Annotated in this window: 165 protein-coding genes, 2 pseudogenes and 1 CRISPR repeat array (1 of these 168 only partly in view); of the genes and pseudogenes, 101 read left to right on the top strand and 66 right to left on the bottom strand. The window is 67.8% G+C overall.

What is annotated here, in order from left to right:
• Window positions 1-958: 958 nt before the first annotated feature.
• The 19 genes from mraZ to ACG02S_RS20750 all read left to right on the top strand — a co-directional run bounded on the left by mraZ (window position 959) and on the right by ACG02S_RS20750 (window position 22,012).
• Window positions 959-1,390, top strand: a complete 432-nt coding sequence (gene mraZ / locus ACG02S_RS20840) for a division/cell wall cluster transcriptional repressor MraZ (protein WP_394472416.1) — start codon at window positions 959-961, stop codon at window positions 1,388-1,390.
• Window positions 1,390-2,343, top strand: a complete 954-nt coding sequence (gene rsmH, locus ACG02S_RS20835) for a 16S rRNA (cytosine(1402)-N(4))-methyltransferase RsmH (RefSeq protein ID WP_394472406.1) — start codon at window positions 1,390-1,392, stop codon at window positions 2,341-2,343. The genes mraZ and rsmH overlap by 1 nt, the downstream gene beginning before the upstream one ends.
• A 4-nt stretch (window positions 2,344-2,347) precedes the next feature.
• The gene (gene ftsL / locus ACG02S_RS20830) at window positions 2,348-2,611 is read left to right on the top strand and encodes a cell division protein FtsL (protein ID WP_394472405.1); all 264 of its coding nucleotides are present in this window, start codon (window positions 2,348-2,350) and stop codon (window positions 2,609-2,611) included.
• 73 nt (window positions 2,612-2,684) lie between these two features.
• Window positions 2,685-4,472, top strand: coding sequence for a peptidoglycan D,D-transpeptidase FtsI family protein (locus tag ACG02S_RS20825; RefSeq protein ID WP_394472404.1), 1,788 nt, complete (start codon window positions 2,685-2,687; stop codon window positions 4,470-4,472).
• Between the two features lie 2 nt (window positions 4,473-4,474).
• Window positions 4,475-5,941 carry a UDP-N-acetylmuramoyl-L-alanyl-D-glutamate--2,6-diaminopimelate ligase gene (locus tag ACG02S_RS20820; RefSeq protein ID WP_394472403.1) on the top strand — a complete coding sequence of 489 codons (1,467 nt, stop codon included), beginning with the start codon at window positions 4,475-4,477 and terminating at the stop codon, window positions 5,939-5,941.
• Window positions 5,938-7,323, top strand: coding sequence for a UDP-N-acetylmuramoyl-tripeptide--D-alanyl-D-alanine ligase (locus tag ACG02S_RS20815; RefSeq protein ID WP_394472402.1), 1,386 nt, complete (start codon window positions 5,938-5,940; stop codon window positions 7,321-7,323). The genes ACG02S_RS20820 and ACG02S_RS20815 overlap by 4 nt, the downstream gene beginning before the upstream one ends.
• Window positions 7,313-8,491, top strand: a complete 1,179-nt coding sequence (mraY, locus tag ACG02S_RS20810) for a phospho-N-acetylmuramoyl-pentapeptide-transferase (protein WP_394472401.1) — start codon at window positions 7,313-7,315, stop codon at window positions 8,489-8,491. The genes ACG02S_RS20815 and mraY overlap by 11 nt, the downstream gene beginning before the upstream one ends.
• Before the next feature lie 4 nt (window positions 8,492-8,495).
• Window positions 8,496-10,181: a UDP-N-acetylmuramoyl-L-alanine--D-glutamate ligase gene (gene murD / locus ACG02S_RS20805; RefSeq protein ID WP_394472399.1), complete on the top strand. Its 1,686-nt coding sequence runs from the start codon at window positions 8,496-8,498 to the stop codon at window positions 10,179-10,181.
• 17 nt (window positions 10,182-10,198) lie between these two features.
• The gene (gene ftsW, locus ACG02S_RS20800) at window positions 10,199-11,434 is read left to right on the top strand and encodes a putative lipid II flippase FtsW (RefSeq protein WP_394472415.1); all 1,236 of its coding nucleotides are present in this window, start codon (window positions 10,199-10,201) and stop codon (window positions 11,432-11,434) included.
• Window positions 11,431-12,516, top strand: a complete 1,086-nt coding sequence (gene murG / locus ACG02S_RS20795) for an undecaprenyldiphospho-muramoylpentapeptide beta-N-acetylglucosaminyltransferase (RefSeq protein WP_394472398.1) — start codon at window positions 11,431-11,433, stop codon at window positions 12,514-12,516. The genes ftsW and murG overlap by 4 nt, the downstream gene beginning before the upstream one ends.
• Complete coding sequence (murC, locus tag ACG02S_RS20790) at window positions 12,513-13,901, top strand: UDP-N-acetylmuramate--L-alanine ligase (RefSeq protein WP_394472397.1); 1,389 nt, start codon at window positions 12,513-12,515, stop codon at window positions 13,899-13,901. The genes murG and murC overlap by 4 nt, the downstream gene beginning before the upstream one ends.
• Window positions 13,898-14,869 (top strand): D-alanine--D-alanine ligase, encoded by a 972-nt coding sequence (locus ACG02S_RS20785; protein WP_394472396.1) that lies wholly within the window; start codon window positions 13,898-13,900, stop codon window positions 14,867-14,869. The genes murC and ACG02S_RS20785 overlap by 4 nt, the downstream gene beginning before the upstream one ends.
• A 7-nt stretch (window positions 14,870-14,876) precedes the next feature.
• Window positions 14,877-15,707 (top strand): cell division protein FtsQ/DivIB, encoded by an 831-nt coding sequence (locus ACG02S_RS20780; protein ID WP_394472395.1) that lies wholly within the window; start codon window positions 14,877-14,879, stop codon window positions 15,705-15,707.
• An 8-nt stretch (window positions 15,708-15,715) separates the two neighbouring features.
• Window positions 15,716-16,945, top strand: a complete 1,230-nt coding sequence (gene ftsA, locus ACG02S_RS20775) for a cell division protein FtsA (RefSeq protein WP_394472394.1) — start codon at window positions 15,716-15,718, stop codon at window positions 16,943-16,945.
• A gap of 84 nt (window positions 16,946-17,029) precedes the next feature.
• A complete protein-coding gene (gene ftsZ, locus ACG02S_RS20770; RefSeq protein WP_394472393.1) occupies window positions 17,030-18,274 on the top strand; it encodes a cell division protein FtsZ in 1,245 nt (414 codons plus the stop codon).
• 192 nt (window positions 18,275-18,466) lie between these two features.
• Window positions 18,467-20,425 (top strand): sensor histidine kinase, encoded by a 1,959-nt coding sequence (locus ACG02S_RS20765; protein ID WP_394472392.1) that lies wholly within the window; start codon window positions 18,467-18,469, stop codon window positions 20,423-20,425.
• A 19-nt stretch (window positions 20,426-20,444) separates the two neighbouring features.
• Window positions 20,445-21,380: a UDP-3-O-acyl-N-acetylglucosamine deacetylase gene (gene lpxC, locus ACG02S_RS20760; protein ID WP_394472391.1), complete on the top strand. Its 936-nt coding sequence runs from the start codon at window positions 20,445-20,447 to the stop codon at window positions 21,378-21,380.
• Window positions 21,381-21,590: 210 nt separating this feature from the next.
• Window positions 21,591-21,827 carry a hypothetical protein gene (locus ACG02S_RS20755; RefSeq protein ID WP_394472390.1) on the top strand — a complete coding sequence of 79 codons (237 nt, stop codon included), beginning with the start codon at window positions 21,591-21,593 and terminating at the stop codon, window positions 21,825-21,827.
• Entirely contained in the window at window positions 21,827-22,012 is a 186-nt protein-coding gene (locus tag ACG02S_RS20750) for a hypothetical protein (protein ID WP_394472389.1), read from the top strand. The genes ACG02S_RS20755 and ACG02S_RS20750 overlap by 1 nt, the downstream gene beginning before the upstream one ends.
• A 233-nt stretch (window positions 22,013-22,245) precedes the next feature.
• Here ACG02S_RS20750 and ACG02S_RS20745 read toward each other — a convergent pair whose 3' ends face one another.
• Together ACG02S_RS20745 and ACG02S_RS20740 are read right to left on the bottom strand one after the other, a co-directional pair.
• Entirely contained in the window at window positions 22,246-23,730 is a 1,485-nt protein-coding gene (locus ACG02S_RS20745; protein WP_394472388.1) for a carboxypeptidase M32, read from the bottom strand.
• On the bottom strand, window positions 23,727-24,224 hold the full coding sequence (locus tag ACG02S_RS20740; protein WP_394472387.1) for a YqaA family protein: 498 nt from the start codon (window positions 24,222-24,224) through the stop codon (window positions 23,727-23,729). Before ACG02S_RS20740 ends, ACG02S_RS20745 begins: the two co-directional genes overlap by 4 nt.
• 60 nt (window positions 24,225-24,284) lie before the next feature.
• Between ACG02S_RS20740 and dusB the strand changes: the two genes are divergently transcribed.
• The 11 genes from dusB (at window position 24,285) to ruvC (ending at window position 33,892) form a co-directional block, all read left to right on the top strand.
• Window positions 24,285-25,346 carry a tRNA dihydrouridine synthase DusB gene (gene dusB / locus ACG02S_RS20735; protein ID WP_394472386.1) on the top strand — a complete coding sequence of 354 codons (1,062 nt, stop codon included), beginning with the start codon at window positions 24,285-24,287 and terminating at the stop codon, window positions 25,344-25,346.
• 2 nt (window positions 25,347-25,348) lie between these two features.
• Complete coding sequence (locus tag ACG02S_RS20730) at window positions 25,349-25,600, top strand: helix-turn-helix domain-containing protein (RefSeq protein ID WP_394472385.1); 252 nt, start codon at window positions 25,349-25,351, stop codon at window positions 25,598-25,600.
• Between the two features lie 7 nt (window positions 25,601-25,607).
• Window positions 25,608-27,185: a bifunctional phosphoribosylaminoimidazolecarboxamide formyltransferase/IMP cyclohydrolase gene (gene purH, locus ACG02S_RS20725; RefSeq protein WP_394472384.1), complete on the top strand. Its 1,578-nt coding sequence runs from the start codon at window positions 25,608-25,610 to the stop codon at window positions 27,183-27,185.
• A gap of 113 nt (window positions 27,186-27,298) precedes the next feature.
• Entirely contained in the window at window positions 27,299-28,708 is a 1,410-nt protein-coding gene (locus ACG02S_RS20720) for a coniferyl aldehyde dehydrogenase (RefSeq protein WP_394472383.1), read from the top strand.
• Between the two features lie 2 nt (window positions 28,709-28,710).
• Window positions 28,711-30,387 carry a GMC family oxidoreductase gene (locus ACG02S_RS20715; protein ID WP_394472382.1) on the top strand — a complete coding sequence of 559 codons (1,677 nt, stop codon included), beginning with the start codon at window positions 28,711-28,713 and terminating at the stop codon, window positions 30,385-30,387.
• Window positions 30,388-30,389: 2 nt separating this feature from the next.
• A complete protein-coding gene (locus ACG02S_RS20710; protein WP_394472381.1) occupies window positions 30,390-30,704 on the top strand; it encodes an antibiotic biosynthesis monooxygenase family protein in 315 nt (104 codons plus the stop codon).
• 40 nt (window positions 30,705-30,744) lie between these two features.
• On the top strand, window positions 30,745-31,272 hold the full coding sequence (locus tag ACG02S_RS20705; RefSeq protein WP_394472380.1) for a GNAT family N-acetyltransferase: 528 nt from the start codon (window positions 30,745-30,747) through the stop codon (window positions 31,270-31,272).
• Window positions 31,269-31,658, top strand: a complete 390-nt coding sequence (locus ACG02S_RS20700; protein ID WP_394472379.1) for a GFA family protein — start codon at window positions 31,269-31,271, stop codon at window positions 31,656-31,658. Before ACG02S_RS20705 ends, ACG02S_RS20700 begins: the two co-directional genes overlap by 4 nt.
• A gap of 40 nt (window positions 31,659-31,698) precedes the next feature.
• A complete protein-coding gene (locus tag ACG02S_RS20695; protein WP_394472378.1) occupies window positions 31,699-32,349 on the top strand; it encodes a lysophospholipid acyltransferase family protein in 651 nt (216 codons plus the stop codon).
• Entirely contained in the window at window positions 32,349-33,347 is a 999-nt protein-coding gene (locus ACG02S_RS20690) for a phosphatidate cytidylyltransferase (RefSeq protein ID WP_394472377.1), read from the top strand. The genes ACG02S_RS20695 and ACG02S_RS20690 overlap by 1 nt, the downstream gene beginning before the upstream one ends.
• Window positions 33,344-33,892 (top strand): crossover junction endodeoxyribonuclease RuvC, encoded by a 549-nt coding sequence (gene ruvC / locus ACG02S_RS20685; RefSeq protein WP_394472376.1) that lies wholly within the window; start codon window positions 33,344-33,346, stop codon window positions 33,890-33,892. Before ACG02S_RS20690 ends, ruvC begins: the two co-directional genes overlap by 4 nt.
• A 488-nt stretch (window positions 33,893-34,380) precedes the next feature.
• Here ruvC and ACG02S_RS20680 read toward each other — a convergent pair whose 3' ends face one another.
• From ACG02S_RS20680 to ACG02S_RS20670, 3 genes are all read right to left on the bottom strand, one after another.
• Complete coding sequence (locus tag ACG02S_RS20680) at window positions 34,381-35,403, bottom strand: IS30 family transposase (RefSeq protein ID WP_394472375.1); 1,023 nt, start codon at window positions 35,401-35,403, stop codon at window positions 34,381-34,383.
• A 108-nt stretch (window positions 35,404-35,511) separates the two neighbouring features.
• Window positions 35,512-36,027: a PEP-CTERM sorting domain-containing protein gene (locus ACG02S_RS20675; protein WP_394472374.1), complete on the bottom strand. Its 516-nt coding sequence runs from the start codon at window positions 36,025-36,027 to the stop codon at window positions 35,512-35,514.
• A 29-nt stretch (window positions 36,028-36,056) separates the two neighbouring features.
• Window positions 36,057-39,119: an ExeM/NucH family extracellular endonuclease gene (locus ACG02S_RS20670; protein ID WP_394472373.1), complete on the bottom strand. Its 3,063-nt coding sequence runs from the start codon at window positions 39,117-39,119 to the stop codon at window positions 36,057-36,059.
• A 105-nt stretch (window positions 39,120-39,224) separates the two neighbouring features.
• On the opposite strand from ACG02S_RS20670, the gene ACG02S_RS20665 reads away from it, so the two are divergent.
• The 5 genes from ACG02S_RS20665 (at window position 39,225) to ACG02S_RS20645 (ending at window position 45,270) form a co-directional block, all read left to right on the top strand.
• Window positions 39,225-40,637: a sodium:solute symporter gene (locus tag ACG02S_RS20665; RefSeq protein ID WP_394472372.1), complete on the top strand. Its 1,413-nt coding sequence runs from the start codon at window positions 39,225-39,227 to the stop codon at window positions 40,635-40,637.
• A gap of 230 nt (window positions 40,638-40,867) precedes the next feature.
• The gene (locus ACG02S_RS20660) at window positions 40,868-41,008 is read left to right on the top strand and encodes a hypothetical protein (protein ID WP_394472371.1); all 141 of its coding nucleotides are present in this window, start codon (window positions 40,868-40,870) and stop codon (window positions 41,006-41,008) included.
• 150 nt (window positions 41,009-41,158) lie between these two features.
• Window positions 41,159-41,626 (top strand): hypothetical protein, encoded by a 468-nt coding sequence (locus ACG02S_RS20655; RefSeq protein ID WP_394472370.1) that lies wholly within the window; start codon window positions 41,159-41,161, stop codon window positions 41,624-41,626.
• A gap of 145 nt (window positions 41,627-41,771) precedes the next feature.
• On the top strand, window positions 41,772-43,508 hold the full coding sequence (locus ACG02S_RS20650; protein ID WP_394472369.1) for an ABC transporter ATP-binding protein: 1,737 nt from the start codon (window positions 41,772-41,774) through the stop codon (window positions 43,506-43,508).
• 34 nt (window positions 43,509-43,542) lie between these two features.
• Window positions 43,543-45,270 (top strand): ABC transporter ATP-binding protein, encoded by a 1,728-nt coding sequence (locus ACG02S_RS20645; RefSeq protein ID WP_394472414.1) that lies wholly within the window; start codon window positions 43,543-43,545, stop codon window positions 45,268-45,270.
• Here the strand turns inward: ACG02S_RS20645 and ACG02S_RS20640 are convergent, their stop codons facing one another.
• Genes ACG02S_RS20640 through ACG02S_RS20615 form a run of 6 tightly spaced genes read right to left on the bottom strand, consistent with a single transcriptional unit; the run spans window position 45,271 to window position 49,595 of the window.
• Window positions 45,271-46,005, bottom strand: a complete 735-nt coding sequence (locus tag ACG02S_RS20640; protein WP_394472368.1) for an SDR family NAD(P)-dependent oxidoreductase — start codon at window positions 46,003-46,005, stop codon at window positions 45,271-45,273.
• Window positions 46,002-46,736 (bottom strand): bifunctional 2-polyprenyl-6-hydroxyphenol methylase/3-demethylubiquinol 3-O-methyltransferase UbiG, encoded by a 735-nt coding sequence (gene ubiG / locus ACG02S_RS20635; RefSeq protein WP_394472367.1) that lies wholly within the window; start codon window positions 46,734-46,736, stop codon window positions 46,002-46,004. The genes ACG02S_RS20640 and ubiG overlap by 4 nt, the downstream gene beginning before the upstream one ends.
• Entirely contained in the window at window positions 46,729-47,271 is a 543-nt protein-coding gene (locus ACG02S_RS20630) for a demethoxyubiquinone hydroxylase family protein (RefSeq protein WP_394472366.1), read from the bottom strand. The genes ubiG and ACG02S_RS20630 overlap by 8 nt, the downstream gene beginning before the upstream one ends.
• The gene (locus ACG02S_RS20625; RefSeq protein WP_394472365.1) at window positions 47,268-47,642 is read right to left on the bottom strand and encodes a DCC1-like thiol-disulfide oxidoreductase family protein; all 375 of its coding nucleotides are present in this window, start codon (window positions 47,640-47,642) and stop codon (window positions 47,268-47,270) included. The genes ACG02S_RS20630 and ACG02S_RS20625 overlap by 4 nt, the downstream gene beginning before the upstream one ends.
• Before the next feature lie 23 nt (window positions 47,643-47,665).
• Window positions 47,666-48,952: a patatin-like phospholipase family protein gene (locus ACG02S_RS20620; protein WP_394472364.1), complete on the bottom strand. Its 1,287-nt coding sequence runs from the start codon at window positions 48,950-48,952 to the stop codon at window positions 47,666-47,668.
• A 22-nt stretch (window positions 48,953-48,974) separates the two neighbouring features.
• Window positions 48,975-49,595, bottom strand: coding sequence for a phasin family protein (locus ACG02S_RS20615; RefSeq protein WP_394472363.1), 621 nt, complete (start codon window positions 49,593-49,595; stop codon window positions 48,975-48,977).
• 171 nt (window positions 49,596-49,766) lie between these two features.
• Here ACG02S_RS20615 and ACG02S_RS20610 point away from each other — a divergent pair, with 171 nt between their 5' ends.
• The 3 genes from ACG02S_RS20610 (at window position 49,767) to ACG02S_RS20600 (ending at window position 53,726) form a co-directional block, all read left to right on the top strand.
• A complete protein-coding gene (locus ACG02S_RS20610) occupies window positions 49,767-51,755 on the top strand; it encodes an SDR family oxidoreductase (protein WP_394472362.1) in 1,989 nt (662 codons plus the stop codon).
• 196 nt (window positions 51,756-51,951) lie between these two features.
• Window positions 51,952-52,494 carry a GNAT family N-acetyltransferase gene (locus tag ACG02S_RS20605; protein WP_394472361.1) on the top strand — a complete coding sequence of 181 codons (543 nt, stop codon included), beginning with the start codon at window positions 51,952-51,954 and terminating at the stop codon, window positions 52,492-52,494.
• Window positions 52,494-53,726, top strand: coding sequence for a saccharopine dehydrogenase family protein (locus ACG02S_RS20600; protein ID WP_394472360.1), 1,233 nt, complete (start codon window positions 52,494-52,496; stop codon window positions 53,724-53,726). Before ACG02S_RS20605 ends, ACG02S_RS20600 begins: the two co-directional genes overlap by 1 nt.
• Before the next feature lie 10 nt (window positions 53,727-53,736).
• Here the strand turns inward: ACG02S_RS20600 and ACG02S_RS20595 are convergent, their stop codons facing one another.
• From ACG02S_RS20595 to ACG02S_RS20580, 4 genes are all read right to left on the bottom strand, one after another.
• Window positions 53,737-54,201: a DUF1203 domain-containing protein gene (locus tag ACG02S_RS20595; RefSeq protein WP_394472359.1), complete on the bottom strand. Its 465-nt coding sequence runs from the start codon at window positions 54,199-54,201 to the stop codon at window positions 53,737-53,739.
• 76 nt (window positions 54,202-54,277) lie between these two features.
• Entirely contained in the window at window positions 54,278-54,775 is a 498-nt protein-coding gene (locus tag ACG02S_RS20590; protein ID WP_394472358.1) for a hypothetical protein, read from the bottom strand.
• 69 nt (window positions 54,776-54,844) lie between these two features.
• Window positions 54,845-55,324 (bottom strand): outer membrane lipoprotein, encoded by a 480-nt coding sequence (locus ACG02S_RS20585; RefSeq protein WP_394472357.1) that lies wholly within the window; start codon window positions 55,322-55,324, stop codon window positions 54,845-54,847.
• 130 nt (window positions 55,325-55,454) lie between these two features.
• Window positions 55,455-56,012 (bottom strand): HNH endonuclease, encoded by a 558-nt coding sequence (locus tag ACG02S_RS20580; RefSeq protein ID WP_394472356.1) that lies wholly within the window; start codon window positions 56,010-56,012, stop codon window positions 55,455-55,457.
• Window positions 56,013-56,221: 209 nt separating this feature from the next.
• Between ACG02S_RS20580 and ACG02S_RS20575 the strand changes: the two genes are divergently transcribed.
• The 9 genes from ACG02S_RS20575 (at window position 56,222) to ACG02S_RS20535 (ending at window position 65,868) form a co-directional block, all read left to right on the top strand.
• Window positions 56,222-56,935, top strand: a complete 714-nt coding sequence (locus tag ACG02S_RS20575) for a TetR/AcrR family transcriptional regulator (RefSeq protein ID WP_394472413.1) — start codon at window positions 56,222-56,224, stop codon at window positions 56,933-56,935.
• A gap of 34 nt (window positions 56,936-56,969) precedes the next feature.
• Complete coding sequence (locus ACG02S_RS20570; RefSeq protein WP_394472355.1) at window positions 56,970-58,760, top strand: acyl-CoA dehydrogenase C-terminal domain-containing protein; 1,791 nt, start codon at window positions 56,970-56,972, stop codon at window positions 58,758-58,760.
• Window positions 58,761-58,790: 30 nt separating this feature from the next.
• Window positions 58,791-59,222, top strand: coding sequence for a DUF2147 domain-containing protein (locus ACG02S_RS20565; RefSeq protein WP_394472354.1), 432 nt, complete (start codon window positions 58,791-58,793; stop codon window positions 59,220-59,222).
• 25 nt (window positions 59,223-59,247) lie between these two features.
• Entirely contained in the window at window positions 59,248-61,644 is a 2,397-nt protein-coding gene (locus ACG02S_RS20560) for a 3-hydroxyacyl-CoA dehydrogenase/enoyl-CoA hydratase family protein (protein WP_394472353.1), read from the top strand.
• A gap of 8 nt (window positions 61,645-61,652) precedes the next feature.
• On the top strand, window positions 61,653-62,156 hold the full coding sequence (locus tag ACG02S_RS20555) for a DUF4442 domain-containing protein (RefSeq protein ID WP_394472352.1): 504 nt from the start codon (window positions 61,653-61,655) through the stop codon (window positions 62,154-62,156).
• Window positions 62,157-62,167: 11 nt separating this feature from the next.
• Complete coding sequence (locus tag ACG02S_RS20550; protein WP_394472351.1) at window positions 62,168-63,382, top strand: acetyl-CoA C-acyltransferase; 1,215 nt, start codon at window positions 62,168-62,170, stop codon at window positions 63,380-63,382.
• Window positions 63,383-63,385: 3 nt separating this feature from the next.
• Window positions 63,386-63,919, top strand: a complete 534-nt coding sequence (locus ACG02S_RS20545) for a DUF1569 domain-containing protein (protein WP_394472350.1) — start codon at window positions 63,386-63,388, stop codon at window positions 63,917-63,919.
• A 66-nt stretch (window positions 63,920-63,985) separates the two neighbouring features.
• Window positions 63,986-65,107, top strand: a complete 1,122-nt coding sequence (locus ACG02S_RS20540) for a glycoside hydrolase family 5 protein (RefSeq protein ID WP_394472349.1) — start codon at window positions 63,986-63,988, stop codon at window positions 65,105-65,107.
• Window positions 65,104-65,868 (top strand): enoyl-CoA hydratase, encoded by a 765-nt coding sequence (locus tag ACG02S_RS20535; RefSeq protein ID WP_394472348.1) that lies wholly within the window; start codon window positions 65,104-65,106, stop codon window positions 65,866-65,868. The genes ACG02S_RS20540 and ACG02S_RS20535 overlap by 4 nt, the downstream gene beginning before the upstream one ends.
• Window positions 65,869-65,880: 12 nt before the next feature.
• On the opposite strand, the gene ACG02S_RS20530 is transcribed toward ACG02S_RS20535, so the two are convergent.
• Complete coding sequence (locus ACG02S_RS20530; RefSeq protein WP_293800107.1) at window positions 65,881-66,042, bottom strand: DUF1328 domain-containing protein; 162 nt, start codon at window positions 66,040-66,042, stop codon at window positions 65,881-65,883.
• Between the two features lie 160 nt (window positions 66,043-66,202).
• The gene (locus tag ACG02S_RS20525) at window positions 66,203-66,607 is read right to left on the bottom strand and encodes an acyl-CoA thioesterase (protein ID WP_394472347.1); all 405 of its coding nucleotides are present in this window, start codon (window positions 66,605-66,607) and stop codon (window positions 66,203-66,205) included.
• A gap of 70 nt (window positions 66,608-66,677) precedes the next feature.
• Between ACG02S_RS20525 and ACG02S_RS20520 the strand changes: the two genes are divergently transcribed.
• Window positions 66,678-68,456, top strand: coding sequence for an ABCB family ABC transporter ATP-binding protein/permease (locus ACG02S_RS20520; protein WP_394472346.1), 1,779 nt, complete (start codon window positions 66,678-66,680; stop codon window positions 68,454-68,456).
• A gap of 24 nt (window positions 68,457-68,480) precedes the next feature.
• On the opposite strand, the gene ACG02S_RS20515 is transcribed toward ACG02S_RS20520, so the two are convergent.
• From ACG02S_RS20515 to ACG02S_RS20505, 3 genes are read right to left on the bottom strand one after another with little or no spacing between them, the layout of a single operon-like run.
• Complete coding sequence (locus tag ACG02S_RS20515) at window positions 68,481-68,792, bottom strand: hypothetical protein (protein ID WP_394472345.1); 312 nt, start codon at window positions 68,790-68,792, stop codon at window positions 68,481-68,483.
• Between the two features lie 51 nt (window positions 68,793-68,843).
• Window positions 68,844-69,455, bottom strand: a complete 612-nt coding sequence (locus ACG02S_RS20510) for a UPF0149 family protein (protein WP_394472344.1) — start codon at window positions 69,453-69,455, stop codon at window positions 68,844-68,846.
• A gap of 25 nt (window positions 69,456-69,480) precedes the next feature.
• Window positions 69,481-69,720, bottom strand: a complete 240-nt coding sequence (locus tag ACG02S_RS20505; RefSeq protein ID WP_394472343.1) for a hypothetical protein — start codon at window positions 69,718-69,720, stop codon at window positions 69,481-69,483.
• 67 nt (window positions 69,721-69,787) lie between these two features.
• Between ACG02S_RS20505 and ACG02S_RS20500 the strand changes: the two genes are divergently transcribed.
• The 5 genes from ACG02S_RS20500 (at window position 69,788) to ACG02S_RS20480 (ending at window position 76,410) form a co-directional block, all read left to right on the top strand.
• Window positions 69,788-70,633, top strand: a complete 846-nt coding sequence (locus ACG02S_RS20500; RefSeq protein WP_394472342.1) for a transposase — start codon at window positions 69,788-69,790, stop codon at window positions 70,631-70,633.
• A 382-nt stretch (window positions 70,634-71,015) separates the two neighbouring features.
• Window positions 71,016-73,268 (top strand): penicillin-binding protein 1A, encoded by a 2,253-nt coding sequence (locus tag ACG02S_RS20495; RefSeq protein WP_394472341.1) that lies wholly within the window; start codon window positions 71,016-71,018, stop codon window positions 73,266-73,268.
• Between the two features lie 99 nt (window positions 73,269-73,367).
• Window positions 73,368-74,075 carry a hypothetical protein gene (locus tag ACG02S_RS20490; RefSeq protein ID WP_394472340.1) on the top strand — a complete coding sequence of 236 codons (708 nt, stop codon included), beginning with the start codon at window positions 73,368-73,370 and terminating at the stop codon, window positions 74,073-74,075.
• A 138-nt stretch (window positions 74,076-74,213) separates the two neighbouring features.
• On the top strand, window positions 74,214-75,059 hold the full coding sequence (locus ACG02S_RS20485) for a phytanoyl-CoA dioxygenase family protein (protein WP_394472339.1): 846 nt from the start codon (window positions 74,214-74,216) through the stop codon (window positions 75,057-75,059).
• A gap of 145 nt (window positions 75,060-75,204) precedes the next feature.
• Window positions 75,205-76,410 carry a BON domain-containing protein gene (locus tag ACG02S_RS20480; RefSeq protein ID WP_394472338.1) on the top strand — a complete coding sequence of 402 codons (1,206 nt, stop codon included), beginning with the start codon at window positions 75,205-75,207 and terminating at the stop codon, window positions 76,408-76,410.
• Between the two features lie 59 nt (window positions 76,411-76,469).
• On the opposite strand, the gene ACG02S_RS20475 is transcribed toward ACG02S_RS20480, so the two are convergent.
• The 10 genes and pseudogenes from ACG02S_RS20475 to cas2 form a co-directional block, all read right to left on the bottom strand.
• Window positions 76,470-76,898, bottom strand: coding sequence for a hypothetical protein (locus tag ACG02S_RS20475; protein ID WP_394472337.1), 429 nt, complete (start codon window positions 76,896-76,898; stop codon window positions 76,470-76,472).
• A gap of 117 nt (window positions 76,899-77,015) precedes the next feature.
• Window positions 77,016-78,398 (bottom strand): bifunctional UDP-N-acetylglucosamine diphosphorylase/glucosamine-1-phosphate N-acetyltransferase GlmU, encoded by a 1,383-nt coding sequence (gene glmU, locus ACG02S_RS20470; RefSeq protein WP_394472336.1) that lies wholly within the window; start codon window positions 78,396-78,398, stop codon window positions 77,016-77,018.
• Between the two features lie 64 nt (window positions 78,399-78,462).
• Complete coding sequence (locus ACG02S_RS20465) at window positions 78,463-79,092, bottom strand: DUF4136 domain-containing protein (RefSeq protein ID WP_394472335.1); 630 nt, start codon at window positions 79,090-79,092, stop codon at window positions 78,463-78,465.
• 78 nt (window positions 79,093-79,170) lie between these two features.
• Window positions 79,171-80,172, bottom strand: a complete 1,002-nt coding sequence (locus ACG02S_RS20460; protein WP_394472334.1) for a glycosyl hydrolase family 18 protein — start codon at window positions 80,170-80,172, stop codon at window positions 79,171-79,173.
• 114 nt (window positions 80,173-80,286) lie between these two features.
• Window positions 80,287-81,225, bottom strand: coding sequence for a tRNA 2-thiocytidine(32) synthetase TtcA (gene ttcA, locus ACG02S_RS20455; protein ID WP_394472333.1), 939 nt, complete (start codon window positions 81,223-81,225; stop codon window positions 80,287-80,289).
• Between the two features lie 25 nt (window positions 81,226-81,250).
• Window positions 81,251-81,649 (bottom strand): dihydroneopterin aldolase, encoded by a 399-nt coding sequence (locus ACG02S_RS20450; protein ID WP_394472412.1) that lies wholly within the window; start codon window positions 81,647-81,649, stop codon window positions 81,251-81,253.
• Between the two features lie 324 nt (window positions 81,650-81,973).
• A pseudogene (locus ACG02S_RS20445) lies at window positions 81,974-82,513 on the bottom strand (FAD-dependent oxidoreductase); the annotation flags it as partial.
• Window positions 82,514-82,557: 44 nt separating this feature from the next.
• Window positions 82,558-83,169 carry a protein-methionine-sulfoxide reductase heme-binding subunit MsrQ gene (locus ACG02S_RS20440; protein ID WP_394472332.1) on the bottom strand — a complete coding sequence of 204 codons (612 nt, stop codon included), beginning with the start codon at window positions 83,167-83,169 and terminating at the stop codon, window positions 82,558-82,560.
• 4 nt (window positions 83,170-83,173) lie between these two features.
• The gene (msrP, locus tag ACG02S_RS20435) at window positions 83,174-84,142 is read right to left on the bottom strand and encodes a protein-methionine-sulfoxide reductase catalytic subunit MsrP (RefSeq protein WP_394472331.1); all 969 of its coding nucleotides are present in this window, start codon (window positions 84,140-84,142) and stop codon (window positions 83,174-83,176) included.
• Window positions 84,143-84,257: 115 nt separating this feature from the next.
• Window positions 84,258-89,223: direct repeats of the CRISPR family, unit length 37 nt; unit sequence GTTTCAATCCGCGCCCGCCGGTGAAGGCGGGCGGTGC.
• Between the two features lie 209 nt (window positions 89,224-89,432).
• On the bottom strand, window positions 89,433-89,723 hold the full coding sequence (cas2, locus tag ACG02S_RS20430) for a CRISPR-associated endonuclease Cas2 (RefSeq protein WP_394472330.1): 291 nt from the start codon (window positions 89,721-89,723) through the stop codon (window positions 89,433-89,435).
• 202 nt (window positions 89,724-89,925) lie between these two features.
• Here cas2 and ACG02S_RS20425 point away from each other — a divergent pair, with 202 nt between their 5' ends.
• Entirely contained in the window at window positions 89,926-90,873 is a 948-nt protein-coding gene (locus ACG02S_RS20425) for an IS481 family transposase (RefSeq protein ID WP_394472411.1), read from the top strand.
• Window positions 90,874-90,900: 27 nt separating this feature from the next.
• On the opposite strand, the pseudogene cas1c reads toward ACG02S_RS20425, so the two are convergent.
• Both cas1c and cas4 read right to left on the bottom strand, forming a co-directional pair.
• Window positions 90,901-91,815: pseudogene (gene cas1c, locus ACG02S_RS20420) on the bottom strand (type I-C CRISPR-associated endonuclease Cas1c); the annotation flags it as partial.
• An 8-nt stretch (window positions 91,816-91,823) separates the two neighbouring features.
• Window positions 91,824-92,480 (bottom strand): CRISPR-associated protein Cas4, encoded by a 657-nt coding sequence (gene cas4, locus ACG02S_RS20415; RefSeq protein ID WP_394472329.1) that lies wholly within the window; start codon window positions 92,478-92,480, stop codon window positions 91,824-91,826.
• A 63-nt stretch (window positions 92,481-92,543) separates the two neighbouring features.
• Between cas4 and ACG02S_RS20410 the strand changes: the two genes are divergently transcribed.
• The gene (locus ACG02S_RS20410) at window positions 92,544-92,795 is read left to right on the top strand and encodes an addiction module protein (RefSeq protein WP_394472328.1); all 252 of its coding nucleotides are present in this window, start codon (window positions 92,544-92,546) and stop codon (window positions 92,793-92,795) included.
• A 20-nt stretch (window positions 92,796-92,815) separates the two neighbouring features.
• Window positions 92,816-93,118: a type II toxin-antitoxin system RelE/ParE family toxin gene (locus ACG02S_RS20405; RefSeq protein WP_394472327.1), complete on the top strand. Its 303-nt coding sequence runs from the start codon at window positions 92,816-92,818 to the stop codon at window positions 93,116-93,118.
• Between the two features lie 36 nt (window positions 93,119-93,154).
• Here the strand turns inward: ACG02S_RS20405 and cas7c are convergent, their stop codons facing one another.
• The 6 genes from cas7c to ACG02S_RS20375 all read right to left on the bottom strand — a co-directional run bounded on the left by cas7c (window position 93,155) and on the right by ACG02S_RS20375 (window position 101,035).
• Entirely contained in the window at window positions 93,155-94,075 is a 921-nt protein-coding gene (gene cas7c, locus ACG02S_RS20400) for a type I-C CRISPR-associated protein Cas7/Csd2 (RefSeq protein WP_394472326.1), read from the bottom strand.
• Window positions 94,076-94,079: 4 nt separating this feature from the next.
• Entirely contained in the window at window positions 94,080-95,849 is a 1,770-nt protein-coding gene (cas8c, locus tag ACG02S_RS20395; RefSeq protein WP_394472325.1) for a type I-C CRISPR-associated protein Cas8c/Csd1, read from the bottom strand.
• Window positions 95,846-96,496 (bottom strand): type I-C CRISPR-associated protein Cas5c, encoded by a 651-nt coding sequence (gene cas5c, locus ACG02S_RS20390; protein ID WP_394472324.1) that lies wholly within the window; start codon window positions 96,494-96,496, stop codon window positions 95,846-95,848. The genes cas8c and cas5c overlap by 4 nt, the downstream gene beginning before the upstream one ends.
• Before the next feature lie 44 nt (window positions 96,497-96,540).
• The gene (locus ACG02S_RS20385; protein ID WP_394472323.1) at window positions 96,541-98,865 is read right to left on the bottom strand and encodes a CRISPR-associated endonuclease Cas3''; all 2,325 of its coding nucleotides are present in this window, start codon (window positions 98,863-98,865) and stop codon (window positions 96,541-96,543) included.
• 513 nt (window positions 98,866-99,378) lie between these two features.
• Window positions 99,379-100,266 (bottom strand): DUF2726 domain-containing protein, encoded by an 888-nt coding sequence (locus ACG02S_RS20380; RefSeq protein ID WP_394472322.1) that lies wholly within the window; start codon window positions 100,264-100,266, stop codon window positions 99,379-99,381.
• 142 nt (window positions 100,267-100,408) lie between these two features.
• Window positions 100,409-101,035, bottom strand: coding sequence for a GNAT family N-acetyltransferase (locus ACG02S_RS20375; RefSeq protein ID WP_394472321.1), 627 nt, complete (start codon window positions 101,033-101,035; stop codon window positions 100,409-100,411).
• Window positions 101,036-101,449: 414 nt separating this feature from the next.
• Here ACG02S_RS20375 and rplM point away from each other — a divergent pair, with 414 nt between their 5' ends.
• The 3 genes from rplM to erpA all read left to right on the top strand — a co-directional run bounded on the left by rplM (window position 101,450) and on the right by erpA (window position 102,744).
• The gene (rplM, locus tag ACG02S_RS20370) at window positions 101,450-101,878 is read left to right on the top strand and encodes a 50S ribosomal protein L13 (protein WP_056203159.1); all 429 of its coding nucleotides are present in this window, start codon (window positions 101,450-101,452) and stop codon (window positions 101,876-101,878) included.
• Window positions 101,879-101,887: 9 nt separating this feature from the next.
• A complete protein-coding gene (gene rpsI / locus ACG02S_RS20365) occupies window positions 101,888-102,280 on the top strand; it encodes a 30S ribosomal protein S9 (protein ID WP_394472320.1) in 393 nt (130 codons plus the stop codon).
• Window positions 102,281-102,378: 98 nt separating this feature from the next.
• Window positions 102,379-102,744 carry an iron-sulfur cluster insertion protein ErpA gene (erpA, locus tag ACG02S_RS20360; RefSeq protein ID WP_394472319.1) on the top strand — a complete coding sequence of 122 codons (366 nt, stop codon included), beginning with the start codon at window positions 102,379-102,381 and terminating at the stop codon, window positions 102,742-102,744.
• Window positions 102,745-102,748: 4 nt separating this feature from the next.
• Here the strand turns inward: erpA and ACG02S_RS20355 are convergent, their stop codons facing one another.
• Together ACG02S_RS20355 and ACG02S_RS20350 are read right to left on the bottom strand one after the other, a co-directional pair.
• Window positions 102,749-103,861 carry an anhydro-N-acetylmuramic acid kinase gene (locus ACG02S_RS20355; RefSeq protein WP_394472318.1) on the bottom strand — a complete coding sequence of 371 codons (1,113 nt, stop codon included), beginning with the start codon at window positions 103,859-103,861 and terminating at the stop codon, window positions 102,749-102,751.
• Entirely contained in the window at window positions 103,839-105,239 is a 1,401-nt protein-coding gene (locus tag ACG02S_RS20350; protein WP_394472317.1) for a M23 family metallopeptidase, read from the bottom strand. The genes ACG02S_RS20355 and ACG02S_RS20350 overlap by 23 nt, the downstream gene beginning before the upstream one ends.
• 223 nt (window positions 105,240-105,462) lie before the next feature.
• On the opposite strand from ACG02S_RS20350, the gene tyrS reads away from it, so the two are divergent.
• Complete coding sequence (gene tyrS, locus ACG02S_RS20345) at window positions 105,463-106,689, top strand: tyrosine--tRNA ligase (protein WP_394472316.1); 1,227 nt, start codon at window positions 105,463-105,465, stop codon at window positions 106,687-106,689.
• 74 nt (window positions 106,690-106,763) lie between these two features.
• Here the strand turns inward: tyrS and ACG02S_RS20340 are convergent, their stop codons facing one another.
• The 3 genes from ACG02S_RS20340 to ACG02S_RS20330 form a co-directional block, all read right to left on the bottom strand.
• On the bottom strand, window positions 106,764-108,371 hold the full coding sequence (locus tag ACG02S_RS20340; RefSeq protein ID WP_394472315.1) for a diguanylate cyclase: 1,608 nt from the start codon (window positions 108,369-108,371) through the stop codon (window positions 106,764-106,766).
• A gap of 163 nt (window positions 108,372-108,534) precedes the next feature.
• The gene (locus ACG02S_RS20335; protein WP_394472314.1) at window positions 108,535-111,909 is read right to left on the bottom strand and encodes a S41 family peptidase; all 3,375 of its coding nucleotides are present in this window, start codon (window positions 111,907-111,909) and stop codon (window positions 108,535-108,537) included.
• A gap of 82 nt (window positions 111,910-111,991) precedes the next feature.
• Window positions 111,992-112,882, bottom strand: a complete 891-nt coding sequence (locus tag ACG02S_RS20330) for a 5'-nucleotidase (protein WP_394472313.1) — start codon at window positions 112,880-112,882, stop codon at window positions 111,992-111,994.
• Between the two features lie 191 nt (window positions 112,883-113,073).
• On the opposite strand from ACG02S_RS20330, the gene ACG02S_RS20325 reads away from it, so the two are divergent.
• A complete protein-coding gene (locus tag ACG02S_RS20325) occupies window positions 113,074-114,633 on the top strand; it encodes a methyl-accepting chemotaxis protein (protein WP_394472312.1) in 1,560 nt (519 codons plus the stop codon).
• Between the two features lie 72 nt (window positions 114,634-114,705).
• The gene (locus tag ACG02S_RS20320) at window positions 114,706-115,482 is read left to right on the top strand and encodes a substrate-binding periplasmic protein (RefSeq protein WP_394472311.1); all 777 of its coding nucleotides are present in this window, start codon (window positions 114,706-114,708) and stop codon (window positions 115,480-115,482) included.
• Between the two features lie 18 nt (window positions 115,483-115,500).
• On the opposite strand, the gene gspF is transcribed toward ACG02S_RS20320, so the two are convergent.
• Window positions 115,501-116,712: a type II secretion system inner membrane protein GspF gene (gspF, locus tag ACG02S_RS20315; RefSeq protein WP_394472310.1), complete on the bottom strand. Its 1,212-nt coding sequence runs from the start codon at window positions 116,710-116,712 to the stop codon at window positions 115,501-115,503.
• Window positions 116,713-116,848: 136 nt separating this feature from the next.
• On the opposite strand from gspF, the gene ACG02S_RS20310 reads away from it, so the two are divergent.
• Window positions 116,849-117,499: a PEP-CTERM sorting domain-containing protein gene (locus tag ACG02S_RS20310; protein ID WP_394472309.1), complete on the top strand. Its 651-nt coding sequence runs from the start codon at window positions 116,849-116,851 to the stop codon at window positions 117,497-117,499.
• Between the two features lie 6 nt (window positions 117,500-117,505).
• Here the strand turns inward: ACG02S_RS20310 and gspE are convergent, their stop codons facing one another.
• The 10 genes from gspE to gspG form a co-directional block, all read right to left on the bottom strand.
• Window positions 117,506-118,930, bottom strand: a complete 1,425-nt coding sequence (gspE, locus tag ACG02S_RS20305; protein ID WP_394472308.1) for a type II secretion system ATPase GspE — start codon at window positions 118,928-118,930, stop codon at window positions 117,506-117,508.
• Window positions 118,931-118,939: 9 nt separating this feature from the next.
• Window positions 118,940-121,162 carry a type II secretion system secretin GspD gene (gene gspD, locus ACG02S_RS20300; RefSeq protein WP_394472307.1) on the bottom strand — a complete coding sequence of 741 codons (2,223 nt, stop codon included), beginning with the start codon at window positions 121,160-121,162 and terminating at the stop codon, window positions 118,940-118,942.
• A gap of 2 nt (window positions 121,163-121,164) precedes the next feature.
• Window positions 121,165-122,058 carry a type II secretion system protein N gene (gene gspN / locus ACG02S_RS20295; RefSeq protein WP_394472306.1) on the bottom strand — a complete coding sequence of 298 codons (894 nt, stop codon included), beginning with the start codon at window positions 122,056-122,058 and terminating at the stop codon, window positions 121,165-121,167.
• Window positions 122,058-122,579 carry a type II secretion system protein GspM gene (gene gspM, locus ACG02S_RS20290; protein WP_394472305.1) on the bottom strand — a complete coding sequence of 174 codons (522 nt, stop codon included), beginning with the start codon at window positions 122,577-122,579 and terminating at the stop codon, window positions 122,058-122,060. The genes gspN and gspM overlap by 1 nt, the downstream gene beginning before the upstream one ends.
• Window positions 122,579-123,829, bottom strand: a complete 1,251-nt coding sequence (gene gspL / locus ACG02S_RS20285; protein ID WP_394472304.1) for a type II secretion system protein GspL — start codon at window positions 123,827-123,829, stop codon at window positions 122,579-122,581. The genes gspM and gspL overlap by 1 nt, the downstream gene beginning before the upstream one ends.
• Before the next feature lie 82 nt (window positions 123,830-123,911).
• On the bottom strand, window positions 123,912-124,892 hold the full coding sequence (gene gspK, locus ACG02S_RS20280; RefSeq protein WP_394472303.1) for a type II secretion system minor pseudopilin GspK: 981 nt from the start codon (window positions 124,890-124,892) through the stop codon (window positions 123,912-123,914).
• The gene (locus tag ACG02S_RS20275; protein ID WP_394472302.1) at window positions 124,889-125,551 is read right to left on the bottom strand and encodes a PulJ/GspJ family protein; all 663 of its coding nucleotides are present in this window, start codon (window positions 125,549-125,551) and stop codon (window positions 124,889-124,891) included. The genes gspK and ACG02S_RS20275 overlap by 4 nt, the downstream gene beginning before the upstream one ends.
• Window positions 125,551-125,910, bottom strand: coding sequence for a type II secretion system minor pseudopilin GspI (gspI, locus tag ACG02S_RS20270; RefSeq protein WP_394472301.1), 360 nt, complete (start codon window positions 125,908-125,910; stop codon window positions 125,551-125,553). The genes ACG02S_RS20275 and gspI overlap by 1 nt, the downstream gene beginning before the upstream one ends.
• Complete coding sequence (locus ACG02S_RS20265; protein ID WP_394472300.1) at window positions 125,907-126,575, bottom strand: Tfp pilus assembly protein FimT/FimU; 669 nt, start codon at window positions 126,573-126,575, stop codon at window positions 125,907-125,909. The genes gspI and ACG02S_RS20265 overlap by 4 nt, the downstream gene beginning before the upstream one ends.
• Window positions 126,523-126,945, bottom strand: coding sequence for a type II secretion system major pseudopilin GspG (gspG, locus tag ACG02S_RS20260; RefSeq protein WP_394472299.1), 423 nt, complete (start codon window positions 126,943-126,945; stop codon window positions 126,523-126,525). Before gspG ends, ACG02S_RS20265 begins: the two co-directional genes overlap by 53 nt.
• Before the next feature lie 43 nt (window positions 126,946-126,988).
• Here gspG and ACG02S_RS20255 point away from each other — a divergent pair, with 43 nt between their 5' ends.
• The gene (locus ACG02S_RS20255) at window positions 126,989-127,573 is read left to right on the top strand and encodes a hypothetical protein (RefSeq protein WP_394472298.1); all 585 of its coding nucleotides are present in this window, start codon (window positions 126,989-126,991) and stop codon (window positions 127,571-127,573) included.
• Between the two features lie 27 nt (window positions 127,574-127,600).
• Here ACG02S_RS20255 and ACG02S_RS20250 read toward each other — a convergent pair whose 3' ends face one another.
• Together ACG02S_RS20250 and ilvA are read right to left on the bottom strand one after the other, a co-directional pair.
• The gene (locus tag ACG02S_RS20250) at window positions 127,601-128,671 is read right to left on the bottom strand and encodes a nicotinate-nucleotide--dimethylbenzimidazole phosphoribosyltransferase (protein ID WP_394472297.1); all 1,071 of its coding nucleotides are present in this window, start codon (window positions 128,669-128,671) and stop codon (window positions 127,601-127,603) included.
• A 33-nt stretch (window positions 128,672-128,704) separates the two neighbouring features.
• Window positions 128,705-130,225 (bottom strand): threonine ammonia-lyase, biosynthetic, encoded by a 1,521-nt coding sequence (gene ilvA / locus ACG02S_RS20245; RefSeq protein ID WP_394472410.1) that lies wholly within the window; start codon window positions 130,223-130,225, stop codon window positions 128,705-128,707.
• Window positions 130,226-130,539: 314 nt separating this feature from the next.
• On the opposite strand from ilvA, the gene ACG02S_RS20240 reads away from it, so the two are divergent.
• The gene (locus ACG02S_RS20240) at window positions 130,540-130,971 is read left to right on the top strand and encodes an OsmC family protein (RefSeq protein ID WP_394472296.1); all 432 of its coding nucleotides are present in this window, start codon (window positions 130,540-130,542) and stop codon (window positions 130,969-130,971) included.
• Window positions 130,972-130,977: 6 nt separating this feature from the next.
• Here ACG02S_RS20240 and coq7 read toward each other — a convergent pair whose 3' ends face one another.
• A complete protein-coding gene (gene coq7 / locus ACG02S_RS20235; RefSeq protein ID WP_394472295.1) occupies window positions 130,978-131,604 on the bottom strand; it encodes a 2-polyprenyl-3-methyl-6-methoxy-1,4-benzoquinone monooxygenase in 627 nt (208 codons plus the stop codon).
• Window positions 131,605-131,840: 236 nt separating this feature from the next.
• Here coq7 and ACG02S_RS20230 point away from each other — a divergent pair, with 236 nt between their 5' ends.
• From ACG02S_RS20230 to ACG02S_RS20205, 6 genes are all read left to right on the top strand, one after another.
• A complete protein-coding gene (locus ACG02S_RS20230) occupies window positions 131,841-132,854 on the top strand; it encodes a porin (protein ID WP_394472294.1) in 1,014 nt (337 codons plus the stop codon).
• A 181-nt stretch (window positions 132,855-133,035) separates the two neighbouring features.
• Window positions 133,036-134,253 carry a porin gene (locus ACG02S_RS20225; protein WP_394472293.1) on the top strand — a complete coding sequence of 406 codons (1,218 nt, stop codon included), beginning with the start codon at window positions 133,036-133,038 and terminating at the stop codon, window positions 134,251-134,253.
• Window positions 134,254-134,426: 173 nt separating this feature from the next.
• Window positions 134,427-135,404: an ABC transporter permease gene (locus tag ACG02S_RS20220; RefSeq protein ID WP_394472292.1), complete on the top strand. Its 978-nt coding sequence runs from the start codon at window positions 134,427-134,429 to the stop codon at window positions 135,402-135,404.
• 5 nt (window positions 135,405-135,409) lie between these two features.
• A complete protein-coding gene (locus ACG02S_RS20215; protein ID WP_394472291.1) occupies window positions 135,410-136,333 on the top strand; it encodes an ABC transporter permease in 924 nt (307 codons plus the stop codon).
• On the top strand, window positions 136,330-137,310 hold the full coding sequence (locus ACG02S_RS20210) for an ABC transporter ATP-binding protein (protein WP_394472290.1): 981 nt from the start codon (window positions 136,330-136,332) through the stop codon (window positions 137,308-137,310). The genes ACG02S_RS20215 and ACG02S_RS20210 overlap by 4 nt, the downstream gene beginning before the upstream one ends.
• A 73-nt stretch (window positions 137,311-137,383) precedes the next feature.
• Window positions 137,384-138,382: an ABC transporter ATP-binding protein gene (locus ACG02S_RS20205; RefSeq protein WP_394472289.1), complete on the top strand. Its 999-nt coding sequence runs from the start codon at window positions 137,384-137,386 to the stop codon at window positions 138,380-138,382.
• Here the strand turns inward: ACG02S_RS20205 and lptM are convergent.
• Complete coding sequence (gene lptM, locus ACG02S_RS20200; RefSeq protein WP_394472288.1) at window positions 138,379-138,525, bottom strand: LPS translocon maturation chaperone LptM; 147 nt, start codon at window positions 138,523-138,525, stop codon at window positions 138,379-138,381. The two genes, ACG02S_RS20205 and lptM, sit on opposite strands and share 4 nt — an antisense overlap.
• An 11-nt stretch (window positions 138,526-138,536) precedes the next feature.
• On the opposite strand from lptM, the gene cyaY reads away from it, so the two are divergent.
• Window positions 138,537-138,869: an iron donor protein CyaY gene (gene cyaY, locus ACG02S_RS20195; RefSeq protein ID WP_394472287.1), complete on the top strand. Its 333-nt coding sequence runs from the start codon at window positions 138,537-138,539 to the stop codon at window positions 138,867-138,869.
• A gap of 9 nt (window positions 138,870-138,878) precedes the next feature.
• Here the strand turns inward: cyaY and ACG02S_RS20190 are convergent, their stop codons facing one another.
• A complete protein-coding gene (locus tag ACG02S_RS20190; RefSeq protein WP_394472286.1) occupies window positions 138,879-141,272 on the bottom strand; it encodes a penicillin-binding protein 1A in 2,394 nt (797 codons plus the stop codon).
• A gap of 284 nt (window positions 141,273-141,556) precedes the next feature.
• On the opposite strand from ACG02S_RS20190, the gene ACG02S_RS20185 reads away from it, so the two are divergent.
• From ACG02S_RS20185 to ACG02S_RS20060, 26 genes are all read left to right on the top strand, one after another.
• Window positions 141,557-142,636 carry a pilus assembly protein PilM gene (locus tag ACG02S_RS20185; RefSeq protein WP_394472285.1) on the top strand — a complete coding sequence of 360 codons (1,080 nt, stop codon included), beginning with the start codon at window positions 141,557-141,559 and terminating at the stop codon, window positions 142,634-142,636.
• The gene (locus tag ACG02S_RS20180) at window positions 142,633-143,235 is read left to right on the top strand and encodes a PilN domain-containing protein (RefSeq protein ID WP_394472284.1); all 603 of its coding nucleotides are present in this window, start codon (window positions 142,633-142,635) and stop codon (window positions 143,233-143,235) included. The genes ACG02S_RS20185 and ACG02S_RS20180 overlap by 4 nt, the downstream gene beginning before the upstream one ends.
• Window positions 143,236-143,240: 5 nt before the next feature.
• Entirely contained in the window at window positions 143,241-143,930 is a 690-nt protein-coding gene (locus ACG02S_RS20175; protein WP_394472283.1) for a type IV pilus inner membrane component PilO, read from the top strand.
• Window positions 143,927-144,451, top strand: coding sequence for a pilus assembly protein PilP (locus ACG02S_RS20170; RefSeq protein ID WP_394472282.1), 525 nt, complete (start codon window positions 143,927-143,929; stop codon window positions 144,449-144,451). Before ACG02S_RS20175 ends, ACG02S_RS20170 begins: the two co-directional genes overlap by 4 nt.
• On the top strand, window positions 144,448-146,655 hold the full coding sequence (locus ACG02S_RS20165; RefSeq protein ID WP_394472281.1) for a type IV pilus secretin PilQ: 2,208 nt from the start codon (window positions 144,448-144,450) through the stop codon (window positions 146,653-146,655). The genes ACG02S_RS20170 and ACG02S_RS20165 overlap by 4 nt, the downstream gene beginning before the upstream one ends.
• 71 nt (window positions 146,656-146,726) lie before the next feature.
• Window positions 146,727-148,832, top strand: a complete 2,106-nt coding sequence (locus ACG02S_RS20160; protein ID WP_394472280.1) for a hypothetical protein — start codon at window positions 146,727-146,729, stop codon at window positions 148,830-148,832.
• A gap of 1 nt (window position 148,833) precedes the next feature.
• Window positions 148,834-149,391 (top strand): shikimate kinase, encoded by a 558-nt coding sequence (locus ACG02S_RS20155; RefSeq protein WP_394472279.1) that lies wholly within the window; start codon window positions 148,834-148,836, stop codon window positions 149,389-149,391.
• A gap of 58 nt (window positions 149,392-149,449) precedes the next feature.
• A complete protein-coding gene (aroB, locus tag ACG02S_RS20150; protein WP_394472278.1) occupies window positions 149,450-150,544 on the top strand; it encodes a 3-dehydroquinate synthase in 1,095 nt (364 codons plus the stop codon).
• On the top strand, window positions 150,544-151,680 hold the full coding sequence (locus ACG02S_RS20145) for a deoxyguanosinetriphosphate triphosphohydrolase (protein ID WP_394472277.1): 1,137 nt from the start codon (window positions 150,544-150,546) through the stop codon (window positions 151,678-151,680). The genes aroB and ACG02S_RS20145 overlap by 1 nt, the downstream gene beginning before the upstream one ends.
• 55 nt (window positions 151,681-151,735) lie before the next feature.
• Entirely contained in the window at window positions 151,736-152,455 is a 720-nt protein-coding gene (locus tag ACG02S_RS20140; RefSeq protein WP_394472276.1) for an REP-associated tyrosine transposase, read from the top strand.
• A gap of 134 nt (window positions 152,456-152,589) precedes the next feature.
• Window positions 152,590-157,347: a glutamate synthase-related protein gene (locus ACG02S_RS20135; RefSeq protein WP_394472275.1), complete on the top strand. Its 4,758-nt coding sequence runs from the start codon at window positions 152,590-152,592 to the stop codon at window positions 157,345-157,347.
• An 11-nt stretch (window positions 157,348-157,358) separates the two neighbouring features.
• Window positions 157,359-158,834: a glutamate synthase subunit beta gene (locus tag ACG02S_RS20130; protein WP_394472274.1), complete on the top strand. Its 1,476-nt coding sequence runs from the start codon at window positions 157,359-157,361 to the stop codon at window positions 158,832-158,834.
• Between the two features lie 615 nt (window positions 158,835-159,449).
• Window positions 159,450-159,932, top strand: a complete 483-nt coding sequence (locus ACG02S_RS20125) for an RNA-dependent RNA polymerase family protein (protein ID WP_394472273.1) — start codon at window positions 159,450-159,452, stop codon at window positions 159,930-159,932.
• 383 nt (window positions 159,933-160,315) lie between these two features.
• Window positions 160,316-160,786 carry a type IV pilin protein gene (locus ACG02S_RS20120; RefSeq protein WP_394472272.1) on the top strand — a complete coding sequence of 157 codons (471 nt, stop codon included), beginning with the start codon at window positions 160,316-160,318 and terminating at the stop codon, window positions 160,784-160,786.
• Window positions 160,787-160,793: 7 nt separating this feature from the next.
• Window positions 160,794-161,396: a GspH/FimT family pseudopilin gene (locus tag ACG02S_RS20115; protein WP_394472271.1), complete on the top strand. Its 603-nt coding sequence runs from the start codon at window positions 160,794-160,796 to the stop codon at window positions 161,394-161,396.
• Between the two features lie 26 nt (window positions 161,397-161,422).
• Window positions 161,423-161,833 carry a type IV pilus modification PilV family protein gene (locus tag ACG02S_RS20110; RefSeq protein WP_394472270.1) on the top strand — a complete coding sequence of 137 codons (411 nt, stop codon included), beginning with the start codon at window positions 161,423-161,425 and terminating at the stop codon, window positions 161,831-161,833.
• 21 nt (window positions 161,834-161,854) lie between these two features.
• Complete coding sequence (locus tag ACG02S_RS20105; RefSeq protein WP_394472269.1) at window positions 161,855-162,949, top strand: PilW family protein; 1,095 nt, start codon at window positions 161,855-161,857, stop codon at window positions 162,947-162,949.
• 1 nt (window position 162,950) lies between these two features.
• Window positions 162,951-163,634 carry a pilus assembly protein PilX gene (locus ACG02S_RS20100; protein ID WP_394472268.1) on the top strand — a complete coding sequence of 228 codons (684 nt, stop codon included), beginning with the start codon at window positions 162,951-162,953 and terminating at the stop codon, window positions 163,632-163,634.
• 17 nt (window positions 163,635-163,651) lie between these two features.
• Window positions 163,652-167,173, top strand: a complete 3,522-nt coding sequence (locus ACG02S_RS20095; RefSeq protein ID WP_394472267.1) for a pilus assembly protein — start codon at window positions 163,652-163,654, stop codon at window positions 167,171-167,173.
• 62 nt (window positions 167,174-167,235) lie between these two features.
• A complete protein-coding gene (locus tag ACG02S_RS20090; RefSeq protein ID WP_394472266.1) occupies window positions 167,236-167,808 on the top strand; it encodes an energy transducer TonB in 573 nt (190 codons plus the stop codon).
• Window positions 167,809-167,892: 84 nt separating this feature from the next.
• Window positions 167,893-168,696 (top strand): ABC transporter ATP-binding protein, encoded by an 804-nt coding sequence (locus ACG02S_RS20085; protein WP_394472265.1) that lies wholly within the window; start codon window positions 167,893-167,895, stop codon window positions 168,694-168,696.
• Window positions 168,696-169,472 (top strand): lipid asymmetry maintenance ABC transporter permease subunit MlaE, encoded by a 777-nt coding sequence (gene mlaE / locus ACG02S_RS20080; protein ID WP_394472264.1) that lies wholly within the window; start codon window positions 168,696-168,698, stop codon window positions 169,470-169,472. Before ACG02S_RS20085 ends, mlaE begins: the two co-directional genes overlap by 1 nt.
• Before the next feature lie 19 nt (window positions 169,473-169,491).
• Window positions 169,492-169,983: an outer membrane lipid asymmetry maintenance protein MlaD gene (gene mlaD / locus ACG02S_RS20075; RefSeq protein WP_394472263.1), complete on the top strand. Its 492-nt coding sequence runs from the start codon at window positions 169,492-169,494 to the stop codon at window positions 169,981-169,983.
• Window positions 169,984-170,015: 32 nt separating this feature from the next.
• Window positions 170,016-170,882, top strand: a complete 867-nt coding sequence (locus tag ACG02S_RS20070; protein ID WP_394472262.1) for an MlaA family lipoprotein — start codon at window positions 170,016-170,018, stop codon at window positions 170,880-170,882.
• 56 nt (window positions 170,883-170,938) lie between these two features.
• Entirely contained in the window at window positions 170,939-171,574 is a 636-nt protein-coding gene (locus ACG02S_RS20065; protein WP_394472261.1) for an MlaC/ttg2D family ABC transporter substrate-binding protein, read from the top strand.
• Between the two features lie 2 nt (window positions 171,575-171,576).
• Complete coding sequence (locus ACG02S_RS20060; RefSeq protein WP_394472260.1) at window positions 171,577-171,882, top strand: STAS domain-containing protein; 306 nt, start codon at window positions 171,577-171,579, stop codon at window positions 171,880-171,882.
• A gap of 3 nt (window positions 171,883-171,885) precedes the next feature.
• Here the strand turns inward: ACG02S_RS20060 and ACG02S_RS20055 are convergent, their stop codons facing one another.
• Together ACG02S_RS20055 and zwf are read right to left on the bottom strand one after the other, a co-directional pair.
• Window positions 171,886-172,746, bottom strand: a complete 861-nt coding sequence (locus ACG02S_RS20055) for a MurR/RpiR family transcriptional regulator (protein ID WP_394472409.1) — start codon at window positions 172,744-172,746, stop codon at window positions 171,886-171,888.
• Window positions 172,747-172,834: 88 nt separating this feature from the next.
• Window positions 172,835-174,280 carry a glucose-6-phosphate dehydrogenase gene (gene zwf / locus ACG02S_RS20050; protein WP_394472259.1) on the bottom strand — a complete coding sequence of 482 codons (1,446 nt, stop codon included), beginning with the start codon at window positions 174,278-174,280 and terminating at the stop codon, window positions 172,835-172,837.
• A gap of 119 nt (window positions 174,281-174,399) precedes the next feature.
• Here zwf and tal point away from each other — a divergent pair, with 119 nt between their 5' ends.
• The 3 genes from tal to ACG02S_RS20035 are packed head-to-tail and all read left to right on the top strand — an operon-like array spanning window position 174,400 to window position 177,594.
• Window positions 174,400-175,341 carry a transaldolase gene (gene tal / locus ACG02S_RS20045; RefSeq protein ID WP_394472258.1) on the top strand — a complete coding sequence of 314 codons (942 nt, stop codon included), beginning with the start codon at window positions 174,400-174,402 and terminating at the stop codon, window positions 175,339-175,341.
• A 2-nt stretch (window positions 175,342-175,343) separates the two neighbouring features.
• Window positions 175,344-176,966: a glucose-6-phosphate isomerase gene (gene pgi / locus ACG02S_RS20040; RefSeq protein ID WP_394472257.1), complete on the top strand. Its 1,623-nt coding sequence runs from the start codon at window positions 175,344-175,346 to the stop codon at window positions 176,964-176,966.
• A gap of 7 nt (window positions 176,967-176,973) precedes the next feature.
• Window positions 176,974-177,594: an HAD family hydrolase gene (locus ACG02S_RS20035; protein ID WP_394472256.1), complete on the top strand. Its 621-nt coding sequence runs from the start codon at window positions 176,974-176,976 to the stop codon at window positions 177,592-177,594.
• On the opposite strand, the gene ACG02S_RS20030 is transcribed toward ACG02S_RS20035, so the two are convergent.
• The 5 genes from ACG02S_RS20030 to ACG02S_RS20010 all read right to left on the bottom strand — a co-directional run.
• A complete protein-coding gene (locus ACG02S_RS20030) occupies window positions 177,584-177,793 on the bottom strand; it encodes a DNA gyrase inhibitor YacG (protein ID WP_394472255.1) in 210 nt (69 codons plus the stop codon). The two genes, ACG02S_RS20035 and ACG02S_RS20030, sit on opposite strands and share 11 nt — an antisense overlap.
• Entirely contained in the window at window positions 177,790-178,545 is a 756-nt protein-coding gene (zapD, locus tag ACG02S_RS20025) for a cell division protein ZapD (RefSeq protein ID WP_394472254.1), read from the bottom strand. The genes ACG02S_RS20030 and zapD overlap by 4 nt, the downstream gene beginning before the upstream one ends.
• 23 nt (window positions 178,546-178,568) lie before the next feature.
• On the bottom strand, window positions 178,569-179,174 hold the full coding sequence (gene coaE / locus ACG02S_RS20020) for a dephospho-CoA kinase (RefSeq protein ID WP_394472253.1): 606 nt from the start codon (window positions 179,172-179,174) through the stop codon (window positions 178,569-178,571).
• Window positions 179,175-179,178: 4 nt separating this feature from the next.
• A complete protein-coding gene (locus tag ACG02S_RS20015; protein ID WP_394472252.1) occupies window positions 179,179-180,117 on the bottom strand; it encodes a prepilin peptidase in 939 nt (312 codons plus the stop codon).
• Window positions 180,118-180,207: 90 nt separating this feature from the next.
• Window positions 180,208-180,692 carry the 3' portion of a type II secretion system F family protein gene (locus ACG02S_RS20010; RefSeq protein WP_394472251.1) on the bottom strand. Its footprint extends 739 nt past the window's final position, so 485 of the gene's 1,224 nt are visible here — the last part of the coding sequence; the start codon falls outside the window, past its right edge; its stop codon occupies window positions 180,208-180,210.

The raw sequence follows: 180,692 nt of genomic DNA, 5'->3' as shown, positions 1-180,692 counted from the left end.
GTGCGGGCGGTGCGAGCGGTCCTGCACGTCCTCCCGGTTCCTCCACTTCCTGGCCGTTTGGCGGCTGATGTTGTAGCGCTCGGCCAGGTCTGCCAGGCTGGATTCGGACTCTCGAATCTCTGTGCGGGTCAGAGGGGTGGTGCGGGCTCGGGCGTGGACTCGGCTCATGCGACTTTGACGACCGACTGCTCGGCCTTGAGGGTTCGGATCAACTCTCGCAGCACGTCCCTGGCTTTGAACAAGGCCCAGCTGCGAACGGGAACATGATCACATGGCACCCAACAGCTACCCATTTCAGGCGGTTCAGGCTGGCAGTCGGTTTCGGAAAACTTTGAGAGTCGTGCGTCTGAACGCATTGCGGGTACTAGCCACCACTCTGCCCAGCGGTGGCATTTGAGATCCGGGCCGCGAGGGGCGTCAGCTTTGGCCGAACATCCGTCTCATGCTGCCCGGGAGCGGTCCAAGTTGGACCAGGCAGGTGTCGATGCGACTGCCCATTGACAAGCCAACCACCTGGCGCCGCACAGGTCCCCCACAACCGCCGGGCCGAGCAGCCAGGCGCTGTAGCGTTCCCTAACGCCTACGCTCGCGCCATTTCGCGAGCGAACTTCTCATTTCGCGGCAGAAGTTCTCTGCTTGTTGACCAGCGAAGCCGGCTGGGAGCTCTTTCGCGGGCGAAGTTCCCATTTCGCGGGATGGTTCCCGTCTTCGCGGGCGAAGTTCCCTTCCCCACAAGCCTTGAGGCGGATGGCCGCGATGCGTCCTGAACTTCAAGCGAAGCTTCGCAAAATGGCGGCAAGTCCTTATTTATAAACGATATTTTTGATCGTGCTGTATTTGTGAACAGTGCTCCCTAAGTGCTTGATTTCATTGAAAAAACTTGTGCCGAACCTTGACCCGGTGGGGTCCGACCCTTAAAGTGGGAGAAAGTGTCTTTTGGTGGTGATAAGTGTCGGAAATCGTCTTTCAGGGAGCCTCCAACTTGGCGCTGGACGCCAAGGGGCGCCTGAGCGTTCCCGCTCGCCATCGAGAGGTGCTGCAGCTGATCAGCGAGGGGCGGCTCACCGTTACCAAGCACCCTGACGGCTGTCTGATGCTGTTCCCGCGCCCGACCTGGGAGACCTTCCGCGACAAGGTCGCCGCGCTGCCCATGTCGGCAGCCGGCTGGAAGCGGGTGTTCCTGGGCAATGCCATGGATGTCGAGATCGACTCGGCGTCGCGCGTGCTGATCTCTCCCGAACTGCGCGAGAGCGCCGGCCTGGACAAGGACGTGGTGCTGCTGGGCATGGGCAGCCACTTCGAGCTGTGGGACAAGAAGGTGCATGCCGCCCACGAGGCCGAGGTGATGGCCGGCCCGCTGCCGGACGCGCTCAAGGATTTCAGCTTCTGATGGGCGCCGACGTGAACGAGAGCGCCACGTTCCGCCACACCACCGTGCTGCTGGACGAGGCGGTGGAAGGCGTGCTGGCGCGCCCAGACGGCATTTACGTGGACGGCACCTTCGGCCGTGGCGGGCATTCGCGGCTGCTGTTGAGCAAGCTGGCGCCGCAAGGCCGGTTGATCGGTATCGACCGCGATCCGGAGGCCATCGCCGCAGCGGCGGCCATCGCCGACCCGCGCTTCTCCATCGTGCACAGCGGTTTCGCCGACATGGCCGATGCGCTGGCAGAGCTGGGTGTGCATCAGGTGGATGGTGTGCTGCTGGACCTGGGCGTGTCCAGTCCGCAGATCGACAACCCGGAGCGCGGCTTCAGCTTCCGCTTCGACGGGCCGCTGGACATGCGCATGGACACCACGCGCGGTGCCAGCGCGGCTGACTTCCTTGCGCGGGCCGAAGAGCGCGAGATCGCACGGGTGATTCGAGACTATGGCGAAGAACGGTTTGCTGGCCAGATTGCAAAGGCGCTTGTTGCTCGCCGAGAAGCCGGTGCGCCGCTCACGCGCACCGACGAGCTGCGCGAACTCGTGGCTCGCGCGGTCAAGACCCGTGAAGCCGGGCAGGACCCCGCCACGCGGACCTTTCAAGCCCTTCGGATTCATGTCAATGGCGAATTGGCCCAGCTGGAGCAAGGGCTGAAGTCGGCGCTGCGGCTGCTGGCGCCCGGCGGTCGGCTGTCGGTGATCAGCTTCCATTCGCTGGAAGACCGCATCGTGAAGACCTTCATCGGCCAGCACAGCAAGGCCGAGGTGGACCGCCGTGCGCCGTTCGCGCCGCCGCCGCCGCTGGCGCTGATGGCGCTGGGACGCGTGAAGCCGAGCGAAACCGAGGTGCGTGCCAATCCGCGTTCCCGCTCGGCCGTGCTGCGTGTCGCCGAGCGCACCGATGCGCCGCTGAAGGACTAGCGGCGTGATCAAGATCAACTTCCTGCTCATCCTGGCGGTGCTGGCCAGTGGCCTGGTGCTGGTGCACAACGCCTACGAGTCGCGCCGCCTGTTCACAGAGCGCGAGCGTGCCAAGGCCGAAGGCCAGCGTCTGGCTGCCGACGAGGAACGGCTGAAGGCCGAGCGCCATGCGCAGGCAACCAACCTGCGGGTGGAGCAAGTCGCGCGCGAGCGCCTGGGCATGCAGCTGATCTCGCCGGCCGTGGTTGCGTCGGGAGTCAGCCCATGAGCGCCGTGCCGGGCTGCCCCAAACAAGCTCGCTCCCGCCGGGCGGGGCAGCGCGCCGCGCGAAGGGTGCACGCATGAGCGACAAGCCGCCCAAGTCCGGCGCGCGCCTGCTCGGCTCGGGGCGGGGCGTCAGCTATTCCACCAGCCCGCTGCTGGCGTCCAAGACGCCGCCGTGGCGGTCGCGCTTCGTCGTCGCGCTGGTGGGCCTCGCGTTCGCGGGGCTGCTGGGGCGGGCGGTCTACGTGCAGGTGCTGCATGCCGACTTCTTCCAGAAGCAGGGCGAGGCGCGCTATGCGCACACGCTGGAGCTGCCGGCCAGCCGCGGTCGCATCAACGACCGCAGCGGCCAGGTGCTGGCGGCCAGCGTCGCCGTGCCGTCGATCTGGGCCATCCCCAAGGAAGTCGACGCCGATCCGGACAAGCGCCGCCAACTGGCCCAGGCGCTTGGCCTGTCGAACAAGGAGCTGACGGCCAAGCTCAACCCCGAGGCCCGCTTCGTCTGGCTCAAGCGGCTGTCCGACGACGACACGGCGGCCAGGGTCAAGGCGCTGAAGCTCAAGGGTGTGTTCCAGGATCGCGAGTACCGCCGCAAGTACCCCGAGGGCGAGGCGGCGGCGCACGTCGTCGGCTTCACCAACGTGGAGGACCGCGGCCAGGAAGGCATCGAGCTGGCGTTCCAGAAGGAGCTGCAGGGCCGCGACGGCTCGCGCTCCGTCGTGCGCGACCGGCTGGGCCGCGTCGTGGAGGACATCGGCGACATCGTGCCCGCCGCCAACGGCCGCGACGTGGACCTGTCGGTCGACTCCAAAGTGCAGTTCTTCGCCTACCAGCGCATCCGTGACGCGGTCGCCGCGCACAAGGCCAAGGCCGGCTCGGTGGTGGTGCTGGACGTGCAGAGCGGCGAGGTCCTGGCGCTGTCCAACTTCCCCAGCTACGACCCTGGCAACCGCCAGAACCTGTCCGGCGAGCAGCTGCGCAACCGCGCGCTGACCGACGTGTTCGAGCCCGGCTCGACGATGAAGCCCTTCATCGCCGGCCTGGCGATGGAGACGCACCGCGTGCGCCCCGACACGCTGGTGGACACCGGCAACGGCCGCTACCCCTTCCACGGCGCCGTCATCAGCGACACCAAGGCGCACGGCGTCATCACGGTGCACGAGGTCATCCAGATGTCCAGCAACATCGGCACGACCAAGCTGGCCATGCAGATGCCGGCGCGCGAGATGCACGAGATGTTCACGGCCATCGGCCTGGGCCAGCGTCCGCAGATCAGCTTCCCCGGTGCGGTGTCCGGCAAGCTGCGCCCCTACAAGACCTGGCGGCCTATCGAGCAGGCGACGATGAGTTACGGCTACGGCCTGTCGGCGTCGCTGTTCCAGCTGGCGCGCGCGTACACGGTGTTTGCACGCGACGGCGAGATCATCCCGGTCAGCATGCTGCGCCAGCCGCACGACCATCCCGTCGCCGGCATCCGCGTGTTCAGCCCCGAGGTCGCGCGCGACGTGCGCCGCATGCTGCAGGACGCTGCCGGCCCTGCCGGCACGGCGCGCTTGGCCCAGGTGCCCGGCTACAGCGTGGGCGGCAAGAGCGGCACGGCGCACAAGCAGGAAGGTCGCGGCTACACGAACAAGTACCGGTCCTGGTTCGTCGGCGTCGCGCCCATCAACAACCCCCGCATCGTCGTGGCCGTCATGGTCGACGAGCCCAGCACGGGCGTCTATTACGGCGGCGCCGTGGCCGGCCCGGTGTTCAGCCAGGTCACCGCGCAGACGTTGCGCCTGCTGGGCGTGCAGCCCGATCTGGACGTGAAGAGCCAGATCGTCGCCAACCAGAAGGCCGCGCCCGTGGAAGAGAGCTTCTGAGCATGCTGACCCGCCTCAAGTCCCCCGACGCCGCGGCCCGCTGGCTGGCCGAGTGGTGCACCGGCACGCTGCGCACCGACAGCCGACAGGTGCAGCCCGGCGACGCCTTCATTGCCTGGCCTGGCTATGCGCGGGACGGGCGCGAGTACGTGGCCGCAGCGCTGGCGGCGGGGGCTGCCACCTGCCTGGTGGAGGACGACGGCGTCGAGCGCTTCGGCTTCACGGACGCCCGCGTCGCGTCGCTGCCGGGGCTCAAGGGCCGCACCGGCGAGATCGCCGCGACCTTCTTCGGCCAGCCCACCAACACGCTGGAAGTCATCGCTGTCACCGGCACCAACGGCAAGACGTCTTCGGCCTGGTGGATCGCGCAGGCGCTGGCCGCGCTGAACCAGCGCTGTGGCGTCGTCGGCACGCTGGGCATCGGCGAGCCGCCCAAGCTGGACTACAACGGCCTGACCACGCCTGACCCTGTGCTGCTGCAGGCCGCGTTCGCGAGCATGCGGCAGCAGCGCTTCGCGGCTTGCGCCATCGAGGCCAGCAGCATCGGTCTCAACGAGGGCAGGCTGGCCGGCACCCTGGTGCGCGTGGCCGTTTTCACCAACTTCACGCAGGACCACCTGGACTACCACGGCGGCATGGACGCCTACTGGGTGGCCAAGCGCGCGCTGTTCAACTTCCCCGGCCTGCGCGCCGCGGTTGTGAACCTGGACGACGCCAAGGGTGACGCCCTTGCGGCCGAGTTGACGGCGCTGGACGTGTGGACCACTGGTGTCGAGCGGACGGACGCGCGTCTGACCGCGCGCGGCCTGCACTACACGCGCGAGGGCCTGGCCTTCACGCTGCACGAGGGCGATGCGTCGATCGCCGTGCAGACCGGCCTCATCGGCGACTACAACGCCGCCAACCTGCTGGGCGTGGCCGGTGCGCTGCGCGCGCAAGGCCATGCGCTGCCAGACGTGGCCCGCGCGCTGGCCCGCGTGACGCCGGTGCCTGGCCGCATGCAGCGTGTGGGCAATGGCCGCGAGTTGCCGCAGGTGGTGGTCGACTACGCGCACACGCCCGACGCGCTGGACAAGGCGCTGTCGGCGCTGCAGGGGCTGGCGAGCGCCCGTGGCGGCGAGCTGGTGTGCGTTTTCGGCTGCGGCGGCGACCGCGACCGCAGCAAGCGCCCGCAGATGGGCGCCATCGCCGCGCGGCTGGCCGGCCGCGTCGTCGTGACGACCGACAACCCCCGCACCGAGACGCCGGCGCAGATCCTTGCCGACATCACGGTCGGTGCGCCGCGCGCCACCATCATCGAGGCCCGCGAGGAGGCCATCCGCGCTGCCATCGCCGAGGCCGGCCCGCGCGACATCGTGCTGGTGGCTGGCAAGGGTCACGAGGACTATCAGGAAGTGAATGGTGTGCGCCGCACGTTCTCGGACGTGGCCGAAGCGCGCGCGGCGCTGCTGGAAAGGGCGGGCCTGTGAGCTTCTTCCTGACTCTGGCCGAAGCCCAGGCGCTGCTGCCGGGTTCGATGCTGGTCGGCGATGGTGCGACGGGCTTTGCCCGCGTGCACAGCGACACGCGCACGCTGCAGCCCGGTGACCTGTTCGTCGCGCTGCGCGGTGAGCGTTTCGACGCCAACGACTTCATCGCCCAGGCGCAGCAGGCCGGCGCCGTCGCCGCGCTGGCCGAGCGCAACCTGGGCGCGATGCCCGGCCTTCTGGTGCCGGACGCGAAAGCCGCGCTGGGCAAGTTGGCCGCCGCTTGGCGCCGCCAGCAGCAGCTGCCCGTCATCGCCGTCACCGGCAGCAACGGCAAGACGACGACGACGCAGATGATCGCCAGCATCCTGCGCGCGTGGGTGGGCGACGATGCGCTGTCCACGCAGGGCAACTACAACAACGACATCGGAGTGCCGCTCACACTCTTGCGGCTGCGCCATGACGACGCGCTGAGCCACCGCGCGGCGGTCATCGAGCTGGGCATGAACCATCCTGGCGAGATCGCGCCGCTGGCCGCGATGACCGCGCCCACGGTCGCGCTGGTCAACAACGCGCAGCGCGAGCACCAGGAGTTCATGGCCACGGTCGAGGCGGTGGCGCGCGAGAACGGCGCGGTGCTCGAAGCGCTGGCGCCCAGCGGCTGCGCGGTCTTCCCGGCCGACGACGCGTGCGCGCCGGTGTGGTTCGAGATGGCCGGTGCGCGACCGCACCTGACCTTCGCGCTGCACGGCGAAGCCGACGTGACCGGCAGCGCGCAGTGGCAGGGCGGCCACTGGGCGCTGGAACTGCACTCGCCGGCCGGCACCGCGCCGGTGGCGCTGCACATGGCCGGCGAGCACAACGTGCGCAACGCGCTCGCCGCCGCCGCCTCGGCGCTGGCCGCAGGCGCGCCGCTGTCGGCCATCCAGCAGGGGCTGGAAGCGTTTCGCGCCGTCAAGGGCCGTAGCGAGCTCAAGCGCGACGCGCGCGGCCGCCCGCTGATCGACGACAGCTACAACGCCAACCCCGACAGCGTGCGTGCCGCCATCGCCATGCTGGCCTCGCTGCCCGGCAGCGGCTGGCTCATCCTGGGCGACATGGGCGAGGTGGGCGACCAAGGGCCGGCCTTCCACCGCGAGGTGGGCGCCTACGCGGCCGAGCTGGGCATCGCCCACCTGTGGACGGCCGGCGCCGCGGCGCGCGATGCCGCCGCCGCCTACGGCCCCGCCGCCCGCGCCTTCGACGACACCGCAGCGCTTGTCGCCGCGTTGAAAGAACAACCCGACGCGGCCCAGACCTTGGTCAAGGGCTCGCGCTTCATGAAGATGGAACAGGTGGTCGCAGCCCTGCAGGCGACCACCACTGGAGCACCCGATGCTGCTTAGTCTTGCCCAATGGCTGCAGGGCCTCTATCCCGACCTGGGCTTCCTGCGCATCTTCCAGTACATCACCTTCCGCGCCGTGATGGCCGCGATGACGGCGCTGCTGATCGGCCTGGCCTTCGGCCCCTGGGTCATCCGCAGCCTGACCGCCATGAAGATCGGCCAGCCGGTGCGTGCCTACGGCGTACAGGCCCACCTGGCCAAGAGCGGCACGCCCACGATGGGCGGCGTGCTGATCCTGATCGGCATCGGTGTGTCCACGCTGCTGTGGTTCGACTGGAGCAACCGCTTCGTGTGGGTCGTCATGCTGGTCACCATGGGTTTCGGTGCCGTGGGCTGGGTGGACGACTGGCGCAAGGTCGTCGACAAGAACCCCGAAGGCATGCGCAGCCGCGAGAAGTTCTTCTGGCAGTCGCTGATCGGCCTGGTGGCCGCGCTGTACCTGGCGTTCAGCGTGTCCGAGACGTCGTTCCTGGGGGTCGTCGAGTTGTTCTACCGCTGGGTTGCCAGCGGCTTCTCCACCGAACTGCCACCCAAGGCCGACCTGCTGATCCCGTTCTTCAAGACCATCAGCATGCCGCTGGGCGTGTGGGGCTTCGTCGGCCTGTCGTACTTCGTCATCGTCGGCACCAGCAACGCGGTCAACTTCACCGACGGGCTGGACGGCCTGGCCATCATGCCGGTGGTGCTGGTGGGCTCGGCGCTGGGCCTGTTTGCCTACCTGACCGGCTCGTCAGTGTTCTCCAAGTACCTGCTGCTGCCCTACATCCCGGGCGCGGGCGAGCTGCTGATCTTCTGCGCCGCCATGGCCGGTGCCGGCCTGGCCTTCCTGTGGTTCAACGCGCATCCGGCGCAGGTGTTCATGGGTGACGTCGGCGCGCTGGCGCTGGGTGGCGGCCTGGGCACGCTGGCGGTCATCACGCGTCAGGAAATCGTGCTGGGCATCATGGGCGGCATCTTCGTGGCCGAGGTGCTGAGCGTGATGATCCAGGTCAGCTGGTTCAAGTTCACGAAGAAGAAGTTCGGCACCGGGCGGCGCATCTTCAAGATGGCGCCGCTGCACCACCACTTCGAGAAGAGCGGCTGGAACGAGACGCAGGTCGTCATCCGCTTCTGGATCATCACGATGCTGCTGTGCCTGATCGGCCTGGCCAGCCTGAAGCTGCGGTGACCGCATGAAGCTGGACCTGCCGCAACTCAACGGACAGCGCGTGCTCGTGCTGGGCCTCGGGGACTCCGGTCTCGCGATGGCCCGCTGGTGCGCGGGCTTCGGTGCGCAGGTCACGGTGTGGGATTCGCGCGAACAGCCGCCGCAGCGGGGCGCGTTGGGCGACACGGCGGCGTTCATCACCGGCGTGCTGCCGGCCGACGTGGTGAGCGGGTTCAACGCCGTGCTGAAAAGCCCCGGCCTGTCGCCGCTGGACACACGCTTGAAGGCGATCTACGAACACGGCCCTGCGGTGCGCGGCGAGCTGGACCTGTTTGCCGACGCGCTGGCCGCGTTGAAGGCGCAGCACGGCTATGCGCCCGCAGTGCTGGCCATCACCGGCACCAACGGCAAGACCACGACGACCTGCATGACCGGCCTGCTGGTCGAGCGTGCGGGCAAGCGCGTGGCCATCGCCGGCAACATCGGGCCGACGCTGCTGGACACGCTGACCGCAGCGCTGGCCCAGGAGCCCGACCCGGCGCCGGCCGAGACGCTCGCCGAGGTGATCGCGGCCGAGATCGAGGACGTGTCTGTTGAAGAAGAAGCCGCCGCTGCCGAGGCATCGGTGCTGCCCGACGAGGAAACGCCGCTGCCCATAGAACCGCCGCTGCCGCGCGGCCCGGTGTTCCAGACGCTGCCCGAGGTCTGGGTGCTGGAGCTGTCCAGCTTCCAGCTCGAAGGTGCGGCCGGTTTCGAGCCCACCGCCGGTGCTGTGCTGAACCTGACGCAGGATCACCTGGACTGGCATGGCGACATGGCGGCTTATGGCCGCGCCAAGGCGCGCGTCTTCGGCCGCGAGGGCGTCATCGTCGCCAACCGCGACGACGCCGAGGTCGAGGGCCTGGTGCCGCAGCCGGTGTTCGTGAAGGGCTCGCGCGGCAAGCCTGGCCGCACGGTGTCGCGCCAAGTCGTGCGCTTCGGCCTGAACCTGCCGACCGCGCCGGGCGACTTCGGCCTGGTGGACGAGGGCGGCCTGGCCTGGCTGGTGCGCGCCCGCGAGCTGGACCCGACGATCAAGCGCAAGAAGGGCGACGAGGACGAGCCGCTGCTCATCCAGCGCCTGATGCCTGCCGATGCGCTGCGCGTGCGCGGCCGCCACAACGCAGCCAACGCGCTGGCCGCGCTGGCGTTGGCGTGCGCCGCTGGCTGCGAGCTGGCGCCGATGCTGCACGGCCTGCGCGAGTACCGCGGCGAGCCGCACCGGGTGGAGCCGGTCGGCAGCATTGACGGCGTCGAGTTCTTCGACGACAGCAAGGGCACCAACGTCGGCGCCACCGTCGCCGCGATTTCCGGCCTGGGCGCGGACCGTGCACCGGCGAAGCTGGTGCTGATCCTCGGCGGCGATGGCAAGGGCCAGGACTTCGCGCCGCTGGCCGAGGGCGTTGCGCGCCATGCCCGCGCCGTCGCACTGATCGGCCGCGACGGGCCGCAGATCGAGGCCGCACTGGTCGGCACCGGTGTGCCCCTGCTGCGTCACGACACGCTGGAAGCAGCCACGGCCTGGTGCCTGGCGCAAGCGCAATCCGGCGACAGCGTGCTGCTGTCGCCTGCCTGCGCCAGCCTGGACATGTTCAAGAACTACGCCCACCGCGCCGAGGTCTTCGTGGCCGCGGTGCAGCAGCTGGCCGACGACCGGGGAGTGGCCCTGTGAACGCGGTGCTGAGCGGCATCACGGCCAAGCTGCAATCGCTGTGGAAGCGCGATGGCGGCGAGGACGCCAACGTGCCCGTGCGCGACTGGGTGTCCACGTCGGCCGGCCGGCCCACACAGCTGCAGGGCTTCGACGTGACCATGGTCTGGGTCGTGCTGGCGCTGATGGCCTTCGGGCTGCTGATGGTCTATTCGGCCTCCATCGCGCTGCCGGACAACCCGCGCTTTGCCAAGTACCTGCCCACCCATTTCCTGACGCGGCACCTGGTGGCCATCGGCTTCGCGCTGGTCGCGGGCCTGGTCACCGTGCAGATCCCGGTGGCCGTGTGGGAGCGCTGGGCGCCGTGGGTGTTCGTCGTCGCGCTGGTGCTGCTGGTGGCGGTGCTGATCCCGGGCGTCGGCAAGGTGGTCTACGGCGCGCGGCGCTGGATCCCGCTGGGTGTCATGAACTTCCAGCCGTCGGAGCTGGCCAAGTTCGGCATCGCGCTGTATGCGGCCAACTACATGATGCGCAAGATGGACGCGCGGGAGAACTTCTTCCAGGCCGTCACGCCGATGGCGATCTCGCTGGCTTTCGTGGGCCTGCTGCTGCTGGCCGAGCCGGACATGGGCGCTTTCATGGTCATCGCGGCCATCGCGATGGGCATCCTGTTCCTGGGCGGCGTCAACGGCCGCATGTTCCTGCTGATCACGCTGGTGCTGGTGGGCGCCTTCATGCTGATGATCAGCTTCAGCGAGTTCCGCCGCGAGCGCATCTTTGCCTACCTGAATCCCTGGGACGAAAAGTACGCGCAGGGCAAGGCCTACCAGCTCACGCACAGCCTGATCGCCTTCGGCCGCGGCGAATGGGTGGGTCAGGGCCTGGGCAGCAGCGTCGAGAAACTGCACTACCTGCCTGAGGCGCACACCGACTTCCTGCTCGCCGTCATCGGCGAGGAACTGGGCTTTGCCGGAGTCGCCGTGGTCATCGTCTCGTTCTTCTGGCTGACGCGCCGCTGCTTCCTGATCGGCCGCCAGGCCATTGCGCTGGACCGCGTGTTCGCGGGCCTGTATGCACAGGGCATCGGCATCTGGATGGGCGGTCAAGCTTTCATCAACATGGGCGTGAACCTCGGTGCGCTGCCCACCAAGGGCCTGACGCTGCCGCTGCTGAGCTTCGGCGGCTCGGCGATCTTGATGAACTGCATCGCGCTGGCAGTAGTGCTGCGCATCGATCTTGAGAACAGACAGCTCATGCGCGGAGGGCGGTCATGAGCGACAGGCATCTCGTCGTCATGGCAGCGGGCACCGGCGGCCACGTCATTCCGGGCCTGGCGGTCGCCGAGGAAATGCAGCGCCGCGGCTGGACCGTGTCGTGGATCGGCACGCCCAAGGGCATGGAGAACCGCCTGGTGCCGGCGCGCGGCATCGAGCTGGACGCGCTGCCGTTCGCCGGCTTGCGTGGCAAGGGGCTCAAGCACGCGCTGCGCGGCATCGTGGGGTTCTTCAAGGCGTTTTCGCAGGCGCGCGGCGTGTACGCGAAGCGCCGCACGACCGCCGTGCTGGGCATGGGCGGCTACGTCTGCGTGCCGGCCGGCCTGGCCGCGGTGTTCAGCGGGCGACCCCTGATGCTGGTCAACGCCGACGCGGCGATGCTCAAGAGCAACCTCGCGCTGAAGCCGTTCGCCCGACGCATCGCGTTCGGCTTCGATGGCGCGGCCGCGGCGTCCACCCGCGGCGCGGTCGTCAGCGGCAATCCGGTGCGTGCCGAGATCGAAGCACTGCCGATGCCGGCCGAGCGCATGGCCGACCCGGATCGCGCGCAGGGGCCGCTGCGCCTACTGGTGCTGGGCGGCTCGCTGGGCGCGCGCGCGCTGAACCAGGCGCTCCCGCCGGCGCTGGCGCTGTGGCCTGAGGAACTGCGCCCGCAGGTGCTGCACCAGTCGGGGCAAGACCATCTCGGCGCCGTCTGGCAGGCCTACACCGACGCCGGCCTGACGGCCGAGGTGCGGCCCTTTATCGACGACATGGCCACCGCGCTGGCCTGGGCCGACGTGGTGGTGTGCCGCGCCGGGGCCATCACCGTCAGCGAGCTGTGCGCGGCCGGTTGCGCGGCGGTGCTGGTGCCGCTCGTGGTCAGCACCACCTCGCACCAGCGCGACAACGCCATCTTCATGGCGCAGCATGGCGCGGCCATCCACCTGCCGCAGACCGAGCTGACGCCCGAGAAGCTGCACGAACTGCTGGGCGGCCTGGACCGTGCGGCGCTGTTGGCCATGGGCGAGAAGGCCCATTCGCTGGCCCGCCCGCGCGCCGCGGCGCGCGTGGCCGATGAGATCGAAGGAATGTTGAAGTGAAGCACGCAGTCCAGAAACTGCATTTCGTGGGCATCGGCGGCGCTGGCATGAGCGGCATTGCGGAGATCCTGCACAACCTGGGCTTCACGGTCAGCGGGTCGGATGCGGTCGAGAGTGCGACCACCGAACGACTGCGCTCGCTGGGGCTGCGTGTGGAGATCGGCCACGCGGCGCCGCACATCGGCGACGCGCAGGCGCTGGTCACGAGCACGGCCGTATCGGCCGACAACCCCGAGGTTGTGGCCGCGCGGGCGCGCCACACGCCGGTGGTGCCGCGCGCCGTCATGCTGGCCGAGCTGATGCGGCTGCGCCGCGGTATCGCCATCGCCGGCACGCACGGCAAGACGACGACAACCTCGCTGGTGACGGCCATCCTCGTCGAGGCCGGCCTGGACCCGACCTTCGTCATCGGCGGCAAGCTGAACGCCGCCGGTGCCAACTCTCGCCTGGGGCGAGGTGAGTTCATCGTCGTCGAGGCTGACGAGAGCGATGCGTCCTTCCTGAAGCTCAGCCCCGTGCTGGCCGTCGTCACCAACATCGACGAAGACCACATGGACACCTACGGCCATTCGGTCGAGAAGCTGCACGACGCCTTCATCGAGTTCCTGCACCGCATGCCTTTCTACGGTGCGGCCGTGGTCTGCGTGGACGACCCCGGCGTGCGCGCCGTGCTGGGCCGCATCGAGCGGCCGGTCGTCGGCTATGGCCTGAGCGAAGGCGCCAGCGTGCGCGCGGTCGACGTGCAGGCGCTGGCCGGCGCGCAGATGCGCTTCACCTGCGAGCGCGAGGGCGCCGCGCCGCTGGAGGTGCTGCTGAACCTGGCCGGCGAGCACAACGTGCGCAACGCGCTGGCGGCCATCGCCATCGCGATGGAGCTGGACTGCCCCGACGCCGCCATCCAGAAGGCACTGGCGAACTTCTCGGGCGTGGGCCGGCGCTTTGAGAAGCACGGTGAATGGCCGGCCGCGGATGGCGGGCGCTTCTCGCTGGTCGACGACTATGGCCACCACCCGGTCGAGATGGCCGCTGTGCTGGCTGCCGCGCGTGGTGCCTATCCTGGCCGTCGCCTGGTGCTGGCCTTCCAGCCGCACCGCTACACGCGCACGCGGGACTGCTTCGCCGATTTCGTTCGGGTCATGAAGGGCGCAGACGTGGTGCTGCTGACCGAGGTGTACGCAGCCGGCGAGCCGCCCATCGAAGGCGCCACGGGTGCGTCGCTCGCGCAGGCGGTCGGCACCTCGAACTTCGTCGCCGGCGTGGCCGACATGCCGGCGGCGCTGGCGGTGCTGACGCGCGACGGCGATGTGGTCATCGGCATGGGCGCGGGCTCGATGAGCAGCCTGCCCGCACGGATCCAACGGCATTTCGAAGGAGGCGCGGCATGACGTCCCCCATCGCCCACAACATCGACGCGCGGGCACTCGGCAAGGTCGCCGTGCTGCTGGGCGGCTACAGCGCCGAGCGGCCGGTCTCGCTGATGAGCGGCACCGGCGTGCTGGACGCGCTGAAGTCCGTCGGCGTGGACGCGCATGCGTTCGACCCCGCCGAGCAGCCGCTGCAGGCGCTGAAGGACCAGGCCTTCGACCGCGCGTTCATCGCGTTGCACGGCCGCGGCGGCGAGGACGGCACCCTCCAGGGCGCGCTCGAATGGCTGGGCGTGCCGTACACCGGCTCGGGCGTTACGGCGTCCGGCGTCGCGATGGACAAGACCATGACCAAGCGGCTGTGGGCCAACGAGGGCCTGCCGACGCCGCAGTACCTGGCCCTGACGCGCGCCGAGCTGACGCGCGAGCGCATCCGCACCATCCCAGACGAGTTGGGCCTGCCGGTCGTCGTGAAGCCGCCGCACGAAGGCAGCAGCATCGGCATCACCAAGGCGGCCGGCTACTCGGACATGCAGGCCGCCGTGGAACTGGCGTTGGGTTTCGATGACGAGCTGCTGTTCGAGCAATGCATCGAGGGCCCCGAGCTGACCTGCGCCGTGCTGGGCGAGGGCGACGGCGCGATGGCCCTGCCGGTCATCGAGATCCGCGCCGAGGCCGGCAACTACGACTTCGCCAACAAGTACGAGACCGACACGACGCAGTACCTGTTCGGCTCGCTGCCGGCGACTCTGGAAGTCGAGATCCGCGACCTGGTGCTGAAGGCCTACCGCCTGCTGGGCTGCCGCGGCTGGGGGCGCGCCGACCTGATGCTGCGCCAGTCCGACATGAAACCCTTCCTGCTGGAGATGAACACCAGCCCCGGCATGACCTCGCACTCGCTGGTGCCGAAGGCGGCCAAAGCCATCGGCATCGACTACCCGCAGCTGTGCCTGTGGCTGCTGGCGCAGGCCCGCCTCGACCGGAAGTGATGCACGCGTGAACGCCGCCGTCGCCACCGCCGCGCTGCCCCCCGATGTCCGCCTGATGAATGCGGTGTCGGCGCTGCTCGTCGCAGCGTTGCTGGGCACGGCGGCGTGGGCTGCGGTGCGCTGGGTGGTCCGGCTGCCGGTGTTCAACCTGCGGGCCATCCAGGTGGAGGGGGATGTCAGCCGCAACAGCGTGGCGTCGCTGCGTGCGAATGCACTGCCCCACTTGCAGGGCTCGTTCCTGAGCCTGAACCTGAAGGACGGTCGCACGGCGTTCGAGGCGGTGCCCTGGGTGCGGCACGCGCAGCTGACGCGCGTCTGGCCCATGCGGCTCAAGGTCCGGCTGGAAGAACACCGCCCCGCCGCTTACTGGGAAGAGCGCGCGGACGACGCCGATGCTGGCAGCGAGGCAAGCACCGAACGCGCGCTGGTCAACAGTTTTGGCGAGGTCTTCCAGGCGAACCTGGGTGACGTGGAAGACGAGACGCTGCCGGTGCTGGCCGGGCCCGGACATGCGGCGGCCGAGATGCTTTCGATGTGGCGCGCGCTGGGGCCGGCAGCGGGGAGGCTGGGCGAAGCCATCGAGCGGCTGGACCTGTCCGGCCGCGGCTCCTGGCGAGCCAGGCTCGGCAGCGGCGCCGTCGTCGAGCTGGGCCGGGGCAGCGAGACGGAGGTGGTCGAACGCTTCGGCCGCTTCGCTGCCAGCGTGGGCCAGGTCGCGGCGACCTATCACAGCCCGCTGCAATCGGCCGACCTGCGCCACGCCGACGGCTATGCGGTGCGGCTGCGGGGCGTGACGACCCAGGCGACCACGGGTAAACCCGCAAATAGAAAACGTTGAGGACGGACATGCCCAAGGAATACAAGGATTTGGTCGTCGGCCTGGATATTGGCACCGCCAAGATCATGGCCGTCGTTGCCGAGGTTTTGCCGGGCGGCGATTTGCGCATCGCGGGCCTGGGTGTGGCGCCCTCGCACGGCCTCAAGCGCGGCGTCGTGGTCAATATCGACGCGACCGTCCAGTCCATCCAGCAGGCCTTGAAAGAGGCCGAGATGATGGCCGACTGCAAAATATCGAGGGTCTACACGGGCATCACAGGCAGTCATATCCGCGGTCAGAACTCCACCGGCATGGTCATCGTGCGCGACAAGGAGGTCACGCCGGTCGATGTGACCCGCGTTGTGGAAACCGCCAAGGCCATCAATATTCCCAACGACCAGCGCCTGCTGCTGGTCGAGCCGCAGGAATTCGTCATCGATGGCCATGAGGTCAAGGAACCCATCGGCATGAGCGGCGGTCGGCTGGAGGTCAAGGTCCATATCGTGACGGGGGCCCAAAGTGCCGCCGAAAACATCGTCAAGTGCGTGCGCCGCTGTGGTTTGGAGGTGGATCAGCTGGTTTTGAACCCGAGCGCATCCAGTCATGCCGCGCTGACTGCCGACGAACGCGATCTGGGCGTGGCCCTGGTGGATATCGGTGCCGGCACGACCGATGTTGCAATATTTACCGGCGGCTCCATCCGCCATACCGCCGTGATTCCTATCGCCGGCGACCTGATCACGTCGGATATCGCGATGGCGCTGCGCACGCCGACCAAGGATGCTGAGGAAATCAAGGTCGAATATGGCGTCGCCAAGCAGCTGCTGGCCGACCCTTCCGACCAGGTGGAAGTGCCCGGCCTGGGGGACCGCAATCCCCGCATGCTGTCCAAGCAGGCGCTGGCTGGCGTCATCGAGCCGCGGGTCGAGGAAATCTTTTCCCTCGTGCACCAAGTCATTCGCGAGAGCGGGTATGAGGAATTGCTGTCCTCCGGCATCGTGCTGACCGGCGGCTCGGCCGTCATGCCGGGGATGGTGGAACTTGCCGAGGATATTTTTCTGAAACCTGTTCGGCGTGGTCTCCCCACCTATTCAGGGGCCCTTTACGACATGGTGGCCAACCCGCGTTCGGCCACCGTGATGGGCTTGCTGGAGGAGGCGCGGTTGTCACGCAGCAGGGGTTTCAAGGCGGCGCAGCAGGCAGGCTCGGTGCAAACCCTGCTCGGTCGCGTCAAGGATTGGTTCATGGGCAGTTTCTGACCCCCCAAGAACCAACAAAAATTTGTTTTCGGTACTAGTCAACGTTTGTGTGCCCAGGGCACAATTGCAGTTAGGAGATTTGATATGCCCATCGAGATGATCGAAGAGTTTGACCAAGGCACCCAAATCAAGGTGATCGGGGTGGGTGGTGGCGGCGGCAACGCGGTCGACCACATGATCGCCCAGGGCGTCCAAGGGGTTGAGTTCATCTGCGCCAATACCGACGCGCAGGCCCTGAACCGCTCCAAGGCGGATCAATTGCTGCAACTCGGCTCCACGGGTCTCGGGGCTGGCGCCAAACCTGAAATGGGTCGCGCTGCCGCCGATGAGGCCGAATCCCGCATTCGGGAATCCATCGCCGGCGCCAATATGCTGTTCATCACGGCCGGCATGGGCGGCGGAACCGGCACGGGCGCCGCTCCGGTCATTGCACGCGTCGCGAAGGAAATGGGCATCCTGACCGTCGGCGTCGTCACCAAACCCTTCGAATTCGAAGGCGGCCGCCGCGCCAAGGCGGCTGATGCCGGGCTGGCCGAGCTGGAAGCCAACGTCGACTCGCTGATCGTCGTGCTGAACGACAAGCTGCTGGACGTGCTGGGCGACGACGTCACGCAGGATCAGGCCTTTGCGCACGCCAATGACGTGCTGAAGAACGCTGTTGGCGGCATTTCGGACATCATCCACATTCCTGGCCTGGTGAACGTCGACTTCGAAGACGTCAAGACCGTGATGAGCGAGCCAGGCAAGGCCATGATGGGCACGGCCCAAGCGACCGACCCGGACCGCGCCGCCAAGGCTGCGGAAGCTGCCGTTGCCTGCCCGCTGCTGGAAGGCATCGACCTGTCCGGCGCGCGTGGCGTGCTGGTGCTGATTGCGGCGGGGCGCGCCAACTTCAAGTTGAGCGAGTCGCGCAACGCGATGAATGCGATCAAGCGTTACGCGTCCGACGAGGCCCACGTGATCTTCGGCACCGCCTACGACGAAACGCTGGGCGATGCCTTGAGGGTGACCGTCATCGCCACCGGCCTGACGGCCGGCCGTGCGCGTCAGCAGGCGCCGCTGCAGGTTGTGCAGACGCAGCAGGTCGTGCGCAACGGCACCGATGGCGTGGCCATGCCGGTGCTGACGAACGCCGTCTCGATGGGCGCGTCGGCCGGCACGCAGCAGCCCAACGTGGGTCTGGGTCTGGGCGATTTCGCCAATGCCAACGTGCCTAGCGTGTGGCGCCATGGCCGTTCGGGCAGCGCAGCCGCCAAGGTCGAGGCACTGTCGTCCAACGGCATGGACGAGATCGAGATCCCGGCATTCCTGCGCAAGCAGGCGGACTGATCGCGTACATCTCGACGCAAGTCCCACTTGCTGAAGAAGGCAGGCCGCAAGGCCTGCCTTTTTGCATGGGGCCGCGCCGGCACGCCTGGAGCTCCCGCCGGATGGTATTTGTGACCAGCCGGGTGGTCGTGTCGGCAGCAGGCCGTGTGGCATGCTCGCCGCCCATGTCGACGCCCCGCAGAAGCCACACGCATGCCTGAGCTTCGTGCCCTTTTGCGCGCCTGGCTGCTGGCTGCGCTGCTGGCCGGCGGACTGGCTGCCGAGGCTCAGCGCCTGCCCCAGCCCAGCCCTCGGGGGGGCGACGACTCCGCCCACACCGAGCTGGCCACCAGCCAGTGGACGCGTGCGCAGCTGGGCGCGTGGTGGGGCGCGCTGCGCCGCCACGCCGTGACGGGCGGCAACCGGCTGGAGGTGCCGCCGGAGCTGCTGCCCCCGAGCGCCGATGCGGCCTGGCAGCCGCGCCAGCTGCCAGACGTGCAGGCCCGGCCCGGCGCGTCCATGGTCAGCGACGCGCGTGGCTACGAGATGCGCTGGTACCGCCTGCACGTGCCATCCGGCGGCGAGGCGATGGCGCTGTACATGCCGCGGCTGGCGACGCTGTCCGCCGCGGTGCTGGTGCGCACGCCGCAGGGCTGGCTGCCGCTGTTGGACAACCAGCATGTCCAGCGCGAGCAGTGGGCGCAGCCGCTGTGGCTGCCTTTGCCAGGCTCGGACGCGCAGGGGCTCGACCTCGTGGTCGCACTGCCGGTGCCGGCCGGCAGCTATCACGCGGTGTCGCGCATCTTTGTCGGCCCGCGCGACATGCTCGAGAAGCGCTGGGAGTGGCGCCTGCGCATGCAAACCGGCCTGCCGCTCGCAGTCAGCCTGACGCTGGCGGTGCTGGGACTGTTTGCGGTGACGCTGTGGCTGCGCCGGCCCGACGAAGCCATCTACGCGCTGTTCGCGCTGGGCGCCGCGGCGTGGCTGGTGCGCAACCTGCATTACTACGTGAGCTTGCCGGCGGGGCGGGTGGCGCAGGACTGGTTCTGGTGGGCGACGCACGCGTCGCTGGGCTGGGTCATGCTGACGGCGCTGCTGTTCGCGCTGCGCTTCGCGAAGCGGCGCGCGCGCCGGCTGGAGCGTGGGTTGACGGCCTGCGTCGCGCTGGTCAGCCTGGTGACGATGCCGCTGTGGCTGCGCCAGCTGGACATGGTGGTGCTGCAGTACGTGGTGACGGCCGGTGTGGCCGCTGTCGGCACCGCCTGGCTGGCCTGGCTGGCCTGGCGCGAACGCCATGTCGAGATGCGGCTGATGGCGATGGCGCTGCTGCTCAGCGTGCTGGTGGGCGCGCACGACCTGGTTGTGCTGGCGGGCTGGGCCTGGCCCGAGCACTTCTTCTGGATGCCGTTCGCGACGCTGGCCGTCATGCTCAGCTTCCTGCACGCGGTGCAGTGCCGCTACGTGGTGGCGGTGGAGCAGGTCAAGGCCGAGAACAGTCAGCTGCAGGAGGACCTGGACGAGCAGATCTCCGTGCTGCAGGTGCAAAACGCGCAGCTGCGCGAGGTCGAGCGCCAGCAGGCGCTGCTGCTGGAACGCCAGCGCATCATGGCCGACATGCACGACGGCCTCGGCTCGTCACTGCTGTCCGCGCTGGTGGCGGTGGAGCAAGGCAACATGTCGCAGGAGAAGGTCGTCGAGGTGCTGCGCGAATGCGTGGACGACCTGCGCTTGGTCATCGACTCCATCGAGCCGGTGGGCCATGACCTGGTCTCGCTGCTGGCAACCATGCGTTATCGCCTCGGCAAGCGGTTGCAGGTAGGCGGCCTCAAGCTGGACTGGGACGTGCAGGACCTGCCGCCGCTGCCGTGGCTGGAGCCGCCTGACGCGCTGCACGTGCTGCGGCTGATGCAGGAAGCGCTGAACAACGTGCTCAAGCACGCCTGCGCCAGCCGCGTGCGCATGGTCACGCGCCACCACGGCAGCTACGTCGAGATCCGCGTGGAGGACGACGGTGCGGGCTTCGACCTGCAGAACATCCAGCACGGCCGCGGCCTGAAGAGCCAGATCAAGCGCGCCCAGCGGCTGGGCGGCAAGCTGCGTATCGATTCGCAGCCCGGCATGGGCACGCGGCTATCGCTGCGATTGCCAGTAGAACGCAAAGGACAGGGCTGATCCTGGGACAATCCCTGGCATGGTCAAGCAACGCACCCTGAAGTCGATCACCAGCGCCGTGGGCGTGGGCATCCACAGCGGCCAGAAGGTCGAGCTGACGTTGCGCCCGGCGCCTGTGGACACCGGCATCGTGTTCCGCCGCGTCGACCTGTGCCCGCCGGTGGACATCCCGGTGGGCGTCATGTCGGTCAGCGACACGCGCATGGCCACCACCATCAGCCCCGGCGGCGACCCGGGCGGCCCCAAGGTGCAAACCATCGAGCACCTGCTGTCCGCCTGTGCCGGCCTGGGGCTGGACAACCTCTACGTCGACATCAACGCCGACGAGGTGCCCGTGCTGGACGGCTCGGCCGCCAGCTTCGTGTTCCTGCTGCAGTCCGCCGGCATTGCGCTGCAGGACGCGCCCAAGCGCTTCCTGAAGGTCAAGAAGTCTGTCGAAGTGCGTCAGGGCGAAGGCAAGAAGCTGATGTGGGCGAAGCTGGAGCCGCACCACGGCTACACGCTGAGCTTCGAGATCGAGTTCGACAACCCGGCCGTGGCCGCCACCGGCAGCCGGTTCGTGTTCGACATGGGCTCGGGCGCCTACAAGAAGGAGATCGCGCGCGCGCGCACCTTCGGCATGACGGCCGACATCGACCTGATGCGCTCGCGCGGCCTGACGCTGGGCGGCTCGATGGACAACGCCATCGTCGTGGACGACTACAAGGTGCTGAACGCCGACGGCCTGCGCTACGACGACGAGTTCGTGAAGCACAAGATCCTCGACGCGATCGGCGACATGCATGTCGCCGGCATGCCGCTGCTGGCGGCCTACACGTCGTTCAAGGGCGGCCATGCGCTGAACAACAAGCTGCTGCGTGCGCTGCTGGCCGACCCCGAGGCTTACGAGATTGTCAGCTTTGACGACGAGCGCGCAGCACCCAAGGGTTTTGCTGAGCTGGCGCCGGCGTGGTGAGCACGACGCAGGTCAACAAGCTGGGAGACCGGTTGCGTGCTGGGCCGATTTCCGAAGACGGAAGGCAGCTTCAACGCCGGAGTCTCGGCTGCCGCAAGCCACCGTCAAAATGATGCCTGACGGGCCGCAGGTGGAGTTCAATTGCGACGAACTCGCGGAGTGGTTTCAGACGCTCATTCGGGACTTGCCCGAGCCGCTTGGAGATTCGAAATGATCTTTTTGATGGACTTCGACTCGAAACGCCGTTGCCTGCACGGAATGAAGGTCTATCCCGACCATGAGCGCCCCCGAGCGCAAGACGAACGCTTGGAGCTGGGGCTCGCCCATCTCCAAGAGGGCGGAGCCCGCGAGGTGGTTCTCCTGGCGGCTGCGGATGAAGCCATTTTGCGGCGCAGCCATGCGCGCTATTTCGAAGCGCAGGTGAAGCGCGGTGGGCTGCCCGCCTGATGGTCATCGCCCGCCTGCTCATCGGCCTGCTGCTGTTCTCGGCCGTCGTCTGCTTCGCGTTCTCGATCGCCACGGGCCAGCCGCGCTGGCGGCGTATGGGGCTGGTCATCATGAAGTGGACGCTGATTGCCGCACTGGCTTTCTTCGGCGTGCTCATCCTGGAACGATTGGCGCTGCTGCTGTGACGCCGTTCACGACCGGGCCTGCGGCCCCCTGGGCTTGCGGGGATGCCAGCGGCGGCCGGCTTGCACAGAATGACATCACGGTGGCTGCACGACTGCGGCGACCGGGCCCGGGCCGCAGAAGTTCGGGCGCCACGCGTGGAGATGGCCGGGGGGCCGGGGAAGCGCCGTGGGTTGGAAGTGCGCCATCGTTCTGACCTGACTTGGGCCGCCCGCAGTGCGGCCATTCTTTTTGGTCAACCCAGGTAGCGCGCGCGCAGGTGCGCCTCGAAGTGCGCCGGGTTGAGCGCCTCGCCGCTGGCGCGCTGCACCAGCTCCGGCGTCTCGAAGCGGCTGGCGTTCTGCCAGACGTTGGCACGCAGCCAGTCAAACACCGTGCCAAGCTCTCCGCGGGCGATCTGGTCGTCGAGCGCCGGCTGCTGTCGGCGCATCGTGGCGAACCATTGCGCCGCATACATCGCGCCCAGCGTGTAGCAGGGGAAGTAGCCGAACAGGCCGGCGGGCCAGTGCACGTCCTGCATCGGGCCGTCCTTGAAGTTGCCGCGCGTGTCCAGTCCGAGCAACTCGGCCATCCTTGCGTCCCACAGCGCAGGGATGTCGTCCACCTCGGCATCGCCTTCGATCAGCGCGCGCTCGATGTCAAAGCGCAGCAGGATGTGAGCGGGGTAGGTCACCTCGTCGGCGTCCACCCGGATGAAGCCCGGCTGCACGCGCGTCAGCAGCTTGTGCAGGTTGTCGGGCGCGAACGCGGGTTGGTCGCCGAAGTGCTGGATGAGCAGCGGCGACAGCAGGCCGGCAAACGCCGGGTGGCTGCCCATCTGCATCTCGAAGGAGAGGCTCTGGCTTTCGTGGATGCCCATGGAGCGCGCGCGGGCGATGGGCTGGCCCAGCAGGTCGCGCGGCAGGCCTTGCTCGTAGCGGCCGTGGCCGGTCTCGTGGATGACGCCCATCAGCGCCGGCAGGAAGTTGTCCTCGCGGTAGCGCGTGGTCATGCGAACGTCCTCGGGCACGCCGCCGCAGAACGGATGGGTGCTCTCGTCCAGCCGGCCGGCGGCGAAGTCGAAGCCCATCAGCCGCATCGCGTCCAGGCCGAGCGCCTTCTGTGCGGCGGTGGGGAACGGGCCGACGGGCTCGATGACGGTCTCGGTGGCCTGCTTTGCCAGCACGTCGCGGATCAGGGCCGGCAGCCATTGGCGCAGCGGCGCGAACGCGCGCTCAACTTCCGAACTGCGCATGCCCGGCTCGTATTGGTCCAGCAGCGCGTCGTACTTCGACAGCCCCGCGCTTTGCGACAGCAGTTCAGCTTCCTGGCGCGCAATCTTCAGCACCTCGCGCAGGTTGGGCGCAAAGCCGGCCCAGTCGTTGGCTGGGCGTTGCGTGCGCCATGCGTGCTCGCAGCGGTTGTTGGCCAGGCTCTTGGCCTCCACCAGCGCCTGCGGCAGCGCGTTGGCGGCGCGCCAGGCGCGGGTGATCTCGCGCAGGTTGGCGCGCTGGGTGTCGTCCAGCGGTTCGGTGGCAGCCGTGCCCAGCAGGCCGGCCAGCGCCGGGTCGGTGGACAGCTGGTGCAGCAGGCCGTCCATCTCGGCCAGCGCTAGGCTGCGCGCCTCGTTGCCGTGGGCGGGCATGTTGGCGGCCTGGTCCCACTGGGCGATGGCCTGCAGGTGGGCCAGGCGGTGCAGGCGTTGCTGGCGGGCGGCGAGGTCTTGGTAGGCAGGAGTCATGACATCCAACTTTCGGGAATGAGCCAGATCAGGGCGGCGGTGTAGAAGAGAAAACGCAGGAACTTGCCCAGCGCCATCCAGCCCACGCAGGGCCAGAACGGCAGCTTGAGCCAGCCGGCCACCGCGCACAGCGGGTCGCCCACGAGGGGCAGCCAGCTCATCACGCAGGCCTTGGGGCCGAAGCGCTGCAGCCAGCGCATGGCCCGCGAGTGCGAGGGTTCGTGATGCTGCACCCGCTCGACTGCACGCTCCAGCCCGTAGCCCATCCACCACGACACGACGCCGCCCAGCGTGTTGCCGACGGTCGCCACGGCGATGACGGCCCAGAACATGCCGGGGTCGGCCTTGACGACGAGGTAGACCGCCGGCTCCGAGCCCAGCGGCAGCAGCGTGGCGGAGACGAAAGCGATGACGAACACGGCGACCAGCCCCACCTGGGGCAGCGCCAGTGCGGCGAGCAGGTCATGAATGAATTGGGCGAGCCAGGCTTCCATGGCCGGATTGTCGGTTTGCCGGCGTCGCTACAATCCCGCCTCTTTTTTAAGCAGAATCTCGTGCAACTCGGCCCCTTCCAACTCCCTGCAGTCGCGGGGGCAGCGCTCTTTGTCGCGCCAATGGCCGGGGTCACGGACCGCCCGTTCCGCCAGCTGTGCCGGCGCCTGGGCGCGGGCTACGCGGTCAGTGAGATGGTCACGTCGCGCAAGGAGTTGTGGGGCAGCCTGAAGACCTCGCGCCGCGCCGACCACACCGGCGAGCCGGGTCCGATCGCCGTGCAGATCGCCGGCACCGACGCCGCCATGATGGCGGAGGCCGCCGTCTACAACATCGACCGCGGCGCGCAGATCATCGACATCAACATGGGCTGCCCGGCCAAGAAGGTCTGCAACAAGTGGGCGGGCTCGGCGCTGATGCGCAACGAGGCGCTGGCGCTGGAGATCGTCGAGGCGGTGGTGGCCGTGTGCGCGCCGCGCGGCGTGCCGGTCACGCTGAAGATGCGCACCGGCTGGAGCCACGACGAGCGCAACGCGTTGCATCTGGCGCGGCTGTTTCAGTCCGCCGGCATCGCGATGCTGACCATCCATGGCCGCACCCGCGAACAGGGCTACAAGGGCCTGGCGGAATACGACACCATCGCGGCCGTGAAGACAGCGCTGACCATCCCCGTCGTCGCCAATGGCGATATCGACTCGCCCGAGAAGGCCCTCGACGTGCTGGCGTATACCGGTGCCGACGCGCTGATGATCGGCCGTGCCGCGCAAGGCCGGCCGTGGATCTTCCGCGAGGTGGCCCACTTCCTGACGACGGGCGAGCACCTGCCCGCACCGACCGTCACGGAAGCGCGCGACGTGCTGACCGAACATCTGCACGACCACTACGGCCTGTACGGCGAGCAGAGCGGCGTGCGCAGCGCGCGCAAGCACATCGGCTGGGCCGTGCGTGGCCTGCCCGGCGGCGAAGCATTCCGTCAGCACATGAACACCCTGGAGCACTGCGAAGAGCAGTTGCAGGCGCTCCGCGACTGGTTCGACGACCTCGGCCAGACCCACGACCGGCTGCCTCCGACCGAAGCCGCCAACGACGAAGAAGCGCAAGGCCACGAAGCCTGCGCTGCCTGAACATGAGCGCCCAGAAGAACACCCCGCCCAACCCCATCGACGCCTGCGTGCGCGACAACCTCGAAGCCTTCTTCAGCGACCTCGACGGCCAGGAGCCGCACTCGATGCACGAGATGCTGATCAAGCTGGTGGAGAAACCGCTGTTCGAGATCGTCATGCGCGAGGCCGGTGGCAACCAGAGCAAGGCGGCCCAGTGGTTGGGCATCAACCGCAACACGCTGCGCCGCAAACTCACCGATCACAACCTTGGCTGACCCGAACATGGCACTGACCGCACTTCTCTCCGTCTCCGACAAGACCGGCATCCTCGAATTCGCCAAGGAGCTGCACGCTCTGGGCACGAAGCTGCTGTCCACCGGCGGCACCGCCAAGCTGCTGGCCGACGCCGGCCTGCCCGTCACCGAAGTGGCCGAGCACACCGGCTTCCCGGAAATGATGGACGGCCGCGTGAAGACGCTGCACCCCAAGATCCACGGCGGCCTGCTGGCCCGCGGTGACACGGCCGAGCACGTCGCGGCGATGGAGAAGCATGGCATCACACGCATCGACATCCTGGCCGTCAACCTCTACCCGTTCGAGGCGACGGTGGCCAAGCCCGGCTGCACACTGGAAGACGCCATCGAGAACATCGACATCGGCGGCCCGGCCATGGTGCGCAGCGCGGCCAAGAACTGGAAGGATGTGACGGTGCTGACCGACGCGGCCCAGTACGCCGCCGTGCTCGAAGAACTCAAGGCCCACGGCAAGACCAGCGACAAGACGCGATTCGCCGCCTCCGTCGCCGCGTTCAACCGCATCGCGCAGTACGACGCGGCCATCAGCAACTATCTGTCGGCCCGCCAGGACGACGGCAGCCTGGCCGAGTACCCCGGCCAGATGAACAGCAGCTTCGTGAAGGTGCAGGACTTGCGCTACGGCGAGAACTCGCACCAGACCGCCGCGCTGTACCGAGACCTGTTCCCGGCGCCCGGCTCGCTGGTCACGGGCAAGCAGCTGCAAGGCAAGGAACTCTCGTACAACAACATCGCCGATGCCGACGCTGCGTGGGAGTGCGTGAAGAGCTTCGACACGCCGGCCTGCGTCATCGTCAAACACGCCAACCCCTGCGGCGTGGCCGTGGGCGTGAACCCGGCCGAGGCCTACAGCAAGGCCTTCAAGACCGACCCGACCAGCGCCTTCGGCGGCATCATCGCCTTCAACCGCGAACTGGACGGCGCGGCCGCGCAGCTGGTCGTCAAGCAGTTCGTCGAAGTGCTGATGGCCCCGAGCTTCAGCGCTGAGGCGCTGGAAGTCTTCAAGGGCAAGGCCAATGTGCGCCTGCTGCAGATCGCGCTGCCCGCGGGTGGCCCGCGCCCCTGGGACCAGGGCCGCAACGCGCAGGACGTCAAGCGCGTCGGCTCGGGCCTGCTGGTGCAGACTGCCGACAACCACTTCCTGAAGCGTGAAGACCTCAAGGTCGTCACCGCGCTCAAGCCCACCGAGCAACAACTCGACGACCTGATGTTCGCTTGGACCGTGGCGCAGTATGTGAAGAGCAACGCCATCGTCTTCTGCGGTGGCGGTATGACGCTGGGCGTCGGCGCCGGCCAGATGAGCCGCCTGGACTCGGCCCGCATCGCGTCCATCAAGGCCGGCCACGCAGGCCTGACGCTGGCGGGCTCGGCCGTCGCCAGCGACGCCTTCTTCCCGTTCCGTGACGGCCTGGACGTGCTGGCCGATGCCGGCGCCACCTGCGTCATCCAGCCGGGTGGTTCGATGCGCGACGACGAGGTCATTGCGGCTGCGAACGAGCGCGGCATCGCGATGGTACTCACCGGCGTGCGCCACTTCCGGCACTGAGCCGGTGTCGCCTGCGGGACTAGACGCAGACCTCTAGTCCAGGGCCGCCCCGCTTGGGTGGCCCGCCGGTTGCGGTTAGCCTCCTGGATCAGACCTAGATCCGGAGACAGCCCATGGACACCGCATTGCAGGAACGTCTGCACCTGGCGCTGACGTTGCAGCGCCGCGCCTTCGAGGCCGAGCGCATGCCCACCTATGAGGTGCGCCGCGATCGCCTGGAGCGGCTGCTGAAGATGACGCGCCAGCACGGCGACGAGCTCGCTGCGGCGATGGCGCAGGACTTTGGCCACCGGGCCCGCCAGGAGTCGCTGCTGGCCGACGTGTTCACCGTCGAGTCCGGCGTGCGTCATGCGTTGAAGCACCTGCGCCGCTGGATGAAGCCGCGGCGCGTCGCCACGCCGTTGCACTTCCTGCCCGGGCGCAACGTGTTGATGCGTCAGCCGCTCGGCGTCGTGGGTGTCGTGTCGCCCTGGAACTACCCGTACTACCTGGCGATGGAGCCCGCCGTCGCCGCGCTGGCCGCGGGCAACCGCGTGCTGATCAAGCCTTCGGAGCTGACGCCGGCCACCAGCGAACTGATGGCGCGCATCGTCACCGAGCACTTTCGGCCCGACGAGATGCATGTCATCACAGGCGATGCCGAGGTCGGCAAGGCTTTCACAACGCTGCCCTTCGACCACCTGTTCTTTACCGGCTCCACGAATGTCGGCCGCCATGTGGCGCAGGCCGCGGCGAAGAACCTCACACCGGTCACGCTGGAGCTGGGCGGCAAGTCGCCGGCCATCGTGGACCGCAGCGCGGACCTGAAGCTCACCGCTTCGCGCCTCGCCTTCGGCAAGCTGTTCAATGCCGGCCAGACCTGCGTGGCGCCCGACTACCTGTTGGTGCCGCGCGAACTGGTGGAGCCGCTGAGCCTGCAGATCCTGGCCGACATGCGCCGGATGTACCCGCGCATCGCCGGCAATGCCGACTACACCAGCATCGCCACGCCACGCCACTTCGCGCGGCTGCAAGGCCTGCTGGACGACGCGCGGGAGCGCGGTGCGCGCGTGCTGCGCAGCCACGACGAGCGCCCCGACGATCGCCGCCTGGTGCCCGCGCTGCTGCTGGAGGTGCCTGCGGAGGCCACCGTCATGCAGGAGGAAATCTTCGGTCCGCTGCTGCCGGTGGTGCCCTACGACCAGGTGGACGACGCGCTGGCCCACGTCAACCGCGGCGACCGGCCGCTGGCGCTGTACTGGTTCGGCAGCGACACCGCGGCGCGCGACCGCGTGATGCGCGAGACGCACGCCGGCGGCGTCACCATCAACGACTGCATCTGGCACCTCGGCCAGGCCGACCAGCCCTTCGGCGGCGTGGGCGCTAGCGGCATGGGCGCGTACCACGGCGAATGGGGCTTCCGCACCTTCAGCAAGGAGAAGCCGCTGTTCATCCAGTCGCGCTTTGCCGGCACGAAGCTGTTCCAGCCGCCCTACGGCACCACCTTCACGAAGCTGCTGGCCCTGCTGCGCCGCATCGCCTGACCATGAACGACACCCCACGCTTCGACGAGACGCACGACGTCATCGTCATCGGCGGCGGCTCCTCCGGCTCGGCGCTGGCCGGCCGGTTGAGCGAAGACCCGCGCACGCAGGTGCTGGTGCTGGAGGCCGGGGCCGACGTGCACAACTGGCTGGGCACCGTGCCCACCGCCGCCGTGCTGATGGTGCCCAGCAAGCTGCACAACTACGCGTTCGAGACCGTGCCGCAGCCGGGCCTGAACGGCCGCCGCGGCTATGTGCCGCGCGGCAAGATGCTGGGCGGCTCGTCCGGCATCAACGCGATGGTTTACACGCGGGGCCAGCCCGACGACTACGACCACTGGGCTGCGCTGGGCAACGTCGGCTGGGGCTGGAGCGACGTGCTGCCTTTCTTCGTCAAGAGCGAGGGCAACGACACGTTCGGCGCGCCACTGCACGGCCGCGATGGCCCGTTGAAGGTCAGCCAGCTGCGCACCGACAACCCGCTGCACGCCGCCTGGCTGGCCGCGGGGCGCGAGGCCGGTCACCCCATCACCGACGACTTCAACGGCGAGTCGCAGGAGGGCATTGGCATCTACCAGGTCACGCAGGACCGCGGCGAGCGCTGCAGCGCCGCGCGCGCCTACCTGCGCCCCCACCTGGGCCGGCCCAACCTGCGCGTGACGGTGCAAGCCCAGGTGCAGCGCGTGCTGTTCGACGGCCGCCGTGCGGTGGGCGTGGAGGTCAAGGTGGCGGGCCAGCTGCGCCGGCTGCAGGCGCGGCGCGAGGTGGTGCTGGCAGCGGGCGCCATCCAGTCGCCGCAGCTGTTGATGCTGTCCGGCGTGGGCGATGCGGTACAGCTGCAAGCGCACGGCATCGACGTGCTGCACCACTTGCCCGGCGTGGGCGCCAACCTGCAGGATCACCCGGACTTCGTATTCGGCATGCGCACGCGCAGCCCGCATGCTTTCGGCCTGTCGCTGCGCGGCGGCCTGGCCTTCTGGCAGGCGCTGCGCCGCTACCGCAGCGAGCGCCGCGGCATGCTGACCAGCAACTTCGCCGAGGGCGGCGGCTTCCTGCGCAGCAGCGCGGCGCAGCAGCGGCCCGACGTGCAGCTGCACTTCGTCGTCGCCGGCGTGGAAGATCACGCCCGCAAGCTGGACTGGGGCCATGGCCTGTCCTGCCACATGTGCCTGCTGCGCCCACAAAGCCGCGGCACGCTGAAGCTGGCCAGCAAAGACGCCGGCGCGGCGCCGCTGATCGACCCCGCGTTCTTCCAGCACCCCGACGACCTGGCGCAAATGGTGGACGGCTTCAAGCTGACCCGCACGCTGCTGCGCCAGCCCTCGCTGCGCGCGCACTGGCAGCGCGAGCTGTGGAACACGGACCTCGCGTCGGACGCCGACATCCAGGCGCTGCTGCGCCAGCGCACCGACACCATTTACCACCCGGTGGGCACCTGCAAGATGGGCAGCGATGCGATGGCCGTCGTGGACGCCGAGCTGCGCGTGCACGGCCTGCAGGGGATGCGCGTGGTGGACGCCTCCATCATGCCCACGCTGGTCAGCGGCAACACCAATGCGCCTGCGATGATGATCGGCGAAAAGGCCGCGCAGATGATGCAGGCCCAGGCGCGGTTTGCCGTGCCTGCCGAAAAGGTGGCTACGGCCGCCACGATCCCAATGATCCCGAAGGCGGCTTGACCATGATCCTGGAAACTGCCCAACCGCAAGTGCGGCCCGGGCAGTCCGACACCTTCGAGGTGGCGTTCCACGAGGCGCAGGCCATCATCGGGTCCATGCCCGGCTACCTTGGGCACGAGTTGCAGCGCTGCATCGAGCGGGCCGACCACTACATGCTGCTGGTGCGCTGGGAAAGCGTCGAGCATCACGCGCAAGGCTTCCGCCAGTCCGAGGGCTACCAGCGCTGGCGCGCGCTGCTGCATCACTTCTACGACCCCTTCCCGACGGTGCTGCACTATGCGCAGGCCGCCGGACCGGGCCTGCAGTCGACGGCCTGACCGGTGCGAACATCGGTGCCCCGTCACCGCAGCCCGGTCCATGTCCGCTGTCATCCGTCCCGCATCGCCCCAAGACTCCGCCCTGCTGGCGCAGTTCGCCGCCCAGGCGTTCACCGACACCTACCGCGGCCTGGACGACGAGCAGGAGATTGCCGACTACGTCGCCGAGCACTTCCCGCCGGAGGTGCTGGCCGCCGTCATCGCCGATCCGGCCTGCACGACGCTGCTCGCCTGGCTGGGCGATGAACTGGCCGGTTATGCCGTACTGCGCGCCAAGCCCGCGCCGGCCTGCGTGAGCGGCCCTGCACCGCTGCAGCTGTGGCGGCTCTACCTGGGCCAGCGCTTCATCGGCCGCGGACTGGGTGCGCAGCTGATGGCGACCGTGCAGGCGCAGGCGCAGCAGCGGGGTGCGCAGACGCTGTGGCTGGGCGTCTATGACCGCAACGTGCGGGCGGTGGCGTTTTACGAGCGCTTCGGCTTTGCGCAGGTCGGCACCAGCGAGTTCCTGTTCGGTGGCCGCGTCTACAGTGACCCCATCTACGCAGCTCCGGTGGAGGCCTCCAAATGATTCAAGGTTCCTGTCTGTGTGGCAGCGTGCACTGGCGTTTCGACGGTCAGCCCGACGGCGCCACGGCCTGCAACTGCACCGCCTGCCGCCGCTATGGCACGCTGTGGGCCTACGACTACGTGGACGAAGGCATCCACGTGACAGGTCCCACCAAAGCCTATGTGCGCGGCAAGGCGCTGGAGTTCCACTTCTGCCCGACCTGCGGGTGCGTCACGCACTGGCGCGGCCTGCGGCTGGAGGACGACGGCAAGCGCCGCATCGCGGTGAACCTGCGCCTGGCTGACCCCGAGGCGGTCGCCGACATCCCCATCGACCACTTCGACGGCTTCGACACGTTCGACGACCTGCCGCGCGACGGCCGCTGCGTCAGCGACTACTGGTTCTGATGCGCGGGGCCAGCCGGGGCCGACCCCGATAATCCCGCCCATGACGCTCGCCGCCTTCACCGGCCAGTTGCTCGCCTTCATCGCCCGGCTCATCACCGGTGCGCAGGGACACTGGAAGGGCTGCCCGCCACAAGCCGAGCAGCGCATCTACATCGCCAACCATCAGAGCCATTTCGATCTCGTGCTGATCTGGGCGGCCTTTCCGCACGAGCTGCGTGCGCAGACGCGCGCCATCGCGGCCAAGGACTACTGGACCAAGAGCGCCTTCCGGCGCTGGCTGACCACCGAGGTCTTCAACGCGATCTACGTCAGCCGCACGCGTGCCACGCCCGACGAAGACCCGCTGGAGCCTCTGGTCGAGGCGCTGGCCGCGGGCGATTCACTGGTCATCTTTCCCGAGGGCACGCGCTCCAACAAGGGCAACCCGCAACCGTTCAAGAGCGGCATCTTTCATCTGGCCGAGCAGTTCCCGCACGTGCAGCTGATTCCGACTTGGATCGACAACGTGCAGCGCGTCATGCCCAAGGGCGAGGTCGTGCCGGTGCCCATCCTGTGCACGGTGACCTTCGGCGCGCCCATCCAGCTGCAGCCGGGCGAGAGCAAGGCCGATTTCCTTTGCCGCGCGCGCGAGGCGGTCATGGAGCAGCGCCCCGACCCCGACTGGGTGCCCCCGACCGAGGTCGACAATTGATGCGCTGGCTGAAAGCTCTGTCCGCCAGCGAGCAGGTGGCGCTGCTGTTCTTCGTGCTGTTCGGCTTCCTGCTGCTGCTGACGCTGGGCCTGTTCCTGAACTCGCTGCGCGAACGGCCGGACGAGGACGCGCGCCGCCAGTCCGAGCTGACCTGGGCGCGCGTGCGCAGTGACCTGCGCGCCGCATGGATCGGCGGGTGCATGTTCTGGGTCGCGTGGATCTCGGGGCCGCTCGGCGCCACGTTGCTGTTCGCGCTGTTCTCGTTCCTGGCGCTGCGCGAATTCATCACGCTGGTCCACACCGAGCGCAGCGACCACCGCACGCTGATCGTCGCCTTCTTCGTGCTGCTGCCGGTGCAGTACATGATCTGCGGCACGCGCTTCTTTGACCTGTTCACCGTGTTCCTGCCGGTCTACGGCTTCCTGGTGCTGCCCATCGTGGGCGCGCTGGCCAACGACCCGCGCCGCTACCTGGAGCGCAACGCCAAGATCCAGTGGGGCGTGATGGTCTGCGTCTACGGGCTGTCGCACGCGCCGGCGCTGCTGCTGCTGGACTTCCCCGGCTACACCGGCCGCGGTGCGTTTCTGCTGTTCTTCCTGGTCATGGTGGTGGCCGCCTCGCAGATCGCGCAGGAGATCGCCACGCGCACGTTGCGCCGCCGGCCGGTGGCGCGGCGCATCAGCCGCAGCTTCTCGATGCGCGCGTGGTGGATCGGCACGCTGACCGGTGCACTGGTGGGCGGCCTGCTGTTCTGGATCACGCCGTTCAAGGCGGGCCAGGCACTGGCGATGGCGTTCGTCACCGCGGCGGCTGCCGGCTTCGGCGGCCTCGTCATGAAGGCGCTGAAGAAGGACGCGGGCGTGCTGTATTGGGGCAACCGCAGTTCCATCACCGGCGCCGTGGGGCTGCTGGACCGCATCGCCGTGCTGTGCTTCGCCGCGCCGGTGTTCTTCCATTCGGCACGCTGGTATTTCCGCCTGCCGCTGGGGTTCCAATGAGGATTCTCGGCATCGATCCGGGTTTGCAGACGACCGGTTTCGGCGTCATTGACGCGGAAGGTTCGCGCCTGGCCTACGTGGCCAGCGGCACCATCAAGACGAGTGCGGTCGCGGTGGGCGACCTGCCGGCGCGGTTGAAGATCCTCTACGACGGCATCCGCGAAGTCGTCACGCGCTACCAGCCCCAGTGCGCCGCGGTCGAGATCGTGTTCGTCAACGTGAACCCCCAGTCCACGCTGCTGCTGGGCCAGGCCCGCGGCGCGGCGCTGACGGCGCTGGTGTCCGCCGACCTGGCCGTCAGCGAGTACACGGCCGTGCAGATGAAGAAGGCTGTCGCCGGCCACGGCCAGGCGAAGAAAGAGGCCGTGCAGACCATGGTGCAGCGCCTGCTGAACCTGCCCGGCGTGCCCGGCAAGGACGCCGCTGATGCGCTCGGCCTGGCCATCATGCATGCGCATGCGCGCACCAGCTTCGAGGCGATGAGCCGCAGTACGACGTTGCAGCGGCGCCAGCACGCGCAGTTCAAGGGCGGCAGAACTTATTGACCCCTCGCCCGGTCTTGCCTCGCTGAACGCGGGCAAGCCCGGTCGGTCCCCCGAGGGGACGGCGATGCTTGCGGCATCGAGCCGCAAGCACATCGCCAGACGGGCAGGCTTGGGGCGGCCCGGCGCTCGGCCCGAGGACGGAAGCCGCGTAGTGCTTTCACCAAGGGTGATACGCCGCAAGTGAACCAAGGTTGTAACAGCGGGCGATTCGGGAGGTAGGGGCTGCCGAAAGTGGAGGGGCTGAGGTCCCGGTACCTGGCGTTCCGCGCGTCCTCTCATTGAATCAAGTTGAGCTTGAACAGGTCTGTCACTGTTAGACGACGAAATCGCCGCTGCTAGGCGACATAGACAGCGAAATCGCCGCTGCTACCCGACGAATTGGTCATTCCTTACGCGAAACGCCGCGGCTACACGACACAGGCCCCCCGAGGTTGTCGTTTCGCATTGCAGGGCGGTTTCAAATCCCAACTGCAACACTGGCGTAGCGGTCAGTGAAGTGGTGAGGAAGGGGATTCTTGCAGCGCCTGCATGATCGCCCGGAAGCGCTGGAGCGGGCTGTCCCAACCCAAGCGGTTGCGAGGTCGGTTGTTGATCTCGTCGGCGATGAAGTCGAGCTGTTCTTGGCTGTGCACCGACAAGTCCGTGCCCTTGGACAGGTACTGGCGGATCAGCCCGTTCGTGTTCTCGCAGGCGGCCCGCTGCAAAGGGCTGTGGGGGTCGCAGAAGTACACCTTCACGCCGGTCCTGCGCGTCAGCTCGGCGTGGCGCACCATCTCGCGCCCCTGGTCGTACGTCATCGAGCGGCGCACCGGCTCTGCGATGAGATTGAGCTTGTCAGTGAACGCCGCCAGCGCGCTCGCCGCCGAGGCATCCGGCATCTTGGCCAGCAGCAGCAAGCCCGTCGTGCGCTCCACCAGCACGCCCACAGCCGAGCGGTTCATCGCGCCCTTGATGAGGTCGCCCTCCCAGTGCCCAGGCAGCGTGCGCTCGTTCACCTCGGGCGGGCGCACGTGGATGCTGACCATGTCCGGGATCTGGCCTCGGCGGTCGTCGCCGGCGCTGCGAGGCCGGCGCGTGTTCTTGGCCTGGCGCAGGCACTTGACGAGTTCGCGACGCAACTCGCCCGCAGGCTGAGCGTAGATTGCCGTGTAGATCGTCTCGTGGCTGACGTGCATGTCGGGCTGGTCCGGTAACATGCGGCGCAGTGTGTCGCTGATCTGCTGGGGCGACCACTGGCGGCGCAGGCCCGCCTGGACGACGAGCCACAGCGACTTCAGGGGATGCAGCTTGGGCCAGGGGCGCTGCTCAATGCGGCGCTGCGCGGCCTGAGGCTTGGCACCGTCTGCGGCGTAGCCCTGCGGGCCGACGTTGCGCCGGAGCTCGCGGCTGAGGGTGGAGGCAGTGCGCGCGAGCACTTGCGCGATGTCGCGCAGGCTTTTGTTTTGAAGGCTGAGTGCGGCGAGCGTCACGCGCTCTTCGGGTTGCAGTTGTTGGTAGCTGGGGCGGGGCATCGGGTGACCTTACCCGCTCCGCTTATGTTGCACTTCAGACTTGAGACCGCCCCCTTCACCAATAAAAACGGCCCGCTCAGGCGGGCCGCTGAAACGGGGCGACGCCGCTCAGGCTTTGCGGCGGCGGGCGAACAGGCCGCCGCCCAGCGCGGCCAGAACTAGTGCGTAGGTGGCGGGTTCCGGCACCGTGGCAGTCGGCTGGAAGCTGACGTCGGCAAAGCCAAAGTCATCCGTCACGGTGCTGTCCGAGCTCGTGTAGAACGCATACGGGAAGCCGGAGCCGAAGTCGCTGCTGAAGGTGAAGTCGTACGACCAGGCGCTCGCCGTGCTGGTGTCCACGCCCACCAACTGGCCGTCGAAGAAGGCAGCGGTGGCGCCGCCAAGCTCCAGGCTGCTGAATGCGTAGGTCTGGCCTGCCAGCGTGAAGCTGAAGCTGCTCAGTGCCAGCCAGGCGGTCGACGTGTCCAGCCCGGTGTCGTCGTAGCTGAACTGGCCCGTCAGCGTCTGGCCGGCAAGCGAGCCGCCGACGAAGCCCGTGGTGCTGAAGTCGACGACGACAGGCGCGGCCTGCGCCTGCAGAGCCAAGCCGGCGAGGGCGGCGGCGAGGAGGGTCTTGCGAATCATGGTTGTTGTCCTTCTGGGTGACTTGATGTTCAGAACTTGTAGCTGCTGGCGGTCAGCGCACCGCAGGCAACACCGCGCAGCTGTAGCAACGAGCGCGGGCGCTGGGTGGCGCTGGCACTGCCGTCGGCGTCGATGTTGATGACTGCGCCGGCGGGCGAGGTTGTGCAGGTCACGTGGCCGCTGGCCAGCGGGTCGGCGCTGGTGATGCCCAGCGAGGCCAGCAGACGGGTCAGCACCAGCGTGTCCTTGCCGGGCACGAAGTCGGTGATGACGTCGCCCTGGTCAAGCATGCTGCCGTAGACGAACTGGTTGGCACCCGCCCCGCCGGTCAGCGTGTCGGCGCCGGCGCCGCCCTCGATGACGTCGTCGCCCGGCGTGCCGACGAGGGTGTCGCGGCCGGCCGTGCCGCCGATGGCCTTCACCAGATTCAGCCCGATCAGCATCGGGTCATGGTCCGACGCGCGGAACACCGACGGCTGGTACCAGTCGTTGCCCGTGGCGCGGCCTTCGAGGTTGTAGTCGGTGATCTCCGGCTCGTCGGCGTTGACGTGCCAGCTGGTCGCGCCCACGGCCTTGGCCGCAACGCTGGCGGTGCCCAGCGCGTGGTCCAGGCGGCCGGCCATCGCGTCGAAGACGTAGCTGTAGTCGAGCGGATCGAACTGGCCCACGATGTCCACGAGGCCGGCGCTGGTGAGCAGATGGATGGGGTCTTCCTTGGCATAGGCGTTCATGTCGCCGATGAGGATGACGTCCTCCGTCTGCGCCGTGGCCTTGACGCTGGGCAGCCAGGTCAGCAGGCGCTGCGCCTGATCCTTGCGGTCGTCGTTGAAGCAGCTCTGCAGGTCGCCCTGGTCGGCGTTCAGGCCGGAGGCGCCACCGCAGCCCTTGGACTTCAGGTGGTTGACCATCACCGCGAACTTCTCGCCGTTGGCAGTGACGAAGCCCTGCGCGAAGGTCGGGCGGTTGTTGACCGTGTTCGTGTCGGACATCGACGCGCCCACCAGGCCCAGCTTGGCGGGCTTGTAGATCATGGCCACGCGGATCGCGTCGGTGCCCGTGCCGGCGGCGGGCAGCGGCACGGCGGCGTAGGTGCCGGCGCCCAGCTGCGCGTTCAGGCCGTTGACCAGGTCCTGCACGGCGAAGTTGCCGTTGTTCTGGATCTCCATCAGGCCCACGACGTCTGCGTTCATGCCCGACAGCATGGCGAGGATCTTGGTGCGCTGGCGGTTGAACTCGGCGAGGCTGTTGGCGCCGCGGCAGTCCACCTGGCAGCTCGTGCCGCTGCCGGGCACGAAGGCGCTGCCGCCGCCGCTGGTGAAGTAGTTCAGCACGTTGGCGCTGGCGATGCGGACGTTTCCACCCACGGCCGGCGGCGCGGCCGGGCGCGGCGTCGGGCGTGCGAACACGGGTGCGGCGGTCGGGTGGATCTTGTACGACAGCGGGCCGGTGGCTGCGTCCGTCGACGGGCCGAAGTCGACCACGCCGGTCACGCCTTCCAGCGTGTCGCCGGCGCGCACGGTGCCGTCCTGCCAGAGGTAGGGCGTGGGGTTGGGCGTGCCCAGCGAGCTGCCGTCGTCCAGCACCACGCTGCGCGCCAGGTTGGCGACCTGCAGCGCCTGCGCGGCGGGGCCGGGGCGCTCGACGTTGGTGGGCGTGAACGTGCGGCCACCGGCCGACACGGTCAGTTGGCCCCAGCTGCCGACGAAGTTGGTCTGGTTGACCGTCAGCGCATCGGTGATGCGCACCAGCATGCCTTCATAGCGCTCCATGGCGGCCTGCGTGGCCAGCGCCGCAAGGCTGACCTCGACCGGCTGCGGCAGCGCGTTGCCCGAGCTGTTGACGGTGATGCCGGCGACGTTGCTCAGCTCCGTCAGCGGGTTGGCCTGGCTGGCCGCGCTGCTGGACACCGAGTACTCCACCACGCTGGCCGACACCGTGACCTGGTCGCCAACGGCCACGGTAGGTGCACTGCTGGTGAAGACGAAGATGCCGTCGGATGTCGCGGCGTCGTTGTCGCCGACCGGGTCTTGCAGGTAGAAGCCGTTGTTGATGAGCTTGGTGACCACGCCGCTGGTGGTCACGGCGGTGCCGGCCAGTGGGCTCTTGGCACCGGCGCCCTGGATGGCCGGGATGCTGACGACGCCGGACGCCGAGAGCTTGAACGAGCAGGTGGCGGTCTGCGCCTCGTCGTTGTCCCACTTCAAGCCGAGGGTGTAGTTGCCAGCGGCCAGCGTGTTGGAGACGTTGAATGACTGCGCGGCGTCGGTGTTGTCTTCGGTCGAGGCGACGAAGCTGTCCAGCGTCACGCCAGCTGGCAGGCTGCCCACCACGGTGGCGGCGGTGACGCGGCTGTCCGTGTCCTTGGCGCGCACGGTGAAACCGGACGCGGTGCCGGACACGGCCACCTGGTCGGGGCAGGCGGGGACGATGGGGGCGTTGACGGGGCCGCTGCCACCGTCGCAGGTGACGAATGCGCTGGCCTTGTTGCGCGGCGCCGGGGTGCCGGTGGCGAAGTCGGCGCCGTTGTCGTCGGTGTCGGTGCAGCCGTTGGCGGCGCGCAGCACGGCCAGCGTCGTGGAGGCCGCAGGCGTGGGCGCTGTGCCTTCGAAGAAGTTGGCGCTGCCGAAGCCCACCAGATCCTCCACCAGGGCCATCTGCGCGGGCGAGCAGGCGCTGCTGCCGCCATTGCAGCCCAGCGAGGCCGCCTGCTTGACGAGTGCGACCTTGCCGGCCGTGGCCGACATGCCAATCGTGCCGGTGGCGTCGGGCGTCGGCAGCGCGGCGCCATTGGCGCCACCCGCCATGCGGACCAGGTAGAACTGGCCCGGCTCCAGCGACCCGGACAGCGTCACCAGGTTGCCGCTGGCACCCAGGGCACCGGTGCCGGCCGCGCTGGTGTACTGCACCGACCAGCCCGCCAGACTGACCGTGCTGCTGCTGCGGTTGTGCAGCTCGACGTAGTCATGCGTCAGCACGGCGCCGTTGTTGCCGCCTGCGCCGTAGACCTGGCTGATGACGACGTTGCCCGCTGCGAATGCAGCGGGAGCGGCAAACGCCGCGGCAAGAAGGGCGACCAGAGGTTTGAGTTGCATGACGGAGTAGTAAAAATTGCCCGGGACGGCGCGCATCGTAGGGACGCTTCGTGACGATTTGATCCACCGCATTTATGGGGGTGGTTTGAGTCATCATTCGCGCCCATGTCGCCTGCACTGCTTTTGATCGGGGTTCTCACTTATTTCGCCGGGCTGCTGGTACTGGCGAGGTGCGTCTCGCACGGTTCTGGCGCTGAGGGTTTCTACGTGGGGGGCAGGGAAAGTCCCTGGCCTGTGGTCGCGTTCGGAATGATCGGGACGTCGCTTTCCGGCGTCACCTTCATCAGCGTGCCCGGCTCGGTGGCCGTCAACGGCTTCACCTACCTGCAGATCGTCATCGGCCAGCTGTTCGGCTATGCCGTCATCGCCTTCGTGCTGCTGCCCGCCTACCACCGGCTGAAGCTCGCCTCCATCTACGGCCTGCTCGGCGAACGCCTGGGGCCGGCCGCGCAGCGGCTGGGTTCGGCCTACTTCATCCTCAGCCGCACCCTCGGTGCCACGGGGCGGCTGTTCCTCGTCGTGGCCGTGCTGCACACCCTGATCCTGCAGCCGCTGGGCGTGCCGTTCTGGCTGGGCGCGGCGGTGGTGCTGGTGATGATCCTGCTGTACACGGTGGAGGGTGGCGTAAAAGCGCTGGTGTGGACCGACACGCTGCAGACCGCCGGCATGCTGATCGGCCTCATCGTCTGCACCGTGCTGCTGTGGCGGCCCGACGCGTTCGCGCAGCTGGACGCCGCGGGCCTGTCCCGCGTGTGGGTGGGCGACCCGCTGAGCCGCGACTTCTCGGTCAAGGCGCTGCTGGCCGGCATGTTCATCGCCATCGCGATGACGGGGCTGGACCAGGAAATGATGCAGAAGAGCCTGTCGGTCGCGAAGCTGCGTGACGCGCAGAAGAACCTGCTGGTGCTTGCCGTGCTGATGCTGGTGGTGGTGGCCGTCTTCCTGCTGCTGGGCGGGCTGCTGGCGCTGTACGCGCAGGAGCACGGCCTGGCGGCCAAGGGCGATGCGCTGTTCCCGACAGTCGTCATGCAGCACCTGCCGGCGTGGGTGCAGATCGTCTTCGTGCTGGCGCTGGTGTCGGCGCTGCTGCCAAGCGCCGACGGCGCGCTGACCGCGCTGACGGCCAGCACCTGCCTGGACCTGCTGCGCGTCGGCAAGGAAGACACCCGCACGCGTCAGCGCGTGCATTTGGGATTTGCGGTGCTGTTCCTCGCGCTGGTGCTGGGCTTCAAGGCGCTGGACAGCACCAGCATGATCTACCTGATCCTGAAGCTGGCCGGCTATACCTACGGCCCGCTGCTGGGCCTGTTCGCCTTTGCGATGTTCACGCCGCGGGCGGTGCCAGGTCGTGCGCTGGTTGCCGTGTGCGTGGCGGCGCCGCTGCTGTGCGCGGCGCTGGACTTCGGGCAGCCGTGGGGCGGGTATCAGATCGGGTTGGAGCTGCTGTTGCTGAATGGGCTGCTGACGTGGGCGGGGTTGTGGCTGGCCGGCACGCGGGCGCAGGCCTCGCATTCGTGATACCGCGCGCCATGCTCGACGACACCGTCACCCTGTACCGTCCCACCGGGCCTGCCGAGTTGCGCTTGGTGGAGGAGGCAGGCTTCCGCGCTTGACCGCCGCGCCTACCTGACCAACCCATCTTCTACCCGGTCACGAACCAGGCCTACGCAGAGCAGATTGCGCGCGACTGGAACGTGCCCGCCAGCGGCTATGGATGCGTCACGCGCTTCCAGGTGCGACGTGCGTTCATGGGCCAGTTCCCGGTCCAGCAGGTGGGCGGCGGACTGCACACCGAATGGTGGTTGCCTGCCGAACGCCTCGAGGAGCTGAACGTCAACATCGTCGGTCTGATCGAGGTCATCACCGAGTTCGGCACGCGCCCAGCGTAGGCGCGACTTCGCACGCGGTTCATGCAGTGACGCAATGACTCGCAACCGCGGAGATGTCCGTTGCGGCCGAGCAGCGCGCCCGTGTACCCTCCGCGCCTGCCGCGCACCACGCGGCTCCGCCTCCAACCCCGGCCCGAGCCCATGCACACCATGTCCACCACCCGTCGGCAAGCTGCGGTGCTGCTCTGTGCCGCGGTGCTTGCAACTGCAGCTCACGCCTCACCCATGTTCACTGAGTCCAGCTTCTCCCAGCTCCGGTTCCTCGAAGGGAAATGGCAGGGCGTCGGCCCCGACGGCAAGGCGTTCTTTGACGAGTACGTGCTGGCCGAACCGCGGCTCTTGCGCTCAATTCGCCATGCCGACGCGGGCTTCAACAAGGCCACGGACAGCAGCACCGTCGCGTTGCAGGACGGCGAGGTCATATCCACCTGGGGCCCGTTCACGTGGCGGGCCACGTCCATCAGCGCCAGCAAGGCCTGCTTCGAACCCATCAACGCCCCCAGCGCCTTCTGCTGGGAGCAGGTGGCACCGGACGCGGTCAGCGTGACCCAGCGGTGGACGGGCGCCGACGGCAAGGAGGCGTCCTTCGTGATCCGGCTCACTCGTCTGAAGCCCTGAAGCCCTGAAGTCAGGCGCTTCGCGCCTCACCCCTCACAGCGAGTGAGCCGGTCGCGCAGCGCCTGCGGCATGCGCCCGTCGGGCGACACTCCGCCTTCGCATGTTGTCTGCCTCTCCTGTTTTCTCGTCAACCTCTCTCACCCGCATGCTCGCCGCCTTCGTGCGCGAGCACTGGCGCGCCTACGCGTCGGCCGCGGCCATGCTCAGCTGCATTGCGGCGCTGACGGTCTGGATCCCGCGCCAGGTTGGCCACGTCGTCGATGACCTCGTCGCCGGCGGTCTGAAGGGCGACGCGCTGCTGAAGCAGCTGGGCCTGCTCGTGCTGGCCGGCCTCGTCATTTACCTGCTGCGCGTGGGCTGGCGGCTGATGCTGTTCAAGGCCGCCTACCGCCTCGGCGCCCGGCTGCGCACGCGGCTGTTCGCGCGGCTGGCGCTGCAGGGTCCGGCCTACTTCCAGGGGCAGCGCACTGGTGACCTGATGGCGCTGGCGACCAACGACATCGACGCCGTCGAGCAGGCCGCCGGCGAGGCCATGCTGGCGGGCTTCGACGGCACGCAGACGCTGGTGCTGGTGCTGGCCATGATGACCCTCGCCATCGACTGGCGGCTGGGCCTGGCGGCGCTGCTGCCGTTTCCGCTGATGGCGCTGGCGTTCTGGTGGATCAGCAAGCACCTGCACACCGCCGCGCAGGACTCGCTGACCCGCTTCGGCGCGCTGAACACGCAGGTTCAGGAGAGCCTGGCCGGCGTTCGCACGCTGCGCGCACTGGGGCTGGTGGGCCGCAGCGAGCAGCGCTTCGGCGAGCTGGCCGGCAGCGCAGCCGAGGCGGCGTTCCGATCGCAGCGCTGGGAGGCCGCCTACGAGCCCGCCGTGGGCATGACGCTGGGCGCCGCGACCGCCATCGCCCTGGCGGTGGGCGGCTGGCTGGTGGCGCAGCGCGAGATCAGCATTGGGCAGCTGACCGCGTTCACGATGTACCTGGGCCAGCTGATCTGGCCGATGTTCGCCGCCGGCTGGGTGCTGGCGCTGCTGGAGCGTGGGCGGGCCGCCTGGGCGCGGCTGGCGCCGGTGCTGGATGCGCCGCTGACGCTGGCCGACGAGGGCCGGGCGGCGCTGCCGGCCCGGCCAGAGCTGCGTGCCGAGGGACTGACCTTCAGCTTCCCCGGCGCCAAGCGGCCGGCGCTGGAGGGCGTGGATCTGCAACTCGCGCCGGGCCGCACACTGGGCATCGTGGGCGCGACGGGTGCCGGCAAGTCGGCGCTGGTGCGGCTGCTGTTGCGTCAGTCCGAGCCCGACGCCGGTCGATTGATGCTGGGCGGCGTGCAGCTGCCAGACCTTTCGCTGGCCACGCTGCGCTCCCACATCGCCTGGGTGCCGCAGGAGGCCTTCCTGTTTTCGGCCTCGGTGGCCGAGAACATCGCGCTGACAAGACCTGGCGCCACACCTGCCGACATCGAGGCCGCCGCGCGGCTCGCGGCCGTGCACGACGACATCCAGCGCCTGCCCAAGGGCTACGCGACGGAGGTGGGCGAGCGCGGCGTGACCCTGTCAGGTGGCCAACGCCAGCGCGTGGCCATCGCGCGGGCGCTGTTGTCGGCTGCTCCCTTGCTGGTGCTGGACGACGCGCTGTCGGCCGTCGACACCGGCACCGAGACGGCCATACTCGACCACCTGCGCGAGCTGCGCGCCGCACGGCCCGACCGCAGCGTCATCGTCATTGCGCACCGGCTGTCGGCGGTCATGGAAGCCGACGAGGTCATCGTGCTGAAGCAGGGCCACGTCATCGAGCGCGGCACGCACGCCGAGTTGCTCGAACACGGTGGCTGGTATGCCTCGCAGTGGCGCTATCAACAAATCGAGGCCAGCCTTGAAGCAGAGTGAAGCGCCGAAGCCCTGGCAAAGCGTTGGCCTGCTGATGGAGTCGGCAGGCCCCGAACGCCCGCAGCTCATCCGCGGCGGTCTCTGGCTGCTGCTCGCCGCTGGTCTCGAGGTGCTCGCTCCCATCCTCGGCAAGCGCTACATCGACGACTACCTGCTGCCCGGCAACTACGACCTCGGCGCGATGGCGATGCTGCTGGCCACCGTGCTGCTGACCGGCTGGGCGGCCAGCTGGATCCGCTACGCACAGCTGTCGCGCATGGCCGGCGTCGCGCGGCGCTCGGTGCTGCGGCTGCGCGAGCGCGTCTACGCGCACGTGCTGGCCTTGCCCATGGCCTTCTTCGACAAGGCCATCACCGGCCAGCTCGTCAGCCGCGTCACCAACGACACCGAGGCGGTCAACCAGTTGTACAGACAAGTGCTGTACGTGATGCTGGACTCGACCATCGTCGTCCTCGGCTCGCTGGTGGCGATGGCATTCCTGGACTGGCGGTTGATGCTCATCGTCGCCACGCTGGTGCCGGCCATGGTGGTCATCATCCTGGCCTACCAGCGCTTGTCTGCGCCCGCCGTGGGCCGCACGCGCCAACTGCGCAGCGACATCAACGCGCAGATGGCCGAGAGCATGGCCGGCATGGCGGTGCTGCAGGCGGCCGGCGCTGCGGGGCGTTTCGGCGAACGCTTCGAGGCGGTGAACGCCGAGCACCGGCTGTCGCGCATTGCCGAGTTGCGCGCCAACGCTTGGCTGCTGCGCCCGGCGCTGGACTTGCTGAACGTTCTGCTGCTCGTTACCGTCATCTATGGCTTCGGTCGGCGCGAGCTGTCGGGCATGGAAGTGGGCCTGCTCTACGCCTTCCTCAGCTACATCGCCCGCGTCGTCGAGCCGCTGATCCAGATCACCATGCAGTTCGGCCAGCTGCAGCAGTCCATGGTCGCCGCGTCGCGAGTGCGGGCGCTGCTGGAGGAGGCCGAGTTCCGTGGGCCGCCACAGGATGGCGCGCCGGTCTCGCACGGCGCATTGCGCATCGAGGAACTGACCTTCGGCTACGACCCCGCGCGGCCGGTGCTGCACGGCGTGGAGGTGGACATTCCCGCCGGCAGCTTCACCGGCATCGTCGGCCACACGGGCAGCGGCAAGAGCACGCTGCTGTCGCTGCTGCTGCGCTTCTACACGGCGCAGCAGGGCCGCATCACCGTCGACGGGCAGCCGCTAGAAGCCGTGCCCGACGCCGCTTTCCGCGACGCAGTGGGCCTGGTGCCGCAGGAGGCCTTCCTGATGGCGGCCACGGTGCGCGAGAACATCGCGATGGGCCGGCCGGGCATCACCGACGAAGCCGTCGAGGCCGCCGCCCGGGATGCCCGTGCACACGACTTCATCACCGCGCTGCCCCAGGGCTACGACACCCGTCTCGGCGAGGGTGGCGCTCGCGTTTCGAGCGGTCAGAAGCAGCTGCTGGCCATGGCCCGCGCGCTGGCCGGCGCGCCGCGCATCCTGTTCCTGGACGAGGCCACCAGCAACGTCGACAGCGAGACCGAGGCGCGCATCGGCGCGGCGCTGGCGGCGCTGCACGGGCGCGTGACGGTGATCGCCATTGCTCACCGCCTCTCCACCATCCGTGCGGCCGACCAGATCCTGGTGCTGAACCACGGCCGGCTGCAGGAGCGGGGCCGTCATGACGAGCTGATGGCGGTCGACGGCGGTCTGTACCGTCGCCTTGTCGAGCTGCAGACGCTGGAAGAGCCCGACGACGCCGAGCCTGTCTGACTACCGCACGAGTGGCCGGATGCGCGTGAAGCCGCCGTCCACCGGCAGCACCTGGCCCGTGAGCCGGTCCGCCGCGTCGGACAGCAACCAGGCAATCACGCCGGCCACCTGCTCGGCCGTCTGCACACCGCCCAGCGGATACTGCTTGCCAGCACCTTCGCGCATGGCCGGCTGCTTGAGCATGATGGCGGTCATGGGTGTGTCGGTCATGCCCGGGGCCACCGCATTGACGCGCAGTCCCTGTGGCGCGTAGGTGGCCGCGGCGCTGCGCACCAGCGCCTCGATGCCGCCTTTGGCCGCCGCGATGGCCTCGTGGTTGGCCACGCCAATGCCGGCTACCACCGAGCTGACCAGCACCGCCGCGCCGGGCCGCGCAGGCTCACGCAACGCTTCAACCCAGGCGCCCAGCGTGAACAGCGCGCTCTCCAGGTTGACGCGCAGCACGTCGCGCACCTGCTCCGCCCGGCTGCGGTGCAGCGGCGCGATCAGCGTGCTGCCGACGCAGTGGGCCAGCCGGGAGGGCACGCCCAGCGTCTCGCGGCACTGTCGCAGGGCGTCGGCGGCGCCCTCGGGCGTGGTGGTGTCGGCCTGGATGTGCAGGGCTGCCGTCACGTCGGCCAGGCCGGAGGCATGGCGGCCTACGGCGGCAACCTGCCAGCCCTGGGCGTGCAACTGAGCGCACAGCGCGCGGCCGATGCCGCCACGGGCACCGGTGACGAGAACGATGGGAGTCATGCGGAAGTCTCCGAATCAGGGCGGGCATAGCTCGCCAGGTAATTCACCGAGGTGTCTGGCGTCCAGCTGGCGCGGTGCAGCAGCGGGAGGTAGCGCATGCCCAGCCGCTGCAGCGGCCGCAGCCCGCAGTGCATAGCGGCAGCGTCCAGCTCGGCAGGCGTGACGAACTGCTGCCAGCGGTGCGTGCCCACCGGCAGCACGCGCAGCACATACTCTGCGCCGACGATGGCCAGCAGCCAACTGCGCGCAGTGCGGTTGATGGTGGAGGCAATCAGCAGACCGCCGAGCGCGACGTGGCTGGCCACGCGGGCGAGGAAGGCCGGCACGTCGTCCACATGCTCCACCACCTCCAGCGCCAGCACGACGTCGAAGTGCTCGTCGGGTCGCAGCGAGACGGCGGGCTCCCCGACGCGATAGTCCAGCTGTGCCACGTCGCGTCCATGCCTACGGGCAGCGCCGATGTTGCCGGCCGACGCATCGATGCCCACCACGCGCAGGCCGGCTCGCGCCAGCGGCTCGGCCATCAAGCCGCCGCCGCAGCCCACGTCCAGCAGGCTCAGGTCGGACCGGCCACCGTGGTGGCGCGCGATCGCGTCGCGGACCCAGGCCAGGCGCAGCGCATTGGTGACATGCAGCGGACGCATCGGGCCTGCCGGGTCCCACCAGGTGGAGCTCCAGGCGTCGAAACGGGCCACCTCGGCCGGGATGACAGTGCTGCGCTGTTCAGACATGGCGGCACACCGACACCGCCGCTGCCGAGCCCTGGCCGACCATCGCGCACCACGCACGCAGCCACGGCCCCGGCGCGTCACCGCCGTGCGCGGCGGCGGCCTCGTCGCGGTGATGCACTTCGTCCTGGCGGCAGACCTCCAGTTCCGCACGCAGCACCGCCCAGTTGGCGTTGCCCGTCAGGCGATCAATCTGCTCCTGGTAGTGGCCGTCGACAAAGGTTTCGACCGCAGCAATCGTGGCGTAGACCGCACGCGTGCCGAACAGCGCAGGCAGTGCGCCGGTCAGCCAGCCGCTGATGCGCCACAGCGGCAGCAGCCGGCTGCGCTGGGCCGGTGGCAGCCAGGCTTCGACCACGTCGAGATGATGCTGCTCGGTCGCCAGGTGGCGCCGGGCAAAGTGGCGCAAGGCCGGGTCGCGGCTGACTGCCAGCACACCGCGGTAGATGTAGACCGCGCCGGTCTCGCCGGCATGGTCGGTGCGCAGGTCGGCGACCAGCGCGTGCGGCAGCGCTGGCCGCTCAAGCACAGTGCTCATGACGCGCGACGCCATGTGCGGCGCACCACGAGAAACGCGTTGTACGCCGCGTCCAGCAGCGCCACAACCGGGCGGTGGTTGAGCCATCGTGCCAGCCTCGCCGTGCGCGGCAGCGCGGCCCAAATGGCGATAAAGGCGGCGGCGCCGCCCACCAGCGAGCCGTCGGCACGGCGCACATGCAGCCGCACCAGGGCGGCGTCACGGGTCAGGCCGGGCCCGAACGCCCCGTCATCGCAGGCCGCCGCGTTGACCCAGCACACCGACTCCGCGCCCGGCAGGCGCTGGTACACCGCAATCTCGCGACTGCAGACCGGGCAATCACCGTCGAAATAGACCGTGGGAGGCGCGCTCTGGGGTGGGCTATCGGACATGTCCGCATGTTGCCCGCCTGCCGTCAACCCTGCTGGCGCTCGGGCTTGTTGGTCTTTGCCAGCCGCTGCGCTGCGGCGACATCCCGTCGTGCTTCCAGGATGGCGAGGCTGCCGCGCAACTGGCGCAGCGCCAGCTCGGTGCGCGTTTCGCCCGGTGCAGGCAGCAGCCGCGCCTCGCGGTCGGCCAGCACGTCTTCACGCAGGCGAAGGCCGGCCCGGGCGAACTTGGGCGCAAACCCGGCAGCGCGCTCGCGCAGCAGCTCGCGGGTGGCCTGGTAAGCGTGCTCGGCGAGCCGCCGGCGCTGGCTGTAGCTGAAGGTGTTGGCCAGGAACAGCTCCGCGTCGCGCGGGTCGGGCTCGAACAGCAGGATGTCGGTCTGCGGGTGCGTGCGCTCGTAGCCCTTCATGCCCAGCGCCAGCCGCGAGTGGATCAGCGAGCGGAAGGTCTGCGACAGCACCAGCGGCAGGCCGCCGTCCACCAACCGGGGGATACGCGGCTGCAGCGCGGCCGTGCGCCCCAGCTTGCTGGCGAGCTTCTTGGCATGGCGCTCGCGGCCCTCGCGCGGAGCGCGTCGGTCGCTGGCATAAGGCACCAGCGGATTCAGGCAGATCAGCAGGTCCAGCCCGCGGTCCAGCAGCACGGAGGCGTGCAGCGTCTTCTTGAGTGCGCCATCCACGTAGTGCCGGCCGTCGATTTCGACCGGCGGGAACAGCCCGGGCAATGCGGCGCTGGCCTGCACGGCGCGAGAGATGGGCACGTGGTCCCAGCCATCCGTGCCGAAGGGGATGGCCTCCCCGGTGTCGAGGTCGGTGGCGACCAATACCAGGCGGTGGCGCAGTTGGCGGAAGTCGTTGCTGCGGCCCGGTTCGTCGAACACCCGCGTCAGCGCCGCGCCGAAGCGCTCGCTGGACAGCAGGCCGGTGGGCAGCACGCGGCCCAGGCGCTCCAGGGTGCTGAGGCGCGAACGCCCCTCCAGCAGCTCCCGCGCGGCTTCGGAGAGCAGCCCCGGCAGCAGCCGCAGCCGCTCGCCGAACTCGTGCCAGGCCGGCAGCAGCAGCTCGGCTGGGTCGAAGCGGTCCGGCGCCTCGGCGGTGTTGGAGATGAAGGCGGCGCACAGCTGGCGCGGCGTCATGCCGTTGGCCAGGCCGGCGGCGATGAAGCCGCCGGCGCTGACGCCGATGTAGGCGTCGCAGGCGGTGAAGTCCAGACCGCCGATGGCCTCCTCCAAAGCACAAAGGGCGCCAACTTCATAGATGGCGCCCAGTGGGCCTCCGCCGGCCAGGGCCAGGCCGATCTTGGGCTGGCGCATGGTCGTCAGATGCTAGGAACGATCAGGCCTTGGGGGCGGCGGCCTTCTTGGTGGCCGGGGCTTTCTTGGCCGGTGCGGCCTTCTTGGCGGTGACCTTGGCTGCCGGCTTGGCGGCAGCCTTCTTGGCCGGCTCTGCAGCAGGCTTGGCCGCTGGCGCCTTCTTCGCCGCCGTAGCGGCCTTCTTCGCAGCGGGCTTCTTGGCGGGCTCGGTGCCGGTGGCCTTGGCCAGTGCGTCGATGCGCTCGATCAGCGCGTCGATGTCGCCCTTGGTCGGCACGCCCAGGCCTTGCAGCGCCTTGGCCACGCGGGCCTCGAAGATGGATTCCAGCTTGTCCCAATGCTGGCCGGCCTTGGCGCCGACATCGCCCGCCACGTCGCTGACCTTGCTGGCCACCGCGCTGAGCTTTTCCTCGGCGGCGGACTGGGTCTTCTTCTGCAGCTTCACGCCTTCGGCCACCAGAGCCTCGAAGACCTTGCCGCCCTCGCCCTGGGCCTTGGAGAAGGACGCCAGGCCCGCCGCCCAGATCTGCTGGGCGCTGTCCTTGATGTTCTGTGCCATCGCGCTGTCGAGCAGGCCAGCGGGGAAGCCGGTGGCGGCCGCAGCCTTCTTCTTGTCAGCCATCTTCTGGAGCTTCTTGACCATGGTTGTCCTTTCGAGTGTGCGAGTTCGCGCAGGAACTGTAGCCGCCGCATGCCCCGTCGGTACGGGCGTTCCTAGTGGCAGCGCTCTATGCCGGTCCCCGGGAAAGTGCGCAGCGAGCGGGCGCGGGCCGTGATGAAGAATCAAGCGAAACCCCAAAGCAGGAGACCCCGCATGCAGTATTTCGTCACTGGCGCCACCGGCTTCATCGGCAAGCGCCTCGTCAAGAAGCTGCTGGCGCGGCGTGGCAGCACGGTCCACTTCTTGATGCGCCAGGAGAGTGCCGACAAGCTGCCCGGCCTGCTGGCCTACTGGGGCGTCTCCAAGACCCGCGTGATTCCCGTCTATGGCGACCTGACGAGCAAGAAGCTGGGCGTGGCCAGCGATGTCATCAAGGGCCTGAAGGGCCAGATCGACCACCTCTACCACCTGGCCGCCGTCTACGACCTGGGCGCCGACGAGGAGGCGCAGGTGGCTGTCAACATCGAGGGCACCCGCTCGATGGTGGAGTTCGCGCAGGCCATCGACGCGGGCCATGTGCACCACGTGTCATCGATTGCCGCGGCAGGCCTGTACGAGGGCGTGTTCCGCGAGGACATGTTCGACGAGGCCGAGAACCTGGACCACCCGTACTTCATGACCAAGCACGAGAGCGAGAAGATCGTGCGCAAGGAGTGCAAGCGGCCGTGGACGGTCTACCGCCCGGCACTCGTCGTCGGCGACTCCACCACCGGCGAGATGGACAAGATCGACGGCCCTTACTACTTCTTCAAGCTGATCCAGCGCATGCGCCAGATACTGCCGCCGTGGATGCCCAGTGTGGGCCTGGAGGGCGGGCGCATCAACATCGTGCCGGTGGACTACGTCGTCGACGCGCTGGACCACATCTCGCACAAGGTCAGCAAGGGGCAGGGCTGCTACCACCTCGTGGACCCCAAGGGCTACCGCGTGGGAGACGTGTTGGACATCTTCAGCAAGGCCGCGCATGCGCCCAAGATGAACTTGTTCATCAACGCCGCGCTGATGGGCTTCATCCCCAAGAGCGTGAAGAAGGGCCTGATGGCGCTGGCGCCGGTGCGCCGCATCCGCAACGCGGTGATGAAAGACCTCGGCCTGCCCGAGGACATGTTCACCTTCATCAACTACCCGACCCGCTTCGACTGCCGCGACACCGAGGCCGCGCTGAAGGGATCGGGGCTGTCCTGCCCCGACCTGAACGACTACGCCTGGCGGCTGTGGGACTACTGGGAGCGCCACCTCGACCCGGCGCTTTTCATCGACCGTTCGTTGAGGGGCGCGGCCGGTGGCAAGGTGGTTTTGGTGACCGGCGGTTCGTCGGGCATCGGCCTGGCTGCGGCCGTCAAGTTCGCCGAGGCCGGTGCCGTCACGCTGATCTGCGCGCGCGACCAGGTCAAGCTGGACGACGCCGTCAAGGAAATCAAGGACAAGGCCGGCAAGCAGGCGCAGATCTACGCGTTCGCCTGCGACATCGCCGACGCGGAGGGCTGCGCCAACCTCGTCGAGTGGTGCAACACCTTCGGCGGCGTCGATTACCTCATCAACAACGCGGGGCGTTCCATCCGCCGCGCCGTGGAAAGCAGCTACGACCGCTTCCACGACTATCAACGCACGATGGACCTGAACTACTTCGGTTGCCTGCGCGTGACCATGGGCCTGCTGCCCGGCATGCAGGCCAAGAAGAAGGGCCACGTCGTCAACATCAGCTCCATCGGCGTGCTGACGAATGCACCGCGCTTCTCGGCTTACGTGGCCAGCAAGGCCGCGCTGGACGCCTGGACGCGCTGCGCCGCCAGTGAGTTCGCCGACACCGGCATCACGTTCACCACCATCAACATGCCGCTGGTGCGCACGCCCATGATCGCGCCCACCAAGATCTACAACAACGTGCCTACACTGTCGCCCGAAGAGGCCGCAGACATGATTGCCGAGGCCTGCATCAACAAGCCGGTGCGCATCGCCACGCGGCTGGGCGTGTCGGGCGAGTTGCTGCACGCGGCGGCGCCCCGAATCGCGCAGATCGTCATGAACACGACCTTCCGCATGTTCCCGGACAGCGACGCGGCCAAGGGGGAAAAGGGCAAGGGCGGCCTGTCTCCCGAGGCCATCGCGCTGCAGCAGATGATGCGCGGAATACATTTTTGACCCGTCGCCCAGGCTCGCCCCGCTGAACGCGGCCGGAGTCCGGTCGGTCCCCCGTGGGGACGGCGATTGACTGGGCATCGAGCCGGGCAACATCGCAAGGCGGGTCGGCTTGGGGCGTCCCGGCGCTCGGCCCGAAACTCGAGTCTTGTTGCCACGCCCGGCTTCGGCCGGGCGCTTCGTTCAGGGGACTGAAGACATGCTGAGAGGACAACGCGTCGGCTTGCGCCACGTGACCGAAGAGGATCTGCCGTGGATCAAGCGCACCACCGGAGATCCACAAGTGTTCGGTCCGTTCATTGGCACGCGCATGATGACGCCGCATGCGGTGGACCAGCGCTGGAAGGACAACGGTTTTGCCAACGAGGATGCCGAGCGGCTGATGATCTGCCATCTCGTGGATGGCAGCGTCATCGGCGACGTCGTCCACTTCGCTGCAGCGCGCTACACGACGGCGCGCGAGATCGGCTGGACCATGGCTGACGTGGCCATGCGAGGCCAGGGGTTGGCCAGCGAGGCCGCAGGCTTGCTGGTGGACTACCTGTTCGGCAACTGGCCGGTGAACCGCCTGTCCTGCGGCATGTCGGTGCACAACCATGCATCGCGCCGCGTGGCCGAGAAGTGCGGCTTCAAGCATGAGGGCATACAGCGCGGCATCGTATTCGTGGCCGGCGAGTACGTGGACTGCCACTCGCTGTCGCTGCTGCGCAGCGACTGGATGGCGATGAAGGGCCAGGCCTGATGGACGGCAGGGCCTGCGAATTCGATCTCGTCGTCTTCGGCGCCACCGGTTTCACCGGGCGCCTCGTTGCCGAGTACTTGCACCGCAGCGGCGCGGCCGGCGTGCGCTGGGCCATTGCCGGGCGCAACCTCGACAAGCTCGCCAAGGTGCGCGACGAACTGCACCTGCCGCCATCCGTGGCGCTGCTGCAGGCCGATGCGTCCGATGACGCCGCACTGCGGGCGCTGGTGGCCCGCACGCGCGGCGTCATCACCACCGTCGGCCCTTATCAGTTGTACGGCGAGCCGCTGGCAACCGCCTGCGCCGAGCGCGGCACGGACTACGTGGACCTGTGCGGTGAGCCCCTGTGGATGGCACGCATGATCCCGAAGCTGACGACGCTGGCCGAAGCGAGCGGCGCGCGCATCGTGTTCTCGTGCGGCTTCGACTCCATCCCTTTCGACCTCGGTGTGGTCTACCTGCAGGCCCAGGCTCATGCGCGCTTCGGTGCGCCACTGCCCGAGGTGCGGGGCCGGGTGGCCCGGCTCAAGGGCACCTTCTCCGGCGGCACCTTCGCCAGCCTGATGGCAACCGTCGAGGCGGTGCGCCGCGAGCCGGCGTTGGCCCAGCTGATGGTCAACCCTTTCGCGCTGGCCGGTGGTTTCAAGGGGCCCCGGCAGCCCGCCGGGCAGGCCGCCGATTTCGACGACTGGGCTGGTGCCTGGTGCGGCCCCTTCGTCATGGCCGCCATCAATACCAAGAACATCCACCGCAGCAATGCGCTGCGGGGCCACCCCTGGGGCCGGGACTTCATCTACAGCGAGAAGCTGCTGACTGGCAAGCCGGGGCAGGGCGACCAGGGCCGCAAGAAGGCTGTCGCGCTGGCCCGCTTCACAAAGCTGCAGAACCTCGCGCTGGGCTTTGCTCCGACACGCTTCCTGCTGCGCCGCTTCGTGCTGACACAGCCGGGCGACGGCCCCGACGCCGCCGCGCGCGAGGCGGGGCGCTACGAGGTCTGGTTCACGGGCCGGACCGACGAGGGCCAGCAGCTGCGCGCCGTCGTCAAGGGCGACCGCGACCCGGGCTATGGCTCGACCTGCAAGCTCATCAGCGAGGCCGCGCTGTGCCTGCTGCAGGACGTGGACCGCAACGCGACGCCCGGCGGCGTCTGGACGCCGGGTGCCGCGATGGGCCTGGCGCTGGTGCGCCGGCTGCAGGCGCGCGCAGGCCTGACGTTCGAGATGGCGGCCTGAAGTCAGCCGCTCAGCCGCGCCGGATCAGCGCCGCGTAGCAGCCGCGGCGCGCGTAGTGCGCGTGCACATAGGCCACGTCGGGCCGGGCCAGCAGGCGCTCGATGAGCGGCTCGACGGCATCACCTTCTGCAACGTCGGCGTCCACCATCATGTGCTGCGCATCAAAGGCCCGCAGCGACATCAGGCTGCGCAACATGGCGGGCAGCCGGTCGACAGCATCAAATGCCGTGTCGGCGTACTCGCGCACGAAGACGGCATGGCGGGCGCGATAGGGCGTGTCGGCGCTCTGGTGCTCGTGGTTGACGAGCAGCACGGTCTCGCCGGGGCGGGCCAACCGCAGTTCGATGCGGTCTGGGAAGCGATCCTGTTCGCCGGCGGTCAGGCGCTGCGCGCCGTGGCGCGAGAGGCCCGCGTCGTCCAGGCCGAACAGATGCGCAAAGGGGTGGGCAGGCAGCCCGGTGATGCGATAGGACATGGAGGCTCCGTTGAAGGGATGCCCCTGATTTTTCGCAACCGACCGGGCCGTGTCTGGCCGCTATCGGACCCGGAGTTCAGTCCCGCCCGGCTGGGCGCTCGAAGCCGTTGTCTACCCAGGCCTCGACGGTCGACTGGCTGAAGCGGAAGTTGGCCGCCACCTTGACCTGGGCCAACTGGCCTCCCGCGGCATCGTGCGCCCGCAGCCAGGCGTAGGGGTCGTCTTCGGCGGGCACGATCTCCAGCGTGACCTTGATCCAGTTGCCGTCGCGGGCGACGTGCAAGGCCTTGTTCAGCTGGGCGTGCAGCTGCTGCTCGTGGCGGCGGATGACCTCGGAGGCCGTCTTCACCAGCGTGTTGAACGCGGCGGTGTCCAGCGGCTTGGGGTTCTTCTTGTCGCGGCCCATGGTCCAGGGACCGACCAGCGCCGGCTCGCTCTCGCCGGCCTTGAACATCGCGACCGCCCAGCCCTCGTCGTCCTCGTTCTTGATGACCTGGGCCGTCCAGCCGTTGTCGCGCCACAGGCGGGGTTCATGGATGGGGGCGTCGGTCTCGTCAGTCATGGATGCGGACATGGAAAAAGGCGGGTCAGAAACGGCAATGGCGGGCCGCAGCCCGCCATTGTCGACGCCGCGGCGACTGGGTCAGCTGTTGCTGCTTGGCCCTGCCGGCACCACGGCGGGTGAGCGCGTGATGCGGGTCTTGCCGCCGGTCGTCACCAGCACGACGGGGTCGCCGGCGTTGAAGCTCTCCTTGCCGCGCGCCTGCACGATGGAGCGGCGCTCGCCATTGCGCAGTTGCACGATGATCTCCAGCGCGTCCTCGCGGGTGGCGCTGCGTTCCACGGCGTTGCCGATGACGGCGCCCGCCACGGCACCGATGACGCCGACGATCTGGCCTTCACGGCGGCCGCCGACAGAACTGCCGGCAATCGCGCCGGTCACGCCACCGGCGACACCGCCGATGCCGCTCTGCGAGCCGTCCACCACGACGGGGCGGGACGAAAGCACGGTCGCGTCCTGCACCTGCGACAGGCGTTGCGCGTCGCCGCGCTGAACGATGTCCGGGCTGGTCGTCGAGCAGGCCGACAGCGCGAGCGCGGCGACCAGGGTGAGGGAAGTCATGAGCTTGGACATAGCGGTTCCTCCGTGGGCAAGACTGCGGCCCAACGCGGCCGATTGTCCCGCCGTTGACGCCTTGATGCGGCCGGCTACAACTCTTTACCGTTGCCGGTCAACGGGATTCACCCGCAATTCAGCCATGCAATCGCGAGTTGCTCGGCACGCTGGCCAGCAGGAACTCCATCTGGTCGGCCAGGATGCGGCGGCCGCGCAGGATCATGTCCTCGTGCAGGCTGGGCACATAGGGCAGGTAGAGCAGGCTCATGTGCGCTTCTTCCGGCAGGCGGCTGCCCTTGCGGCCGTTGCAGGGGCGGCAGGCGGTGATGCAATTCATCCAGGTGTCCTGCCCGCCGCGCGATGTGGGCTGGATGTGCTCGCGTGTCAGGTCTTCCGGCAAGCAGCGATGGCCGCAGTAGGCGCAGATGAAGCGATCGCGCACGAACAGCTTGGCGTTGGACAACGCTGGCGCCTGCCGCCAGGCCCTGCTGGGCACGGCGCCGCGCACGGCAATGATGGGATGCACCTCGATGCGCGACTGCCGGCCGCTGATGCGTTGCAGGCCGCCGCGCAGCACCTGGCAAGGGTCGCCCAGCGTCCAGGCGACGCCATCACTGGCGTAGATCACCGCCGCCTCACGCGTCGTGATCCAGGCCTGCGGCCGGCCAGAGACATCGAGTTGGAGCACATCCACGGAAGTCAACCTCCTGCCGCAGACTACTTCAGAAGCCCTCTCGCACTCAAGCGTGCCGCCATGACAGCGCGCAGTCCTCGGGTGTTCCCTAGGTTGGGTGCGCTATTAGGCACAACACCCTAGGAATTCGCTGGGGCAAGCTGGCGTTGTCACGGAAGCGACCTGCAAAATAGAACGATCGTTCGTTTTATTCTCGCCCCGTGACCACGCTGCCCGCCCCTGCCAAGAAAGCCGCTCCGCTGCGCGCCGCCAAGCCGGTGCGTGTGGCGCGCTCGCTGCAGAAGGGCCTGCAGACACGCGCCGCCATCCTGGAAGCCGCGTTGGGTCTGGCCTCGCACATGGGGCTGGAAGGCCTGTCCATCGGCGCGCTGGCCGACGTGACGGGCATGAGCAAGTCCGGCGTCTTCGCTCACTTCGGCTCGCGCGAGGAACTGCAGATCGCCGTCGTCACCGAGTACCACGCCAAGTTCGAAGAGGAAGTCTTCTTCACCGCCATCCGCGAGGCCCGCGGCCTGCCGCGGCTGCGCGCGATGTTCGAGCGCTGGGTGCGCCGCGTGTCGGTGGAGGTGGACTCGGGCTGCATCTATATCTCGGGCGCTGTCGAGTTCGACGACCGGCCGGGCCCCGTGCGCGACGCGCTGGTGGGCATGGTGAAGGCCTGGCATGCGGCGCTGCAGAAGGCCATCCAGCTGGCCATCGCCGAGGGCCACTTGAAGGCCGACGCCGATGTCGAGCAGATCTGCTTCGAGCTGCACGGCCTGATCCTGTCGCTGCACCACGACGCCCGCTTCATGCGCATCCCCGGCGCGCTGTCTCGCGCCGGTACCGGCTTCGAGCGGACCATGCAGTACTACGCCACGCCGGCTGGTCTCGACATCGAGGCCAGCCGTCAGACATCCAAGACCGGCGCCGTGCGGCGCTGACCCCTCTCTCACCCCGACCTCCCAGGAGTAACCGATGCCCCAGTACAACCCGCCCCTGCGTGACATGCAGTTCGTCATGCACGAGCTGCTGAACGTCGTCGACGAATTGAAGATGCTGCCCGGTCACGAGGACATCGACGTCGAGACGATCAATGCGGTGCTGGAGGAAGGCGGCAAGTTCGCGTCCGAGGTGATCTTCCCGATCAACCTCAGCGGCGATGCCGAAGGCTGCACGCTGGACAAGACCACCCATGAGGTCACTGCGCCCAAGGGCTTCAAGGAGGCCTACAAGCAGTACGTCGAAGGCGGCTGGCCCGCGCTGGGCTGCGACCCTGAGTACGGCGGCCAGGGCCTGCCGCACCTGGTGAACCAGTTCTTCTACGAGATGCTGAACTCGGCCAACCAGGCCTGGACGATGTACCCGGGCCTGAGCCACGGCGCCTACGAGGCTCTGCATGCGCACGGCACGCCCGAGCAGAAGGCCACCTACCTGCCCAAGCTGACCAGCGGCGAGTGGACCGGCACCATGTGCCTGACCGAGCCGCACTGCGGTACGGACCTGGGCCTGCTGCGCACCAAGGCAGAGCCGCAGGCTGACGGCACCTACAAGATCACGGGCGCCAAGATCTTCATCTCGGCCGGCGAGCACGACATGGCCGAGAACATCGTCCACTTGGTGCTGGCCCGCCTGCCGGACGCGCCGGCCGGCTCCAAGGGCATCTCGCTGTTCATCGTGCCCAAGTTCAACGTGAACGCGGACGGCTCGCTGGGCTCGCGCAACGGCATCTTCTGCGCCGGCCTGGAGCACAAGATGGGCATCCACGGCAACGCCACCGCGCAGATCGTGCTGGAGGAGGCCGTGGGCACGATGGTGGGCCAGCCCAACAAGGGCCTGGCCGCGATGTTCGTCATGATGAACGCCGCGCGCCTGGGCGTCGGCAACCAGTCGCTGGGCCTGACCGAAGTGGCGTATCAGAACGCCGTGGCGTATGCCAAGGACCGCCTGCAGATGCGTGCGCTCTCCGGCCCGAAGGCACCCGACAAGCCGGCCGATCCGATCATCGTGCACCCCGACGTGCGCAAGATGCTGCTGACCGCCCGCGCCTTTGCCGAAGGCGGCCGCATGCTGCAGGCCTACACGGTGCTGCAGCTGGACAAGGCGCTGAAGAGCGACGACGAGGACGAGCGCAAGGAAGCCGACGCCGAGGTCGCACTGCTGACGCCCATCATCAAGGCCTTCATCACCGACAACGGCTGGCTGGCCACGTCGCACTGCATGCAGGTGTACGGCGGCCACGGCTTCATCCACGAGTGGGGCATGGAGCAGTACGTGCGCGACGCGCGCATCAACATGATCTACGAGGGCACCAACACCATCCAGTCGCTGGACCTGCTGGGCCGCAAGGTGCTTGGCAACAACGGTGCGACCCTCAAGAAGTTCGGCAAGAAGATCGCCGCCTTCATCGAGGAAGAGGGTACGAACGAGGCCATGCAGGAGTTCGTGAACCCGCTGGCCGACCTGGGCGACAAGGTCAACAAGCTGACCCAGGAACTGGGCATGAAGGCCTTCGGCAACCCCGACGAAGTAGGCGCCGCCGCCGTGGACTACCTGCGCGTGGTGGGCCACATGACTTTCGCCTACTTCTTTGCCCAGGCCGCCAAGATCGCGCTCGCCAAAAAGGACAGCGGCGACCCGTTCTACACCGCCAAGCTGGCCACGGCGCGCTTCTACTTCGCCAAGCTGCTGCCCGAGACGGCCAGTCTGATCCGTACCGCGCGCGCCGGCCTGGCGCCGTTGATGGAAATGGAAGAAGCGCTGTTCTGAACTGAATCGCTGAAACGACAAGGACGCCCGATGAAATCCCTGTTCGCTGTTGCCCTGCTTTCGCCCGTGCTTGCGTTCGCGCAATCAACACCCGTGGGCTTGTGGAAGACCATCGACGACGACGGCAAAACCGCGAAGTCGCTGGTCCGCATCAGCGAACAGGGGGGCACCCTCGTCGGCAGCATCGACAAGCTGCTGGACCCCGCCGCGCCGGCCGACGCGAAATGCGACAAGTGCGCCGACGACCGCAAGGACAAGCCCGTGCTGGGCCTGCAGATCATTCGCGGTGTGAAGGCCGAGGGCGACGGCGTCTGGGGTGGCGGCGAAGTGCTGGACCCGAACAATGGCAAGACCTACCGCACCCGCTTGAAGCCGGTGGACGGTGGCAAGAAACTCGAGGTGCGCGGCTACATCGGCGCCCCTCTGTTCGGCCGCACCCAGACCTGGGTGCGCGTCGAGTGAACCGAACACCTTTAGGAGCAAATCAATGAGTCGATTCCAAGTCCGCAAGGTCGCCGTGCTCGGCGCCGGCGTGATGGGCGCGCAGATCGCCGCCCACCTCGTCAACTGCAAGGTACCGGTCGTGCTGTTCGACCTGCCTGCCAAGGAGGGTGCCAAGAACGGCATCGTCACCAAGGCGGTCGATGGCCTGAAGAAGCTCAAGCCCGCGCCGCTGGGTGACTCGGCTGAAGCCGCGCTGATCCAGCAGGCCAACTACGAAGATCACCTGGACGTGCTCAAGGGCTGCGACCTCATCATCGAGGCCATCGCCGAGCGCATGGACTGGAAGCTCGACCTCTACACCAAGATCGCGCCTTTCGTGGCCCCGCACGCCATCGTGGCGTCCAACACCTCCGGCCTGAGCATCACCAAGCTCTCCGAAGTGCTGCCCGAAGAAATCAAGCCGCGCTTCTGCGGCATCCACTTCTTCAACCCGCCGCGCTACATGGCGCTGGTCGAGCTGATCAACACGCCGACCACGCAGCCGGAAATCCTCGACCAGCTCGAGGCCTTCGTGACGACGTCGCTGGGCAAGAGCGTCGTGCGTGCCCACGACACGCCCAACTTCGTCGCCAACCGCGTCGGCATCGCCGGCATGATGGCCACGATGATCGAGGCCGAGAAGTTCGGTCTGAGCGTCGATGTGGTCGACGACCTGACCGGCAAGAAGCTGGGCCGTGCGTCGAGCGGCACCTTCCGCACCGCGGACGTCGTCGGTCTGGACACGATGGCGCACGTCGTCAAGACGATGCAGGACAACCTGAAGGAAGACCCCTTCTATTCGACCTATGCCACGCCCAAAGTGCTGGCCGGCCTGATCGAAAAGGGCGCCCTGGGCCAGAAGACCGGCGCCGGTTTCTACAAGAAGGTGGGCAAGGACATCCAGCGCCTGGACTTCGCCACGGGTGACTACGTCGCCGGTGGCAAGAAGGCCGACGAGATCGTCGCGCGCATGCTGAAGAAGCAACCGGCCGACCGCCTCAAGCTGCTGCGCGAATCCAGCAACCCGCAAGCCCAGTTCCTGTGGGCCATCCTGCGCGACAGCTTCCACTACGCCGCCGTGCACCTGGACACCGTGGCTGACACGGCTCGCGAGATCGACTTCGCGATGCGCTGGGGCTTCGGCTCCAGCCAAGGCCCGTTCGAGCTGTGGCAGGCCGCCGGCTGGAAGCAGGTCGCCGAATGGATCGCCGCCGACATCGCTGACGGCAAGGCGCTGAGCAGCGCGCCGCTGCCGGCGTGGGTCACCGAAGGCCCGGTCGCCGAAGCTGGTGGCGTGCACACGCCGCAAGGCTCGTGGAGCGCCGCCGAGGGCAAGTTCAAGCCGCGCAGCGAGCTGCCGGTCTACGCCCGCCAGGCCTTCCGCGAATCGCTGCTGGGCACCGGCGCCGCCGACCCGCTGAAGAGCGGCACCGAGCTGTTCAAGAACGACGAGGTGCGCGTGTGGACGCTGGACGGCAATGTCGTCATCGCCTCCATCACCGCCAAGCTGCACCTGATCAGTCCGGCGGTCACCGAGGGCCTGCTCAAGGCCGTGGAGATCGCTGAAGCCGACTACAGCGGCTTGGTGATCTGGTCGCCTGACGATGTGTTCTCGGCCGGCGCCAATCTGGAGTCCCTGATGCCCGTCTTCATGAAGATGGGCAGCAAGGGCATCGCGCCGGAAGAGAAGAAGCTGCAGGACATGATGCTGCGCCTGCGCTACGCGTCGGTGCCGGTCGTCGCCGCGATGCGCGGCCTCGCGCTGGGCGGTGGCGCCGAGCTGGCCGTGCACTGCGCCCGCCGTGTCGCGCACGTCGAGAGCTATGTGGGCCTGGTCGAAGTCGGCGTGGGCCTGATCCCCGGCGGCGGCGGCCTGACCTACATTGCCCGCCGCGCCGCCGAGATGGCCGCGGCCGGCAATGCCGGTGCCGACATCCTGACGTTCCTGAAGGACGGGTTCCTGACTGCGGCCACCGCCAAGGTGGCGACCTCCGCGCACGAGGCGAAGAAGAACGGCTTCCTGCTGGACAGCGACATCATCGTGCCGCACAAGGACGAGCTGCTGCACGTGGCGACGGCCACCGCCATCGGCATGGCCGAGGCCGGTTACCGCCCGCCGCACAAGGCCGTGTTCCCCGTCGCCGGCCGCAGCGGCATCGCGACGATCAAGGGCCAGGTCGCCAACATGCGCGACGGCGGCTTCGTCAGCGCGCACGACTATCACCTGGCTGCGGCGATTGCCGACGTGGTCTGCGGTGGCGAGGTCGAGGCCGGCTCCCTGGTGACGGAGGAGTACCTGATGGCGCTGGAGCGCAAGCACTTCTGCTCGCTGCTGGACAACCCCAAGACGCAGGAACGCATCATGGGGATGCTGCAGACCGGCAAGCCGGTGCGCAACTAAGGCCCGACGTGAACCGGCTTCAACGCACGCTCGCCAAGCTGGATGGTTTGCCGTCCCCGCTGCGTGGGCCCGCGCGCAACTTCGCGCTTCGGCGTGCGGTGCCCTTCACGGGCACGGCATCGCTCGATTTCGTCGCGCTCACGCCCGAGCGCAGCGAGATCCGCGTTGCCAACAAGCGCCCGGTTCAGAACCACATCAAGGGCGTGCATGCGGCCGCGATGTCGCTGCTGGCCGAAACGGCCACTGGCATGGTGGTGGGCATGAACGTGCGCGACGACTGCCTGCCGCTGTGCAAGTCGCTGCAGGTGAACTTCCGCAAGCGCGCAACGGGTGGCCTCGTAGCCAAGGCCCACCTGACCGCCGCCCAGCGCTTTGCCATGGCCAACGAGGTCAAGGGCGAAGTGACAGTGGCCGTGACCGTGACCGACGAAGCCGGCGTCGAGCCGATCCAGTGTGAATTTGTCTGGGCCTGGGTGCCCAAAGAGACATCCACAAACAAGCCCCAGGCTTGAAAGGAACAAACATGAGCAAGCAAGTCCAGGACGCCTACATCGTCTCCGCCACCCGTCTGCCCATCGGCAAGAGCGGTCGCGGCTATTTCAAGAACACCCGCCCAGACGAGATGCTCGTCAAGGTCATGCAGGCCGTGATGGCGCAAGCCCCCGGCATCGACCCCGCCGCCATCGAGGACGCCATCATTGGCTGTTCCTTCCCTGAGGGCGAACAGGGCATGAACATTGCCCGCGTGGCGTCGGTGCTGGCCGGCTTCGGCCCGACGGTGGGCGGCGTGACGATCAACCGCTACTGCGCCTCCGGCATCACCGCCGTGCAGATGGCTGCGGACCGCATCCGCGTCGGCGAAGCCGACGTGATGTTCGCCGGCGGCGTTGAGTCCATGTCGATGATCCCGATGGGCGGCAACAAGCCGTCGCTGAGCCCGCTGATCTTCGAGAAGGACGAGAACATCGGCATCGCCTACGGCATGGGCCTGACGGCCGAGAAGGTGGCCGAGAAATGGAAGATCAGCCGCGAAGCGCAGGACGCGTTCTCGGTGGAGTCGCACCGCCGCGCCGTGGCCGCGATGGCCGCCGGCCACTTCGACGCCGAGATGACGCCGTTCGACGTCATCGAGCGCACGCCGAATCTCGCCGACGGCACCGTCAACACCAAGACCCGCACCGTCAAGCTCGACGAAGGCGCGCGCCCCGACACGTCGCTGGAAGGTCTTGCCAAGTTGAAGCCCGTGTTCGCCGCAAAGGGCAGCGTCACCGCCGGGAACAGCTCGCAGACCTCCGATGGCTCCGGCGGCCTGCTGATCGTCAGCGAAGCCGCGCTGAAGCGCTACAACCTGACGCCGCTGGCCCGCTTCGTGTCGTTCGCCGTCAAGGGCGTGCCGCCCGAGATCATGGGCATCGGCCCCATCGAGGCCATCCCGGCCGCGCTGAAGTCCGCTGGCATCACGGCCGCGCAGCTGGACTGGATCGAGCTGAACGAAGCCTTCGCCGCGCAGTCGCTGGCCGTCCTGAACGACCTGGACAGCAAGGGCATCGAACTGGACCGCGCCAAGGTCAACCCGAACGGTGGCGCCATCGCGCTGGGCCACCCGCTGGGCGCGACCGGTGCCATCCGCGCGGCCTCGGTCATCCACGGCCTGCGCCGCACCGGCGGCAAGTACGGCATGGTGACGATGTGCGTGGGCGCCGGCCAGGGTGCTGCGGGCATCTTCGAGCGCCTGTAAGTAATGGACCGCCGCCGCGCGCTGAAGACCAGCACCGTGTTGCTCGCGGCGGCCCCCATCGCCGGCTGCACCGGCAGGCTGACCACCTTCACGACCTGGCAGCAGGCCCGGCAGGGCGTGCTGGAGCTGTTGTTCAAGCCCCAGGTCGTGCAGGGCAACGCCTGGAGCCTGAGCCAGGTGTTGCAGCACCTGGCGCAGAGCATCGAGTTCTCGATGCAGGGCTATCCGGTACTGAAGGGCGCTTGGTTCCGCTCCACGGCTGGCTCGGCCGCGTTCAGCGTGTTCAATGCGCGTGGCCAGATGAGCCATGACCTCGCCGAGCCCATCCCCGGCGCGCCGGCGCTGGACGCATCGCAGACACTGGCGCTCGCGGTGAACCGGCTGCTGGCCGCGATGGATGCGTTCGCGCAGTTCAACGGCACGCTGCGGCCTCATTTCGCCTACGGCGAGCTGACCAAGCCGCAGTACGAGCGCGCCCACCTGATGCACCTGGCCAACCACTGGACCCAGTTCCACGCGAAGACGGCCACGGCCTGAAGGACCGGGACAATGCGGGTTCCTGCGGCGCTGATGCCGCCCCGAAGTCCCTAGGCACCTGACGCCATGAACCTGCCCCTGTTCGTCGCCGCTCTGCTGGCCCTGCTGCCTGTGGCCGCCACGGCCTATGAGCCGAAAGGCCAAGTGCCTGCCGAGGTGGCCGCCGGCGAGTGGTGGAACGTGCCGCACGCGCAGCCGTTTGACACCACGCAGCTCAAGCGCCAGCAGCGCGAGATCCGGGTGCAGGGCAATCGGCTGGTGGACGACACCGGCCGGACGGTCATCCTGCGCGGCGTCAACATCAGCGACCCCGACAAGCTCGTCAAGCAGGGCAAGTGGACCAAGGCGCACTTCGAGGCCGTCAAATCCTTCGGCGCCAACCACATCCGCCTGCCCATCCACCCCATCGCCTGGCGCTCGCGCGGTCCGCAGGGGTACCTGACGCTGATCGACCAGGCCGTGGTCTGGGCCAACGAGCTGGACCTGCATCTCATCGTCGACTGGCACTCCATGGGCAACATCGCCCAGGAGCTGTACTTTCACCCGATGTACGTGACGGACAAGCAGGAGACGCGAGAGTTCTGGCGCACGATCGCCGCGCGCTACGCGGGCCTGGCCACCATCGCCGTCTACGAGTTGTTCAACGAGCCCACCATCAACGGCGGCAAGCTGGGCACCGTCGACTGGCTGGAATGGAAAGCCTTCAACGAAGAGCTGATCTCCCTCATCCATGCCCACGACAAGAACATCGTCGTGCTGGTGGCCGGCTTCAACTGGGCCTACGACTTGTCGCAGGTGGCCCGGCATCCCATCGAGCGCGAGGGTGTGGCCTATGCCATTCACCCCTACCCGCAGAAGAGCCCCGGACCCTACCCGCAGACCTGGGAGGCGGCTTGGGGCCACCTGGCCGACAAGTACCCGCTCATCGCCACCGAGATCGGCTGGATGGGTGCGAACGACCCGGGCGCGCACCGGCCGGTCATCGACGATGGCCGCTACGGACCGCTGATCACCGAGTACTTCGCCCGCAAGGGCATTTCCTTCACCGTCTGGTGCTTCGACCCTGACTGGCCGCCGCAGATGATCTCGGACTGGAACTACACGCCCACCGGCCAGGGCAGGTTCTTCCGCGAGTTCATGCTGAAGCAGGCGCAGGCACAAGCGCAATCACTGAAAGGCAAGCCATGACCATCAAGACCTACACCGTGAACGGCGTTGCGACCCTCGAGATCGCCCGCCCCGAAAAGAAGAACGCGATCACGCAGGACATGTACCAGCAACTGGCAGACGCGCTGCGTGAGGCCGACGCCGCGGCGGATGTGCGCGCGGTGCTGATCACCGGTCAGCCCGGCATCTTCACGTCGGGCAATGACCTCGAGGATTTCATGGGCCGCCCGCCGCGTGGCGAGGACGCACCGGTGTTCCAGTTCATGCATGCGCTGGTGGACTGCAGCAAGCCGGTCGTCGCCGCGGTGACGGGAGCGGCCATCGGCATCGGCACGACGCTGCTGCTGCATTGCGATCTGGTCTATGTGGCCGACGACGCCCGCCTGGCCATGCCGTTCGTGGGCCTGGGGTTGGTGCCGGAGTTCGCGTCCAGCCTGGTCGTGCCGCAGCTGATGGGCAATCGCCGTGCGGCCGAGAAGCTGTTGCTGGGCGACCCTTTCACCGGCGAGCAGGCGGTGGAGTGTGGCATCGCCAATGGCGTGCTGGCGGGCAGCGAGGTGCTGAACCATGCCCGCCGCGTGGCGGAGCGCTTCAACAATCTGGCGCCCGGCGCCGTGCGCGACAGCAAGCGCCTGATCCGCGAGCCTCAGCGCGAGGCGGTCAAGGCCGCCATCGCACGTGAGGCCGAGCTCTTCAGCGCCCGGTTGCGCAGCCCGGAGGCCATGGAAGCCTTCCAGGCCTTTTTCCAGAAGCGCAAGCCGGACTTCTCGCAGTTCTCTTGACGAACTCCAGCCCTATCGACGAACCAGACCGATCAGCAGGCCGATGACAGCCAGGATCAGGAAGCCGTAGAACAGGATCTGGGCGAAGCCGGCCGCAGACGCGGCAATACCCGTGAAGCCGAAAACGGCGGCGATCAGGGCGATGACAAAGAAGATGATGGCGTAGCGCAGCATGGCGAACTCCTAGGGTTGAGGCCTTGACGGCGGACAACTGAAGCCTAGGGCCGCGACGGTTTTTCACATGCCGGACGGCGCGGGCGCTTGGAGTCGGACATGGCTGACGCGGTTACACCGAGATGACCCGTGCGCGCCATCCGCGCCGCGGGTGCGCCGCTCAGATGGCCACGGGCCTGGGTTTGCCTTCGCGGTCGATGGCCACGTAGGTCAGGTTGGCTTCCGTGACCTTCACGACGTGCGGGTTCTCGGGGTCGCGCTCGGCCATGACCTCCACGTGCACGGTCATGGAGGTGCGGCCGACGCGGGTCACCGTGGCGTAGAAGCTCAGCAGGTCGCCGATGGAGACCGGCTGCTTGAAGACGAACTCGTTGACGGCCACCGTGGCCACGCGCCCGCGCGACAGCTTGGCGGGCAGCACCGAGCCGGCAATGTCTACCTGGGCCATGATCCAGCCGCCGAAGATGTCGCCGTTGGCGTTGGAGTCGGCGGGCATGGGCATCACGCGCAACACCAGCTCTCGCTGGCCAGCCTGGGTCGGTGCGGGGGTTGAATCCTGGGGCATGTCGTTCATTGGGAGAATCCGGCTTTCATTGTCGGGCCTGCACTTGCGATCTTCTTCCTCAGCATCATCCATGCCATCCGGCGATCCGGCCGTGCGCGGCGACTGGGGCACGATCGGCCGCCTGCTGCCCTACCTGTGGCGCTACCGCTGGCGCGTGGGTCTGGCGCTGGCCTTCATGGTGGGCGCCAAGGTCTGCAACGTGGGCGTGCCGCTGCTGTTGAAGCAGCTCGTCGACAGCCTGGACCTGAAGCCCGGCGCCACCCAGGCGATGCTGGTGGTGCCGGTGAGTCTGCTGCTGGCCTACGGCGCGCTGAGGCTGTCGACCTCGCTGTTCACCGAGCTGCGTGAGCTGATCTTCGCCAAGGCCACCGAGGGCACGGCGCGCAGCATCTCCCTGCAGGTGTTCCGCCACCTGCACGACCTGTCTCTGCGCTTCCACCTGGAGCGCCAGACCGGCGGCATGACGCGCGACATCGAGCGCGGTACGCGCGCCGTGCACTCGCTGATCAGCTACTCGCTCTACAGCATCGTCCCGACGCTGATCGAGGTGGTGCTGGTGCTGACGCTGCTGGGCGTCAAGTTCGACGTCTGGTTCGCCGGCATCACCGTCGCGGCGCTGGTGATCTACATCGGTTTCACGGTGGTCGTCACCGAGTGGCGCACCAAGTTCCGCAAGATGCTCAACGAGCTGGACTCCGTGGCCCACACCAAGGCCATCGACGCCCTGCTGAACTACGAGACGGTCAAGTACTTCAACAACGAGGACTTCGAGGCGCGCCGCTACGACGAGAGCCTGGAGAAGCTGCGCAAGGCTCAGCTCAAGAGCCAGACCACGCTGTCGCTGCTGAACACCGGCCAGCAGCTCATCATCGCCACCGCGCTGGTGCTGATGCTGTGGCGCGCCACGCAGGGCGTTGTCGACGGCAAGCTGAGCCTGGGCGACCTGGTCATGGTCAATGCCTTCATGATCCAGCTCTACATCCCGCTGAATTTTCTCGGCGTCATCTACCGCGAGATCAAGCAGGCGCTGACCGACATCGAGAAGATGTTCGGATTGCTGGATCGCCGCCGCGAAGTGGCGGACGCGCCCGGCGCGCCGGCGCTGCGCGTCGATGGCGGCAGCGTGGTGTTCGACAACGTGCAGTTCGCCTACGACCCGGCGCGCCCCATCCTGCACGGCGTCAGCTTCGAGATTCCGGCCGGCAAGAAGGTTGCGGTGGTGGGCCCCAGCGGTTCGGGCAAGAGCACGCTGGCGCGGCTGCTGTACCGCTTTTACGACATCGATGCCGGCAGCATCCGCATCGACGGTCAGGACATCCGGCAGGTCACGCAGGCCAGCGTGCGGCAGGCCATCGGCGCCGTGCCGCAGGACACCGTGCTGTTCAACGACACCGTGGCCTACAACATCGCCTACGGCCGCCCGGGCGCGGGCCAGGACGAGGTGGAGGCCGCCGCGCGTGCCGCGCACATCCACGGCTTCATCGCGGCGACGCCGTTGGGCTACGACACCATGGTGGGGGAGCGCGGGCTGAAGTTGTCCGGCGGTGAGAAACAGCGCGTGGCCATCGCCCGCACGCTGCTGAAGAACCCGCCCATCCTCATCTTTGATGAAGCCACGTCGGCGCTGGACTCAAGCAACGAGCGCGCCATCCAGGCCGAGCTCGAGTCGGCGGGGCGGAACAAGACCGTGCTGGTCATCGCGCACCGCCTGTCGACGGTCGTGGACGCGCACGAGATCCTGGTGCTGGAGCAGGGCCGCATCGTCGAGCGCGGCCGGCACGACGCGTTGCTGGCGCGGGGCGGGCGGTATGCCGAGATGTGGCGCCTGCAGCAGTCCGGCGCCGACTGAGCCGGGTGCAGCCGGCCGGCTGTGTCAGTGCGGCTTGCGGGGCTTCTCGAAGCTCTTGGGCCGGTAGACGTTGCCGTCCCATTCGCCCTCGGGCCGCCCGTTCTGCGCGGACTCGCGCGCGCGGCGGATGACCCGCTCCGCCTCCAGCGCCGCGGCACGGGTCTGGCGCTGGCGACGGCGCCAGCCCAGGGCGCGCTCGAACAGCCCGCGCATGCCGCCCGTCAGGCGTGACAGCGCGGCGTCCACCCGTGCCCGCAGCCGCCAGGGCAGGAGCATCTGCACGGCCAACGCGATGCAGACGGCGAGGCCGATGGCGGCGAGCACGTTGAAGAACATGGGTCAAGTGTGAACCAAAGTCGCCGCGGCATCCACCGGTGTTGAGGGAATTCAACCCTGCTGGTGAATCCCCCACAACGCCAGCATCGCGTCGGGAATGCCGCGGCTGGCGGCATCCCGGGCCTCGGGCGTGCCGTCGGCCAGTGCGCCGTCCGCGCTGCCCAGCGCGGCGAGCGGCGCCAGCAGTTCGGCCGTCGGCGCGTTGTCGAACCGCGGCGCCCAGGCTTCGGATGCCAGATCCACGGCCATCAGGAAGCCGACTGCCCAGTCCTCGGCGTCGGCGTACTCGACGCCTTCCTGTTCGCCCTCGGCGAAGCTGAAGATGGGCTCCCAGGCCTGCGGACGCTGCGCCCAGGCCATGGCGATGGAGTGCAGGTGGCGCAGCACCAACATGACCAGCTTCTTGCGCTGCTTGCCGCTGGCGAAGGGAGCCGGGTCCTGCTCGCCGTCGCCGCCCCAGATGACGGGCAGCCAGTCGGCGCCTGGCACATCGCTGAGCGCGCGCCCGGGCGTCAGCAGCAGGCCCGCCAGGTAGCCGTCCAGCGCCTCGATGTTCATTGCGCCGTCGGCGGGCAGTTCGGCCAGCAGTTCGTCGAGGTCGTTCAGTTCCTCGTCGGACAGCGGGCGGTCATCGGAGGCGGGGTTGTATTGCGGGTATTGCATGAGCGTCGTCTTCTGGGGGGCGGGGTCAGCCGTGGCGGCCGTGGCGACTCTTGGGTTTCTTGCTGTCGAGTTCGGTGAACTGTGCCTTCAGCAGGTTCATCAGCACCCGGGCGTTCTGCTCGGACATCACCAGCAGCGTGCTGGGCTCGATGCCGTCGACGGGTGCGCGGGTCGACACGAGCGCATCGACCTTGAACAGGACCTGCCCGTGAGGGTTGTTGGCAGCGGCCTTGAACTTCTGGATTTCGATCTGGTGGGTCTTCATGGGGGCAGCGGGAGGGCCGGCAGGTCGCCATCTTGCCATTCCGCGCCCGCGGGCATAAGGTCGTCGCATGGCTCGACCCCCTCGCCTTGAGATTGCCGGCGCGGTCTACCTGATCAGCGCCCGGTGCCCGTCAGATGGCAGGCGGCCAGCTTTCGGCGACGCCGCCGACCGGGCCGAGATGCACGCGCTGCTGGCACAGGCGCTGCACCGCTTCGACGCCCGGGCGCTGGCCTACGCGTGGTTGCCCGAGCACTATGACCTGCTGCTGTTCACGCGCCGTGCCAACCTGTCGGCGCTGATGCGGCACGTGAACGGCGTCTACACGCAGCATCAGCAGCAGCGCCATGGCTTCGGCGGGCCGCTGTTCCAGGGCCGCTTTCACGCCGTGCTTGTGGACCGCGAGCGGCACCTGCTGGACGCGTGCCGCTGGGTGGACCTGGGCCCTGTGCGCGAAGGCCTCGCGCGCGGCGCGGCGGACTGGCCCGGCTCCAGCTTTCGCGCGCTCGCCGGGCTGGACGTCGCGCCAGACTGGCTGGACGTGGACGGCCTGCACAGCCACCTGCTGGGCAAGCCCGCCACGACGGCGGCCCAGCACCGCGCCGCGGGCGACCGCTATGCGCAGCTGGTGGCGTCCGACCCCGGGCTGCAGCTGTGGCCGGGGCGGCTGCGCGAGCAGATCTTCCTGGGCGACGCCGATTTCGCCCAGCGCATGCGCGCTGCGGCCGTGGCGCCCCAGCGCGTGGCGCGCGTCGGCTGGGCCGAATGGCTGAAGCGGGCCGGCGGGATCCGCGAACAGGCGCTGTGGCTGGCGCATGCCGAGGGCGGCGTTGCGATGACGGATCTGGCGGCGCAACTGGGCCTGTCGGTGTCGCGCATCAGCCGGCTGATCGCCGCGGCTGAAAGAGCCGTTTGAAGCGCAGGCGCTGCTGCTCGCCGGGCTGCCGCTGCACCAGCTCCTTCAGCGCCAGCGAGATCGGGGCCTCGCGGTCGGCGGCGCCCGCGGCGACTTACTGGTTGGCGGCGCGAAAGTAGGCGACGTCCTTCGCCGTGATGAGCTGCAGTTCGCGGCCGCGCTGGACCGTGAAGCTCGTTGAGACGTTGCAACGTGAGAGCGAGGCGCATCGGGTGCAGCGGCTCCAGCAGCCAGCGCACGGCACGCCCCGGCGTGCAGCTGGCGGCGGTGTCTGACCCGACCCGCCGCCCGCAGGCCTTAAGCTGCCGCCTCTTTGGTTTGAAAGACGCCTGCCCGCGGGCGTCTGCGCGCGATGGCCGGTACCTCCCGTCTGCAGTCCGTCTTGCAGTCCGTCTTCCAGGCGCTGGCCGCCCGGCCCTGGTTGAGCGTGCTCGTGGCGTTGCCGCTGGTGATGCTGCTGGTGGGGGCCATCGTGGCGGCGCTGATCTGGGTGCAGCTGCCCGACCTGGATCCGCTCACCGACTACCAGCCACGGCAGCCGCTGCGCATCCTCAGCGAGGAAGGTCAGCTGCTGGGCGAGTTCGGTGCCGAGCGGCGCCGCTTCGTGCCGCTGAAGGACATCCCCAAGCCGCTGCACGACGCCCTGCTGGCCGTGGAGGACGCCGACTTCTACCAGCACTCCGGCATCGACTACGGCGGCATCGCCCGCGCGTTCTGGCGCAACCTGACGCACAGCGGCCCGCTGCATGGCGCCTCCACCATCACGCAGCAGCTGGCGCGCGACACCTACCTCACCAAGCAGCAGCGCTGGACGCGCAAGATCGTCGAGGCGCTGCTGGCCCTCAAGATCGAGGGGGCGCTGGGCAAACAGCAGATCCTCGAGATCTACATGAACCAGATCCTGCTGGGCAACAAGGCCTACGGCTTCGGCGCCGCCGCCGAGCGCTACTTCGGCAAGCGACTGGACCAGCTGGACACGGGCGAGATCGCGCTGCTGGTGGGCCTGCCCAAGGATCCCAACCGCCTGAACCCCGTGCACTACCCCGAGCGTGCCAAGCGCCGCCAGGCCGTGGTGCTGGGACGGCTGCAGGCGGTGGGCCTGATCACCGCCGCGCAGGCCCAGGCCGCGCGCGAGAAGCCGCTGAACATCCGCCGCCCCAAGCGGCTGTCGGGCATCGCCGACCACGCGGTGGAGCAGGTGCGGGCCGAAGTCGTCAACCGCTTTGGCGAGGAAGAGGCCTACACGCGCGGCTTCACGGTGACCACCACGCTGCGCTACGCCGAGCAGGAGGCCGCGCAGGAGTCGCTGCGCCATGCACTGTTCGAGCTGGAGCGCCGCCAGGCGTGGCGTGGGCCCGAGGCGCAGGTGGCGCTGCCAGACGCCGGTGCGGCGGGTGACGCTTTGGACGACGCGCTGGATGCCGCATTCGACGAGCACCCCGACCTGGGCGAGCTGCGCACCGCGGTGCTGCTGGACCTGGACAAGTCGAGCGCGAAGCTGGTGCTCGCCGATGGCCAGAAGATCACGCTGAAGGGCCAGGCGCTGCGCACGCTGCAGAGCGTCAAGCGCGGCGCCGTGCTGCGGGTGCTAGAGGGCAAGGGAGACCAGTGGCTGCTGAGTCAGACACCGCAGGCCGAGGGCGCCGTCGTCACGCTGGACCCGCAGACCGGTGCCATCCGCGCGCTGGTGGGCGGCTTCGACTTCACGCGCAGCCAGTTCAATGCCGCCACACAGGCCTGGCGCCAGCCGGGCTCGGCGTTCAAGCCATTTGTCTACTCCGCGCTCATCGAGCAGGGGGCGTGGGCCGGCACGTTGGTCAGCGACGAGCCGTTCATCCAGGGCGACTGGGCGCCGCGTAACGCCGATGGCGCCTATGAAGAAGCGCTGACGCTGCGTCAAGCGCTGGCGCGCTCCAAGAACATGGTGACCCTGCGCGCTGCCCAGGTGATGGGGCCGCAGCGTGTGCGCTCGTGGTCCGGCCGCTTCGGGCTGGACGAGGACAAGCAGCCGCTGAACCTCACCATCGCGCTGGGCACCGGCGCCGTCACGCCGCTGCAGATGGCGCAGGCCTATGCCGTGTTCGCCAACGAGGGCCAGCTGCCCAGCGCCTGGATGATTCAGCGCGTGCAGGACGCCCAGGGTGCGGTGATCTGGCAACCCGAACCGCCCAAGCCACGCCGCGCCATCAGCGCGCGCAACGCCTTCATGACCTCACAACTGCTGGCTGCCGTCACACGTGAGGGCACCGGCGCGCGCGCCAGCTCGCTGGTGGGCCGCTGGGACCTGTACGGCAAGACCGGCACCACCAACGACGCCGTCGACGCGTGGTTCTGTGGCTTCCAGGCTGCGCGGGCGGGTGCGGTGTGGATCGGCTACCGGCAGCCCAAGTCGCTGGGCGACCGTGAGAGCGGCGGCGGGCTGGCGTTGCCGGTCTGGGCCGCAACGATGGCCGTCGCGCTGAAGGGCCAACCCATCACGCAGATCGCGCCGCCGTCCGAGGGCCTGGTGCGCCTGGGCGACGACTGGTTCTACGAGGAGTTCGCCGGTGACCTCGCCATCGCGCGCATCGGGCTGCCGGCGCAGCCCGCCGAAGCAGCCTCGGAGCCGGCTTCCGCGCCCCTATGGCAGCCCTGAAGCCGGTGCGCGACAGGACGCAACGCCGGGTAACAGTTTCTTGACGCCGCAGCGCGACTCTAGAGTCTCGCCATCTCCACCCCCATCCTTTCGTTCGACATGTCGCGTTCTGCCCTTGCCCTTGCTTCCGTCGTCCTGCTGCTGGCGGGCTGTGCCGGTGTCGGTGTCAAGAACCAGCGCGACGCGCTTTCCGGTCGCGACGTGCACATGGCGCAGGCGCCGTCCGTGGCGGGCGTGGCCGAGGAGAGCTTCGGCAAGGCGAGCTGGGGCCGGCAGGGCGAATTCCAGCTGGGTGCCCAGCGCGTGCGCTACGAGCGCGGCGCCGACCGGCTCGCCTTGTTCGAGCCGCTGCCTGCTGGCGTGCGCATGCCGCTGCGTTTCAGCGTGGCGGGTGGGGTGGCCGACAACGCGACCGTCTGCGAGGGCTGGACGCCCGAGATCACCGCCAACGGCAAGCTGACCGCATCGAGCCCCTGGGTGCTCAGCTGCAAGTGGGGCAGCGGCCCGGCGGCCATGCTGCAGGTCGGCGAGGGCCAGATGCGCCGCGGCAAGCTCAGCCGCGAGGGCGCCTACCGCCGTGGCGACATGACGCTGGGGCTGCGTTCGGTGCACCTGCTCGATGGCAACGCGACGCCGCAGACTGAAGCCGTGGGGTACGAGATGCTGCACCAGGGCACCGTCGTCGGCAGCCTGGACGTGAGTGGCAGCGTGCCACGACTGCGTCGCCCCGACCCCGGGACGCCGCTCGGTCGCGCCGTGACCGAAGCCGCGCTGGCGCTGGCGCTGGCGTCCGACACGCCCCGCTGAGCGACACCTGGCCCGGCCCGGCGTGGTCCTTGGGAGAACGTTGGCAAACTGCGAGTCGGGCTTTTCGCATGAGGCCCTTCACGCTGTCTGCGCTCGGCGCTGCCCACACAATGCGCCCAACTCTCACGCCAGCCCACCATGACCATCGACGCCAGCCTCTACGCCGAACAGGGTTTCCTCGTCGTTCCTGGCTTCAAGAGCGCCGCCGACATTGCCGCGCTGCGTGAACGCGCGCTGCAGATCGTCGACGCCTTCGACCCTGGCGAGCAGCGGCCCGTCTTCACGACCGAGGAGCAGCAGCGCCACGTGGACGACTACTTCCTCGACAGCGGCGACCAGGTGCGCTGCTTCTTCGAGGAGGAAGCGTTCGACGCTCAGGGCCAACTGCGTGTGCCCAAGGAACTGGCCATCAACAAGATCGGCCACGCGATGCACGACCTCGACCCGGTGTTCAGCGCCTTCTCCAAGGGCGACGCGCTGCGTGGCGTTGCCGCGGCGCTGGGGCTGACGCAGCCGCAGGTCTGGCAGAGCATGTTCATCTTCAAGCAGCCCGGCATTGGCGGCGAGGTGCGTTGGCACCAGGACGCCAGCTTCTTCGAGAGCGACCCCGTCACGGTGACGACCTTCTGGTTCGCGCTGGAGGACGCCACGTTGCACAACGGCTGCCTGTGGACCGAGCCTGGCGGCCACCGCGGCCCGCGCGGTGTGCTGCGCGAGCGCTTCGTGCGTGAGGGCCGCAAGGCCTGGATGGAACCGGTCGACGCCACGCCCTGGCCGTCGGCGGACTCGCGCGAGGCCATCCCGCTGGAGGTGGAGGCGGGTTCGCTTGTCGTGTTCCACGGCCTGCTGCCGCACTATTCGGCCGCGAACCGCTCGGACAAATCGCGCCATGCATACACGCTGCACGTCACGGATGGCGCCAGCCGCTACTCGGCGAGGAATTGGCTGCAACGTGACGAGACGTTGCCGGTGCGTGGTTTCTAACGCCTGCGCTCACCGCACTCACATTTGCACACGGGCGCTGCCCGCTGTCCTACAGAGATAGGCAGCCTGGACCGGCACGGCGGGCGGGGCGCCGTCCCAAGAATGGACTCCATCGAAACGTCGGTTCCCGACACAGGAGGCCAAGATGAAGTTTCCCAAGTCCGTGCATCCCGAAGGTTGGCTCGATCACATCGACCGCAGCAAGGAATCCGCGCCGGTGGCTCGCCCGGCCGGGCAGCCCCTGAAGCCCCGCATGACGCGGCCCTCCGCCAAGATCCGCGCCACCGACCCGCTGGGTACGGCGCCAGTGGGCTACGTTCCGCCGCAACCGATGGCCGCGGCCATCCCGCCTGTCTATGCATCCACGGCACCGGCGGTGGCCGCCCCGGGTGCCAACCCGGAGCGCCGCTCCAGCAATGCCATGCCCTGGGTAGTGGGTGTGGGTGCCGGTGTGGTGCTGCTGGGTGTGGCGGCGACCATGTCGCGCCAATTCACCGGCAACGAGGCGCCGGCGCTGCCGCCGACCGTGGTCGGCGAGGCGACGACACCGGTCGCCCCGGCTTCTTCGCCGGAAGACACGCTGCTGGCGGAGGCACCGCCCGCCGCCGGTTCCGTGACGCCGGCCGCCGAAGCGCAGGCTGAGCCCGCGACGCCGGCGGTGGAACCGGCGCCCAAGCTGGCGGCCGCGCCGGCTGCGGCTCCGGTCCCAGCCCCAGCCGCCAAAATGGCCGAGACGCCCAAGGCCACTGAAAAGGCGGTCGAGGCGCCCCGCGTCGCGCAGGCCGCGCCGGTGACACGCACGCTGGCGCCGCAGCCGCAAACCTGGGTGCTGAGCCAGGCCGAACCGCCAGCCGCCGCGCTGCGCGACACAACGCCTGCGCCGACCGTCTCGCTGCAGCCTGCAGCGCCCGTCGCGACGCAGCAGCCCGTTTCGCCGGTTGCTCCGGTGGCCCCGGTGGCGCTCCCCCCGTCGTCCGAGACGACGCCGCCAGTGGCACAGGCCGTGCCGCCTGTGACTCAGCCTCAGCCCGAAGCGCAGCCGCCGGTCGTGGCCCAGCAGACGCCGTCCGTCACGTCACCCGTCACACCGCCGGTCGCCAACCCCGAGGACACGGGCATCACGATCAAGGTGCGTGAGGCGCTGGCGTCCGACACGACGCTGGCCGCCGTGCCCATCGCCGTCAGCACTGACCAAGGCGTCGTGAAGCTGGAAGGCCAGGCGCCGGACTCCCTGGCCAAGGAGCGCGCGACCGTCGTGGCTGCCTCAGCTGCCGGCGTGCGAGGCGTGGACAACCGCCTGACGCTGCCGCCGGTGACACTCGGCGCGGTGACGCAGAACAGCGGCAGCTGATCTCGCCGCCCAAAATGAAAGGCGCCCTCTGGGCGCCTTTTTTGTGGGTGCAGGTGGGTTCAGTGGCAGAACTGCGCGCGTGCGGGTGCCAGTTCGGCCGCGACCAGCGCGTCGTGCGTGACCTCGCGGACGGCTTCGAGCTGCAGGCACAGTTCGCTGATGCCGTCTTCACGGCCGCCGACGATGTCGGGCAGCGGCGCGGCGGCAATGTCGGTCGGCAGGTCAGCCAGGGCCCCGATCAGCTGGAACAGCAGTTCCAGGCTGGCTTCGCCGTCCTGCGGCAGGTCGCGCGCGGCGCCCAGGCTGCGGGCCAGGTAGTAGCAGGCTTCGGCGGCGTTGTCGCAGGCCTGCGCCTTCAGCTCCAGCGCTCGGTTCCGCGCCTCTGCATCGGCGCGTTCGCGTTGCGACTGCAGCGCGTCGAACGCACCCAGGTCCGCCGGGACGGCATCGTCGAGCGAGAACGCAGCAAGGTCGAGTTCGTGGGCCATGTGGACAGCAGGTCGTGAGACGGGAGTCATGCTAACGGCGTGCCAGGCGAGCGGGTGCCCCCTCATCCCGGGCGCCGTGATGCAATCGCCGGAACAAAGTCACGGCGACCGGCCTATTCAACGTTTCTTGACTGGGCGGGTCCAGCCGGACAACGCGATCTGTTTGCCGCGCGCCACAGCGAGGTCGCCCGGGTTGACGTCCTTGGTGATGGTGGAACCGCCGCCCACCGTGGCGCCGTCGCCCAGCGTGAGCGGTGCGATCAGCACGCAGTTGGAGCCGACGTGCACGTCGTTGCCGATGGTGGTGCGGTGCTTGTTGGCGCCGTCGTAATTGGCCGTGATGGAGCCGGCGCCGTAGTTGACCCGCTCGCCCACAGTCGCGTCGCCGAGATACGCCAGATGGTTGGCCTTGGCGCCGCGGGCCAGCGTGGAGTTCTTGACCTCGACGAAGTTGCCGATGTGCACCTCGGCGCCCAGTTGCGCGCCGGGGCGCAGGCGGGCGAACGGGCCGATCAACGCACCCTCGCCGACGCTGGCGCCGGCCGGTTTCTCGCCGTCGATGTGCGTGAATTCGTGGATGCGCACGCCGGAGGCGATCTTCGCGTTGCGGATGACGCAGTTGGCGCCGACTCGCACCCCGTCGCCCAGCGACACCTCGCCCTCGAACACGCAGTTCACGTCGATCTCGCAGTCCTGGCCGTGCGTCAGCGTGCCGCGCAGGTCGAAGCGAGCAGGGTCGGCCAGGCGCAGACCGGCGCGCATCAGGGCTTCAGCCTGGCGGGCCTGGAACGCGCGTTCCAGCTGCGACAGCTGCACTGGATCGTTGACACCCAGCACCTCGATCTCGTTGCGTGCCTTGATGCCCAGCACCGGCAGGCCCTCGGCGACAGCCATCGCGACGATGTCGGTCAGGTAGTACTCGCCCTGCACGTTGTTGTTGCTGAGCTGGCCCACCCAGCGCTTGAGCGCGGCGGTGGGGGCGGCCATCATGCCGCTGTAGCCCTCGTGGATGAGGCGCTGTTCGGGCGTGGCGTCTTTGTGCTCGACGATGGCCAGCACGCCGCCATCGTCCTTGTTGCGGATGATGCGGCCGTAGCCGGTGGGGTCCACCAGGTCCACGGTCAGCAGCACCAGCGCGTGGCCCGCGCAGGCGTCGATCAGCGCCTTGGCGGTGCCAGTCTCAATGAGCGGCACGTCGCCGTTCAGGATCAGCGTGCAGCCCTCGCCGACGAGGCTGGGCACGACCTGCTGGATGGCGTGGCCGGTGCCCAGCTGCGGCATCTGGCGCACGAACGAGATGCCGGGCGCGGCGACGGCGGGCTCGACATGCTCCGCGCCGTGGCCGGTGATGACGATGCGGGCGTCGGCGGCCAGGGATTCACAGCTCTTCAGCACGTGGGCCAGCAGCGAGCGGCCCGCGAGCTTGTGCAACACCTTGGGCGTTGCGGACTTCATGCGGGTTCCCTTGCCCGCGGCCATGATCACGATGTTGAGGGCCATGCCTGCCTTGCGACTGCGTTTTGACGAAGTCGCGATTATGGGCAGGCAGGCGCGGCGTCTCCGGTCAGCGGACCGCTTGCACCGACACCCGGTGCGACTTCGGGTTGACCTTGGGGAACTCGGCCAGCGCGGCGTCGAACAGCGGCATCAGCAGCGCTTCGGTGCCACGCGACGGGCCTTCGTTGCTGGAGTGCGCCTCGAACAGCGCCTCGCCGCTGGCGCGGTCGCGCAGCAGCACGGCCACGGCGCGGTCGTAGCGGCGGTCGAAGAACGGGTCTTGGCGCCAGCCCCAGGGGCCGGGGCCCACATAGCCGTAGCGCGGCGAGATCAGCCGGCCACGCCAGCGCCACCACAGCGGGTCGTCCCACGGCACGGGGTCGTAGACGGTGACGCGCGCGCCCAGCGTGACGAGGACGTCGGCGCTCTTGGCATCGGCCGCGGGCGTGAAGCCGGCGCGCTCCAAGGCGCCCTTGACGGCGTCTTCCAGCGCGGTCTGGCGCTTGGCGGCCTCTTCGTTCTGCTGCTGCGACGGCAGCCGGTCGAAGGCGTAGGTGCCGGGCTTGCGGTCGGCCGGCCAGTTGCCATAACTGGAAACGTCAGCGGAGACGGTGTACGGGCCGGCGCAGCCGGCGAGCGCCAGTGCAGCGGCGGCGCCAATGCTGGTCAGGACCAGTCGACGGTTGGGAGTGAACATGCGAGCCTCCTGGGTTGGGCTTGTGCCAGTATCGTCAGGCGGACAGTTTGCCGCAGTGTGTGCACCTGCATCCAAATGTCAGTCTTTGGACCTGCACAACGCGGGCGACAGATGGCGGTTGACGGCGCCTAGCAGGCTGGCGGGCGAATCTGGCGGCGCGTCCATGCTCAACTCGAACGCCATCAGGCCCGCCAGCCCCTCGTCGACGACGTACTGCGCCTTGCGCGCCGCCAGTTCGGGCGTCTCAAAGAAGGCGTGCGCCTGCCCGGGCTGCCGGTCGCGCCAGGCGATGTTCGACACCGCGCGGTTGGCGCCGCCCGCGAATTGCTTGCCGTAGAACGGCACGCCGGCCAGGATCTTGTCGCGCGCAAAGCCGCGGTCGACAAGGAACTGCACGCTCTGCTTGAAGGTCGACCAGTCCGCGTGGTGACCCACCGGCGATGCGTCCCAACGGCCGGTGAAGTCGAACGACATCAGGGCCACCAGGTCCACATGCTGCTGCAGCTCGGGCAGGTACTGCTCGCCCATCCAGGGGCCGGCGAACACCGAGGTGGTCAGCAGCACGTCCTTCGGCAACTGGCTTCGCAGTGCGGCGAGCAGCTCCACCAGCATGCGGCTTTCGACGGGGTCGTTGCCGCCCTGTCTGTCGCGCGCCTGGCGGGTCCAGTACTCCCAATCGATGTCCACGCCGTCCAGCCGGTGGCGGGCCACGTAATCGCGCACCGCGGTGGCGAAGCTGCGCGACCGCTCCGGCGACGCGGCGATGCGCTGGAACGCATCGCCATAGCCCTGCGCGCCGCCGATGGACACGACGACGCGCCGGCGGTGGCGATGCGCCTCGGCCACCAGCGGTGCGACCAGATCATCCAGCGCGCGCGTGTCCAGCCCGCCCTCGGGCGTGGGCAGCGCGAACACCAGCGCGAGGTGGGTGAACTGCTGCCAGGGAATCTCGGCGGGCGGCAGCACCTGCTGCTTCCAGCTCGGGTAGACCGCGACGATAGGCTGGCAGCGCGTCTGCGTTCGATGCGGCTGGCAAGCTGCCAGCAGGGTCAGGAACAGGACACCGTGCAGAACGCGCATGGGGGCGGCCGGAAATGAAAACGGCGCGCAGTCTAGGAACTGCGCGCCGTGTTCACACGGGGCCGGTGACGGACTGCAGCTCGGCGGGTGCCGGCTGCGGCAGCGAGCGACGGATCAGGCCTCGTCGCGCGTCAGGCGGATGACCGAGGCCGTGGCCGGCGGGGCGCAGCTCTCGTCGTCGTCGAACGCGATGTCACCCTCCGGCTCGGCCTGGCCCGTGGCCTTCATGGTCTCGAACGGGAACAGCTTCTTGTCCATCATGTGCGAGGGCACGATGTTCGTCATGGCCGTGAAGATGTTGTCGATGCGGCCGGGGTAGCGCTTCTCCCACTCGTTGATCATGGCCTTGACCTGCACGCGCTGCAGGTTCTCCTGGCTGCCGCACAGGTTGCACGGAATGATGGGGAACTCGCGGTGCTCGGCCCAACGCACGAGGTCGGGCTCCTTCACGTAGGCCAGCGGGCGTATGACGACGTTCTTGCCGTCGTCGCTGACCAGCTTGGGCGGCATGCCCTTCATGCGGCTGCCGAAGAACATGTTCAGGAACAGCGTCGTGACGATGTCGTCGCGGTGGTGGCCCAGCGCGATCTTGGTACAGCCCAGGTCGCCCGCCACTCGGTACAGGATCCCGCGGCGCAGGCGCGAGCACAGGCTGCACGTCGTCTTGCCCTCGGGGATGAGCTTCTTGACGATGCTGTACGTGTCCTGGTTCTCGATGTGGAAGTCCACGCCGCGGCTCTTCAGGTAGGCGGGCAGCACCTCCTCGGGAAAGCCGGGCTGCTTCTGGTCCAGGTTGACGGCGATAAGGCTGAACTTGATGGGGGCGCGCTGCTGCAGGTTCAGCAGGATGTCCAGCATCGCGTAGCTGTCCTTGCCGCCGGACAGGCACACCATGACCTTGTCGCCGTCTTCAATCATGTTGAAGTCGGCGATGGCCTGGCCCACCTGGCGGTGCAAGCGCTTGGACAGCTTGTTGATCTCGTGCGCAGCCTTCTTGGCGGCGATGTCTTCGGCGGAGGCGGCCGGGGCGTGGTCGATGACGTCGGTGTTCATGGCGGTCGGGGAGTTCGTGGGGGGGTCACCATTGCCCTGTTTCGGCGCTGACGGCGACTTCGCAGTCCGGGAAGATCTCGAGCTTGGTCAGCTTCACGCGCACGCCGACGACGCCGGCCATGCTCATCAGGCGGTTGCTGAGCTTGCCCACCAGCGCCTCGACGAGGTCGGTGTGCTCGGTGGTGCACGCTTCGATGATGGCGGTGCGGATGCGGCGGTAGTCCAGCACGCGACCGATGTCGGCATCGCGCGCGACGATGGGCAGCGCGCCGAGGTTCACTTCGGCATCCACCTGGATGGGCTGCGGGCCGGTGCGCTCGAAGTCCAGGATGCCCAGGTTGGCGTCGAAACGCAGGCCCTGCAGGTGGATGACCTGGCGGTTGTTGAAGCGCTGCGGCGCGGCCGTGGCGCCTTCCGGGCGCAGCGCCTGCTCGATGAGCTTGGCGGCCTGCACACCGTCGGCCAGCGCTGTCTGCACGCACGGGTGCCAGCGGCCACTGGCGTCGCCGGCGACGAAAGCGTGCGGACGGTCGTGCTCGCTGAGCAGGCCGAAGGCCGAGGGCTCAGGCTCGAAGCCCAGCAGCGCGGCGACCAGGTCAAAGCGCTCGTCGCCGAGGCTGGAGCTGACGCTCACGCCGGTGTCGTCCGGGCGCAGCCCGTCAGGCAGGGGCGTGGCCAGGCGCTGCTGGATGCGGGGATGGGCATCGACCCGCTGGATCAGATGGGTCTGCGCACGCCAGCTGCCGCGGGCCCACAGGGTCACCTCGAAGCCGCGCTCGGCCAGGAACAGTGCGTTCTCGGCCGCGTTGTCGCCAGCGCCCAGCAGCAGCGCGCGGCCGGGTGCCAGCGTCTCGCGGCGTGTGGTCAGCGTGGTGGCATCCAGCACGCGCGGATGGGGCACGCCGAAGTAGCGCGCCGGCCGCAGCAGCCGCAGGCCGGTGGCGACCAGCAGCGCGCGCGCCTGCACGTGTTCGCCGGTAGCGAGCTGCAGCGTCCAGGCGCCGGCCGCATGGCGCGCCGACTCAGCCTTCGTTCCCAGCCGCAGCGCCAGGCCCGGCATGGTCTCGACCTGGGCGGCGTAGTGAAGCGCCAGGTCCGCCAGCGTGCTGGCGGGCTGGCCCAGGACCCAGTCCTGGCGGAACGCCAGCCCGCGCAGCGCGGCGCACAGCTGCGGCTCGCGCTCGACCAGCAGCGTACTCAATCCCAGCTGCGCCAGCCACGACGCGGCGCTGCAGCCCGCGGGGCCGCCGCCGAGGATGGCAACGTCGATGGAGAGGGGATGGGACATGGGCGCAGCCGCAGACGCAAAGCGGCGGATTATCCCAGCCGGGGCTATTTTCGGGTGAGGCGCCGGTAGACCCGCCACCCCAGCAGCACGGCCAGGATCGCGCCGTACACCGCTGGCTCGGCGAAGTTGCTCTTGCCGGCGCGCATCCAGATGAAGTGCAGCAGCGCGATCACGCCCACGGCGTAGACGACCTTGTGCAGTGCCTGCCAGCGCTTTGCGCCCAATGCCTTGATGGCCTTGTTGAAACTCGTGGCCGCCAGCGGCAGCATCAATGCCCAGGCCAGGAAGCCCATCAGGATGAACGGCCGCTTGACGATGTCGGCGGCAATCTCGGCCAGGTCCAGCCCCTGGTCCAGCCAGCCGTAGGCCAGCAGGTGCAGCGATGCGTAGACAAAGGTGAACACGCCCAGCATGCGCCGAAAGCGCGCCAGCGCGGCCAAGCCGGTCAGTTCCCGCAGCGGCGTGACGGCCAGCGCCAACCACAGGCCACGCAACGTCCAGTCGCCCAGCCCGCGGATGATGGCCTCGGCAGGGTTGGCGCCCAGCCGGTTCGCCACCGCGCCCCAGACCAGCCAGGCCAGCGGCGTCAGGCACAGCAGGAACAGCACGGGCTTGGCGGCGCGGTTCAGCAGGGCCGCCGTCAGCAACGACTTCATCGGCTCAGTAGTTCTTCCTCAGGTCCATGCCCGCGTACAACTGCCCCACCTGGGCCTCGTAACCGTTGAACAGCAGCGTCGGCCGCTTCTTGGCGAACAGACCGTCCTCGCCGATGCGTCGCTCGCTGGCCTGGCTCCAGCGCGGGTGCGGCACGCCCGGATTCACGTTGGAGTAGAACCCGTACTCCTGCGGCGCGCTCTCTTCCCAACTCGACCTTGGCTGCTTCTCGACGAAGCGGATCTTGACGATGCTCTTGGCCGACTTGAAACCGTACTTCCACGGCAGCACGACGCGCACCGGCGCGCCGTTCTGGTTGGGCAGCACCTCGCCGTACATGCCGAAGGTCAGCAACGCCAGCGGGTGCAAGGCCTCGTCCATGCGCAGCGCCTCGACATAGGGCCAGTCCAGCACGGCCGAGCGCAGGCCGGGCATCTGCGCGCGGTCGGCCAGCGTCGTGAACTCGACGAACTTGGCCTTGCCCGTGGGCTCGGCGCGCTTGATCAGCTCCGACAGCGAGTAGCCCACCCAGGGGATGACCATGCTCCAGCCTTCGACGCAGCGCAGCCGGTAGATGCGCTCCTCCATGGCGCTGAGCTTCATTAGCGCGTCCAGGTCGTAGCGGCCGGGTTTGGCGCATTCGCCTTCGACAGAAACGGTCCACGGCCGCGGCTTGAGCGTGTGCGCCCGCTCCGCCGGGTCGGACTTGTCCGTGCCGAACTCGTAGAAGTTGTTGTACGAGGTGGCGTCGACATAGCTGGTGGGCTTGTCCAGCACCATCGCGCCGGGCACGGCCGACCGCGCGCCAGGCAGCTTGGCGAGCTTGCCGCCGCCGGGCGCGGATTGCGCGAGGGCGAGCGGTGATGCCGCCGAAACGCCGAGCGCGGCGATCAGCGAACGGCGGTTGAGATAGGCCGAGCGGGGGGTGATCTCGCTGGGCTGCGGCTCGTGGGGGTAGGGTATGCGGATGAGCATGGTGGGTGCGCGTTGACAAGACCATGGGTCGAACTGCCGAGGGCGTAACTTACACCGCGACTTGGGTGGAGTCTTTTCTGGGGGTAAGCATGCCCAGCGCCAGAACGTCACCCTTGGTTCAACCCGCGCCCGCCGGTGAAGGCGGGCCGTGCGGCCTGGATGACGGGCCGCAGCACCATCGTCGAGTTTCAATTCGCGCCCGCCGGTGAAGGCGGGCGGTGCCGCCGCGTGAGCTGGCGCGTCTCGGCGTGGTGGTGTTTCAATCCGCGCCCGCCGGTGAAGGCGGGCGGTGCCGTCCTCGCCGCAGACCGCCACGATCAGCTCGTGGTTTCAATCCGCGCCCGCCGGTGAAGGCGGGCGGTGCTTTGCGAGCCGCCGTGATGTCTGCTCGACCAGGTGTTTCAATCCGCGCCCGCCGGTGACGGCGGGCGGTGCTGGACCCGGTTGAACTCAAACTGGGGCTTGTTCTCGTTTCAATCCGCGCCCGCCGGTGAAGGCGGGCGGTGCCGCCACGCGTCTGCGCCGTGGCTAGCCCAGTTGTGTTTCAATCCGCGCCCGCCGGTGAAGGCGGGCGGTGCGGCTCAGCTCGTCGGTGCTGCTCTGCCATCACGTTTCCTCGACCATGATGAAGTTTCAATCCGCGCCCGCCGGTGAAGGCGGGCGGTGCCTGTAGACGACGCCATCGCCGGGCCAGCGGAAGTCGTTTCAATCCGCGCCCGCCGGTGAAGGCGGGCGGTGCCCGACACCAACTAGGAGGCGTATCGCCAGGGCAGGTTTCAATCCGCGCCCGCCGGTGAAGGCGGGCGGTGCGCAGCGACCTTGGCAACGCCATCGTGCTGAGCCAGTTTCAATCCGCGCCCGCCGGTGAAGGCGGGCGGTGCCAGCGCCGACAACGCCAACAGCGAGGCGAAGCTAGTTTCAATCCGCGCCCGCCGGTGAAGGCGGGCGGTGCCTGTCCTTCGCTTTGGCGGCCAGGACAGCCGCCTTGTTTCAATCCGCGCCCGCCGGTGAAGGCGGGCGGTGCGCGACGCGGCCATGCTTGGCGCCTGGCGTGTCTCGTTTCAATCCGCGCCCGCCGGTGAAGGCGGGCGGTGCAGGATCTTCGGCGCGAAGTTGTAGGCCGTCTCGGGTTTCAATCCGCGCCCGCCGGTGAAGGCGGGCGGTGCCTTCGTTGCGCGGGCGCAGCTGCACCCACTCCTTGTTTCAATCCGCGCCCGCCGGTGAAGGCGGGCGGTGCTGGGCCTGACCTGGCACCACAAGACCGGTGACAAGTTTCAATCCGCGCCCGCCGGTGAAGGCGGGCGGTGCCCCAGCGGCTGGAGAGCATCCGCAACGGCATGCAGTTTCAATCCGCGCCCGCCGGTGAAGGCGGGCGGTGCCGGTTTCCAGTGCATCGAACAGGCTGGGCATCGTGTTTCAATCCGCGCCCGCCGGTGAAGGCGGGCGGTGCTTGTCCAGCGGGAGGGGCATGCCCTCGTTGGACAGTTTCAATCCGCGCCCGCCGGTGAAGGCGGGCGGTGCGCCGCGCCGACCGACGCATCTCAGCCTTGCCGAGGTTTCAATCCGCGCCCGCCGGTGAAGGCGGGCGGTGCACCTCTCGAACCGTGCCCGCACCGCCGCCGGCTGGTTTCAATCCGCGCCCGCCGGTGAAGGCGGGCGGTGCTGTAGCCCACCAGCGTGTGGGAGAGCGTGACCGTGTTTCAATCCGCGCCCGCCGGTGAAGGCGGGCGGTGCCGAGAGGCGCCCACGTCACGGCAGGCAGTTGAGGTTTCAATCCGCGCCCGCCGGTGAAGGCGGGCGGTGCCAGAGCCGCAACGCCACCTAATTCCCATCACCTGGTTTCAATCCGCGCCCGCCGGTGAAGGCGGGCGGTGCCCGCCATCGCCCGCATCGTGGCGCAGCCACGCCTGTTTCAATCCGCGCCCGCCGGTGAAGGCGGGCGGTGCCCCTTGGCGACGAGATAGCCAGACGACGACACCTGGTTTCAATCCGCGCCCGCCGGTGAAGGCGGGCGGTGCCATCGTGCCCGAGGTACTGGAGCGCCTGAACGACGTTTCAATCCGCGCCCGCCGGTGAAGGCGGGCGGTGCGGGAGGCCATCAATGGCCCCGGCAGCGTCGAGGCGTTTCAATCCGCGCCCGCCGGTGAAGGCGGGCGGTGCTGGTGCCGATGGATAAAGGCGTCTACTCGATCTCGTTTCAATCCGCGCCCGCCGGTGAAGGCGGGCGGTGCGCTACACCGAGGCGCCGCAGTTCTCGCGCCGGACGTTTCAATCCGCGCCCGCCGGTGAAGGCGGGCGGTGCGCTCGTCGATGTTGTCGCAGCCCCAGCACCAGAGTTTCAATCCGCGCCCGCCGGTGAAGGCGGGCGGTGCCCTTCGAAGTGGCACGGGGCCAGTCTTGGGTGAGTTTCAATCCGCGCCCGCCGGTGAAGGCGGGCGGTGCCGTCTCCAGCAGGCTCAGGCTCTGCGGCGGCATCGTTTCAATCCGCGCCCGCCGGTGAAGGCGGGCGGTGCACGCGCTGCTGGAGCCCCACGACAAGGAGGCGCAGTTTCAATCCGCGCCCGCCGGTGAAGGCGGGCGGTGCCGCCCGCCTTGACGAAGGGCTGCACGTTGGCCTTGTTTCAATCCGCGCCCGCCGGTGAAGGCGGGCGGTGCGCGGCCATCACCTGGCCAGCCAGCCCCAGCGCCTGTTTCAATCCGCGCCCGCCGGTGAAGGCGGGCGGTGCGAGTGCTTGCCGACGTGCTCGGTGAAGTTGGAGAGGTTTCAATCCGCGCCCGCCGGTGAAGGCGGGCGGTGCCGGCGGCATTGCCGGTGGTGATGAGCGTGCGCTGGTTTCAATCCGCGCCCGCCGGTGAAGGCGGGCGGTGCACGATATCGATTGGGAGGGCAAGCCACTCGACAAGTTTCAATCCGCGCCCGCCGGTGAAGGCGGGCGGTGCCTGAGCAGACTGAGCTGTTGGATCGGCTGGCCTTGTTTCAATCCGCGCCCGCCGGTGAAGGCGGGCGGTGCCGCACGGTGGCGCGGTAGTGGTTCGTCCGGCGCGAGTTTCAATCCGCGCCCGCCGGTGAAGGCGGGCGGTGCCACCAGCTTGGTCGGGTAGTACAGGCACATCGTGTGTTTCAATCCGCGCCCGCCGGTGAAGGCGGGCGGTGCGAGTGCTTGCCGACGTGCTCGGTGAACTTGGAGAGGTTTCAATCCGCGCCCGCCGGTGAAGGCGGGCGGTGCCGCCTTGCGCTTGTTCTGCGCGTTGATTGCCGGGGTTTCAATCCGCGCCCGCCGGTGAAGGCGGGCGGTGCCAGCCATGACGACACCGTGGCCATCCGCGTCTGGTTTCAATCCGCGCCCGCCGGTGAAGGCGGGCGGTGCCCGCACCTTGCCCACTGGGCACCGTCCAACCCTTGTTTCAATCCGCGCCCGCCGGTGAAGGCGGGCGGTGCGTTTCCCGGAGAGCCAATTCGCCGGCTACGTCGTGTTTCAATCCGCGCCCGCCGGTGAAGGCGGGCGGTGCTTGTGTGGCGTTGAGAGGCTCGCCGGGACAAAACTGTTTCAATCCGCGCCCGCCGGTGAAGGCGGGCGGTGCCGGGCGTCTCGCGGGTCACGGTCACCGGCGCGCCGTTTCAATCCGCGCCCGCCGGTGAAGGCGGGCGGTGCCAGTGACTACTGCCTTGCGCGGCGCCTTCAAGGAGTTTCAATCCGCGCCCGCCGGTGAAGGCGGGCGGTGCGCCCTGCACACCGGCCAGCGCCGCGCAGACTTGGCGTTTCAATCCGCGCCCGCCGGTGAAGGCGGGCGGTGCGCCGTGGTGACACCCATGGACTTGGCGGCAATCTGGTTTCAATCCGCGCCCGCCGGTGAAGGCGGGCGGTGCGCGCTGGTGCGTGGTGTCGCTCACCTTCACGAACCGTTTCAATCCGCGCCCGCCGGTGAAGGCGGGCGGTGCAAGCGCTGAGCCAAGGCGGCGTCGGCGTGGTGGGGGTTTCAATCCGCGCCCGCCGGTGAAGGCGGGCGGTGCGTGGCAAGCCACTCGCACCACTCCTGCGTTTGCAGTTTCAATCCGCGCCCGCCGGTGAAGGCGGGCGGTGCGGCGTACCGGGGTGCGCGCACCGGTGGGCCACGATGTTTCAATCCGCGCCCGCCGGTGAAGGCGGGCGGTGCCCTGGCCGGCCTGCAGGCTCGTGATGATGTCGGTGTTTCAATCCGCGCCCGCCGGTGAAGGCGGGCGGTGCGCGCGATGCCCGTGCCGCTCACGTCCAGCGGGTAGTTTCAATCCGCGCCCGCCGGTGAAGGCGGGCGGTGCGGGTCTTGGCGGCGGCGAAGGTGGAGCTGAAGTAGTTTCAATCCGCGCCCGCCGGTGAAGGCGGGCGGTGCGCCGCGTCGCCGACAAGGACCGGGCAGAGATCGAGTTTCAATCCGCGCCCGCCGGTGAAGGCGGGCGGTGCGGCCGACCCTGTGCCCTGCGTGCCGCCAGAGCCCAGTTTCAATCCGCGCCCGCCGGTGAAGGCGGGCGGTGCGTTGTAGCGCATCCGGTAACCGAAGTGCTGCATGTTTCAATCCGCGCCCGCCGGTGAAGGCGGGCGGTGCATGAACGCGGCGGCCAACAGGGAAGGCAACGACCTGTTTCAATCCGCGCCCGCCGGTGAAGGCGGGCGGTGCCTGGTAGGCGTTGAACGCGCGGCTGTATTCGTTGTCGTTTCAATCCGCGCCCGCCGGTGAAGGCGGGCGGTGCCGTCGCCGATGGCGGCGCGGATCTGGTCCAGCGCGTTTCAATCCGCGCCCGCCGGTGAAGGCGGGCGGTGCGAGCCAGGGGTTGATAGCTGCGGTCCACTGGCAGTTTCAATCCGCGCCCGCCGGTGAAGGCGGGCGGTGCGTGCCAGCCTTGCGGCGAGGGTCTGGCCGCTGCAGTTTCAATCCGCGCCCGCCGGTGAAGGCGGGCGGTGCACCACAGGCTGGCGCAGCTCGTTCGTGCCCGCGTGGTTTCAATCCGCGCCCGCCGGTGAAGGCGGGCGGTGCAGAGCTTCAGCCAGCCCTCGCGCACTGCCTTGCGGTTTCAATCCGCGCCCGCCGGTGAAGGCGGGCGGTGCTCCACCGTCGCAAGTGCGGGATGTTGCACATGAATTGTCGGTGGTCGCGCGAACCCGCCGGGTGAATAGAGCGTGCGAACGTGGCCGGCGCGCAGCGCAGGCGCTGAACTCTTGTGCTGACAAGGACTTGTGCCGCGCGCGAACCTCTCGCGGCGAGCGGCGGCACTGGAGGTTCGCGGCAGACAGGTGTCAATCACTGGGGGCCAATGTCAAAGCACCAGCGGAGCATCGAAATCCGTGGCCTTGAAGTGACCGTATTCACGCACCTCGCTGCCCCGGGTTTCGGGCAGCCGGTAGATGCGCAGGCAGTCCTGCTGATCGTTGATCTCGGCCAGCAGCTTTCGCTCGAGAGTCTCCATTTGCGCAAGGTCGATCTGGCATTCGAAGACGGATTTCTGCACACGTTGCCCGGTGGACTCGCACAGCTTGGCGACGCGCCGCAGGCGGCGCCGGCCTTCCTTGGTTTCTGTGTTGACGTCGTAGCAGACGATGACGAGCACGGGCGCCTCACTTGATCAGAAAGGGCACGTAGCCGGCGGCCTGCCCGTCGGCATCCGTCTCGCCGCGCACCGCACGCGCCAGCAGTCGCGCCTGGATCAGGGGCACCAGCCCTAGCTGTCGTTTCCCAAGAGGTTGTTCACCCGAAGTAGTCGGGGAAGATGGAGGTTCTCACGCCAAACCATCAACCCCAGACAACCTCGGATGAACAGCCATAAGAATGCCTCATTAACGCCGCGAGGCCGCGAGCACTTGGTCAAAAACATCGCCTCCCAGGGCGCCAGGAAGGCAGCCGATGCTGCGGGCATCAGCACGCGCACGGCGGCGCGCTGGAAGCGGCGCTACCAGCTCGAAGGCGTAGCAGGTCTGCGGGACCGCAGCTCTCGTCCGCATCGCAGCCCCACGCGCATTGGTTCAGACAAGACGGAGCGGATCGAGGGCCTGAGGCGCAATCAGCGCCTGGGCTACGCGCAAATCGCCGAGCGTGTGGGCGTCTCCAAGAGCACTGTGGGGCGCGTATGCGTGAAGGCCGGCCTGGCCAAGCTGCCGCCAGTGCAGGACAGCGTGCCCGTGCGCCGCTATGAGAAGGAGCGCCCCGGCGAGCTGCTGCACATGGACATGAAGAAGCTCGGCTGCTTCGATCAGCCCGGGCATCGCGTGACGGGAGACCGCACGCGCAACACGCCTCGTGCGGGGTGGCAGGCGTTGCACGTGGCCATTGACGACCACTCCCGCGTCGGCTTCAGCCAAGTGCTGCGCGACGAGACCAGCCACAGTGCCTGCGACTTCCTGATCGCGGCGCTGCGCTACTACCGCAAGCTCGGTGTGCCCATCCAGGCTGTCATGACCGACAACGGATCGGCCTACAAGTCCAGGCGCTTCGCCAAGCTCCTGCGCCGCCTTGGCATCAAGCACAAGCGCACGCGGCCCTACACGCCGCGTACCAACGGCAAGGCCGAGCGCTTCATCCAGACGCTTCTGCGCGAATGGGCCTATGCCTATCGCTATCCCAGTTCAGACGTCCGCGCCGCTGAATTGCAGCCCTGGATGCAGCACTACAACTTCAGCCGCCCGCACTCCGCCGTCTCCCACAAACCTCCCGCCTTCAGACTCGGCTTCGACGGGAACAACGTCCTGAGAAACTACACCTAGCGCCACCGGCTGGGCGAGCAGCGGGTGTTGCAGCAGGTCCTGCTTGCGCTCCTGGTAGGCCACCAGCACGCCTTTGCGCGCGTCGGCCAGCAGGCTGATGGCGCCGCCCTCGCGTTCGACGAAGTCGCCGGCCCGCAGCTGCTGGCGGTTGATGAGGGTCAGCGCCAGGCGCTCAGCCTGCGGGCGGAACTCCTCCATTAGGTCAAGCGCCAGCGCCGCGCGGCCGGGACGCAGCGTGTGGAGGAAGCCGACCTGTGGGTCGAGCCCGACGGCTTCGAGCGCGCTGCGGCAGTCGTTCATCCACAGGCTGTAGAGGAAGGACAACAGCGCGTTGAGCCGGTCACGCGGCGGGCGCCTGCTGCGGCCGTCGCGCATGCTGAAGTGCTCGCGGGCGTCCGGGCGCACCAGTAGGCTCAGGCCGGCGAAGTGTGTGCGTGCGGCTTCGCCCTCAATTCCGCGCAGTTCATTCAGCGTGCCGCAGCCGGGCAGGGCGCGCAGGCTGGCGGCCAGGTTCAGCGCCTGGCGCGTGAGCGCGTCCGCGTCGGCGTCGTTGCGGGCCTCGCGTGCGCCGCGTTGCAGCAGGCTGCGGGCGTTGCGGATCTTGCCAGCGACGAAGCTGCGCGCCAGCGCAAGCATCAGGCCGGCATCTCCGCAAGCCCGGTGCTGGGCCTGGCGCAGCAGCACGTTGCCGGCCATCGGGCCTTCCAGCCGGGCCTGGAATCGGCCATTCGCATCCAGCAGCACGAGCGCAATGCCCTGCTGCGCCAGCATGTGCATAAGTGGCGTGGAGAGCTGGATGTGGCCGAAGCACACCACCGCGTTCAGGTGATGCAGCGGCACGCGCAGCTTGAGTTCCTGGTTCTGCTCGATGGCCAGCGTCTGGTTGTCCAGGCGCAGATAGGTGTCGGGCGTGGTCAGGTAGAGGGTGTTGAGCAGGTGCATGGCCGGCTTCAGGTTTCGTCATCGGGGTCGAAGAGCCGGCGACGCAGTTGGGCCAGTGCCGCAGACTTCGCGGCCTCGGGCTGGCAGCGGTCCCGCAACGAGCAGGGCTTGCAGCGCTGCGCAGCCAGTTCGCCAGTCAGCGGTGGCGGCAGCCGGCCCAACGCGAGCTGTGCGGCCACGGCCGCGCGGGTGTCGGCCACCTGGGCGCGCAGCGCGTCGGTGACGGGCACCACGCGTCGGCGCTTGCTGCTGGCGTAGAAGATGGCGCCCTCCGGCACGGCATGGCCGGTCATGGCCTCCAGGCACAAGGCCTGGGCGGCGAGCTGAAGGTCGTCGCAGGCGGCGATGGCGGCGGACTTGTGGCGCGAGCCCTGCTTGTATTCCACCGGGTAAGGGCTGCCGTCAGGCAGGAACTCGACGGCGTCCGCCTTGCCGATCAGCCCCAGGTCGTCGTGCCACAGTGGCAGTGCGCGCTCGACGCGCCGACCGCGTTCGGTTTGCAGCCCCGGCTGGTCCACTCGCGCATGCAGCGCGTTGCCGCGCAGCGTGTGCAGGTTGTCGTCGAAGGCCTGCTCAATGTGGATCAGCCCGCACTGGCGCGGGCAGTAGGCCCAATGCTGCAGAGCCGACAGCGGGATGGCGACGACGTCCTCTTCTTCAGTCATGCCAGTCAATCCTCGATCCCGTGCGAGCGATAAAATTCGCGGCCAAGCAAGGAGGCCGCCCTCATGTCCACCGCTGTCGACCCGACTGAAGTCGCCGCGCTGCAGCGCATCGAAGCCGACGCCTTGCGGCTCAGCCCCGATGAGCGCGCCGCGCTGGCCGAGCGGCTTTGGGCCAGCGTGGAGAGCAGTGACGCGCCTGACCCAGCGTGGGAGGCCGAGATCAGGCGCCGCATGCAGGAGGTTGACAGCGGCGCCGTGCATTGCCGCCCCTGGGATGACGTCATGGCCGAACTGCGAGCCAAACACCAGGGCTGAAGGCCGGGGCGCAAGGCGCGATGCAGTCGCTGACCGTCCACCCTGCGGCGAGCCGTGAGCTGGACGAGGCATTGACCTGGTGCCGGGAGCGCTTCGGCCGAAGGATTTCGGATCGTCTGCTGCTGCAGTTTGATCGCGCGGCCACGCTGCTGAGAGCGCACCCCGAGATCGGCTCCGTCGACGCGTCTGGCGCCCGCAAGCTGCCGCTGCCCCGTTTCCCATACTCCGTCATCTACCGCATCGAAGCCGATGGCGAGCGCATCGTGGTGATGGCTTTGCATCATCAGCGGCGCAAGGCCGGGTATTGGGTGGGGCGGCGGTAGCTGGCAGCCGCCGGCGACCGGCGCGGTCGCCACGCTTCAGCCGATGCGGCGCAGCAGCTTCACGCCGCTGGGTAGGTCAGTCTCGTCCACACGGATCTCGTAGTCGGCAAAGTTGCGCGGCGCGGTGACGCCGTCCTTGAGTTTCACGTCGATGCGATCAAACAGGCTGTGCGAGTGGGCATTGCCGAGTTCGCTCTCGTGTTGAAAGACGAAGAGCCCGCGTGTGGACATCTCGCCCCGGGCAGCGGAGCGGTCGTGCTCGAACATCTGCTCCAAGCCTTGCATCAGCAGCTCCAGGTCTTCGGCCGTGAAGCCGGTCTGCTTGGCGAGAAAGGCCGAGACGAAGCCGTGCGAGCGGTAGAGACCGTACGGCACCGTGTGCTTGCGGCCCATGGTGCGGTTGTCGCCTTCCTGCTTGTCCGCCTCTGCCTGCGTCGCCACGGCCATGCGGGTGATGGCGTGCTCGCTGGCGACGATGGGGTTGGCCGAGCGGGCGAAGGTCAGCTGCACGGGGCCACGGACCTGGCCGCAGTTGACGCCGGTGGACATGACCGCGCCGAACGTGCGCACGTCGAAGAAGTTCTGGCAGATCCAGGCGCGAGCCTTGTCGACACTGTCGGCGCTGCCCTTGCGCTTTTTCTTGCCCTTGGCGTCCGGATCGTCGGCCAATTCGGCCTCGGCGCCCACCGCCGCGTAGGCCTTGCGGTGTGTCTGCTCCAGCACCGCCTTTTCCTTTATGTAGATGTCGTAGGGCGGCTGGGCGCCCTTTACGAGCTGCACGAAGTTGCGCAGCTTGCGCTTGAGCGCCACGTCGGTCATCAGGCCGTGGCCGGTCTCGGCGTCGATGCGGGGCATGTTGCCGGCGTCGGGGTCGCCGTTGGGGTTGCCGTCCTTCACGTCGAAGAGCAGCACGAAGTCGAGGCGGCCCGAAATGGGCGTGGCGTTGGGGGTGCTCATGGTCTCAATCTCCCTGGGGTTGGTCGGTGCTTGTGCCGGCGTCGGACGTCTTGGTGAAGAAGGCCTGGCGCTGGTGGTAGTAGCCGAGGGCGAACTGGCCTTGCTCGGGCAGGCTGAGCTGGCGCGGAAAGCCGTTCATCGGGTCGAGTGGCGCCAGGATCTCGCCGATCAGCTTCTCGAAGTAGCCCGTGAAGCCGTCGCTGAGCTTCTTCAGATGAGCGTTCTTCAAGCGCAGCAGCGTTGTGAACACGGCCACTGGCGTGGTGGAGGCCGCCCCGTAGTAGCGGTCGCGGATGGTGGCGTTGATGCCGGGCTGCGCCTGCTCCTGGATGCGCTCCAGCGTGGCGAAGAGCCGGCCGAGCCGGTATGCCGGGGCGGGGTTGTCCATGTCGAGGGCCTCCTTGAATGTGGGTGACGTGGATGAATAGACGCTGGCGTGGCGGTTCAGCCAGGCCTTCAACACGCAGGCGCGCAGGTAGCTCACGTCCTGCTCGGCCTTGCAGCGCTGTACCGCGGCGTTGAGCAGGCCGGCCGGCAGCGGCAGGCCTTCGAGAATGGCGCGCATCCACTCGCCGGCCAGTCGCGGCGGGATGTTGTCGGCCTTGCCCTGCAGGGCGAGGCTGGTGAGTAGGCGGAACAGTGAAGGCGTTTCGGGGTCGCTGTCAAAACGACGCGCCACGCGGATGTCGTCGAAGTGCTGCACCAGGCGCGGCGCCAGCTCGGCAAAGCGCAGCTGCGGCAGCCAGAAGCGGATGCTGATGCGCGCGGCATTGGGCGACAGGCCCAGCACGAAGAAGCGCGTGTCGGCCTGCTCGGCGGGCAGTGATCCTGAGCGCGCGGCGGCGTGGAGCGCGCGCACGGCGTCACGCGCCTTGTCTGGGTTGTCAGGTTCGCCGAACAGATCGGCCAGCGTGAACTCGCCGTCGAAGGGATGGGGCGCATCGGCCCAGAATACGGTGGAGGCGTCGCCCACCTGCACGCGGTTGCGGGACTCGCGGTCCAGCAGCGCGTTGAGCGCCGTCGTGTACGCAAACATGACAGCCTCGCCCACCGGGGCGTTCTGGCCTTGCGCCTTGCCGTAGGAGTTGAACGCGTCCAAGTTGAACGACACGATGTTGGCGCCCGAACTCTGCGCGCCCCACACGCCCTTGATGGAACCATGCAGGCGGGCCACCGGCCGCAACGCGCCGTCCACCAGACACCGGGCCTGTTCGCCGGGCGACTGCGCGGCGGCCTGGGCCTGGATGGCGGCCTGCACGTTGGGGCGCTGGCATATCAACTGGCCGGCGTCGCCTTGCAGCTCGAAGCTGACCAACGCGTTGACCTCCAGCATCTCCGCCCAGTGCGGCGCAGCACGCAACGCGTCCAGCGAGGGTGCGGCCAGGAAGGCCAGCAGTGCGACCAGGCCGGCGTCGCCGTCGGCATGCGGCTCCAGGGCCTGCACCCGAGCGCGGAACGCCGCCGCCTGCTCCGCCAGACGCGGGCTGTCGCCCTTGGCGCTGACACCGAGCGTGTACTCGGCCGTGTCCCACAGCAGGTTCGCGGCGACGCCAGAGGTCTTCTTGACGCCTTGTGGGACGAAGAAGCCCTGCGCCCGCTGCTTCTTGCCATCGAGGCTGCGTGTGTCGCGCAGTTGAACCGGGTGGCCGTCAGCACGCAGTTCCACGACGAAGGGGATGTCCTTGTCTTCCAGCCCGGGCGAGGGCAGGCGACGGGCGGGGTTCGGGTCGCGGCTGCGGCGCTCGTAGAGCTGGGCGAGGGCTTGCAAGATCATGCGGCGGCCTCCTCGAAGGCGGGCACCTCCACGACGCCGCCCTGCATCTGCGCGCGGAAGAAGTGCGGTTGCGGCGAGGTGGCGTGGGTGAAGTCCAGGTCATACAGCATCCAGCCGAGGTCGCGCGTCTCGTCGATGGGCTCGGGCTGCGCGGAGGCGGCGTCCACCAGCCGCACATCCGCCGCGAACTCGCGGCAGCCGAGATAGGGCTGGTTCACACATTGGCCCTTGCTGGAGCGGCGCTGGAACATCTCCTCGTACTTCTGGCGCGGCTCGTCGCTGCGCACCTCCAGCGTGGCGTGAAGGCGGTAGGCCACGTCACGCAGAAAGAGCCCGGCGCGCTGCTGGCGCTCGTCCTCCACGTACAGCGCCAGGTCGCCCTGGCCGGCGTTCATGGCCTGCTGGACGTTGGTGGTTGAGATGACCGCGCCTACCTCGTTGCGGCGCAGGTTGATCCAGCGGATGGGCTTGAGCACCTCGATGCGCTGCACGCGCCATCGCATGGCTGGTTTCCACAAGATGGCCTCGAAGATGGACCGCGCCGCTGAGGGCGTGATGAGGTCGTAGCTGACGCGTTCGACTTTCATCTCGGGGCGGGTGAAGCAGGCGAAGTCACCCGCGACGTGCAGGCAAAAGGCTTGAGGCATGAGTTCTCCCTGGCTGGAACGATCGAGGTCGTTTGAGCTGAAGGCTATTGCACGAGCGTCAGTGCATCCAGCGGGTTATCGCTAGTCAGCAAGCCGAATCGGGCGTCGTAGCGGTTGTCGTCCTTCAGCAGATGGATGCCGCTGGCAAGCGCCGTGACGGCGCGGGTCTTGAGTAGCTCGTCGAGCTGGCGCTGACGGATGTTGAGCACATAGCGCTGGACGCTGCGCAGCAACCAGCGGTCGGTGTCACCGCGCGCGAGCCGGGTGATCAGGGGCTCCAGGTGGGCGTGGCCGTCGAGCTTGCGGTGCAGCGGGATCAGCAGCGCGGCTTGGTCTTCGTCGTCTATCAACTTGAACTGGTCTGCGGCGCTGCGGAAGTTGAATTCCATCGGGCCGGTGGTTTCGTTGAGCAGGTCGACGATGCCGTAGGCATCGTGGCTTTTCTGGCGGGCGTAGAAGAGCTTGAAGTAGCGCTCGAAGGCCTCTGGCGCGAGCGCATCGGGCAGACCCTCGGCATGCAGGCTGACGGTGGTTTCTGCCGCGCTGCGCAACTGGGCCAGCGTGCGCGGGATGGGCCGCACGACAACGCGCACCTGGCCCAGGCGGCCGGCAAGCCGGCCCTCGCGGTTGCAGCGGCCGGCCGCCTGGGCGATGGAGTCCAGGCCGGCCAGTGCGCGCCAGACCACGGGGAAATCCACGTCCACGCCGGCTTCGATGAGCTGGGTGCTGATGACATGCAGGGTGTCGTCGGCGCCCGCCGCACGGCGCGCCAGCCGGGCGCGGATGTCGGCGATCACCTGGGCGCGGTGGGCGCCGCACATCGCAGCAGAAAGGTGGAGCGTGCTGTCGCGTGGCAGCAGGCGTGCCAGTTCGATGGCGTCCTTGCGGGTGTTGAGGATGGCGAGTGCGCAGGGCTCGGCCTGGATGTGTTCGGCGAGCGCGGGCAGCTCAGTGGGCGTGCTCAGGTCTTCAGGCCACCGGATCTCGGTACGGCGCAACTGCTCGAATAGGCGCCCTGGCGCTGGAATGATGGGTTTGGGTTGGGGCAGGCCGCGCAAGGCCCTGCGAGGATCGATGCTGCTGCGGTCCGTCAGCACCGGCTGCGTCGCGGTGCAGAGCACCAGGCTGATGCGGTAGCGGGTGAGCAGCACGTTGAGCGCGTCGAGGATGGGCTGCAGGAACTCGGGTGGCAGCATTTGTGCCTCGTCCAACACGATGACGCTGCCAGCCAGCCGGTGCAGCTTGCGGCAGCGGGAGGTGCGGTTGGCGAAGAGCGACTCAAACAGCTGCACGTTGGTGGTGACGATGAGCGGTGAGTCCCAGTTCTCGCAGGCCAGGCGCGAAGCCGTGGTTTCGTTGCCGGGTTCAGCTTCGGCCTGGCTGTGATGCTCAATGACCCGGCCTTCGCCAAAGATGCCGGCCAACACGCTGGCGGTCTGTTCAATGATGCTGGTGTAGGGGATGGCGTAGACAACGCGGCGCAGGTCGTGGTGGCGTGCATGCTCCAGCGCAAAGGCGAGCGACGAGAGCGTCTTGCCACCCCCGGTGGGTACGGTGAGGGTGAAGACACCGGGCGGCTGGGCGGCGCTGGCCAGGCAGGCTTGCTGCACCTCGGCACGCGCGGCCATGACGGGGCTGCCGGCTTGACCGCTGACTTGCACGCGCTCGCTGAGTGCGTGCAGATGGGCTTGCAGCTGGTCAGCGTATTCATTCAGCGGCGGAAAGTCGGCGCGGCGCGTGGCCTTGGCATCGTCGAAGTGCTTTTCGGTGTCTAGGAAGTCGGCATCCACCAGGGCTGAGAAGAGCATGCGAAGCGCCAGCGACCGGGCCAGTGGTTCCCGCTGCCCCAGCAGCGCGCGCGCAGCCGCCGAGAGCTTTGCACTGTCGGGTGCGGCTTGCAGCGTCTCGCCGGCTTCTGCGAGGCCCCGCAAAGCTTCTTCGTACTCGGCTTGCGCCGCTGCTTCAGCCAGTCTGGGCGCGAGGCCGCCATGACCGTCTTGTGGCTGCCAGTCGGCCAGGCCCGCGTGGTGGCCGGCTATCAGGTACTGCAGCACGCGAGCCACGCCATCGGCGCTGCGTGCGTCGAGCAGGCGCCCGAACTCCGCTCGCGCGTGCAGCGCGCCCGCGGCGGAGTGTGTTTTCTCGGCGCCAGGCACGCGGCTTTCGATGTGGGCGTCGGGGTTGTGGCGGATGTGCCGCTGAAAACCTGGCCGGGCCTTGCCCAGGTCATGCCAGGCGCCCGCCAGCCCGGCCCAGAGCGTGTCGCCCCATGCCGAGGAGAACTCGGCGGCTAGCGCGGCGACCTTGTCGAGATGCGCCGTCAGGCCGTGCCAGTGACCTGTGTCGTTCTGGCTGTGTGCAATCAACATCCCTGAGCCTCGAAGGTTGTTTTGCATGCCAGCTTAGGAGGGTGGCTGGCTCACCAGACGAGCCAGTTAGGTTGGGTTGATCAGTGCTTTCCCTTGTTCATCGAAAATGCCGACTGTTCGTCGGCAGCTTCCCCAGCCAACGACTCAGTTTCTCGAACCCCTTCCTGCGCCAGCAAGAGGCCGATCCAGCGCAGCACCTCGGTGTCTTCCAGCTCCGCCCTGGACGGACGTGACGGCCAAGCGCTAACCCCGGGGATGGAACAGCGGGCAGCTACCGGCCAGCGTCGAGGGCGCGGCCACCGAGGCATCGAGGGCGTGCTCTTCCAGCATCTGCGCGTCGTTCCAGGGCGCCGAGCTGAAAACTTGTCCACGGCCGCGCCTCAACCTTCCAGCCGCAGCATCAGACGTGGTCCTCGAAGGAATTGAGCTCCAGCATGCGGCCATCGGCGTCGAGGTCGCCGGAGCTGCGGCCAGGGGCGCGTGATGCGTCCGGCGCGTGTCGCCGGGCCGGCTTCAGCTGCGGTGAGGCCGCTGGTTGGCGTAGCGCGGGGCGTCGACGACCACGCCGACGATGTCGTCCATCATGGCCTCGTCATCGGCGTCGTCCAGCACGGGCAAGTGATGAGGGTGGTAGCGCGAGGTGTCCAGGTGGCGCGGCTGCTTGGGCTGCAGCACCGGCCTGCGCTGGGGGTGATGCGCGTGCAGGTTGGCCGGCTCGGCGTAGGGGTCGGCGTGGCCGTTGCCGTGATGGTTGAAGGCACCTGCGTCCTGCCACAGGGGCAGCGGTTGCGAGAACTGGGCCCAGTCGGCGCCGGCTTCCTCGTCACCCAGGCCCATGCTGCTGGACATGCCGACACGTCGGCGCGCCGGGCTGGTGGCGGCGGGCGCGGGCAGCGGGCCGCGGGTCTGGCTGCTTTGCGGCACCAGCAGTTGCAGTTCGGCGATGCTGGGCAACTGGTCGGCCGCGCAGCGCAGGTAGCGCACGCGGCAGGCCGACAGCACGGCGTGCTTGATCTGCAGGCCGCGGGGCGTCGTGCCGCGTTCGCCCTCCAGGTCGATGGCAGCCAGCACGCGGCCGTTGGGGCTGCAGACTGCGAAGGTTACATGCGAGCTGCCCAGCAGGTCGAACCAGTAACGGACTTCCTTGGCCTCGTTGGGCTGGCAGAAGCGCACCAGTGGCAGCTTGGACAGCACGACGTGATGCGGCAATGCCTCGCGCAGCAGGCGGAAGATGCGGCGTTCATCCGTCGAGAACACCGGCCGCGCTGTGAGTGACCACTCTCCCGGGAGCCCGCGATTGGCGTACGCCGGGCGCCGCAGTGCCCATACCAGGCCGATGGCCAGGCCCAGCACGCAGGCGGCGAGCGCGGCAATCCAGTAGATGGCGTAGGGCAAGTCCATTGCGGAAGTTCGGCGGCGTTGTCGCCGACCCGGCGGCGCTTCGCGGCCAATGTAGCGTAATCAGGTTACAAGGCATCACTCGCTATTCCCGAGTCCCCCGGGGGTGAGGGGTCTGAGAGATCGGGTGCCGTTGCGGCAGCTGCTACTGCTTGGCGGCGCGACCCGAGGCGTCGAAGTGCGACTTGACCTCGGCGACGCTGTCGACGAAGTCGCTCAGCACCCGTGCCTGGCGCTTGAACTGGAAATCCAGCTCTCCCAGGTGGCGCTCCAGCGCCTGCTCGACCTGCGAGCCGACCGTGTCCGGCGGCAGGCGCAGCCAGGCTTCCGACTCGCCGCCATCTCGCTCCACGCTCGCGCCAGCAGCGGCTGCGATGCGCAGCATCGGGCGGTTCTCGCTGAGTGCGTGGATGAACATCGTGTCGATGCCGCGGTTGCGCGCATGCAGCGCGGCCGTGTCGAACAAGCGCCGCCCCAGGCCGTGACCGCGCGCCTCGTCCAGCACCGACACGCCGAATTCCGCCATCCGGCGGTGGGACGGGCCCGGAAGCGGCTGGGCATACGCCAGATGGGCCAGCGCCACCAGCTGCAGCCGGCGATTGAAGATGCCCAGCACCTCGTCGCGCGCGAAGTCGATGCCTTGGGCGTACTTGCGGATCTGCTCGTCCGACGCGGCATAACCGAAGCGCAGGTAGCGGTCTCGCTCGGACAGCGAGAGCAGGTGATCGACGATGCGGCGGCGGTGGCGGCGGGCCAGTGAGCGGATGGGCACCCAGGTCGACAGCCTTTCCCATGCCGCACGGGCGCCGGCCAGCGGCTGGGGGCCTGGCTTCGAGGCTGCGGGGGCAGGCGGCTTTGCGGGCCGAGGGTCGGGTCCCAGTGGCGACAGTCCCTCGTCCCAATCCGTGTCGGAAGGGGCCGGAGCAGCAGAGGGTGGTCGTTTGACGGGCATGGCGCGGTGGGTTTGTGGCTAGGTTAACGCCTCGGGGCATTCCAATCCATGGGCGTCACTGCTACACTCGCGGGCTTTTCCGTCAAAAGGCTGCGGGAAAGAAACTGAAGCGCACGTCTGTCAATGCAGGTGCGCTGCGCCGAGAGGTTGTGCAACAGACACAGCACCGAGGCCAGTCGAAGTTCAGCCACCCATTGCCGGTTCTTTTTTGAGCCGGCCAATCGAAAGTAACTCATGAAGACCTTCAGCGCCAAGCCGGCCGAGGTGACGCACGAGTGGTTTGTGATTGACGCCACCGACAAGGTGCTCGGACGTGTTGCCAGCGAAGTGGCACTCCGTTTGCGCGGCAAGCACAAGGCCATTTATACGCCTCACGTGGACACCGGTGATTTCATCGTCATCGTCAACGCCGAAAAGCTCCGTGTCACGGGCAACAAGGCCACCGACAAGGTGTACTACCGTCACAGCGGCTTCCCCGGCGGCATCTACGCCACGAAGTTCAAGGACATGCAAGCCAAGCACCCCGGCCGCGCGCTGGAAAAGGCCGTCAAGGGCATGCTGCCCAAGGGCCCGCTCGGTTACGCCATGGTGAAGAAGCTGAAGGTCTACGCAGGTCCGACGCATCCGCATACCGCCCAGCAGCCCAAGGCTCTCGAGATCTAAGGAACGGCCATGATCGGAAACTGGAATTACGGTACGGGCCGTCGCAAGTCGTCGGTCGCTCGCGTCTTCATGAAGAAGGGCACGGGCCAGATCATCGTCAACGGCAAGGCCATCGACGTCTACTTCGGTCGTCAGACCTCCATCATGATCGCCAAGCAGCCCCTGCTGCTGACGAACAACGGTGAAGCGTTCGACATCAAGGTGAACGTGCATGGTGGTGGCGAGTCCGGCCAAGCCGGCGCGCTGCGCCTGGGCATCACCCGCGCACTGATCGACTATGACGCGACCCTGAAGCCCGAACTGAGCCGCGCCGGCTTCGTCACGCGTGACGCGCGTGAAGTCGAACGTAAGAAGGTCGGTCTGCACGGCGCCCGTCGCCGCAAGCAGTTCAGCAAGCGTTAATTTCTGCGCTTGGACACAAAAGGCCGCTCGAAGCGGCCTTTTGTTTTTGCGCGGACAATCCATCTATTCGTTTCTGGACAGATTCACAGGAGCCCGCCATGAGCGCCGTGCTTGATACCCTCCCCACCGACATCCCCGTGCCCCTGGTCTTCACCGACAGCGCCGCCGACAAGGTGCGCGACCTGGTGGCCGAAGAAGGCAACCCGGACCTGAAGCTGCGTGTGTTCGTGCAGGGTGGTGGCTGCTCCGGCTTCCAGTACGGCTTCACGTTCGACGAGGCCGTCAACGAAGACGACACGCAGATGCAGAAGAACGGCGTGACGTTGCTGATCGACTCGATGAGCCTGCAGTACCTGACGGGTGCCGAGATCGACTACAAGGAAGACCTGCAGGGCGCTCAGTTCGTCATCAAGAACCCGAACGCAACGACCACTTGCGGTTGCGGATCGAGCTTCTCGGTTTAAGAAACTAGGCGGGGTGCAGCGCCCCGAGGACCCGGAGCCCCGAGGCTCCCGTGACGGCCGGCAGATTGCCCGGCCGTTTTTCTTGGAAGCACTGCGCCAGCCAGGCAAAGGCGGCGGCCTCGACCTGATCGACCGGCAGACCGTGCGCCACGCTGCTCTGGAGGGCGACGCGGGGCAGCAGTTCAGCCAGGCGCTGCATCAGGCGGCCGTTGCGGGCGCCGCCGCCACAGGCGATCAGCGTCGTGGCGCCAGGCATCTGCGCTTGCAGGGCGTCGGCCACGCTGCGGGCGGTCAGCTCCAGCAAGGTCGCCTGCACGTCCGCCGGCACCAAGCCCGGTGTCAGCTGGGCATCCAGCCAGTCGAGGTGGAAGAGGTCGCGGCCCGTGCTCTTGGGTGGCGCGAGTGCGAAGAAGGGTGCGGCCAGCAGCGCCGCCAGCAGTGGCGACAGCACCTGCCCGCTGGCCGCCCAGGCGCCGTCGGCGTCGAATGCATGGCCCTGGTGGCGGGCAATCCAGCCATCCAGCAGACAGTTGGCCGGGCCGGTGTCGAAGCCGCCCGTGCGGCCGTCGGCGAACAGCAGGCTGAGGTTGGCAATGCCGCCGAGGTTCAGGACTGCCACGTCGCGCCCTGCAACGCCGAACACCGCGCGGTGGAAGGCCGGCACCAGCGGTGCGCCCTGGCCGCCTGCGGCGACGTCGCGGCTGCGGAAGTCGCAGACGACGTCGATGCCTGTCTGCTCCGCCAGCAGGGCGCCGTTCAACAACTGGGTGGTGTAGCCATCGAATCCGCCTGGGCGGTGGCGCACAGTCTGGCCGTGGGCGCCCAGCGCGGCGATCTGGTCCCGGCGTGTGCCGCTGGCTTCCAGCAACTGGGCGGTGACATCGGCGTAGCTGCGCGCGACACCATTGGCGGCCAGTGCGGCGCGGTGCAGTTCGTCGGCGCCCGGGGTGTTCAGCGCCAGCAACTCATCGCGCAGCGCGGCAGGGAAGGGGGCGTGCACGTGGCCTTGCACGGCCTGGCCGTCGAAGAGCACGGCATCGACGCCGTCGAGCGACGTGCCCGACATCAGCCCGATATACAGGGCCGCCACCGGCTTACTCGGCGGCGGTGACGCCATCCATCGTTTCCGCGACGGCCAGCTGGGTTTTGATGCTTGCAACTGTCTGCTGGAACTGCGCCTTGGCGTAGCCGGGCAGCGTGACGGCTTCGGAGGCCTTGGCAATGATGCGTGGGTCCATGTGGCGGCCACCGACGCGGAACTCAAAGTGCAGATGCGGCCCGGTGGCCCAGCCAGTGGCACCCACTGCGCCGATGCGCTGACCTTGCTCGATGCGCTGGCCCTTCTTCACGTCGATCTTGCTCAGGTGGGCGTAGACCGTGGTGCGGTCGCCGCTGTGGCGCACGTGCACGACGTTGCCGAAGCCGTTCTGCCAGCCCGCGATATCGACGACCCCGTCACCCACGGTGCGCACCGCCGTGCCGGTGGGCGCGCCGTAGTCGGTGCCGTTGTGCTGGCGCCAGGTCTTGTGGATGGGGTGAAAGCGCATCGCGAAACCGCTGGTGACGCGCGAGAACTCCATCGGGCTGGCCAGGAAGCTGCGGCGCTTGCTCTGGCCGTCGAAGCCGTAGAAGCTGGCCTTGCCGGTGGCGCTGTCCTTGAAATAGACCGCCGAATAGGTCTTGCCGTTGTTCGTGAACTCGCCAGCCAGCAGGCGGCCGGCGCCGCCGTCCCAGCTGACGGGTTCGCCGTCGGCGGTGAGCGTCTCGTAGACGACGCTGAAGCGGTCGCCCTTGCGCAGCTCGCGGTGGAAGTCGATGTCGCCCGAGAACATGTCGGCCATCTGCGAGGCGATGCTGTCGGGAATCTTGGCGTCGTCGGTGGCCGCGAACAGCGAGCTGCGGATGCTGCCGCTGCCCAGCGCAATCTGCGTCTGCAGCGGCACGGTCTCGGTGCGGGCCGTGAACTGGCTGCCGTCGCGCTCGATGCTCAGGCGTGTGAAATGACTGCCTTGCTGTTCCGACTTCTCCGCCGGGAAGCGCGCGACGATCTTCTGCACCTTGCCGCTCGAATCGGCCGTCACGTGCACCAGGCGGCCGGCGCGGCCCTGGAAGATGCGGCGCGCGGCGGGCTCGCTGCGCAGGAAGGCTGCGGCGGCCGGGTCGAAGGCGCCCGCGCGACGCAGCAGGCTGTCGGGCGTGTCGCTGGAGCGCGTGGCCTCCGAGCGGGTCAGGCCGATGCTGTAGGCGGACAGCTCGTCGAGCTGAGCCTCGATGTCGGGTGCGGCCAGCGTCTCGACGATGGTGCGCTTGGGCAGGGCGGCGGCGTCCGGGGCGTTCGGCGCAATGCCGAAAGCGGTCACTGCGAAGCAGCTCAGCGTGCCCACGACCGAGGCGGTCAGCGCCCGAGGATGTTTGGCGGCGAAGGTTTCTGCACCCTTCTTGGCGCTGTTGAGCGCTGTTCGCAGCTGAATGAGACGTTTCTGAACTTCGGTCACGCTCGGCATCCCGGGGTTGTCGCTGGGGCAATCCCGGCCAGGCCGGTTCCACGCGAGGCCGCATCGCTGCGCGGCCTTAAAATCCATGTTCGGTTGTGTTCAAGCAACACCCCCGATTCGAAGGGTGAATTCTAACGGCGTTGTCCTACTTTGGATGCCGGTTAACCCCGACAGATCAACAACTTAACAATTTCGTTCGTCTTGTTGCCGAACGCGCCGTGCCATGTCCGACGCTGCTCAATTTCCCGTCACTGACGCCGTCCTCGAAGCGCTGGCCATCACGCGCCGCGGCGTGGACGAACTGCTGCCCGAGGCGGAATGGACGAAGAAGCTCGCCCGCTCGGCCGCGACTGGGGTGCCGCTGCGCATCAAGCTGGGCCTGGATCCCACGGCGCCCGACATCCACGTCGGCCACACGGTGGTGCTGAACAAGATGCGCCAGTTGCAGGACCTGGGCCACCAGGTCATCTTCCTGATCGGTGATTTCACGTCGCTGATCGGCGATCCGTCGGGGCGCAACGCCACGCGGCCGCCGCTGACCCAGGAGCAGATCCAGGCCAACGCCGAGACCTACTACGCGCAGGCCCGGCTGGTGCTGGACCCGGCGCGCACCGAGATCCGCTACAACTCCGAGTGGAGCGAGCCGCTGGGCGCGGCCGGCCTGATCCAGCTGGCGGCCAAGTACACCGTGGCACGCATGATGGAGCGCGACGACTTCACGAAGCGCTTCGCGGCGCAGACGCCGATCTCGGTGCACGAGTTCCTCTACCCGCTGATGCAGGGCTACGACTCGGTGGCGCTGAAGTCCGACCTCGAACTGGGCGGCACCGACCAGAAGTTCAACCTGCTGATGGGCCGCCACCTGCAGCAGGAATACGGCCAGGAGCCGCAGTGCATCCTGACCATGCCGCTGCTGGAGGGGCTGGACGGCGTCGAAAAGATGTCCAAGTCCAAGAACAACTACATCGGCATCACGGAGCCGGCCAACAGCATGTTCGCCAAGATCCTGTCGATCAGCGATGTGCAGATGTGGAAGTGGTATGAGCTGTTGTCGTTCAAGTCCCTGGCTGACATCGCGGCGCTGAAGGCCGAGATCGAGGGGGGGCGCAACCCGAAGGACGCCAAGGTCGCACTGGCCAAGGAGATCACGGCGCGCTTTCACAGCGCCGCAGCGGCAGAGGCGGCTGAGCAGGACTTCATCAACCGTTCCAAGGGCGGCATCCCCGACGACATTCCCGAAGTGCAGCTGACCGGCGCACCCATGGGCATCGCGCAGGTGCTGAAGGCAGCCGGTCTGGTCGCGTCCACCAGCGAGGGCCTGCGCATGGTCGAGCAGGGTGGCGTGCGCCGTGCGGGCGAGGTGATCTCCGACAAGGGCGTCAAGCTGGACGCCGGCGAGCACGTGCTGCAGGTCGGCAAACGCAAGTTCGCGCGGGTGGTGCTGGCCTGACCGGTCGCACGCCGCGCACCGGACGCTCGAAGCCCTCGGTCACCGGCGTGCCGGCGCCGGCAAGCGCCTGAGGCTCAGGCGGGGGTGCGCGCGCGCCGCTTGTCGGCGTACATCTGCTCGTCGCTGCGGCGCAGCAGCGCCTGCATGGTTTCGCCCTGGCGGCCCTGCTCCACGCCGATGCTGATGCTGACCTCCAGCCCCGGCGCAAGCGCGTGCCAGGCGTAGTCGCGCACCGCCTCCTTCATGCGCAGGCAGATCTGTTGTGCCAGCGGCAGCGTCGCCTGGCCGAACAGCACGACGAACTCGTCGCCCGCCAGCCGCGCCACGAAATCGCTGGTGCGCACCGAACGGGACAGCACGTCGGCAACGATCCGTAGCACCTGGTCGCCCACGGGGTGCGAGAACGTGTCGTTGATGTGCTTGAAGCGGTTGACGTCGATGAGCGCCATGCAGGCGGGCGCGTCGTCGCCGTTGGCGGCGGCGCGGCGCGCGGCGAGCTGGCGGTCCAGCGCGCGCCGGTTCGGGATGCGCGTGAGACTGTCCTGCAGCGACAGCTGCTCCAGCATGCGCGAGCGGGATTCGAGGCGCACGATCTGGTCGGCCGAGGCGCGCGCCTGCAGCTGCCATTCCTGTGCGCGGTCGCGGCTGTCCAGGGCTTCGAGGCGCAGTGACTGCTCGCGCTGGTGGAGCTGGCGCAGCGCATCGGCCTCCGCGCGGCTGTCGCTCTGCACCCGGGCCAGCGTGGCCACCATCAGATGGCCCAGGCAGGCCAGCGATTCGTGCTCCGCTTCCGCCGCGGCGGCCACCATCTCATGGCCAAGCGCCATCGCCAGGGCCACATCGCCGCAGCACCATGCCGCCTCCATCTCCAGCCAGCGCCGCAGGGCGGTCAGCCAGCTGACGCTGCCATGGCTGGCGTCCCAGGCATCACACCACATCAGCGCCGCGGCCATGGACTGAGCGTCGCCCGACCACGCAGCGGCCAGGCCTTGCAGCAGGTGAAGCAGCGTGCGCGTGGTCGCCGTCATGCCGGGCAGCAAGCCTTCGTCACCATGGCGCTCGATCATCTCGGCACAGTCTGTCAGCCGGTCGTTCAGCTTGCCGAGGGCCGGTGTCGTGCCGGTCTGAAAGCGCAGCGCCGCGTGCCGCACGGCTTCCAGGAGCGCCAGGTTCATCAGCGGCTGCAGCGGGCTGGCAGTGGGCTCGTCGGCATGCACCAGGTCGGCAGACCGTTCGAAGGCGGATTCCGCCCGCGCGAAGTCCCGGCTCCACAGCAGCGCCGTGCCCAGGTAGTTGTAGGCCAGCGGTTGCAGGTGCGAGGGCGGCAATCCCTCCGACAGCGTGACGGCGAGGCGGGCGCTCTCGACGGCTTCGTCCAGGCGGCCCAGGCTGCCGGCGGTGTGTGACAGGGTCGTCAGCGCCATGACTTCGCCGGCGAGGTCCTGCCCTTGCCGCAGCAAGTGAACCGCGGACAGGCTGTTGCGATGCGCGCGTCGCAGCTGTGAGCGCAGCCGGTCGCAATCCGCCAGGCAGGCCAGCGCCCGCCCTTCGTCCAGCGTGTCACGGCTGCTCTGGGCGGCTTTCAGGACCTGCCGTGCCAGGTAGGTCGCTTGCTCCACTTCGCCCACCTCCAGCGCCTCGTGGGCGCGGTGCAGCGCGATGTCTTCGTTGCTCTGTGTCACCGGTGCCCCTCCTCGGGCGTCGCTGTGCGCACCGCGCGGCGTTGCTCAGGCGGCGTCACGCCCGCTATGGTGACGGGTACGCCAGGGCTTGCGGCGGCGGCGGCCGTGCAGCAGGCCGCTCGAGCGTTGATTGCTGCACGGTGCGCCGCAGGGCTGCGCGCGTTCAGGGCCTGACCGGCCGGGGGTAAGCGCCCGGCTTCACCACCGGCACGGGCGCCTCGGCGATTCTCTGCTTCAGCGTCGCGATGGCCGCCTCCAGCTGCGCATCCTGGCCCAGGAAGGTCGCGCGCGGCGGGTTGTCGACGTCGATGTCGGGCTTCACGCCGATGCCTTCGATCAGGAAGCTGCCGTCGGGTGCCAGCTGGCCGGACTCGGCCGCCCGCATGATGCCGTTGTCGATGAGCCGGTTGCCGTCGGACAGCCACACGCCCGCGCCCGAACTCCGCTTGCCGATGACCGGGCCCAGCTGCAGACGCTTGAAGCCTTCGGCGAAGGTCTCGCCGTCCGAGTAGGTGTCCTCGTTCATCAACACGACCGTGTGACCGCGCCAAGCGTTCTGCATGTTGGGGTAGGTTGCGGTGCCGGCCGGCGAGCGCGGCTGCCAGAAGGCCCAGGCGCGGCGCAGCAGCTTCTCCAGGATCCAGCTGTCGATGTTGCCGCCGTTGTTGTAGCGCACGTCGATGATGAGACCGTCACGCTCGCCGGCGGCGTAGAACTCGCGCACGAAGTCGGCGATGTCGGCTGCGCCCATCGCGCGCAGGTGCACATACCCGATGCGTCCCTGGCTCGCCTGCTCCACTGCGCGGGCGCGGCCGACGCGCCAGTCGTTGTAGCGCAGCTGGTTCTCGCGCAGCTGCGCCACCGGCGTGACGATGCGTTGCACCGCCTTGCCGCGCGCCTGCTTCACGTCCAGAAGCACCTGGCGCCCGGCCTGGCCGCGCAGCAGTTCCAGGAGGTGCGGTGCCTGCGTCGTCGGGCGGCCGTTGATGGCCGTGATGACGTCGCCCACCTTCAGTCCCAGGCCGGCCGCGGCCAGCGGCGGCGCCTCGGACGGCAGCTCGGCGTCATGCGCATAGATCGCGTCGATGCGCCAGCCGTCGGCCACCTTGGAGAAGCGCCCGCCCAGGCCGGCAAGCCCCGGCACCTCGCCGGCATCTCGCGTGTCGCCGGGGCCCACCTGGCTGTGCAGCGCGCCCAGCTCGGCCACCATCTGCGCCATCAGCTCGGCCAGCTCGAAACGGTCGGTCACGCGGTCCACCAGCGGCTCGTACTTGGCCCGCACGGCGGTCCAGTCCACGCCGTGCATGTCCTTGTCGTAGAAGTGGTCGCGGTGCATGCGCCACGCGTCGGCAAACATCTGTCGCCACTCGGCGCGCGGCTGCGTGGCGATCTGCCAGTCGCTCCAGCGCACCTGCAGCTTGGCGAGGTCGGCGGGCAGCTTGGGCGCGGCCTCGACGATCAGCACCTCGGGCGCGCCCTGGCCCTGGTTGCGCACCAGCATCAGCTTCTTGCCGTCGGCGCTGAGGTCGTAGGTGCGCACGTCGTGGGCCAGGATCTCGGCCGGGCCGCCCTGGTTGTCGATGGCAATGGACTTCAGCTGCGTCTTGCGATCCAGGTCGGTGTCCATGAACCACAGGCGCTTGCCGTCGACCTTCAACGCGCGGTAGTTGCCGGCCGGCGTGGGCAGCTCGTACAGGCGAGCGGCGAGGCCGTCGAAGACGATGGCCGGCTTGCCCTTCTTCTCGGGCGCAGCGGCCTTCTTGGCGTCCTTGGGGTCCTTCGCGTTCTTGTCGTCGGGCTTCTCGGTCGGGTCCTTGGCGATGGCCTTGCGGTCTTCGGTGCGCTGCTCGTCGGCCTTCTTGTCGCTGGCCGACTCCAGCTCGTCCTTGGGCGCGAACGGCGAGCGCAGGCCCGGCTGCAGCGCCAGCGCATAGAGCTTGCTGCGAAAGCCGAAGAACGGACCGGTGTTGCGGTCGCCCCACGGGCTGGGGTTGCCGGTGGCGACGAAGTTGCGCGCCGACGCGAAGTACAGCCACTGGCCATCGGGGCTGAAGGCGGCACCGTCGACGTCGAAGCGGTCGCTGGTCAGCGTGTGCGTGCGGTTCTCGGCGATCTGGTGCAGCTGCAGCTGGCTGCGGTCGCCGTGGCGCAGCGGCACGGTCCACGCCAGCGCGTTGCCGTCGGCGCTGAAACCCTGCAGCAAGGGCGCGTCGTTGTACGTGCCGCGGGCGATCTCGCGGGTGGCCCGGGTCTTCAGGTCGGTCAGCCAGACGTGGCCTTCCTTGTCGGTGTGGGCCAGCCAGCGGCCGTCGGGCGACACCAGCAGGTCGCGGCGCTGCGTGACCTTGCCGTTGGGCGCGCCGTTCGTGATCTGCTCCGGCTTGCCGGTGCCATTGGCTGCGAAGCGCCAGATCTCGGTCTCGCCGCTGAAGTCGCAGGTGGCGAACACGTGCTTGCTGTCGGCACTGAACTCGCCCTTGCGGCAGCGGCCGTCGGCCGGCTGCGGCAGCTCGGCGCGGCGCAGTTGCTGTACGCCCTGCGTGGCCAGGTGGCCGCGCGCGGCCAGCAGCACGCGCTCGCCGCTGGGGGCGAAGGACGTGTCGGTCAGGTAGTCCTGCGGTTTCTTGACCCAGCGCTCGCGCGTCTGGTCGAAGTCCCCGCCCAGCGCGATGGCCAGCTTGGCGGGTGTGCCGGGTTGCGCGAGGTCCGCGGTGTACAGGTCAGCGCCGAGCGCGTAGACCACACGGGTGCCATCGACGCTTGCGTGGCGGATGTCCCAGCCCTTGTGCTGCGTGTGCTGGCGCAGGTCGCCGCCGCCGGCGTCCACGCTCCACAGGTTGACCGAGCCGTCGCGGTCCGACAGGAACGCGATGCGCTGCTGGCCGCCGACCGCATACGGCATCGCGCGCCGGTCGTTGTTGCCCTCGGCCAGCAACGGCTTGGCCTCGGCGTTGCCGCCCAGATCGAGCGACCACAACCGGGAGATGGCGCCGCCGCGGTACTGGCGCGCGTTGTCGCTGCGCAGGCCGCTGCGCGTGAAGTACAGCGTCCTGCAGTCGGCGCTCAGCGCGCCGTCGCTGGCCTGCCCCACAGGCAGCTGGCGGCGCTGGCCGGTCTGCACGTCCAGCGCGAACAGCTGGGCGCCGGGGCGCGCCTCCAGGCTGGTGTAGATGACCTCGCCGGCGGCGCTGAAGCCCCACACGCGCATGCCGCCGCCTTCCCAGGTCAGCCGCTTCGGCGGCCCGCCCGTCGTGGGCATCAGGTAGATCTCGGTGCCGCCGTCGTACTGGCCGGTGAAGGCCACCCAGCGGCCATCGGGCGACACGGCGGGCTGGCTCTCCTGGCCGGGGTGCGTGGTCAGCCGCAGCGCGTCGCCGCCCTGCGCGCTGGCGCGCCAGAGGTCGCCCTCGGCGACGAAGTAGACCTGCGCGCCCTGCAGCGCGGGCTGGCGGTAGAAGCCTTGGGTGCCGGCCCAGGCGCTGGTGGCGCTGGCCGTGCACAGGGCCGCGGCGAGCGCGGCGAGGGGCAGACGGGGCATGGGTTCTCCTCGAAGTGCGCGATTGTGAAGCGCGCGAGCGGCCGGGCGAGAGGTCACACCCCGCGCTCGGTGGGCTTCGGTCTCAGAGGGCCGCGATGCCCATCGCGACCTGGCCGGCCGGCACGTGGGCGGCCGCGCTTTCGACATGACCCGCCTGATCGTCGAAGAAGAAGTCGGGTTCGAACTCGCGCAGGAATTCGCCTTTGGCCAGGCCGCCGAGGAACATCGCCTCATCGACCCCGATCTGCCAGTCCATCAGCGTGCGGATGGCACGTTCGTGGGCGGGCGCGCTGCGCGCGGTGACCAGTGCCGTGCGGATGCGCAGCCCGGGCGACTGCTGCAGGCGGTGCAGCGCCTGCAGCACCGGCTTGAACGGGCCGGCCGGCAGCGGCTGGTGGGCGCGCGTGCTTTCGTGGGCTTGGAAGGCGGCCAGGCCGTCGCGCTGGAACACCTGTTCCGCTTCGTCCGAGAACAGCACGGCGTCGCCGTCGAAGGCGATGCGCAGCTCGTCCGGGTGCTCGCACGAGGCTCGCGCCGCGTGCGGCATCACGCGCGCCGCGGCCACGCCGGCGGCCAGCGCCTGGCGCACGTCGGCCTCGTTGGCCGACAGGAACAGCTGCGCCGACAGCGGCTTCAGGTAGCGCCATGGCGACGCGCCGCGCGTGAACACGCCGCGCTCGATCGGCAGGCCGTAATGCCGGGCGGAGCGGAACACGCGCAGCCCCGATATGGGGTCGTTGCGCGACAGCACGACCACCTCCACCAGCGGCGGCCCGCCGGCGTTGAAACCGAGCAGCTTCTGCACCAGCGAGAACGCGACGCCGGGCCGGGCTGGCTCGTCCAGCAGCCGCTGCTGCAAAGCCATGTAGGCGTGGTCGTCCTCGGCCTCGAAGACACCGTTCTCGGCCTCGAAGTCGAAGAGGGCGCGTGAGGAGATGGCGACGACGAGCTGTCCTGACAGGGTGGCGGGCATGCCAGCATTCTGACGGCTGCCCCACCATCCCCGGCCTCGGTGGCGCGGTGGACGACTTTCGTGACGCACTTGGCGATGCCTAGGGTTTTCACGGAAGGGGCACTGTCGCGAAACAGTCGGCCACGGGAACATGCACGGCTTTGCAACAAGGCTCGCCCCGGCACCGGCGGAGGGCTCCAGGGAGTTCCGTCATGTCCTCGACCTCATTCACCCGCAAGGGCTCCATCGGCCGCCGGCTCGCGCTGGTGCTGTCCGCCATCCTCGGCCTGCTGCTGTTCAGCAGTGCCGTGGCCGTCTGGCAGCTGCGCGCCGTGGGTGCCGAAATGGAGGACATGCTGGAGAACAGCCTGCAGGTGGAGCGTGCCGCGTCCGACTGGATGCGCAACACCAGCTCTGGTGTGCAGCGCGCCGCCGCCATCGCCAAGAGCACCGATCCGTCGCTGATCGAGTACTTCGCACCGGCCACCGCGGCAGCCATCAAGGAGACCACCGAGCTGCAAAAGCAGATCGAGGCGTCGCTGGACACGCCGGCCGAGCGCGAGCTGTTCGCCCGCATCGGCGAGCTGCGCAAGGCTTACCTGGCCTCGCGCGAAGAGGTCAGCAAAGCGAAGAAGGCCGGCGATGCCGAAGGGGCGGCCAAGCTGTTCGCCGAGAAGTTCGACCCGGCCTCCAAGAGCTATCTGGACGCGGTAGGCGAGCTGACCGCGAGCCAGCGTGCCGAGCTGGATCGCTCGGCCGCCAAGGTCGAGGCGCTGCGTTCGCGCACCGTCTGGCTGCTGGCGCTGTGCACGGGGCTGGCGCTGGGCGTTGGCGTCGTGCTGAGCGTGCTGCTGTCGCGCTCCATCACCGGCCCGCTGCGCGAGGCCGAGCGTTCGGCCCGCGCCATTGCCGACATGGACCTGACCGGCGAGCCGCAGCGCAGCTACCCCAACGACGAGACCGGCCAGTTGCTGCACGCCATCGACGCGATGCGCGAAGCGCTGCGCCGTGCGCTGCAGGACGTGCGCAGCGTGGTGGACAACATCTCCACCGCCAGCACCCAGATCGCCACCGGCAACATGGACCTCAGCGCCCGCACCGAGCAGACCGCCTCCAACCTGGAGGAGACCGCCAGCGCGATGGAGGAGTTGACCAGCACCGTGCGCCACAGCGCCGACTCCGCCGCGCAGGCCAACCAGCTGTCCACTTCCGCTGCGCATGTCGCGCGGCGCGGCGGCGAGGTGGTGGCCCAGGTCGTCACCACGATGAACGACATCCAGACATCGAGCAAGAAGATCGGTGACATCATCGGCACCATCGACGGCATCGCGTTCCAGACCAACATCCTGGCGTTGAACGCCGCTGTGGAAGCGGCGCGTGCCGGTGAGCAGGGCCGCGGCTTCGCCGTGGTGGCCGGCGAGGTGCGCACGCTGGCCCAGCGCTCGGCCGAGGCCGCGCGCGAGATCAAGACGTTGATCGGCGCCAGCGTCGACAGGGTCGAGGCGGGCACCCGCCTCGTCAGCGACGCCGGCAGCACGATGAACGAGATCGTCGAGAGCGTGCAGCGCGTGACCGACATCGTCGGCGAGATCAGCACGGCCTCCAACGAGCAGAGCCAGGGCATCGGCCAGATCAACGTGGCCGTGGCCGACCTGGACAAGATGACGCAGCAGAACGCGGCGCTGGTGGAAGAGTCCACCGCCGCAGCCGAAAGCCTGAAGGACCAGGCTGCCCGTCTCAGCGAGGTGGTGTCCACCTTCCGTCTGCGCTAACGCGCGGTCGCATCGACGGTCACTGTCGTGGCCCCGTGCGAAGGCCTAGGATGGGCGCACGGGAGCAAAAAGTTGAAGCGAAGACAATGTCTTGCGGCGTGCGCGTTGCTGGCTGGTCAGTCGACGGGGCACGCTTTGCGCTCTGTGGCCATCGGTTTCGACGAGGGCAGTCCGCCGACGATGTACCGAACCGTCAGCTCCGGTGTCGCCCAGGGCATCTACCCCGCGCTGGTGGGGGCGGCCTTTGCGGCCCTGGGGCATCCGTGTGAGCTACGCGCAGTCCCTTTCAAGCGGCTGCTCGCCGCGGTGGATGAGGGCCAGATGCTTGCAGGCGCCGTCATCCGCACGCCTGAGCGCGAGCAACGCTGGCTGTTCAGCCAACCCTATTTTGTCGAGCGACTCGCGGTATACACGCGGCGCGCGCCATTTCGCAGCCTGGGGGACCTGACCGGCAAGCGGGTTGGCGTCATCCGTGGATGGTCCTACGGCGAAGCGTTTGATACGGCCCGGCGCCTTGGTCGGTTCCAGTGCGAAGAGGTGGCGACAGACGCTCATAACTTCGCGAAGCTGCAGCGCGGCCGGCTGGACCATGTGGTGGTCACCGAGTTGGCAGGGCGCATGCTGTTGCAGCTGCGTGAGTTCAAGGGGGGGAACATCGTGGCGGGAGCGGTCGTCCTTGGGGCCACTCCCATCCATTTGGCCCTGCCTCGTGCCCTTGAGGGCGGTGCAAGTTTGTTGGCCGGCTTCAACGCCGCCACAGAGCAACTCAACAAGGATGGGATGGTTGATCTGCTGGTCGCCCGCGAAGTCGGCGTGACCGCCGAGATGGTGCGCGCGCAAGGCGCCTGATCCGGCCGCGCGCCTGGCCTACTTCACCCAGGTGTTGAGCTGAATGATCGGCAGCATCACCGCCAGCACGATCAGCAGCACCACGGCGCCCATCGCGACGATGAGCAACGGCTCCAGCAGCGTGGCGGCGGCCATCGAGCGGCGCTGCACCTCGGTGCCGAGCTGGCGCGCCGCGCGGCCCAGCATCTCGGGCAGCTCGCCGGTCTGCTCGCCCAGGCGCGCGAACATCGCGAGGATGCCGGGGAAGCGTTTCTTGCCTGCCAGTGCCGAGCCCAGCGGCGCGCCTTCGCGCACCTGCACCAGCGCGTCCAGCGCGTCGGCCCGCATCGCGTGGTTGGACAGCGTCTCGGCCGCGGCCTGCAATGCCTTCAGGATGGGCACGCCCGCACCCGCCAGCATGGCCAGCGTGCCGGCGAAGCGGGCGGCGTTGTAGCCGCGTGCCAGCCGCCCGAGCAGCGGCACGCCCAACACGCCGGCGTCGAAACGCCGGCGGAAGGCTGGCGCCTTCAGCGACTGGCGCAGCAGCACAGCCGCGACGGTCAGGCCGCCCAGCATCGCCCAGCCCCAGGTGCGCACGAAGTCGCTGAGGGCCAGCATCACCACCGTCAGCGTCGGCAGCGCCCGCTTGGAGCTGGTGAAGACGGTGGCGATCTGCGGCACCACGTAGGTCATCAGAAAGATGACGATGCACACCGAGATGAGAGACACGATGGCCGGATACGCGATGGCACCCAGCAGCTTGGCCTTCAGATCCTGGCGTTCCTCCAGGTCGTCGGCCAGCCGCTCCAGCACGCGGCCCAGCGCGCCGCTCTGCTCGCCGGCGGCGACGACGGCGCGGTAGACCTCGTCGAACTCGCGCGGCGCCGTGGCCAGCGCGCGTGCAAACGTCGAGCCGGCGTTGACCTCCGCCTTCAGCTGGCTGACCAGCTCGCGCTGCCGGCCATCCTCGCTCTCGTCGGCCAGCGCGGTCAGCGCGCGCTCGATGGGCAGGCCGGAGCCGACCAGACCCGCGAGCTGGCGCGTCCACACCGCCAGCGCGGTGGCGTTGAAGACGCGACGCACGAAGCGGCTGCCCTCCTGCGCGCCATGTTGCTGCACCTGCTCGATGGACAGCGGCGTCAGCCCCAGCGCGCGCACAGCGGCGCGCGCGGCCCGCGGGTTGTCGGCCTCGATCAGGCCGTTGTTCTGGCGGCCGGAGTCGGCGAGAGCTTCGTACTTGTAGGCAGGCATGGCGCGATTGTGCGGGCTGAGCGTTTCGCAAAAACCGGACATCGCCGAGGCCTCAAGGCGAGGGATTCCAGCGACGCGATACCGGCCAAGAATCGCGCACCTTCCCGGTCTGGAACCCACTCAAGAGGAGTCCTTCATGAAAGCCATGCTCATCATCCTGCTGACCGCCTGCGCCGTTCTGGCCAGCGTGACGGCCACCGCGGCGCCCATCGTCGCGGCCAACTCGGCGTACTCGGTGCTTCTCGCCGATGAGGGCGATTCAGCCCAGCTCGTGAACCAGGTCTTGCTGACGGGGCAGTTCGACGGCTCCAGCCAGAACTTCGTCGTCGGCGGGCAGAGCTTCACGCTGATCGAAGCCCAGTCGGACCTGGGCGGCGGGCGCCATTTGGTCCGCGTTGAGCTGTCGTCGGACAGCGACATGAGCCACGCCGTGCTCAACGGCGCAGGCGGCTTCTTCTACGGGCTGGGCTTCGATGGGAACAGCCTCGACTTCCTGGCCCCGGTGTATCTGGACCAGGCCGTCGTGTGGTTCGCGACGACCGCGGGCAACTACGTGAATGACCACCTGGCCAGCGACTACCGCAGCGAGTACTTCAGCGGCGCCTGGAGCGGCAACTTCGCGGCGCCAAACGAAGCCTTCGTCGTTCCGGGCGGCGAGGGCCTCGACATCCGTCGATTGAACTTCGACTTCTACGTGAGTGAATTGCCCGAACCCGGGTCGCTGGCACTGGTCACGCTGGCGCTGGTGGGCGCCGGTGCGGGAGCGCGCCGCCGCCGGCCGCGCTGAGGCGGCTCACTCGCGCGTCACGCGCAGCACTTCTTCCAGCGACGTGACACCGGATTCGATGAGTCGCTCGCCATCCTCGCGCATGGAGCGCAGGCCATTCGCTTCCGCAGCCGCCTGCAGCTGGCTCTCGGCCGCGCGGTTGTGGATGAGGCTGCGCACGCTGTCGTCCGCCACCATCAACTCGTAGACGCCGGTGCGGCCCTTGTAGCCGGTGTGGCCGCAGGCCTCGCAGCCGACGGGATGCCAGCGGCCGTGATCGTCCTGCGTCTTGCAGACCGGGCACAGCCGGCGCACCAGCCGCTGCGCCAGCACCCCCAGCAGCGATGACGACAGCAGGAAGGGCTCGACGCCCATGTCGGTCAGCCGCGTGACGGCGCTGGGCGCATCGTTGGTGTGCAGCGTGGCCAGCACCAAATGGCCCGTCAGCGAGGCCTGGATGGCGATCTGCGCGGTCTCGTAGTCGCGGATCTCGCCGATCATGATGACGTCCGGATCCTGGCGCAGGATGGCGCGCAGCGCCTTCGCGAACGTCAGGTCGATCTTGCTGTTGACCTGCGTCTGGCCGATGCCAGGCAGCTCGTACTCGATGGGGTCCTCGACGGTCAGCACGTTGGTCGTGCTGGTGTCCACGGTCTGCAGCGACGCGTACAGCGATGTGGTCTTGCCCGAGCCGGTCGGGCCTGTGACCAGCACGATGCCGTGTGGCTGCTGCACCAGGCGCTTGAACGCGGCCAGCACATCGCCGTCCATGCCCAGGCCTTCCAGCGTGAACTTGGATTCGCTCTTGTCCAGCAGCCGCAACACGGCGCGCTCGCCGTGGGCGCTGGGCAGCGTGGACACGCGCACATCGATCGCGCGGCCACCGATGCGCAGCGAGATGCGGCCGTCCTGCGGCAGGCGCTTCTCGGCGATGTCCAGCTCAGCCATGATCTTCAACCGGGAAATCAGTGCCGCGTGCAAAGCCCGGTTCGGCTGCACCACCTCGCGCAGCGTGCCGTCGACGCGGAAACGCACCGATGACGCGCGCTCGTACGGCTCGATGTGGATGTCGCTCGCGCCGTCCTTGGCCGCCTGTGTCAGCAGCGCGTTCAGCATGCGGATGATGGGCGCGTCGTTGGCAGCCTCCAGCAGGTCTTCCACAGCGGGCAGGTCCTGCATCATGCGCGACAGGTCCACCGCGCTCTCGACCTCGCCGATGACGGTGGCCGCGCTGCTCTCGCTGCCCGCGTAGGCGACGTTGATGCGCTCGGCCAGCGACGCCGCGGCCTCGGACTCCAGCTTGTCCACCGAATACAGGCGCTGCACCTCGGACAGCGTGGCCCAGCCCACCTCGGGCGAGGCCCACAGCGTCAGTGCGTTGCCGTCGTCTTCCAGCAGCACGCGGTTGGCCTTGGCGAAGGCATAGGGCAGAGGGTGGCGGTTGGCGGCCATGGGCGCGGCCTACTGCTGAGGTTGCTGCGCAGACGGCTGCGATGCCGGCTGTGACGTCGGCATGGGCGGCACGACCCGGCCGACCGGCGCCTGCGGGTCGGGCAGTGACGGCATGCCGGTGTCGGGCAGCAGCAGGTGCTTGGCAGGCTGGACGGCCTGCTGCACCGCTCGGATGGACTCGTAGCGGTCCAGGCTCAGCTGGTTGGCACCCTCGGCGGTGCGCAGCACCACGGGGCGCAGGAACACCATCAGGTTGGTCTTCACGCGCTTGCGGTTCTTGCTGCTGAACAGGTTGCCGATCAGCGGGATCTTGGACAGGCCCGGCACGCCATCGTCGCCGTCGGTGTACTCGTCCTTCAGCAGGCCACCCAGCACGATGATGTCGCCGTCGTCCACGACGACGGCGGTGTCGATGGCGCTCTTGTCCAGCGTCGGGCCCTGCGTGCCGCTGCTGCCGGGCACCACGGAGGAGTTCTCGTGCGACACCTGCATGCGCACCGCGCCGCCTTCACCGATCTGGCTCTTGATCTTCAGCGTCAGGCCCACGTCCTTGCGGTCCACCGTCGTGAACGGGTTGACCGTGCCGCCCGTGCTGCTGCCGGTGTTGGCATAGGAGCCGGTCACGAAGGGCACGTTCTGGCCAATGATGATGCGGGCCTCCTCGTTGTCCAGCGCCACCAGGTTGGGCGTGGACAGCACGTTGGCGCCGCTCTGGCTCTCGAAGAAGTTGGCGACGGCGCCCAGCGTGTAGATGCTGCCGAACTTCTTCAGGATGCCGATGTTCAGGCCGGTCGGCGCCGCGGCGCTGCTCAGCGCCGTCTGCACTGCGTTCGTGCCGCCGGCCACCACGCCGGTGGCATTGATGATGTTGGCCAGGCCGGTGCCGAAGTTGGTGCCCGCGCCGGTGATGCGCGAGTCACCGTTGTTGCCGAAGATGTTCTGCCACTGCACGCCGAACTGGCCGGCCTTGGTGTTGTCGATCTTGACGATCAGCGACTCGACGTAGATCTGCGCGCGGCGGGCATCCAGCTGCTCGATGACGGCGCGCACCTGGCGGTACAGCGGTTCGGGCGCCGTGATGATGAGCGCGTTGGTCGACGGGTCGGCCTGCACGAAGCCGCCGGTGGACGGCCCGGCCGAGGCGGCCAGCGGCGTCGTCGCGGCCGCGGACAGGCCACCGCCGGTGCTGGTGTTGTTGCTGCCCGTCAGCGTGTTGCTGCCCAGCGTGCCGGTGCCACTGGTGCTGCCGTTCATACCGCTGCTGCTGCCGGAGCTGCCGCCGCCGGCCGCGCCCGACGAGCCGGCACTGAAGGCCGCGCGCAGCACCGTGGCCAGCTTGGTGGCGTCGGCGTTTTTCAGGTAGACCACACGGATGTTGTTGCCGCCGTCGGCGCTGGGCTGGTCCAGCTTGTCGACCATGGCGCGCACGGCCGCCAGGCGCGCAGGGTTGCTGGCGCGCAGGATCAGGCCGTTGGAGCGCGGGTCAACCAGCACGTTGACGGCCGTGCTGCTCTGGCCCGGCACCACCGCGCCGGCGGTCGCGCCGCCGTCAGCCAGGCGCTGCACCAGCGGCGCCAGGTCGGCGGCCACGGCGTGCTTGAGCGGCACGATCTCGACGTCGCTGGTGCCCGGCGTGTCCATGGCCGCGATGATCTTGGCCATGCGCTGCAGGTTGTCCGCGTAGTCGGTGATGACCAGGCTGTTGTTGCCCGGGTTCGCGTTGATGGTGTTGTTGGGGCTGATCAGCGGGCGCAGCACGGCGACGAGGTTGTTCGCGTTCTCGTGCTGGATGCGGAATATCTGCGTCAGGATCTGGTCGCCGCGTGCGCTGCTGGTCTCGACCGCCACCGAGCCGGCCTGCAGCTTGGCGTCCGCCTCGGGCAGCACCTTCAGCAGGCCCGCGGTCTCGACGACCGTGAAGCCCAGGCCGCGCAGCGCCGCCAGGTAGTTGCGGTAGGCCTCCGCCACCGACACCGGCTGCTCGCTGTAGACCGTGATCGAGCCCTTCACGCGCGGGTCGATGATGATCTGGCGGTTCAGCATGACGCCGATGGCGCGCGTCACGGCCTCGATGTCTGCGTTGACGAAGTTCAGCACAACGGGCGAGCTGGCCCGCACGGCCGGACCCTGGCGGCCCCGCTGCACGGTGGCGTTGTCGGGCTGCGCCTGGGCGATGCCGCTGACCAGTTGCGCAGTGATGGCGACGACGATGGCGGTGCGTGGGAAATTCATGGTCATCCGATCGTCAAGACGGAGCGCGCACCCTGGCGACGCCCGATGATGTTCAGCAGATTGTTCAGCGCCTCTTCGCGGCCCGGCGCGGCCGCGGCCTCGCCGGTGAAGCGGCTCTTGCCGCCGGGGCTCAGCGTGCCCACGCCGGTCAACTGCAGCGCGCCTTCCAGCGTCGACAGGCGCAGGGTGCTGACGCCGGGGTTGCCCGGGTCGGCCTGGATGCTGAAGCGGTAACTGCCCAGCGGCGCGACGGTAGACACCCGCGACGACAGGTTCTGCAGGTCCAGGTGCAGATCACCGAACTGGCGCCAGCGACCCTGCACCGACTCCAGCCGCAGTTCGTTCGCCGACAGCCGCAGCGAGCCGCTGGGCTGCAGCGTGTTCCACGGCGTGCCCAGGCCGCTGAGCAGGCCGGCGGGCAGGCGCACCAGCCAGTCGGCGCGGTTGTCCACGCTGACGGCCACGCGACCCAGGCCGGGCTTGATGCCCAGCAACAGCTCGCCGTTGATGCAGCAGTCCTGCTGCGCCGCGAGCTGCAGGCCGCCGGTCCAGTTCATGCGCATGCGCCAGTGCAGCCGGCCCGGCAGCGAGGCCGCGTCGCGGCTGCCCGAGCCACCGGTCAGCACCACCATGCCGGAGCCGTTCCAGATGCTGCCGCGCGTGTCGACGATCAGCAGGTGTCCGTTCGTCGCCGACGCCAGCGAGCGCGCCAGCCAGCTGGCCGGCGCAAACAGCACCAGCGCGCCAAGCAGGCCGATCAGCGCGCCGGCGATGCTCCAGCGGCGCGGCAGCGCGTGGCGCACCGAACGGCCGCCAGGCATGCCGGTGGCGCCGAACACGGAGTCCTGCACGGTGGTCTGCGGCGGCGCGGCGGCCTTCCTCTTGAACCAGGCCATCACGCGCCTCCCAGGCCGAGCACGACGCTGCCGGAAAAGCCCTGCGGCCCGCGCGTCAGCTGCGCCTCGATGGGGCGGGCGCGCGCGGCAGCGCGCACCTCACCCAGCCAGGCCTGCAGCGCTGCGGGCGCAATGCCCGTCAGCGTGACGACGGCACGTTCGCCGCTGATGCTCAGGCGCGCGGCCGAGCCCAGGTGCTCGACCGAGGCCTTCAGTGCCGCCTGGGCCTGCTCGGGCGGCACGGCCGGCGCGGCGCGCAGCGTGCGGGCCTCCTGTGCCTGCGCCTGCATGCGCTGCATCTGCAGTTCCACGGTCTCCAGCGCGGCCGGCGTCGTCCGCAGCGTGCGCAGCGCCGGGGCCACCAGCACCAGCCAGACGAGCAGCAGGCCGATCAGCACGGCGGCCGTGCCGGCGACGACGCGCTCGCGCTCGCCAAGGGCCTGCCAGCGTGCCAGGGCTTGCGTGCGGGCTTGCCGCAGCTGCACTTGCAGGCCGGCGCTGGGTTTTTCGAAGCGGGCCATCAGCGGCGTCCCTGCGGGTTGGAGCGGCTGACGGTCAGCCGGCCGTCGGCCACATCCAGCTGCCAGCCTTCGGCCAGCAGCTGGGTGCGGAAGTTGTCGATCTGCGGCGGTGCCCAGCCCTGGGCGGACAGCGTCAGCCGGCCGGGCTCGAAGGACAGCGCATCGGCCGGCGGCCGGTCTGCTGGCCAAGCGGTGGCGGCGGCGGCCAGCAGCGCTTCCAGGTCTTGCTCACCGACGCTGCCGGCGCTGGCGCGCAGCAGGTCCAGCTGCTTTTGCATCTGCACCGGGGCGTCCATGACAGCGCGCACCTGCGGGAAGGTGGTGGTCAGCGTCGTCGACAGCGCCTGGCGCCGTGCGCTCAGCTCGCGGTTCTGCTGCCAGGCCCACAGGTTCAAGCCCAGCAGCTGCACGACCACCAGCGCCGCGAGGCCCCAGCGCACCGGCTGCCAGGCCTTGCGCATCACCGTGCGGCCCAGCATGCGCAGCGCCTGTGCGCCGCGGGCGCGAGGCGCGAGGTCGAACTGGCGCAGGTTCCAGCCGTTGTCGATGACGTCCAGCGCGCGCTGCGCCGGCGTCAGCACGCCGACGCTGCTGCCCAGCCAGCGCTCGGCGGTCGTCGCGATGCCGGGCGTGGCGGTCCAGTGCGCGGCCTGCACCAGGCCCGGGGTGAAGAACTGCCGGCTCAAGGCCCCCTGCAGCGGCAGCGAGGCGACGCCGTCGCTGTGGCTCCAGCGCAGCGTGACGCCCTCGCTGCCGACGCCGTGGGTCTCGCTGAAGTGGCCGCGGGGCTGCTCACCCGGCCAGGACAGCGGCGCCACACGTTCGATGAACAACTGGGCCGCGTCCAGGTGCGCCAGGTGCTCGGCCAGCCAGGTGCGCGACGTGATGGCGACCCAGGCGCTGTCGCCGCCGCCCGCCTCAGGTTCCAGCGCGAAGTGGACGGTCTCTGGGTCGTCCAGCAACACGTCCTCCAGCTTGCCGGCCAGCGCCGCGCGCATTTGCCGGCCGGCGCGCGGCAGGTCGACGCACCGCCAGCTCAGGTCGGCGTCGCCGACGATGGCGATGACGCTGTCTGCCGCCGGCAGCGCCGCCGCGGCGCCGCGGCCCTCCTTGCTGATGTGGTGGCCGTCGGGTGACAGCGCCCAGTCGTACTCGCGCACCGCACCGGCGCGGGGGGGCTCGACAGCCATGGCGCGGCCTTGCGCGTGCAGACGCGTCCGGGGGGGCAGGAACAGCAGCAGGGTGCTCATGGGGGTGATCAGGCGCGGCGCATTCTAGGAGTGGGGCGGGCCCCGGTCGGACCGGCGTGGGCCGCGGAGGGTGACAGAGCGTTCATTGCGGCAGCAGCCGGTTGCTGCGCTCGCGTGCCAGCACCACCATGGTCAGGCCCTGGCGCTCGACCAGCGAGCGCTGTTCCAGCTGGCGTTCGTCCTGCCGCAGCCGGCCGGTGACGAGGAAGAAGGAAGATTCCACCGACGCGCGCCCTGCAGCGATCTGCACGGTGGCCGGCAAGTAGTTGGCGGCGTCGGCGATGTTCTGCAGCGGCTTGGCCCGGCGCGCCTGCACCAGCCGCTCGGCCGTGGCCAGGTCCAGACCGTCGAACAGCGCGGCGATGACTTCGCGCGGCGCGGTGTTCAGGTTGACGGGCGTGGTCTTGGGCAGCAGCACAACGTACGGCTGCAGCCGGGCGATGGTGTCCTCGCTGAGGCCCAGCCAGCCAAGCTGGTCCAGCCCGGCCGGGCGCAGCGGGCCGCTGTCGCTGAGGTCGGTGGCGCTCGCGGCGCTGGCGGGGGCGCTGGCGGGCGCCGGATAGGCCGCGCGCAGGCCGGCGATGAGGGCGCCGGCCGTGCCCGGCGGCGCGTTGACTTGGCTGCACAGGCGCTCCAGCACGCGCTGCTCCAGCGGCGACACCTGGGGGCCGGTCAGCAGCGCGCGCAGGTTGTAGCGGCTCTGCGCGTCCTCGATGCTGCCGGACAGGAAGGCCTCGGGGCCCTCCTCGTCGGTGGCGGCGTTGCGCTCGGCGGCCAGGAAGGTGGACAGCCGCGCCTCGGCCAGCGGCACGGCCCAGGGTTCGCCGAGATGGTCTACCGGCTTGTTGCGGTTGCCCTTGGCGTCTTCCAGCAGGATGAGCCGGGCCCAGTCCAGCGCGCCCTGCAGGATCCAGGCGCTTTGCGCCCGGGCGCGGTCGGCGGCCTCGGTCTGCACCGCGCGGTACTGCTGCCAGACCATGCCGGCCGCGAGGCTGGCGATCAGCGTGACGATGATCATCGCGGTCAGCAGCGCGGCGCCGCTTTGTTGCCGGGGCCGCCTCATCGCACCGTCACCTCCAGCTCGCGCGTCAGCGTGCCCACCAGGCCGCTGCCCTCGGCGAACTGCATGGCGACGCGCAGGCCTGCGGGGGTCTGCAGCCGGGCCTTGGGGTTGACCGGGCCGACGTTGGTGCCGCCCGTGCCGCCGGTGGACTGGCAGTTGCTCCAGGCGTTGCCCCAAAAGCAGTACAGCTGCCAGCCGGCCACGCCGTCGAAGGCGCGCAGCGCCGGGTTGCGTTGCGCCAGCTGTTGCAGGCCGCGCTGGCGCTGCGATTCCAGGTCCTGCACGGTCAGCTGCGCCGGGCTTTCCCAGCGCCACAGCGTGCCCTCGCGCAGGCTCCACACCACCACCTGCAGGCCGGCGGGCGCCTGGCGCGTCAGCACCAGGTTGCCGCCGTCGAAGGACAGCGGCTCGACGATGCTGTGGCTGTCCTGCAGCGCTCGCAGGTCCACCTCCCACTGGGCCAGCACGGTCTGCAGCCGCGCGGTCTGCGCCAGCCGCGCCTGCGCGACCTCGCGGCTCTTGACCAGCGCGTCGATGCCGCGCCACGCCATGGCCGCCATCGTGGCCATGATGAACAGCGCCACCAGCACTTCGACCAGCGTGAAACCGCCTCGTCGGGCGTGAGACGACGCAGCGCTGGGCGAGTGGCGCATGGTCATCAGAAGCGGCCCATGATGGTGGACAGGCTCAGCACCGGGCGGCCCTCGTCGTCGGTGACGTCGACATCGACGCGGCGGAAGTTGGGGTTGGGCGTCGGGCTCACGCGTTGCCGGCCGCCGTAGCTGCGGCCCAGCTGCTCGCAGCTCAGCGGCGCCTCGCCGATGTCGGGGAACTGCTGCGTCAGCCGCAGTTCGGTCAACAGGTTCTCGGCGCACCACTGCGCCGCGCTGACCTGGGCCAGCCGCTCGGCGTTGTTGGTCAATGCGCCGGCCGCCTTGATGCCTGCGCCCAGCGCGATCGCGACGATGACCAGCGCCACCAGCACCTCGATCAGCGTGAAGCCGCCGTTGCTTTTCATGGCGTGACGACGTCGAATGCCGACAGGCCGTCGGTGGCCAGCATCACGCGCTGGTCGCCCAGCTGCAACTGCAACCGCTGCGCCGGGATCAGCGGCTCGGGCCCCAACACGAGGCCCGGGTTGGCGGCGCTGGCGTTGTCGATCGTGACGGCCACCGGATCGCCCAGCCAGCGCGACGGCAGCTGCAGCGTCGGCGGCAGGCCCGCGAAATGGAAGTCCTCGCCCGACCGGCTGCCCTTGGGCACCCAGCGCACGGCCAGCCCCGACGTGCGGCTCTCGGCACGTGCCGTCTCCAGCAGTGCGGCCAGGCGCTGCGCCTCCCGCTGCAGCTGGGTTTCGTTGGGGTCGCGCAAGGCCAGCGAGATGGTGGCGCTGGTGATGGCGATCAGCACCACCACGACCATCAGCTCGATCAGCGTGAAGCCGGCGTTGAAGCCCCCAGCTGAACCACGTCTGCAGGGCGTGGATCGCGGGCCGAGCGCCGGGCCGCTCCCAAGCCGGCCCGTTGGCGATGTGGGAGCGGGGCAAGCCCCGCGAGCATCGCCGTCCCCTCGGGGGACCGACCAGACTCGCTCGCGTTCAGCGACGCGAGGCTGGACGAGGGGCCTCACGTTATTGCCAGGAGCCGATGTCGGCGTCACGACCCTCGCCGCCGGCGCGACCATCGGCGCCAAAGCTGAACACATCGACCTCGCCCTTCACGCCCGGGTTGGCGTACTGGTACGGCTGGCCCCAGGGGTCGTTGGGCAGCTTGTCCAGGTAGGGCTTCCAGTTGGGCGGCGGCGTGCCGGTGGTGGGCTTGCGCACCAGCGCGTCCAGGCCCTGCTCGCCGCTGGGGAAGCGCTGGTTGTCGAGCTTGTACAGCTTGAGCGTCTGCATCAGGTTGTTGACGTCTGTGCGGGCTGCGGTGACGCGCGCGTCTTCGGCGCGGTCCAGCACGCTGGGCACGACGAGTGCCGCCAGCACGCCCAGGATGACGAGGACGACCAGCAGTTCGATCAGCGTGAAGCCGCGAGCGAGGGGGGAAGGACGCATGAGCAGAGCGCAGGAGCCGGGGAGCGGGCCATCATAATGGGCCATGGTTGCTCGACTGATGGCGTTTACGGTGTGGCTGCTGCTGGGCGGCTCGGTGGCCTACTGGGGCCTGCAACTGCTGGCCCGGCCGCTGGCCATGCCGGCTTCCGTGCTGCCGGCGGCCGAGGGCCGCGCCACCCAGGTCGACCTGGGACGCCTGCTGGGCGTCGTGGCCGCCGAGCCGGTGGCGGCGCCGACGGTGGAGGCGTCGTCGCGACTGCGCCTGTTGGGCGTGGTCGCCCCCAAGAGCGCCCGGGCAGCACAGGCCGGTGAAGGCGTGGCGCTGATCGAGGTGGACGGCGTGGCGCGCACGGTGCGCGTGGGCGCGGTCGTTGACGGCGATCTGCGGCTGCTGCGCGTCGATGCGCGCAGTGCCAGTCTGGGCCTGATGGGCCAGGCGCCCGCCCAGGTGCTGGAGCTGGCCCCGCCGGCGACGCCGGCCCTGGGGTCGCTGCCGCCCGCCGTGCCGTCGAACGTGGTGCTGGGCGGCAATCCTCCGGGAACCCAGCAGCAGGCGGCGCCGGCCGTACCCAGCGTCTACGGATTGCCGCTGGCGGCTTCCGCGGCTGGCGGCCCGCCGCCGCGCTGAACTGCGAGAAATCGGGCGCTCAGACCCTCAGGCGCCCAGTGTCGGCAGGTAGGCGTCGGCCGGCGGTCGGGACAGCCGGGCCTCGGCGACCTCGTGCAGGTCGGTCAGCAGCGCGGCGGCCGAGCGGATCATGGGCCAGGCGAGCGCCGCGCCGGTGCCGTCGGCGCTGTCCATGCCCAGCTCCAGCAGCGCCGAGGCGTGGAACAGCGCCAGCGCCTCGTCCAGTCCACGGTGCACGTGGCTGCGGCAGAACACCGCGTAGTCGGTCACCGGGGCGCATATCAGCGACGCCAGCTTCAGCGCCGCGCAGGCCGCGATGCCGTCCACGATGATGAGGCTGCGTTTGCTCGCGGCCACCAGCATGGCGCCGACCATGACTGCGATCTCGTGTCCGCCGAAGGCCGCCAGCACGTCCATCGGCTCTTTGGCATCGCGATGGCGCGCCTGCGCGCCGTGCAGCACGTCGAGCAGATGGACCAGATGCTCCTGACGCATGGCCGGACCGGAAACGACGAAGTCGCGCACCGGCACATCGGACAGGCGCGACAGCAGCAGCGCCGCGCATTCAGCCGAACCCTGGCCGAGGCTGGCGCACGCCAGCACGTTGCCGGGCAGGTTATCTGCGATCTCCATGCCCACGCGCACGCCGGCATGGGCCTGGTCCAGGCTCATGGCCAGCGCGGTGCGCGAATTGCGAGTGCCATGGGCGACCTTGCGGGCCAGCAGCCGTGCGTGTGGCGGCAGGTTCTCGGCCACGCCGCAGTCGACGACGGTCAGGTGCAGGCCCTGAAGCCGCGCGAACACGGACACCGGCAATTGCGCGTGCAAGGCCATCTGTACCTGGTCGCGCGTGGCGCGTCCCCATTGCGCGCCGACGCCATCGACGACGATGCCGTGGTCGGCCGCGAACAGCCCCAACACAGGGTCGCGAAAGCGCGGGGTCAGGCTGTTCTGGACGAGGCCCAGTCGCACGGCCAGCGGCTCCAGTTCGCCAAGGCCGCCGGCGATGGCCGAGCGTCGGTCGACGCGGTCGCGCAGGGCCTTCTCCAGCTCGGGGTTGGCGGTGGGGGAGATCAGCGACTGTTGGGCGACGGTCATGGCGCAGGCGGTGACAGGAGCCCGGATTTCAACTCAACCAAGGAACAAGCGGTAGACCGGATTGGTGGTTTCATCCACGAATGGGTAATTCAACCCTTCGAGGAATTCGCGCAGCTTGCCGGCGTCGCCCTTGGGCACCTGGATGCCGACGAGGATGCGGCCATAGTCCGCGCCCTGATTGCGGTAGTGGAACAGGCTGATGTTCCAGTCCGGGTGCATGCTGGACAGGAACTTCATCAGCGCGCCCGGCCGCTCGGGGAACACGAAGCGGTACAGCCGCTCGTTGCGGGCCAGTTCGCTGCGGCCGCCGACCATGTGGCGCACGTGCTGCTTGGCCATCTCGTCGAGGGTCAGGTCCAGCGTCTCGAAACCGGCCTTCGTGAACGTGCGGGCAAGCCGCGCCGCCTCGTCCGGCTTCGAGATGGCCACGCCGACGAAGACGTGCGCGACCTGGGCGTCGGCGATGCGGTAGTTGAACTCGGTGACGCTGCGCGGACCCAGCAGTTCGCAGAAGCGCTTGAAGCTGCCGCGCGCCTCGGGGATGGTCACGGCGAACAAGGCCTCGCGCTGCTCCCCGACCTCGGCGCGCTCGGCGACGAAGCGCAGCCGGTCGAAGTTCATGTTGGCGCCGCAGGTCACGGCCACCAGCGTCTGTCCCTTGGCGCCGGTCTTGGCGGCGTACTGCTTGACGGCCGCGACGCCCATGGCGCCCGACGGCTCCAGGATGGAGCGGGTGTCCTCGAAGACATCCTTGATGGCCGCGCAGACGGCATCGGTGTCGACGACGATGAAGTCGTCCACCAGCTCGCGCGCGATGCGGAAGGTTTCCTCGCCGACCAGCTTGACGGCGGTGCCGTCGGCAAACAGGCCCACGTCCGTCAGCGTCACTCGCTTGCCGGCCTTGACCGAGCGCAGCATCGCGTCGGAGTCGGTCGTCTGCACGCCAATGATCTTGATCTCGGGCCGCAATGCCTTGACGTAGGCGGCGATGCCGGAGACCAGACCGCCGCCGCCGATGGCGACGAAGATCGCGTCGATGGGGCCGGGATGCTGGCGCAGCAACTCCATGGCGATGGTGCCCTGGCCGGCGATGACGTCGGGATCGTCGAAGGGGTGGACGAAGGTCAGGCCCTGCGCGCGCTCCAGGCTCAGCGCATGGCCGTAGGCATCGGTGTAGCTCTCGCCATGCAGCACCACCTCGCCACCCAGCGCCTTGACGGCGTCGATCTTGACCTGCGGCGTGGTCACCGGCATCACGATGACGGCGCGGCAGCCCAGCTTCTTTGCCGACAGCGCCACGCCCTGGGCATGGTTGCCGGCCGACGCGCAGATGACACCGGCCGCTCGCTGCTCGGCGCTCAGGTGAGCCATCTTGTTGTAGGCGCCGCGCAGCTTGAAGCTGAACACGTCCTGCTCGTCCTCGCGCTTGAGCCACACCTTATTGCCCAGGCGCCTGGACAGCTTGGCGGCATGCGTCAGGTCGGTCTCGCGGGCCACCTCATAAACGCGCGCATTCAAGATGCGCTGCAGGTAGCTGCTGCCTGGCGGCAGCATGGCCGGCACCGCCGCGGAGGCTTTGGAGGGCGCCTTGGACGCGGGCGGGCTGCGGCGCGAGGGGGCGCTCATCGGGTCTCCATGGGGATTTGTTGCGGCGCCGCATGATAGGGGAGACCCTTCGCGCAACGCCGCTTTCCGCCTTCGGCGAAAAAAAACCCGAGCTCTTGCAAGCTCGGGTTGAATCCACCATGGAGGCGGTGGAGGAGACAATCGGTGCGAAAACGTTTTCGCGTGGATGCAGTGTAGCCGCGAGTTATGCTGCGCTGCAATATTTTTCTGTGACGGAATTGGGGTCCAGCCCCTAGATCAAGATGGAATGCACTGTCAGTTGGTTGGGCTCCGAGGGTCCCAGCGGGATGAGCTTCATCGCCGAGACCGGCAGCGGTCACGTGCTGTCCATGGACGGCGCACCTGACGGCGGCGGGCGCAATCTGGCGCCGCGGCCCATGGAGATGGTGCTGGCCGGCACTGGCGGCTGCACGGCGTATGACGTCGTGCTGATCCTGAAACGCGGCCGGCACGACGTGCGCGGCTGCAAGGTCGCGCTGAAGGCCGAACGTGCCACCAGCGACCCCAAGGTCTTCACGGCCATCCATTTCCACTTCGTCGTCAGCGGCAAGGCGCTCAAGCCCGAGATCGTTGAGCGCGCCGTCGCGCTGTCGCACGAGAAGTACTGTTCAGCCACGGCCATGCTGGCCAAGACGTCAGCGATCAGCACTTCCTTCGAGGTCGTGGAGGCCTGAAGCCGTTCAGATGCGGTGCGCCACGGTCGTCATGACCTTGGCGGCGGCCCGCATCAGCCCCTTCACCGGCGCGGGCAGCGGCAGCGCGCCCCTGGCGAGCGCCGCATCCGCATGCTCGGCCTCCTCGCGCTTCATCTGCTCGACGATGGCGCGTGACGCCGCGTCGTTCGCGGGCAGCCGGTCGAGGTGGCCGGCCAGGTGGGCCTCGACCTGGCGCTCGGTCTCGACCACGAAGCCCAGGCTCCACCGGTCGCCCGCCAAGCCGGCCAGACTGCCCCAGGCGAAGGCGCCGCCCCACCACAGCGGTGCGAGGTGGCTGGTGTGTGCACCCAGTTGAGACAGGCGTTCTTCGGTCCAGGCCAGATGGTCCAGTTCCTCCTGCGCTGCATGCTCGAAATGCTGGCGCAACTCGGGCGTGCGGCTGAACAGGGCCTGCGACTGGTACAGCGCCTGCGCGCAGATCTCGCCGACGTGATTGACGCGCATCAGCGCCCCCGACTCGCGGGATTCGGCGGGCGAGAGCGGCGACGCTTCAGTGTTGCCGGCAGGCGACTGACGTGCAGCGCGGGCTGGTGCGAATGCCGTTCGCAGGCCTGAGTCCAGCGCAGTCAGGAGTCGGTCCCCCCAACTCATCGGCGGCTTATGCGGAGCGCTTATTTGCTGATGCATTCAGTTAATGAGTATTTCGATGAAGAAATCATGAAATGAGTTGTGTCGTTGTGGATCAACAACGGCAACACACAATTTCATATCCGTGAATTCCCGGGCCGCCTGAACCTGTAGTGGAATACGAGCACTTCCTCATAGGAGGTAAGCCGTCGGTCCCGCTGTGGGCTTGGCGGCTCTGAATGAATACCTAGGAGTATCGAATGAAGAAAGCTCTGATTGCCCTGGCCGTGCTCGGTCTGACCGGTGGCGCCGCTGTGGCGCAATCCTCGGTGACGTTGTTCGGCATCGTGGATGCCAACCTGCGCTACACCAAGTCCAGCGGCCAAACGCTGAAGCAACTGGGTACCGACGGCCTGAACAGCAGCCGTCTGGGCGTGCGCGGCACGGAAGACCTCGGTGGCGGCCTGAAGGCTGGCTTCTGGCTCGAAGCCGCGCTGAACCCCGACACCGGCACCGCCGATGCAAACCGTTTCTGGGGCCGCCGCGCCAGCGTCAGCCTGATGGGCGACTTCGGTGAAGTGCGCCTGGGCCGTGGCAAGACGTCCACCCGCCTGCACATCGACGACTTCGATCCGTACTCGACGACCGGCCTGGGCGACGTGTCCAAGGTTTACTCGGTGCTGGGCAGCGGTTCCGACACGCTCAACCGTGCTGACAACCAAGTCCAGTACTTCACCCCGGGCAACCTGGGTGGCTTCTATGGCTCCGTCGACGTCGCCGCTGGCGAAGGCGCCGTGGGCAAGAAGGCCATCGGCGGCCGCGTTGGCTACAAGAATGGTCCGATCCACGTCTCGGCTGCGCTGGAGAACACGACCGGTGCCGGCAACGACAAGTACAAGCAGACCAGCATCGGTGGCTCGTATGACTTCGGCTTCGTGAAGCCGTCGGTCAACTTCAGCGAGAACAAGTTCCGCGCTGCCAAGCAAACGATCTACACGTTCGCTGCAACCGTTCCCCTGGGCCAAGGCCAGATCCTGGCGTCCTACACGGACTCCAAGGCCAACAGCGCCGCCGAACTCATCAGCGGCGTGGGCGATGCCAAGCTGCTGGCTGTGGGCTATGTCTACAACGTGTCCAAGCGCACCGCGCTGTACACCACGGCTTCCCAGATCAAGAACAACGGTCTGGGCCGTTTCGCTGTGGCCGGTTCGCCGACCGTGGCGAATGGCGCGAAGTCCAGCGGCTTGGACGTCGGCGTCCGCCACAGCTTCTGATCCTCTGCGGCATCCGCCGCATCGGTCAGCCAAAGCCGCCTTCGGGCGGCTTTTTTCATGGCCCTGTCCCGTCGGGGACAGGGGAATCGCTGTGGACGATCAGCAACAACCGCCGCGCGGTGCTGGTGTGCTTGGCTGAGAATGAATTGGTTAGTCCCAAATATCACAGGAGACAATCTGTATGAAAAAAGCCACCCTGGCGCTTGCCGCCCTGGCCGCCACTTCCTCTGCCGCTTGGGCCCAGTCCAGCGTGACGCTGTATGGCATCGTGGATGTCGCCGTGCGCTACACCAGCAATGCCAATGCCGGCACGTCGACCAAGACGGTGGTGCCTGGTGGCATGTCTCAGAGCCGACTCGGCGTGAACATTGTCGAAGACATGGGTGGCGGCCTGAAGGCGCTGGCCAACCTGGAGCATCGCCTGCAATCCGACACGGGCGCGGTCAGCGGCAATCCTGACTTCTGGCGCCAGGCCTGGGTGGGCCTGCAGTCCAGCCAACTGGGCCAGATCCGCCTGGGTCGTCAGTACAACATCCTGTTCGACCTCTACACGTCGACGTTCGCCTCGTTCCGCTACTCGCCCTACATCGAGGCGTACAAGCCCGAGATCGGCATGGCGATGACGGCGCGCCAGGACAACATGGTCAAGTACCTGGTGCAACTCGGCAGTGTTTACGGCGAGATCCAGGTCAGCGCCGGTGAGGGGCAGTCGGGTGCAGCGGCGGCGCTGCCGAACAAGACCATTGGCGGTTTGCTGCGTTACAACGATGGCAAGTGGGGCGCCGGTGGCGCATACCTGCAGGCCACCGAGCAGACGGGCAAGAAGGTCAAGGCGACCGTCTTCGGCGGCTCCTACACGGACGGACCGCTGTATGTGCACGCGTCGTGGGGCGAGAACAAGTTCGACAACCCCTTCACGCTGCTGAACCAGACCAGCGCGGGTGCGTTTGCCGCATCGGCGGCTGCGGGCTCGCCCGCCAACATCGCGCTGACGACGCGTGGCGCGTTCACCAGTGGCCTGCTGGGCGTGAACGTGTTCAACACGGATTCCGCCGATATCAAGAAGCGCACCATGATCATGCTGGGTGCGACCTACCAGTTGACGCCGCAACTGAATATCGGTGCCAATGTCTGGCTCAGCGAGCAGACCCACTACGGTACGGCGCAGAACCTGGCGGCTCCGTTCGCTGCCGCGCTGGCTGCCAGCACCGGCCTGTCGACGAACGCGAACGTCAAGTCCAAGGCCGACTTCTTCGCCATCGTGGTGGATTACGCGTTCTCCAAGCGCACCGACGCTTACCTGGAAGTTGACTACACCAAGACCAGCGGTGAAGTCATGTTCGCCAACGGCGCCAAAAAGCGCGGCGGCACGATGGTCGGTCTGCGTCACCGCTTCTGATCCGCGCCGGGCCTTGCGCCCGGATCGCAAGCACGGGCCGCTCGAGCGGCCCGTTTTATTTGCTGGTATCAGACTTGCGTTAGGACTTTCCCGGAGGCCCTCGGCCTCCGGCTTTGGCCATGATCGCGCCTTCGTGCGGCGCAGAGGCGTGGCCGCAGTTCTGCGAAATCTTCATGCTGGTTTTCATTCTCCGTCGCCTCGCGCAAGCCCTGATCGTCATGCTGTCGGTGGCCTTCATCGCCTTCATGCTGTTCCAGTATGTCGGCGACCCGGTCAACAACCTGCTCGGCCAGGATGCGACGGAAGAGCAGCGCCTGGCGCTGCGCAAGGACCTGGGGCTGGACCAGCCCTTCCCGGTGCAGTTCGCACGCTTTGTCGGCAATGCCGTGCAGGGCGAGTTCGGCATCAGCCTGCGTCAGGGGCGCAAGGTGTCGTCGCTGATCGTCGAGCGCTTCCCGGCGACGCTGGAACTCGCGCTGGTCGCCGGGTTCATCGCGTTGGCGTTGGGCATTCCGCTGGGCGTGTACGCGGCACTGCGCCGTGGCAAGGCCAGCGCGCAGATCCTGATGACCGGCACGCTGTTCGGTGTCAGCCTGCCCAACTTCGTCATCGGCATCGTGCTGATCTGGGTCTTCGCCGTCGAGCTGAAATGGCTGCCCAGCTTCGGGCGCGGCGAGGTGGTGGCTCTGGGGTCATGGACCTCCGGCCTGCTGACGCGGGACGGCCTGCTGCACCTGATCCTGCCGGCATTCACGCTGTCGGCTTTCCAGCTGACGCTGATCATGCGGCTGGTGCGCGCCGAGATGCTGGAGGTGCTGCGCACTGACTACATCCGCTTCGCGCGCGCCCGCGGCCTGTCGAACCGCAGCGTTTACTTTGGCCATGCCTTGAAGAACACGCTGGTGCCCGTCATCACCATCACCGGCCTGCAGCTCGGCTCGCTGATTGCGTTCGCGATCATCACCGAGCAGGTCTTCCAGTGGCCCGGCATGGGCTTGCTGTTCATCCAGGCCGTGCAGTTCGCCGACATCCCCGTGATGGCGGCGTATCTGTGCCTGATCTCCCTGATCTTCGTTGTCATCAATCTGGCCGTCGATCTGCTTTATTTCGCCGTCGATCCGCGCCTGCGCATCGAAGGCAAGGCGCACTGATCCCCATGAGTTCCGCCTCTTCCTCGGCGCTGCGGCGCTTCTTCGACGGCGACGTCTGGCACTCGTTCCGCACGTCGCCGGTGGCGATGCTCGCCGCCGTCATTGCCACTGTCTTCCTGGTGTGTGCGCTGCTCGCGGAGTTCGTGGCGCCGCACGATCCGTTCGACCTGGCAACGCTGGAACTGATGGATTCGCTGAAGCCGCCCGCGTGGGTCGAGGGCGGCGAGGCCAAGTACCAACTTGGCACCGACGGCCAGGGGCGCGACATCCTGTCCGCGCTGATGTACGGCACGCGCATCTCGCTGCTGGTGGGCCTCGCATCGGTGCTGCTGTCCATCCTGATCGGCGTGGCGATGGGGCTGCTGGCGGGCTTCCTGGGCGGCCGCGTGGACGCTCTCATCATGCGCATCTGCGACGTGATGCTGTCCTTCCCGTCCATCCTTGTTGCGCTGATGATCAGCGGCGTCGGGCGCACGCTGTATCCCCACGCACCCGATGCCCTGGCCTTCGTCGTGCTGGTGCTGGCCATCGCGCTGACCGGCTGGGTGCAGTACGCGCGCACCGTGCGTGGCTCCACGCTGGTGGAGCGCAACAAGGAATACGTGCAGGCCGCCCGCGTCATCGGCGTGGGTTCGCTGCGCATCATGCGCCGCCATGTGCTGCCCAACGTGCTGGGGCCGGTGATGGTGCTGGCGACCATCCAGGTCGCGTCGGCCATCATCACAGAGGCCACGCTGTCCTTCCTGGGTGTGGGCGTGCCGCCCACCAGCCCGTCGCTGGGCACGCTGATCCGCAATGGCAACGACTATCTGTTCTCGGGTGAGTGGTGGATCACCGCCTTCCCCAGCGTGACGCTGGTGCTCATCACGCTCAGCGTGAATCTGCTGGGCGACTGGCTGCGCGATGCGCTCAATCCCCGTCTGCGATGACTGCACCGCTGCTTGAAGTCAACCACCTGCGCGTGGAGTTCCCGACCCGCCACGGCACGCTGCTTGCGCTGGACGACATCTCCTTCACCATCGCGCCGGGCGAGATCCTGGGCGTGGTGGGTGAATCCGGTGCCGGCAAGTCGCTGACGGGTGCGGCCATCATCGGTCTGCTGGACCCGCCGGGGCGCATCGCCTCTGGCGAGATCAAGCTTGCTGGCCGGCGCATCGACAACCTGCCTTACGAGCAAATGCGCCGTGTGCGCGGCCGCGAGATTGGCGCGGTGTTTCAGGACCCGCTGACCTCGCTGAACCCGCTGTACACCGTGGGCCGCCAGCTGACCGAGACCATCACGACGCACCTGGGCCTGTCCGCCGCGCAGGCGCGCGCGCGCGCCGTCGAACTGCTGGCCTCCACGGGCATCCCGGCGCCCGAGGCGCGTGTGGATCACTACCCGCACCAGTTCTCCGGCGGCATGCGCCAGCGCGTCGTCATCGCGCTCGCGCTGGCTGGCAACCCCAAGCTCATCGTGGCCGACGAGCCGACGACGGCGCTGGACGTGTCCATCCAGGCGCAGATCATTGCGCTGCTGAAGAAGGTCTGCAAAGAACAGGGGGCCGCCGTGATGCTGGTCACGCACGACATGGGCGTCATCGCCGAGACCTGCGACCGCGTGGCCGTCATGTACGCCGGCCGTGTCGCCGAGATCGGCCCGGTGGCCGATGTCATCCACCGCCCGGCCCATCCCTACACGGTCGGCCTGATGGGCTCCATTCCAGCCATGGACGAGGAGCGCGAAAGGCTGTTGCAGATCGACGGCGCGATGCCGCGGCTGACAGCCATCCCGCCCGGCTGCGCCTTCAACCCGCGCTGTGGTCGTGTGGCCGAGCGATGCCGCGTTGAGCGGCCCGAACTCGCAGCGGTGGGTGCCACCAGCGCCGCATGCTGGTATCCCGTCACCGAGGAGGTGCCGCGATGAGCGCAGCGCAGGGCCGCCCCAAGCACGCTCGCTCCCGCTGTGGGCGGCAGGCCACAGGCCGAAGGGTGCACGCATGACCCGGCCACTCGTGGAGGTCGACGACCTCGCCAAGATCTTCGACGTGTCGCCGCCGTGGCTGAACCGCCTTGTCGAGCGCAAGCCCAAGGCGTTCGTGCATGCGGTGGATGGCGTGTCCTTCAGCATCGATCGTGGCAAGACGCTGGCGCTGGTGGGCGAGAGCGGCTGCGGCAAGAGCACCGTCGCGCGCCTGCTGGTGGGCCTGTACGCCACCACACGAGGCACTGTGCGCTTCGACGGTGAGGACATTGACAAGACGTTGGCCGGTTCCGGCGCGCTGAAGCTGCGTCGGCGCATGCAGATGATCTTCCAGGATCCCTATGCATCGCTGAACCCGCGCTGGAAGGTGCTGGACATCGTCGCCGAGCCGCTGCGCGAGCACGGCCTGGTCAAGACCGACACCGAGGCGACTCAGCAGGTCGGTCAGCTGCTGGCTTCCGTGGGCCTGAACCCGGCCGACGCGCAGAAGTTCCCGCACCAGTTCTCGGGCGGCCAGCGCCAGCGCATCTCCATCGCGCGCGCGCTGGCCACGCAACCAGAGTTCCTGGTCTGCGACGAGCCCACGTCGGCGCTGGACGTGTCGGTGCAAGCCCAGGTGCTCAACATCATGAAGGACCTGCAGCGCCAGCAGGGCCTGACCTACCTCTTCATCTCGCACAACCTGGCCGTCGTGCGCCACATGGCCGACCAGATCGGCGTCATGTATCTGGGGCGGCTGGTCGAGGTCGCGGACAAGGCCGAGCTGTTTGCGCGGCCGCGCCACCCGTACACGCGCATGCTGCTGGATGCGATCCCGGACATCCACATGACCGGACGCTCGCGCACGCCGGTGCAGGGCGAGGTGCCCAACCCGCTGAACCCGCCCAGCGGCTGCAGCTTCCATCCGCGCTGCCCGCTGGCCAACGCGCGCTGCAAGGCCGAGCGGCCCGCGCTGCTGGAGATTGCCGGCGTGCGCGTGGCGTGCCACGCGGTGCAGGAAGGCAGGGCGGCTTAGCGGGCTGGGGTCGAGGCGGCGTCGGCCGGCTTGGCCAACGTCAGCGGGCCCTTCTGCCCGCAGCCCGCGAGCACGGCAAGGGTGAGGGCCAGGGCGACCCAGCGAACTGAGTGGCCCCCTACACTGACGGCTGTCTTCTTCATGGCCGCAGTTTATGTCCCTGTCCGACGCCGATTACCTCGCCAAGTCCCACGCGCTGCTCGCCCGCGTCGAGCAACAGGTCGATGCCTGGTTGGATGACGACGTGGTCGACATCGATGCGCACCGCACCGGCGGCCTGCTGGAACTGAGTCTCCCCGGCGGCAGCAAGATCGTCATCAACACGCAGCCACCGCTGCAGGAAATCTGGCTGGCCGCGCGCTCGGGCGGCTACCACTTCAGGTGGGACGGCGCGCAGTGGGTGGACCGCGAGGGCCAGGAGTTTCTTGCCCGCCTGTCCCGCAGCGCCAGCGAGCAAGCCGGTCAGGCGCTGAGTTTCAGCGCCTGAAAGGCCTGATCAGCGCTTGAAGAGGTCCAGGATGGACTTCTTCTCGTCCTCGGTCGCCGTGCCCGGCACTGCAGCCGGCTCGGCGGACAGTTCTCGGACGCTGTTGCCCGACGCGTACTCCTCGTAGAACCACTCGCCGTTGACGTTGATGACGCCCTCGGGTGGCGTGACCTCGTCCACCGGCTTGTTCTTCAGCGCCGACTGCATGTACTCGATCCAGACCGGCAGGCTCAAGCCGCCACCGGTCTCGCGGTCGCCCAGCTTGCGCGGCTGGTCGTAGCCGATCCAGACGACGGCGACAACGTCCTTCTGGTAGCCGGCGAACCAGGCGTCCATCGAGTCGTTGGTCGTGCCGGTCTTGCCGTAGATGTCCGGGCGCTTCAGCGTGGCCTGCGCGCGCGCGGCCGTGCCGCTGCGGGTCACCTCCTGAAGCAGGCTGCTCATCAGGAAGGCGTTGCGCGGCTCGATGGCGCGCGCGTCGTCGGCCAGCGGCGCCGGCAGGTCCTCATACAGCAGGCGGCCCTTGTTGTCCGTGATGCGCGCGATCAGCTGCGGATTCACGCGATAGCCGCCGTTGGCGAACACCGCGTAGCCCTGTGCCATCTGCATGGGCGTCACGGAGCCGGCGCCCAGTGCCATGGTCAGGTAGGCCGGATGCTTGTCAGCCTCGAACCCGAATCGCGTGAGCCAGTCCTGCGCGTAGTGCACACCCACGGAGTGCAGCACGCGGATGGACACCATGTTCTTGGACTTGGCCAGTGCCGTGCGCAGCGGCATGGGGCCTTCGAACTTGCCGTCGTAGTTCTTCGGTTCCCACGGTTGGCTGCCCGTCGTGCCGGCGTCGAAGAACAGCGGCGCATCGTTGACCACCGTGGCGGGCGTGAAGCCTTTCTCCAGTGCTGCCGAGTAGATGAATGGCTTGAAGCTGGAGCCCGGCTGGCGCCAGGCCTGCGTCACGTGATTGAACTTGTTCTTGTTGTAGTCAAAGCCGCCGACCATGGCGCGCACCTGGCCAGTGCGCGGGTCCATGGATACGAAGGCGCCCTCGACCTCGGGCAGCTGCGTGATGGTCCACTCGTTGCCGTCCTTCTGCTTGGCGCCTTTGACAACACGGATGACCGCGCCGCGTCGGATGCGCGTCTTGGGATTGCCCTTCTCGGACAGGCCGGAGGTGGCCGGGCGCAGGCCGTCGCCGGTGATGGTGATCGCGTCGCCGCTTTGCAGCACGGCGCTGACCTTCTTGGGGTCGGCTTCCAGCACGACGGCGGCCAGCAGTTCGTCGTTGGCCGGGTGGTCGGCCAGTGCTTCGGCGATGCGCGCGTCCAGCGCCTTGGCGTCGCCGGGCAGGTCGGCGTAGGCCTCAGGGCCGCGGTAGACCTGGCGCTTTTCGTAGTCCAGGATGCCGCGGCGCAGCGCGCGGTAGGCGGCGTTCTGCTCGGTGCTGTCCAGCGTCAGGTAGACGTTCAGACCACGCGAGTAAGACTCGTCGCCGTACTGGCTGTAGATCAGCTGGCGCGCGGCCTCGGCGACGAACTCGGCATGCGTGGCCGATTCATTGACGGGGCGGTAGCGCAGCTTCTCGGCCCGTGCTTCGTCGCGCTGCTCCTCCGTGATGTAACCGGTCTCGTACATCCGCTCGATGATGTAGAGCTGGCGGATGGTCGCGCGCTTGGGGTTGTTGATCGGGTTGTAGGCCGACGGCGCCTTGGGCAGTCCCGCCAGCATCGCTGCCTCGGCGATGCTGATCTTGTCCAGCGGCTTGCCGAAGTACACCTCGCTGGCCGCCGCGAACCCGTGCGCCCTGTGACCCAGGAAGATCTGGTTCATGTAGATCTCGAGGATCTTCTCCTTGGGCAGTGCGGCCTCGATCTTCAGCGCCAGCAGGATCTCGTAGATCTTGCGTGTGAACGTCTTCTCAGTGGACAGGTAGAAATTGCGCGCCAGCTGCATCGTGATCGTCGATGCGCCCTGGCTGCGCGACTCGGTCACGTTCGCCAGCCCGGCCCGGATGACGCCCAGATAGTCCACGCCGCCGTGCTCGTAAAAGCGCGCATCCTCGATGGCAAGCACGGCCTCTTGCATGACCTTGGGAATCTGCTGGATGGGACGGTAGCTGCGGCGTTCTTCGCCGAACTCGCCCAGCAGCACGCCGTCGCTGGACAGAACGCGCATCGGCAGCTTGGGGCGGTAGTCAGTCAGGCCGCCGATGTCCGGCAGGCGGGGGTAGGCGAGTGCCAGGCCCAGCGTGACCAGCAGGGCGACCGCCAGAATGCCGCCTGCCAGAAGCCCGAACGTCCACAGCAGCAGGCGGGTCAGCCGGGTGGCCAGTGTTGCGGACGCGGAAGAGCCGGCGGTGGCTGCGGAGGAGTTCTCGGGCGCAGCAGATCTTGACTTGTCGTTCATGAGCCGGCGAAGGGGCGCCTGTCAGCGCAAGGGGATGTGGGGCAGATTATAGAAAGGCATGGGGGCAGCGCCCTTACGCCAAACGCGCCCGCAAACACCGTGTCAAACGACCGCTTCCCCTGCGTTTTTCGGTAGCTTGCAAAGCTCTCCGGTCGTGTATGTTTAGCAACGTGGCGTTACCAGCTCGTGCCGTTTTTCCATTCGGTGTCAAAGGCTTTGCTGCTAGCATTCAAGTAACTTATTAATAGTCTGATACGCAAATCGTGTGTCAGAACACAAAGGGCATGGGAATACTTGACGCGCTTTCGGGTCGCAGGCACCCAGCCATGATTGGCTTGGATATCAGCTCTTCCAGCGTCAAGCTGGTGGAACTCAGCCAGGACAAGAATGGCGAGTACGTGCTCGACCGTTTCGCCAGTGAGCCCTTCCAGAAGGGGTGGATCGTCGACGGTCAGATCGAGAAGTTCGACGAAGTGGCGGATGCCGTGCGACGGGTCGTCGTGAGCAGCCGCAGCAAGACCCGTGACGCTGCGCTGGCCATGCCCCAGTCGGCCGTCATCACCAAGAAGATCATGCTGCCGGCCGGCCTGCGCGAGGAAGAGCTCGAATTGCAGGTCGAGGCCGAGGCCAACCAGTACATCCCGTTCTCGCTGGACGAGGTGAGTCTGGATTTCTGTGTCATCGGCCCCAGCCCGACCTCGGTGGGTGATGTGGAAGTACTGATCGCCGCGTCGCGCAAGGACCGCGTGCAGGACCGGCAGGGCTTGGCCGAGGCTGCGGGGCTGCGGCCCGTCGTGCTTGATATCGAATCGCATGCGTCACGCATGGCCATGGGCCGTTTGGTCGCGGCGCTGCCCAACGAGGGCAAGGATGCGCTCGTGGCACTGTTCGAGATCGGGGCAGACACCACCAGCCTCAAGGTGCTGCGCGATGATGAACTGCTGTACGACCGCGACCAGTCTTTCGGCGGCTCGCAGCTGACGCAGCTCATTTCGCGGCAGTACGGCTTCTCGTTCGAGGAGGCAGAGGAGAAGAAGCTGTCCAACGAACTGCCCGAGGACTACGAGACCAGCGTGCTGAGCCCCTTTGTCGACAGCTTGTCGCAGGAAATCGGTCGCGCGCTGCAGTACTTTTTCACCAGCACGCCGCACCACAAGGTGCACTATGTGATGCTGGCCGGCGGAACGGCGACTTTGCCGGGGCTGAAGGAGCGTGTGACCGACCTGACGGGCTTCGCCTGCATGGTGGTCAATCCGTTCGAGAACATGGGCCTGGGCCCGGCAGTACGCGAGTCCAAACTGCGGCGTGAGGCGCCGTCGTACCTGACCGCCTGCGGGCTGGCGATGCGGAGGTTCTTCCAGTGATCCTCATCAACCTGCTGCCTTACCGGGAGGAAAGGCGCAAGCGGCGCAAGGCCGCGTTCTTCGCCGGGATGGGGCTGGCCGGCCTGATCGGTGCGGGCATTGTGGTGGCCGGCTACCTGTTGCTGCAGTTCCTGACGTCGGAGCAGCAAGGGCGCAACCAATACATCCAGAACGAGATCACTCGGCTGGAAGCGCAGATCAAGGACATCGCCAACCTGAAGGCCGAAATCGAGTCGCTGAAGTCGCGCCAGCGTGCGGTCGAAGACCTGCAGACCGACCGCAACACGCCGGTGCATCTGCTGAACGATCTGTCGCGCCTGGCGCCGGAGGGCATCTATCTGACGGCCATTCGACAGACCGACAAGGAAGTCACCGTCAGCGGCATCGCGCAGACCAACGAGCGGGTGTCCGAGTTCCTGCGCAACGTGTCGCGCAGTTCGGAGTGGCTGGAGAAGCCGGACCTTATTGAGGTCAAGCTGGCCACCGTCAGCACCAACACCCGCGAGCAGCGACGTCTGCTGGACTTCTCCATGAAGGTGTTGATCAAGACACCGCCGCGTGAACCCGCAGACGGCGCGTCGGCGCCGAGGAAAGGGTGATCGCGATGGCCACTTCCATGCCCAAATTCGATCTGAACGCGTGGTTTGCGGATTTCGCGAGCCAGTTCCAGAACCTCAATCCCAAGGAGCCCGGCCAGTGGCCGCTCGCGCCGAAGCTGGCGACGGGGCTCGTCGTCATGCTGGCCGTCGTCGTGGCGGGCTATTTCGTGCTGCTGTCGGACGAGCAGGCTGGCCTGGAGGCCGAGCGCAACCGCGAACCTCAGCTGCGCCAGGACTACACGGCCAAGCTGGCGCAGGCGGTCAATCTGCCTGAGCTGCTGAAGCAGAAGAGCCAGGTCGAGGAGTACGTGACCCAGCTGGAGAAGCAGCTGCCCGGCAAGGCCGAGATCGACTCGCTGTTGTCGGACATCAGCAGCGCGGGCGTCGGTCGCGGGCTCCAGTTCGAGCTGTTCCGCCCTGGCCAGGTGCTGATCAAGGACTATTACGCCGAGCTGCCCATCGCGGTGAAGGTGTCGGGCCGCTATCACGACATCGGGTCCTTCGCAGCCGACGTGTCCAACCTGTCGCGCATCGTCACGCTGCACAACCTCATCGTGCTGACGCCCACCGGTCGCGACGCCACAGGCGCGCTGAGCATGGAGGCGACAGCGCGCACCTACCGCTATCTCGATCCTTCGGAAGTGGCCGAACAGAAGAAGGCTGCTGCGGCGAGCAAGGCGGGAGGCCGCAAATGAAGCATTGGCTCATCACGCTCGCCGCGTTGGCCGGGTTGTCCGCCTGTGGTGGCGACACCGAGGAGTTGCATGGATGGATGGAGCAGCAGCGCAAGGAGGCCAAGCCCAGCGTCACGCCACTGCTGCCGCCCAAGAAATTCCTGCCGCAGCCGTATGACGGTGGCGCGGGCGTCGATCCGTTCAGCACACAGAAGCTCAGCGTGGCCATCAAGCAGGAAGCGGCCCAGCCCAACTCCCTGCTGACCGCGGAAATCAATCGCCGCAAGGAACCGCTCGAGGCCTACCCGCTGGACAACATGAGCATGGTCGGCAGTCTCACCCGCGACGGCCGGCGCTACGCGCTGCTGCGCGTGGACAGCCTGCTCTACCAGGTGAAGGTCGGAGACTACCTCGGCCAGAACTTCGGTCGCATCACCAAGATCAGCGAGACCGAAATCTCGCTTCGTGAAGTCGTCCAGGACGCTGCAGGCGAGTGGATAGAGCGCACCAGTACCCTCCAGCTACAGGAGAAGGGACGATGAAGACATTGCAGGAGAACAAGTCGATGGGTCGTAGCTGGTTGCTGGGATTCGCACTCGCCATGTTGGGCGCGCCTTCGGTCTGGGCCCAGTCCCAGATCAAGGCCATCAACACCAGCCAGCAGGCCGGGGCCGATATCGTTCGCATCGAATTGAGCGAGCCGTTGACGGCGGTGCCCAATGGATTCACGGTGCAGACGCCACCCCGCATCGCCATCGACCTGCCCGGCGTGGTCAATGGGCTGGGGCGCAATCTGGTCGACATCAACCAGGGCAATCTGCGCTCCGCCGCCATCGCTCAGGCGGGCGAGCGATCCCGGCTGGTGCTGAACCTGCGGCAGGCTTCCAGCTACAGCGCCAAGCTGGAGGGCAGTGCCCTCGTGCTGGTGCTGGGAACCTCGGCCCCCGTTGCCCAGCAAGCCACTGAGCCGGTGCACTTCGCGCAGAGTCTGAACGCGACGCCAGAGGGCTTGCGCGACATCGACTTCCGGCGTGGTGCCGACGGCGCGGGTCGTGTCATCGTCAACCTGCCGAGCAATCAGGTCGGCGTGGACATCCAGCAGCAGGGCCAGAGCCTGATCGTGGAGTTCCTGCGTTCCAGCCTGCCCGAGAACCTGCGTCGCAAGATCGATGTGACGGACTTCGGCACGCCGGTGCAATTGATCACGACGACGCAGGCGGGCGACCGCGTGCGCATGGTCGTTCAGCCCAAGGGTGACTGGGAGCACAGCGCCTACCAGAGCGACAACCAGTTCGTGCTGGAGGTGCGGCCGCAGAAGGTCGACCCCAACAAGCTGACGCAGGGGCCGGGCTTCACGGGCGACAAGCTGTCGCTGAACTTCCAGAACATCGAAGTGCGCGCGCTGCTGCAGGTCATCGCCGACTTCACCAACTTCAACGTGGTGACCAGCGACACGGTGACCGGCAGCGTCACGCTGCGATTGAAGGACGTGCCCTGGGACCAGGCGCTGGACATCATCATGCAGGCCCGCGGCCTGGGCCTGAAGAAGTCCGGCAACGTGTTGTGGATCGCGCCCAAGGAAGAGCTGGCGGCCAAGGAGAAGCTGGACCTGGAATCCAAGGCGGCGATTGCTCAGTTGGAGCCCGTGCGGGCCCAGTCCTTCCAGCTGAACTATGTGAAGGCCGAGGAAATCGCACGCGGTCTGGCTGGCCAGAGCATGGGCTCGAGCACGGGCGGCAGCGGCTCGTCGGGCGGCAGCAACTCCAGCAGCTCCAGCGGCGGCGGGTCGGGCTCCGGCACGCGGATCCTTTCGCCGCGCGGCAGCGTCATCGCGGAATCGCGAACCAACCAGCTGTTCGTGTCGGACATCCCGAGCAAGCTCGAGGAAATCCAGGCCATGATCGCCAAGATCGACGTGCCAGTGCGGCAGGTGTTGATCGAAGCTCGCATCGTCGAGGCCAACGACCGCTTCGGTCGTTCGCTGGGTATCAAGCTGGGTGCGAATGACGTGCGCGGCCAGCAGGGCGGCATTCCGGGCTACGGTCTGGGCGGTAGCAACTACGTGACGATCGGGGGCAACTACAACGCCGTCGGTTCGCAGACGAACCAAGGTGCTACGGTCGACTACAACAACACGCAGTTCGTCAACCTGCCTGCCAATACGTCGTCCGACAGCTTTGCCGGTGCGCTGGCCCAGACCTTCGCCGTGTCGCTGTTCAGCGCCACCGCCAACCGCTTCCTGAACCTGGAACTGTCGGCGCTGGAGTCCGACGGCAAGGGCAAGGTCGTGTCCAGCCCGCGCGTCATCACGGCCGACCAGGTCAAGGCGCTGATCGAGCAGGGTGAAGAACTGCCTTACCAGGTCGCGACAGCCAGCGGTGCGACGTCCATCGCCTTCCGCAAGGCCAACCTCAAGCTGGAGGTGACGCCGCAGATCACGCCCGAGGGTAGCGTCATCCTGAATGTGGACGTCAACAAGGACAGCCGCGGCACGTTGACCCCGCAGGGCTATGCCATCAACACCAAGCATGTGCAGACGCAGGTGCTGGTCGAGAACGGCGGCACCGTCGTCATCGGTGGCATCTACACCCAGGACGAGGGTGAAACCATCAACAAGGTGCCGCTGCTGGGTGACGTGCCTGTGCTGGGCAACCTTTTCAAGAACAAGACCCGTACCACTTCGAAGACCGAACTGCTCATCTTCCTGACGCCGAAGGTGGTCAGCGAGCGGGCTGCGGTGCGGTGATTCTGATTCGCGAAACTGAACATAGTGTCGATGCGTCGGCAGTGATGCCATCGCATGGGGAGTGAGTTGAGATGAAGATGTTTGATCTCTGGGGCCGCCGAGTCGCGCAGGCTTTCGTTGGGACGGCTCTCGCCGTTTCGCTGGTCGCCTGTGGCGGCGGTGGCGGTAGTGCGGGCACGCCCGTCGTGGGGCCTGGCAGCGGATCGTCTTCGCCGACGGGCGGCGGCAGCACCGTGACGGCGGCCGACCTGGTGGTCGTGCTGAACAAGAACGCGCTGACGGACGCCGTCGGCGAGACGCTGACGGCCACCATCACGTCCATCGACGCCAATCGGGCGGCCATCGGTGGCGCACCGGTCAGCTTCTCCATCGACTCGAACGCTGTCGTGACCCCCGCTGGCACCACCACGGACGGCACGACCGGCATGCTGACGGCAACGATCACCCGCGGCTCCGATGTCACTCCCCGTCCGGTGAAGCTGACGGTGACCTCGGGTTCGGTGTCCAAAGTCGTGACGTTCAATGTGGTCCAGAGTGCGGTGACCACTGACCCTCAGGCGAGCGATCTGTCGCTGACGCTGAGCGCGCCGTCCGTCGACAACACGGGCAGTCGGACGATCACCGCCACGGCGACGGCGGTGGACCAGAACCGCAATGCCCTGGCCGGCATTCCGATTCGGCTGACGGTCACGGATGCCTCGGCCACGATCCTCGTGTCCGGCACGCAGACCGACGCCAGCGGCAAGGTGACCGGCACGGTCGATATCGGCCAGAACCGTGCGGACCGCCCGATCGCGGTGGTCGCGACCAGCGGCACGCTGAGTCGCACGGTGGCCTTCCAAGTCACTGGCACGCAGTTCACCCAGGCCACCATCGTGCCGTCTGTGGTGGCGGCTGGCGCCACCGGCAGCGTGCAGTACAAGCTGGCCGACGCGGCTGCCGCACCCATGGCCGGCGTCTCCATCGCGGTCTCGGGTAACGGCATCACCAGCGCGACCGGCACGACGGATCTGAACGGCGACTACACCTTCAGGTTCGTCGCGCCCAATGCGCCCGGCACCCGCCTCACCATCAAAGCTGTCGGTGGCGGTAAGGAGAACAATGTTGAAGTGCCGATCGCATCCGGCAACAGCACGCAGGTGCCGGCGGCCGCGACACCTGCCGCCAAGACCTTGAACCTGTCTGCTGACGTCGTTTCGGTCAACACCGACACGACCAGCAATCAGATCAGCATCAACGCCTTCTTCCGTGATGTTGCCAATGCGCCGGTTCCCAATGTGCGCGTGATGTTCGGTGTGACGGGCGACAACCTGTCGGGCACGGTGGGTTCCGGCACGAACACGGTGCTGTCCGATGCCGGCGGCTCGGCCACGACGACCTATCGCCCGGGAGCCGTCAGCAGCCCCACCAACGGCGTGACGGTCAGGGCTTGCTGGAAGACCAGCGATTTCGCGCCCACCGATACCATCGCCAACTGCCCGGCTGGCAATCTGATGACGACGACGCTGACCATCGTTGCCAACCCCGTGTCGATCTCGATCGGTACGGATGCGACCATCGGCACTGGGGCCGGCGGTCTGACCTATGTGAAGAAGTTCGTCGTCATGGTGGTGGACTCCGCCGGCAATCCCAAGGCCGACGTACAGATCACGCCTTCGGTCGATCTGGGCGGCTACGGCAAGGGCTTCTGGGAATGGAACGCCGGTCCCAAGAAGTGGGAGCGTGCGCCCGACTTCGGCTCGATGGGTGCATTGACCGCCATTTGCCCGAACGAGGACCTCAACCGCAACGGGGTCATTGACACCGGCGAAGACGTCAACGGCAGCAAGCAGCTGGATCCGCGCAAGTCCGATGTGTCCATCGCGGTCGTCGGCGCCACCAAGACGGATGCCACCGGCATCGCGGTGCTGCAACTGGAGTACCCCGCCAACATCGCCAGCTGGGTGAAGTACAAGATCACCGTGACGGCCGCTGGCGTGCTCAGCCCGCCGGCCTACTTCCCGCTCGGCACGCCGGTGACGCTGCCCTCGCTGCCGCTGGGCGCCGTGAACGCCTTCGACTACCTTTACACCTACGATTGGCTGCCGGTTTCTGCCGCCGCAGTGGCTGCCGAGTCGCCGCCTGCGTTTGTCAATGGTCTGTATGGCGTATCCGGCAGCTGCGCCGACACGCGGTGAAGTGATTGCCCTTGTCGGCATGCCCGGCGGTGGCAAGTCCACCGTCGGCAAACAATTGGCACGCCAGATCGGCGTGCCTTTTGTCGATTCAGACCATGAAATCGAAGCCCGCATCGGGAGCAGCATCAGGCAGTTCTTCGAGCAGCACGGCGAGGAGGCCTTTCGGGATCTGGAGACCGAGGTCATCGCAGAAATCCTCGCGCGTCCCGGAGAGTTCGTGCTGGCCACCGGCGGTGGGGCCGTGTTGCGTGAACGCAATCGCGAGCTCCTGCATGCCGGCGCGACCGTGATCTACCTGCGCTCAACGCCGGAAGACCTCTACCGGCGCCTGCGCCATGACACCACGCGGCCGTTGCTGCAAGTCGCCGATCCGCTGGCCAGGCTGCGCGAACTGCACCGCCAGCGCGACCCGTTGTACCGACGCTGCGCCCACTACGTGCTGGAAAGCGCGCGGCCGTCCGTCCATTCGCTGGTCAACATGGCATTGACGCAGCTCGAGCTGGCGGGGCTGATCGATCCGTCACGCGTGGCAGCGACGGTCGGCGCCGAGCCGCACTGAGGCGCAGCCGAAGCCCGCTTGCCGGGTGGCGAAGGGGCCGGCTCTTACACTTGCCCTCATGTCCGCGTCCGACACCATCCGCATCCACCTGCCCGACGACCGCAACTACGAGATCCGCATCGGCACGGGGTTGATGGACCAGGCGCACAGCTGGCAAGGCCTGCCCAAGGCCGGTGCGGCGGTCATCGTCACCAACGTGACCGTGGCGCCGCTGTACGCCCAGCGCCTGCGCGAGCAACTGTCGGCGATCTATCCCCGTGTCGACGTGGTCACGCTGCCGGACGGCGAGCAGCACAAGGACTGGGCCAGCCTGAACCGCATCTGCGATCACCTGCTGGGCGAGGCGCTGGACCGCAAGACCGTGCTGTTCGCGTTGGGCGGGGGCGTCATCGGCGACATGACCGGTTTTGCCGCCGCCATCTACATGCGCGGCGTTTCCTTCGTGCAAGTGCCCACCACGTTGCTGGCGCAGGTCGACTCCTCCGTCGGCGGCAAGACCGCGATCAACCATCCGCTGGGCAAGAACATGATTGGCGCGTTCTACCAACCGGTGCGCGTCATCGCCGACCTGGACACGCTCGACAGCCTGCCCGACCGCGAGTTGAGCGCGGGGCTGGCGGAGGTGATCAAGTACGGCCCGATTGCGGATGCCGGCTTCCTGACGTGGATCGAGGACAACCTGGACGCCCTGCGCGCGCGCGACAAGCGTGCGCTGGCCCACGCCGTGCGGCGCAGCTGCGAGATCAAGGCCCAGGTGGTCGGCCAGGATGAGCGGGAGCAAGGGCTGCGCGCCATCCTGAATTTCGGGCACACGATCGGCCACGCCATCGAGGCGGGGCTCGGCTACGGCGCCTGGCTGCACGGCGAGGCCGTGGGTTGCGGCATGGTGCTCGCAGCGGACCTGTCACATCGGCTGGGATTGATGCCCAGCCAGTTCGTCGACCGCCTGCGGACGGTGATCGAGCGCGCCGGTCTGCCGGTGCAGCCGCCACGGCTGGGGGGCGAACGCTACCTGCAGCTGATGCGCGTCGACAAGAAGGCCGATGCGGGCGCCATCCGTTTTGTGCTGATTGAGGAGCTGGGCCGGGCCGGGCTGCATGCGGTGCCCGATGCGCGCATCGTCGAGACGCTCGCAGCGTACGGAGCCGCGTGATGAACATCACGCGCCCGGGGTATGCAGCCGATCCGATGCGCAGCCGCGGCCGCCGCATTCCGGAGCCCGCCGCCCCCACGCGCAGCGACTTCCAGCGCGACCGTGACCGCATCATCCACAGCACCGCCTTTCGCCGCCTGGTCTACAAGACCCAGGTGTTCCTGAATCACGAGGGCGACCTGTTCCGCACCCGGCTGACGCATTCGCTGGAGGTGGCCCAGCTGGGTCGGTCCATCGCACGCAGCCTGGGGTTGGACGAAGATCTGGTGGAGGCTGTGGCGTTGGCCCACGACTTGGGCCACACGCCGTTCGGCCACGCCGGACAGGATGTGCTCGACGAATGCATGCGCGACCACGGGGGCTTCGAGCACAACCTGCAGTCGCTGCGCGTCGTCGACACGCTGGAGCAGCGCTACCCGGATTTCGATGGGCTGAACCTGTGCTTCGAGACGCGCGAGGGCATCCTGAAGCACTGCTCGCGCCACAACGCGGAGCTGATCGAGGCAGTGGAGCCTGATGGCGTCGCCCGTCGCTTCCTGCAGGGTGGCCAACCCAGCCTCGAAGCGCAGTTGTGCAATGTGGCCGACGAAGTGGCCTACAACGCCCATGACGTCGACGATGGCGTGCGGTCTGGTCTCATCGAGCTGGAGCAGTTGCTGGAGGTGGATTTGGTGCAAGAGCACTGGCGGGCCGCGCTGCATGCCCACCCACAGCTGAGCGGCAAGCGTCTGTTGTTCGAAACCATACGGCGGATGCTGTCGGCGCAGGTCTACGACGTCATCGATGCAACGCGGGCTGCGGTGTCAGAGGCGGCGCTGGTGGATGGCGACGCGGTGCGCCAGGCGGACAAACCGTCGGTCCGGTTCAGCCCGGACATGCGCTCGCGCAGCACGGCGCTGAAGCGCTTCCTGTTTGCCCACCTCTACCGCCATCCGCAAGTGCAGTCCACCCGCGCTCGCGCCGAGCAGGTCCTGCGCGACCTGTTTGCTGCCTATTTGGCGGACCCGCAGCAGATGCCCGCTGATTTCGCGGCACAGGTCGACCTGCACCGGGCCTGCGCCGACTACATCGCCGGAATGACCGACCGTTACGCCATCCGAGAACACCAGCGACTCACGGGCAAGACGTTGTTCTGAAAATAGGGTCGGAGTCGAATATGCTGAGCGCTGCCTCAGCTCGACAGCGACCGCCATGGCCCGACTTCCCCGGCTCATCCTTGCCCAGCAGCCACACCATGTGATCCTGCGTGGCAACAACCGCCAGGCCATCTTCTACAGCGACCTGGACCGTGAGTTCCTGCAGACCACGCTGAAGGAAGTGGCGGTGCAATACCGCGTTGCCATTCACGCCTATGTGCTGATGGACAACCACCTCCACCTGCTGCTGTCGCCGGCAGACGCCGACGCACTGAGTCGCATGATGCAGTCGCTGGGCAGGCGCTATGTCGGTTGGTTCAATGCCCGCCACCAACGCAGCGGCACGTTGTGGGAGGGGCGATTCCGTGCCGGCGTCGTCGAGGGTGACCGCCATCTGCTGGCCTGCATGCGCTACATCGAATTGAACCCCGTGCGCGCCGGCGTGTGTGCAGAAGCGGCGCAATGGCCGTGGTCCAGCGCTGCGCATCACCTCGGACAGGAGCGCAGCCCGCTGATCACCGAACACGAGATGTACTGGTCGCTCGGCAATACGCCCTTTGAACGCGAGCATGCCTACCGGGAGTTGCTGGCCCAGGGTGTGGGCCGGATGGAGCAGGCCGAGTTCACGGAGGCCGTGCTGCGAGGGCGTCCGCTGGGAAGCGAGCGCTTCATGAGATTGCTGGCTGTTGATCACGCGGCGGTGGTCGTCCGCCGTCCCCGCGGGCGTCCGCGCAAATTGGCGCCGCCGGAGCCCGATGCACCAGCATCGACATGATCTAAGTATGACCCCAATTAAATTGCATCAATCTGGTGATTCTTTATAAATTGACTCTGACCCTATTTTAATGAAGTTGCTGCAAATGTTGCACTGCAGTACCCTCCCGGCCTGTTGTGATCCAGGAGGCCGTCATGAGCAACGCCGCGCAGATTCAGTCCGAAATCAAAGATCTGGCCGAGAACGGCCTGTACCGGCCAGCCAATGAGAAGGACGCTTGCGGCCTGGGCTTTGTGGCTCACATCAAGGGTCACAAGGCGCACAGCATCGTTCAGCAGGGTCTGAAGATCCTGGAGAACCTGGACCACCGCGGCGCCGTGGGGGCCGATGCGCTGATGGGCGACGGCGCCGGCATCCTGATCCAGATCCCGGACGAGTACTACCGCGAAGAGATGGCCAAGCAGGGCATCCACCTGCCGGCCCCCGGCGAGTACGGCGTGGGCATGATCTTCTTGCCCAAGGAAGCCGCCTCGCGCCTGGCCTGCGAACAGGAACTGGCGCGCGCGATCAAGGCCGAGGGCCAGGTGTTGCTGGGCTGGCGTGACGTGCCGGTGGACCGCGACATGCCCATGTCGCCCACCGTCCGCGAGAAAGAACCGGTGATCCGTCAGATCTTCATCGGCCGCGGCCCGGACACCATCGTGCCCGACGCGCTGGAACGCAAGCTCTACGTCATCCGCAAGACTGCTTCCAGCGCCATCCAGGCACTGCAGCTGACCCACAGCCGCGAGTACTACGTGCCCAGCATGAGCTGCCGCACGGTGATCTACAAAGGCCTGCTGCTGGCCGACCAGGTCGGCAAGTACTACCAGGATCTGGCCGACCCGCGCGTCGTGTCCGCCATTGCACTGGTGCACCAGCGTTTCTCGACCAACACCTTCCCCGAATGGCCGCTGGCCCACCCCTACCGCATGGTCTGCCACAACGGCGAGATCAACACGGTCAAGGGCAACTTCAACTGGATGCGCGCCCGTGAAGGCGTCATGAAGTCGCCGGTGCTGGGCGATGACCTGAAGAAGCTCTACCCCATCAGCTTCGAGCACCAGTCTGACACGGCCACGTTCGACAACGCCATCGAGCTGTTGACGATGAGCGGCTACCCGCTCGCGCACGCCGCCATGATGATGATCCCGGAAGCCTGGGAGCAGCACGAAGGCATGGACGAGCGCCGCCGCGCGTTCTACGAGTACCACGCCGCCATGATGGAGCCGTGGGACGGCCCGGCTGCCATGGCCTTCACGGACGGTCGTCAGGTTTGCGCCGCGCTGGACCGCAACGGCCTGCGCCCGGCCCGCTACTGCATCACCGACGACGACCTCGTCGTCATGGCTTCCGAGTCCGGCGTGCTGCCGATCCCGGAAAGCAAGATCGTCAAGAAGTGGCGCCTGCAGCCCGGCAAGATGTTCCTCATCGACCTGGAGCAGGGCCGCATCATCGATGACGAGGAACTGAAGAACCAGTTCGCCAATGCGCGCCCCTACCGCCAGTGGATCGAGAACGTCCGCGTCAAGCTGGACGACATCGCCGTCCCCGAGACGGCACGCCCCGGCTTCGCGACGCCGCTGCTGGAGCGCCAGCAGGCCTTCGGCACCACGCAGGAAGACATCAAGTTCCTGCTGGCCCCGATGGCCGCCAACGGCGAAGAGGGCATCGGCTCGATGGGCAACGACTCGCCGCTGGCGGTGCTGTCCAACAAGAACAAGCCGCTGTACAGCTACTTCAAGCAGCTGTTCGCGCAGGTCACGAACCCGCCGATCGACCCGATCCGCGAGAGCATCGTGATGTCGCTGAACAGCTTCATCGGCCCCAAGCCCAACCTGCTGGACATCAACGCGGTCAACCCGCCGATGCGTCTGGAAGTCAGCCAGCCCGTGCTGGACTTCGACGACATGGCCCGCCTGCGCGGCATCGAGGCGCCCACCAACGGCAAGTTCAAATCGAGCGAGCTGGACATCACCTACCCGCGCGAGTGGGGCCGTGAGGGCGTCGAGGCCCAGCTGGCTTCGCTGTGCGCCTCCGCGGTGGACGCGATCAAGACCGGCCACAACATCCTCATCATCACGGACCGCCACGTCAGCGCCGACCGCGTCGCCATCCCCGCGCTGCTGGCCCTGTCTGCCGTGCACCACCACCTGGTGCGCGAGGGGCTGCGCACGACGGCCGGCCTGGTCGTCGAGACCGGCACGGCCCGCGAGGTGCACCACTTCGCCGTGCTCGCCGGCTACGGCGCCGAAGCCGTCCACCCCTATCTGGCGCTCGAAACGCTGGAGGCCATGAAGGACGAACTGCCGGCCAAGCTGACCGCCGAGCAAGCCCGCTATAACTACATCAAGGCGGTGGGCAAGGGTCTGTCAAAGATCATGTCCAAGATGGGCATCTCGACCTACATGTCCTACTGCGGCGCGCAGATCTTCGAGGCCATCGGCCTGAAGACGGACTTCGTCGAGAAGTACTTCCGCGGCACGGCCACGCAGGTCGGCGGCATCGGTGTCTTTGAAGTCGCTGAAGAGGCGATCCGCATGCACGAAGGCGCCTTTGGCGACGACCCGCTGCTGGAGACCATGCTGGACGCAGGCGGTGAATACGCCTGGCGTACCCGTGGTGAAGACCACATGTGGACGCCCGACGCCATCGCCAAGCTGCAGCACAGCTCGCGCAGCGGCAAGTTCGAGACGTACAAGGAATTCGCCCAGATCATCAACGACCAGAGCAAGCGCCACATGACGCTGCGCGGTCTGTTCGAGTTCAAGTTCGATCCGGCCAAGGCCGTGCCGCTGGAAGAGGTTGAGTCAGCCGCCGACATCGTCAAGCGCTTCGCGACCGGCGCGATGTCGCTGGGCTCCATCTCCACCGAAGCCCACGCCACGCTGGCCGTCGCGATGAACCGCATCGGCGGCAAGAGCAACACAGGCGAGGGCGGCGAAGACCCGGCCCGCTACCGCAACGAGCTCAAGGGCATCAAGATCGTCGGCGGCAGCAAGGTCGGCGACGTGCTGGGCCACAAGATCATGGAGGCCGACTACGAGCTGAAAGAGGGCGACAGCCTGCGCTCCAAGATCAAGCAGGTCGCGTCGGGCCGCTTCGGTGTGACGACGGAGTACCTCGTCAGCGCCGACCAGATCCAGATCAAGATGGCCCAGGGCGCCAAGCCCGGCGAAGGCGGCCAGCTGCCGGGCGGCAAGGTGTCCGAATACATCGGCATGCTGCGCCACTCGGTGCCCGGCGTGGGCCTCATCAGCCCGCCGCCGCACCACGACATCTACTCCATTGAAGACCTGGCGCAGCTCATCCACGACCTGAAGAACGTCAACCCCAAGGCGGACGTGTCGGTCAAGCTGGTGTCTGAAGTGGGCGTGGGCACCATTGCCACCGGCGTGGCCAAGTGCAAGGCCGACCACATCGTCATCGCCGGCCATGATGGCGGCACGGGCGCTTCGCCCTGGTCGTCCATCAAGCACTGCGGCACGCCGTGGGAGCTGGGCCTGGCCGAGACGCAGCAGACGCTCGTCGTCAACCGCCTGCGCGGCCGCGTGCGCGTGCAGGCCGACGGCCAGATGAAGACCGGCCGCGACGTCGTCATCGGCGCGCTGCTGGGCGCGGACGAGTTCGGCTTCGCCACCGCACCGCTGGTGGCCGAGGGCTGCATCATGATGCGCAAGTGCCACCTGAACACCTGCCCGGTGGGCGTGGCCACGCAGGACCCGGTGCTGCGCAAGAAGTTCACCGGCCGCCCCGAGCACGTCGTCAACTACTTCTTCTTCGTCGCAGAAGAGGCGCGCCAGATCATGGCCCAGCTCGGCGTGCGCAAGTTCGACGAACTGATCGGGCGCTCCGACTTCCTGGACACGCGCAAGGCCATCGCGCACTGGAAGGCCAGGGGCCTGGAGTTCGGTCGCATCTTCCACCGCCCGAATGTGCCGGCCGACGTGGCCCGCATTCACAACGATGTGCAGGACCACGGCCTGGACCGCGCGCTCGACGTGAAGCTCATCGAGAAGTGCCTGCCCGCCTTCGAGAAGGGCGAGAAGGTGCAGTTCATGCAGGAAGTGACGAACGTGCGCCGCTCGGTGGGTGCACGCCTGTCCGGCGAGCTGATCCGCCGCAAGCCCGAGGGTCTGCCGGACCACACCATCTTCATACAGATGGAAGGCACGGGCGGCCAGAGCTTTGGCGCCTTTCTGGCGCAGGGCATCAGCTTCTACCTGATCGGTGACGCCAACGACTACACCGGCAAGGGACTGTCCGGCGGCCGCGTCGTCGTTCGCCCGAGCATCGAGTTCCGTGGCGACGCGACGAAGAACATCATCGTGGGCAACACGGCGCTCATCGGCGCGACCCGCGGTGAGGCCTTCTTCCGCGGCGTGGCCGGCGAACGCTTCGCGGTGCGCCTGTCGGGCGCCACGGCCGTCGTCGAGGGCACGGGCGACCATGGCTGCGAGTACATGACCGGTGGCACTGTTGCTGTGCTCGGCAAGACCGGCCGCAACTTCGCCGCCGGCATGAGCGGCGGCATCGCCTACGTCTATGACGAGGATGGCCACTTCGCCAAGCGCTGCAACACCAGCATGGTCACGCTCGAAAAGCTGCAGACCGCGCAGGAGCAGGAAGCGGGCGTGGACAAGGCCATCTGGCACCGCGTCAAGGGTGTCGACGGCGTGGACCGCGAGGCGCAGACCGACGAAGCCATCCTGCGCAAGCTGCTGGAAGACCACCACCGCTGGACCGGCAGCCAGCGTGCGCGCGACATCCTCGACCACTGGGCCGAGGCGCGCACCAAGTTCATCAAGGTGTTCCCGAACGAATACCGCCGCGCCCTGGGTGAGCTGAACGCCGCCAAGGAAGCCGCCACCACCATCGCTCAGGCCAAGGCGCCTGCAGCTGCCAAGGTCTAAGGAGTCAAGCCATGGGAAAAGTCACCGGCTTCATGGAGTACGAGCGCCTGGAGGAGGGCTATGAGCCCGTGCCCACCCGCGTCAAGAACTACAAGGAATTCGTCATCGCGCTGAACGCCGATCAGGCGAAGCAGCAGGGCGCTCGCTGCATGGACTGCGGCACACCGTTTTGCAACAGTGGCTGCCCGGTCAACAACGTCATCCCGGATTTCAACGACCTGGTCTACAAGGGCCGGCCGGAAGACTGGCACAACGCCATCCGGGTGCTGCACAGCACGAACAACTTCCCCGAGTTCACCGGTCGCATCTGCCCCGCTCCCTGCGAGGCGGCCTGCACGCTGAACGTCAATGACGACGCGGTGGGCATCAAGTCCATCGAGCACGCCATCATCGACCGTGCCTGGGCCGAAGGCTGGGTGCAGCCGCAGCCGCCCAAGGTCAAGACAGGCAAGAAGATCGCCATCGTCGGTGGCGGCCCCGCCGGCCTGGCCGCAGCCCAGCAACTTGCCCGCGTGGGCCACAGCGTCACCGTGTTCGAGAAGAACGATCGCGTCGGCGGCCTGCTGCGCTACGGCATCCCGGACTTCAAGATGGAGAAGTCCCACATCGACCGTCGTGTCGAGCAAATGAAGGCCGAGGGCGTCGAATTCCGCACCGGTGTCATGGTGAGCGCGCTGCCGGAAGGTTCCAAGGTCACCAACTGGGCCAAGGACACCATCTCGGCCGAAGCGCTGAAGGCGCAGTTCGATGCGGTCATCCTGACCGGTGGCGCCGAGCAGTCGCGCGACCTGCCCGTGCCGGGCCGCGACCTGGCCGGCGTGCACTTTGCGATGGAGTTCCTGCCGCAGCAGAACAAGGTCAACGCCGGCGACAAGCTGAAGAACCAGATCCGCGCCGACGGCAAGCACGTCATCGTCATCGGCGGTGGCGACACCGGTTCCGACTGCGTCGGCACCAGCAACCGCCATGGCGCCAAGAGCGTCGTGCAGTTCGAGCTGATGCCCCAGCCGCCCGAGGTCGAAGACCGCCCGCTGACCTGGCCCTACTGGCCGATCAAGCTGCGCACCTCGTCCAGCCACGAAGAGGGCTGCGAGCGCGAGTTCGCCATCGCCACCAAGGAATTCATCGGCGAGAAGGGCAAGCTGACCGGCGTCAAGACCGTGCGCCTGCAATGGCAGGGCGGCAAGATGACCGAAGTCGAAGGCAGCGAGCAGATCCTGAAGGCCGACCTGGCCTTCCTGGCCATGGGTTTCGTGTCGCCGGTCGCGACCATCCTGGACGCCTTCGGCGTCGAGAAGGATCAGCGCGGCAACGGCAAGGCCAGCACGGAAGGCGGCAACGCCTACAAGACCAACGTCGACAAGGTCTTCGCTGCCGGCGACATGCGCCGCGGCCAGAGCCTGGTGGTGTGGGCCATCCGCGAAGGCCGCCAGGCCGCGCGCGCGGTGGACGAGTACCTGATGGGTGCGACGACGCTGCCGCGCTGAAGAAAGGCGGTCTGCCGTTCACAAAGAGCGACCTGAGGGTCGCTTTTTTATTGGGTGCGCCCGGCAGGGCGCACCTACTTGGAGGTGAAAGTCCTCTACCAGCCCGGCAAGGGGAATGGTTAGCCAATGGCAAGGGCTCCGCGGGCGACTGCGGGTCTGAAGGAAGCCGGATGGCAAAGCGCTGGCCTGACGAACAGGAAGCGGATACGAGGCGGCGCGCCGGGGTGAGGTGTCCCAATTCACCAAAGCCCGGTACTTGCACGGAACGGTGCGTCGTAAATCCGACAGGCATAAGCGTGAAGGTGGGTGCGCAATACCCGGGGAGATCTGAGCGCGTGCCCGAAAGGGCTACCGGCGTCGAGAGGCGACGGGAGGCGCGCTCAGAAGTCAGCAGACGCCATAGTAGGTGCCGGTACGGACCGAAGGGCTGAACGAGTAAGACCGAGAGTAGGACGATTGATCTTGAGGCCTATCGATGACGCAGAAGCTGCTCTGGGATGTCCCAAAGAGTGGGCCGAGCACGAAGCATCCGGACGGAATCTGGGGAGTGCGCGCGACGGTGCGGAGACTGGCACAGCGACGAGCGGGCGAACGAAATCGGAGGACCACCGGCTCATGGAGCTGGTGGTCGAACGCAGCAACATGCAAAAGGCGTACAGCCAAGTCATGAGAAATCGCGGGGCGCCCGGCATCGACGGGATGCGTTGCGAAGACCTCAAGGACTGGCTGCAAAGCCATTGGGAAAGTGTGAAGGTGGTGCTGCTGGCAGGTACGTACCTGCCACGCGCGGTGCGCCGAGTGGACATACCCAAGCCGCAGGGCGGGGTCAGGACGCTTGGCGTGCCCACCGTGGTGGACAGGCTGATTCAGCAAGCGCTGCACCAGGTGATGCAACCGCTGTTCGAGCCGACGTTCTCGGATGGGAGCTATGGCTTCCGCCCGGGACGCAGCGCGACGCAGGCAGTGGTTCATGCAGCGAGCGTTGCAGCTCAAGCAGTGGAGGCGCGGGACGACGATGTACCGCGCACTCCGGCGTCTGGGTGCCAGCGAGGCGGTTGCAGGACGGATCGCCTCCAATGCCCGACGGTGGTGGCGTAACAGCCGCATGGCGCTGAACGGCATCTTGACCGTCAACTACTTCGACCGGCTGGGAGTCCCGCGATTCTCCTGACCTCAACTTCTCGAACCGCCCGGTGCGGACCCGCACGCCGGGTGGTGTGGGAGGGGCTTAGCCACAATGGCTGACCCCTATCCCAATCTTGTTGGGGTCGGAGGTCCGGATCATCGTCGCCGGTAAGCAATTGCTTACCTTTGTATGCCGTTCGTCGCGGTGGCGTTCGCGTCCGTCTAAAAGGCATGCCGAGATGGGCAGTTTGCACGCCGTTGCACGCCGACATTGCAGAGAATTGCTGCCAACAGCGCGCCAACGGCTTCATTGGTGACGCGATTTTGCTCCTCCACCGCTCTTCCAGGACTCGCTCATGCCCAGACTCGCGCGCTCCGTTTCGCAACGCGGCTTCACGCTGATCGAGCTGATGATCGTCGTCGGGATCATCAGTATCTTGGCTGCCGTGGCCATGCCGGCGTACACCGATTACGTGCGTCGCGGGTCCTTGACCGAGGCCTTCTCGCAACTCGCGGACTATCGGGTCAAGCTGGAGCAGTTCTATCAGGACAACCGGCGCTACGGGACGGATGCCTGCGCGGACGGGAATGCGGCACCGAGCTGGAATGGATTTGCGCCGACGGGCGCCAAGAACTTCACCTACTCCTGCGGACTTTCGGCCGCTGGCCAAGGCTATACGGTCACGGCGACTGGCAAGACGGGCACGTCGTCCGTTGGTCACGTCTACACCATCAACCACAGCAACTTGCAGACGACGACGACCTTCAAGGGCGCGGCCGTCACGGGCAAGAACTGCTGGCTGGTCAAGAGCACATCGTGCAGCTGAGGGCATCATGATGCGCGCGCGGTCGCGGGGCGTTTCCCTGGTCGAGGTGATGGTCGTGCTGGCGTTGCTGGCCATCATGCTGATGGCAGTGGCGCCCAATGTCAGCACCTGGATTCGCAATACGCAGATCCGTAACGTCGCCACCGGCATGGTCAACGGCCTGCAGCGCGCGCGGTCTGAGGCCATGCGACGCAATGAGAACGTACGCTTCTCGCTGGTTTCGCTGACGGATCCCGCCGTGATGGACGGCAGTTGCCAAACTTCGGGCGGGGGCGCGTCCTGGGTTGTGAGCCTGGACGATCCGAGCGATAAGTGCGATGTCGAGGTGAGTGACTCCACGGCGCCCCGGATCCTTGACAAGCAAGCAGCCGGAAGCGGTGGCGCTCGCGTGACAGTCAAAGCACTAAGCGCGGCGAACGAAGAGGCGCCAGATGTCGTCTTCAACGGTTTTGGGCGCGCGGCGAATGCAGGTGACATCGCCACCATCTCGGTAGTCAGCAGCACTTCCGATGATGATTCCCGCCCACTTCGCATCGTCGTGGGCACCGGCGGTACGGTTCGCATGTGCGATCCGAAGGTCACCTCAAGCGGCGACCCGCGTGGCTGCTGAGTGATGGCAAAGATGGAGACTCATTCATGAAACTGCATCCCGCCGTACGTGCTGGACGCCGCAGCCGCAGTACCGGCTTTGCGATGCTCGAAGCGCTCGTTGCACTGCTGATCTGCTCGCTGGGTATTTTGGGTGTGGTCGGCTTGCAAGGGTCGATGACACGCGCGCAGACGTCCGCGACGTTTCGCGCCGAGGCTGCATTCCTTTCTCAGCAATTGATTGGCGTCATGTGGAACGACCGGGCCAACTTGTCGCAGTACGCCACCGCGTCCTGCCGCACGGCCTGCACTGACTGGCAGGCACGGGTGGCCGCGCGCCTGCCCAATGGCGCCTCGACGGTCACCGTCACTCCGGCTGGCGTGGTCACCATTCAGATTCGCTGGACGCAGCCCGGTGAATCGACGAATCGGTTCTCCACCGCTGTGTCCATCAACTGACGGAGTGCTGTGGCGATGGCAATGTTGAACATTTCCCGGCTCTCGCGCTCCAAGGGCGCCGCCTGCGCTCGCGGCGTCACGTTGATCGAGTTGATGGTGGGCATGGTGCTGGGCATCGTGGTGGTGCTGGTTGTCGCCCAGGTCATGTCTTTCGCTGAAGGCTACAAGCGCGCCACCACCGGAGGGGCGGATGCACAGGTGAATGGATCGTTGGCGATGTACACGCTGCAGCGTGAGGTTCAGATGGCGGGCTATGGCCTGATCAATGAACTGTCCGTGCTGGGATGCACCGTGAATGCAAACCACACAACTGCCGGCGCGTTCAGCTGGCCTCTGGTCCCGGTGGTGATCATGGCAGGTGCCAATGACGCGTCAGACAGTGTCACCGTCATGTATTCGAGTCGTCCCTACTCGGTTCCGGCCGTGGTGAGCGTGGACCACCCGACTACGGCGGACCGGTTCACGGTGCGATCGGCGGTCGGCATTTCGGTGGGCGACATGGTCATCGCGGTCCCGGGCTCCCATTCGGCGACGAATTGGTGCGGCGCCTACATGGTGACCCAGCTTGCCAACACCAATCAGCTGGTCCATGGCCCCTCCGCTTGGAACTCTGGCGCCAACGTGGCTCCCGCAGCGGGCTACTTAGCAGGGTCCTTGCTGGTCAATGCGGGGCAAGTGGTCCGCCGCACGTTCTCCGTGTCTGCCGCGTACAACCTGCAGCAGCAGACGTTGAACCCTGCATCTGGCGCCCTGCAGTCTCAGGACATCTTTCCTCAGATCGTGAATCTGCGCGCGCTATACGGCAAGGACACGAACGGCGATGACGTGGTGGACAGCTACGACCGGGTCACGCCCACGACGAACGCAGGCTGGCAGCAGGTTCGCTCCGTGCGCATCGCTCTGGTGGCGCGCAGCAGCGCCTTCCAGAAGGAAGAGGTGACGCTGGCCTCGCCTGTGTGGGACGTTGGCACCTCCACCACGGTTGCTGGCGCAACGGCCTGCGGCACGAGCAACTGCCTCACGTTGAAGATCGACTCCGTGCCCGACTGGAAGCACTACCGCTATGCGGTCTCGGAGGTCACGATCCCCTTGCGCAACGTGATCTGGGGAGGTTGAAATGATTACGCGTAGGAAACTATTGATTGGGCGCGAGCGCTACGCTGAGCGTAAGGCTCAGCGTGGTCTCTCGTTGCTTTTTGCGCTGCTGGCATTGGTGGCAATTTCGCTGGCCGCCGTTGCCCTGATTCGTTCGGTCGACACCAGTTCACTGGTGATCGGCAACCTCGGTTTCAAGCAGGATGCCACGTCTGCGGCCAGCCAAGCCGCCGAGCAGGCGATCGCCTATCTCAATACGGCCTCCGCGACCACCTTGAATTCGGATCAGCCGGCTGCAGGCTATTACGCCGCCAGCCGTGATGCGTTGGATGTCACGGGGCAGGGGTCGAGTCTGACCACGCGAGCGGTGGTTGACTGGACGGGCAGCGGCAATTGCGCGCTCTATGCCTCGACATCCTTTGGGACCTGCGTGGCCCCGTCCAGCCAAATCAGTCTCAACGGCGGCGCCAACACTGCGCGCTACCTGATCACGCGTCTTTGTGCCACAGAAGGCGCGCCCTCAGCGATTGACTGCGCAACGCCCATTGGCTCGGCGTTGACTGGCGGCGGTAACAAGGGGTCGACCGACTACAACAAACGCAAGGTGGAGATCGTGGTCACCAACGCGCAGTACTACCGCATCGTTGTTCGCTCGACCAGCGCTCGCGGCACGGTGTCGTTCACGGAAACCATCATTCAACGCTGAGGCAGCAGGAAAGCAAGATGAAGACCACCTCTTTTCTTCCAAGGTTGTTGAGGACGATTCTCCAAATCGGTGCTCTGCTGATCGCTGGGCAAGCTTGCGCCGGCACGGCCGACCTCATCGACCGTCCACTTAGCAGTATGGCCAACGGCACGTTAGTGCGTAGCAACCTGATGTTCGTGCTGGATGACTCCGGTTCGATGAGCTACAACTATCTTCCGGACAACGCGCCGACCGACAACGTCTGCTTCGGATCGGTGGATCGCAACCTGATCTTCTTTGATCCGAATCGGACGTATGCCCCTCCGCTCAAAGCAGACGGCACGCCGATGAATCCGGCCACGTTCTCGGCTGCATGGAATGACGGCTACAAGCAAGTCATCGCCGATGCCGTCGATCTGAGGAACAACAACCCGGAGACGCCTGAGGTCACGGGGGCGACGATCAGTAGCAGTTCGAACACGACGACGAAGGTCTGCGGCCGACGCAACGACGCGAGCTGCTATCCGCCTGAGACCACAAGCACGTCCACCTACGACGCCCCCAGCGATTCAACGACGACCACTGTCGTTGAGGTGATCCGGGTCAATGCGCCCGGCATGAGGTGTGGAACCGGGACGAACAACAGCTGCGCCCTCCAGACCACGACGACGACGACGAAGACTGAGGGCAGGATAGGTCCCTTCCTGTGGGCGACTCGCAAGACGGGCGCCTCCAGCACCTCGTGCGCCTCTACCGACTTCAATGTCGTGCGCGCTTCCAATGCGTCGGAGGCGCAGAAGCAGAACTACGCCAACTGGTTCGCTTTTTACCGCACCCGCATGCTGGCGATGCGTGCGGGCGCGGGGCGCGCTTTTGCAAAGATTGATGCGTCGCGATTCCGGGTCGGTTTCTCCAAGATCAGTCAGCATGCAAACGGCGGTGCCGACAGCTCAGGTTTCCTGAACATTCGGGACTACGACTCTGGAACGCAGAAGGCGGACTTCTTCACGCGCCTGTACACGACATCCGGTGGCGGCAACACGCCTCTGCGACCGGCGCTGGCACGCGCGGGCCGCTACTACGCCAAGCAGCTGACTGGTCAGTCCGACCCAATGCAGTACGCCTGCCAACGCAACTACACCATCCTGTCGACCGACGGTTACTGGAATCAGGCGGACGCCAAGCCGTACGAGATCAATGGCACGACGGAGATCGGCAACATGGATACCGGCAGCGGTGTGGCGCTGCCCATGCGCGATGCCATTTACGGCACGGGCGTCGGCGGTACGCTCGCCGACGTGGCGCAGTACTACTACGTCACCGACCTCCGCACGTCGACCAGGGGCAATTGCACCGGTTCGGTGGCCAACCAGGACGTATGCGAGAACAAGGTGCCCACCGACACCAAGGACACCAACTCTGCACAGCACATGACGACGTTCACGCTGGGGCTGGGTCTGAGCGGCACGCTGACCTACGACAAGGATTACGAAACGCAGCGCAGCGGCGATTTCTGGGAGATCAAGCAGGGCACCAAGGTCTGGCCTGATCCGATCAGCAACACCGGCGCGGAGCGCATTGACGATCTCTGGCACGCTGCAGTCAACGGCCGAGGCACGTACTACAGTGCTAACAATGCGGCCGACATGGCGACCAGCCTGGTGGATGCGCTGAACAGGATCGATGCGTCTACGGGCAGTTCAGCTGCCGCCGCCACCAGTTCCCTGATGCCCTCCAGTGGCGATGACTGGCTGTTCATCCCGCTGTACACCACCAAGACCTGGGATGGCACGATCAATGCCTTCAAGATCGACACAGCGAAGGGAACGGCGCTCACCACAAAGCCGATCTGGTCCGCTGCAGAGCGCATCAAGAACCAGGGGACACGCAAGATCCTGTTCAACAAGAGTGGCACTCTCGCTGAGTTCAACAAGGACAACCTCAGCGCAGCAGGCAAGCTGGCGATGTTTGACGGGCTCTGCACATCCGGCGCGGAGAAGCTGTCGCAGTGCACGTCGCTGTCTACGGACGCCAAGCCGAAGGCGACAGCTGACAATCTCGTGTCCTTCCTTCGCGGCAGCGCGGCGTTGGAGCAGTCCGCAGCGGCCGATGCGGACAAGGTGTTCCGCACCCGCGCCAGCCCCCTGGGAGACATCGTCAATGGTGCGCCGGTGTACGTGAAGAAGGCGCCGCTCAGCTACTCGGGCGATGGCTACAGTGACTACGTGGCCCAGACGCGCGCGAAGACATTCGGCGTCCTCTACGTCGGCGCCAACGACGGCATGCTTCACGCGATCAAGGTCAGTGACGACGTCGCGGATACGACTGGCGGCACGGAGTTGTGGGCGTATGTGCCCTCCATGGTTATGTCCAACCTGTATTTGCTGGCCGATACCAACTACGAAGCCAAGCACCGCTTCTTCGTCGACGGCGCGCCGGTGGTGTCTGATATTTATGACGGCAGCAAATGGCGCACCATCCTTGTTGGCGGCCTGGGCAAGGGCGGGCGGGGCTATTACGCGCTCGACATCACCAATCCCGAGAGTCCGGCGCTGTTGTGGGAGTTCACCGAAACCAATCTGGGCTACAGCTACGGCAACCCGATCATCACCAAGAATAAGAGTGGCAAGTGGGTCGTGATGTTCACGTCCGGCTACAACAACGTCAGCCCCGGTGATGGTGGCGGCTATTTGTATGTGGTTGACGCGTTGACGGGTGCGTCCATAAGCACCATCGCGACCAAAGTCGGCACGACCAATGTCGGCAATACAAGCACGCCTAGCAACCTGGGCAAGATCAATGCGTGGATCGATGACGACAAGCTGGGTGTCGCCGCCCGCGTTTATGGTGGGGACATGCTGGGCAACGTGTGGCGTTTTGACTTTGACGACAACTATGCACCGAGTGGCAGGGAGGCGACTCTGGTAGCGCAGACCGCTGGTGCCAGCCAGCCCATCACGACCCGCCCAGTGATGACGGAGATCCTGGACGGCAACTACAAGTACGCGGTGGTGTCCGTCGCCACGGGGCGTTACCTCGGCACGAGCGACATCGGGGACACGTCGCTGCAGTCCATCTACACGTTCAAGGATGAGCTCGCAGTCAGTGGCCTGGGCGCGCTGCGCAGCAATGTCGGTATGGTCAAGCAGACCATCAACAGCACGCGCAACGGGCTTGTTAACGGAGCAACCGTTGACTGGGCCGCGAAGAAAGGCTGGTACGTAGATTTGAATCTGACCAGCGGGGAGCGGGTCAATGTGGACTTTGACCAGCAACTCAATCAACTGATCGTTGCGGGCAACGTGCCATCTCCCACCGTCTGCTCGCCGGGTGGTACCTCCTGGATCTACTATCTGGATGTCGGCTCGGGTAAGCCGCTGCTCACCTACTCTCTTCCGGATTTGACGGTGGGTTTGACGACGCTCATAACGTCAGATCAAAAAATGGTGACGCTGGCGGAAGACGACAAGGGCGGAACGACACCTCTGCCTGGTGCTGACCTCACCAACCTTCCGGCGACCACTTTGCGACGCACCTCTTGGCGCGAACTGATGAATTGAACCCGGCCAGACGCCGCGCCCTACGGCGCGGCATGCTTGCAGCATGCCTGGCAGGTGTGTTGATGGCCCACGTTGGGTTGATAGGCATCTGGTCGGATACGGTTCTCTCTTGGCAGCGCGAACGGTTGCAGGCGCCACACATCCAGGCCCCACAGCCGGTGGTGGTGCGCCAATTGGACCTCCCTGAACCGAGCAGTGCTTTGGAGGGCGTCATTGCCGAGGCCCGACCAACTTCCCCCTCAGAAGCCGCGTCTGCGCCCTCGCGCGCTTCAAGTGAGCCGCTTGCCCTGGACTCCTGGGTCACCGCACCCGTGGCGGCGTCGGTCTACGTGCCTCGTGGACTGCTCAGCACAGCGCCTGTGCCGCGGGGTGCCGTGCCACTCCTCTGGCCTCAGAACTGGCACCTGAAGGCTTCCTACACGGCGGTCCTGAAGCTCTACCTTGATGAGGAGGGGACCGTGGAGCGCGTCGAGCTCGACGGCGACGCCCGCTTGCCCGACCCGTTGTTTGAGGCGGCGCGAGACGCGTTCATGGCGGTCGGCTTCACGCCGGGTCAATTGAACGGCAAGCCGGTCAAGTGCTGGACTCGCGTGGAGGTCAGTTTCGATCACGAAACCCGGATGTCCGGACATTGAACACCGCTTGAGTAGGCGGCTCGGTGTTTCCCCTATCATGCGGACTTTTGGCCCCGCTCCGTCTGGCGCGACCGCGTGACTCCGTTGACCCAAACACCTCTGATCGAACTGCGCAACGTCAGCTGCGGCTACGGCGATCGCGTGATCCTTGATGGCGTCAACCTGAGGCTCGAACGCGGCAAGGTGCTGGCGCTGATCGGCACGTCGGGTGGCGGCAAGACCACGGTGCTGCGGTTGCTGGGCCGGCAACTGCGCCCAATCTCCGGGCAGGTGCTGTTCGATGGCCAGGATCTGGCGCCGCTGGACCTGAAGGGCCTTTACGCCGTGCGCCGGCGCATGGGCATGCTGTTCCAGTTCGGCGCGCTGTTCACGGACCTGTCCGTGTTCGAGAACGTGGCCTTCCCGCTGCGTGAGCACACGGACCTGCCGGAAACCATGGTTCGCGACCTGGTGCTGATGAAACTCAACGCGGTGGGATTGCGCGGTGCCCGCGACCTGATGCCCAGCGAGATCTCCGGTGGCATGGCACGTCGTGTGGCGCTCGCGCGCGCCATCGCGCTGGACCCCGATCTGGTGCTGTACGACGAGCCGTTTGCGGGCCTGGACCCCATCTCGCTCGGTGTGGCGGCGCGGCTGATCCGCGACCTGAACGATGCGCTGGGGTTGACCAGCGTCATCGTGTCGCACGACCTGACGGAAACCTTCAGCATCGCCGACCATGTGGCCATGGTGGCCAATGGGCGCATCGTGGCCCAGGGGACGCCGGACGAACTCCGTCACAGCGACGACCCGCTGGTGCGTCAATTCGTCGGCGCCGAGGCCGACGGGCCGGTGCGCTTTCATCAGCCGGCCAAGCCGGTGGCAGAGGATTTCGGGGTGTCGGCATGATGGCGTTGGCTGCCCGCATCGGCGCGGGCGTGCGACACACGCTGACCGACGTCGGCGCGTCGGCGCGCCTGTTCTTCAGCCTGCTGGCGCGTTCGCCGCGGGCGCTGGCGCGTTTCGTCCTGGTGCGCGAGCAGGTCTTCCACCTGGGCAACAAGTCGTTGTCCATCATCGGCGTGTCGGGCCTGTTCGTCGGATTCGTGCTGGCCTTGCAGGGCTATTACACGCTGCAGCGCTACGGCTCCGCCGAGGCGGTGGGGCTGCTGGTGGCGCTGAGCCTGGTGCGCGAGCTGGGGCCGGTCGTCACGGCACTGCTCTTCGCGGGACGCGCCGGCACGTCGCTGACGGCCGAGATCGGCCTCATGAAGGCCGGTGAGCAGCTGACGGCGATGGAGATGATGGCGGTGGATCCGGTGCAGCGTGTGCTGGCCCCGCGCTTCTGGGGGGGCGTGATCGCGATGCCCTTGCTGGCGGCGGTTTTCTCAGCCGTGGGCATCATCGGCGGCTGGCTGGTGGCGGTGCCGTTGATCGGTATCGATCCCGGTGCTTTCTGGTCGCAGATGCAGGGCGGCGTCGACGTCTTTGCGGATGTCGGCAACGGCGTCGTGAAAAGCTTTGTTTTTGGTGTGACGGTGACCTTCATCGCGCTGCTGCAAGGCTATGCCTGCAAGCCGACGCCCGAGGGAGTTTCGGCCGCCACCACCCGCACCGTGGTGTTGTCGTCTCTGGCCGTGCTCGGCCTGGACTTCATGCTGACCGCGATGATGTTTTCGATTTGATTGGAGTCAGGGACCAGCTATGCAATCCTCTCGACATGACGCGTGGGTCGGCCTGTTCGTGCTGCTGGGCGGCGCGGCGTTGCTGTTCCTCGCGTTGAAGGCGGGGAATCTGCTCAGCCTCAGCTTTGCCGACACGTACCAGGTGTCGGCACGGTTCGACAACATCGGCGGCCTGAAGCCCAATGCGGCGGTCAAGAGTGCCGGCGTCGTCGTGGGGCGCGTGGAGTCGATCACCTTCGACGACAAGACCTTCCAGGCCAAGGTTGTCATCAAGCTGCAGCAGAACACGCTGTTCCCCAAGGACAGCTCTGCCAAGATCCTGACCTCAGGCCTGCTCGGCGAGCAGTACATCGGTTTGGAGCCGGGTGCCGACGAGAAGAACCTGGCCGGCGGCGACATCATTCGCCAGACGCAGAGCGCCGTCGTGCTGGAGAACCTGATCGGCCAGTTCATCAACAGCAAGGCGTCGGACATGGGCAGCGCCGCGCCGGCCGCCGGGGGCAAGCCGTGATCGCCGGTCGCTGGGTTCGCACGTGGGCGCTGATGGCCCTCATCATCGGGCTGGCCGGCTGCCAGACCGTCAAGGGTGTGGGTAACCGGGTTGAACGCGCGGTCGACAAGGTGATGGGTTCCAAGGGCCAGCGCATGGATCCGTGGGAGAACTGGAACCGCAAGGTCTTCGCTTTCAACGACAAGCTGGACCGGCATGTGCTAAAGCCCGTGGCGACGGCGTACTCGGAACTGGTGCCTTCGCCTGTACGCACGGGCATCGACAACTTCTTCGGCAACATCGGGGATGCGTGGTCGGCCGTGAACCTGATGCTGCAGGGCCGTTTCAAGCCCGGGGTCGAGCAGGGCATGCGTTTCGCCGTCAACTCGACCCTGGGCCTCGCTGGCGTGCTGGACATCGCGACCGAGGCCGGCCTGGAGAAGAACAGTCAGGACTTCGGCAAGACGCTGGGCCACTGGGGCATGGGAACCGGTGCTTACATCGTCTGGCCGGTGTTCGGCCCATCATCCGTGCGCGACTCACTGGCGCTGCCGGTGGACTGGCAGGCCTCGCCCGCCCAGTTGTTCGAGAACGGCGAGCGGCGGGTCGGCATCTCAGTGCTGAATGTGATCAATCAGCGCGCCAGCTTCCTGCGCGCCGAAGAAATGCTGGAGGGCATCGCGCTCGACAAGTACACCTTCTATCGCGACGCCTACCTGCAGCGTCGCGGCAGCTTTGACGACGATGACGAGGTCGAGGTGCTGGTGCCTGGCAACGGCGCCTCAGCGCCGTCCGACGGTGCGTCGGCGCCAGCAGCGGGCGCATCGGCACCAGCCGATGCGGCTTCTGCCCCTGCGGCTTCTGCCCCTGCGGCCAGCGTAAAAAAGCCCGCCGAGCCCGCTTCTGCGGCCTCGCGGTGAACCCAACCGGGGGCTGGCGCGTTGAGTGACTGTCCCCGTTCAGAGAAAGCGACACCATGACTTTGCTGAAATCCCTGCGCCGGCTGCTGGCCGTGGCCACCCTTGGCCTTGGCTTCGTGCATGCGACCCATGCGGCCGATGCCAGCGCCCCGGATCAACTGATCCGTCAGCTGTCCATCGAGACGCTGGAGGCCGTCAAGGCCGACAAGGACATCCAGGCCGGCAACATCAACAAGATCATTGCCCTGGTGGATGCCAAGGTGATGCCGCACATCAACTTCCAACGCATGACGGCGTCGGCCGTGGGCCGCTTCTGGCGCCAGGCCACGCCGGAGCAGCAGACCCGCCTGCAAGCCGAGTTCAAGACGTTGCTGGTGCGCACCTATGCCGGCGCGCTGACGCAGGTCAAGGACCAGACCATCGGCCTGAAGCCGCTGCGCGCTCAGCCCACCGACACGGACGTCGTCGTGCGCACCGAGATCCGCGGCAAGGGCGACGCGATCCAGTTGGACTACCGTCTGGAGAAGTCGGGCGCGGTTTGGAAGATCTACGACGTGAACGTGCTGGGCATCTGGCTCGCGGACCAGTACCGCAACAGCTTCGCCCAGGAAATCGGCGCCAACGGCATCGATGGCCTGATCAAGAGCCTGGCCGACAAGAACGCCAAGGCCGGCGCGCCGGCCAAGAGCTGATCTTGAGCGGCCTGAAGCTGCCGGCGCGCTTGCGCACGGATGGCGCACGCGCGGCGTGGGTGTCGATGTCGCCTGCGCTGCGCGCGGAGTCCGCCCAGGTGCTGGCGGCCGCGGGTCGCGAGGTGAGGCTGTCGGCGCGCGAGCTGACAGACTTCGATTCGTCGGCGCTGAGCCTGCTGCTGTCGGCGGCGCGCCAGTGCACCGAGCAGGGTGTTTCGCTCAAGCTCGACGATGCGCCGCAGAAGCTGCGTGAGCTGGCGCGTGTCTATGGCGTGGCCGAGCTGCTGTGGCCGCCGGCGGCGGCCTGAACATCAGCCTGCGTAGCGCTTCGCGCGCAGGTTCTTCTTGATCTCCTGCAGCGCGGGCCGCAGGTGCGGACCCAGCTTCAGCGCCACGCCGGTGGTCAGGATGTCCACCGCGATCAGGTGCAGCAAGCGCGACACCATCGGGCTGTAGCGGTCGAAGTCCTCGGGATGGTCCACCGCCAGCAGGATCTGGCTGGGGCCCAGCGCCATCTGTGCCAGCGGCGATGCGCTGGCGGTGATGATGATGATGGTCGCGCCCTTCTTGCGTGCGATCTCGGCGGCGTCCAGCAGGTCGCGGCTGCGGCCCGAGTTGCTGATGATGACCGCGCAGTCGCCCGGCTGCAGCATGGTGGCGCTCATCAGCTGCACGTGGCCGTCGCTGGTGGCGACCGTGTTCACGCCCAGCCTGAAGAACTTGTGCTGCGCGTCCTGCGCGACGATGCCGGAGTTGCCGACACCGTAGAACTCGATGCGCTTGTTGTGGCGCGCCGAGTCGGACAGCGCGTCGATGGCGCGCTCGAACGCGTGGCCGGCCGCGTCGTTGCGGTAGTGCAGCAGTGCCGCGACGGCGTTGTCGACCACCTTGACGATGACGTCCTGCGGCTTGTCGTCCTCGTCCACCGCGCGGTGCACGAAGGGCACGCCCTCGTTGACGCTGCCGGCCAGCTTCAGCTTGAAGTCGGCCAGGCCGTCGTAGCCCACGCTGCGGCAGAAGCGCACGACGGTCGGCTTGCTGACGTGCGAGCGGTCGGCCAGTTCGCTGACGGGCAGGCTGGCGAAGCTGCGCGCGTCCTGCAGCAGCAGCTTGGCAACGCGCTGCTCAGCGGGGGGCAGCGCGGGCAGCGCCGCCTTCACGCGTTCGAGGATGCTCATGCCTGCTCCCCGCTCAACGGGTTCGTTTCGCGACCCTCCGAGAGGGTGCGGCTTTGCTCGGGGCGGCCCAGCGCTGCGGCCTTCATTGCTCTTCAGCCCAGCTGAAACCGTCACGTGCGACCAGCGCGCTGGCGGCTGCCGGGCCCCAGGAGCCGGCGGAATAGGGACGCGGACCGCTTGGGTCGGCGGCCCAGCCGTTCAGGATCGGCTCGACCCAGCGCCACGCCTGCTCCTGCTCGTCGCTGCGCACGAACAGGTTCAGGCGCCCGGCGATGGCGTCCAGCAGCAGGCGTTCGTAGGCGCCCACGCGCTGTGTCGCAAAGGCCTTGTCGAAGTCCAGGTCCAGCGACACCGGCGTCAGCTGCTCGCCCTGGCCGGTGCCTTTCTGGGCCAGCAGCTGGAGCTCCAGGCCGTCCTCCGGCTGCAGCTTGATGACCAGGCGGTTGGCCTGGCCACCGCCCGGGAAGATCTTGTGCGGCACGGGGCGGAAGTTGATGACGATCTGCGCATCGCGCTCCGCCAGCCGCTTGCCGGTGCGCAAGTAGAAGGGCACGCCGGCCCAGCGCCAGTTGTTGACCTCGGTGCGCAGCGCGACGAACGTCTCGCAGTGGCTGTCCGGCGGGACCTTCACCTCGTCCAGGTAGCCCGGCACGGACGCACCCTCGACGTTGCCGGCGCGGTACTGGCCGCGCACCACGTCGCGCCCCACCGTTTCTGGTGTGAAGGGCTTCAGCGAGCGCAGCACCTTGAGCTTCTCGTCGCGGATCGCGTCGGCGTCGTTGGCTGAAGGCGGCTCCATGGCGATCATCGTCAGCAACTGCAGCGCATGGTTCTGGATCATGTCGCGCAGCGCACCGGTGCCGTCGTAAAAGGCGCCACGGGTGCCCACGCCCAGGCGCTCGGCCAGCGTGATCTGGATGTTGGCGATGCTTTCGCGGCGCCACAGCGGCTCGAACAGCGCGTTGCCGAAGCGCAGCGCCATCAGGTTCTGCACGGACGGCTTGCCCAGGTAGTGGTCGATGCGGAACGCCTGGCTTTCCTTGAACACCGCGCGGACCGCGCGGTTGATCTCCTGCGCGCTGGCGAGGTCGTGGCCCAGCGGCTTCTCCAGCACCACGCGCACCTTGTCGTGATTCAGGCCCACGGCACCCAGCTGCTGGCAGATGCCGGTGAACAGGTGCGGGCTGGTGGCCAGGTACAGCACCACGGTGTCGGCGTTGCGCGCGTCCAGCCAGTCCTTCAGCGTCTGATAGCTGTCCGGCTTGGACAGGTCCATGCGCAGGTAGTGGATGAGGGCGGCAAAGCGCTCGAACTCCTCGTCATTGGGGCGCTTGGCGCCGTCCACCTCGCGAAAGCGCTCCTTCAGCCACTCGCGGTAACGCTCGTCAGTCTGTTCGTCACGTGCGACCGCGAGAATGCGGCCGCCTTCGGGCAACTTGCCGTGCCGGAAGGCCTGAAACAGTGCGGGCATCAGCTTGCGCCACGTCAGGTCGCCGGTACCGCCAAAGAACACGAGATCAAAGGACATCGGAAGCGTCTCCAGGTCGACGCCTCGCAGGGGCGCTAACCGTTGTGTAACTAAGTTTCGTGAAATACTATGCAGCAGTTTCTTCGCGGGGTCAATCCGCGATCCGCAAGAGGTAGACGATGAACCAGCTCGACCAGCTCAAGGCCTTCACCACCGTCGTGGCCGACACCGGCAATTTCCTGCAGCTCGCGCAGTTCGCGCCGCGCGACGCGACGACCAATCCTTCGCTGATCCTGAAGGCCGTGCAGTCACCGGACTACGCGCCGCTGCTGAACGAGACCGTCAGTGCCCATCGCGGCAAGCCGCTGGACGAGATCGTCGACCATGTGCTCGTGCGCTTCGGTCTGGAAATCCTGAAGGTGGTGCCGGGCCGCGTGTCCACGGAGGTCGATGCGCGCCTGTCGTTCGACAAGGCGGCCAGCCTGTTCCGTGCGCGCCGCATCATCGGCCTGTACGAAGCGGCGGGCATCCCGCGGGAGCGCGTGCTGATCAAACTGGCGTCGACCTGGGAGGGCATCCAGGCCGCCGCGGAACTGGAGCGCGAAGGCATCCGCTGCAACCTGACGCTGCTGTTCGCTTTCGCGCAGGCTGTGGCCTGCGGCGAGGCCCAGGTGCAGCTGATCTCGCCGTTCGTCGGCCGGATCTACGACTGGTACAAGAAGGCCGCGGGCCCGGCCTGGGACGAGGCCGCGATGGCCGGCGTCAACGACCCGGGCGTCAAGTCCGTGTCGCAGATCTACGCCTACTTCAAGCAGCACGGCATCAAGACCGAGGTGATGGGCGCGAGCTTCCGTAACATCGGCCAGATCCAGGCGCTGGCCGGCTGCGACCTGCTGACCATCAGCCCCGACCTGCTCGCGCAGCTGCAGGGCACCGACGCCAAGCTGGAGCGCGCGCTGGACCCCGCCAAGGGCTCCGACCTGCCAGCCGTGCATCTGGACGAAGCCGCGTTCCGCTTCGCGCTGAACGAGGACGCGATGGCCACCGAGAAGCTGGCCGAGGGCATCCGCCTGTTCGCCATTGACGCCGGCAAGCTGGACAAGCTCATCCAGGCCGCCTGACCATGACGGCACGCTGCGACCTCTCTCCCGTCTGGGCTGAACTGCAAGCTCACTACGCCGCGAGTGGTCGCGGCTTCGACATCCGCGACGCCTTCACGGCCGACGCGGGCCGCTTCGATGCGCTGTCGTTTGCAGCGCCCGAGGTCTTTGCCGACCTTTCGAAGAACCGCATCGATGCCCCCACGCTGGCGCTGTTGCTGAAGCTGGCCGCTGCCTGTGGCCTGGAGGCGCGCCGCGACGCGCTGCTTCGCGGCGACCCGGTCAACCACACGGAGGGCCGCGCGGTGCTGCACACGGCGCTGCGCGCGCCCGCGGGCAGCGATGCGCCGTTCAACGCCGAGGTGCAGGCGTCGCTGGATGCGATGCTGGCGTTTGCCGAGAGCGTGCGGCGCGGCGAGCGGGGCGAGATCACCGACGTCGTCCACATCGGCATCGGCGGTAGCGATCTCGGCCCGGCCATGGTCGTGCAGGCGCTGCAGGCTTTCACGCGGCGCGACCTGAAGCTGCATTTCGTGTCCAACGTCGACGGGCATGACCTGGCGCCCGTGCTGGCAGGCTTGAACGCGCAGCACACGCTGTTCGTCATCGCGTCCAAGACCTTCACGACGCAGGAGACGCTGGCCAATGCGCAGGCCGCGAAGGCCTGGTTCCACGCCGCCGGCGGCACCGACGTGGCACGCCATTTTGTCGCCACGAGCAGCAACACTGCTGCTGCGGCGGCCTTCGGTATCGACACCGCCTTCGGCTTCTGGGACTGGGTGGGTGGCCGCTACTCGCTGTGGTCCGTCATCGGTCTGCCCATCGCCATCGCCGTCGGTGCCGACAACTTCCGCGACCTGCTGGCCGGCGCGCACGCGATGGACGAGCACTTCGCGTCCACGCCGCTGGACAAGAACCTGCCGGTGCTGCTGGGCCTCATCGACATCTGGTACCGCAATTTCCACGGCTTCACGAGCCGCAGCGTCGCGCCCTACCACCAGGGCCTGCGCCGCCTGCCGGCCTATCTGCAACAGCTGGAGATGGAGAGCAACGGCAAGGGCGTGGACCTGGACGGCAATGCGCTGGCCATCGGCACCTCGCCCGTGGTCTGGGGCGAGGCCGGCACGAACGGCCAGCATGCCTATTTCCAGATGCTTCATCAGGGCACGGATGTCATCCCCGTCGAGTTCATCGCGGTGAAGCGCCCGAACCATGGCGCCAGCGGTGAACTGGCCGAGAAGCTCGCCGACCAGCACCGCAAGTTGCTGGCCAATTGCCTGGCGCAGAGCCAGGCGCTGATGCAGGGCAAGACGGCCGCCGAGGCGCTGACGGAGAAGGCGCCCACGGCGTCCGCCACGCTGGACCGCGATGTTTTGTCGCGCCACCGCAGTTTTCCCGGTAACCGTCCGAGCACGACGCTGGTGTTGGACGCGCTGACGCCGCGCTCGCTGGGCGCGCTGATCGCGCTTTACGAGCACCGCGTCTTCGTGACCGGCGCGCTTTGGGGCATCAACAGCTTCGACCAATGGGGCGTCGAACTCGGCAAGGCCTTGTGCAACCAGTTGCTGCCGCGCCTGGAGACGGGCGACACGGCGGGCCTCGACGGCTCGACCGCTGGCCTGCTGCAGCGCCTGACGTCCGCCTGAGCGCCGCATGAAGATCGTCTTCGACTTCGGCGGCGTCGTGTTCCGCTGGCATCCCGCCAGTTTTCTGGCGCGTGTGCTGCCGCAGCGCATCGAGACGCTGGAGCAGGGCGCGCAGGCCGCAGCGCAGTTCTTCCAGCAGTACGGCGGCGACTGGGGGCTGTTCGATCAGGGCCTGATCGGGGCCGACGAGGTGGTGCGGCGCATTTCGGCGCGCACCGGCTGGTCGCGGGGTGAGGTCGAGGCCGTCGTGCGCGCCGTGCCGGACGAGCTGATGCCCATCCCTGGCACGGTCGTGCTGATCCGCGATCTGCGCGCGGCAGGGCACACGCTGCACTTCCTGTCCAACATGCCCGAGCCGTACGCGGATCACCTGAGCGAGACCTACCCGCTGGACGAGTGGTTCGAGTCGGGCCTGTTCTCGGGGCGGGTGAAGCAGAGCAAGCCTGGGGCGGAGATTTTTGCCATGGCCGAGCGCCGCTTCGAGGCCAGACCGCAGGAGCTGCTGTTCCTGGACGACCACCCCGTCAACGTCGAGGCCGCGCTGTCGCGCGACTGGCGGGCCTTCCTGTTCACCGACGCCGCCAGCGCGCGGCGCGAGCTGGTGTCGCGACGGCTGCTCAGTGCTTGAGCGGTTCGTCGCCCGGCAGCATCTCGTCGGGGTCCTGCGGCGGCGTGGCCGGCACGCGGAACGACTCGCTGGCCCATGCGCCCAGGTCGATCTGCCGGCAGCGTTCGCTGCAGAACGGGCGCCACTTGTTGCTGGGCGCGAAGATGCTGTCGCCACCGCACTGCGGGCAGCGCACGATGCGTTGCTTGCCGTCGCTCATGTGCACAAGGTCAGTTCGAAGGCGGTGTCCTCGGCCGCCAGCTTGAGGCGCCCTTCGTCGTCCTGACGCATCAAGCGGATGGACACCATCAGGCGGTGGCCGGTGATCTCGGGGATCAGGCCCAGGCTGGGATCGAGCCTCATGCGCAGCAGCTGGTAGGCCCGGCCTGACGGCAGACTTTGCTGAAACTGCCCGGCGGTGGCGGCGACCTTGTGCGGGCTGCCCGTGTCGCGCAGCAAGCCCAGCAGCACCTGCAGGGCCTCGGCCAGCGGCATCAGCGACTGCGCCCACTGCATGATGTCCTTGCGACGGCGCACTGGCAACAGCTGCTGCCAGTGGTAGTAGGCTGGCAGGTCGAACTCGCAGGTGCCGCCCGGGATGCTGATGCGGCTGCGGATGCTCATCAGCCAGTCGTTGGCTGTCAGCGCGGCCCCGGTCTTGCCGGACATCGCGTTGAGCCGCTGAAAGGCGCCATCGATGCGCGCGATGACCTCGTCCAGCCGCGCTTCGTCGATGCCCGCGCTGCCGCGGTAGCCATTGAATTGCGCCTTGTGCTTCTCCAGCTCTTTCAGCAGGTCGCTCTTCAAATCGGCGCGCGACGCGACGTCCAGAATCTCGAACAGCGTGACCAGCGCGAAGTGGTGGTCCAGCGCGGTCTCGCGCGCGACCAATGCACCGAGGCGATCAAACAGGTGTTCGAGGCGAAGCATCGTGCGGATGCTCTCGTTGAACGGGTACTCGTACAGGACCAAGGGGGCCTCGGGGTGGACTGCAGTCAGGGCGCGACCATTGTTCCACACCCCCAGCGTGCGGCCAGGCGTTGCACCTCGCGCTGCAGCGCCGCGAGCGGCAGCTCGTCGTTGACGATGACGGCATCCGCTGCCGCGCGTCGTGCCGCGCGCGTGGTCTGCGCGGCGAGCGCGCCGTCCACGCGCTCGCGGGTCCAGCCGGGGCGGCGCAGCACGCGGGCGATCTGTGTTTCGGCCGAGCAGTCCACCACAAGCACGCGGGCGACTCGTGCGCGCCAGCGTCCCGACTCCACCAACAGCGGCACGTCAAACACCACCAGTGCCGTCGTGGCAGCGTCCGCCTGTGCCAGCGCCTCGGCGTTGATCAGTGGATGCAGGATGGCTTCCAGGCGCCGTTTCGCATCGGCGTCGGAGAAGGCCAGCGCACGCATGCGGTCGCGGTCGAGTGCACCGTCTGCGGCGACGTAGTCGGCACCGAAGTGCTGCGCGATGGCGGGCATGGCCGCGCCGCCCGCCACGGTGAGGCCACGCGAAATGGCGTCTGTGTCGACGATGGTGGCGCCCGCCTCGCGCAGAAATGCGGCGACGGTGCTCTTGCCGCTGCCGATCCCGCCCGTCAGGCCCACCCTCATGGGGTCAAGCCCAGCCGAGCCAGCCCAGTACCGTCTGCTGGCCGGCGAACAGCACGACCAGGCCGCCGCCGGCCAGGAAGGGGCCGAAAGGCACGTAGCGCCCCTCGCGCAGGCTGGACGACAGCTTCATCAGCACGCCCACGACCGCGCCGACGGCGGACGCTCCCAGAATGACGGGCAGCAGCATGGGCCAGCCCAGCCAGGCGCCCAAGGCGGCGAGCAACTTGAAGTCGCCCGGCGCCATGCCGATCTGGCCGCGCAGTCGCTCGTAGACCCAGGCGATGGACCACAGCGACAGGTAGCCCGCGACGGCGCCGATGACGGCCTGGTCAAGCGCAAGGGTCCAGCCCATGGTGGCTGCGATGAGCCCGGCCCACAGCAGCGGCTGGTTGATGACGTCGGGCAGCAGCGTGGTGTCCCAGTCGATCATTGCCAGCGCGATGAGGGCGGCGACGAATCCGCACCACAGCAACGTCGTCGGCTGCGCGCCGAAACGCCAGGACAACGCGGCGAACGCCAGGCCAGTGACCAGTTCGACGAGCGGGTAGCGCTTGGAGATCGGCGCCTTGCAGGCGGCGCACTTGCCGCCCAACCGCAGCCAGCCGAGCAGGGGCAGGTTCTCGTGCCAGCGCAACTGGTGGCCGCAGTGCGGGCAGCGCGAGCGCGGCGTGGCGATGCCCAGCGGCGGCAATTCCTCGATGCGCGTGCCGTAGGCATCCACGTCCTTGGCCAGCTTCTCGGTCTGCGCCAGCGGCCATCCCGCCACGCGGGACATCGTGGATGCGTCGATCAGCTGGGCGGCAGACTCGTGCAGCCACTGCCGCTCCAGCATCTGCGGCAGCCGGTGGATGACGACGTTCAGGAAGCTGCCGATACACAAGCCCAGCACGCCCAGCACCCAGGGGGAGAGCCAGAGGGACCAGTCGATGGAGGCAAGGGGCATGGGCGGCGGCAGTGGAGGTCGGGGCGGGCAGGAATCTACCTGCTTTTCAGACGGCGGCGCCCCAGCCTGAGGCCGCCGGCGCCGAGTCGGTCACACCACCTGACCGAGCTTGAAGATGGGCATGTACATCGCAACCACGATGCCACCGATGAGGCCGCCCAGGAAGACGATGATGAACGGCTCCATCAGCGCCGACAGGCCCTTGACCGCTTCGTCCACCTCGTCCTCGTAGAACTCGGCAGCCTTGGCCAGCATGTGGTCCAGCGAGCCTGACTCTTCGCCGATGGAGGCCATCTGCAGCACCATGGTGGGGAAGATGCCGGTGGTCTGCATGGAGGTGGTCAGCGCCGAGCCCGTCGACACATCGCGCTGGATCTGTTCGGTGGCCTCCTGGAACACGGCGTTGCCCGAGGCGCCGCCGACCGAGTCGAGCGCTTCCACCAGCGGCACGCCGGCGGCGAACATCGTCGACAGCGTGCGTGTCCAGCGGGCCACGGCTGACTTGTACAGCAGGTCGCCGAAGACGGGGATCTTCAGCAGCAGGCGGTCCATGCGCTTTTGCATGGCCACCGAGC

Origin of the sequence: Pelomonas dachongensis (assembly GCF_043555865.1) — a bacterium.
Lineage (GTDB): Bacteria > Pseudomonadota > Gammaproteobacteria > Burkholderiales > Burkholderiaceae_C > Pelomonas > Pelomonas dachongensis.
The sequence above is the reverse complement of the archived record's forward strand: the minus strand, read 5'-3'. Positions and strand labels throughout refer to the sequence as shown.

Coding starts and splice junctions, on each gene's coding strand:
- rsmH (WP_394472406.1), top strand. CDS start 1,390: ATGGGCGCCGACGTGAACGAGAGCGCCACGTTCCGCCACACCACCGTG.
- ACG02S_RS20825 (WP_394472404.1), top strand. CDS start 2,685: ATGAGCGACAAGCCGCCCAAGTCCGGCGCGCGCCTGCTCGGCTCGGGG.
- ACG02S_RS20820 (WP_394472403.1), top strand. CDS start 4,475: ATGCTGACCCGCCTCAAGTCCCCCGACGCCGCGGCCCGCTGGCTGGCC.
- mraY (WP_394472401.1), top strand. CDS start 7,313: ATGCTGCTTAGTCTTGCCCAATGGCTGCAGGGCCTCTATCCCGACCTG.
- murD (WP_394472399.1), top strand. CDS start 8,496: ATGAAGCTGGACCTGCCGCAACTCAACGGACAGCGCGTGCTCGTGCTG.
- murG (WP_394472398.1), top strand. CDS start 11,431: ATGAGCGACAGGCATCTCGTCGTCATGGCAGCGGGCACCGGCGGCCAC.
- ACG02S_RS20785 (WP_394472396.1), top strand. CDS start 13,898: ATGACGTCCCCCATCGCCCACAACATCGACGCGCGGGCACTCGGCAAG.
- ftsA (WP_394472394.1), top strand. CDS start 15,716: ATGCCCAAGGAATACAAGGATTTGGTCGTCGGCCTGGATATTGGCACC.
- ftsZ (WP_394472393.1), top strand. CDS start 17,030: ATGCCCATCGAGATGATCGAAGAGTTTGACCAAGGCACCCAAATCAAG.
- ACG02S_RS20765 (WP_394472392.1), top strand. CDS start 18,467: ATGCCTGAGCTTCGTGCCCTTTTGCGCGCCTGGCTGCTGGCTGCGCTG.
- lpxC (WP_394472391.1), top strand. CDS start 20,445: ATGGTCAAGCAACGCACCCTGAAGTCGATCACCAGCGCCGTGGGCGTG.
- ACG02S_RS20755 (WP_394472390.1), top strand. CDS start 21,591: ATGATCTTTTTGATGGACTTCGACTCGAAACGCCGTTGCCTGCACGGA.
- ACG02S_RS20750 (WP_394472389.1), top strand. CDS start 21,827: ATGGTCATCGCCCGCCTGCTCATCGGCCTGCTGCTGTTCTCGGCCGTC.
- ACG02S_RS20745 (WP_394472388.1), bottom strand. CDS start 23,730: ATGACTCCTGCCTACCAAGACCTCGCCGCCCGCCAGCAACGCCTGCAC.
- ACG02S_RS20740 (WP_394472387.1), bottom strand. CDS start 24,224: ATGGAAGCCTGGCTCGCCCAATTCATTCATGACCTGCTCGCCGCACTG.
- ACG02S_RS20730 (WP_394472385.1), top strand. CDS start 25,349: ATGAGCGCCCAGAAGAACACCCCGCCCAACCCCATCGACGCCTGCGTG.
- purH (WP_394472384.1), top strand. CDS start 25,608: ATGGCACTGACCGCACTTCTCTCCGTCTCCGACAAGACCGGCATCCTC.
- ACG02S_RS20720 (WP_394472383.1), top strand. CDS start 27,299: ATGGACACCGCATTGCAGGAACGTCTGCACCTGGCGCTGACGTTGCAG.
- ACG02S_RS20715 (WP_394472382.1), top strand. CDS start 28,711: ATGAACGACACCCCACGCTTCGACGAGACGCACGACGTCATCGTCATC.
- ACG02S_RS20710 (WP_394472381.1), top strand. CDS start 30,390: ATGATCCTGGAAACTGCCCAACCGCAAGTGCGGCCCGGGCAGTCCGAC.
- ACG02S_RS20705 (WP_394472380.1), top strand. CDS start 30,745: ATGTCCGCTGTCATCCGTCCCGCATCGCCCCAAGACTCCGCCCTGCTG.
- ACG02S_RS20700 (WP_394472379.1), top strand. CDS start 31,269: ATGATTCAAGGTTCCTGTCTGTGTGGCAGCGTGCACTGGCGTTTCGAC.
- ACG02S_RS20695 (WP_394472378.1), top strand. CDS start 31,699: ATGACGCTCGCCGCCTTCACCGGCCAGTTGCTCGCCTTCATCGCCCGG.
- ACG02S_RS20690 (WP_394472377.1), top strand. CDS start 32,349: ATGCGCTGGCTGAAAGCTCTGTCCGCCAGCGAGCAGGTGGCGCTGCTG.
- ruvC (WP_394472376.1), top strand. CDS start 33,344: ATGAGGATTCTCGGCATCGATCCGGGTTTGCAGACGACCGGTTTCGGC.
- ACG02S_RS20680 (WP_394472375.1), bottom strand. CDS start 35,403: ATGCCCCGCCCCAGCTACCAACAACTGCAACCCGAAGAGCGCGTGACG.
- ACG02S_RS20675 (WP_394472374.1), bottom strand. CDS start 36,027: ATGATTCGCAAGACCCTCCTCGCCGCCGCCCTCGCCGGCTTGGCTCTG.
- ACG02S_RS20670 (WP_394472373.1), bottom strand. CDS start 39,119: ATGCAACTCAAACCTCTGGTCGCCCTTCTTGCCGCGGCGTTTGCCGCT.
- ACG02S_RS20665 (WP_394472372.1), top strand. CDS start 39,225: ATGTCGCCTGCACTGCTTTTGATCGGGGTTCTCACTTATTTCGCCGGG.
- ACG02S_RS20660 (WP_394472371.1), top strand. CDS start 40,868: ATGGGCCAGTTCCCGGTCCAGCAGGTGGGCGGCGGACTGCACACCGAA.
- ACG02S_RS20655 (WP_394472370.1), top strand. CDS start 41,159: ATGTCCACCACCCGTCGGCAAGCTGCGGTGCTGCTCTGTGCCGCGGTG.
- ACG02S_RS20650 (WP_394472369.1), top strand. CDS start 41,772: ATGCTCGCCGCCTTCGTGCGCGAGCACTGGCGCGCCTACGCGTCGGCC.
- ACG02S_RS20645 (WP_394472414.1), top strand. CDS start 43,543: ATGGAGTCGGCAGGCCCCGAACGCCCGCAGCTCATCCGCGGCGGTCTC.
- ACG02S_RS20640 (WP_394472368.1), bottom strand. CDS start 46,005: ATGACTCCCATCGTTCTCGTCACCGGTGCCCGTGGCGGCATCGGCCGC.
- ubiG (WP_394472367.1), bottom strand. CDS start 46,736: ATGTCTGAACAGCGCAGCACTGTCATCCCGGCCGAGGTGGCCCGTTTC.
- ACG02S_RS20630 (WP_394472366.1), bottom strand. CDS start 47,271: ATGAGCACTGTGCTTGAGCGGCCAGCGCTGCCGCACGCGCTGGTCGCC.
- ACG02S_RS20625 (WP_394472365.1), bottom strand. CDS start 47,642: ATGTCCGATAGCCCACCCCAGAGCGCGCCTCCCACGGTCTATTTCGAC.
- ACG02S_RS20620 (WP_394472364.1), bottom strand. CDS start 48,952: ATGCGCCAGCCCAAGATCGGCCTGGCCCTGGCCGGCGGAGGCCCACTG.
- ACG02S_RS20615 (WP_394472363.1), bottom strand. CDS start 49,595: ATGGTCAAGAAGCTCCAGAAGATGGCTGACAAGAAGAAGGCTGCGGCC.
- ACG02S_RS20610 (WP_394472362.1), top strand. CDS start 49,767: ATGCAGTATTTCGTCACTGGCGCCACCGGCTTCATCGGCAAGCGCCTC.
- ACG02S_RS20605 (WP_394472361.1), top strand. CDS start 51,952: ATGCTGAGAGGACAACGCGTCGGCTTGCGCCACGTGACCGAAGAGGAT.
- ACG02S_RS20600 (WP_394472360.1), top strand. CDS start 52,494: ATGGACGGCAGGGCCTGCGAATTCGATCTCGTCGTCTTCGGCGCCACC.
- ACG02S_RS20595 (WP_394472359.1), bottom strand. CDS start 54,201: ATGTCCTATCGCATCACCGGGCTGCCTGCCCACCCCTTTGCGCATCTG.
- ACG02S_RS20590 (WP_394472358.1), bottom strand. CDS start 54,775: ATGTCCGCATCCATGACTGACGAGACCGACGCCCCCATCCATGAACCC.
- ACG02S_RS20585 (WP_394472357.1), bottom strand. CDS start 55,324: ATGACTTCCCTCACCCTGGTCGCCGCGCTCGCGCTGTCGGCCTGCTCG.
- ACG02S_RS20570 (WP_394472355.1), top strand. CDS start 56,970: ATGCCCCAGTACAACCCGCCCCTGCGTGACATGCAGTTCGTCATGCAC.
- ACG02S_RS20565 (WP_394472354.1), top strand. CDS start 58,791: ATGAAATCCCTGTTCGCTGTTGCCCTGCTTTCGCCCGTGCTTGCGTTC.
- ACG02S_RS20560 (WP_394472353.1), top strand. CDS start 59,248: ATGAGTCGATTCCAAGTCCGCAAGGTCGCCGTGCTCGGCGCCGGCGTG.
- ACG02S_RS20550 (WP_394472351.1), top strand. CDS start 62,168: ATGAGCAAGCAAGTCCAGGACGCCTACATCGTCTCCGCCACCCGTCTG.
- ACG02S_RS20545 (WP_394472350.1), top strand. CDS start 63,386: ATGGACCGCCGCCGCGCGCTGAAGACCAGCACCGTGTTGCTCGCGGCG.
- ACG02S_RS20540 (WP_394472349.1), top strand. CDS start 63,986: ATGAACCTGCCCCTGTTCGTCGCCGCTCTGCTGGCCCTGCTGCCTGTG.
- ACG02S_RS20535 (WP_394472348.1), top strand. CDS start 65,104: ATGACCATCAAGACCTACACCGTGAACGGCGTTGCGACCCTCGAGATC.
- ACG02S_RS20530 (WP_293800107.1), bottom strand. CDS start 66,042: ATGCTGCGCTACGCCATCATCTTCTTTGTCATCGCCCTGATCGCCGCC.
- ACG02S_RS20525 (WP_394472347.1), bottom strand. CDS start 66,607: ATGCCCCAGGATTCAACCCCCGCACCGACCCAGGCTGGCCAGCGAGAG.
- ACG02S_RS20520 (WP_394472346.1), top strand. CDS start 66,678: ATGCCATCCGGCGATCCGGCCGTGCGCGGCGACTGGGGCACGATCGGC.
- ACG02S_RS20515 (WP_394472345.1), bottom strand. CDS start 68,792: ATGTTCTTCAACGTGCTCGCCGCCATCGGCCTCGCCGTCTGCATCGCG.
- ACG02S_RS20510 (WP_394472344.1), bottom strand. CDS start 69,455: ATGCAATACCCGCAATACAACCCCGCCTCCGATGACCGCCCGCTGTCC.
- ACG02S_RS20505 (WP_394472343.1), bottom strand. CDS start 69,720: ATGAAGACCCACCAGATCGAAATCCAGAAGTTCAAGGCCGCTGCCAAC.
- ACG02S_RS20500 (WP_394472342.1), top strand. CDS start 69,788: ATGGCTCGACCCCCTCGCCTTGAGATTGCCGGCGCGGTCTACCTGATC.
- ACG02S_RS20490 (WP_394472340.1), top strand. CDS start 73,368: ATGTCGCGTTCTGCCCTTGCCCTTGCTTCCGTCGTCCTGCTGCTGGCG.
- ACG02S_RS20485 (WP_394472339.1), top strand. CDS start 74,214: ATGACCATCGACGCCAGCCTCTACGCCGAACAGGGTTTCCTCGTCGTT.
- ACG02S_RS20480 (WP_394472338.1), top strand. CDS start 75,205: ATGAAGTTTCCCAAGTCCGTGCATCCCGAAGGTTGGCTCGATCACATC.
- ACG02S_RS20475 (WP_394472337.1), bottom strand. CDS start 76,898: ATGGCCCACGAACTCGACCTTGCTGCGTTCTCGCTCGACGATGCCGTC.
- glmU (WP_394472336.1), bottom strand. CDS start 78,398: ATGGCCCTCAACATCGTGATCATGGCCGCGGGCAAGGGAACCCGCATG.
- ACG02S_RS20465 (WP_394472335.1), bottom strand. CDS start 79,092: ATGTTCACTCCCAACCGTCGACTGGTCCTGACCAGCATTGGCGCCGCC.
- ACG02S_RS20460 (WP_394472334.1), bottom strand. CDS start 80,172: ATGCGCGTTCTGCACGGTGTCCTGTTCCTGACCCTGCTGGCAGCTTGC.
- ttcA (WP_394472333.1), bottom strand. CDS start 81,225: ATGAACACCGACGTCATCGACCACGCCCCGGCCGCCTCCGCCGAAGAC.
- ACG02S_RS20440 (WP_394472332.1), bottom strand. CDS start 83,169: ATGAAGTCGTTGCTGACGGCGGCCCTGCTGAACCGCGCCGCCAAGCCC.
- msrP (WP_394472331.1), bottom strand. CDS start 84,142: ATGCTCATCCGCATACCCTACCCCCACGAGCCGCAGCCCAGCGAGATC.
- ACG02S_RS20425 (WP_394472411.1), top strand. CDS start 89,926: ATGAACAGCCATAAGAATGCCTCATTAACGCCGCGAGGCCGCGAGCAC.
- cas4 (WP_394472329.1), bottom strand. CDS start 92,480: ATGACTGAAGAAGAGGACGTCGTCGCCATCCCGCTGTCGGCTCTGCAG.
- ACG02S_RS20410 (WP_394472328.1), top strand. CDS start 92,544: ATGTCCACCGCTGTCGACCCGACTGAAGTCGCCGCGCTGCAGCGCATC.
- ACG02S_RS20405 (WP_394472327.1), top strand. CDS start 92,816: ATGCAGTCGCTGACCGTCCACCCTGCGGCGAGCCGTGAGCTGGACGAG.
- cas7c (WP_394472326.1), bottom strand. CDS start 94,075: ATGAGCACCCCCAACGCCACGCCCATTTCGGGCCGCCTCGACTTCGTG.
- cas8c (WP_394472325.1), bottom strand. CDS start 95,849: ATGATCTTGCAAGCCCTCGCCCAGCTCTACGAGCGCCGCAGCCGCGAC.
- cas5c (WP_394472324.1), bottom strand. CDS start 96,496: ATGCCTCAAGCCTTTTGCCTGCACGTCGCGGGTGACTTCGCCTGCTTC.
- ACG02S_RS20385 (WP_394472323.1), bottom strand. CDS start 98,865: ATGTTGATTGCACACAGCCAGAACGACACAGGTCACTGGCACGGCCTG.
- ACG02S_RS20380 (WP_394472322.1), bottom strand. CDS start 100,266: ATGGACTTGCCCTACGCCATCTACTGGATTGCCGCGCTCGCCGCCTGC.
- rplM (WP_056203159.1), top strand. CDS start 101,450: ATGAAGACCTTCAGCGCCAAGCCGGCCGAGGTGACGCACGAGTGGTTT.
- rpsI (WP_394472320.1), top strand. CDS start 101,888: ATGATCGGAAACTGGAATTACGGTACGGGCCGTCGCAAGTCGTCGGTC.
- erpA (WP_394472319.1), top strand. CDS start 102,379: ATGAGCGCCGTGCTTGATACCCTCCCCACCGACATCCCCGTGCCCCTG.
- ACG02S_RS20355 (WP_394472318.1), bottom strand. CDS start 103,861: ATGGCGTCACCGCCGCCGAGTAAGCCGGTGGCGGCCCTGTATATCGGG.
- tyrS (WP_394472316.1), top strand. CDS start 105,463: ATGTCCGACGCTGCTCAATTTCCCGTCACTGACGCCGTCCTCGAAGCG.
- ACG02S_RS20335 (WP_394472314.1), bottom strand. CDS start 111,909: ATGCCCCGTCTGCCCCTCGCCGCGCTCGCCGCGGCCCTGTGCACGGCC.
- ACG02S_RS20330 (WP_394472313.1), bottom strand. CDS start 112,882: ATGCCCGCCACCCTGTCAGGACAGCTCGTCGTCGCCATCTCCTCACGC.
- ACG02S_RS20325 (WP_394472312.1), top strand. CDS start 113,074: ATGTCCTCGACCTCATTCACCCGCAAGGGCTCCATCGGCCGCCGGCTC.
- gspF (WP_394472310.1), bottom strand. CDS start 116,712: ATGCCTGCCTACAAGTACGAAGCTCTCGCCGACTCCGGCCGCCAGAAC.
- ACG02S_RS20310 (WP_394472309.1), top strand. CDS start 116,849: ATGAAAGCCATGCTCATCATCCTGCTGACCGCCTGCGCCGTTCTGGCC.
- gspE (WP_394472308.1), bottom strand. CDS start 118,930: ATGGCCGCCAACCGCCACCCTCTGCCCTATGCCTTCGCCAAGGCCAAC.
- gspD (WP_394472307.1), bottom strand. CDS start 121,162: ATGAATTTCCCACGCACCGCCATCGTCGTCGCCATCACTGCGCAACTG.
- gspN (WP_394472306.1), bottom strand. CDS start 122,058: ATGGCCTGGTTCAAGAGGAAGGCCGCCGCGCCGCCGCAGACCACCGTG.
- gspM (WP_394472305.1), bottom strand. CDS start 122,579: ATGGCCCGCTTCGAAAAACCCAGCGCCGGCCTGCAAGTGCAGCTGCGG.
- gspL (WP_394472304.1), bottom strand. CDS start 123,829: ATGAGCACCCTGCTGCTGTTCCTGCCCCCCCGGACGCGTCTGCACGCG.
- gspK (WP_394472303.1), bottom strand. CDS start 124,892: ATGAGGCGGCCCCGGCAACAAAGCGGCGCCGCGCTGCTGACCGCGATG.
- ACG02S_RS20275 (WP_394472302.1), bottom strand. CDS start 125,551: ATGACCATGCGCCACTCGCCCAGCGCTGCGTCGTCTCACGCCCGACGA.
- gspI (WP_394472301.1), bottom strand. CDS start 125,910: ATGAAAAGCAACGGCGGCTTCACGCTGATCGAGGTGCTGGTGGCGCTG.
- ACG02S_RS20265 (WP_394472300.1), bottom strand. CDS start 126,575: ATGGTCGCGCCGGCGGCGAGGGTCGTGACGCCGACATCGGCTCCTGGC.
- gspG (WP_394472299.1), bottom strand. CDS start 126,945: ATGCGTCCTTCCCCCCTCGCTCGCGGCTTCACGCTGATCGAACTGCTG.
- ACG02S_RS20255 (WP_394472298.1), top strand. CDS start 126,989: ATGGTTGCTCGACTGATGGCGTTTACGGTGTGGCTGCTGCTGGGCGGC.
- ACG02S_RS20250 (WP_394472297.1), bottom strand. CDS start 128,671: ATGACCGTCGCCCAACAGTCGCTGATCTCCCCCACCGCCAACCCCGAG.
- ilvA (WP_394472410.1), bottom strand. CDS start 130,225: ATGCTGCCGCCAGGCAGCAGCTACCTGCAGCGCATCTTGAATGCGCGC.
- ACG02S_RS20240 (WP_394472296.1), top strand. CDS start 130,540: ATGGAATGCACTGTCAGTTGGTTGGGCTCCGAGGGTCCCAGCGGGATG.
- coq7 (WP_394472295.1), bottom strand. CDS start 131,604: ATGAGTTGGGGGGACCGACTCCTGACTGCGCTGGACTCAGGCCTGCGA.
- ACG02S_RS20230 (WP_394472294.1), top strand. CDS start 131,841: ATGAAGAAAGCTCTGATTGCCCTGGCCGTGCTCGGTCTGACCGGTGGC.
- ACG02S_RS20225 (WP_394472293.1), top strand. CDS start 133,036: ATGAAAAAAGCCACCCTGGCGCTTGCCGCCCTGGCCGCCACTTCCTCT.
- ACG02S_RS20220 (WP_394472292.1), top strand. CDS start 134,427: ATGCTGGTTTTCATTCTCCGTCGCCTCGCGCAAGCCCTGATCGTCATG.
- ACG02S_RS20215 (WP_394472291.1), top strand. CDS start 135,410: ATGAGTTCCGCCTCTTCCTCGGCGCTGCGGCGCTTCTTCGACGGCGAC.
- ACG02S_RS20210 (WP_394472290.1), top strand. CDS start 136,330: ATGACTGCACCGCTGCTTGAAGTCAACCACCTGCGCGTGGAGTTCCCG.
- ACG02S_RS20205 (WP_394472289.1), top strand. CDS start 137,384: ATGACCCGGCCACTCGTGGAGGTCGACGACCTCGCCAAGATCTTCGAC.
- lptM (WP_394472288.1), bottom strand. CDS start 138,525: ATGAAGAAGACAGCCGTCAGTGTAGGGGGCCACTCAGTTCGCTGGGTC.
- cyaY (WP_394472287.1), top strand. CDS start 138,537: ATGTCCCTGTCCGACGCCGATTACCTCGCCAAGTCCCACGCGCTGCTC.
- ACG02S_RS20190 (WP_394472286.1), bottom strand. CDS start 141,272: ATGAACGACAAGTCAAGATCTGCTGCGCCCGAGAACTCCTCCGCAGCC.
- ACG02S_RS20185 (WP_394472285.1), top strand. CDS start 141,557: ATGGGAATACTTGACGCGCTTTCGGGTCGCAGGCACCCAGCCATGATT.
- ACG02S_RS20175 (WP_394472283.1), top strand. CDS start 143,241: ATGGCCACTTCCATGCCCAAATTCGATCTGAACGCGTGGTTTGCGGAT.
- ACG02S_RS20170 (WP_394472282.1), top strand. CDS start 143,927: ATGAAGCATTGGCTCATCACGCTCGCCGCGTTGGCCGGGTTGTCCGCC.
- ACG02S_RS20165 (WP_394472281.1), top strand. CDS start 144,448: ATGAAGACATTGCAGGAGAACAAGTCGATGGGTCGTAGCTGGTTGCTG.
- ACG02S_RS20160 (WP_394472280.1), top strand. CDS start 146,727: ATGAAGATGTTTGATCTCTGGGGCCGCCGAGTCGCGCAGGCTTTCGTT.
- aroB (WP_394472278.1), top strand. CDS start 149,450: ATGTCCGCGTCCGACACCATCCGCATCCACCTGCCCGACGACCGCAAC.
- ACG02S_RS20145 (WP_394472277.1), top strand. CDS start 150,544: ATGAACATCACGCGCCCGGGGTATGCAGCCGATCCGATGCGCAGCCGC.
- ACG02S_RS20140 (WP_394472276.1), top strand. CDS start 151,736: ATGGCCCGACTTCCCCGGCTCATCCTTGCCCAGCAGCCACACCATGTG.
- ACG02S_RS20135 (WP_394472275.1), top strand. CDS start 152,590: ATGAGCAACGCCGCGCAGATTCAGTCCGAAATCAAAGATCTGGCCGAG.
- ACG02S_RS20130 (WP_394472274.1), top strand. CDS start 157,359: ATGGGAAAAGTCACCGGCTTCATGGAGTACGAGCGCCTGGAGGAGGGC.
- ACG02S_RS20125 (WP_394472273.1), top strand. CDS start 159,450: ATGGAGCTGGTGGTCGAACGCAGCAACATGCAAAAGGCGTACAGCCAA.
- ACG02S_RS20120 (WP_394472272.1), top strand. CDS start 160,316: ATGCCCAGACTCGCGCGCTCCGTTTCGCAACGCGGCTTCACGCTGATC.
- ACG02S_RS20115 (WP_394472271.1), top strand. CDS start 160,794: ATGATGCGCGCGCGGTCGCGGGGCGTTTCCCTGGTCGAGGTGATGGTC.
- ACG02S_RS20110 (WP_394472270.1), top strand. CDS start 161,423: ATGAAACTGCATCCCGCCGTACGTGCTGGACGCCGCAGCCGCAGTACC.
- ACG02S_RS20105 (WP_394472269.1), top strand. CDS start 161,855: ATGTTGAACATTTCCCGGCTCTCGCGCTCCAAGGGCGCCGCCTGCGCT.
- ACG02S_RS20100 (WP_394472268.1), top strand. CDS start 162,951: ATGATTACGCGTAGGAAACTATTGATTGGGCGCGAGCGCTACGCTGAG.
- ACG02S_RS20095 (WP_394472267.1), top strand. CDS start 163,652: ATGAAGACCACCTCTTTTCTTCCAAGGTTGTTGAGGACGATTCTCCAA.
- ACG02S_RS20090 (WP_394472266.1), top strand. CDS start 167,236: ATGGCCCACGTTGGGTTGATAGGCATCTGGTCGGATACGGTTCTCTCT.
- mlaE (WP_394472264.1), top strand. CDS start 168,696: ATGGCGTTGGCTGCCCGCATCGGCGCGGGCGTGCGACACACGCTGACC.
- mlaD (WP_394472263.1), top strand. CDS start 169,492: ATGCAATCCTCTCGACATGACGCGTGGGTCGGCCTGTTCGTGCTGCTG.
- ACG02S_RS20070 (WP_394472262.1), top strand. CDS start 170,016: ATGGCCCTCATCATCGGGCTGGCCGGCTGCCAGACCGTCAAGGGTGTG.
- ACG02S_RS20065 (WP_394472261.1), top strand. CDS start 170,939: ATGACTTTGCTGAAATCCCTGCGCCGGCTGCTGGCCGTGGCCACCCTT.
- zwf (WP_394472259.1), bottom strand. CDS start 174,280: ATGTCCTTTGATCTCGTGTTCTTTGGCGGTACCGGCGACCTGACGTGG.
- tal (WP_394472258.1), top strand. CDS start 174,400: ATGAACCAGCTCGACCAGCTCAAGGCCTTCACCACCGTCGTGGCCGAC.
- pgi (WP_394472257.1), top strand. CDS start 175,344: ATGACGGCACGCTGCGACCTCTCTCCCGTCTGGGCTGAACTGCAAGCT.
- ACG02S_RS20035 (WP_394472256.1), top strand. CDS start 176,974: ATGAAGATCGTCTTCGACTTCGGCGGCGTCGTGTTCCGCTGGCATCCC.
- ACG02S_RS20030 (WP_394472255.1), bottom strand. CDS start 177,793: ATGAGCGACGGCAAGCAACGCATCGTGCGCTGCCCGCAGTGCGGTGGC.
- coaE (WP_394472253.1), bottom strand. CDS start 179,174: ATGAGGGTGGGCCTGACGGGCGGGATCGGCAGCGGCAAGAGCACCGTC.
- ACG02S_RS20015 (WP_394472252.1), bottom strand. CDS start 180,117: ATGCCCCTTGCCTCCATCGACTGGTCCCTCTGGCTCTCCCCCTGGGTG.